We start from the raw sequence: 171,442 nt of genomic DNA, 5'->3' as shown, positions 1-171,442 counted from the left end.
GGGGGTGGGTCCGTGGGGGGGGGGGGTGAGTCGGGGGTGGGGGCCCGGCGCCCGGGCCGCTAGCGGGGGGTGGAACCCGTACCATGGCTCCATCTATCGCGGCGAGGCCGCCGCTCCCACAGGCCGCCGCTCCCACAGGTGACGCCACTTCCACAGGCCGCGCGGGACCCTCCGCGCGAATCGCTCAGCGCATGGCCTGCTCCAGCCACAGCGCGGGTTCTTCCATCGCCGCGACCTGTTCGCGCAATTCGAGGATGCGCGCCTCCCAGTAACGCGGCGTGTCGAACCACGGAAAGGCGGTCGGGAAGGCGGGGTCCTGCCAGCGGCGGGCGATCCAGCCACTGTGGTGGATCAACCGTAACGTACGCAGCGCCTCGATCAACTGCAGTTCGCGCGGGTCGAATTCGCAGAATTCCTCGTAACCGACAAGCACCTTGCCGAGCTGTTCGGCGCGATCCGCCCGCTCGCCGGACAGCAGCATCCACAGGTCCTGGACGGCGGGCGCCATTCGGCTGTCGTCGAAATCGACGAAATGCGGCCCCTGCCCCTCCACCCAGAGCATGTTGCCGATGTGGCAATCGCCGTGCGTGCGGATGCGGCGGATGGCGCCGACGCCGTCAAACGCGGCCCGTACGCCGTCGAGCGCCTGTGCGGTGATGCCGCGATAGACGCCTTCCAGTTCCGGCGGCACGAACTGGTGGTCGAGCACGAAGGCCGCCGGCTCCTCGCCGAAGCTGGCGATGTCGAGCGACGGCCGATGTACGTACGGCTGCACCGCGCCGAGTGCATGGATGCGGCCCATGAAGCGGCCGATCCATTCCAGCGTGTCGGCGCGGTCGAATTCGGGCGCCCGCCCGCCGCGGCGCGGAAACACGGCAAAGCGATAGCCGGCGTGCGTCATCAGCGTGCTGCCGCACGGCAATTCGAGCGGGGCGACGACCGGAATCTCGCGCGCCGCCAGCTCGAGGCAGAAGGCGTGCTCTTCCAGGATGGCGGCGTCGGTCCAGCGCGCCGGGCGGTAGAACTTGACGATCATCGGCGCACCGTCATCGACGCCGACCTGATAGACACGGTTCTCGAAGCTGTTCAGGGCCAGCAGGCGGCCGTCGACCGCATAACCTGCGGCTTCCAGTGCGTCGAGCACGGCTTCGGGGGTGAGCCCCGAGTAGGGCTGAGACTCGGGCTGAACCTCGGGCCGAAGCTCGGGCGGCACATCGGTGTCTGAATCGTTCATCGTGTCTCGTTGAATGAGGGGCCCAACCTTGAATTCGGGGTCGGCAACCCCTACCCTAGCGCGTTTCCCGCCGCAACTGCGCTCGCCGTGACGTATCAGGTCAAGGAAATCTTCTACACGCTGCAGGGCGAAGGGCTGAATGCCGGCCGGGCCGCGGTGTTCTGCCGCTTCGCCGGCTGCAATCTCTGGAGCGGCCGCGAGGCGGACCGCGCCAGCGCGCAGTGCCGCTTCTGCGATACCGATTTCGTCGGTACCGACGGCACGCTGGGCGGCCGACACGCACAGGCCGACACGCTGGCCGACACGATCGCCGGCTGCTGGGCCGGCGCGGGGGGCCGGCGTCTGGTCGTGCTGACCGGCGGCGAGCCGCTGCTGCAGCTCGACTGCGCACTGATCGACGCGCTGCACGCGCGCGATTTCGAGATCGCCGTGGAAACCAATGGCACGTTGGCGGCACCCGACGGCATCGACTGGATCTGTGTCAGCCCGAAAGCCGGCAACGACGTGGTGCTGCGCCATGGCCACGAACTGAAGGTGGTCGTACCGCAGCCCGGACTGGATCTCGAAGCGATGGAAAGCTGGGATTTCCGGCACTTCCTGGTGCAGCCGATGGACAATGCGGCGGCAGCCGACAACCGCCGCTGGGCGATCGACTGGTGCATGCGCCATCCGCGCTGGCGGCTGAGCCACCAGACACACAAGGCGCTGGGTATCCGCTGATCGTCGCAGCGTCGCGGACGCCCGGGTGCACGACGTTCCAATGCACCGCGTTTTCATTCAATCCAGCATCCTTTCACCCGTCAAAGATGGTCGTCGAACTCAGCCAGCGCTTCTACTTCGAAGCCGCACACACCCTGCGCCGCAAGGTCGATACCGACAGCAGCCTGCGCATCCACGGCCACACCTATCATGCCGAAGTGACGCTGCGCGGCGAGCCCGACCCGGTCAGCGGCATGCTGGTCGATCTGGCGCTGCTGCGTGCGGCACTGGCCGGCGTGCGCGACGCGCTCGACCACCGCTTTCTGGATGAAGTCGCCGGCCTCGGCCCGGCCACGCTGGAAAACCTGTGCCAGTTCATCTGGCGCGCGCTGGCGCCGCAGCTGCCGCAACTGGCGCGCGTCACCGTGGAACGTCAGGCCTCGGGCGACAAGTGCGCGCTGTGCGCGGCTTGAACCAACCGAGGCCAATCCGTGATGTTGCGCGGTCCGTGCTGTGTGCCGTCAGCCTGCTGGCCGGCACCGCTGCGCACGCGCTGGCGCCCGACTTCGACGCTGTGCGCGACGCCTGGCGTCCGTCGGAAGCGCGTCTGCTCGACCGCCACGGCGAGCCGCTGGCCGAAGTGCGGGTCGATTTCGACGAACGACGACTCGACTGGGTCAGCGCTCGAGCGCTGTCGCAGCCGCTGGTGCGCGCGCTGCTGGTGGCCGAGGACAAGCGCTTTCTGCAGCATGACGGCGTGGACTGGCAGGCGCTGGCCGGGGCCACCTGGGACAATCTGTGGCGCGCACTGGAAGGCCGCCGGCCGCGCGGTGCGTCCACCCTGACCATGCAGCTGGCCGGCCTGATCGACCCGGCGCTGCGCCTGCAGGGCACGCGGCGCAGCGTCGGCCAGAAGTGGGATCAGGCGGCCGCGGCGCGCCAGATCGAGCGGCGCTGGAACAAGGCGCAGATACTCGAGGCGTATTTCAATCTGGCCCCGTTCCGCAGCGAACTGCGCGGCATCGGCGCCGCGTCGCGCGGCCTGTTCGGCAAGGATCCGGACGCGGTCGATGCGGTGGAGGCAGTGCTGCTGGCCGCGCTGCTGCGCGGCCCGAATGCATCAGCCGAAAAGGTCGCGATGCGTGCCTGCGCGGTGGCGAAGCGACTCGATCCGGTGCCGGATTGCCGCGACATCCGGACGCGCGCCGACGCCGTTCTGTCGCAGCGCTACCGCATCGAGCCGCGCTGGCAGGACGCCACCGCGCTGGCGCGCCGGCTGCTGCGCGAACCCGGCGAACAACGCCCGACCACGCTGGACGCCCGCCTGCAGCGACGCGCGCTGCAGGCGCTGGGCGGTACGCGCGACGACACCTCCGTGGTGGTGCTCGACAACCTGACCGGTGAAGTGCGTGTCTGGGGCGGCGGACCGGACACTGCCGACTCCGTGCTGCAGCGCCAGCCGACCGGCAGTGCATTGCAGCCCTTTCTGTATGGCATGGCGATCGAGCAACGCTGGCTGACGGCGGCTTCCGTGCTCGACGACAGCCCGGCTTTCGTCACGCTGCCCCTGCCGCCCGGCATGCCCGATGGCGAGCCGCGCGGCGCCGTCAGCGTGCGCAGCGCACTGGGCCTCGGCGCCGACTTTCCTGCGCTGCGCGTGCGCGCGCTGATCGGTGACGACGCGCTGGACGCCACCCTGCAGGCGCACGGCCTGGCGGCCGTGTCGAAGGGCGGTACGCGCGCCAGTCTGATCGAGCTGGCGAACGCCTACCGCACCTTTGCCAGCGCCGGCCTGTGGAGCGCCTGGCGGCTCGAACCGGTCACTGCGGCCGACGCGCTTCCCGCGTCTCCGGCGCAACGACTGTGGTCGCCGGCCGCGGCCTGGATCGTCGGCGACCTGCTGACGTTGCGTCCGACCGAAGGCGAGGCGGCGCCACGGCCCTGGGCGGCATTGATGAATGGCCGTTCCGCTGACCGTTCGGTCTGGTGGTCGGTCGGATTCACGCGCCACTACACAGTGGCGCTGCGCGCACCACGCCCGGTCGCCGGCACCTGGCTGGCGCTGATCGACGCGCTGGACGGACCTTCATTCGAGCCACCGCCCGAACGCCCGGCCGCGCCACCGGGCGTGGAGCGGGTCCGCGTGCAGTTCGAGCCGGCGATCGAAGCGTCCCGCGACGAGTACTTCCTGCCCGGCACCCAGCAGGCTTTCGTCGATGCCGCCGTGCGCGATGTGGCTGGCCGACCGCGCATCGTGCTGCCGAAGAGTGGCGTGAAGCTGGTCAGCGCGGGCCTGCCTGCCGGCCGCCAGACCCTGCTGTTCGAGGCCCGTCCGCCGCTACCGGGGCTGGTCTGGATGATCAATGGCGAACACCTGCCGGCGGTCGAAGGCCGGGCGCTGTGGAGCCCGCGCCCGGGGCGCCATCGGCTGGCGCTGCTCGACGCGGCCGGCCTGCAGGTCGAATCGATGGAATTCGAGGTGCGGCTGGACGAGTCCGCCGCCTCCCCGGCGCACCCCTGATCAGAGCGTATGGCTGCGGTCGCCGCGGGCAAAGCCGGTCAGCGGTGCGGCAATGCCGCGCGTCATGCAGATCACCTTGAACAGTTCGCCCATTTCGGCCGGCGAGGTGAGCTGGTTCACTTCTGCGTTGCGCTTCGCGCGTGCCAGCGGTTCCGGTTCATCCGACAGCAGCGCAGGCAGGCCACAGTTGAGCAGGAAGCTCGCTTGCGAGGTGTAGCCGGCGAGCGACAGACCGGCGTCGAATGCGCTCTGCGCCACCGCGGTGAAGTCGACATGGGCCGTGATGTCGCACAGACCCGGCATCCACATCGGCTCGGTGTGCGCATGGTGGCGGTAGTGGCACATCAGCGTGCCGGTGCTGCGGTCGGGGTGGTAGTACTCGGCCTGCGGGAAGCCGTAGTCGATCAGCAGCAGCGCACCGCGATCGATGCGCCGCGCCCACTCGGCCACCCAGGCACGTCCGGCCAGGCCCAGTTCGGTCTCGTAGCCCGACGGCAGACCGAGCGCGCGGGCCGCGTCGGCCAGCGCCGGCGGCGCGGCGCGCCAGCCCGGCACGATCTGCCCGTCACTGTCGAGCACGAGGCCGGCTTCTTCGATGCCCCAGGCCGTGGTGCGGATGCGCTCGACCGGCAGGGCATCAAGCAGTTCATTGCCGAACACCACGCCGCTGAAATGCGTCGGCAGCGTATCCAGCCAGTCCACGCGTCCGGCCAGCGCCGGTACTTCGCGCGCGATCAGCGCACGCTGGCGCGCGCGCAGATCGGCCGACAGTTCGAGGATGCGGTAACTTTCGGGGGGGCAGCCGATGCGATCGAGTTCGCGCAGCAGATCGGCGGCGAGCCGGCCGCTGCCCGCGCCAGCCTCCAGCAGGTGAGGCGTCGACTCCTGCATCAATTCGGCCAGCTGGGTCGCCAGACAGCGTCCGAACAGCGGCGAAAGTTCGGGCGCGGTGACGAAATCGCCGCCGCTGCCGAACTTTTGTAGCGCACCGCTGTAATAGCCGAGGCCGGGCGCATAAAGCGCGAGCGCCATGTAGCGGCTGAACGGCATCCAGCCGCTGTCGGCGATTTCGGCCCGGAGCAGCGCCTGCAGGCGGGCGCTGTGGTCGAGGGCATCGGCGTCGGGAGGGGGCAGATGCACAGGCAGGGACATATGGACAAAGATTCGGGCGGGCTGCGCATGATGCGGCAACTGACGGGCGCGGCACAATCGGGCAGGACGACATGAACCACGAACGGGTAGTCTTGATCACGGGCGCGGCGCGGCGGGTCGGCGCGCAGACCGCGCGTACCTTGCACGGTGCCGGCTGGCGGGTGGTGATCCACCATCACCGCTCCACCGGCGAGGCGCATGCGCTGGTCGAATCGCTGAATGCGCTGCGCCCCGGCAGCGCCGCCGGGCTGGCAGCCGATCTGCTCGATACCGACGGCCTGCCGCCGCTGGTGACGGCGGCCACCGCGCTGTGGGGCCGGCTCGATGCGCTGGTGAACAATGCGTCGAGCTTCTTTCCGACGCCGATCGGCAGCGTGACCGCGCAGGACTGGGACAGCCTGGTCGGCAGCAACTTCAAGGCGCCGCTGTTCCTGGCCCAGGCCGCCGCACCGGAACTGCGGGCGCGCGGCGGCTGCATCGTCAACATCGCGGACATCCACGCCGAACGTCCGCTCGCCGGATACGCCCTGTACAGCGCGTCGAAAGGCGCGCTGGCCACGCTGACCCGGGCGCTGGCGATCGAACTGGCGCCGCAGGTCAGGGTGAATGGCGTGGCGCCGGGACCGATACAGTGGCCGGACGACCCGCTGTTCGACGCGGCCGAGCGTTCGCGCATCGTCGAACACACCCTGCTCAAACGCGAAGGCTGCCCACAGGACATCGCGCGTACGGTACGCTTCCTGATCGAAGACGCGCCCTACATCACCGGTCAGATCATCGCCGTGGACGGCGGGCGCAGCGCGCATCTGTGACGCATGCGGCAGCCGTTTGGATGATTGCGGCGCAAAAGCCGGACAGATCAGGCGCGCATTTGTAAAATGTCTTTACAGTCGATCGCCACTCCGGCCACCCATGAGCTCCCAACAAAAATCTCTTTGCGTGCTGTTCGCCGACGTGTCGGGCAGCACCCGGCTGTACGAAAAGCTCGGGGATGCAGAAGCCCTGCGTGCGGTCGAACGTTGCCTGAACCGTATCCGGCGGGTGATCGACGGCCATGGCGGAAAGGTCATCAAGACCATCGGCGACGAGGTCATGACGACGTTTCCGAGCGCCGACGAGGGCATTCAGGCGGCCTGCGAGATGCAGCACCGCATCACGGACCTGCCGCCGGTATCGGGCGTCAAGCTGGCCATCCGCGTGGGCTTCCATTACGGGCCGGCGATCGAGGAAAACGACGACGTGTTCGGTGACACGGTCAATACCGCGGCCCGCATGGCCGGTCTTGCACAGGCCGGTCAGGTGATCACGACCGCAGAAACCCTGTCGTCGCTGACCCTGTCGCTCGCCCCGGCCGTGCGCGAAATCGATGCGCTGACCGTCAAGGGCAAAGCCGAAGACGTTCGCGTGTGCGAAGTGCTGTGGCAGGAAGGCGCCGACCTCACGATGAAGGCGTCGAGCACCGCACCGCTGTACGTGATGGCGCGCCTGTTCGTGAAGTACCGCGAAATGGAATGCACGCTGGACCCGACGCACGGACCGCTCACGCTCGGCCGGGACATGGGGAACGAAGTCGTCATCAAGGATCAGCGGGCCTCGCGCAACCACGCCCGCATCGAGCGCAGGCGCGACAAGTTCGTGCTGATCGACCAGAGCACCAACGGCACCTTCCTGCGCATCGAGGGCGAAAACGAAGTCATCCTGAAGCGCGAGGAAATGATCCTGCGCGGTCACGGCACCATCGGCTTCGGCCACAGCGCGATGGAACAGGGCATCGATCTGATGCAGTTCGAGGTGCTGGGCTGACCGGCATGCCGCCGGACGGCGTCAGATACTGATCCGCTTCAGCAGCTCCGGATCGCGCACCACGGCCTCGCGCCTTGCCGGTGCAGCGTCCATCAGCGCAGCCGGTGGCAGCGTTTCCAGCCGGGCGAGCACCGACGGCTCCCGGCACGCCGCCTCGAATTCCAGCGCCACCGCCTCCGGGCTGCTCGACACGATGCGCAGACAGTTGCGGCCGAGCTTGCGCGACAAGGGCAGCAGGATGCCGGCCTGCACATTCTGACTGGTCTCGGCCAGCCCGCCCGACATGTCAGCATTCAGCGCGGCACCCGCCGCGTCCATGCGCAGCACTTCGGTGCCGAGCACCGCCCGCATCGACGCGATTTCGCGCAGCAGCGCCTGTGCGGTGTCCTGACCCGGCAGTCCGGCGATGTCCAGCCTGACCTTGCGACCGGCGAAGTGGAAGTGGCTCAGGAAGAAATCGCGGCTGAACTGCTCGCCGACCCGCTGTCCGATGTCAGCCAGCGCCTTTTCTTCCGACGCCCAGCTCGCACCTTCCGGGATCTCGGTATTCAGATAGACCTCTTCACCGGTCTTGCGGTCGGTGCAGCGGACGGTCCAGGAGGTGAGCACCACCTTGTCTATGGTCAGTCCGGACGCCGCCAGCCTGGCGCTCAGTCGCTTGAAACGCACCTCTCCGTCGATGCTGAAGTCGGCCACCTGCGGGCTGCCCACATCGTCGTTCCAGGTGCGGAAGCCAAAACCCTGCACATGCTGCTTCAACATGTTCTCGGCCAGCGGCGAACGCTGCGCGGGGGCGGACGGGTCACCGTCGGCCCAGCGCGATGACACGGCGACCGAAACCTTCGGATCACCGTTGTTGCGGATGAAATCGACCCGCTCGTCTTCCGACATCTGGTTCAACGACTTCTGCACCTGACGTACGCGCACTGCGGCACGCACGGCACCTGCCATCAGACCGTCCTTGCCCAGCTCGGGCGGCGCCTCTTCGAGCACCGCCTGGATGAAATCACCGCTGCGACCCAGCAGCTTGTCCTGCAGCAGTGCGTAATGGCTGTTGACCGACTTCGGATCGACGAACAGGGCGACCGCCTTTTCGAGTATCTGGCGCCGCGCGTCGTCGCGCAGTGCGCCCGCCAGCGCAGCCTGATCGTTGGCGAAGCGCGGGTCACTCGGGTCGGCCAGCCCGATTGCGCTGATCACCGTGACGCCGGGGTCGAGCGCACGTTCCGGTGCCGCGGGCGGCGTCGGCACCGGCGCAGCCGGCGCCGGCGCGGGCGTGGCGACTTCGATGGCGGCGGTCGGTGCCGGTGCGTCGGCTGCCGGTTGCAGTGCGAACCAGACCCCTGCGCTCACGGCGACCAGCGCTGCGGCAGCGATCGCGAAGGGCAGCGGTCCGCGGCGCGCGGGCGTGTTGACCGGGTGGGCGCGGGGCGGCGACTCGACGGCCGGCGCCCGATCGACCGGCGTTGGCGTTGGCGTTGGCGTTGGCGTTGGCGTTGGCGTTGGCGTTGGCGTTGGCGTAGCAAGCGTCGCATCCGCCTGCGTCACGAGCGTGGCGTCATTGTCATCCGACAGGTTTACGACGGTGGCGTCATCGTCGGCGGACGCGACCAGCGCTCCATCGAGTGCCGCGCGGAATGACGCGGCATCCTGAAAGCGGTCGTCCGGACGTTTGGCGAGCGCCTTGCGCACCACGGCGTCGAGTCGGGCATTGACGTGAACGTTGAGCACCGAAGGCCAGGTCGGATCTTCCTTCAGCACCTTGTGCATGATGGTGGTCAGCGCGCCGGTGAAGGGCTTCTCGCCGGTCAGCAGCTGATACAGCACGACACCTGCGGAAAACAGGTCACTGCGGCCATCGACCGTCTGCCCCATGAATTGCTCGGGTGACATGTAGGACGGCGTGCCGATGACCGTGCCGGTCTGGGTCAGATTCGACGATTCGATCCGCGCGACACCGAAGTCCGCCACCTTCACCGTGTTGTCGGCCAGCAGGATGATGTTCGCCGGCTTGATGTCGCGGTGGGTGACGCCGTGGCGGTGCGCATGCCCCAGTGCATCGAGCAACTGCCCCATGAGCCGTCCGACCATGGGCAGGGGTATGCGCTCGTCGGCTTCGAACAGATCCTTCAGTTCGCGGCCCTGCACGAATTCCATCGCGATGAAGGCCGTGCCGTCGTCGGCTTCGCCATACTCGTAGATGGCGACGACATTCGGATGATTGAGCCGTCCGGCCGCCTGCGCCTCGCGCTTGAAACGCGCGATCACCTCGTCGGCTTCGATGCGTTCCAGCTGCTCGCGCTTGAGCGTCTTGATGGCGACCCTGCGGTCGATGACCGGGTCGCGCCCTTCATAGACGATGCCCATGGCACCCTGACCGAGCTCGCGCAGGATGTCGTACTTGCCCAATCTGGCTGGAAGGCTCACGGCGTGTGCTCCGGCAGCATGATGCTTGCGTCTGCTTCGCGTGTCTTACTTGTACTTCGCGTCGATTTCCCAGACCGACTTCTGTACCAGGCGCTGCACCATGCCGTCCAGCGTGATGCCGCCTTCCTGGCTGCTCGACACGCCGAGGATGGAGGTGCCCTTGGCACCGACTTCCATCTTCTCTTCCGTATAGCCCTGCGCCAGCTGTTCGGTGGTGTTTGCGTCGATGATCTTGTAGCGCATGCCGATGATCCACACGCCCGAAGCAGCACCTGTTTCGACCGATCCGACCGCTTCGCCTGCGGCGTAGCTGCCGCGGCTGCCACCGAGGATGCCGATGATGTTGCCGATCGCCCGGCCACTGATGCCTTCCTTCGCGGCGGCGACCTGCTCTGCCTTCAGGATGTCGAACTTCACGACGTACTTGGTCGTCTTGAACTTGCCCTTCTGCAGCATCTTGCGCGCCGAATCGGGATCGCCCATCGAGTAGGCCAGCTGGAACTCGCCCAGCAGCGGACCGAGATCGGACCGCTCCAGCACCTTGAAATTGGCCTGCGACAGTTCGAGTTCGCCGAAGTCGGCGATGTTGTTGGAGGCGAACTTCTGCGTGAAGGTGGCGTTGTTGCTCTTGATCTCGCCCGGCACGACGATGACGGCCGGCCCCTTCTTGTTCTTGTTGCTGTATTCGACAGCCTTGTACATCGCCTTGTCGGCGCTTTCGTTGGCCTTGTCGGACGTGCTAGTACCGGCCGTCGGCGAAGCGCTCTCGAAGGTCGGTTGTGCAAAAGCCGGTGCCCCGATACAGGCGAGTGCGACTGCGACTGCCACCCTGTGGCGCAACATCCCGTGGTTGATAGTCATGACATCCCTTTCATTTGGTCATCCCGATCGATTGCACGCCGGTTCTGCGCCGGCTGGAGATGCTCGGGCCTGAAGGCCCTTGCCCCGGTGCGGACTGCCTACTTTCGCTTCTTGCCGCCGCTCGATGCCGCGTTCGCGCAATAGCCACCCAACAGCGTATTCACCACGCCGTCGGCCTTTTCTTCCACCAGCGTACCTGCCATGGCCAGCGTGTCGCTGCCCGCATACGACTCGGCCGATGCCTGGGCATCGGACAGCAGCGTGCCGTCGGGCTTCATCAGCGCGAAGGCGATCGTCACGTAGACCTCGGGAATGCGGACCACCGGATTCAGCATCGAGCGCGAGGCGATCGTGCCGCGCAGGATCAGCTGGGCGCCCATCTTTTTCGAGGCGGCCAGCGCGGCGTCGGGATCGTTGCGGAAGTAGGCATCCACCTCCGCCTGGGCGATATGGGCTGTGATTTCCTGCTGGGAATAAGTGCGGATGCCCTGCTTGAGCAGGCGCTTGTTGATCGAATTGAAGTGCGGGCTGTAGCGGGCCTGGCTGGCGGTGATGCCCTCGCCGGTGCGCTCGCCCATGACGATCATGATCTTCCTGCGCTTCAGTTCGTCAAGGCAGGCCGCCGGGAGCGACAGCGCGGTATGCGAGGCGGCGTTGCGTTCTTCCTCGGCGCGGGCGTCCTTCTCGGCTTCTTCGGAAAAACTGAATGCCGCTGCCATCGACGCGGCGGCAAGGAGCGTCACGCCACATAGCAGCCGGATGCCCCCATTGCGATAGCGCAGCACGACATCCCCCGACAGTCGAACACCGCCGGACTATAGCAAAAGGACATCGCGGCGCCGCCCCTCCTTGCCGCACGATTCACGGCGGGTTGTTGCATAAGCCACAACCGCCGGTGCCGTGGTTGCGACACCGGCAACACGGATGTCAGGCCTTGACGCATTCCGCAATGAAGGACTTTCGTTCTTCGCCCTTGAGCGCCTTGTCCGTGGCTTCGGTGCGGCACTGCTTCTTGCGCTCCTTGAGCGCGCTGGCCTCGTCTGCCGTCAGCGTCGGTTTCGCGGCAGAGCCCGACGACAGGCAGCCGCTCATGAAGCTGCGGCGTTCGTCACCCTTGAGTGCCTTCTCTTTCGCTTCGGCATTGCAGGCCTTCATCTTCTCCTGCTGCGGCCCCGCGATGGCGGCCGTCGACGAGACAAGCAGCAGGACGGCTGACAGGATGGTCAGCGCCGGGGGCAAGCGGTATGCGGACATGATGTACCTCCTCACGACAACAATGAATGAATATGCGGATCGACTGGAAAATGCCAGTCGATCCGCATGATATTCGCATGTCATCAAACAGGGAAGGTCTGTTTCAGCCCTCGTCGCCACCGAGCGCGCGGCGCTGACGTTCGACGAATTCGAGCGTCGAGTCGATGCCGCGGAAGCGCAGGATCGTGACGCGCACGGCCGCCTCGACCAGCACGGCCAGATTGCGTCCGGCCGCCACCGGTATGACGACCTTGCGTATCTTCACGCCGAGGATGTCCATCACCTCGTTGTCGAGCGGCATGCGCGTGGCTTCAGGCAGACCGGTCACCTGCTTCTGCAGGTGCACGACCAGCTGCAGCTTCATCTTCCGCCGACAGGCGGTTTCGCCGAACACGGTGCGGATGTTCAGCACGCCCAACCCGCGGACCTCGAGAAAGTCCTTCAGCAGTTCGGGGCAGCGCCCTTCGAGCACGGTCGGTGCGATGCGCGAGATTTCCACGCAGTCGTCGGCAACCAGTCCGTGACCGCGCGAAATCAGTTCGAGCGCAAGCTCGCTCTTGCCGACACCCGAATCACCGGTGATCAGCACACCCATGCCCAGCACATCCATCGATACGCCGTGCAATGTGGTCTGGTCGGCCAGTTCGCGCGCGAGATAGGCGCGCACCTGGTCGATGACCGAGGCGGCGCTGCGTTGCGTGGTGATCAGGGGAATGCCGTGTTCCGCACAGCCGGCGCGGATGGTTGCCGGCGGCTGCGCGCCGTCGGCGACGATGAAGGCCGGCGGATGGGCTTCGAGCAGCGCGCCGACGATGTCCTCGACCTTGCGCGGGCTGACACTTTCGACCCACAGGATTTCCGGCACACCGATGACCTGGATGCGCCGCGTATGAATGGTATTCAGATGGCCCACCAGATCGGCGGGCGACAGACCGATCTGGTCTGCAACGATCAACGTGTTGCCGTCACCGCACTGCCATTGCAGGCGGAGACGGTCGCGGTTGTCCTCAAACAGCCGCGCGACGCTGAGCTTCCGCATGCACCGGTTGCCAGGTGGTGAAAAGGGTGTGGATGGCGGCAGCGTCGACAGCCTGGATCAGCTGCTCGCGGAATGTCTTGTCTGCAAACATCTGTGCCAGCTCGGACAGTATCTGCAGATGCAGTTCGGTCGCCTGTTCGGGCACCAGCAGCACAAAGAGCAGATTGACCGGTCGACCGTCCGGCGCATCGAAGGCGACCGGCGTATCGAGGCGCACAAATCCGCCAATGGCTTCCTTCAGACCCTTGATCCGGCCATGGGGGATTGCAACACCCTGACCGAGACCGGTGGAGCCGAGCTTTTCCCGTGCGAACAGGCTGTCGAACACCTGGCTGCGGGCAATACCCTGATGGTTCTCGAACAGCAGGCCGGCCTGTTCGAACACACGTTTCTTGCTGCTCGCCTCAAGGCCGATGCAGACATTCGAAACGGGCAACAGTTTGGCGATGAGCGTCATGTCAGGGGCTACTCCGAACACGCGGCAGGCGCGATCACCGGATGATCGGGAATCGCGCCGTAAGTTGATTGCACTGCAACAAGACGTAGGATTATACGCTCGTGACAGTTGGCAATCGTGTCATTCTGCCGCTTGGTGCTTGACCGACTCGCGGGTGTGTTCGTTCGATTTTTCCTTGTGTTTGAGCACCTGACGATCAAGTTTGTCCATCAGGTTGTCGAGCGTGGCGTACATGTCTTCACTTTCGGCTTCCACAAAGATGTCGCGGCCACGCACGTGCAGCGTGACTTCCGCCTTCTGTCGCAGCTTTTCGACCGTCAGGATCACGGAAACGCTTGTTACGTGGTCGAAATGGCGGATCACGCGTTCGAGCTTGGACTCGATGTAGTCGCGGATCGGCTGCGTCACTTCAAGATGATGGCCGGTGATGGTGAGGTTCATGCTGCCTCCTGTCGTTGCGGGACGGAATATGCGTGGCGGTCCGGATCGTTCGTCGTGGAACGCGCTAGATCGCCTTGCGCACGCTGACCGGCGGGATGTTGAGCGATTCGCGGTATTTGGCGATGGTGCGCCGCGCAACCACGATGCCCTGCTGACCCAGTATTTCCGCGATGCGTGAGTCCGACAACGGACGTTTGGCATCCTCGGCACCCACCAACTGGCGGATGAGTGCGCGGATTGCGGTGGCTGAGCAGGCCCCGCCGCTTTCGGTGGCCACATGGCTGCCGAAAAAGTATTTCAGTTCGAACAGGCCGCGCGTCGTTGCCATGTACTTCTGCGACGTCACGCGTGAAATGGTCGATTCATGCAGTTCGAGCGTCTCTGCGATCTCGCGCAGCGTGAGCGGCCGCATCGCGACTTCGCCGAATTCGAAGAACTGGCGCTGGCGTTCGACGATCGCCTGCGATACACGCAGGATGGTGTCGAAGCGCTGCTGCACATTCTTGATCAGCCACTTGGCCTCCTGCAGCTGGCCGGACAGGCCGCTGCCGCGCTGACCCTGCAGGATTTCCGCATACAGCCTGTTGATGCGCAAGCGCGGCATGGCATCCGGATTGAGCAGCGCCGTCCATTGGCCGCGTACCTTGCGCACCACCACGTCGGGCACGATGTAACGTGCATCGATCGGCGCGAACTGCGCGCCCGGACGGGGGTTGAGCGAACGGATGAGGCTCTGCGCGGCACGCAGCAGTTCTTCATCGCAGCCCACCGCGCGGCGGATCTTGGCGAAGTCGCGCGCGGCCAGCAGATCGATGTGCTGGTCGATGATGACGCGTGCGAGCGTCGACACTTCGTCGGTCGGCAGGAAATTGAGCTGCATCAGCAGGCATTCGCGCGGGTCGCGCGCCCCCACGCCGGGCGGGTCGAAGTTCTGCAGCTGGCGCAGCGCGATCGACAGGTCGTCGAGGTCGATATCGGCCTCTTCGGGCAGCAGCTCGACCAGTTCATCCAGCCCCTGGTTCAGGTAGCCGTCATCGTCGAGCGCCTCGATCAGCAGGCGGATCAGATAGCGGTCGCGCTCGCTCATCTGCGACAGGGCGAGCTGGCCGCACAGGTGGTCCCTCAGAGATGTGCCTGCCGCCTGCACATCCTGGTAGTCGCCGTCGTCATCGTCGCCGCCGCTGCGCGTACCGTAATTGCCCCCCTCGCCCGACCATTCGTCCATGTCGGCGCTGCCCGTGCCTTCCGGAGCGCGCTCGTCCGCGCTGGCCTGGGTGCTTTCCTGCGGCGCGTCGCGCACCTCGGTGACGCTCTCGGGCGGCGGCTGGAAGCTGGCGGTGGCATCGGGCTCGTCGCGCTCGAGCATCGGATTCTCATCGAGGAAACGTTCGATTTCCTGATTGAATTCGATGGTCGACAGCTGCAATAGCCGGATCGACTGTTGCAGTTGCGGTGTCAGCGCCAGATGCTGGGAAAGTTTGAGTTGCAGCGACTGCTTCATGGTGTGCAAATTTCGGCGGGCTACAGGCGGAAATGCTCGCCCAGATAGACCTTCCTGACACTTTCGTTATACACGATTTCGTCCGGCCGGCCGCTCGCCAGCACCTCGCCTTCGTTGATGATGTAAGCCCGGTCACAGATGCCCAGCGTTTCCCGCACATTGTGATCGGTGATCAGCACGCCGATGCCGCGCTCCTTCAGGAAGCGGATGGTTTTCTGGATGTCGATCACCGCGATCGGGTCAACACCGGCAAATGGCTCGTCGAGCAGGATGAAGCGCGGCGACGTGGCGAGCGCACGGGCGATCTCGACCCGGCGACGCTCGCCGCCGGACAGCGCCACGGCTGCGCTCTTGCGCAAGTGGGCGATGCCAAGCTCGTCCAGCAGCTCCTCGAGCCGCTTCGCGCGCACTCCTGCATCCTTCTCGTTCAGCTCCAGGATGGCGAGGATGTTTTCCTCGACGTCCAGCTTGCGGAACACCGAATTCTCCTGCGGCAGGTACGACAGGCCCTGATGCGCGCGCCGGTGTATCGGCAGGTGCGTCAGCCGCTCGCCATCGAGGTGGATCTCGCCGCCATCGGCGCTCACCAGACCGACGATCATGTAGAAACAGGTCGTCTTGCCGGCACCGTTCGGTCCCAGCAGGCCAATCACTTCGCCGCTGCCAACCTCGAAGGACACATCCTTCACGACCGGGCGCGATTTGTATTTCTTGCGCAGCCGCTCCACCTTGAGCCGGCTGGCACTCCGGTTTTCAGTCATCTTGGTCGGGTTGTTCGCGCAGTACCTTGCGTATGCTATCGGCGGAAAAACCGCGTGATTGAAGAAATCTGGCCTGCCGCGCCCAGGCCTTCGCATCCTGCGGTGCGGCATCGAACCGGCGCGCCCAGACGGCACGCGCGCGGACCGTTTCATCCTGTTCCAGTGCGCCCAGCGCGGCTCCGGCATCCTCTTCCGGCACGCCACGCAGTTTCAGTTCGTGCTGCAGGCGACGCGCGCCGAAGCGGGTTGAACGTGACGACACGAATTGTTCCGCAAAACGCGCATCCGAAACGAGGCCACATTCCTCGAAACGGGTCAGCAGCGCCGCGATGTCGTCCTCGTTGCCGTCCCCGGACAGTTTCCGCACCAGTTCGGCGCGACTGTGATCACGCCGCGCGAGCAGGCGCAGGGCCTTCTCGCGCAGGCTTGCACTCACGCAGCCTCTTCCCGTCCGGCGACCACGACACCCATTTCCGGCATACCGCAGGCCACGCGCACCTTGTTTTCGATCTCGCGTGCCATGACCGGGTTGGCGCGCAGGAACTCGCGCACGTTGTCCTTGCCCTGGCCGATGCGTTCGGTGCCGTAGGAGTACCAGGCACCCGACTTCTCGACGAACTTGTGCAGCACACCCAGTTCGATGATTTCGCCTTCGCGCGAAATGCCCTCGCCGTACAGGATGTCAAATTCGGTCTGCTTGAACGGCGGTGCGACCTTGTTCTTCACCACCTTGACGCGGGTTTCCGAGCCGATCACTTCTTCGCCCTTCTTGATCGCGCCGATACGGCGGATATCGAGGCGGACCGAGGCGTAGAACTTCAGCGCATTGCCGCCCGTTGTGGTTTCCGGATTGCCGAACATGACACCGATCTTCATCCGGATCTGGTTGATGAAGATGACCATCGTGTTGGTGCGCTTGATGCTCGCCGTCAGCTTGCGCAGCGCCTGACTCATCAGGCGGGCCTGCAGGCCGGGCAGCGAATCGCCCATTTCGCCCTCGATTTCGGCCTTCGGCGTCAGCGCGGCGACCGAGTCGATGACGATCACGTCCACACCGCCGGAACGCACCAGCATGTCGACGATTTCCAGTGCCTGCTCGCCGGTGTCCGGCTGGGAAATCAGCAGGTCGCTGACGTTGACGCCGAGCTTGCCGGCGTACTGCACGTCGAGCGCATGTTCCGCATCGATGAAGGCCGCCGTGCCGCCGACCTTCTGCATTTCGGCGATCACCTGCAGCGTCAGCGTGGTCTTGCCGGATGATTCCGGACCGTAGATTTCGACCACCCGCCCGCGCGGCAGACCGCCGATTCCGAGCGCGATGTCCAGTCCGAGCGAACCGGTCGAAACGGCCTGGATGTCGTTCTCGAGCTGGCCGTCGCTCATGCGCATGATCGAGCCCTTGCCGAACTGCTTCTCTATCTGGGCCAGCGCTGCCGCGAGCGCCTTGGCCTTGCTGTCGTCCATGCGGGAATCCTTTCGTTTGCTTTCGGTCGATTATGGCACAGTTCTTGCCACGTTCTTTCAGGTCTGCACTGCCTGCAAAGCCAGCAGCACAGTCAGTGTATGACGTACGGATAGTCGGCGCACGGTTTCGCGATCGCCGTCGAAATGACGCGTTTCGCTGCGCTCGGCACCGCCCTTCACGGCCCAGCCGAAGCACACCGTGCCGACCGGTTTGCCCGATGTCGCCCCACCCGGACCGGCAATGCCGGTCACCGACAGCGCGATCGTTGCCGCCGAGCGGGCCAGCGCGCCGCGCACCATGGCCAGCGCGACCGGTTCGCTAACGGCGCCGTGCGCGGCCAGCAGGTCGACCGGCACATCGAGCAGGCGCTGCTTCGCGCCGTTCGAATAGGTCACGAAACCGCAGTCGAACCAGCCCGAACTGCCGGCGGTGGCGGTCAGCACTTCGGCCACCCAGCCACCGGTGCACGACTCCGCGCTGACGATGACGTGTCCGGACGCGACACATGCAGTGCCCACCGCGACCGACAGCGCATCGAGCTCGTCGTCCATCATGCAAAACGCTCCAGCAGCAGCTTGCCCAGCGCCAGCGCCACCATGGCGAACAGGGCCGCAATCAGGTCGTCCAGCATGACACCGAAGCCATTCTTCATGTGGATATCGACCCAGCGCGCCGGCGGCGGCTTGAATATGTCGAACAGGCGGAACGCGAAGAAGGCCGCAAGCTGCCAAAAGAAGTCGGGCGGCGTCACCCACAGCACCAGCCAGAAGGCGACGATCTCATCCCACACGATGGCGCCGTGGTCGGGCACGCCGAGGTCGCGGCCGGTGCGCTGACAGGCCAGCGAACCGATGATGAAGGCGATCAGCAGGAAAACGCCGAAGGCGGCGTCGGAAAACGACGGCTTGATCAGCAGATACAGCGGCCAGGCCGCCAGCGTGCCCCAGGTGCCGGACGCAAACGGCACCAGACCACTGCCGAAGCCGCAGGCCAGCATGTGGGCCGGATGGGCCAGAAAACCGAAGCCGGGCGGAACGGAAGTCTTGATCATCGCTTCAGGAAAAGTGGTCGTAGCCGCGGTGCGCGATCGGCAGTTCGCACCCCTGCGCGTCGATCAGGCTGACATCGCCGGCGCGGCCGGCGCACATGGCACCGATACGGTTCAGCGGCAGCGACAGGGATTCGGACAGCTGGCGCAACGCATCGTGCGCGCGGCGCGGCGCGCAGAACAGCACTTCGTAGTCGTCGCCGCCGGCCAGCAAGGCGCGGCGAACGGTCGCCTCATCATCGCAGGCGGCCCGCAGCGCGGGCCAGGGCAAGGCGGCGTCCTCGACCACGGCATGCAGGTCGCTGGCCGCAGCCACGTGACCCAGATCGGCCAGCAGTCCATCGGACACGTCGATGGCCGCACTCGCAACGCCCGGCAGGGCGCAGCCCAGGGCCACCCGGGGCAGCGGCTTTTCCAGCGCAGCAATGTAATCGTCGCGACACGCGTCCTTCAAACGCAGGCGGCCGAGTACGTCGGCCAGCCCCAGCGCAGCCCGACCCGGCTGGCCGGACACCCAGATGTCGTCGCCGTCCTGCGCTCCGCTGCGGCGCAGCGCCTTGCCGGCCGCCACTTCGCCGAATGCCGTCACGCACAGCGTGAGCGGGCCGCGCGTCGTGTCACCACCGATCAGGTCGACACCATATATATAGGCACACTCGAAGAATCCGTCGGACAAGGCGGCCAGCCATGCGTCGTCGACCTGCGGCAGCGACAGGGCGAGTGTGACCCAGCGCGGGGTGGCCCCCATGGCGGCGAGATCGGACAGGTTGACCGCCAGCGTCTTCCAGCCGAGTCGGCGCGGATCGGTATCCGGAAGGAAGTGGGTGCCGCTGACCAGCATGTCGCTGGTGACGGCCAGTTCGCAGCCGGGCGACGGCGCGACCAGCGCACAGTCATCGCCCGGACCGAGCGCATCGCCACGCATCGGCCGGATGAAGTGGCGGCGGATCAGTTCGAATTCCGGGCTCACCGGACTCACTGGAACAGCGACTACCGACGCGGACGGTTGCGTGCCGCCTCGACTTCCACCGCGCGCAGTTGCGGCGCCAGCTTGTCGAGTACGCCATTGATGAACTTGTGGCCATCCGAGCCACCGAAATCCTTCGCCAGTTCGATCGCTTCGTTGATCACGACGCGGTAAGGCGTGTCGATCTGGTGCGCCAGCTCGAAGGTCGCCACCAGCAGGATGGCGTGCTCGACCGGCGACAGTTCGCCGACCGGCCGGTCGAGGTGACTGCCGAACTGGACGCGCAGTGCGTCGGCCTTGTCGTGCGCGCCATTGAGCAGCGCGCGGAATAATTTGCGGTCGACCTTCGTGAAGCCGTCGTCTTCGCTCAGGTGCGCGTCGATCGCCGGCAGGTCGTTGCCGGACAGCAACCACTGGTAAATGCCCTGTACCGCGAATTCACGGGCCAGACGGCGACCCGATTTGCGCGGTGCGTCGGCGGTCTTGATGTCGCCGGTGTCGGAGGTGTTGTCCATGGATCAGTCTGTCAGTGTGGCGATGAGGCGGGCCATTTCGACCGCGGCGCGGGCGCAGTCGGCGCCCTTTTCGTGCATGCGGGCAAGCGCCTGGTCATCGTCTTCGGTGGTCAGCACGCCGTTGGCAATCGGCACACCGGTCTTGAGCTGCACGTCGGACACGCCGCGCGCCATTTCGTTGGACACGATTTCGAAGTGGTAGGTCTCGCCGCGGATGACTGCGCCGAGCGCGACCAGCGCGTCGTACTTGCCGGACAGCGCAAGCCTTTGAAGTACCAGCGGAAGTTCCAGCGCGCCCGGCACGCTCACGATCAGCGTGTCGGCCGGCGCCACGCCCAGCGTGCGCAGTTCGGCGCAGCAGGCCGACAGCAGACCGCCGCCGATGTCCGGGTTGAAGCGGGCCATCGCAATGGCGACGCGCAGGCCCTTGCCGTCGAGGTTTTCGGCGATTTCGGGGATGTCATTGAAGCGCGGCATGGAAGTTCTCGCTTGTTCGGTCAGTCAGTCAGGTAGCCGGCCAGCTCGAGGTCGAAGCCGGCCATGCTCGGAATCTTGCGCGGATTGGCCAGCAGCCGCATCTTGCGCACGTTCAGCGAGCGCAGGATCTGCGCACCGACACCGAAGGTCCGGGCGTCCCAGCGCGCGGCCGGCGCAGCGCCCGGATCATCGAGCAATCGGCGCAGATCGGCGTCGGTTTCGGTCCGGCGCAACATGACGATCACACCGCAACCCGCATCGTTGATGATCTGCATCGAGCGGTCGATGCTGAAACTGTGGCGCGGGCTGTCGCCGTCGAGGAAATCGAGCACCGAAATCGGCTCATGCACGCGCACCAGCGTTTCCGCGTCGGGATCGATGTCGCCCTTGACCATGGCGAGATGGATTTCGCCGGTCGTCATGTCCTCGAAGCCGTGCAGCATGAAGCGTCCATAGGCGCCACTGACCTCGCGCCGCGACACTTCGCGCACCAGCGCCTCGGTGGCGGCGCGCCACGCGATCAGATCGCGGATGGCGCCGATCTTCAGGCCATGCTCCCTGGCGAATTCGATCAGGTCGGGCAGACGCGCCATCGTGCCGTCGTCCTTCAGGATTTCGCAGATCACGGCTGCCGGCTCCAGTCCGGCAAGATGGGCCAGATCGCAGCCGGCCTCGGTGTGGCCGGCGCGGATCAGCACGCCGCCCTTCTGCGCGGTCAGCGGGAAGATGTGGCCCGGCATCACGATGTCGTCGGGCTTGGCGTTGCGTGCCACGGCGACCTGGATGGTGCGCGCGCGGTCATGCGCCGAAATGCCGGTGGTCACGCCGGTCGCCGCCTCGATCGACGCGGTGAAGGCGGTGCCGTGCGGGGTGCGGTTGTGGCGCACCATCTGTTCCAGCCCGAGCTGGCGGCAGCGCTCTTCGGTCAGCGTCAGGCAGACCAGGCCGCGACAGTGCTTGACCATGAAATTGATCGCTTCCGGAGTGACGAATTCGGCCGCCAGCACCACGTCGCCCTCGTTTTCGCGATCTTCCTCATCGACCAGGATGACCATGCGGCCGGCCTTGATGTCGGCGATGATGTCCTGCACCGGTGCCAGTGCGCTCATGCGTGGTCCCCCGCAACCATCATGCGCTCCGCGTAGCGGGCGATCAGGTCGATTTCCAGATTGACGCGGCTGCCGGCGGCAAGCGCGCGCAAGGTCGTCACGGCGACGGTGTGCGGAATCAGGTTGATCGAAAACTCGCAGCCCTCGTCGACATCCGTGACGCGATTGACCGTCAGGCTGACGCCCTGCACCGTGATCGAGCCCTTGCGCGCGATGTAGCGCGCCAGCGGCCGCTGCGCGACGATGACCAGTTCGTGCGATTCGCCGATCCGGGTGAAGCGGCTCACCACCCCCACGCCATCGACGTGACCGCTGACCAGGTGGCCGCCCAGACGGTCCGACAGGCGCAGCGCCTTTTCCAGATTGACCTCGCCCGGCGCATCCAGTCCGACCGTGCAGGCCAGCGTTTCCTTCGACACGTCGAACAGCGCGTGCCGGCCGTCGATGCCGACCACGGTCAGGCAGACGCCGTTGTTGGCGATGGAATCGCCGACGATGACGTCGTCGAGCCCGAGGCCGTCGGTGTCCACGGTCAGACGGACGCCCTGCTCAAGCGGGGCGATATGGGTGATGCGGCCGATGGCGGCCACGATGCCGGAAAACATGGGGAGAGGACGTGAGCTGCGAAAGAAGACGGATTTTACGCGATCAGCGCGGGCCGCTGGCGGCGATCGCGCGGCCCAGCGTCGACGAGAAGGGACCGGCCGGCACGAAACCGACCACCCGCGTCCCGGCGATCTCCTGTCCCGACCGGTCGAAGAACAGGATGCCGGGCGGCCCGAACAGTCCGAATCGCTTCAGCAGCGCCTGGTGTTCGGCGGAATTGGCGGTCACATCCGCCTTCAGCAGCGTCATGCCGGCCATCTGCGCCGCAACCTGCGGATCGCTGAAGGTGAAACGCTCCATCTCCTTGCAGCTGACGCACCAGTCGGCGTAGAAATCGAGCATGACCGGCGCCGTGGCCGCAGCCAGACGGGCATCCAGTTCGGCCGCGCTGCCGACCGGCTGGAAGGCGGGTGCCGCGGACGCCGCGGTCGCACCACCACGCAGCACGGCCAGCGGCTGCAGCACGTCGCGCGAACCGGCCGCCGCGCCGATCAGCAGGCTGGCACCGGCCAGCAGCGCGATCACACCGACGCCCTTCCACAGCTTGTGCCAGCCGCTGGCATGGGCCGGCAGCGGGTCGAGTGCGTGCAGATAGATGCTGGAGGCGATCAGCAGCGCCGCCCATGCCAGCATGGTCACCAGGCCAGGCAGTACCGGCGAGGCGATCCAGATGGCGGTGGCCAGCAGCAGCACGCCGAAGAAGCGCTTCACGCCTTCCATCCACGGCCCGGTGTGCGGCAGCAGCGACCGCGACGCCACACCGACCGCGATCAGCGGTACGCCCATGCCGAGCGCCATGGCGAACAGCGCCAGCCCCCCGAGCACGGCGTCGCCGCTCTGCGCGATGTACAGCAGCGCGCCGGCCAGCGGTGCCGCCACGCAGGGGCCGACGATCAGTGCAGACGCCGCGCCCATCAGTAGCAGTCCGCCGATCGAGCCGCGCTGGTGGTTGGCTGTGTCGGAAAGGCGCGACTGCAGCGCCGTCGGCAACTGCAGCTCGTAGAAGCCGAACATCGACAGCGACAGCGCGACGAATACCAGCGCAAAGCCGCCCAGCACCCAAGCGTTCTGCAGCGCAGCCGACAGCAGGGTGCCGGACAGGCCCGCCGCCACACCGGCCAGCGCATAGGTCGCGGCCATGCCCAGCACGTAGGCCGCCGACAGCGCAAAGGCGCGGCTGCGCGAAATGTGCGCGCCGTGGCCGACGATGATGCCGGACAGGATGGGCACCATGGGCAGCACGCAGGGCGTGAAGCTCAGCAGCAGCCCGAAACTGAGGAAGCTCACCGCAATCAGCCACAGATTGCCGCTGCGCATCAGGCCGGCGACCATCGACGACTCGTCGCCCGCCGGTGCGACGGACGGAAGGGGCGGTGGCGCCAGCGCAGGCGCGGCCGGTTCAGCCGCCGGCTCGCTGCGCCCGCCCAGCCCGCGCAGGCGGTCGAGCACCGACGCACCAGCCGCCTCGTCGAACCCGGCCGCATTCACCCGCACCCCCGGGTTGGCCGGATTCAGCACCAGTGTCTGTTCGGACGGCGGATAGCAGATGCCGGCGTCGGCGCAGCCCTGCGAACGCACGGTCAGCCTGATCGGCGTGTCCGCCGTGGAGCCGAGCGGCAGCCGGATCGGCAGTACGCCGCGGTGCACCTCGACGTCGCCGAAGATTTCGTCCTTCTTCATCTTGCCGGGCGGGATGTCGGCCGGTCCGAGCGCCGCCTGCTCAGCCGCAAAGCCCAGCTTGTCGCGATACAGGTAGTAGCCGTCGGCGATGTCGAAGCGCACTTCGACCGTCGTTGCATCGACCACCGTGGCCGACAGCCGGAACGCCTGCTCGAGCGGCAGCAGCGCGGGTTCGGCCCGCACGAAAGCACTGATGGACAAGGTCAGCGCGAGGCAAAGCATGCGAAACAAACGGGGCAGCATCGGGATCATCGGTGGCGCCTCAAGGGCGGACGGAACATCGGTGGGGAAAACATGCATCAGGCACTCGGCGCAGCGGGTCGCGTGCACTCATCGACCCAGCTCAGGTATTCATCCAGCCCGCGCTCGACCGGCACGGCAACGATTTCGGGCAGTTCGTAAGGATGGGCGGCGCGCAATGCAGCCGCCAGCGCATCGTAGGCGGCTGCGCTCGTCTTGATCGTCAGCGGCACTTCCTGCGCATCCTCGACCCCGCCCTGCCACCGGTAGATGGACCGGACCGGCGCACCGATGCTGACACAGGCGGCCAGCCCGCGCTCCACCAGATCGCGCGCGATGCGCGTGGCCGTGGCTTCGTCGGGCAGCGTGGTCAGCACCAGCAGCATGCGTGCGTCGCTCATTGTCCGGCTGGCGCGGTGGCGCGCCACCAGCGTTCGATCAGCAGGCGCAGCACATGCAGCCGGCCGTGGAAGAAGTGGTCCGCTTCGCCCAGCACGCTGACCGGCAGGTTCTGCGGCGCGGCCCAGGCCAGCACGTGCGCCAGCGGCACGACCTGATCGCGCTCGCCATGGATCACCAGCGCGTCGTCGCGCACCGGACCCGGTGCGTAATGGCGGATGCCCTCGACCGTTCCGGCGGCCAGCCCGACCAGCACCATGCCGGCCACCGGCTCGCCGCGGGCGGCCAGCGCGTCGGCCACCCGGGTCGTCACATAGGCGCCGAAGGAAAAGCCGGCGACGATGACTGGCAGCGTGCCGAAGCGCGCCCGTGCATGGTCGATCACCGCCAGCTGGTCATCGGTTTCGCCGCGCCCCTCGTCATGCGTGCCCGCGGTCCTGCCGACGCCGCGGAACTGCGCGCGCAGCGCGACGCACCCCAGTTCGCGCAGGGCGCGCGCCACCGTCAGCACCACCTTGTTGTCCATCGTGCCGCCGTACAGCGGATGCGGATGACCGACCAGCGCAATCGCACGCGGCGCGCCGTCCGGCAGTTCGGTCAGCGTTTCGATGGCGCCGACCGGGCCGGCAATCACGCTGCGTTCGGACTGTATGCGTGCGTTCATCAGACTTTCAGCCGCTCGACCACGCGGTCATTGACCAGATGTTCTTCGATGATCTCGTCGATGTCTTCCTGATCGACATAGGTGTACCAGACCGCTTCCGGGTAGATGACCATGACCGGTCCTTCGCTGCAGCGGTCGAGGCAGCCCGCCATGTTGACGCGTGCCTTGCCTTCGCCCGACAGGCCGAGCGCCTTGACGCGCTTCTTGGCGTAGTCGCGCAGCCCGGCCGCGCCCAGGCTGTTGCAGCACTGCTCACCTTCGGACCGCTGGTTGCAGCAGAAAAACACATGGTGCTTGAAGTGGCTCATCGGCCGGCCTCCGGATAGGTAAGGAGTCGTATGTGAACGGTCGTCAGACCATGATTATCGGTGATCGTGGGCGGCGTGTCGGCTGCGCCCTTCGCGTGCCTGCAGCGCCATCAGGTACGGCAGGGCGAAATACGGCCACAGCGCCGACGCCAGCCGCGTCAGGCCGCTGAAGTTGAAGAAGTGGCCAGCCCGCCAGGCATCCGACACCGCCGACGGGTAAGGGTTGTCCGGCGCGAGATTCACCAGCGCGACACCGGCCAGCAGTGCCAGCGCGGCCAGCGCGAAACGCAGCGCGGCCGGGAGCCAGAGCACGAGGCCCAGAGCCAGTGCCCCGGCCACGAGACCGACCAGCGCGCCGGGCGTGGCCCACAGCCAGGCGCCGCCGGGTACCAGCACCGCACCCGACCCCGCCTTGACGGCCAGCGCGATGACGAAGCCGCTGGCCAGCAGCCACAGGCTGCGCGCGCGCATGCTGTGCCAGCCGATCACGCCGACGCCCACCATGGCGCAGACGCAGGCGCCGATCTCGACCGCGCGGTAGCGGCGTTCGGTGAAATCGACCGGCGGCGGCAGACCGAGCAGGTCACGCAGGTCACCCAGTCCGAACAGCGGCGTGTCCGGATCGATCTGCGCCACCCACCACAGACACAGCAGCACCAGCGCGATGTCGCCGGTGTGGCCGCGCACGATGCGCCGGGTGCGCCAGCGGGCCAGCGCGCCGCCCTCGTTGAGCACACCGCCCCAGCGCCAGCCGATCAGTGCGCCGATCGCGGCCCCGAGCAGGTTCGACAGCACGTCCAGATTCGACGGCACGCGGCTCGGCAGGTAGTGCTGCAGCATTTCCAGGCTGATCGACAGCCCGGTCGCCAGCACGATCGCCAGCAGCAGCGCCGGCGTGCGCCGCAACCCGGGCGCCGCAGCCGGCACCAGCAGGAAGCCGAGCGGCAGGTATCCCAGCGCATTGGCAACCACGTCGAAGCGCGTCCAGTAGCGCGGCCACGGCGCTGTCAGGAAATCGAGCAGCTGGTCGCCGGCATCGCGGAACTCGCCGAGCGGGTGCAGGCTGGCGTAGGCGATCAGCAGCGCCCACGCGATGGCAAGGTGGCGCGCCAGCTGGGTGGTGTGCGGGCCGGATCGGGTCATGCCAGCAGCGCGGCCAAGGCGACGTAGCGCGCGCCCTTGCCCAGCCCCATCATCAGCGCGCTGCGCCAGGGCGGCAGTCGCAGCCAGCCGGCTGCGACGCACAGCGCATCGCCGACGAACGGCGTCCACGACAGCAGCAGCACCGGCGTGCCGTGCCGGCGCACGAATTCGAGCCGTTCCGGCAGCGCCCGCCCCGGAATCAGCCGTCCCATCCAGTAACTCGCCATGCCGCCGGCCGTATTGCCCAGCGTAGCGAGCAGCACGGCGGCAACACGCTGTTCCGGATGTGCCGTGACGACCGCCATGAACATCGGCTCGGAGCCGACCGGCAATATCGTTGCCGCGAGGAAGCTGGCGATGAACAGGCCGCCCAGGCTGGCTTCGGCGCCGGGCATCCAGTCCATCATGGCGATGCGGCGCGCACGCACGGCATTTGCCGGCAGAGCGCGCGCGCTGCTAGGCTTGCGCCCCTGTGCGCCGGCCATTCCCGCGACGGCGCGCGCAAGGCTGTATCCCCATCATGCACATCGACTACCTCGAAAAGATCCTGAACGCGCAAGTGTACGACGTGGCGATCGAAACGCCGCTCGACCTCGCCCCGAACCTGTCGCGGCGCATCGGCAACACCGTGCTGTTCAAGCGCGAAGACATGCAGCCGGTGTTCTCGTTCAAGCTGCGCGGCGCCTACAACAAGCTGGCCAACATGTCGCCCGAAGCGCGCGCGCGCGGCGTCATCTGCGCCTCGGCCGGCAATCACGCGCAGGGCGTGGCGCTGTCGGCGGCGAAGCTGGGCTGCCGTGCGGTCATCGTCATGCCGACGACGACACCGCGCATCAAGGTCGATGCGGTCGCGGCACGCGGCGGCGAGGTGGTGCTGGCGGGCGAATCCTACGACGAAGCCTACGCCCATGCGCGCACGCTCGAAGCGGAACAGGGCCTGACCTTCGTGCACCCCTTCGACGATCCGGACGTGATCGCCGGTCAGGGCACGATAGGCGTCGAAATCCTGCGTCAGCATCCGAAACCGATCGACGCGGTGTTCTGCTGCGTGGGCGGCGGCGGACTGGTGGCCGGCGTCGCGGCCTACATCAAGCGCCTGCGGCCGAACACCCGCATCATCGGCGTCGAGGCGTCGGACGCCGACGCGATGGCGCAGTCGCTGGCGGCCGGCCGGCGCATCCAGCTCGACAGCGTCGGGCTGTTCGCCGACGGTGCGGCGGTCAAGCTGGTCGGTGAGGAAACCTTCCGGCTGGCGCAACAGTACGTCGATGAAATGGTGCTGGTCGATACCGACGCCATCTGCGCGGCGATCAAGGACGTGTTCGAGGACACGCGCTCGATTCTCGAACCGGCCGGTGCGCTCGCGGTGGCCGGCGCCAAGGCCTGGGCGGCGAAGAACAACGTGAAGGGCGCGACGCTGGTGGCGATCGCCTCCGGCGCCAACATGAACTTCGACCGTCTGCGCTTCGTCGCCGAGCGCGCCGAAATCGGCGAGTCGCGCGAAGCGGTGCTGGCGGTCACGCTGCCGGAGCGGCCCGGTGCGTACCGCGAACTGGTGGCGCTGTTCGGGCGGCGCAACATCACCGAACTGAACTACCGCTACAAGGACGCAAAGGAGGCGCACGCCTTCGTCGGCGTGCAGGTATCGGGGCGCGACGAGGCGGCCGAGCTGGTGCGCCATCTGGTGGCGAACGGCTATCCCGCGCTCGATCTGACCGACGACGAACTGGCCAAGCTGCACGTCCGCTACATGGTCGGCGGGCGCAGTCCGGAAGCCGGCCAGGAACAGGTGTACCGCTTCGAATTTCCGGAACGTCCGGGCGCGCTGATGAAATTCCTCGAAGCGATGAGCCGCGACTGGAACATCAGCCTGTTCCATTACCGCAATCACGGCGCCGACTATGGCCGCGTGCTGGTCGGCATGCAGGTACCGGCGAGCGATCGGGCCGCATTGCAGACCTTCCTCGACGCGCTCGGCTACGCCTACCGCGACGAAACCGACAACCCGGCCTACAGGCTGTTCCTCGGATGAACTTGTCGCTGATCGCAGGGCTGGCGGCGCTGGCGTTCGGTGCAATGACGAGTGCCGCCGCCCTGGCCGGCCCGCTCGCCTACATCACGAACCAGGGCTCGCACGACGTCAGCGTGGTCGACCTCGACACCTCGCGCGTGATCGCCGCGCTGCCCGCCGGCAAGTCACCGGCCGGCGTGTGGGTGAGCGAGGCGGCGGGCAAGGCCTTCATCAGCAGCCCGGACAGTGCGAGCATCACCGTCATCGATCTGGCAACGCGTCAGGTCACCGGCAGCATCCCGGCCGGCAAAAGCCCGGTCGGCATCACGGTGACGCCGGACGGCCGACGACTGCTGGTGGCGGACTGGTTTTCGCACCGCGTGCTGGTGTTCGACGCCGCCACACACGCCGCGCTGGGCGAAATCGCGGTCGGCAATGCGCCGGCCGGACTGGTCGCCTCGCCTGACAGCCGTACGGTCTGGGTGGCCAACCGGGACGACAACGCGGTCGGCGTGCTCGACCTCGCGCAGATGAAGCAGGTGGCGACGCTGCCGGTCGGCAACCATCCATTCGCGCTGGAACTGTCGGCGGACGGGCGCACGCTGTACGCGCTGAATGTGTGGAGCAATGACGTATCGGTGGTGGACATCGCGCAGCAGCGCACCGTGGCGACGCTGCCGGTCGGCAAGGGGCCGTACGGCATCGCGTTTTCGGACGACGGCGCGCGCGCCTATGTGACCAATCAGCAGGGCGACAGCGTATCGGTCATCGACACCGCACAACGTCAGGTCATCGCGACCTGGCCTTCGGTCGTTTATCCCGAGGGCGTCGCGGTGACCGGCAATACACTGCTGGTCGTCAGCTGGATGGACGATCTGGTCGGCGTGTTCGACGCGCAGACCGGTGCGGCGCGCGGCACCATCGAGCTGGGCCGCAACCCGCGCGGCTTCGGCCGTTTCATTCACCGCTCGCCGCCCGCGCCTTGATCGCTGCGCCGCCTGCGGCTATCGTCGCGCCCTTTGCAACAACCGTTTTTGACAACCGAGGAGACACCATGCGCGCAGTTTCGGCGTTCATCATTATGTTGGCTGCATCCCTTGCCGCCACCTTTGCACACGCCCACGGACCGACGCGCCAGAAGGCGTTCGAGTCGATCACGATCAAGGCCAGCCCGGAAGCCGTATGGGACAAGGTCGGCGACTTCACGAAGTTGCATGGCTGGCATCCGGCGGTCGAAAGCAGCACCGCCACCAATCGCAGCGAAGTCGGTTCGGTCCGCACATTGAATCTCAAGGGCGGCGGTCAGGTCATCGAAACGCTGGAGTCCATCGATCCGGCTGCAAAGAAGTTTTCCTACCGCGCCAAGGATGGCGGCGCGCTGCCGGTCACCAACTACAGTTCCAACATGACGGTGAAGGCCGGTGAAGGCGGTACCACCGTGGTGGAATGGCGCGGCGCCTTCTACCGCAAGTACATGAACAACGACCCACCGAAGGGCGAGGACGACGAAGCGGCGCTGAACGCCATCACCGGCGTGTACAAAGGCGGCCTGGAAAACCTGAAGGCGGTGCTGGAAAAGTAAGTGATCCGGGTGACAGGAAAGCCGGCGCCTGCGCCGGCTTTTTTTCGTCCGTCGCTCATCGGTAAGGCCCGAAAACCCCGGCTTCGGTGACGATCCAGTCCATCGGGATGTCGTGCGGCTGCGGGTCGAGATCGTCGAGACGTCCATCCTCGATGGCAATGCCGACGGCGCGCGGCGCGGGCGTCAGTGCGGCCAGCGTGCGGTCGAAATGGCCTGCGCCATAACCGAGCCGGAATCCGCGTGCGTCGAAACCGTTGCACGGGATCAGCAACAGTTCGGGCACCACCGGCTCGCCCTGCGCCGGGTACGGAATGCCATAACGGTCACTGGCCATGGGGCTTTCGGGTGTCCAGCGACGGAAGGTCATCGGCTGACCCTTCTCACCCACCACGGGCAGCGCCGCCCAGCGCCCTGCATCGCCGGCCAGCCAGTCGCGCACGACGGCCAGCGCATCGAATTCGCCGCGATACGGCCAGGTGAAACCGATCGAGGCGGGCGCAAGCTGCGCCAGTAAAACCTCAAGATGGCGCGCAATGGCGGCATGCCACGGGGCCAGCGCAGTGGCCGGCATGGCTTCACGCCGGCTGACCAGCGACAGGCGAATTGCGCGCCGTCGGGCGCGATCATCGGGAACATTCACGTGCGGGCGGTATCATGAGTATCAGCAAGCGAAAACGATAGCAGATGCCCATGCACTTTCACCCCGGCGCGCACATCCGGCGCGCTTTTCGCCCCCTCATGTTGGCGCTCGTGTTGTTCGCGCCTGCAGCGCAGGCCAATGGTGACGCCGCCTTCATCGCTGCGCGCGATGCATTTTCCGCCGGCAACCGGCAGGCGTTCGAACGCCACGCCGCCGGAATGCAGTCGCACGTTCTGGCGTCGTATATCGACTATTACCGGCTGCGCCTCGATCTCGACCGCGCCTCGCCCGACCGCGTCGCCGCCTTCCTCGAACAGCACGCCGGTACGCTCGTCGCACAGCGCCTGCGTTCGGACTGGCTGCGCCAGCTGGCGAAAGCCGAACAGTGGAGCGACTATCGTGCCGAGTACGCGCTGCTGCCGCAAAGCTCGCCGACACCCGAAGCCGATCTGCGCTGTCACGCGCTGCGCGCCCGGCTCGACGCCGCCGAACAGGCCGCGCTCGCCGACGCCAAGCTGCTGTGGGCGACGATGGACGAGCCGCCCTCGGCCTGCCTGCCCGTCTTTGCCGCGCTGTTCGACGCAGGCCGCCTGACGGAAGATGAGGTGTGGCTGCGCGCGCGCCGTCACATGGAAGTGCGCCGCCCCGGTCAGGCGCGCAGCACGCTTGCCTTGCTGCCGGCCGCCGCTCAGCCGCCGGCCAGCGCGCTGGACGACATCGTCAGCAACCCGACGCGCTGGCTCGATCGCCAGCCCGCCAATTTCTCGATCACCCGGCGCGGCCGCGAACTGGCGCTGATGGCCATCGCACGCCGTGCGCGCAGCGACGTGCGCGGCGCGGAACGGAGTCTGGAAGTCATTGCCGCCCGTTTCAGCGCCGAGGAGCGCGGATACGCCTTCGAACAGCTCGGCTGGCAGGGCGCGCAGCAGCACGATACGCGCGCGGTGCAGTGGTGCCGGTCGGCCGATGATGCGCTGCAGGGCGAAGAAGCCCTGGCCTGGTGCGCGCGCGCCGCACTGCGCGCGACGAACTGGAAGCTGCTGCGCGACATCATCGGCCGCATGCCGCAGTCGCTGGCCGAAAAGCCCGAGTGGATCTACTGGGACGGCCGGGCGCGCAGTGCGACCGGACACGTCGATCAGGCACACGCCGCGTGGCGGCGCATTGCCGGCGAGCCGCACTTCTATGGCCTGCTGGCGGCCGAGGAGCTGGACCAGCCTCACCGCCTGCCGCCGCAGGCCACCGCCCCGTCTGTCGATGAGATCCGTCGTGCCGAGGCAACGCCGGCGATCGCGCGCGCGCTCAAGCTGTTCGAGCTCGACCTGCGCACCGAGGCGGTACGCGAATGGAACTGGGCCATCCGCGATGCCGATGACCGCGCCCTGCTCACCGCGGCGCACGTCGCGCTGCGCCACAAGTTGTGGGACCGCGCCATCAACAGCGCCGACCGCACGACGCTGGAGCACGACTACTCGTTGCGCTATCTGTCACCGATGCGCAGCGATGTCGAACCGCATGTACGCGCCCGCTCGCTCGATCTGAGCTGGGTGTACGGGCTGATGCGGCAGGAAAGCCGCTTCATCACGCGCGCGAAATCTTCGGCGGGCGCGCAGGGCCTGATGCAGGTGATGCCGGCAACCGGGCAGTGGGTGGCGAAGAAGATCGGGCTGAACGGCTACAAGCCTTCCCAGATCGCCGACCCGGACACGAACCTGCTGCTCGGCACCAGCTACATGCGCCTGGTGCTGGACAGCCTGGACGATCACCCGGTGCTCGCCAGCGCCGGCTACAACGCCGGGCCCGGACGAGCCAAGAAGTGGCGTGCCGCCAGGCCGCTCGAAGGCGCGATCTACGCGGAAACCATCCCTTTCAACGAAACGCGCGACTACGTGAAGAAAGTGATGGCCAACGCAGTGCTGTACAGCCTGGTGTTCGGGCTGCCGGACAGCCCCGGACTGAAGCAACGCCTCGGCACCATACAACCCGGTCCGGGGGCGCTGCCGGATGATCCGATCTAGGCGTCCGCCGGCATCGGATCGCACCCCGGGATCGGCGGGCCGACGCCTTGATCCCGGTCACGCATCCCCCGGCGGCGACGCTGGTAGCATGATCGCCGTTGTTCAACCAGAGTGATTTCGATGTCCCTTTCCACAGTTCTCCTGATCGGCGGCAGCGGCTTCATCGGCAGCCACGTCGCCCGCCTGCTTGCAGAGCGCACGATCCGCGTCGTCGTGCCGACGCGCCGGCGCGACCGCGCGAAGCATCTCATCCTGTTGCCGACGGTCGATGTGGTCGAAGCCGACGTGAACGATGCCGCCACGCTGAGCCGGCTGATGCAGGACGTCGATGCCGTGGTGAATCTGGTCGGCATCCTGCATTCGCGCAGCGGCAGCCCGTGGGGTGCAGATTTCGACCGCGCGCACGTCGCATTGCCGCGCGCCGTCGCCGTCGCCGCGAAGGCCGCGGGCGTGCCGCGCATGGTGCAGGTCAGCGCACTGGGCGCGGCCGCGGACGCGCCGTCGGAGTACCAGCGTTCGAAGGCCGCCGGTGAAGACGCCGTACGTGCCAGCGGACTCGAATGGACGATATTCAGGCCGTCGCTGGTGTTCGGCGACGGCGAATGCTTCCTGCGCCTGTTCGCCGGGCTGCTGAAGCTGTTTCCGGTGATGCCGCTGGCCGGCGCCGACACGCGCTATCAGCCGGTGGATGTACGCGATGTGGCGCGCTGCATCGTGCATGCGCTCGACAGCGACGACAGCATCGGTCAGGTGTATCCGCTGTGCGGGCCAAAGGTCTACACGATGCGCGAACTGGTGCAGCTGACCGGACGCACCATCGGCCGCGATCCGTGCGTCATCGGCCTGCCGGGGCCGCTGGCATCGCTGCAGGCGCTGGCGCTCGAACTGGCACCGGGCCCGACCTTGATGTCGCGCGACAACCTGCGTTCGATGAGCGTTGACAACGTGTGCGACGCCGGCTGCACGTTGCCGTTCGGCTTCACACCCGCCGCACTGGAAAGCGAGATTAGCCGCTGCCTCGCCGACTTCACGCCGACTGACCGCTTTGAGCGCGCGCGTTCGAAGGCAGGCAGATAAGGTGCGCATCTACCGCGTCGGCGGCTCGGTTCGCGACGAGCTGATGCAGCTGCCGGCCGGTGACCGCGACTGGGTGGTGGTGGGCGCCACACCGGACGGCATGCGGGCCGCCGGCTACACGCCGGTCGGCCGCGACTTTCCAGTCTTCCTGCATCCCGATACGCACGAGGAATACGCGCTGGCGCGCACCGAGCGCAAGACCGCGCCCGGCTACCGCGGTTTCGTGTTCCACGCCGATGCATCGGTCACGCTGGAAGAGGATCTGCAGCGGCGCGACCTGACGATCAATGCGATCGCGCGGGCCGATGACGGCACGCTGATCGATCCGTGCAACGGTCGGGCCGACATCGAGGCGCGCGTGCTGCGTCATGTGGGCCCCGCCTTTGCCGAAGACCCGGTGCGCATCCTGCGGCTGGCCCGTTTCTCCGCCCGCTTCGTCGATTTCACCGTCGCGCCGGAAACGCTGGCGCTGATGCGCGGCATGGTGGAGGCGGGCGAAGCCGGCGCCCTGGTTGCCGAGCGCGTGTGGCAGGAGCTGTCGCGCGGCCTGATGGAAGCGCGACCTTCACGCATGCTCGAGGTGCTGCGCGAGTGCGGCGCACTGGCCGTCGTGCTGCCCGAGGTCGATGCGCTGTTCGGCGTGCCGCAGCCGGAAAGGCATCATCCGGAAATCGATACCGGCATCCATCTGCTGCAGTGTCTGGACTGGGCCGCCGGCCACCAGGCGTCACTGGCAACGCGCTGGGCGCTGGTGGCGCACGATCTGGGCAAGGGCACGACGCCGCGCGAAGAATGGCCACGCCACATCGCCCATGAGGCGCGCAGCGTGAAGCTGGCGCACGCGCTGGCCGAGCGCCTGCGCGTGCCGACCGACATCGCCGACATCGGCCGGCTGGTCGCGCAGGAGCACACCAACATCCACCGTGCCGCCCAACTGCGCGCGGACACGATGGTGAAACTGCTGGAGCGGCTGGACGTGATGCGCAAGCCGGAACGGCTGGCCGACATGCTGCTCGCCTGCGAAGCCGACCAGCGCAGCCGGCCCGGCTTCGACGCCGCCGGTTATCCGCAGGCCGTCATCGTGCGCCGGGCTGCAACGGCGTTCCGGGCCGTCGACGCGGGCGCGATCGCACGCGCGATGGCCGACAAGGGCAGGACGGGATCGCCGGACAGCGGAGCCGCCATCGCGCGCGAAGTGCAGGCGGCGCGGATCGCCGCCGTGGCGGCGCTGCGCGCCGCGGACTGAGCACTCAGCCGGCGGGTTTCGCGTCGTCCCACAGCGACGCGATTGCGGGTGTCGGCGCGCCCAGCCCAAAGTGGCGGTAGATCGCCGCGGTGACGATGCGCCCGCGCGGCGTGCGCTGCAGATATCCCTGCTGGATCAGATACGGCTCGATCACGTCTTCTATCGTGTCGCGCGACTCGCCGACCGCGGCAGCGAGGTTGTCCACGCCGACCGGGCCGCCATCGAACTTGTCGATCACCGCGCCGAGCAGCTTGCGGTCCATCATGTCCAGACCGAGGCTGTCGACGTCGAGCATGGTCAACGCGGCATCGGCCACTTCGCGCGAAATGGCGCCATCGGCCTTCACCTGCGCGTAGTCGCGGCAACGGCGCAGCAGGCGGTTGGCGATGCGCGGCGTGCCGCGCGAGCGACGGGCGATCTCGACGCTGCCGGCGTCATCCATCGGACAGTCGAGCAGGCGCGCCGAGCGGCGCACGATCAGCGCCAATTCGTCGGCGGTGTAGAACTCGAGCCGGGCGACGATGCCGAAACGGTCGCGCAGCGGATTGGTCAGCATGCCGGCGCGCGTCGTGGCGCCGACCAGCGTGAAGGGCGGCAGGTCGAGCTTGATCGAGCGCGCCGCCGGGCCTTCGCCGATCATGATGTCGATCTGGAAATCCTCCAGCGCCGGATACAGGATTTCCTCCACCACCGGGCTCAGGCGGTGGATTTCATCGATGAACAGCACGTCGTTCGGTTCGAGGTTGCTGAGGATGGCCGCGAGGTCGCCCGCGCGTTCCAGCACCGGGCCCGAGGTCTGGCGCAGGCTCACGCCCATTTCGGCGGCGACGATGTGCGCCAGCGTGGTCTTGCCCAGACCGGGCGGGCCGAACAGCAGCACGTGATCGAGCGGCTCGCGCCGCGCGCGCGCCGCGGCGACGAAAATGTCGAGCTGTTCCCGGATCTTGACCTGACCGATGTATTCGTCGAGCCGCTTCGGGCGCAACGCCCGCTCCAGCGCATCTTCCTTGACGTCGGCCGGCGCGGCCGACACCAGACGTTCGGCGGCTGCCTGCAGCGGATCGGTATGGATCATGGCATCACACCTCGGCCGGATCGAACCAGCGCCACTCGCCGGGCGCCAGATCGGCCGGCAGTTCGAGCCGGCCGACGGCCACGCGATGCAGTGCCTCGACCCGGTTGCCGGCAGCGGCCACCATGCGCTTGACCTGGTGGTACTTGCCCTCGCCGATGGTGATGGCGATCCGGTGCGCGTCGAGCTGTTCGACCGCATGTGCGGCGACCGACACGTCGGGTGCATCGTTCAATGCCACGCCACTGCCCAGCGCCTTGAGCATCGCGTCATCCACCGGGTGCTTCACGGTGGCGACATAGCGCTTGAGCACACCGTGCTTGGGCGACGTGAGCGTGTGGATGAGCTGGCCGTCATCGGTCAGCAGCAGCAGGCCGGTGGTGTCTTCGTCGAGCCGGCCGACGCACTGGATCGCGCGCACCACCAGCGGCGACGGCAGCAGCGAAAACACCGCCGGATGGTGCTTGGGCTTCTGCGAGCATTCGTGGCCGGCCGGCTTGTGCAGCATCACATATGACGGCGCGTGATAGCGCCAGGCTTCGCCGTCGACGGTGTAGTCGAGGTCGGTCGTATCGATGTCGGCAAACGGGTCGTCGATCACGTCACCGCGTACGGTGACGCGTTCGAGGCGCACCAGGGCGCGACATTCGCGGCGGGTGCCGAAACCCTGGCTCTGCAGGATGCGTTCGAGCTGCATGTCAGCGTTGTCCAACGTGTGGGTTGTATTGGCGTTCTTCGCCGAAGGTCGACATCGGGCCGTGGCCCGGAATGAAGCGGATGTCGTCACCCAGCGGAAACAGTTTTTCGCGGATCGAGCGGATCAGGTCGGCGTGGTTGCCGCGCGGAAAGTCGGTGCGGCCGATCGATCCGGCGAACAGCACGTCGCCGACCTGGGCCAGCCGGCCGACGCGGTCGACGAACACCACATGACCCGGCGTGTGGCCCGGGCAATGCACGACGTCGAGCGTCACGTTGCCGACCGTGACGGTGTCGCCGTCGGCCAGCCAGCGCGTCGGCACGAAGGGCCGGCACGGCGGAAAGCCGAACATCTGCGACTGCACCGGAAAGCCGTCGATCCAGAACTTGTCGTCCGGGTGCGGGCCTTCGATCGGCAGGTCGAACTGTTCGGCCAGATCCTGCGTGGCGCCCGCGTGATCGAGATGACCATGCGTGATCAGAATCTTCTCCAGCGTGACGCCCTGCCGTTTGACTTCGGCCAGCACCCGTTCGAGATTGCCGCCCGGATCGACCACGGCGCCCTTCATGGTTTCGTCGCACCACAGCAGCGTGCAGTTCTGTTCGAACGGGGTGACCGGAATGATGGCGTGACGGAGCATGCGACAGGCGCGAAAAGGCAGGAACAGCACATTGTACGTGGTGGGTGCGCGAGGCATCCGCCACATGCGGGGCAAGATGCAACTGGCGCGTATTGCAGGCAGCAGTTAGGGTCGATGAACTTGACTGCAACGGGGCAGCACATCGTGATCGACCTTCATTTCTGGCCCACGCCGAACGGCTACAAGGTGTTGATGTTCCTCGAAGAATCCGGCATCGAGCACCGCATCGTGCCGGTGAACATCGGCTCAGGAGAGCAGTTCCGGCCGGAGTTTCTGGCCATTTCGCCGAACAACCGCATGCCGGCCATCGTCGACCATGCGCCGGCGGACGGCGGCGCACCGCTGTCGGTGTTCGAGTCGGGCGCGATCCTGCTCTATCTGGCCGAAAAGACCGGCCAGTTCATCCCAGCCGGGCTGCGCCAGCGAGTCCAGACGCTGGAGTGGCTGTTCTGGCAGGTCGGCGGGCTCGGCCCGATGGCCGGCCAGAACCACCATTTCGTGCAGTACGCGCCAGAGCCGATCGCCTATGCGATCCGCCGCTACGTCGACGAAACCTCGCGCCTCTACGGCGTGCTGAACAAGCATCTGGCCGATCGCGACTTCATCGCCGGCGGGCAGTACGGCATTGCAGACATGGCAAGCTACCCATGGACCGTCCCGCACAAGCGCCAGCAGATGAATCTCGATGACTTTCCGCATCTGAAGCGCTGGCACGAAACCATCCGCGACCGTTCGGCCACCGTGCGGGCATATCTGCGCGGCGTGCAGGTCAGCGACAAACCGGTGGTCGACGAAGTCTCCAGCAAGCTGCTGTTCGGGCAGAACGCCGACACCGTGGGCAAGACTCAGGGCGTCTGACACGGCAACGCCTCCCGGCGTTGTTCGACGCGCTGCACGATGAAGCGCGGATCGGCCTGTGCTAGGCTTTCCAGCACTGCGTCGGGCCTGTTGACATTGAATCGCAGATCGCCGCGGAGCCCGGCACATCCGGGCTCTCGCACCTCCGGTTCGTCATTCGATGTCAACAGACCCTGGTCGCATCTGTCCAGTCCTTCGGGAGAAAGCAATGAGTGCCGAAAAGCTGATTCACGACGCCGCCGACGAGTGCGAATGGGATCCGGATACCGTCGTCAGCATCCTCGCCGAGTTCATCGACGAATTCACCGACCCCGATGATTTCAAGGCTTTCCTTGAAGCCCGCGTGGCGGAAGAGGCGGTCGATGACTACGACGAGGACGAAGAAGAGGAAAGCGCTGGCGCCGACGACTACTGAGCATCGGCAGGTGAGTGCGCGTGCGGCGGGGTGAATCGGGCTGCGAAATTCAGGCCGCGAAGTCGCCGTCGAGATAGAACCAGCGATCGTTCTCGCGTACAAAGCGGCTGGTTTCATGCAGCCGGTGCGCGCGTCCACCGAGCTTGCTGCGGGCGACGAATTCAACCGTGCCGTGATCGGCGTCCTGCATCATGCAGCGACGCACATCCAGCCCCAGCCACTTCAACCCGGCATCATCAAGTGTCAGGGTGGCCGGACGTGTCGTCGGGTGCCAGGTGGCGAGCAGGTAATCGGTCAGACCGAGCACGTAGGCGCTGTAGCGCGAGCGCATCAGTGCTTCGGGGGTACGAGCCGGTTCGCCGGCATGGTGACGTGTGCAGCAGTCGGCCTCGGGGCGACCGCTGCCGCACACGCACCGACTCATTGCGCGCGTGTCACCCGGGTGTTGCCGCTGGCGCCGACCAGGCGGACGCGCTCGCCGATCGCGAACTTGTCGTCGCCTTCCTGCACCACCGCAATCACGTTGCCGGTGTCGAGCCGTATCGTGATTTCTTGCCCTTTGCGGCGGGTCGCACCTTCCTCGATGAATGCGCCGGTCACACCGCCGACCACAGCGCCGGCGATGGCGCCGGCAGTGGATCCCTGACCGCCCGCCAGGCCGCCCACCGCTGCGCCCGCAGCGGTGCCGATGTTCGACTTCGTGCCCTCGATCGTGATGGCACGGACGCCTTCCACTGTTCCCTGGCGGACCGACATTTCGCGCCGCGCCTGTTCGCGTGAATAGGTGTCTCCCGACAGGCTGGACTGGCAACCTGCGAGAACGATGCCGGCCAGCAACAGGGCAGGCAATGCGATGCGATTCATGATGCTTCTCCGTATGCGGCCGCGACATCGCGGCCATGCTGACTTTTTACCGCGTGCCGCACGGCGCGTCAGCCAACCAATGGTGAGCGCATGTTTCGGCCTTCGAGGATCGTCCGGACACTCAGAATGCGAGCGCCGTGCCGAAGGCGGCGCGATGACGCGCGGCGATGTCGTCGCGCGTCGGAAGGTGGTTCTGCCCGCCCCGGCTGGCGATCTTGATCGATCCCATGACCGACGCCAGACGCGCCGAGGCGATGATGTCGGCGCCGCGCGACAGGCCGTACAGCAGGCCGCCGCGGTAGGCATCGCCGCAACCGGTCGGGTCGGCCAGCGTATCGGCCGGCACGCAGGCCACTTCGGTCACCGAGCCGCCCGCATAGACGCGCGAACCTTCGGCGCCGCGCGTCACGATCAGCGCCTCGACCCGCTCCGCGATCTGCGCTTCGGTCAGACCGGTGCGCTCGCACAACAGGCGGGCTTCATAGTCGTTGACCGTGCACCAGCGTGCAAGATCCAGGAAGTTCAGCAGATCGTCGCCGCCGAACATCGGCAGCCCTTGACCCGGATCGAACACGAACGGGATGCCGGCATCGGCAAACTGGCGCGCGTGCGAAATCATGCCGTCGCGGCCATCGGGCGCGATGATGCCCAGCTTGACGCCCGCAGCATCGGACACGCTGTTCTCGTGCGACACATTCATTGCACCCGGGTGGAAGGCGGTGATCTGGTTGTCGTCGAGATCGGTCGTGATGAAGGCCTGCGCGGTGAAGGCGGTGTCGATCCGTCGCACATGGGTGGCCGGAATGGCGAGTGATGCGAGGCGGTCCATGTAGGGGCCGGCGTCGTGGCCGACCGTGGCCATGATCAGCGGCTCGCCGCCGAGCAGCTTCAGGTTGTAGGCGATGTTGCCGGCACAGCCACCGAATTCGCGCCGCATGTCGGGCACCAGGAAGGCCACGTTCAGGATGTGGATCTGGTCAGGCAGGATGTGCTGCTTGAAACGATCGGGAAATACCATGATCGTGTCGTAGGCGATGGAGCCGCAGATGAGGACGGACATGAAGGCAGACCGGTGGCGAAAAGCGCCAGTATACGGGCTTCCGCCGCCGTTTCAGCCTCGCGAACGCGCGCTGCGCACTGCCTCGGCATGAAGCACCGTGGCACGCAGCCGGGCGGCGAAGGCGTCCACCACGCTGTCCCAGCCCAGTTGTTCGACGCTGGCGCGCGCATGCACCGCCATGCCGGCGCGCAACGTGTCATCCAGCCCGGCGCGCACCGCCTGCGCAATGAAAGTGTTTTCGTCGCCCGGCGTGGCCAGCAGCCCGTTGCGCTCCGGCACCACCAGTTCGGCCGCAGCCGCCTGCGCGTAGCTCACCACCGGCAGCCCGCTGGCCAGCGCCTCGGTCAGCACATTGCCGAAGGTTTCGGTCAGGCTGCCGAACAGGAACAGGTCGGCGCTGGCGTAATGGGTGGCCAGGTCGTCGCCGGTGCGCATGCCGGCAAACAGGTGATGCGGGTACTGTCGCGCCAGCGACTCGCGTGCCGGGCCATCACCCACCCACAGCATGCGCGCGTCCGGGCGCTGCGCGCGCAGCGCCTCGAAGGCGCGCGCCACGAGGTCGAGGTTCTTTTCCGGCGCCAGCCGGCTGACGAATGCCACCACCGGGTCGCGCTCGCCGACGCCCCAGGCGGTGCGCAATGCCGCGCTGCGCCGCTGCGGCGAAAACAGCCGCGTGTCGACGCCGCGCGCCACCACCTCGACGTTGCGGTAGCCGCAGTCGATCAGCTGCGTCTGCATGGCACGGGTCGGCACGAAGGTTTCGTGGCCCATGTTGTGGAAGCGGCGCAGGTAGGCGGAAATCGGGCGCTTGAGCCAGCGGATGCCGTAATGCGCGCTGTAGGCGTCGAAATTGGTGCGGAAGTCGCTGGTCACCGGCAACTTCAACTTGCGCGCGCCGGCCATGGCGGACCAGCCGAGCGGGCCTTCGGTGACCAGGTGCACCAGATCCGGACGCTCGACCGCCCACAGCCGGGCCAGCTTCTGCTTGGCAGGCAGGCCGACGCGCAGCGTTCCGTAGCGCGGAATGGGCATGCCGCGCGCCAGCACTTCGTGCAGCGCGCCCGACTGCATCGCGGTATCGTCCGCGTGCTGGCGCGGCCGGATCAGCTGGATGCGGTGGCCGCGCGCCAGCAGTCCGTCGAGCATGCGCTTGAGGCTCATCGCAACCCCGTTGATTTCCGGCGGATAGGTTTCGGTCACCACGGCGATGCGCAGCGGTTCGTCTGCCGCGTGCAGTCGTTCCACGGTGAAGGCGAGTTCGTCGTCGGCGTCGTCCGGTCGCATCCGCGCAGTGTCGCGACCGGCCAATGCAGCACCATGACGGCACGGTGACGCAACCATGACAGCGACCTGATGTCCATTAGCGCAACCAACTCCGGCATTCGAACAAAAAGGAAGACGAAAACTTCGATGTGGGCGACACTCCACTGCGCTGCAAGGGGCGCGCTGCCGTCCTTTCTGTTCTGGCTTGCCCTGTGCGGCCCGGCGTCTGCCGCCGGTCTGGTGGCCGGATTGGTCACCGAAGCGCCGGCTGCTGTACCGGTGGGCGAGGATGTGCGTCTGGCGCAGCAGCTTGCCCGCCATGCCGGTCAGCCTGTGGTGATCAATTTCTGGGCGTCGTGGTGCGAACCCTGTCGCGATGAAATGCCTGCGCTGGCGCGCCTGCCGGAGAGGCTGGCGGGCACCGGACTGGTCGTGCTGACCGTGGCGGTGGCCGACCGCGATGCCGACGCCGCGCTGTTCATGCAGCGCGCCCGCCTTGCGCTGCCGGTGCTGCACGACCGCGACCAGCGGCTGAGCCGGCTGTGGGGGGCGCGTCTGCTGCCCTGTACGGTGATCCTGGACCGGCAGCATCGCATCGTGGCGCGTGCGCAGGGCGTGATCGAATGGGAGGACGACGCGGTGCTGGATCGGCTGCGGCGTCTGCTGAAATAGCTGTTGAATCAATCGGAGCCTCACCATGGATCGTCGTCGTTTCATCCAGTCTTCCGCACTGGCCGGCCTGTCCGGCGTGCTGCCGCGGACCGGCGCAGCTGCGCAGCCCGCCTTCAATCCGTCGCCGGACGCCGGCTGGCGCACCTTCGAGGTGACCACCGTCGTCACGCCGGTCACGCGCGGCGAGGTGGCCACGGCATGGATTCCGTTGCCGTCGATCGACAACGCGGACTGGATCAAACCGCTGGCCAGCGACTGGCAGGGCAACGCCGCGCGCGCCGGCATCGCAGAAGACACCGTGTATGGCGCGAAGATGCTGGTGGCGCAGTGGCGCGCCGGTCAGGAGGCGCCGGTGATCGAGCTGGTGAACCGCTTCGCGACACGCGACCGCGCGGTCGATTTCAGCCGTCCGGGCGCCGTCGCGCCGCTCGATGCGCAAGCGCACAAGCTCTACACGCAGGCCACCGAACTGCTGCCGACCGACGGCATCGTGCGCGACACTGCGCTGAAGATCACCCAGGGTGCAAGCACCGATCTGGAACGCGCGCGGGCGATCTACGAGTGGATCTGCGACAACACCGAACGCAACCCGAAAACCCGCGGCTGCGGTCTGGGCGACATCCGCAGCATGCTGGAGAGCGGCAACCTGAGCGGCAAGTGTGCCGACCTGAATGCGCTGTTCGTCGGTCTGGCACGTGCTGCCGGGCTGCCGGCGCGTGACGTCTACGGCGTGCGCGTGGCGGATTCGAAGTTCGGCTACAAGAGCCTGGGCAAGGCGGGCGACATCACGAAGGCGCAGCACTGTCGCGCCGAAGTATGGCTGGCCGGTTTCGGCTGGGTGCCGGTCGATCCGGCCGACGTGCGCAAGGTGGTGCTGGAAGAGCGCCCGGGCCTGACGCTGAAGGACGACGTCGTGGTGGCTGCGCGCAAGGCGCTGTTCGGTTCGTGGGAAATGAACTGGCTGGCCTACAACGTGGCGCACGACCTGAAGCTGCCGGAAGCGACCGGGCCGGCCATCCCCTTCCTGATGTATCCGCAGCTGGAAACATCCGCCGGGCGCGCCGACAGCCTCGATGCGGCCAGCTTCGTCTATGCCATCACGTCGAAGGAAGTGACCGCCTGAGCCCGACTGCGTCCGCCGGCGCGGCCGTCCGGGCGCGCCGGTCCGTCATCGTGAACGACTCCCGCCGCCTGCGCGCCGACGCGCACTTCCGCCTGACCGACGTCCCGCGCGCCATCCGGTTCTTTCTGGACACGGATCGGCGACGCTATCTGCTGTTCATCTGCGTGCTCGGCGTCGTGCAGTTCTACCCGATGCTGCCGCCCTTCCTGATCGGTCAGGTCGCCGACTTCCTGATCGGCTGGCAGCGCGGCGATTCACTGACGCCGATGTACACGCTGATCGCCACGCTGGGCGTGGCGCATGCGGTGGTTGCGCTGGTGCGGCTGTCCACCAAGCGGGTGATCGGCCGCATGTCGATCGATGCGCGCATGCGCGCCAAGGTATGGGGCTTCGAGCGCCTGCTCGGCTTTTCGCTTGGCTGGCACCAGAAGGAAAGCACCGGCAACAAGGCTCAGCGCGTGCTGACCGGCGCCGACGCGGTGCGCGACTGGACCAGCGACCTGGTCAATGCGCTGCTCACGGCTTCCGGTGCCTTCTTCGGCGCGCTGATCGCCTGCATGCTGCTGCATCCGGCAACGGTGTTCTTCTTCCTGTACTACTGCGGCGTACTCGGCTTCATCGAGTGGTACTTCTACCGGCGCATCGCAAAGCTGTCGGACCAGATCAATGCGTCGATGGAAAACGCCAGCGGCAGCTTCGTCGAAAGCGCCGCCAACATCCTGTCGGTGAAGGCGATGAATGCCGGCGCCGACATGACGGCGCGGGTCGCCGCACGCGAACAGGCGGCGCGCGACTTCGCCTACCGCCGGCTGCGCCTGACCAACACCAAGTGGATGCTGTTCCAGCTGCATACCGCGCTGGCCTGGTCGCTCTACATATTGGGTGTGGCCTGGGGCGTGATGGAAGGCGGACTGTCGGTCGGGCTGGTACTCACCTACACCGCCTACTTCAACACGCTGCGCGAAGCGTCGATGGACATGACCGACCGCGTGCAGACCATGATCGAACGCACCTCCAACCTCGGCCGCATGATGCCGCTGTTCGCGCCGCAGACCGCGCAGCACGGCACGCTGGACTGGCCGGCCGACTGGCAGGTGCTGCGCGCAGAAGCCCTCACCTTTGCGCACGACGGCCGGCGCGTGCTCGGCCCGCTCGATTTCACGATTCGGCGTGGCGAGCACATCGGCATCGCCGGGCGTTCGGGTTCCGGCAAGAGCACGCTGGTCAAGCTGCTACTCGCGCTCTACCCGCCGGAATCGGGACGGCTGGCGGTCGACGAGGTGCCGCTGTCCGACATCCGGCACGAGGCGCTGCTGCACCAGATCGCCGTGGTGCCGCAGGAAACCGAACTGTTCAGCCTGTCGCTGCGCGACAACCTGACGCTGGGCCGCGACGTGAGCGAACTCGACCTGCTGGATGCCTGCCGCATCGCGCAGCTCGACGACGTGATCGCGCTGCTGCCCGACGGCCTCGACAGTCCGGTCGGCGAGAAAGGACACAGCTTGTCCGGTGGCCAGCGCCAGCGCGTCGGCCTCGCACGCGCCGTGCTGCGCGACGCGCCCGTGCTGCTGCTGGACGAAGCCACGTCGGCGCTCGACGCCGACACCGAAGCGCGCGTGATCGACGCGCTGATGAGCGATCACGCGCCCGGCCGCACGGTCATCCTGATCGCGCACCGACCGCGCGCCTTCGAGCGCATGGGCCGCGTGCTGACGATGGATGCCGGGCAATTGGTTGGCCCCTCCGCGGCCGTGCCGGCCTGATAGGGGTTGCGCCGCTTCGGCCGGGATGCGGCGGCGGCTTGCGAAGGTCGGAGTTGGGCATCGCTGCGCTCACCCCAACCGACGTGCGGGCGGTGCTCGACGCGTACCTCCACCGGGGTATTGCGGCGAGTCGGCGGGGCAGCGGATGCTGCAGGCTTTTGCGGTCACTGTAGGTTGGGGTGAGCGCAGCGATGCCCAACACGCAGCCCCGTCCAGGAGACCCCATGAACAGCGGCGCGACCCGACCGCCCAGCATGTTCCAGCAGATCGGTGGCGAAGCGCCGCTGCGCCGGCTGGTCAATGCCTTCTACGACATCGTCGAAACCCACCCGGACGGGGCGCCGGTACACGCGCTGCACCAGCACGGTTTCGGCGTGGCCCACCTGCGCGAGGCGCAGTTCGAGTTCCTGTGCGGCTTTCTCGGGGGCCCCCGCTACTACGCCGAGCGCATGGGCCATTCCAACCTGCGTCAGATGCATGCGCATGTCGCCATCGGTCAGGAGGAAGTCGTGTCCTGGCTGCGCTGCATGGTGCATGCCATCGAGGCGACCGACATTCCGATGGATGTCGCGCCGAATCTGATGCAGCACCTGACCCGCGCGGCCGGGGCGCTCAAGAACAGACCCTGAGGACACAGCGTCCCCGGATCCCGGGCGTCAACGAAAAAGGGGCAGCCGAAGCTGCCCCAAGGCGAAAGTACGTCGAGCGCACGGTCGTCCGACCCGTGCGTCGCCGACTCAGGCCCTGCGGCGGCGCATGAACGCCATGCCGGCCAAGCCGAGGCCCAGCAAACCCAGTGCGCCCGGTTCGGGGATCGGCTGGCCGATCGCTTCCCGGAAAGTCGTCGCCAGCACGACGCGGTCGATCAGGATGTTGTCGCCTTGATCGAGGTTCGCGGTACGGATGCCGACGCGCGTGATCTGGTTGATGCCCGAATTGCCGACGAAGCTGGCGTCCGGCGTGCCGAGGTCGCCTGCAGTCGGGTTCAGCCAGGCGTCGAAGTTGGTGTAGTTGCCGGCAGCGTTGCGGTACAGGTGGCCGACGATCTGATAGGTCTGACCGAGAATCACGTTGCTGGACGACAGGAAACTGCCATTGCTGCCCGTGGTACGCACGAACAGGTCGTTGCGCGACGCGTCGTTGGTCACCTCGTTGCCCTTCAGGCCGAGCGTCGGGCGATTCGAACCTTCGTTGGCGGCGCCGTTCTGCAGCCACAGGCCCAGAAAGTCGTTGTTGCCGATGTTCGAACCGGTCGCCACCTGAATGAAGAAGCTGACGAACACGCTGTCGCCGGTAAAGGTCGATGACAGGGCGCGGTGCGCCGCGTTGCCCGCGTTCGAGGTGAAGGAGGCCGCGCGGTTGCCGTCCAGATCAACCGCCGGATCGCTGACCGAAGCAGCGCCCGTGGCGCTCCAGCCGCCGCCCCACCCGGTACCGCCGTTGGCGCCGTTGAGCGCGCCGGTCGCGTAGGAAAAATCATCCGAAGCGATGATGGCGGCGGAAACGTGGCTGGCCGATGCGGCAAGCGCCAGTGTCAGTGCAATTTTCGAGAATTTCATCATGGTGTCCTGATCGTGGCGGGCGAAAAGCCAGAGCGTGCCCGCGTCATCGTTGTGTGGTGACTCGACGTCCATCGCTTCGAGCCTGACAGGACGCATTTAGCAATCGCCATGCCACACCATTGGATCGTGTTTGTTTTCATGCACTTGCAATTGCAAACAACTGCGCACACTAACTATCAACCGGTGCTGTAAAGCCTCCCGACAGAGTCTGCAGGCCGGTACACTGCGCATCTTGCCAATCCTTCTCGCCGCGTTCCGGCCCGGCGCTGTCACCCGCGCGGGCACCCCACGATGATTCCGACCGACCCCGCCGGCACCCGTCTGCAGCCTTCCTCACGACGCATCGGCCCGCCCGCCTGCGTCAGCATCGTCATCCCGGCCTACAACGAAGCGGGCGCGCTGGCCGCCACACTCGACATGATTGCCCGCCACCTGTCGGCGCTGACACCCGCCTTCGAACTGGTGGTGGTCGATGACGGCAGCCGCGACGCGACGGCACGGATCGCCTGCGACTGCGCGGCTCGCCTGCCGGTCACGCTGGTGCGCTTTTCGCGCAATTTCGGCAAGGAGGCGGCGATTTCCGCCGGGCTGCAGTACGCGCGCGGCGACGTGGTGGTCTGCATGGATGCCGACGGCCAGCATTCGGCCGAACTGCTGGGTGACATGCTGGCGCGCTGGCGCGACGGCTACGACATGGTCTATGCGGTGCGCGCCGACCGCGGCGAACAGGGCCTGTTCAACCGGCTCGGCTCCCGGGTTTTCTATGGCCTGATGAATATGGGCGGCCGGCTCGATATCCCGCCCAATGCCGGCGACTTCCGGCTGATGGACCGCTGCGTCGTCAATGCCCTGCTCGCGCTGCCGGAACGCCAGCGCTTCATGAAGGGCATGTACGCCTGGGTCGGCTTCCGTTCGATCGGCATTCCCTACACGCCACTGCCGCGCGCGGCCGGCGTCACCACCTTCAACCGGCTCAACCTGATGCGGCTGGCGTGGACCGGGCTGACCAGCTTTTCGGTACTGCCGTTGCGCATGGCCAGTCTGACCGGGCTGCTGCTGTCGTCGATCGCCTTCGCCTACGGTCTGTTCATCACGGTAGAAAAAATCCTGCTGGGCGTCGACGTACCCGGCTGGCCGACCGTGGTGGTCAGCATCATGTTCTTCTCCGGCGTGCAGCTGCTGTTCATCGGCATCCTCGGCGAATACCTGGCGCGGGTGTACGAAGAGGTGAAGGGCCGGCCGCCGTATGTCGTGGCGGAACTGGTGCGGTGCGAGCCGGTGGCGCACGCGGACCGGCTCGAAGACTGAACATGCGCGCCTCCGTGCTGCTGTTCCTCATCGTCGGCGGCTGCGCCGCGGGCGTGCACTATCTGGTCACGCTGGCGGTGGATGCCGCGACCGCCATGGATCCGGCGTGGTCCAACCTGATCGGCTTCCTGTGCGCCTTTCCGGTCAGCTACCTCGGCCACCGGCGCTTTTCGTTCGCCGGCACGCAGGCCAGTCACCGGCAGGCGCTGCCGCGGCTGCTGGCGGTGTCATGCACCGCCTTCCTCGGCAACCAGTTGATGCTGGCCGCGCTGCTGCGCTACACGCCGCTGCCGCTGTGGATCGCACTGGCCATCGTGCTGGTGTGTGTCGCCGTCAGCACCTGGGTGCTCGGCCGCTACTGGGCGTTCGCACACCGGCCGGCATGAAGACGGTCTATCTGACCGCCGACGACTACGGCTACCACCCGGCCGTCGATGCGGCGGTGCTCGAGCTCATCGACGCCCGCCGTCTCAGCGGCGCAGCCTGCATGACGCGTGCGCCGGGCTGGCCGGCTGCGGCCACTCGCATCGCCGCCCGCCACAGCGCCGCCGGGTTTGGCCTGCACCTCGATTTCACCGAATTCGCGCCGGCACGCCGCCGCCTGTGGCCGCTGATTGTGCTGAGCCAGAGCCGCCGCCTCGATCAGAGGCCGCTGCGCGACGAGATCGCCACCCAGTGCGCACGGTTCGAAGACGCCACGGGCCACGCACCGGACTATGTCGATGGTCACCAGCATGTGCACCAGCTGCCGCAGATCCGCGACGCGCTGATCGACGTGCTGCTGACGCGCTATGGCAGGCGGCTGCCCTGGCTGCGCATCAGCGGCGCGCACCCGGGCGACGGCTTCAAGCCGCGCTTCATTGCCGCGCTCGGTGCGCCAGCGCTGGTGCGCCGCGCGCGCGCCGAAGGTTTCCGCGTGATGCCGCGCCTGCTGGGCGCCTACGGTTTCGACTGCGACGCCGCTGGCTACCGCAAACGGCTGGCGCACTGGTTCGCCACGGCCGATGACGGCGACGCGGTGATGTGCCATCCGGCAACGCAGGCGGTACCGGGCGATCCGATCGGCCACGCACGCGCAATCGAACACCGCGTGCTGGCCGGGAGTGACTTCCAGGCGCTGCTCGCGACAGCCGGTATTCAGATCGGGCCGCTGCGACCGTGAACAGCTGGCATCCGGCCACTCACCCTTGACGCCCCGCTTTCCAACCCGTTCATCGACTGCCCTGTCAGCGCGCGCGCAGGCAGCGCGTTATGCCTCTGCACCCGTCTCCCGGCCCGCTCCATGCACCCTGTGACACCGACCGCTACAACGTTTCACCCTGCAACACGAAGCCTCCCGCGCCTGACTGCACACGCCACCGGACTCGCGCTGTTCGCGCTCATCGCGTTGCATATCGCACTGACCTTCGGCCAGCACGGCATCAGCAACGACGAGTGGGTGCAGCACACCTACGGCCGGCTGCTGCTCGACTACTACGCGTCCGGGCTGACCGACATGTCGGCCTTCCACTACAAGGACCTGTATCTGTATGGCGGCCTGTTCGACCTGATCGCTGCGGCGCTCGAACGCGTGCTGCCGATGAATGTGTGGGACATGCGCCACCTGCTGTCGGCTGCATTCGGTTTTGCCGGCATGATCGCCGTGTATCGGCTGGCGCGTCACCTGCTGAACGACACCGCCGCCTGCATCGCGGTGGCACTGCTGATGCTCACGGGTGCGTGGAGCGGCGCGCTGTTCACCCACACGAAGGACATCCCGTTTGCCGCCTGCATGGCCTGGGTGACCTGGTACACGACCCTCATCGTGGCGCGCCTGCCGGCACCGCCACTCGGTCTGGTGCTGAAGCTGGGCGTCGCGATCGGCTGCGCCTTCGGGCTGCGTGTCGGTGCAGTGTTCGGCGTCATGGTGCTCGGGCTCGGCATGCTCGCCTCAATGGCGCTGGTCGACGGCGACTGGCGCGCCCGACTCGCGCATCTGGGCCGCTCGCTGCGTGCGCTGCTGCCCGCCCTGCCGGTCGCACTGGCGCTGATCGCACTGTTCTGGCCGTGGGCGGCACAGGCGCCGGGCAATCTGATCAAGGCGCTGACCACCTTTTCGCACGTCACCTTCGCGATCCAGACCGTGCTCGACGGCCAGGTCATGGCGATCACCGAGGTGCCGCGCAGCTACCTGCCGATCTATCTTGCGGTGCGTCTGCCGGAACTGGCGCTGGCCGGGCTCGTCGCCGCCCTGAGCGTGGTGCTCACGGCGGCATTCGCCCCGGCGCTGGCCGCCCGGCACCGCCCGTGGCGACAGCACCTGCCCTGGCTGACGGTCATTCTGGCGGCGCTGTTGCCGCTGGCGCTGGCCATCGCGACCCGGCCGGCGCTGTACAACGGCATCCGCCACTTCACCTTCCTGCTGCCGCCGCTGGCGGTCATCGCCGCCGCCGGGTTGTACGCCCTGTGGCGGCACGCATGCGCCTCGCGCAGTCTGGCGGCGGCCTTCATCGCGCTGTGCCTGATCGGCACGCTCGATCCGCTGGTCGCGCTGGCGCGGCTGCACCCGTATCACTATGTCAACTACAACCGGCTGGCCGGCGGCTTCGAGGCGGCAGTGGCCGGGCGCTGGGAAGCCGATTACTGGTCGGACGGCGTGCGCGAAGCCACCGGCCTGCTGCGCGACCATCTGAAGGGCACGACCCGGCCGGCCGAGCCCTGGCGGGTCGCGGTGTGCGCCGATCCGGTCGAAGCCGACGCCTGGCTCGGGCCGGAATTCATCATCACCCGCGACTGGGTAAGCGCCGACTTCTTCATTTCGACCACGCACATGGACTGCGACAGCGTGCTGGCCGGCCGCGTCATCGGCCAGGTGGCACGCGAAGGCCTGCCGCTGACCGTGCTGAAGGACCGGCGCATGCTGACGGCGGAACAGCGCCGGCTGCTGCGCTAGGGTCTGTTGCCATTGAATCGCCCATGAGCCGCACCGATCCGCCGGTTGCCCGACATTTCCGCCAGATCCTGATGTGGCCGCTGCGGCTGATGCCGCTGCGCAGCGGCGATCAGGTGCAGCGCCACCCGCAGGCCCTGGCCGCCATCACCGACGGCAATCCCTGGCGCGAACAGCGCGACGAATTCACCGGTTCGCCGGCCGACTTCCACGAGCGGCACTACCGCGAGTTCGTCACCTTCCTGCCGCATGTGCAGCGCTTCCTGTACGGACAGGGGCGGTCGAGCGCGACTCAGCCCGGCTACGGCGAATCGCCGATCCGCGTGTTCCGGCGCAACGATGTCGCCGCGGTGCGCCTCGGTTGCGAAGATGGCAGCACGCTCGATCTCGCGGTTCAGCACATCGATCTGTACTTCTTTTACGACGTGGATGTGGTCATCCTCGCGATGGAGGTGCATGCCGACGACCTGCCGCTGGCGCGCGTGCAGGAGCTGCTGTTCCGCTTCGGACGCGCCTTCCCGGCGAAGTGGAGCCATGGCGACACGGACGGCCGCGCGGCGCAATGCATGCGTACCGTACAGTGGGTCGGCCACGACGGCGCGGTGCTGGCCGAATCCGACTACGGCGACCGCGAACGCTATCTGCGCCACGCGTGGGAACACCGCGCTTCGTGCATCGGCCGCCACTGGGCGTACCTGCTGCAGCCCATGGTGTTGCACCACTCGGAAGCGGTCGGCGACATCCGCTACCGGCAGCTGGAATACCACCGGCTGCCGAAGATGACCTTCCTGTCCTTCGACGATCCATTCGCGCTGAGCCGCGAGGATTTCGTGCGTCTGGGCCAGGCCACGCAGCCGGACGACGGTCATCCGCTGCCCTATTCGGAACAGGTGTTGGACGAGTTCGAGCGCACCGCCTGCTATGACCGCTTCTGGGTGCCGGCACGGCGCAGCGACAACGCCAGCACGCGCGTCATCTGCACCGGCCCCTCGATGGTGATGGTGGGCAAGCACGGCCTGGCCGGCTATTCCGACCCGCAGAACGGCCTGCTGGCGGAGTTCCGCCACCAGTACTTCCTGATCGGCCTGATCGCGCACTTCCACCGCGCGTCGCTGCTGATGCTGATGGACCGGCTGGTGGTCGCGGTCAGCCTGCTCGACGCCGACGACGTCGATTCGCGCCGCCGCTTCAAGCGCGGCATCCGCCAGACGATGGAAATCTTCCTGCGCTTCAACCACCGCTACTGGTTCGGCGAGGTATCGAAGCAGTCGATGGCCAAGGACCTGTTCGACCTGTGGACCCGCAACCTCGGCAACGAGGCGCTGTACAACGAGCTGCGCGCCGAGGTGCTGGACATGGACAACTACCTCGAAGCGGACGACAGCCGGCGCCAGAACGAAACCCTGCTGCGCCTCACCGTGGTGACCATCTTCGGTCTGGTCGGCACCATCGTCACCGGCTTCCTCGGCATGAACATCTTCGACGGCCCGCCGGCCACATTGGCCGGCAAGATCGGCGCCGTGCTGGTGGTGACCGTACCGACGTTGCTGCTCGCCTTCTACACGCTGAAGAAATCAAGCGCGCTGTCGGAATTCTTCGACGCGGTGTCGGACGACACGCTGACCCGGCGGCAGAAGTTCAAATCCTTCCTGCGCATCTGGCGCGGCCGACCGACCGGACGGCGGCGCAACGACCTGCGGGCGCGCAAGCCCTGAGGCGGCCGGCGGCGCGACGGGTCTGTCGGGCATCGCTGCGCGCCGGCGCATGCCTGCTGCACCCTTCCCGGCTGCTGCCCCGTGCGAAACCCCGCTCAGTCCGCCTCGCCACTCTCCGGTGCGGCCACCGGCAGCTCGGGCACCGGCGCGTCTGCCGCCGGCGTCTCGGGCGGCAGTTCCGCCTCGGCGATCTCTTCCGCCAGCTCTTCCTCGGACACCTGTGCCGCACCGGCCAGTGCCGCCAGATCGCCCACCCAGCGGGCGCGCGCGTCATTGTCGAGCAGATTGAGCTGATCGATCTCGACCTCGACGCGTGAGCGCGGGTCGCGCGCCGGCAGGCTGGGCGAACGCAGCACCAGCGGCACATGCTCCAGCCGCACCAGCGATTCGCGCAGCACGATGGCCGGCCACACGGTATGGCCTTCGCGCGCCTGCTGGCGCAGCCAGCGCAGGCACCAGTAACGCTCCATGCCGCGCTGGAAGTCGGCGTAGGCGGCGTAGGCCAGTTCGAAATCGCGCAGCGCCGACAACAGCCCTTCGGACTTCGGCGGAAACACCGGCTCCTCGCCGCGCAGCAGCGCAATCATCTGCCACTGATTCACCAGGTCGACATAGCGGCGCAGCGGCGAGGTGGACCACGCGTAACAGTCGACGCCCAGCCCCTCGTGCGGTGCGGCGACCGTGGTCATGCGCACCTTGCCTGCACCCTGGGCGCGATACAGCGCCGGAATGCCGGCATCGCGCAGATCGCTGCCCCAGGTGTTGTTGGCGACGATCATCAGTTCGGCGACCAGCTTGTCGAGCGGGCTGCCGCGCGCGCGGCGCTGGATGTCGACGCGGCCTTCGCCGTCTTCCGTCGTCTGCGCCCAGTCGACGTAGAAGTTGAAGTCCATCTGGCCTGCGTTGGCCGACGGCTTGCCGCGGCCGGCTTCCAGCACTTCGGCCAGACGCCACAGCAGCAGCAGTTCGTCACGCCACTCGAATTCGGGCAAGTCGCCGCCGGTGATCGTGTCTTCGTTGAACAGCGGCTCGATTTCGTGGTGGCGCAGATTGGCGGCCACGGCGACCTGTTCGATGCGGCTTTCCTTCGCCGTGACGCGCAGGTCGGTTTCTACGTCGAGGTAGAGCGACAGCGCCGGACAGCTGCGGCCGGCCTGCAGCGTGTAGGTATCGACCGCCTCGTCCGGCAGCATGGTGATCTTGCGCCCAGGGAAGTACACCGTGGACAGCCGGCTGCGCGCGATGTCGCCCAGCGGCGTACCCGGCTGGATGCCGAGCGACGGCGCCGCAATATGTATACCGATGCGCCAGCCGCCGCCGGCCTTCGGCTGCACCGAAAAGGCGTCGTCGATTTCGGTCGTGGTCGCGTCGTCGATCGAGAAGGCGCGCACGCCGGCCTCGGGTAGATCGCCGGCCGGCGGCACCTCGTGCGTCGGAAAGTCGGTGCCGCGCGGGAAGTATTCGAACAGGAAGCGCCCAAGGTGGTACTCGTGGCTGGACGCAAATGCGCCGGCCTTCGCCATCAGGCCGACCACCGACAGGCCGGCCGACGCGGCGGCGGCTTCCACCGCCTTGGTTTCGAGCCGGTTGCGGTCCGGCTTGTACAAGATCTGCGCGCTGCAGGCCGCGATGTCGGGCGGCGTGCGCCCGGCGAGCAACTCGGCGACCCAGCCATCGACCTGCTCCTGCTGCAGCCGCTTCTTTTCCAGCCCGGCCAGTGCGGCTTTCAGGATGTCGGGCGGCGCCTTGCGGAAGCGCCCCTTGCCCTTGCGGTGGAAGTAGACGGGCGCGGCGTGCAGGCACAGCAGGATGGCAGCGGCCTGCTCGGCGGTGGGTGCGGCACCGTGGTACTCGCGCGCCAGTTCCTCGAACGGGAATTCGTCGTCGCCGCACACGTCCCACAGAAAGGTGGCATCGAGATCGGCCGCCTGCGCTTCGGCGGCAGCCAGCAGCACGCCCGGCTCGGGGCTGGCGAAACGCAGCAGCACATTGGCCGCCTTCACCTTTGAACGCTTGCCGCTCGGCAGTTCGACCTGCAGCGAGGACACGCTGTCGGTCATCACGGAGCCGGCGCGGAAGTGGCCGTCCTCTTCGAAAAGAACATTCATGAAGCGGGTACGGAAGAACTCGGACCGCGATTATCGCGGATAAGCGCCGCCCGGGGTCCGCGCGTTGTCGCATTGCGGCAAAAACCCGGAGACGGCGGACGGTCGGCGGCTACAATCGCCTGCCAGCCGCTGCACCGATCACCCTGCCTGAACGACACCCCCTGTGGCCGAACACGACGAAATCCTGCCGCTTGATGCAATGCAACGTCGCCTGAAAGAGGTGAGGTCGCTGCTCGACCGTCAGAAGCGCGTCGAAAGCCTGCTGCACCGTCAGGAAATGCCGCGCCACGATCTGGTGGAAACGCTGGTCGTCAAGCAGCACCACAGCGAGCTGACGAAAAAGCTCGACACGATGCACCCGGCCGACATCGCCTACATCCTGGAGGCGCTGCCACCGGAAGACCGGCTGCTGGTGTGGGATCTGGTGCGCGCCGACCGCGACGGCGAAATCCTGCTCGAAGTGTCGGACGCGGTGCGCGAATCGCTGATCGACGCGATGGAGCCGAAGGAACTGGTGGCCGCGGTCGAACAACTGGACGCCGACGAACTGGCCGACCTGGCGCCCGATCTGCCGACCGAGGTCATGCAGGACGTGTTCAGCGCGCTCGACGTGGAAGAGCGCGAACAGCTGCGTTCCGCCATGTCCTACCCGGACGACTCGGTCGGCGCGCTGATGGATTTCGACATGGTCACCGTGCGCGAGGACGTGACGCTCGAAGTGGTGCTGCGCTATCTGCGCCGGTTCGACGAACTGCCCGATCACACCGACCAGATCTTCGTCGTCGACCGCGAAGAAAAGCTGCGCGGCGTGCTGTCGCTGAGCGCCCTGCTGATCAACGACGGCGAGGTCGAGGTGGCGGCCGTGATGCGCGAACACCCGCTGGTGCTGCACGCGTCGGACGACGCCGAATCTGCCGCCCAGGCGTTCGAGCGCTACGACCTCGTGTCGGCGCCGGTGATCGATCACCACGATCAGTTGATCGGCCGGCTGACGGTGAACGAGGTGATGGACTTCATCCGCGAACAGTCGGAAGAAGAGCTGCTGGCCCAGGCCGGCCTGCGCGAGGAAGAAGACATCTTTGCGCCCATCATGGATTCGGTGCGCAATCGCTGGGCCTGGCTGGCGATCAATCTGGGCACCGCCTTCTTCGCCTCGCGCGTCATCGGCGCCTTCGAAGGCTCGATCGAGAAACTGGTCGCGCTGGCCGCGTTGATGCCCATCGTGGCCGGCATCGGCGGCAATTCGGGCAACCAGACCATCACGATGATCGTGCGTGCAATCGCGCTCGGCCAGATCGCACCCGATGCGGCACGCCGGCTCTATCGCAAGGAGATGGGCGTGGCACTGATCAACGGCATCGTCTGGGGCGGCCTGCTCGGCTTGCTGGCCGCCTGGCTGTACGATTCGTGGGCGCTGGGCGCCGTGATGAGCGCAGCGATGACGCTGAACCTCCTGCTGGCCGCCTTCATCGGCGTGACGGTGCCGATGGTGATGGCGCGGCTCGGCCGCGACCCGGCTGTCGGTGGTTCGGTGCTGATCACCGCGGTCACAGACTCCGGCGGTTTCTTCATCTTTCTCGGGCTGGCCACCCTTGTTTTGCTCTGATCGGGAACGTCCATGCGCCTCCGGCTCTTCACTGCCAGCCTTGCCCTGATGATCGCAGGCACCTGCGCCGAAGCGGCCGACCGCGCACTTGTCATCACCTGTGCCGAAGCGGGCGCGCTCGAACTGAGCGTGCCGGACAGCTGGACCGTCGAGGAAAGTCGGCACGATGTGCGCATGCCGCCAACCCTGACCGTGTCGGCGCCCGACGGCAAGGCACAGTGGGTGGTGACTGCGGTGTGGAAGGCGGCCGATCGCAAGCCGCCGTCAACGCTGGATGAAATCCGCACCCGCGTAGCGCGCACCGCCCAGACGGTCGGTGCGGCCGATGCACCGCTGCAACCGGTGCCGGCAAGCGCACCCGCCGGCTACTTCTTCGACGCCGGTGGCGACATCACGCCGGAGCCGTTCTCCATGCTGCGTCAGGGCATGCTGAAGGTGGGCGAGCTGACAGTGAGCTTCACGGCCATGGGTGCAGCGGGCCGCAGCGCCGATCAGGACGCGCTGGTGGAGCGGCTCGCCCGGGCCAGCCATCGCCGCTGACGCCCGGCGCGGATCAGGCGTTCCACAGCTTCCACAGCATGCGCACGGCCAGCGCGACCAGCAGCAGCGAAAACAGCCGCTTGATCAGCGGCACCGGCAGCCGGTGTGCGGCGCGCGCGCCGAGCGGTGTTGTGAACAGGCTGCCCGCGACGATGGCGACCAGCGCCGGCAGGTGCACATAGCCCAGCACCTGCGGCGGCATGTCCGGCACGCCCCAGCCATTGAAGATGTAGCCGGCCGTGCCGCCCAGCGCGATCGGCAGGCCGAGCGCGGCCGAGGTGCCGATGGCCTGGCGGATGTCGCGGTTGCACCAGGTCAGGAAGGGCACCGTCAGCGCGCCGCCGCCGATGGCGACCAGCGCCGACACCACGCCGATGCCGCCACCGGCCGCGATCAAACCGCCTGCTCCGGGCAACTGACGGGCAGGCTTCGGCTTGAAACCGATCAGCATGGTCAGTGCGACGTAGCCGATGAACACCGCGAAGATCAGCGACAGCACCTGGGTCGACACTTCGCGCGCGATGAAGGTACCGAACAGGGTGCCGATCAGCACGCCGATGGTCATCGTGCGCACGGTCGGCCAGTCGACCGCGCCATGCGCATGGTGCGTGCGCAGGCTGATCGCGGCCGACACGACGATGGCGGCCATCGAGGTGCCGAGCGCCAGATGCAGGATGTGGTCGGGCGTGACGTGCAGCCGTTCGAACAGGCTGACCAGCATCGGCACCAGCAGAGCGCCGCCGCCGATGCCCAGCAATCCGGCCAGGAAGCCTGTGACGGTGCCCAGCAACAGGCCGGCGAGCACGAATTCGGTATCGGGGAAGAACATCATGGTGCGCTGCAAAAATCGCTATCTGAACACAGGCCGCAGTGCGACCGCAAAGTCCGCGTTGCGCAGAAACACACAGAGCACCCGCAGGTGCCCTGTGACGGCAGCGCGCCGGGTCAACCGGCGATGGCCAGCTTGCCGCGCTTGTCCGACAGCGTGCGCGCCAGCAGCGACACCAGCGCATAGACCGCATCGATGTTCGGCGTCGGAATGCCGGTGATGCGGCCCAGTTCGCGCACCGAACCGACCAGCGCCTCGAATTCGAGCGGGCGGCCGGCTTCGACGTCCTGCAGCATCGAAGTCTTGTGCGCGCCGACCGCTTCGGCGCCGGCGATGCGCTTGTCGAGCGCGATCTTGAATTCCACGCCGAGCTTTTCGCCGACCGACTGCGCCTCGCGCATCATGTTGGCCGCCAGTTCGCGGGTCAGCGGAAAGCGGCAGATGTCTTCCAGCGTGGCGTGCGTCAGCGCCGAAATCGGGTTGAAGCTCAGATTGCCCCACAGCTTCACCCACATTTCGGAGCGGATGTCCTTCGACACCGGCGATTTGAAGCCGGCGGCGATCATGGCCTGCGACAGCGCCTCGATGCGCGGCGAGCGCGAACCATCCAGCTCGCCCAGCGTGAAGCGGTTGCCTTCGATCAGCTTGATGACGCCCGGCTCGACCAGTTCGGACGCCGGATACACCACGCTGCCGATGACCCGCTCGACTTCGATGTTCGCGGCGACGATGCCGTCCGGGTCCACCGAAGTGACCGGCGTGCCTTCGTGATCGCCGGCCAGCTTGTGGAAGTACCACCACGGAATGCCGTTCTGCATCGTCACGACCATCGTGTCCGGGCCGAACAGCGCGCGCATGTCGGCCGCGACATCCTTCACCTGATGCGCCTTGAGCGTCAGCAGGATCACGTCCTGCACGCCGGCGTCGGTCATCTTCTGCACGCCGCGGATGTCCGGCGCGTGCTCGACCGTGCCGTCTTCCAGCATCAGCGACATGCCCTTCGCCTGGATGGCGGCGAGGTTGGGGCCGCGCGCGATGCAGGTGACTTCATTGCCGGCACGCGACAGCTTCACGGCCAGATAACCCCCGATGGCGCCTGCGCCAACGACTGCAATCTTCATCTTTTCATCTCCCTTGAGGGCGCGGCGGCACGCCGGATACCGGTCGCGCCGCCGCCAGCCGCGCCCGGCCGTCGTGCGGCGGGCGCGGCGGTTTCAGGTCACGCGCGGCGGCGCAGATAGTGCTTCAGCGCCGGCACGATGGGCCACAGCAGCATCACGAAAGACAGCGCCATCAGGCCGCCGACCAGCGGATTCGCCCAGAAGATCGACAGACTGCCCTGCGACAGCAGCATCGACTGGCGGAAGCTCGATTCGGCCATGTCGCCCAGCACCAGGGCGAGCACCAGCGGCGCCAGCGGATAGCGCAGCTTCTTGAACAGGTAACCGAATACACCGAACACCAGCATCATCACCACGTCGAAGATCGAGCTGTGCACCGTGTAGGCGCCGATCGCGCAGATGACGATGATGATCGGGCCGATGACCGAGAACGGAATGCGCAGGATGGCCGCCCACCACGGCACCGTGGTCAGCACGACGATCAGGCCGACGATGTTGCCCAGATACATCGATGCGATCAGGCCCCACACGAAGTCGGGCTTTTCGGTGAACAGCAGCGGACCGGGCTGCAGGCCCCAGATCAGCAGGCCGCCCAGCAGCACGGCGGCGGTCGGCGAACCCGGAATGCCCAGCGTGAGCATCGGCAGCAGGGCCGAGGTACCGGCCGCGTGCGCCGCGGTTTCCGGTGCCACGACCCCTTCGATGTTGCCCTTGCCGAACGAGTCCTTGTCCTTCGCACCGCGACGGGCCAGGCCGTAGGCCATGAACGAGGCCGGTGTCGCACCGCCCGGCGTGACACCCATCCAGCAGCCGACCAGCACCGAACGGATGGACGTGCGCCAGTAGCGCAGCAGCTCCTTCCAGGTCTTGAGCACCACGTCGAGCTGGATCTTCGCGCTCTTGCCCTTGAAGGCCAGACCTTCTTCCATGGTGAGCAGGATTTCACCGATGCCGAACAGGCCGATGACCGCGATCAGGAAGTCGAAGCCCTTCAGCAGTTCGGTCACGCCATAGGTCATGCGCAGCGTACCGGTCACCGTATCCATGCCGACCGCGGCCAGTGCAAAACCAAGCGCCATGACGGCCAGCGTCTTGGCCGGTGGTTCCTTGCTCATGCCGACGAAGGAACAGAAGGTGAGCATCTGCACCGCGAACATTTCCGCCGCACCGAACTTCAGCGCGAATCGCGCCACGAGGGGCGCGAGGAAGGTGATCAGCAGCACCGCAAAGAAAGCGCCGACGAAGGAGGACGTGAATGCCGCCGTCAGTGCGGCGCCGGCACGGCCCTGCTGCGCCATCGGATAGCCGTCGAAAGTGGTTGCGACCGACCACGGCTCACCCGGAATGTTGAACAGGATCGAAGTGATCGCCCCGCCGAACAGTGCGCCCCAGTAGATGCAGGACAGCATGATGATGGCCGAGGTCTGGTCCATCGAAAAAGTCAGCGGCAGCAGGATGGCGATGCCGTTGGCACCGCCCAGGCCCGGCAGCACGCCGATCAGGATGCCCAGCGTGATGCCGAGCACCATGAAGCCCAGGTTGGGCAGCGTCATGGCGACGCTGAACCCGTGCATGAGGTTGTTGAGTTCTTCCATCTCGGTCTCGGAGGATCAGTTCTTGTGGTGTCACAGACCGAGCATCAGCTCGATCGGACCTTTGGGAAGCGGCACGAGAAACCAGCGCTCGAACAGCAGGAAAGCGCCCAGCGGCACGCCGAGCGCGGTGATCGCGGTCGGCAGCCAGCCGAACTTGCCATGCACCTTCATGAAGAAGGCAATCAGCACGAACGACGACAGGTAGATGCCCAGGAACACGACCGCCACCACGTAGACGGTCAGCGGAACCAGCATCTGCATCACCGAGCGCAGTTCGGTCCAGGTGGCGAACTGCGGCTGCGCGCGCTTGAACTTCATCAGCGCGGTGACCAGGATCCAGCCGCTCGACGCGAGCAGGATGCAGCCGATGTAGAACGGAAAGTAGCCGGCACGCGGGCCTTCGCCCTCTTCCCAGCCGATGCCGACGCGGATGCTGTCGATGACCGCGATGATTCCCATGACGAACAGGAACAGCGCGACCAGTAGTTCCGGCCAGCGGTTGGACAAGCCGGCTTCAGCGGCTTCCTCGGATCGCTCCATCACGAATCTCCAGAATGAAAACAGGGCGCATGCATCTTTGCGGCGGGCGATTAAATGAACACGGGCGGGATGACCCGCCCGTGTTCCTGACATGCTTGAGGCGGATTACTTGGCGAGGAAGCCGGCGTCCTTCATAAGGCCGTAGTGCATCGCTTCGGTCTTGCCCACCCAGTCGGCGAATTCCTTGCCGCTCATGAAGGTCTGCTTGAACGCACCCTTCTTCATGAAGTCGGCCCATTCCGGTGTCTCTCGCACCTTCTTGAACAGATTGACGTAGAAATCAACCTGCTCCTGGGTGACCCCCGGAGCGAGGAAGATGCCGCGCAGCATCAGGTATTCGATCGGCACACCGGCGCTCTTGCAGGTCGGAATGTCAGCCCAGGACTGCGTGTCGGTCACCTTTTCGGTGTACGTCAGCTTTTCGGTGTCCATGATGCACAGCGGGCGCAGCTTGCCGCCACGCCAGTGGGCTTCGGCTTCGATCGGGTTGTTGACGGTCGAATTGACATGGCCGCCAACCAGTTGCACCGCCACATCGCCGCCGCCCTTGAACGGCACGTAGATCATCTTCTTGCCGGTGGCCTTGTCGATCATCGCGGTGATGATCTGGTCTTCCTGCTTCGAACCGGTACCGGCCATCTTGAACGTGCTGGCCGGCTTGGCCTTGATGTCGTCGATGTATTCCTTGGCGGTCTTGTACGGCGCATCGGCATTCACCCACAGCACGAACTGGTCGAGTGCGAGCATCGCGCCCGGCGTCAGGTCACGCCAATTGAACGGAACACCGGTCGCCAGCGGCGTGGTGAACAGGTTCGACAGCGTGATGATGATCTTGTGCGGATTGCCCTTGGCACCCTTCACCTCCAGGAAGCCTTCGGCACCCGCGCCACCCGACTTGTTGACGACGACCAGCGGCTGCTCCATCAGCTTGTTCTTGGCCACGATGCCCTGGATGAAACGGGCCATCTGGTCGGCGCCGCCACCCGTGCCGGCCGGCACGACGAACTCGACCGGCTTGGTCGGTTCCCAAGCGTGTGCCGCACCGGTCAGACCGATCGCTGCAACCGCAGACACCAGGGCTCTTGCGGCCCAGTTCTTGAACTCGATCATTGCACTCTCCTCAGTGGATATTGTTGATGACAGTACTGCGGGGAAGGTCGTGGATCAGACACCCAGACCCAGTTTCTGTGCCAGCCCGATGCGTTGCAGCTTGCCGGTTGCACCCTTGGGAATTTCGTCCATGAACAGGATCTTGCGCGGCACCTTGAAGTCGGCGAGCTTCGTCGCGGCGAAAGCCTGGATGTCCTTGTCGGTCGCGCTCTGACCTTCACGCAGCACGACGACGGCGCCGACTTCCTCGCCCAGCTTCGGATGCGGGATGCCGAAGGTCACGACCTGCGCCACTGCGGGGTGGTCCATGAGCACTTCGTCGACTTCGCGCGGCGAAATCTTCTCGCCACCGCGGTTGATGATTTCCTTCAGACGGCCGGTCAGCGACAGATAGCCTTCGGCGTCCTTGCTGCCCTGGTCACCGGTCCGGAACCAGCCGTGGGTGAAACCTTCCTTGTTCGCCTTCTCGTTGTTCTCGTAGCCGGGCGTCACGTTGGCGCCGCGGATGACGATTTCGCCGATCTCGCCCGCAGGCAGGATGTTGCCGTCGTCGTCCATGATTTCCACTTCGGGACCGGCCGCCAGACCGACCGCGCCCGGCTTGCGCGCGCGCGGCGGCAGCGGATTGGACGCCATCTGATGCGACGCCTCGGTCATGCCGTAGGCCTCGATCAGCGGTGCGCCGAACACCTCCTCCAGCTCGCGGATGACCTGCGGCGGAATCGACGACGACGACGAACGCAGGAAGCGCAGCGGGTTGCGGGCAATCGTTTCCTTGTTGCGCGATGCGCGCGACAGGATGGCCTGGTGCATCGTCGGCACCGCGGTGTACCAGGTCGGATGCGCTTCATCCATCCAGGAGAAGAACTTCAGCGCGTCGAAGCCCGGCGTGCAGAACACCGACGCACCGGCGGACAGCGGCGCCATGATGCCGGCGATCAGACCATGGATGTGGAACAGCGGCATGATGTTCAGGCCGCGATCCTTTTCGGTGAAGGCGAGCGTCGCGCAGATGTTCTGCGCCGATGCCGACACGTTGCGCTGGGTCAGCGGGACGATTTTCGGACGTGAGGTCGTGCCCGAGGTGTGCAGCACGAGTGCCACATCGTCCGGCTGGGCGTTGCCCGGGTGCGCCGGTGCGGGCACGTCGGCCGCTTCGCGCGGTTCCAGCGCGAAATCTCCGGCGGCGTCCTGCGCCACCAGATCAATGACGCGCACACCCAGCTTCTTCGCCACCTCGATGGCCGGTGACACGCTGCCGCGATCGACCACCAGCGCTTTGGCGTTCAGATCGGACAGGTAAAACTCGAATTCTTCCGCGCGATAGCCGGCGTTGAGCGGGGCGGCCGTGGCACCGGCGGCGATGCTGATGAATGCGCTGGCCATGTCCGGGCCGTTCGGCAGCACGATGGCGACGCGATCGTTGCGGCCGATGCCGAGCGCGTTCAGGCGCGCGATGGTGCGTGCCATCAGGGCACGCAGCTGACCGAAGCTCAGGTCCGAACGTGCCGGCGCGGACAGCGCGACGGATGCATCGGCACCGGTGGAAAACAGCTCGATCAGCGTGGAAGTGGCCGACATACAGACTCCGTAAGACAGTGTGAAATTCAGGAAGCCGCACAGGGCGCGCTTCGGGGTTCCGCAGACGCAAGCCGACACGTCACCGCGGGCAAGCACTGTTCCGCAAAAGCAAAACAACGGGGCTCGTGAGTTTCGTTCATAACGAACGATCGTTCAAGCGATGCCCGGTTCAATCGGTCAGCTTATGCACAACTTTGCTGCAAAGGCACTGAGTTGGAGCAGTCTGTGGCAGATAAGCCACAAGACCTGGGCTGCGATGTGTCTCATCCACAGCCAGAGGCGGTCACCTCGGTGACCGTACCGCGCGCCCGGGGTGGTGGGCTGTCGGTAAGGGGGACCCCCGCGCATGTCGCTAGGCCGGCATCCTGAACCGAGGGTTCAGAGCGGCTGCGTTCCTGCCGCATCAGGCCAGCCCGTGAAGGGCCGGCACAACAGCGGCGTCCTAGGTTCGCGACCTCATGCCAATCAACATTGGTTCAAGGAATCTATGACCTTGGCGAACACCGCAGGGGATTGATGCTCAGGGCGTTCAGCCCTGACGCGACCGACATCTAGAAAAGCTTTTCCTGACTGGAAAGCACCTCTTCGATGCGCGATTGCATGGAATTTATTCTACGCCGCAGCGGCACCAAATCAACACCGCCGGTCGCCTGCATCTGAAAAATTTCGTGTGCCAGATTGAGCGCGCACATCACCGCAAGCCGTTCGCCGGACGCGCGCGTCGTTTCCGCAAGATCGCGCATGCGGCGTTCGACCAGTTCGACCGATGCGTTCAGCGCGTCGCGATCACCTTCCCGGCATTGCACCCGGTACTCGCGTCCGAGTATCGTGATTTCAGTGGTTTCCGCCTGCGCGGGTTCGCGACTCATTCCTGTGGCAACCTTTCAAGCAGACTGCTCACCTTCTCGCGCGCCGCTTCGATCTTGTCGCCGAGCACCCTGTTTTCGCCTTCCAGCGCCGCCACACGGTTGCGCAGGACGATGTTTTCATCGTGCAGCGCCCCGAATCGACCCAGCAGGATGTCGAGGCGGTCGCCCAGTTGATTGATATCGTGGTCCATCGGCGAACTATAGGGGGGCGCCCATCGGGCGGTCAAGACAAGCGCCGACCGGGCGGCAGCGCAAAAGAAAAAGCCACTCGCAGGAGTGGCTTTTTCCGGTGAGCGGCGGGGTCAAACCCGCCGGATCGTGCGATCAACGCGACAGTTCTGCCGTATCGATGCGCTTGTCGGTGGATGTTTCGGCGACACGGCCGCCATCCACCTTGCGGGTGAATACCCAGCGCGACGGCGTACGCACGAAGGCGTAGCCGGTCTTGGCATCGATGAACACCTTGTAATCTTCGGGGTGTCCGACCGCCTTCGACGACTCGGCGGTGTCGGCAGATGCCGCAAAAGCCGAAAGTGAAAGGCTCGCAGCAAGCAAGATACGGAGTGCAGTGGTTTTCATGATGAAGCTCCCAGCAAGTTAAAAAGCAGTTGTTGAATTGAATGTAGTGCACTGCAACAACTCTTTCAACCCCGCGCCAGTATTGGATCGTGAAGAAAATCGTGTTTTATTTTTGCGGCGCAGCACAGTGGATCGCAAGCTCAGCACAGTGTGTCAGCGCTGCGACTCGGGCCCGCGCGCCGGCCTGTTCAGGTGTTGTCACAGGCGGCACACCATGAGCGGAATGTTCCGTTTGAGTGATCCGCTCCAGCTCTATCTGGTGCGTCATCCAAAGCCTGCCGTGGCGCCAGGGCTCTGTTATGGCGTGACGGACCTGGACGTCGCCGAAGATCCGGTGACCTGCGCCGACCGACTGCGCCTGCTCCTGCCGGCCGACGTGCGCACCGTCAGCAGTCCGCTGCAACGCGCGCGCCTGCTGGCCCACGCCCTCGATCCGGCGGTCGAAACAGACGAGCGGCTGCGCGAACTCGACTTCGGTGACTGGGAAATGAAGCCGTTCAGCGACATTCCGCCGCACGGCTTCGACACCTGGGGCAATGCCCTGATCGACTTCCGGGCGCCGTCCGGCGAGCTGTACGCCGACATGGCCGCGCGTGTGTGGGCCGCCTTCGAGGCGCACCGGCACGGCACCGACGCACTGGTGCTGGTCGGTCATAACGGGCCGATGCGCGCGCTGACCGGCACCCTGCTCGGTCTGCCGCCCGAGCGCTGGCTGAACCTCGAATTCGACTTCGGCCACCTGACGCACCTGGCAATCGGTCCGCTCGGCGCCAAACTGCGCGCATTCAACCGCTGAGCGGGCTGCACCTATAATCCGCGCTTCTCCGTACCTGACCCGCCATGACTTCAGTCCAGGTTTCCAGCCGCGCGATCTATGTGCGCCTGCTCGGTTATGTGCGTCCCTACTGGGTGGCTTTCGCCGTTGCACTGCTCTGCATGGCGCTCACGGCGGCCGCCGAACCGGTCTTTCCGGCCATCATGAAATCGCTGCTCGACGGCGGTTTCGGCGGCAGTGACCCGGATGCCGTGTGGTTCTATCCGGTGCTCATCGTCGCGCTGTTCGCGGCGCGCGGCATTTTCGGCTTCATCGCCGACTACGCCTTCGCCTGGGCCGCCAACAACGTCGTACTTGACCTGCGCCGCGCGATGTTCGGCCGCCTGCTGGCCCTGCCGACCGAATTCTTCGACAACCACAACTCCGGCGCGCTGATTTCCAAGGTCGCCTACGACGTGCAGGGTGTGACGCAGGCGGCGACCAATGTCATCACCGTGTTCGTGCGCGACACGCTGACGGTGGCCGGCCTGCTGGCCTGGCTGCTGTGGCTGGACTGGAAACTCACGCTTATCGTGCTCGGCATGCTGCCGCTGATCGCCATCGTGGTGCGCCTCAGTTCGCGCCGCATCCGCGAATCGGCGCGCGGCGCGCAGACCGCCATGGGCAGCATCGCGCACACGCTGGAAGAAACCATCGAGGCGCACAAGGTGGTCAAGATCTTCGGCGGCCAGGACTATGAAATGGGCCGTTTCGATGCGGCCTGCCGCAAGCAGCGGCGGCAGAACATGCGCAACATCGTCGCCGCATCGCTGGTGTCGCCGATGACCCAGGTGCTGACCGCGATGGCGCTGGGCATCGTCATCGCGGTGGCGCTGCACGACTCGGCGAGCAATCGCACGACGGTCGGCAGCTTCATGGGCTTCGTCACCGCCATGCTGATGCTGCTGGCGCCGCTGAAGCGGCTGACCGACGTCAATGCACCGTTGCAGCGCGGCCTGGCGGCGGCCGAAAGCGTGTTCCAGCTGATCGACGAACAGGCCGAGCGCGACACCGGGACGGTCGAAATCGAGCGTGCGCGGGGACGCATCGACTTCGACCAGCTCGGCTTCGGCTATCCGGGACGCGACGAACGCGTGCTGCAGCACATCGATCTGGCCATTGCACCGGGCGAGACGGTGGCGCTGGTCGGCGCATCCGGCTCCGGCAAGACCACGCTGGCCCATCTGCTGGCGCGCTTCTATACGCCGGGCAGCGGGCGCATCCTGCTCGATGGTCACGACATCCAGAACATCCGGCTGGCCAGCCTGCGGGCCAACATGGCGCTGGTGAGCCAGGACGTGGTGCTGTTCAACGACACCGTGGCGGCCAACATCGCCTATGGCGCGCTGCGCGACACCGATCGCGGCGACATCGAGGCCGCCGCGCGCGCGGCCTACGCGCTCGATTTCATCCAGGCCATGCCGGAAGGTTTCGACACGCTGATCGGCGAAAACGGCGTCAAGCTGTCCGGCGGCCAGCGCCAGCGGCTGGCGATCGCGCGCGCGTTGCTGAAGGACGCGCCGGTGCTCATTCTCGACGAGGCGACGTCGGCGCTCGATACCGAATCGGAGCGGCAGGTGCAGGCGGCGCTCGAAGTGCTGATGAAGAACCGCACCACGCTGGTCATCGCACACCGGCTGTCCACGATCGAACGGGCCGACCGCATCGTCGTGATGGACCGCGGGCGCATCGCCGAGATCGGTCGCCACGCAGAGCTGCTGGCAGCCGGCGGCATGTACGCCAACCTCTACCACTCCCAGCTCGGCGGCGACTGAGCCGAACCCGTCATTTCCCGCCACACGGCCGCATCGGCTTATAGTGGTCGGGCCGAGCCGCGCGCCCACTGCGCCGGCGGCACTCGAAAGGTCACACCATGAGCAAGGAACGAAACAGCGTGAAGGCGACGAAGAAGCAGCCGGCGTCGACACCGAAGGAAAAGAAGGCCGCCAAGCAGGCGAAGAAAAATGCGTCCGAACTGATGCAGCCGCTGATCAAGCCGCACTGAGCACGACGTTCATTCGACCCGGATCGCGCGGATGCCGAGCGAGAAGGTGCCCGCCTGACGGTCGGCGATCATCAGGCCGATCTGGCGTGCGCGTGACGGGTCGAGCGGCGGCGCACCCATCACGTTGCGACCGCGGAAGGTGGCGCGAAACGCCGCCACCGGCAGGTGCACGGTGGCCCACTGACCGGCCGGGGGTTCAAAGCTGATCTGGTGGCTCAGGCCGTCGAAATCGTCGTCGCAGCGCAGGCTGAGCTTGTAGCGCTTGCCGTCGCCGAGCACCACGAGCGCGTAGTGGGTCGCACCCGCTTCGGCGATGTTTCCGGGCTGGGCGCGCACCGAGGCGAAGCCGCCGTTGCGTTCCAGCGACACGATGCCTTCGAATACCGCGTGCCCGGCCGGGTCGGGCCGCAGCCTGCTGCGCGACATGCCGCCCATCACGCCATCATCGATCGGCGACCAGTCATCGACTGCGCCGGCGTTGCCGAAATCAAATAGTTTGCGCGCCATAGGCGCATTGTAAGGTGCTTGGCGCCGCGGGCAATCGCCGCGCGCCGAAGCATCGCCCAACCCGTCTGCCCGACCGCCTCATCTGCCTGCGGCCTGTTCAGTCATCCAGCTTCACCGCCCGCACCGCCGCGACACCCAGTGCACCGCGCGCACCCAGTATCGCCGCGAGCGTCGAGGCCGCCAGCATGGCGAACACGATGACGGCCAGCCAGCCCCAGGGCACCACCCAGTCCATGCTCCAGTGGAAGGACTGGCGATTCACCACTTCGATCAGCAGCGCGCTCATCGCGAACCCGGCGACCAGGCCGAGCAGCAGCCCGGGCAGCGCGGACAGCAGACCTTCGGCTGCCAGCTGTGCAGCGATCTGCCGGCGCGTGCAGCCGAGATGGCGCAACAACCCGAATTCGCGCGCGCGCGCGCTGGCCGACGCGGCAAACGCCGCCGCGATGCCGGCCAGGCCGATCAGCGCCGACGCCGCCTCCAGCGCATAGGTGGCGGCGAAGGTGCGGTCGAACACGCCGAGCGACAGGCGGCGCACCTCGTCGCTCGACGTCAGTTCCAGCGCCTCGCCCTTGCCGCTGGCATCGCGCAGCGCTTGCGCGACAGTCCCTTCATCGGACCCTGCGTCGAGCCACAGTCCGAAGTCGTCGGACACCGTGTCGCCGGTCAGCGCGCGGTAGCGCGCCAGATCGATCACCACCGCTCCGTGCTGGCGCGCGTAGTCGCGCCACAGGCCGGCGACCTGCACACGCAGCCGCTGTCCGGCGAGCGGCAGTTCGACTTCGCGGCCGGCCGTCCAGCCATACAGATCCGCCATCGCCTCGGACGCCCACACCTGAGGCAGCGTGCCCGGCGCCACCGATGCGCCGACGCGCGGCAGCACGCGACCGGCGTCATCCGGCAGCGGCCGGGCGATCAGCGCCACCGCCGGCAGGTCGGCGCTCAGCAGCAGGCTTTGATGCCGGATCGCTTCCAGCCGCTCGACACCGGGCACTGCGGCCAGCCGCGCTTCGATGTCGTCCGGCCACGGCCGATCGCGATCGCCGCGCAGGTACAGCTCGGCCGGCAGCACATCGGTCAGCCAGCGGTCGACCGAGCTGCGGAAGGACGACACCATCACGGCCATCGCGACGATCAGTGCCGTGGCGGCGAGCACGCCGGCCGCGCTGCGCGACGCGAACCCGGGCTCGGCCATCAGCCGCGCCCGCGCCAGATCCAGCGGCACCGCCGAGAACGTCGGTACGCGCCGCGCCAGCGCCCGGGCCAGTGGCGGCACGGCGAGCACGGCGGCCACCAGTACGCAGGCGATCGCCGCATAGCCACCGAGCGGCAGACCGGCCAGCGGCGGCAGCGAAGCGGCGACCAGCGCCAGCAACAGCGCACTCAGTGCCGCCACGGTACGGCGGTCGTTGCCCAGCGTGCGCAGCGTCGGACCGAAGTGTCCGGCCCGCAGCGCCTGTGCCGGCGCAATCAGCAGCGCATCGCGCGCCGGCCAGCCCGCGCCGGCGGCCGCGCTGGCCACGCCGAGCAGGCCGAAACCCACGCTGGCAGCGAGGTCGAACGACAGCGCCGGCGCCACGCCTGACACCAGACCGGCGCCCAGGTCCGCACCGATCAGCGTCAGCGCGAGCGCCGCCAGTGCGTGTCCGAGCGCGATGCCCAGCAGCGCGCCGCACGCGCCCAGCAGCGCCCCCTCGCCGATCAGCATCCGGAACAGCTGCGTGCGCGTCAGTCCGGCCGCCCGCAGAAAGGCGATCTCGGCCGTGCGCCGCGCAATCGCCGCGGCCTGGGTCGCCGCCACCAGAAAGCTGCCGACCGCCAGCGCGATCAGCGCCAGCAGGCCGAGATTGACGCGGTAGGCGCGCGACAGCCGGTCCGCCCGTTCCAGCGCCTGCGCCGGGGTTTGCCAGTGCACGCCCGGTGGCAGCACGGCCGCAATGCGCGCGCTCGCGTCGGCGCGATTCACGCCTTCGCGCAGGCGCAGCGCGACGCGGCCGATCTGGCCGACGGTGGCCAGCCGCCACTGCGCTTCGCCGATATCCATCACCGCCAGCACCGCGCCACTGCCGGCCGACGGCAGCCAGCCGGCGACGGTGAAGGATGTGCCGTCGCGCCCGAGTGTCAGCGACTGCCCGGGCTGCACGCCGAGCGCCTGACCGGCCGCGTGGCTCAGAAAGATCTGACCGGGCTCCAGCAAGCGCCCGATGTCGCGGGCCGACGGCAGCAAGGTCGGCTGCACCGTCGCCGCGCGAAAGGCGTCGAGGCCGATGACGCGCAGCTTCAGCGTGCGCGCGCCGACCGCGACCTCGAGCTCACGCTCGACCAACGGGCTGGCGTGCGCGACGTCGGGCAGGCGGGCGAGCAGGGGATAGATGGATTCATCCATGCCGCGCGCCGCCACCACTTCCAGATCGGCCGAGCCCGACACCGCACGCAGGCCGGATTCGAACTCGTCGAGTGCTGCCCGGTGAATGGCGGATACCGCGACGCCAAGCGCCACCCCGAGCGCGATGGCCAGCAGCGCAAGCCGGCTCGCGCCGCGCCAGGCCGAGCGGCACAGCAGCTCAAGCATCGGCGTGCGCGTCGGCCGGATGCAGGCGGCCGTCGCGGCCCAGCCTGAGCACGCGGTCAGCGGTGGACGCGACGGCGGCCGAATGGGTGACCAGCAGGCCGCAGGCAGCGCCCGACTTCACGGCATCGCGCAGCAACGCGGCGATCCGCTCGGCGTTGTCGGCGTCCAGATTGCCGGTCGGCTCGTCGGCCAGCAGCAGGCGCGGGCGGTGCACCAGCGCGCGGGCGATCGCCACGCGCTGAAGTTCGCCACCGGACAGTTGTGTCGGGCTGTCGTCGGCACGGTTCGCCAGCCCGACCGCGGCCAGTTGCACACACGCCCGCTCGCGACGCTCGCGTGGCGACACACCAGCCAGTGCCAGCGGCAGCGCCACGTTGTCGCGCAGGCTCAGCCAGGGCAGCACATGGAAGGCCTGGAACACGAAGCCGACCCGGGTGCGCCGCCATACGGTGGCGGCGTCATCGTCCAGCGCCGACACCTCGACGCCGTCGAAACGCACCGACCCTGCATCGGGGCGATCGAGCGCCGCCACGACGTTGAGCAACGTGGATTTGCCGGAGCCGGATTCGCCGATCACCGCCACGTATTCACCGGCGGCGATGTCGAGGTCGAGCGCCTGCAGCAGCACGCGCGGCGGCGTGCCGGGCAGGGTCTTGTCGAGGGCGGTCAGGGAAAGCACGGCGGATGGACTGCGCGCCGCGCCGTACGTTCAGGCGCGTGTGGCGAGAAACTGGCGGAATTCGGCGGCATCCATCGGCCGCGCGTACAGGAAGCCTTGCGCGATCTGCACGCCCTGCTCGCGCAGATAGGTCGCCTGCTGTTCCGTCTCGACACCTTCAGCCACCATCTGCAGCTTGCGCGTGCGGGCGATTTCGGCGATGTGCGGCACCAGCGGCGCATGCGGCGAATCGGCGCCGATGGTGCCGACGAAGGCGCGGTCGATCTTCAGCGCGTCGACCGGCAGGTCATGCAGGTAGGACAGGCTGGAATAGCCGGTCCCGAAGTCGTCGAGCAGCACCTTGTGGCCGGCTTCGCGCAGCTGCGCCAGCACGAGGCCGGCCGAACCGGCCTGGATCAGGTTGCGTTCGGTCAGCTCGAGTTCGATCTGGCTGCGCCGGATGCCGTTGCCGTCGAGCACGTCGGACAGCAGCTCGCTCAGGCCACCGCTTTCCAGATCGTGCGACGCCACATTCAGCGACACCGTCAGCTCGGGCCGGCGCTGCAGCAGATCGCCGATCTCGGCAATCGCGGTGCGCAGCACGCGCGCAGTGATCTCGTGCTCGAAGCCGGAGTGCTCGGCCAGATGCACCAGATCGTCGGTACTCATGACCGGCTCGTTCTGGTCGGGCCAGCGCACCAGCAGTTCGGCGCCGACGCAGCGGCCGTCCGACAGGCGTATCTGCGGATGGTAGGCCACCCGCAACTCGCCGCGCCGGATGGCCGCCAGCAGCGCCGTCGCGGGCGAGAAGAACTGACGGGTGAACCGGCGCACCGCCCACACCATCAGCGTACTGACCAGTACGCCGAACAGCGTGGTCATCACCAGCGGCTCGGTCCATGCCGCGAGCAGCTGGGCGCGCGACTGCGCCGCCACCGCCACGATGGGCAGCTGACCCGACTGGGCGACGGCGTAAAGACGGTCGCCCTGGATGTGTTCGCGACCGGTCATCGCGGTATCGATCATGCTCGACAGCAGCGGCTCGTCGACCACGGCAAGCGGCAGCCAGTCGGTGATGCTCAGCACGACCAGCCGGGTGTCGGCGATGCTGCGCACCTGGAAATGGCTGGCATGGATCAACGCCAGATGCGAACCGCGACCGATGGCGACCGACGGTCGTGCGTCGTCGAGCGGATGTGTCAGCCGGAACCATATCTGGCGTCCCTTGCCATCGGTCCAGTCGGCGGCAGGCAGGGAACGGATGCCGTTCTCCTCGCCCGACCCCATGCTGCTGCACTGTATCCGGCCGTCACGGGTGTAGGCGATCTCGCGCACGAAGGGCGTGCAGTAGGCGATCTGTCGCATGCGCTCGATGTGGGCCGGCGAGCACGGCGTGTCGGGAACCGTGTCGAGGCCGTGCAGCTCGGACTGCGCCTCGTCGAATACCTGATCGGCGCGCAGCAGGGCCTGCTGCGCCAGCGCATCGAGGTGCAGCGTTTCAACCCTGAGCGTATAGCTCCAGGAAAAATAGAGCGCTGCAGCAAGCGGCAGCAGCCCGGCAAACAGGGCAGCGACCGTCAGCAGCGTGATGAATGCGCGGCGTCGCATCAGGGCGTTCTTCGATCAACAGTCGCTCGGGCGACTTTATTGTGTGTGTGCACGATGCCGAAGTGTAAGCGCATCGTGTCGTTTCACTTACGTGGGCTGCGTGAAATTCACGATGCGTCGTGACGGGCGAACGCACGTCCAGTGCGGCAACCCCGCCGCCGTGTGTTACATCAACCGCAACATCAACTCGACGCGCGCCTGAACCGGCGTGAGCGCGCCGGCGCCCGGCAACGCAGCACCGGGGGCGTCGATGACACGGCCGCGCGCGGTCCGGCTGGTGCGCAGCACGGCGACGCCGCCGGCCTGCGCACGCAGCAACGCCGCCTCGAGCGGCGCGCCGAGGGTGCCGTTGCCGGTACCCGCCGCGACAATGCCGCGCGCGCCGAGCGCGCACAGCGCATCGACCAGCGCGCCGTCGGCGCCGGCGTGGTTCAGCACGATGTCGACGCGCGGCCAGTCGTCGTGCAGCACATGTGCCAGACCCAGCGCTTCGCCGTGTGGCCAGTCGCGCAGGCGGCGCAGCGCGCCTTCTTCGATGTAGGCAAGTGGCCCGGCATCACCGGAATCGAAAGCGTCGACACGATACGGATGCGCCTTGCGCACCTCGCAGCCGGCGTGAACGGTGCCCGCCATGCAGACCAGCACGCCTCCGGCCTCCTGCGAGGAGGCCAGGCGCACGGCGTCGAGCAGGTTCTGCGGTCCGTCGGCGGCCAGCGCGCCGGCTGGGCGCATCGCGGCGGTCAGCACGACCGGTCGGGTCGGCGCCAGCACGCGGTGGAGGAAGTAGGCGGTTTCTTCCAGCGTATCGGTGCCGTGGGTGATGACGATGCCTGCCACGCCGTCGCGTGCGAGGTGATGCGCAACCCGCTGCGCCAGCGCGCGCCAGATGGCGAAAGTCATGTCCTTGCTGTCGGTCTGGGCGACCTGCTCGGCATCGATCGCAAACGCCGACAGCGGCGGCACGGCCGCAATCAGATCCGCGACGGCGATCGTGCCGGCGACGTAGCCGGTGTTGTCTGCAGCACTGCGCGCCTGACCGGCGATCGTGCCGCCGGTGCCGAGGATGACGATGGGTTTCATCGGTTCGCTGCCTGTCGGATGTTGTCGGCGCATTCTGGTGGAGCGGCGCGCCACGGCGCAAGGGCGATGCACGCGCCGCCCCGGCACGGGCCCTTATAATCGCGCATGACCGAATCCACCGCTTCCGAATCCACCGCCCCCGACGTCGCACCGCCGGCGCTGACTGAAACTGCGTTCGACACCTTGCCGCTGGCGCCCGAGACGCTCGCCAACCTGACCACGCTCGGCTACCTCGCGATGACGCCGGTGCAGGCGGCGACGCTGCCGCTGGCGCTGGCCGGGCGCGACCTGATCGCGCAGGCGAAGACCGGCAGCGGCAAGACGGCGGCGTTTGCATTGCCCTTGCTGGCCAAACTCAATCCGCGCTGGTTTTCCCCACAGGCGCTGGTGCTGTGCCCGACGCGCGAACTGGCCGATCAGGTGGCGAAGGAAATCCGCCGGCTGGCGCGCGCCACCGACAACATCAAGGTGGTGACGCTGTGCGGCGGAGCGAAGATGGGGCCGCAGATCGGCAGTCTGGAGCACGGTGCGCATGTGGCCGTCGGCACGCCGGGCCGCATCATGGATCACCTGGAACGCGGCACGCTGGATATGCGGGGCCTGAACATGCTGGTGCTCGACGAAGCCGACCGCATGCTCGACATGGGCTTCTTCGATGACATCGTGTGGATCGCGCAGCAGTGCCCGGCCGCGCGCCAGACCCTGCTGTTTTCAGCCACTTTCCCGCCCGGCATCGAAAAGCTGGCATCGCAGTTCCTGCGCGAACCGGAACGGGTGCAGGTCGCGACGCAGCATGCGGCCGGCAAGATCCGCCAGCGCTTCTATGAAATCGACAACACCGAACGGCTCGACGCGGTGGCGCAGCTGCTGCGCCACTTCCGGCCGGTCAGCACGCTGGCGTTCTGCAACACCAAGGCACGCTGCCGCGAACTGGCGGACCGCCTGAGCGCGCAGGGTTTCGAAGCGCTGGCACTGTATGGCGACATGGAACAGCGCGAACGCGACCAGGTGCTGGTGCGTTTCGCACACCGCAGCGCGTCGGTGCTGGTGGCCACCGATGTGGCCGCGCGCGGTCTGGACATCGACAAGCTCGAAGCGGTGATCAACGTCGACGTGACACCGGATCCGGAGGTGCACGTGCATCGCATCGGACGTACCGGGCGCGGCGACGCCGAGGGCTGGGCGCTCAGCCTGGTCAGCCGCAACGAGATGGGCCGGGCGCTGCGCATCGAAAAGGCGCAGGGTGTGGCGCTCGAATGGCAGCCGCTGGCGGAACTGGAGCCGGCCGGCCATGCGCCGCTGGTGCCGCCGATGGCCACCCTGCAGATACTGGGCGGGCGCAAGGAAAAGATGCGGCCGGGCGACGTGCTGGGCGCGCTGACCGGCGAAGCTGGCTTCACCCGCGAGCAGGTGGGCCGGATCGACGTGACCGACTACCTGACCTATGTCGCGGTGGAACGCAACATTGCCGACGAGGTGGTGCGCCGGCTCGACGGCGGGCGGGTGAAGGGGCGCGACGTGAAGGTGAAGCGGCTCGGCAGCGACTGATCAGGGCGACGGCGGCCCGCCACGCGCGCCGGGCGACGCCTCCAGCCGGTCCAGCGCGTCGACGGCGAGGCGGCGGCCGTACTCGATCAACGGCAACGCCAGATGGAATTCATGAAACCGGCAGGTGTTCTTCGGCACGCTGATGACCACATCGGGCCAGAACACCGCGAGATTGCGACGCGTCAGGGCGGCCTGCATGGTTTCCAGCGAACGCATCAGCACATCCGACATCGCCAGCCCTGATTCGGCGACCTTCACCGCGCCATTGCCGGTGCCGCCGGGCAGGTAGCTGCGCAGACGCGCCAGCAGGCCGGGGTCGCTGGCTGCACGCTGCAGCGGAGGAGGCTCGACGGATTCACCATTCAGATCGACGATGACCGTCAGATCGGTCAATGTGCGCAGGGTCGGCGCCACCGGAACCGGGTTCAGCAGCCCGCCATCGACCAGCAGGCGACCGCGGTAGGCATGGGGCGTGAACACCGATGGCACGGCCATCGACGCACGGATCGCTTCGAACAGCGAGCCGTCCGACAGCCACACCTCGCGCCCGCGTTCGATGTCGACGGCGACGGCCGTGTAGTCGAGCGGCAGATCTTCGATATTGCATTCACCCACCAGCTCGCGCAGGCGCTGGATGAGCACCTCGCCGCGGATCAGGCCGCCACCGGACAGCGTGAGGTCGAGCAGGCGGAGCATGTCCGACTGACCCAGCGCGGTCACCCACTTTTCGTAGGCATCGAGTCCGCCCAGCGCGTGAATGCCCCCGACCAGCGCACCCATCGACGAGCCCGAAATGGCACGGATGTCGTAGCCGCGCGATTCCAGTTCGCGGATGACACCGATGTGTGCCAGCCCGCGCGCGCCGCCGGAGCCGAGCACCAGCGATACGGTCGGTCGGCTGCCCATCGGATTCAGGCGGACCCGCCGCACAGGTCGAGCTGGGTCAGGTGCAGCCGCAGATCGAATTCATACTGGTGATACTGCGGTTCCATATGTGTACACAGCTGGTAGAACGCCTTGTCATGCTCGCGCGACTTCAGATGGGCCAGTTCGTGCACGACGATCATCTTCAGGAACTCCGGCGGCGCATCGCGGAACAGTGTGGCAACCCGCAGTTCGTGCTTGGCCTTCAGCTTGCCGCCCTGCACGCGTGACACCGTGGTGTGCGTGCCGAGTGCCCGGGCCGTCAGACCGAGGCTGCTGTCGTACATCACCTTGTTGATCGGCGCGCCATTGCGGAGATGGCGCTGTTTCAGCGCCATCACGTAATCGTACAGCGCGCTGTCGCTGCGCACCGCATGGGTGTCCGGGTAGCGCGCCTTCAGTGTTTCGGCGAGGCGACCCTGCTCGATCAATGCGCGCACCTGATCCTGGATGTGCGGCGGGTAACCGGCCAGGTACGTAAGGGTATTCATTCAGGTCAGGCCGGGACGGCGCGCACGCCGTCCGCCGTCTCACTCAGTCGCGGAAGGCCTCGACCGGAATCTCGATGTAGACGATGTCGCTGATGCCCGGCAGGTACTTGGTCATGCCGAAGTCGGAGCGCTTGATCGTGGTGGAAATGTCGGCGCCGCACAGTGCCTTCTTGTTGATCGGATGCGTGCCGCAGGCGAAGCCTTTCACATCGAGCTTGACCGGCTTGATCACCCCGAGCAGCGTCAGATCGCCTTCGGCACCGACCAGCTTGTCGCCGTCGAACATGAGCTTCGTGGATTTGAAGGTCATGGCAGGAAACTGCTCGGAATTGAAGAAGTCTTCGCCGCGCATGTGCTTGTCCCATGCTTCGAGCCCCATGTCGATCGAGGCGGTGTCGATCTTGACCTCGATGCTGCCGCTGTTCTGCGACGGCACCAGCATGATCTTGCCGCTGGCGCTGTTGAAGCGGCCGCGCTGGGTCGAAAAGCCGAGGTGGTTGATTTCGAAGGTCGGGAAGGTGTGGCGGGAATCGATGGTGTAGCTGTCGGCGGCAATCGCACCGCTGGTCAGCGAGGCGCCCATCAACAGGCCAAACAGAGCGGAAGTGAGTTTCATGTGGGTTCCAGAATTGTGTTGAATGGAAAGCAGCGGCTTACTTGCCTGCGATGGCCAGCTTGAAACGGATCTGCACTTCGTCGGCCACGACCGAGGTGTCGCCCCAGGCGCCGGTGCCGACGCCGAATTCGAGGCGCTTGAGCGGGAAGCTGCCCTCCAGCAGCGCGCCGGTGCCGTCAGGCTTCAGCGTGAAGGGTGCGGCAACCTCGCGTGTCTTGCCCTTGATGCTCATCTGCCCGCGCACCTCGTAGCGGTTGTTGCCGAGCGGCTTGACCGAACTCGACACGAAGCGGGCCGTCGGGTGCTGCTTGACGTCGAACCAGTTCTTGCCCTTGACCTCGTCGTTCGCTTCCGGCCCGCCCGCATCGATCGACGCCAGTTCGATGTCGAGCGTGGCGCTGCCGGCTTCCGGCTTCGCGAGATCGAAGTCGAGCGTGGCCGAAAAGCGGGTGAACCGGCCGTCGACCGATACGCCCATCTGCTGCGACACGAAGGCGAGCGAACTCTTTTCCGGCACAACACGCGAATAGCTGCCTGCCGCCTGCACGGCGGACGACATCAGCGCAAGGCCGGCGCCCAGCGTCAACACGCGTCGCGCGAGCGGCGAAATTCCCTGCTTCATCGACTGCTCCAGACTGTGAAAGACACCGGTGTGATGTCGGCGGCGCCAAAAAATTCCACCGCGAGGCTTGACCGCCTCACGGCCGGGTGATCAGCCGGCGCGCGCGGCAAGCTGCTTTTCCAGCTCGGACACCCGCGCTTCGAGCCCCTCGAGCTGCGCCCGGGTGCGGGCCAGAACATCCTTCTGCACATCGAATTCCTCGCGCGTGACCAGATCGAGGCGCGAAAACATGGCGCTTGCCATCGCCTTGGCGTTTTTCTCCAGATCCCTGGCCGGGCTGGCGGCGAGCAGTTCGGAAAAGCGCGACGACAGTTCTTCGAGCATCTTCGGATTCAGCATAGGTTTCTCTCCAGGCGATGGTCGGTACAACGCAGTACGACGGGTCTGCGCCGACCGGGAAGCTCCGCATTGTGCCGTCACACCGCGGAACGCGCGATCCCGGCGTGACGGAATTCACGACAAATGGGTGCGGATGCCGCGCGGCGGGCACCGATAGTGCGCAAAGTACCTCCACCGGACCGTTCACGCACCGTATTGGTGCAAAGACATATCGAAGTGCGTGCATTTGGGGCGGGCGACCCCGCCGGACCGTCTCCGATATTCGTTTTACTGCATCAAATCATTGAAAAACAAGGCGTAAGACCGTCTGGCACGGTCTGTGCAAGACAAGCCGGGCAGTTTCCCTAAATCAAGGAGTGAACCCAATGCAAAAGACTTTGATCGCCGCTGCCCTCGCCAGCGCACTGGCCGTGCCGGCCTTCACCGCTCAAGCCCAAGAACCGGCCAGCCCGCACACCTTCACCGGCAACGTTGGTCTGTTCAGTCAGTATGTGTTCCGCGGCATCAGCCAGACCAACGAAGACCCGGCACTGCAGGGCGGTTTCGACTACTCGCATGCGAGCGGCTTCTACCTCGGCACCTGGGCATCGAATATTTCGTGGCTCAAGGACGCCCCGGCAGGCGTTGATCCGGCCTACTCCAGCTCCAGCGTGGAAATCGACGTTTATGGCGGCTACCGCGGCGCCTTCGGCGAAACCGGCATCGGCTACGACGTCGGTCTGCTGCAGTACATCTACCCGGGTGACCGCAACCCCGGCATCACCAAGGCCGACACGCTCGAAGCCTACGCCGCTGTCAGCTGGAGCTTCCTGAGCGCCAAGTATTCGTACAGCCTGGGCGACACCTTCGGTGTGAACAACTCGTCGGGCACCTGGTACCTCGACCTCTCTGCCAACTACCCGATCACCGAAGCCCTGACACTGAACCTGCACTACGGCATCCAGGACTTCAGCGGTTCCAACGCTGGCGTGAAGAACGACGACATCGCATCGTACGAAGACTGGAAGATCGGCCTGTCGTACGCCCTTCCGCAAGGTTTCACGGTCGGCGCCTTCTACACCGATACCAGCATGAACAGCACGGAACAGGCCTTCTACACCAATCTTAAGGGCAAGTACCTGGGTGACGACCAATACGTAGTGTTCCTGTCCAAGACGTTCTGATTCAAAAACGCTTTACGGTATCTGCCAGGGGAATGTCATGAAACTAGTCACAGCCATCATCAAGCCTTTCAAGCTTGACGAAGTACGCGAGGCACTTTCGGCCATCGGCGTGCAGGGCATCACTGTTACCGAGGTGAAAGGTTTCGGTCGCCAGAAAGGTCACACCGAGCTGTACCGGGGTGCCGAGTACGTCGTCGATTTCCTGCCCAAGGTGAAGATCGAGGCTGCAGTCAGCGACGAGCTGGTCGACAGCGTGGTCGAGGCCATAGAAAAGTCTGCCAGCACCGGCAAGATCGGTGACGGCAAGATTTTCGTTTTCGATCTGGAACAGGTCGTCCGCATCCGCACCGGTGAAACCGGTGTTGATGCGCTTTAAGGGAGAACACAAGATGAAACGTTTCCTGGGCATCCTGTGCGCAACCTTGGCTATCGGCCTGGCTGCGCCTGTCATGGCAGAAGATCCCCCGGCAGCTCCGGCTGTCGTAACCGAAGAAGCAGCGGCTGCACCGGCGGATGCGGCAGTTGAAGCACCGATGGCGGCAGAAGCTGCACCGGCCGAGGCAGCCGCAGAAGCTGCACCGGCGGAAGAAGTGAAGGCGGCGGTGCACAAGGGCGACATCGCCTGGATGCTGGTCGCCACCATCATCGTGCTGTTCATGGCCCTGCCCGGCCTGGCACTGTTCTACGGCGGCATGGTGCGCGCCAAGAACATGCTGTCGGTGCTGATGCAGGTCATGGTGGTGTTTTCGCTGATCGGCATCCTGTGGATCGTCTATGGCTACAGCCTCGCCTTCACCGAAGCAACGCCGTTCATCGGTTCGCTGGACAAGCTGTTCCTCAGCGGTGTGACGGTTGATTCCCTGTCCGACACGTTCAGCGCGGACGTGAAGATTCCGGAATATCTGTTCGTCGTGTTCCAGCTGACGTTTGCCGGCATCACCGCCGCGCTGATCGTCGGATCGTTCGCCGAGCGGGTGAAGTTCTCCGCGGTGCTGCTGTTCAGCGTGCTGTGGTTCACCTTCTCCTACATCCCGATCGCACACATGGTGTGGGGCGCCGGCGGTTACCTGCTGGGTCATGGCGCGCTGGACTTCGCGGGCGGCACGGTGGTGCACATCAACGCCGGTGTGGCCGGTCTGGTGGGTGCCTACATGGTCGGCAAGCGCATCGGCTACGGCAAGGAATCGATGGCGCCGCATTCGCTGGTGCTGACGATGGTCGGTGCGTCGATGCTGTGGGTGGGCTGGTTCGGTTTCAACGCCGGATCCAACCTCGAAGCGAACGCCGGTACGGTACTCGCCGCACTCAACACCATGGTTGCCGCTGCTGCAGGCATCGTGGCGTGGGTGGCTGCGGAAGCCGTATTCAAGGGCAAGCCGTCGATGCTCGGTGCGGCGTCCGGTTCCATCGCCGGTCTGGTGGCGATCACGCCGGCCTGCGGTACGGTCGGCCCGATCGGCGCGCTGGTCATCGGTCTGCTGGCAGGCGTGATCTGCCTGTGGGGCGTCAATGGCCTCAAGCACATGCTTGGCGCAGATGATTCGCTCGACGTGTTCGGCGTACATGGTGTCGGCGGCATCGTCGGTGCTGTTCTGACTGGCGTGTTCACCGCACCGTCGCTCGGCGGAACCGGTGCAGATGACTTCTCGATCGGTTCGCAGGTCACCGTCCAGGTGATGAGCGTCGTGATCACGATCATCTGGTCGGCCGTCGTGTCCTTCATCGCCTTCAAGCTGGTGGATATCTTCATCGGCCTGCGTGTGCCGGAAGACGAAGAGCGCGAAGGTCTGGACGTGACTGCGCATGGCGAAACCGCCTACCGCATTTGAACCGCGGCACCTACTCTCTCCTCTGCAAAGTTCGGGCACCTTCGGGTGCCCGTTTTTTTTCGGGTGCGACCCCTGTCACGGACGAGTCGTGCGATGGCGCGGGCAGTGTTCGAAATCGCACGGAATACCGGACAATCATGGCGATATTCTGGGCTTCGTCCACGGGCCAACCGCGTGACTCTCAGCACCTGATGCGTTTGAGGAAGAATCACCATGCCGACTCCAGTCAATCGATTCCTGCGCGCCGGACGCCGATCTGCGACCCGACAGGCCACACCGCTGTGCGCCGTGGCGGCCGTGGCATCCATGGCCGCCGGCCTGCCGACCGGCATCACGCTGGCGCTCGGCGGGCTGGCGATCGTCGGCTATGTGCTTCGACCGGCACCGACCGTACAGATCTGAACGCCCCGCGACGCCGACCGCCCCACCGCGGACCGGCCGGCGACAGGTCCTGTCCATCGACTGCCGACCCTGGTGCGTTGATCGTCCTTTGCACGTCGAAGATTCGTCAGCCGGGTTAGCATCGCGGCCGATGGACCGCGTGGCGCAGCCCGGCGCCGACGTTCAGTCAAGGATGAGGACGCTCGTGAACACTTTTGCCGCACACCTGCTGGCGGGATTGATTGCCCTGACGGCAAGCGGTCTGGCTGCGGCCGGCTCCACTGCCACCAATGACACCCCTGTTGCAGAGGCGGATGCCTTCCCGGCCGAGGAACGCGACCGGCTTCGCCAGCGCGCCAGCGATCTGAAGAATCAGGCACGCGAACTGCGGCGCAAGGCGGATGCCGATCGGGCGGCCGCGGACGCGCTCTGCTGGCAGCGCACGCTGGTGTCGTCCTGCATCGAAGAAGCCGACGAAACGCTGCGTCTGCGCGTCACCGAAGTGCGCAAGCTCGAGCTGGAGGCGCGCGACATCGAACGTGACGTGCGCACCCGGTCCGCGCAGGCGCGACGCGCGGAAAAGCAGCGGGCAGCCGATGAACGCCGGCTGAAGTCGATCGAAATGAGCGTGAAGACGCGTGAAACCGAGCAGGCGCTGTCACGGCAGCGCGAGCAGGAAGCCCGGGAGCGCGCACAGAAGGATGCCGACGCGCAAGCACGCGCACGGCTCAAAGCACAGGACACCGCCCGGAAGGATGCCGAACAGGCCGCCGGACGGCAACGCGAGGACGCGCGCGCAGCCCAGCGTGCGGCAGACCAGCAGCGCCACGCCGACAAGATCGACGAACGGGTGCGCCGGAAGGAAGCGCAGCGCCTGCAGCGCGAAGCCGAAGCGGCCGCCAAGGCCGCGACGCAGCCTCAGCCCGCGCAGTAGCGATCAGCGCGGCGGCGGGGTGTGACCGGTGGCGGCGTGATGCGTGCCGGCGGCGGCATGGTGATGCAGGGCTGCGTGGTCCGGCTCGTGCGGCAGACGATGGCCCACCCATTGCGGCAGCAGTGAGCCGACGATCATTCCGGTTGCGCTGACCGCCAGACCGATCAGCTGGGCCGGCACCGCACTGGCCTCGCCGACCAGCACCTCGATCAGCAACCATGACCCGAGGCCACCGATGATCGCGGCCAGCGCACCCTGGGTGGTGGCGCGCTTCCAGAACGCACCGAAGAACAGCGGCACGAAGGCGCCGGCCAGCGTCACCTTGTAGGCGTTCTCGACCATTTCGAAAATGCCCGCTTCGGAATTCAGCGCCACCACCAGCACGATGCTGGCAAAGCCGACGATGGCACCGCGCATGACGAACAGCAGCTGGCGATCGCCCATCCGCGGATAGAAACCCTTGACGATGTTTTCGGCGAAGGTGACCGACGGCGCCAGCAGCGTGGCTGACGAACAGCTCATGATGGCCGACAGCACCGCCCCGAAAAACAGGATCTGCGCGATCAGCGGCGTGTGCTGCATGACCAGCGTCGGCAGCACGCGCTGCGAATCCTCCTCGATCAGCGCGTTGAAGGTGCCGGGGTCGATCAGCGTCGCCGAATAGGCGATGAACATCGGCACGAAGCAGAAGCAGAAGTAGATCGATGCACCGAGCACCGAACCACCGATCGCGACCTTCGCGCTCTTCGCCGATGTGATGCGCTGGAACACGTCCTGCTGCGGGACGGAGCCCAGCATCATGGTCAGCCACGCGCCGATGAAGGTGATCCACAGCCACGGATCGGCGGGCGGAAAGAAGTCGAGCTTGCCGGCCGCCGACGCGTGGTCGATGACCGGCGCCACCCCCCCGGTCAGGCCGCTGATGACGTAGGCGATGTAGAGCAGGCCGCCCATCGACACCGCCATCTGCACGAAATCCAGAATGGCCACCGAGAACATGCCGCCGAAGGTGGTGTAGGTCAGCACGATCAGGGCACCGAGCACCATGCCGGTTTCCTGACTGACCGCGCCATCGGTCACCATGAAGAAGATGAGGCCCATGGCCTTGATCTGCGCCGCCACCCAGCCCAGATAGGACACGACGATGCACAGCGACGTGATGACTTCGACGGTACGGTTGTAGCGCAGGCGATAGTAGTCGCCGACGGTCATGATGTTCAGCTTGTACAGCTTGGTCGAATAGAAGATGCCGGCGATGATCAGGCACATCGATGCGCCGAACGGATCGGCGACCACGCCGCCGAGACCTTCGGTGACGAACTGCGCCGACACTCCGAACACCGCCTCGGCACCGAACCAGGTGGCGAATACCGTGGCCGTCACCACCGGCAGCGGCAGGCTGCGGCCGGCAACGGCGAAATCCCTGGCGTTATGGACCCGTGTCGCGGCGTACAGACCGATGCCGACCGACACCATCAGATAGAGCACTACGAACCAGATCAGCATGCACGCCCCGGAGCAACATTTCGCGGCGCGGCACGACACCGCGCAGGCTCAATGATAACGGCGCACAAGCCTTGCGGGCACTGGATTTGCGGGGTTTTCGATCAGGCGTCGAGGCGCCGCGGCGGCAGCATGGGCAACCCGGCGAGGGCGGTCATTTCGAGCACGACAAGACCATCGACGCGCAGGCCCGACAGATGCATGCGCAGATGAGTCACCAGCGCACAGCGAACGGTTTCGTCGACACCGAACAGGCGATCGGGCACCGACAGCGTGACGCGCGGCTGGGCCGCCTCGATATGCCAGCCCAGTGCGCCGGCCAGCACGCCGGAGCAGGCGTCGATGACGATGTTGCCGACCTCTGCGAGTGCGTCCTGTTCGAGTTCACCCGGTTCGGCAATATCACCCGGAAGACCGAGCATGCGCCTCACCAGCGCCAGACCGCCGATCTGCGGCAGCACCAGCATGGCTTCGGCGCCGCAACCGTCGGTGGTGCGCATGCGCTGGGCCACGCCGCACAGGCAGCTGTCGAGGCTGGCCAGGCAGAGATCGAGGCGGGCGCGGTCGGCGATTTCGACATGCGAAACCGACATGCCCACCTGCTCGGACACGATCTGCGTGAAGGTGGACGCGGCACCTCGCACCGATCGGCTCATCGAGCCTGCCAGTTCGCCGAATGCCTTCATGTGTGGAGGAATCATGTTTCCGCCCCTGCGCTGCCCCGTGCAAGCCCCGCCGCCGCTACCGTGGTCGTTTTCATCGTTGGCATCTCCCGGTATGAACAGGGGCTAACGACTTTCGTGGCGACATCTTTAGGGAAGACGTCCCGAGTGAAGCTCAGGCGAAGGCGTGCCACACCTCGAAGCCGATCAGCAGTGCGACCAGCAGGCACAGGAACTGTATCCAGCGCAGCTGCCGGCGGCTGCGCTGTTCGAGATCGACCGCCTCCTGGCGCACGTCCTGCGCGGCAGACTGGCTCAGTATCTTGTGCGCCAGCCGCGGCAGCTCCGGCATCATCATCGCCCACGCCGGCGCCTCGTCGAGCAGCTTGCGGCGCAGCGCGCGCCAGCCGACCTGTTCGCTCATCCAGCGTTCCAGAAAGGGCTTGGCGGTTTTCCACAGGTCCAGCTCCGGGTCGAGCTGGCGCCCCAGACCTTCGATGTTGAGCAGGGTTTTCTGCAGCAATACCAGCTGCGGCTGGATCTCGACATTGAACCGGCGCGACACCTGGAACAGCCGCAGCAGCGTGCGGCCGAACTCGATTTCCTTCAGCGGCTTGTCGAAGATCGGCTCGCACACGGCACGGATCGACGCCTCGAACTCATCCACCCGGGTGCCGCGCGGCACCCAGCCGGCATCGACGTGCGCCTGTGCCACCCGCTTGTAGTCGCGCTGGAAGAAGGCGAGGAAGTTCTGCGCCAGGTAATTCTTGTCCACATCGGTCAGCGTACCCATGATGCCGAAGTCGAGCGCGATGTACTGGCCGTCGGGCGCGACGAAAATGTTGCCCGGGTGCATGTCGGCATGGAAGAAACCGTCGCGGAACACTTGGGTGAAGAAGATTTCGACGCCAGCGCGCGACAGCGCCGCCATGTCGACGCCCTGGGCACGCAGCGCGTCGGTGTGAGAAATCGGCAGCCCGTACATGCGCTCCATCACCATCGCGGTGGGGCCGCAGAAATCCCAATACACCTCGGGGACGGCGAGCAGTGGCGAATCGCGGAAGTTGCGGCGCAACTGCGAACAGTTCGACGCCTCGCGCATCAGGTCGAGTTCGTCGCCCAGATGCTTGGAAAACTCCGCCACCACCTCGCGCGCCTTCAGCCGGCGTCCTTCCGACCACACCCGTTCCAGCAGGCCGGCGGCGGTTTCCATCAGCAGGATGTCGTTGGCGATGATGTGTTCGATGCCGGGGCGCAGCACCTTGACCGCGACATCCTCGCCATTCGGCAGCACCGCGAAATGCACCTGCGCCACCGATGCCGACGCCACCGGCCGGGTTTCGAAACTGCGGAACACCTGGTCCAGCGGCTTGCCGTAGAAGGCCTCGAGCCGGGCGATCGCCTGTTCGGACGGGAATGGCGGCACGCGGTCCTGCAGCTTGGCCAGTTCGTCGGCGATGTCCGGTGGCAGCAGGTCGCGCCGCGTCGACAGCATCTGGCCGAACTTGACGAAAATCGGACCGAGCGCCTCCAGCGCTTCGCGCAGCCTGACGGCGCGCGGATCGGTGAAGCGCCGACCCAGCCGGGTGACGCGCAGCAGACCGGCAAAGCGCAGCTTGCTGCCGGCGTCGAGCAGCATCTGGTCCAGCCCGAACCGCAGGCTCACCGTGAGGATCTTGAGCAGTCGCAGCCAGCGCATGCGGCTCAGCCCTCGGCCGCACGTTGCGGCGCAGGAACAGACGGTCTGGGGGGTTGAAACCTCATGTTGCGGGGACTCGACAGCGGCGTGCGGAGCGCGCACTGTACAAGAAGCACCGCCACGCCGGAAGCGGCTTTCCGGGCTGAATGCGGGCTCGCGCTATACTTCGCGGTCTTCAAATGCACTTGCGCATCGCGCTTCCGTTTCACTCATGACCCCCGAACTGCGCCGAGAACTGACCCGTCTGCTGCATGCCGCACTGGCCAGCGTGGCGCCCGACATCGCGCCACCCGACATCCTTCTTGATCGCCCGAAGCAGGCGTCGCACGGCGACCTCGCGTGCAACGTCGCGCTCCAGCTGGCCAAGGCGCTGAAACAGAACCCGCGCATCATCGCCGAACGCATCGTGCGCGAACTGCCGCCATCGGGCATCGTCGAGCGCGCCGAAGTGGCAGGTGCCGGTTTCATCAATTTCTTCTTCAGCGCATCGGTCAAGCAGGCCATCGTCGGCCGCATCCTGAGCGAAGGCGAACGCTACGGCCGTTCGGACACCGGCGCCGGCAAAAAGGTGCAGGTCGAGTTCGTATCGGCCAATCCGACCGGGCCGCTGCATGTCGGCCACGGTCGCGGTGCCGCCTACGGCTCTGCGCTGTGCAACCTGCTCGACGCTGCCGGCTACGCGGTGACGCGCGAGTTCTACGTCAATGACGCCGGTCGCCAGATGGACATCCTCGCCGTGTCGGTGTGGCTGCGCTACATGGAAACGCAGGGTGCGGCGGTGAAATTCCCGGCCGACGGCTACCGCGGCGACTATGTGCGCGACATCGGCGCGGAATTGTTCATCCAGCAGGGCACCCGACTGAACCGGCATACGGCCGAACTGCCCGACGCCTCGGTCGCGGGCGATACCGCCGACGCCATGCTCGACGCACTGATCGCCCACGCCAAGACCACGCTCGGCGAGGACTGGTGGACGGTGCATCGCTACGCGCTCGATGCCATGCTGGCCGACCAGCGCAATGATCTGGGCGAGTTCCGCGTGCATTACGACGTGTGGTATTCGGAACAGTCGCTGCACAGCAACGGCGCCGTGGACCGCGCGGTAAAGCGCCTGCAGGACGCCGGCTACCTGTACGAACAGGACGGTGCGCTGTGGTTTCGCTCGACCCGCTTCGGCGACGAGAAGGACCGCGTCGTGCGGCGCGACAATGGCGCCTACACCTATTTCGCGTCCGACATCGCCTATCACGCGGAAAAGTTCGCGCGCGGCTTCGACCTGGTGATCGACGTCTGGGGCGCCGACCACCACGGCTACATCCCGCGCGTGAAGGGTGCGCTGGCCGCGCTCGGCGAAAACCCTGACAAGCTGGAAATCGCGCTGGTGCAGTTCGCCGTGTTGTATCGCGGCGGCGAGAAGGCGGCCATGGGCAAGCGCTCGGGCGACTTCGTCACGCTGCGCGACCTGCGTGCCGAAGTCGGCAACGATGCGGCGCGTTTCTTCTACGTGCTGCGCAAGAGCGACCAGCACCTCGATTTTGACCTCGATCTCGCCAAATCCGAGTCGAACGACAATCCGGTCTATTACATCCAGTATGCGCACGCCCGCATCTGCTCGGTGCTGCGCGAGGCGGTTGCCAATCACGCGCTCGACCTGTCGCTGCTGCCCGGCATCCCGTTCGATGCGCTCACCGGCGAGCGCGAACTGCTGCTGGCCCAGCGTCTGGCCGAGTTTCCGGACGTGATCACACAGGCGGTGGCCGACCGTGCGCCGCACTCCGTCGCCTTCTACCTGCGCGACGTGGCATCCGATTTCCACGCCTTCTACAACGCCTCGCGCATGCTGGTCGACGATCTGGCGGTGCGCGAAGCCCGCCTGGCGCTGGCCGCCGCCACGCGGCAGGTCATCGCCAACGGGCTGTCGCTGCTCGGCGTGTCCGCACCGGAATCGATGTAATGGCCAAGGCTGCGCAAAAGAAGGCGCCCGCGCGCAAGCATCGCGGCGGCACGGTGGTCGGCATCTTCATCGGTCTGGTACTGGGCGTCGTGCTGTGCGCCGGGGTGATGTGGTACATCAACGGCTCGGCGCTGCCGCTGCAGTTGCGCGAAGCCGCGCCGACGGCCGGGGCATCCGGGGGCGAACCGGTGGCACTGCCCGGCAAACCGGGTGACAAGCCCCCGGCGAAGCCGCGCTTCGACTTCTATGAAATCCTGCCCGGCAGTCAGAGCGCACAGCCTGCTCCGGCCCGGACGCCGCCTGCGGCAGCACCGACTCCGCCCGAAGACAGCCTGGCGCCCGCGGTCGCGCCGGCACCGGTCGCAGCCCCGGAATCGCTGGTTCTGCAGGCCGGCGCCTTCTCGTCGGAAGAAGAAGCCGACAACCTGCGCGCCCGTCTTGCGTTGATGGGTTTGGAGTCGAACGTTCAGACCCATGCCGTCGCCGGCAAGGGCACGCTGTACCGCGTACGGCTCGGCCCGTTCGCCAGTCCGGACGACATGAGCCGGGTCCGTGCCGAGCTGGCCCAGAACGGGATCGACACTTCGCTTGTCCGATGACCGGACTTGCCATGCATACACAGGAGACAGCATGAAATTCGGATTCAAGCAGATTGCCGCGCTGGCTTTCGCCGGCTTCATGGCCGGTGGCGCCGCCGCCGCCCCGCTGAACGAGAAGGACTTTCGCGAAATCAAGCCGGCCCAGTCGGTCGAACCGGGGCCCAAGGTCGAGGTGATCGAGTTCTTCTGGTATGGCTGCCCGCACTGTTTCGAGCTCGAGCCGTCATTGAAGAAGTGGCTCGACCGCAAGCCGGACGACGTGACCTTCAAGCGGGTACCGGCCATCTTCCGCCAGTCGTGGGTGGCCGGCGCACAGACCTTCTACACGCTGGAAACGCTCGGCGAGCTCGACCGCATGCACAGCAAGGTGTTCGACGCCATCCACATGGAGCGCCAGGCGTTCAACGACATGGCGACCATCAGCAGCTGGATGGGCAAGAACGGCATCGATGCGAAGAAGTTCGAAGACACGGCCAAGTCGTTCGCCGTCTCGGGCAAGGTGCAGCGCGCGCAGCAGATGAGTGCCGCCTATCAGCTGACCGGCGTGCCTGCGCTGGTGGTCGATGGCAAGTACATCGCGCTCGGCAACAGTTATGAAGGCATGCTCGTCATCGTCGACCAGCTGATCGAGCGCGCCCGCGGCGAGCGCGCAGCGGCCGCCAAGAAGTAAACCGCATGGACGCAGCGCGTCCGGCGGCAACGGGTGCCCGCGCGGCACCCGTTGTCTTTCTGACCGGCGCATCGAGCGGCATCGGCGAAGCGCTGGCCCGCCATTACGCCGCGGAGGGCGCCACGCTCGGTCTGGTGGCGCGGCGGGCGGCGCACCTTGATGCGCTGGCTGCCAGCCTGCCCGGACAGCATTTCACCTTTGCCGCCGACGTGCGCGACGCCGCCGCGCTGCAGGCGGCGGCAGAATCCTTCATGCAGCAGGCCGGCGTGCCGGACATCGTCATCGGCAACGCCGGCGTATCGGTCGGCACATTGACCGGCGAGCAGGAGGACCTGCCGGCATTCGAAACCGTGTTCGACATCAACGTTCTCGGGCTGGTGCGCACTTTCGCACCCTTCGTGAAACCGATGCAGGCGCGGCGCAGCGGCGCGCTGGTCGGCATCGCCTCGGTGGCCGGCATCCGCGGACTGCCCGGCGCCGGCGCCTACTGCGCGTCCAAATCTGCGGCGATCACCTATCTGGAAAGTCTGCGCGTGGAACTGCGCGGCAGCGGCGTGAAGGTACAGACGATCTGCCCTGGCTACATCGACACGCCGATGACCGCCATCAACCCCTACCCGATGCCCTTCCTGCTCAGCGCCGACGAAGCCGCCCCGCGCTTCGCCCGCGTCATCGCACGCGGCACGTCCTACGCAGTCGTGCCCTGGCAGATGGGGGTGGTGGCCAGGCTGCTGCGCCTGCTGCCGGACGCCGTGTTCGACTTCGCGTTCGCAAAGGCCGGCCGCAAACCGCGCGGCACGTTGTAGGGCAGATGCACGATACAAGTTTCAAGATGCAAGGAAGAGCGGCGCTCACTTGCATCTTGAATCTTTGCTCTGCCGTCAGGCCTTCGCGAACGCGGCCTTCGCCCGCGCCAGCGTCTGCGCCACGTCATCCTCGCTGTGCGCGCCCGACACGAAACCGGCTTCGAACGCCGACGGCGCCAGATAGACGCCGGCATCGAGCATGGCGTGGAAGAAGCGGTTGAAGCGCTCGCGGTCGGACTGCATCACTTCGGCGTAGCTGGCTGGCGCCGCATCGCGGAAATACAGGCCGAACATGCCGCCGACCGACTGTGCCGAAAACGGCACGCCCGCTTCGCTTGCAGCGGCGACCATGCCGTCGGTGAACTGCTTCGTGCGGGCCGCGAGCCGGTCATGGAAGCCGGGTACGTCGATCAGCTCCAGCGTCTTCAGGCCCGCCGCCACGGCGACCGGATTGCCGGACAGCGTGCCGGCCTGATACACGGCACCGATCGGCGCGATGGCGGCCATGATGTCGCGCCGGCCGCCGAAGGCGCCGACCGGCATGCCGCCGCCGATCACCTTGCCCAGCGTGGTGAGGTCGGGCGTGATGCCGAACAGGCCTTGGGCGCCGACCGGACCGACGCGGAAACCGGTCATCACCTCGTCGAAGATCAGCACCGCACCATATTGTGTACACAACGTGCGCATCGCATCGAGGAAGGCGCGCGTCGGCACGATGAGGTTCATGTTGCCGACCACCGGCTCGACGATGACGCAGGCGATGCGCTCGCCGTGGTTGCGGAAGCAGTCTTCCAGCTGCTGCGGGTCGTTGTAGTCGAGCACCAGCGTGTGCTTGGCGAAGTCGGCCGGCACACCGCCCGAACTCGGGTTGCCGAAGGTGAGCGCACCGGAGCCGGCCTTGACCAGCAGGCTGTCGGCGTGGCCGTGGTAGCAGCCTTCGAACTTCACGATGGTGTCGCGGCCGGTGAAGCCGCGGGCGAGGCGGATGGCGCTCATCGTCGCCTCGGTGCCGGAACTGACCAGGCGCACCTGTTCGATCGACGGCACGCGGGCGCACAGCAGTTCGGCCATCAGGATTTCGCCTTCGGTCGGCGCACCGAAGGACAGGCCGCCCACCGCAGCCTCCTGCACGGCCCGGATCACGTCCGGGTGTGCATGGCCCAGGATGGCCGGGCCCCAGGACCCCACATAGTCGATGTATTCGACGCCATCGGCGTCCCACAGCCGGCTTCCGACGCCGCGCGTGAAGAAGCGCGGCGTACCGCCGACCGAGCGGAAGGCCCGGACCGGTGAATTGACGCCGCCCGGAATGCTGCGCTGGGCGCGTTCGAAAAGCTGCTCGTTGCGGGTGGTCATGGCGATTCCTTCAGAAAAGCTGCGCATAGGCACGTGCCCGCGCTGAAATATCGGTTGCGTCGAACAGGTCGGACACCACGGCGAGCAGATCGGCTCCGGCTTCGATCAACGCCGGTGCCCGCGCCAGCGTGATGCCGCCGATGGCGCAGCGGGCAGTGCCCAGATCGGCCACCTCGGCGAAGCGCGCAGGGTCGGCGACCGGCGCGGCGGGTTTGGTCGCCGACGCGAACATCGCGCCGAAGGCCACGTAATCGGCGCCGGCACGCCGGGCCTCGCGCGCCAGCCCGGCATCGTTGTAGCAGGACACGCCGATCACCGCCGCCGGACCCAGCCGCCGGCGGGCCGCCGCCGGATCGCCGTCGTCACGGCCGACGTGCACGCCGTCGGCGCCGACTTCGTGCGCCAGTTCGACATCATCGTTGACGATGAAGCGCGTCCCGCAGACGGTGGTGATGGCGCGCAGCGCACGCGCGTCAGCCAGGCGGCACGCGATGTCGCACGACTTGTTGCGGTACTGCAGCAGCACGGCGCCGCCGGCACACGCGGCCTCGGCAGCGCGGTAGAGCGCAGGGCCGGTGAGGGTTTCGGGTGTCACGGCGTAGAGGCCGCGCATGGGGCGTCGGTCGGCAGCCATCGTCTAGTCGTCGCTGCCGTCGTCTGCGTCCATATTGCTGTTGCGCGTCCAGAAAAAGCGGTCGGGCAGATACTGGCCCATGCCAGGCCGGAATCCGTTGACCAGCGTACGCCACGTATATTCCTGCGCCGCCTGCACGGCTGCGCCGACGTCCAGACCCTGCGCCAGCCAGGCCGCCAGCGCGGACGCCAGCGTACAGCCGGAACCGTGATAACTGCCCGGCAGACGGTCCCATTCGTCGCGCCGGATCACACCGCCATGGCCGTACAGCACGTTGCTGACGCGCAGCGTCGATTCGTGGGTGCCGGTCAGCAGCACATGCCCGCAGCCGGCCGCGATCAGCAACCGGGCGCACTCGTCGAGCGCGGGCGGGTCCTGTCGGCTGTCCGGGTCGTCGTCTCCGTCCTCGTCGTCTTCATCGTCGCCGAACTGCGCCAGCCGGCGCGCTTCGAGGCTGTTCGGCGTCAGCACCGTGGTCAGCGGCAGCAGCAGCTCCTGCAGCGCGATCACCATTTCCTCGTCGGCCAGTTCATCGCCGCGGCCGGATGACAGCACCGGGTCGAACACCACCGGCAGATGCGGGTAATCGGAAATGATTTCCGCGATGGCGGCGATGTTCTCCACGCTGCCCATGACGCCGATCTTGAAGGCCGCCACCGGAACATCCGACAGCAGCACGCGCGCCTGGTCGACCACCAGGTCGTCGTCCATCGGCACGATTTCCTCGACGCCGGTGGTGTCCTGCACGGTGACGGCCGTCACCACGCCGAGCGGATGGCAGCCGAGCGCCGACAGCGTCATCAGATCGGCCTGCATGCCGGCGCCACCGGTGGGGTCGGTGGCGGAAAAACACATGACAAGAGGCGGATGCGCCCGCACATCACGATTGACCATAAAGCGCGCGCCCGGATTGTCGTTACAGAAGGTTAATTACGGTAATATCGATTCGATTCTAACAAACCATACTGCCATGAGTTCCACAGTCACGGCCGAATTCCAGAGTTACATGTGTCTCATTTGCGGCTTCATCTACGACGAAGCCGCCGGTCTGCCGGAAGAGGGCATCGCGCCCGGCACGCGCTGGGCGGACGTACCGCCCAACTGGACCTGTCCGGAGTGCAGCGCACGCAAGGACGACTTTGAAATGGTCCAGATCTGACCAGCCGACGGCCGTTTCCGCAGCGTGCGACCCGCGTCGCTGTCTGACGGCGAACGGCACAACATCGCGGCATCGATCGTCGCGCACAAGAACGGGAGAGCATCTTGGCTGAATCGGGTGGCAGTGCCGGCGTCAAGGTGATGGTGATTGACGACAGCAACACCATCCGACGCAGTGCCGAAATCTTTCTTGTCCAGGCGGGATATCAAGTCGTTCTCGCGGAAGACGGCTTCGACGCGCTGTCGAAGATCAGCGACCATCATCCGCAGGTGATCTTCTGCGACATCATGATGCCGCGTCTCGACGGTTATCAGACCTGCGCACTTATCAAGAAAAACCCCAGGTTTGCCGCTACTCCTGTCGTGATGCTTTCTTCGCGCGACGGTCTGTTCGACCGCGCGCGCGGCCGGATGGTCGGCTCGGACGAATACCTCACCAAACCCTTCACCAAGGACAGCCTGCTGCAGGCAGTGTCGCGTCACGCGCGCAACGGCGCTGACTGACCCGCCGGCGCTCACCGAACGCGGAGCCACAATGGCCATCAAGCGCATCATGGTGGTGGACGACTCGCCCACCGAACGCCATGTACTGAACGACTTCCTGACCCGCAAGGGCTTCGAGGTCATCATCGCCGAAAACGGCGAGCAGGCCATCGAGAAAGCCAAGGCCGAGAAGCCCGACCTCATCCTGATGGATGTCGTGATGCCCGGCGTCAACGGCTATCAGGCGACGCGCACCATCACGCGCGAGGACAGCACGCGCGACATCCCGGTCATCATGTGCACCAGCAAGGATCTGCCGACAGACCGCATCTGGGGCATGCGGCAGGGTGCGCTCGATTACATGGTCAAGCCGGTCAATCTCGAAGAACTGCTGGGCCGCATCCAGCAGCTGGGCGCGGCGGGCAACGATGGCTAGGACATCGCTGCGCGAATTCGAGGAAGAGCTGGCCCGCAAGCTGTCCGACACTTCCGGACAGACCAGCGCGCGCGCGCTGCTCGGCGTGCAGGCGGGCGACGAATGGTGGCTGGTCGATCTGGCCGAATCCGGCGAGATCCTGCCGGTGCCCGCGCTGACGCCGGTGCCGCTCACCCGCAGCTGGCTGCGCGGTATCGCCAATGTGCGCGGCCTGCTCTACGCGGTGAATGACTTCGCCGCATTCCAGGGCGGCGCATCGACCGGCGTAGCCGGCGAAACGCGGCTGCTGCTGCCACACGCCAAATTCGGGACCAACAGCGCGCTGCTGGTGTCCCGCGTGCTCGGCCTGCGCGCACTCGAAGATTTCGAAAGCGCTGATATCGGTCAGGCCGATGCCCGGCCCTGGGTGTCGGCCCGGCTGGTCGACACCCAGGGCCGCGTATGGCTGCGGCTGGATCCGCGGCGCCTGTACGCAGACTCCGGCTTTGCCGACGTGGCGGCCTGAACCGAATGCCGGCCCTGCTCGCGAGTCATCCCGCCGCCGGCTGTCGCCGCTCATCCGGCGAAGTGCCTGGCACCCCCCGCGGTTGCGCACGCCGGGCCTTGCCTCGGCTCCGTTTTCCGGCCCCGTTCCGGTTTTCCGCCTGGTTCTGGTTGTCGTCCTGGTTCTCGTTCTTTTTCCCAACGCAATGTAGTCCCCGAGGAAAGTCCCGATGGCGTTGAACATTCCTGGACTGAAATCCGCTGCGCCGTCCGACAGCGGAAGTGCGCCCTTGAATCTGGCGGATGCCGCGGGGTTCCTGCGTGGCCGGTTGCCGCTGATCGGCCACCTGCCGCTCGGTCAGCAGGTGAGGTCGCTTGCCGTGATCTTCCTGCTGTTCATCGCGCTGGCGGCCCTGCTGGTGTGGCAGGACTGGCGCGGCACACGGCAGAACGCCGCACACATCCATGCGGCCGGTCAGTTGCGCACGCTGCTGCAGGGCATCACGAAATCCGCGCCGCAGGCCATGGCGGGACAGGCCGGCGCCCTGAGTGAGTTGTCGGCCGGTCGCACCACCGTGACGGCCCTGCTCGACACCTTGAATCGCGGCGGCGAAGTGGATGGTGTGTCGCTGCCAGCCGCCAGCGGCGCCGCGAAGGATGCGCTGCAGCAACTGGACGCCGCATGGAGCGGCCAGGACCGCAACGCCGCCCTGCTGCTCGGTCAGCAGAAAACCCTGCTTGCGCTGGGCGAAGCGGGCCGCGCACTCGATGCCTCGGCAACGCCGATGATGGCCGCGCTCGGCCGCATCGCCGCCCAGCGCGGTGCACGCGATGGCGGGCTCAGCCTGTCGTTTGCCGCCAGTGTCGGTCAGGCAAGGGCCGCGATCCATGCACTCACCGCCGCCGTGCCGGCGCCGGCCGACACCCTGGACACGCTTCTGCGCGCCCTGCCGGCGCTGCTCGACAGTGCAGCCCAGCTCGAACAGGGCGCCGAGGGCGAGCCGCGCGAAGCCTTTGCACAGGCGCGCAGCGGACTGATGCAGCGTCTCGCCGAGCTGGCGACGGCGCTGGACAAGCCGGCCGACCTGGTCGCCGCGAGGACCGCGGGTCTGGCGCTGATGGCCGGCGCGCCCGCGCTCACGGCGCCGGCCGATGCGCTGGCTGCCATCTACTCGACGCAGCGCGATGCCCGTGCGTTGCGGATCCTTGGCGCGGTGCTGTGCGTGCTGCTTGCGCTGGCCAGCGTGTTCCTGATGGTGCGTGCCTACAACGAGGACCAGCACCGGCAACGCATTCTTGTCGAAGGGTCGCGCGAAGAGGCGAAGCGCGAGAAGGACACGACGCAGCAGGCCATCCTGCGCCTGATGAATGAAATGGGCGATCTGGCCGACGGCGACCTGACGGTGCGTGCGACGGTGTCGGAGGACATCACCGGCGCCATCGCCGACTCGGTCAACTACACCATCGAGGAGCTGTCGGTGCTGGTGAAGCGGATCAACGACGCCGCCGGCCGTGTGGCCGAAGCGTCGGAGTCCGCACAGCGCATTTCGACCCAGTTGCTCACGGCCGCCGAGCGGCAGTCGCGCGAGGTGACCGAGTCCGGCCAGTCGGTGCTCGCCATGGCGAAGTCGATGAATGCGGTGTCGGAAGAGGCAACCCGCTCGGCACAGGTGGCGCGCCAGTCGCTGGCTGCGGCACAGAACGGATCGAACGCGGTATCGAATTCGATCCGCGGGATGAACGACATCCGCGACCAGATCCAGGAAACGTCGAAGCGCATCAAGCGCCTCGGCGAGTCGTCGCAGGAGATCAGCGAAATCGTCGAACTGATTTCCGACATCACCGAACAGACCAACGTGCTGGCGCTGAACGCGGCCATCCAGGCCGCAGGCGCCGGCGAGGCCGGACGCGGTTTCACCGTGGTGGCCGAAGAGGTGCAGCGCCTGGCCGAACGGTCGGGCGAGGCGACCAAGCAGATCGCGGCGATTGTCCGCACCATTCAGACCGACACCCAGGACGCCGTCGCCGCGATGGAAAACTCGACCCGCGGGGTGGTCGAGGGTGCCCGCCTGTCCGATGCGGCCGGTCAGGCGCTGGACGAAATTTCTACCGTATCGACCGAACTGACCGAACTGATCGAAGCGATTTCGTCGTCGGCGCAGGTGCAGGCAGAACAGGCGACCCGGGTGGCGCACGGCATGCAGGGCATCCTGCGCATCACCGAACAGACCACGGTCGGCACCAAGCAGACCGCACTTTCCATCGGACAGCTGGCCGATCTGGCGGCTGAACTCAAAGGCTCGGTCGCGGGCTTCAAGGTATGAACACGACGCCCTCCACCCATCAGGATCTGGGCCCGCTGATCTGGGTCCGCGGCGAAATCGATCTGGCGCTCATCCGCGCGTCCGAAGCACTCGGCAACGAAGATCATCAGGCAGGCGCCGAGCCGCTCAAGTTCGCGCAGACCCATCTGCACCAGGCGCGTGGCGCGCTGGCCATCGTCGGTCTCGATGGCCTGACCCATTTCTGCGACGCACTCGAACAGGTGTTCGCCGACTGGCATGCCGGCCGTCTGGCCAGCAGCCGGGGGGCTGCATCGCTGGCCCAGCGCGCCATTGCGTCGGTGCGCGGTCACCTCGACGAACTGGTTGCCGGCGGCGTCGACCAGCCGATGCGGCTGATGCCGCTGTATCGCGACCTGATGGCGTTGCGCGGCGAAACGGTGGTGGTGCCGTCCGAACTGTTCTTCCCCGACCTCACCTTGCGGCCGCCGACGCCGGCCCAGCCGGCACCGCAACTGTCTCCACTCGACCGCGCGCGTGCGCTGCGTGCGGCGCGCAGCCAGTTCGAACGTGGTCTGCTGCGCTTTCTGCGCGACGATCGCGAAGGTCTGCCGCAGATGCGTCAGGCCATCGGTGCGATCGAACAGATGCAGTCGGCACCCGCGACCCGCGCCTTCTGGTGGGTCTGCGGTGCGCTGACCGACGGTCTGGCCCAGGGCGCCATCCGGGGCGATTTCTTCATCAAGCGGCTGTGCGCGCGCATGGACGTGCAGATGCGCCGCCTGCTCGAAGGCTCGCGCGGCGTGGCCGAACGGCTGATGCGCGATTCGCTGTACTTCATTGCCACCGCCGATCAGGTGACGCCGCACATCCGTCAGGTACGCGACACCTACCAGCTCGACGCCCTGCTGGCGCCAAGCGACATCGCCGGCCACGATGACTTCGGATCGCTGCGCCCGGCGCTGGCCGCCCTGCGCGAATCACTCGGGCAGGGCAAGGACGCATGGACCCGTTTTTCGTCGGGTGCGGCGGTCGGCCTGCCGCAGTTCCATGAACAATGCGAAGCCATGGTCGCCGCGGCAGCCCGGGTCGGCCAGCCGGATCTGGCGCGCCTGGCCGCCGCGCTGCTCGACCTTGGGCAGTGGCTGCGCCGCGATCCGCTGCAGCACACCGAAAACCTGGCGATGGAAGTCGCCACCGCGCTGCTGGTGATGGACGCACTGGTCGAACAGTTCAGCCGCGCGCAGAGCGAGGACCTGCCGAGCCAGGTCGACACGCTGATTGACCGTCTCGCGCGGGCGCGCCGCGGCGAGACCCTGCCGGCGATGCAGATCCCGCTGTTCGACGAAATGTCGCGCCGCGCCCAGGAACGTCTGTTCATGGGTCAGGTGGCGCGCGAAATCATGGCCAGCCTGGCCGACGTCGAACAGCAACTCGATGGCTATTTCCGTGACCCGTCTCGCGCAGCCGAACTGACGTCGCTGGCCGGCCCGCTGAAGCAGATCGACGGCGCCCTGAACATGCTGGGTCAGGACGCCGCCGTGTCGCTGGTGCGTCGCGCCGCGGCACAGATCGCCGACATGGCGAAGCCTGAGCACGAAATCGTCGACGGCGAGTTCGAAGCGCTGGCGCACCAGCTGTCCGGTCTCGGCTTCTTCGTCGACAAGCTGCAGTACGGTCCGGCCGACCTCGACCTCATCCTGAATCCGCGCAGTGCGGCACAGGATGCCGCCGACTCGGGCAACGGCGCCAGCGTCGAATCCGAACTGGCCCAGCGGCGCGAACAGGCGGCGCAACTGCTCGACCGGCTGTCGCACGGCGGCGCCGACGCGCGTACGCGCGATGAATTGCGCCAGGCGCTGGAAACCATCCGGCAGGACGCCAAGCTGCTCGCCGACGAAAAGCTCGAGCAGCGGGCCACCGAAGCACTGGCCGCGCTCAAGGCGGGCGAAGCGGTACCCGATGCCGCCATTGCCGACGCGGTGCAGGGCATCGGCCAGACGCCGCTCGAGTCGCTCGCGCCGTCGGCCGATACGGTGCGTCTGGCCGAAGCCAGCCAGGAGGATTTCGACGCCGAACTGCTCGAAATCTTCATCGAGGAAGCGCGCGAAGTGCTGGAGACAATGGCGTCGAGCACCGACGCCGCGCGGCTGCAGCCGCACAGCCAGGACCTGCTGACCACGCTGCGGCGCGGCTTCCACACGCTCAAGGGCAGCGGCCGCATGGTCGGCCTGCGCGATCTGGGCGAAGCGGCGTTTGCGGTCGAGCAGGTGATGAACCGCTGGCTGGGCAGCGAGCGCGACGGCACACCGGAACTGTTCGATCTGCTGGACGGCGCGCGCATGCTGTTCGCCGGCTGGGTCGACCGCCTGGCGCAGGGCGATACCCGTTCGCCGGAGCACGACTGGCTGCAGCCGGCCTGCGACGCGATACAGACGCACGACGCCGAGCCCGCTGCCGCGCCGGCCCCCGCAACACCGGCTGCAGACACGGTATCCGACGTTGTCGTCGCAGGCGGCGATCTCGACCTGGACATCGATCTCAATTTCGATCTGGAGGCGGACATGCCGGCCGCCGAACCGGTGACCGCCGGCGCCTTTGAGCCCGACACCGGCCTCGATTCGGTGACCAACATCGTCGCGCTGGACGCTCCGCTTGACGCCACGGGCGGCGATGTCGACCTCGAACTCGATTTCGACCTTGAGGCACCGGGCGTCGAACTGACGCTGCCGGAAAGCACGATAGACATCACGTCCGACATCGACGCCGAAGAGCGCGCACTCGATGCCGGCGCCGACCGCACGCTGTTCGACCTTTTTCTCGCCGAGGCGCGTGGCCACGTCGCCACGCTGCGGCGCGAACTGACGCGACTGCACATCAATCCGTCGCTGCGCCCGAGCCAGGACAGCCTGCTCGCCGCGCATACGCTGGGCGGCATTTCGCTCACCGTGAATCAGGACGACATCAGCGCGCTGGCGCGCGCGCTCGAACATGCGCTGCTGCGTTGCGAAGCGCGCGGCGAGGCACCGCAAGCCGACCAGTCTGCGCTGCTCAACAGCGCCGCCAGCACGCTGGAAGCGCAGATCGCCGCCATCGGCGGCGGTGCGATCGCGACCCCTGCGCCGGAACTGATCGCCCGGCTGGATGCGCTGTTCGGCGTCGCCCCCGTGGTCCCGGAGACCATCGAGGTGCAGGTGCTCGAACTGCCGGACATGGACATCACCCCGGTTGGCAATGTCACCGAAGTGCTGGCGGAAGCGCCCGAACCGCTGCAACCCGACGCGATCGACATCGCACACGACGTGACGGCCCCGGTCGAACCCGAACCGGACGTCATCGCAGACGAACTGCCGCCGGTGACTGCATTCGAAAAGGTCACGCTGCCGGATGAATACGTTCTTGCCGGAGCAGCCGGCAATGATGCGCAGCCGTTCGAAATGGCACGCCTGCCGATCGCCCGCGCCGCTGCGCCAGTCGAGAGTGGGCAGGCCTCCGTGGTACCGGATGAGATCGATCATCAGCTGCTGCCGATCTTCATCGAGGAGGCCCATGACCTGCTGCGGGAAATCGGCAGCGAACTGCGCAGCTGGCGCGACGACACCGGTGCGCTGAGTGCATCGGACGCATTGCGCCGGCAGCTGCATACGCTCAAGGGCAGTGCCCGGATGGCCGGCGTGATGCGCTTCGGCGATCTGGTGCACAGCATGGAAACGCTGATCGAACAGCCTTCTGCGCCGGACGATCGTGCGCTGCTGCTCGACGAGCTCGACCTCGGCTATGACCGCTGCGAAGAACTGGTGGCGAAGCTGGAACGCGGAGAAGCGCTGACTCCGGAGACCGTGGCGACCGAGGACGCGGCGGCCCCGACGCCTGCAGCCGAGGGCGATGCCGGCGCGGCGCGCGAGCGTCCGTCGGTGCGCGTGCGCTCCGACATGGTCGACCGCTTCGTGAACGAAGCGGGTGAAATGAGCATCGCGCGCACCCGGATCGAGGGCGAGCTGCGCTCGCTGCGTGGTTCGCTGAATGACCTGACCGAGAACGTACAGCGTCTGCGCAGCCAGCTGCGCGAGATCGAAATACAGGCCGAAAGCCAGATGCAGTCGCGCATGGCGGCGGCCGAAGCACAGCACGAACAGTTCGACCCGCTCGAAATGGATCGCTTCACGCGCTTCCAGGAACTGTCGCGCATGATGGCCGAAAGCCTGTCCGACGTGACCACGGTGCAGTACAACCTGGTGCGCAACCTCGATGCGGCCGACACCGCCATCCAGTCGCAGGCGCGGCTGAACCGCGACCTGTCGCAGGCACTGATGTCGGTGCGCATGGTGCCGTTCTCGACACTGGAAGACCGGCTGTACCGGGTGGCTCGCCAGTCGGCCAAGGAAACCGGCAAGAAGGTCAATCTTGAACTGACCAACACACGCATCGAACTCGACCGCGAAGTGCTGGAAAAGATGACCGGTCCCATCGAGCACCTGTTGCGCAACGCGGTAGCCCACGGCATCGAGCCACGCGCGACACGTGAAGCGGCAGGCAAGTCGGAAACCGGCGAAATCGTCATTTCGCTGACCCAGCAGACCAACGAGGTCGTCATCGAACTGGTCGACGACGGCGGCGGTCTGGCGTTCGAACGCATCCGCGCGCGCGCCATCGAACGCGGCCTGCTCGGGGCGGACGAGGAGGCGGACGAACGCCGGCTGATCGGTCTCATCTTCGAACCGGGCTTCTCGACCGCCGAACAGCTGTCGGAACTGGCGGGCCGGGGTGTCGGCATGGACGTGGTGAAGAGCGCCACGACCGCCCTCGGCGGCCGTATCGAAACCACGTCGGACGCCGGTCGCGGCACGCGTTTCAGGCTGTCGCTGCCGATGACGCTGGCGGTGACCCAATCACTGCTGGTGAGCAGCGGCGGCAAGACCTACGCCATTCCGTCGTCGATGGTGAAGCACGCACGCGAGCTGAGCGACGACGAAGCGGTTGCGCTCCGTCTGGCCGGTGGCCAGGACTGGATGGACCACCACTACACCTATCATTACCTGCCCCGCCTGCTCGGCAATGCCGATGCCCAGCCGGGCACCGGCACCTGGCTGCTGCTGCTCGGCGCCGGCAACGAACTGATGGCGCTGGAGGCAGACGGGCTGCGCGGCAACCAGGAAGTGGTGGTGAAGCCGGTCGGACCGCAACTGTCGCGGCTGGCCGGCATCGCCGGCGCCACCGTGCTGGCGGACGGCGAAGTCACGCTCATCATCAACCCGGTGTCGCTGGCGTCGCGCATCGGTCGCATGGCCGACCGACCCGACATCGTGCGCGCCGTGCCGGAAGTGCCGGAAGCCCTGCCGCCGCTGATCATGGTGGTCGACGACTCGCTGACCGTGCGCAAGGTGAGCAGCCGGCTGCTGGAGCGCGAGGGCTACCGCGTCATCACGGCGAAGGATGGTGTCGATGCGCTGGAAAAGATGGCCGACAAGCTGCCGGCGGTCATGCTGGTCGATATCGAAATGCCGCGCATGGACGGCTTCGAGCTGACGTTGAAGGTGCGCGCTGACGAACGCACGCGCGACATTCCCATCGTGATGATCACCTCGCGCATCGCCGAGAAGCATCAGGCCTATGCACGCGAGATCGGCGTGAACGAATATCTCGGCAAGCCCTACGACGAAACCCACCTGCTGCGGCGGGTGGCGGACTTCACCGGCGGCAGCGGCCGCAGATGAAACCCGGGGACGCCCTGCGCCCCCGGGTTTCACGCCCGCATCAACCCTTCACCGTGTCCAGACGCAGCTTGGCGTAACGGCCCGGCGCATCTTCGATCACCTTCAGCTTGCCCTTGGCCGGGTCGCGCGCGGGCACCATGTCGGCGTCGAGCGCGGTCACCCACTGCTGCCAGTCGGTCCACCATGAACCGGTGTGTTGCGTGCAGCCCTCCAGCCACGCGTCGGCGTCGGCTGCCAGCTTGGGCGAGGCATTGGTCCAGTACCCGTACTTGTTGGCGGCCGGCGGATTGACGATGCCGGCGATGTGACCGGAGCCGCCAAGCACGAAGCGGGTCGGGCCGGACAGCAGGGTGGCGCCGGTGTAGGTGCTCTTCCACGGCGCGATGTGGTCTTCGATCGCGGAGATGAAATACACCGGCTGCTTGATCTTGCGGATGTCGATCGCTTCACCGAGCACGGTGATGCCACCCGGCTCGCGCAGCTTGTTGTGGATGTACATCTGGCGCAGGTAGTAACTGTGCATGCAGGCCGGCATGCGGGTCGAATCCGAATTCCAGTACAGCAGGTCGAACGGGAAGGGCTCGCGGCCCATCAGGTAGTTGTTCACGACGAATGACCAGATCAGGTCGTTCGAACGCAGCATGTTGAAGGTGCCGGCCATTTCCGACCCTTCGAGATAGCCGCGCGAGAACATCTTCTTTTCCAGCCCTTCGACCGCCTTCTCATCGATGAACACGCCCAGCTCGCCCGGTTCGGAGAAGTCGATCAGCGTGGTGAAGAAGGTCGCGCTGGCGATCCGCTTGTCCTTCTTCGCCGACAGATAGGCCAGCGTGGTGGCCAGCAGCGTGCCGCCGAGGCAGTAGCCGGCAGCATTCACTTCGGTTTCGCCGGTCTGCTTCGTGATCAGGTCGAGTGCAGCCAGCGGGCCCTGTTCCACATAGTCCTCGAAGGTCAGCTGCGACAGCTTTTCGTCCGGATTGACCCAGGAGATCACGAAAACGGTGTGGCCCTGGTCGGTCGCCCACTTGATGTAGCTGTTCGAGTCGCGCAGATCGAGGATGTAGTACTTGTTGATCCAGGGCGGCACGATGAGCAGCGGGCGCTTGAACTGCTGTTCGGTCGTCGGATTGAACTGCAGCAGCTGCATCAATGCGTTCTCGCCCACCACCTTGCCCTGCGTGGTGGCCACGTTGCGGCCCAGTTCGAACGCCGTGGTGTCGGTCATGCGCACACGCAGCTGGCCGTCACCGTCCTCGATGTCGCGCAACAGGTTGTTGAAGCCCTTCAGCAGGTTCTGGCCGTGGCTGCGCACGGTTTCGCGCAGCACTTCGGGGTTGGTCAGCGCGAAATTGCTCGGACTGAATGCGTTGATGGTCTGGCGGGTGAAGAAATTGACCTTCTGCAGCGTGTGTTCGTCCATGCCTTCGACGTTGCTCACCACGTCATGGATGTGGCGCGCCGAAATCAGGTAGCTCTGCTTGAAGAAATCGAACAGGAAGTGGCTCTGCCACTCCTCGCCGCGAAAGCGGTTGTCGCCCTTGACCGGCGTGACCACCGGGGCGGCATCGACACCCATGAATTTCAGCATCGATTGCTGCCAGAGCGTGTAGTAGTCCCACACCAGCCCCATCTGCGCCTGCGCCAGCTTGTACGGGTTGGACAGCAGATGCGACGTCATGTCCATGAAGGCCTGGGCGATGCCCAGTTCGTCGGCTGGCGGCGTGATCCCGCGCTTGAGCTGTCGTTGCACGTGGTCACCGAGCAGCTTGGACGCACGTTCGGCAACCTGGGCATAGGTCTTGGCGACTTCTGCCGGATCAGGCAGGGACGACGCCTCGGGCTGTGTGGTGTCTTTGGTGGCTGGTTTATTCATGGCTCTGGCTCCCCCGGAAACTGGTTATGGCTGGGTGTAACGAAGCACGCCGTCCTGCTTCGGCAGGCGGCGCAGGCGACCCGTCTGCCACAGGTGGTTGAGGTGGGCAATCACCTCTCCCATGGCAAAGCGGGTCTGGAAACTGTCGAGTTCGCGCTTGAACAGCGATGGCAGCAGCGCCGCCGCGGTTTGCGGCTCGGCACACAGGCTCACGATCAATGCGAGGCGTTCTGCATGGTGCGCCTGAAGCGCATCCACGCGTGCGGCGATGCCGACATACGGATCGCCGTGCGCCGGCAGCACCACGGTGTGGTCGGGCAGCGCGCGAAAAAGTTCGATCGAATCGAGGTACTGACCGACCGCGTCCACCTCCGGCTCGTAGGCCAGCGTGGGCGTATTGGGCGAAATGCGCGGCAACAGCATGTCACCGGCGATCAGTACCGGATCGTTGGCGCGGTGGAAGGACAGATGCTCCGGCGAGTGACCGTAGCCCGCGATGGCGGTCCAGTCGTCACCGCCGATGCGCAGGGTTTCGCCGGGCAGGATGCGCCGCATCGCCACCGGCAGCTCGCCGACGACCTGCCGGTAACGCCCGCTTTCACGGCGCATGGCATCGGTGTGTCCGGCACCCAGACCGTGCAGGACGAAAAAATCCGCCATCAGACCCCGGTCCGACGCCGGTACGGTGCCGAACCAGGCCTGCGCCGTCATGTATTCGCCGAGCGACATCCAGATGCGTGCACCCGTCTGCTTCGCGAGCCACTCGCCCAGACCGAAATGGTCGGGGTGGCAGTGCGTGATCAGGATGCGCCGCACCGGGCGACCGGCGAGGTCGCCGTTCAGGGCGGCCGTCCAGTTGGCGCGCGTCGCGTCGTCGGGAAAACCTGCGTCCACCAGGGTCCAGCATGGTCCGTTGTCGACGCCGTCCCCCGCCTCGTCCTCGATCGCCCACAGATTCACATGGCCGGGTGCGAAAGCGACCGGCATGCGCAACCAGTGGACGCCGCGCGACACCTGCACCATGCAGCCGGGCGGAGGAGCGATCGCGGGATGAGGTTCGAGAGCAGACACGATGGGCAGCGCAGTCCAAGGCGTTGAATTCCTTGAATGGTAACCCGAAACGATCGTGCATTGTGCAGTGCAATATCGAACTGCTCCCGGAACGCGACGGTAGGCTTGCCAGGGTCTGTTGTCATTAAACTGCGGGCCAAGGCGCGGAACACCGGCGGCTGGTCGGCATCAGAGATCTGCGGGTCGTCCGATGACCCGAGTATCCGGAGGAAACAATGCGGAAAACGATGTGTGCGCTGCTGCTCGCGCTGTGCGGCCCGATGGCGTGGGCCGAGGACGAAGACCCGACGAAGTTCGTCACCTTCAGCCAGGATTTCGCCGGCCACTGCGTGTCGCGCAACTCGGTGCAGCTGCTGGTGGCGAACAGCCATCCGACGCGCACCGTCATGGTGTGGCTCGACCGCTTTCACATGAATGTGGGCACCGGCGACCGCTCGAAGACGGAAATGAAGCCGGGCGCCGAGCCGGTCCCGCTGGGCTGCTCGCGCACGCTCGACGGGCCGCAGGAGTGGCGTATCGCCCGGGCGAAGTTTCTCGACTGAGGTCCGATCCGGCGCCGGAAAACTTTGCGCGCCGCAAGGCTCGCCCCGCGCAGGGCGGCCGAGGCCGGGGCATACTCGCCGGTGCAGGCTTTCTCCAACCCGAATTTCGTACTGTCCGATGCGCGTCTGTGTGTTCTGCGGCTCCCGCGAGGGTGACCGCCTCCTCTATCGCGACGCCGCCGCCGAACTGGGCACGCTCATCGCGCGCGCCGGCCACGGCGTGGTCTATGGTGGTGGCAATATCGGTCTGATGGGCATCCTCGCGGACGCGGCACTGGCGGCCGGCGGAGAGGTGATCGGCGTCATTCCGCGTCACCTGCTCGATCGCGAAGTCGCCCATGGCGATCTGAGCATGCTGCACGTGGTGGGCAGCATGCACGAGCGCAAGGCACTGATGGCGGAACTGGCGGACGTCTTCGTCGCGGCACCCGGCGGCTTTGGCACGCTGGACGAACTGTGCGAAATTCTCACCTGGGCGCAGCTCGGATTGCATCGCAAACCGTGCGGCCTGCTGAATACCGCGGGCTACTTCGACCCGCTGCTCGCGATGTTCGATCACGCGGTGTGCGAAGGTTTTCTGAGCGCCGCGCACCGGCAGCTCATGCCGTCCGAACACCACGCGCAGCGCCTGCTCGACCGTCTGCTGTCCGCCGTCGTTTCCGGGGAGAATTCGCTGCATGAAGCCTGATCTGACGCGCCTGCTGTTCGCCTGTGCCTGCGCAAGCCTGCCCGCCGCCAGTAGCGCCGAGAGCGCACAGGTGCGACCGGTCGACCTGGTGCATGCGGTACCGCTGCTGACCGAAAGCGGTCGCGCCGGCTACAGCCGTTTCCTGCGCATCGGTATCCGTCCGCGCGCTTTTGCGCTGAACATGAACGGCGACTGGGCCTGGAATGCCGGAGAAGGCGCAGTGACCGACGCACTGGCGCGCTGCGAGGCGCACGGCCTGCCCTGCCAGCTGTACGCCGTGGACGAGGAGGTCGTGATGCCCGGCTTCGAACTGGGCGCGCCGCTGCGCGCGCTCGGCGGCCCGCTGGTACAGGGAGACCCGCAGTGACGCGCAACGCCGACGCGCTGGCGCTGACCGAGGTTGATGCCGGCATCGGCATCGTGACGCTGAATCGCCCGCACGCGCACAATCTGCTCGACGCCTCGCTCGCGCAGTCGCTGATCGGCGCCATCGACGATCTGGTTGCACAGCCGGCCGTACGCACCATCGTGCTGTCGGCACTGGGCGACAGCTTCAGCATCGGTTCCGATCCGCTCGAACTCGACCGCAGCGGCCTGATCGCCGTCGAACCGGCGCTGGCGGCGCGACTGCTGCGCAGCGTCGCCGAATGCCCGCGACCCGTGGTGGCGCGCGTACAGGGCCCGGCCTATGGGCTGGGCGCCGGCCTGATCGCCGCGTGCGACGTCGCCATCGCCAGTTTTGACGCCGAGTTTTCGTTCGACAGCGTCCATCTCGGTCGCGTACCGGCCGTCATCGCGCCGTACGTGATCGCCGCCATCGGACCGCAGCGCGCGCGCCGTTACTTCCTGACCGGCGAGCGCTTTTCGGCATCTGAGGCCTACCGCATCGGCCTGCTGTCGGAGCTGTCCGCGTCGGCTGAACAGCTTGACGATGCGATCGGCGAAGTGGTCGATGCGCTGCTGCTCGGCGGACCGCGTGCGCAGCAGCAGGTCAAGTCCCTGGTGCGTGCGCTCGGCCGGCCGCGGGTGGACGAAAAGACGCTCGATCAGGCGGTGGACATCGAGCACCGGCTCGATGCCGGTGCAGAGGCGCAGGAAGGTCTGGACGCGCTGTTCGGGCGGCGTCATCCCGGCTGGGTGCCGGCTGGCAGTTCGTGATGGCGGCGCTGCCCGCTGCCGTGCGCATCGTCGAGGTCGGTCCGCGCGACGGCCTGCAGAACGAAGCGGTCGCGCTGGATGTCGAGCGTCGGCTCGCACTGATCGGTCGACTGTCGGACGCCGGTCTGCGCGACATTGAAGCCGGTGCCTTCGTATCACCGCGCCGCGTGCCCAATATGGCCGGTAGCGGCGAACTGATGCAGCAGCTCCATCGTCGGCCGGGTGTCAGCTACCCCTGCCTGGTACCCAACGAAACCGGCCTCGATGCCGCGCTGGAGGCTGGCTGCACCGACATCGCGATCTTTGCCGCCGTGTCGGAAACCTTCTCGCAACGCAATACCGGCTGCAGCATCACCGAATCGATGGACCGCCTGGCGCGCGTGGCGGTACGTGCGCACGATGCAGGTCTGCGGGTGCGCGGCTACCTGTCGTGCGTCCTGGGTTGCCCCTACGAAGGCGCCATCCACGATGAAACCGTTGCCACGCTGTCGGCCGAACTGATTGCCATGGGCTGTCACGAAGTGAGCCTCGGTGACACGACCGGCGTCGGCAGTCCGTTCCGGGTGCGCGCGCTGATCGACCGCGTGGCGCGACGCGTGCCGCCGCCGCGGCTCGCCGGTCACTTCCACGACACCTGGGGCATGGCGGGGGCGAATGTCTACGCAGCCGCCCTGGCGGGCGTGACCGTGTTCGACGCCTCGGTCGGCGGATTGGGCGGCTGCCCGTTCGCGCCGGGCGCGACCGGAAACGTTGCGACCGAAGACCTTGTCTACCTGTTCGATGATGCCGGCGTGCACACCGGCATCGATCTGCAGAAACTGGTGGATGTGGCGTACTGGATCAGCGCGCAACTCGACCGTCCGGTCGCGTCGCGCGTGGCCCGTGCTTTCAACTCAAGACGACCCAAATGATTGCTTCACCCTGTACCGGCGTTTGCCAGCTTGATCCCGCCACGGCGCTCTGCCTGGGCTGCCTGCGCTCGCGCGATGAAATCGCCTGCTGGGGCTCGACAACGGACAGCCATCGCCTGCAGATCCTGGCCAACATCGGTCGGCGCGAAGCGGCCGGGCACCTGCGGATCATGCCGACGGATGGCTCGTGAGCGATTCAACCCGACTTCAGTTTGCGCGGGCTGACAGCCGGCGCTGCCGGTGCCGGCTCGGCGGGTGCGGGATACTCGCGGGCCAGCGGATCACTCTGCACCGGTTCGGTGCGCGGCCCCGAACGATCAGCATCCCGCTCGGAACGCCGCCTGTTGGCCTGACTGCGCTGAAGTCTGAGATATCGCATGCCGGGCTCCTTCGATGTGGACGTGCAGCGGGCGGAAATCCGGACACGGTGTGGCGACATGTCAGACCTTGCAGAAAATCGCCTGTGACGCCCCCGTCTGGATCATCATGGACGGCCTGTGGCGGACGGTCGAACAAGGGGTCCGGCGCAGGCCCGAGCTTCAAGCGTAGATTGCGGCCGGTCAGAGTCAAGCATGTTGCATGCATGAACATCCATTTGCAGGGTGAATCAAGGTGAATGAATTGCGGCGCGGCGCCATGCGCCTCGTACTGATCAGCGGCATGTCCGGTTCCGGCAAGAGCGTGGCGCTCAATGTGCTGGAAGATGGCGGTTTCTTTTGCGTCGACAACCTGCCGGCGCCGCTGCTGCCTCAACTGGTCGGACATTTGCGCGAGGCCGGCTACAGCCGGGTCGCCATCGCGGTGGACGTGCGTTCCGGCAAGAGCATGGAAGCGTTGCCGCCAATGATGGGGGTGCTGCGCAACGGCACCCAGTTGCAGACGCTGTTTCTCGACGCGCGCGACGCCACACTGATCGCGCGCTTTTCCGAAACACGCCGCCGCCATCCGCTGGGCGACGACCAGACCTCGCTCGGCGAGGCGATCCGGCGCGAACGCGAGTTGCTGGCGCCGATCGTCGAACTGGGTCATCGCATCGACACCAGTGACCTGCAGGCGTCGGTATTGCGCAAGTGGGTGCGCGACGTGGTCGAAGTCGACGAAGCGACCGGGCTGACGCTGATGTTCGAGTCGTTCGGCTTCAAGCACGGCATCCCCCTCGACGCCGATCTGGTGTTCGACGTGCGCTGCCTGCCCAATCCGTATTACGACGTCGTGCTGCGACCGCAGAGCGGACAGGACAAGCCGGTGATCGATTTCCTGGAAGGTCACGCAGAGGTGATCCGCATGCGCGACGACATCGCACGCTTCGTGCGCGACTGGCTGCCCTGCTATGTGAAGGACAGCCGGAGCTATCTCACCGTGGCCATCGGCTGCACCGGTGGTCAGCATCGCTCCGTGTATATGGCGCAGTGGCTGGCCGAACACTTCCGCAGCGCGGCGCGCGTACTGGTGCGCCACCGCTCGCTGGCTTCGGCGCATAAATGAAGGCAGTGCGGCCAGGCGACTGGCTGGTCATCGCCGCCGGCCTGCTCGCCACCGCGGCGACAGCGGCCGCGCAATGGGGCCGCAGCGCACCGGCCCTGGCACAGGTCAGGCTGGACGGGCGCATCGTGGCCGAATTGCCGCTGACCGGCACGCATCGCGTCGCCCTGGAGGGCGCCCTCGCCGCGCGCGGCCAGACGGTGATCGAAGTCGAACCGGGCAGGGCGCGCATCGCCGCCGATCCGGGCCCGCGCCAGTACTGCGTGCACCAGGGCTGGCTGACCCGCAACGGCAGCGTCGCGGTGTGCGCGCCCAGCCACATATCGCTGCAATTGGTCGGCCCGGACGGTGCACATGACACGGTGGCATTCTGATGTTGCCAGCCGCCACGACGCTGCAGGTCGAGCCGAGTGCGCGCGACCGCCGGCTGGCGCGTTACGCGGCGGCTGCAATCGCCGCGTCACTGGTCGAGGCGGCGATTCCGAGTCCGCTGCCGGGCGTCAAGCCCGGTTTGGCGAATATCGTCATCCTGATTGTGCTGGCGCGCCACGGCTGGCGCGACGCGGCCTGGGTGAGCGTGCTGCGGGTGGTCGCCGGCAGCCTGCTCGCCGGCCAGTTTCTCGCACCCGGCTTCTTTCTGGCCGGTGCCGGCGCACTGGCCAGTCTGGCGGTGCTCGGAGCGCTGCAGACCGTGTCCTGGCGCTGGCTCGGTCCGGTCGGCCGCTCAGTCGCGGCCGCGTTTGCCCACATCGGCGCGCAACTGGTGCTGGCGCGCCTGTGGCTGGTGCCGCATGACGGCCTGTTCAATCTGGCACCGGTGTTCTTCGGCGCCGCACTGCTGTTCGGCATCCTCAACGGCATCGTCGCCGCGCGACTGATGCAGGAGAAAACCTGATGCGCACGTCCCCCGCTGCACCGCCGACCGTCCTCGTCGCGCTGACCGGCGCCTCCGGCATGCCGTACGGCCTGCGCCTGATCGAATGCCTGCTCGGCGCCGGCTGCAAGGTGTGGCTGGTCTATTCGCAAGTGGCGCAGATCGTGGCCCGGCAGGAGATGGATCTGCTGCTGCCAGCCAATCCTGCGCAGGCCGCACGCGAACTGTCCGGACGTTTCAATGCCCCGCCCGGCCAGCTCGAAGTGTTCGGCCGCGAGGACTGGAACTGCCCGCCCGCCTCCGGTTCGAACCCGCCCGACGCCATGGTGGTGTGCCCGTGCTCGATGGGCACGCTGGCGGCGATCGCCCACGGCCTGGCGTCGAGCCTGATCGAGCGCGCCGCCGACGTGGTGATGAAGGAACGCCGGCAGCTCATCCTGGTGCCGCGTGAAACACCCTTCTCCACGCTGCACCTGGAGAACATGCTGAGCCTGTCGCGCAACGGCGCGGTGATCCTGCCGCCGTCGCCCGGCTTCTATCATCAGCCCCGGGGCATCGACGACCTGGTCGATTTCGTCGTGGCGCGCGTGCTCGATCAGCTGCGCGTGCCACACGATCTGGTGCCGCGTTGGGGCGATGCGCCAACGGAGTGAAGCGCCCGGGTTCGGTTCTCATCTGATTCGTGCGTCACGTTGCCCTCGGGCCGGTCGCGCAAGCCGTGCGCCACATGGCTGCACACGTGAGGGACGAATCAAATGAGAACAGACCCCAAAGCGCTGTCACACGCCTGACATGGAAATGAAACAAGCTGCAGGGCTCGTTCGGTCGCCCCCAGTCGGCGACCGGGCACCACGGGAGCGAGCATATGAAAATGGACAGCCAGACGCTGGATGGCGACATCACCCTGATCCGGCTGGACGGCCGGCTCGACATCGAAGGCGCGCAGACGCTGGATCAGCCCTTCACCTATCTGACCAGCACGCACCAGGCGAAGATCGCCGTCGACCTGTCGGACGTCAGTTTCGTCGCCTCGATCGGCATCCGGACGCTGCTCGCGGGCGCCCGGGGCCAGGCCGCGCGCGGTGGCAAGCTGGTGCTGTTCGGTGCCCAACCGATGGTGCTGCGCGTGTTGCAGACCGCCGGTGTCGATCAGTTGCTCACCTTGTGCACCGATCTCGACACGGCGCGCGCGGCGCTCGACGCCTGAGTCCGCTCGACATGCCTGCAGGGGGCGCCGATGCATAGCGCCCATGCGCGCCGCAGCCTGCGGCTGATCAACGACAGCGGCGCGATTTCCGCCGCCAGCGCCTGGCTGCGCACGCTGGGTGACAGTTTCGAGCTGGGCAGCGAGCTCACGTTCCGGCTCGATCTGTGCGTGTCGGAGCTGGTGGCCAACATCGTCAGCTACGCCTTCGAAGACGAGGCGCCGCACACGCTGGCGCTGGATCTCATCCTCGAACCGCAGTCGGTCAAGCTGGTCATTGCCGACGATGGCTGCGAATTCGACCCGCTCGCGCTGCCCGATCCGGTCGCTCCGGCCACGCTGGAAGAGGCGAGCGTGGGCGGCCTCGGCGTGCATCTGGTGCGCCAGTTTGCCGATCAGGTCAGCTACGAGCGCGTCGGCGCGCGCAACCAGCTGACGCTCGCATGGACCCGACCCGGCCGCGCCGGACCGGCTCAGGGCCGGGCACCGATCCGCCGCGGCATCGAACGCCGGCGCCGCCCCGCCCCAGCCTTCCCGCTGACCGCCGGCGATGGCGCGCGCATTGCCGCGGATCGGCGCAGCGGTGGCGAGCGGCGGGCACTCGGTTTCATTTCCCGCATCGAACTGTTCCGCGAAGTGCCGTACGCCCTGATCGAAGGTCTGCTCGCGCACTGCCCTCAGCGCGATTACCCCGACGAGTACGTCGTGCTGGCGCCCGGCGTATCGAACGAGCACGTGGCGCTGGTGCTGACCGGTCGGCTGCGCGTGCATCTCGATACGCCACAGGGCGGCGATTACAGCGTGATCGCGGCCGGCGAGTGCGCTGGCGAGCTGTCCATCATCGACGGCGAACCCGCCTCGGCCTGGGTGGTGGCCGAACCCGGTACCCGCCTGCTGCTGATCGATGCCCACCAGTTCTTTTCCGAACTGCTGCCACTGCCGCGCGTCGCGCGCAATCTGCTCGGCATGATGGCGGCGCGCATGCGCAAGACCAATCAGCAGGTCATCGACCGCGTACGAAACTCCATGCTGCTCGACCGGCTGCAGTCGGAAATGCGCACCGCGCAGGAAATCCAGACCGGCATGCTGCCAATGCGCTCGCCGCTGTTCCCCGAGCACTTCGAAATCGAATGCGAAGCGAGCATCCAGCAGGCGCGCGAAGTCGGCGGCGATTTTTTCGATGCCTTCTTCATCGACGAGAAGCGCCTGTTCGTCGCCATCGGCGACGTGTGCGGCAAGGGCATGCCGGCCGCGCTGCTGATGATGCGTACGCTGACCACGCTGCGCTCGGAAGCCGGCCGCAAGCAGGGCCAGAAGGGCCATCTCGAACGCGTGATGGAACGCATCAACCGCAAGCTGGCGCTGAACAACGACCGTCTGCTGTTCGCCAGCCTGTTCATCGGCCTGCTGGACACCGGCAACGGCAGCTTCCGCTTCGCCAATGCCGGTCACATGCGGCCGGTCATCGCGCGACAGGGCGAACCGGCTTCGCTGCTCAAGGTACCGCGCAACCCGATCGCCGGCATCGATCCGGCGATCGATTATGCGCTTGGCGAAACCCGGCTGGCGCGCGGCGACCTGCTGCTGCTGTACACCGATGGCGTGACGGAGGCGGAGAACGAAGCCGCCGAACAGTTCGGCGAAGCGCGCCTGCTCGCCGCCGTCACCGGCGCAGCGCGCGGCAGCGCGCTGCAGACCATAGGCGCGGTGCGCGACGCCACGCGCGCATTCTGCGGCGCACACGCCCAGGCCGACGACATCACGCTGCTGGCGCTGCGCTTTCTCGGACAGCCCTGAAGGTTGCCGCTGTAACCGTCGTGTCGCCGCTGCGTCACATCGCCTGAACACTGCGCACCTATCGTGAAGGCGACCCTTCACGGAGACCGCCTGCATGCTTCAGGTCAATACCGCACGCGAGCGGCGTGCCCAGCGCAATCTCAGCGTCACGCTGGCGAACTGCGAATCCGAAATCCTGGCGGCGCAGAAACTGCGCTGGCGCATCTTTGCCGAGGAACTCGGCGCGCGGCTCGAGACGCCGACGCACGGCGTGGACAGCGACCGCTTCGATCCGCACTGCGACCACCTCATCGTGCGCGATGACGACAACGGCCGCATCGTCGGCTGTTACCGCATCCTGGCGCCCGACGCGGCACGTCGCACCGGCGGCTACTACTCGGAAACCGAATTCGACCTCGGGCGGCTCGATCACCTGCGCTCGCAGATCGTCGAGATCGGCCGCTCCTGCATCGACCCGGACTACCGCAACAACGCCGCGGTGATCGCGCTGCTGTGGTCAGGCCTTGCGCGCTACCTGCTCGACGGCGGCTACCAGTACCTGATCGGCTGCGCCAGCATCAGCATGGCCGACGGCGGTCACAACGCCGCGGCGATCTTCAACAGCCTGAGCGAGCGCATGGCCCCTCCCGAGTACCGCGTGTTCCCCAAGGTACGCCTGCCGCTGGAGCGGCTGACACCGCATCCGGCCTGCGTCGTGCCGCCGCTGGTCAAGGGCTACCTGCGCGCCGGTGCCGACGTGTGCGGCGAACCGGCCTGGGACCCGGACTTCAATACGGCCGATCTGCCGCTGCTGCTCACCCTGTCACGGCTGGACGCGCGCTATGCCAGGCACTTCGTGCAGCGCGCTGCCTGAGCCGGGCACCCTGGTCGAACCATCGGGCAAACCATCAGGCAGAATGCGAGGACACGCGCCATGTCACTGATCGATATCTCAGCCGACTTTTTCGACGCATCCGCCTTGACCTTCGAAAGCCCGCCCGCCCGTCAGCCCGTCAGTAACGCCTCCGACCGCGGCCTGCGCGCCGGGCTGCGCATGAGCTGGCGGATTTCGCGCCTGGCCGTGCATCTGGCCGACGGCTGTGCACGCGTGGCGCTGATCTATCCGCTGGTGTCGGCGCGCACGCAACGCAAGATCAAGGCGCAGTGGTCACGCCGCCTGCTGCGCGTGCTCGGCGTCGAACTGCAGGCCGGCGGACCGTTGCCGCGTCCGGGCCAGCTGCTGGTGAGCAATCACATTTCGTGGGTCGACGTGTTCGTCATCAATGCGATTTCGCCGCTCGGCTTCGTCTGCAAGGACGAAATCCGCAGCTGGCCGGTACTGGGCTGGCTGGTCGCGCGCAATGAAACGGTGTTCATCCGGCGCACCAGCCGCAACTCCGCAGCCGAGGTACGCAACACGCTGGTCAGCGCATTGAGCTGCGGCCGCAGCGTCATGGTGTTTCCGGAAGGCACGACGACCGACGGACGCAGCGTGCTGCCGTTTCGCGCCGCGATGTTCCAGGCGGCGATCGACGCCGGCCGCGCGGTCAAGCCGGTCCGCCTGCGCTATCTCGACGCACACGGCGAGCTGTCCGAAGCCGCCCTTTACATTGGCGACACCACCTTCTGGCAGTCGGTGTGCCGGCTCGCGCGCGCACCGCGCACCGTGGCACAGGTCGAATTGCTGCCGTCGCTGCCCACGCACGGCCATACACGCCAGCATCTGGCCCGCACCACGCACGCCACCGTGTCCGGCCTCGAAGCCCCGGCAGCCGCCCACGATCCGGCCGAACCCGCAGACTGACGCCCTGCCGGGCGCCGCAGGGCGGCGCCCGGTCTATACTCGGCACGCCTGCCAGAACGGATGACCGACCGGTCATCGGGCAGCGCCGGAGCCAGCCGTTGAAGATCTTCCTGTCCTACGCGTCGGAAATCCGTGCGCGTGCCGAAGGCGTGAATGCCGCGCTGCAGGCCGCCGGACACGATGTATTCTTCGACCGTGAAGACCTGCCGGCCGGCCTGAACTACGACGACCGCATCCGCAGCGCCATCGAAAGCAGCGACCTGTTCGTGTTCCTGCTGTCGCCCGCAGCGGTTGCCGAAGGCCACTACACCCGCACCGAACTGAAAATCGCCCGCCGCCGCTGGCCGGACCCGGCCGGCCACGTGCTGCCGGTGATGGTGGACGCGACGCCGTTCAGCGCCCTGCCGCCCTATCTCGGCTCGGTCACCGTACTGGTGCCGGAAGGCAATCTGGCGGCCGAGGTCGTGCTGGCGGTGGCCGACATCGAGCGGCTGCCGTCCCCTGCACCGGCCGACCCCGCGGACGCGGTCCCGCCCCCGCCCGACATGCCCGACGCCGCACCCACCTATGCCTCGCTGAAGGTACGCTTTTCCTATGCCGAGGCCGGCCGCTACACGGTGGACATCAACAGCCCGACGACGGCCGACGGATTCAGCGGCGACTGTGCAATCGATGCACCGGCGATCGAGGACGCGATGCGCGGCGCACCGGTTGGCGACACCCTGCGGCGCCCCCCCGGCGCACTTGCCCACAATGGCCTGCCCACGGCCGCCCAGGCGCGCGACGCCGGCACCCTGCTGTACAAGGCCCTGTTCGGACCGACCCTGCGACCGGGCATCGAACACCGCCTGCGCGGCATCGATCCGCAGCAGGGCAAGGGCCTGCGCTTCGTCATCGACACCACCGACACGCCGGAACTGGGTCGCCTGCCCTGGGAGTTCCTGTACAGCCCGGAGAAGGACGACTTCCTTTTCTCCGACCGGATGAAGCCGGTGGTGCGCTGGCTCGATGTCGACGAACCCACGCCGACGCTGAGCATTGCGCCGCCGCTGCGCGTGCTGATCGCATTCGCCGCTCCGGGCGGTCTGGCGCCGTTGAGCATCGGCGACGAACTGGCGCGGCTCGACCAGGCGCTGGCGCCGCTGACCAAGCGCGGCCTGATCGGCATCACGCGGCTGGAGAACGCGACCCTGGAGCGGCTGGACGAAGCGCTGCTGACGGTGCGCCCGCACGTGCTGCATTTCATCGGTCATGGCGACTTCAACGGCGGCGACGGTCTGCTGCTGCTGGAAAGCGACACACCGGACCGCGCCCCCGATCCGCTGACCGGGCGCCGGCTGGGCGTGCTGTTGCGCAATCATCTGGCCAATCTGCGGCTGGTGTTCCTGAACAGCTGCATGGGTGGCGCGGTATCGCCGGTCGACCCGTTCGGCGGCATCGCGCAGACGCTGATCCGGCGCGGCGTGCCGGCGGTGATCGCGATGCAGTTCGCGATTCCGGACAAGGCTGCGGTCGAGCTGTCGCGCCACTTCTATCGCTACCTCGCCGCCGGACAGCCGGTGGATGCCGCGCTCACGTCGGCACGCGCCTTCCTGTTCGCCCGCGGTCACGAGGTGGAGTGGGGCGCACCGGCACTGCACATGCGCTCGCCGGACGGGCGGCTGTTCGCGATTGCCACCCCCGCGGTTGTTCCAGCTGCCCCCGCCGTTGCGCCGCCGGCCATCCCGATGGCCCTGCCCGCCGCCGAACCGGAGGCGGCCGTCCGTGAGCCCGCCGCGCCAGCCCCCGCTGCGCCGACCGTCGCGCCCGGACGTGCGCCACCCGCGCCACCCGCGCCGGCCCCCGAGCCGGAGTCTGCACCCGCAGCGGCGACGGCACCGATCGCCGCACGTTCGTCCCGGACCCTGCTGTACGGTGCGCTCGTCATGCTGGCGCTGCTGGCCATCGGCGTCGTACTGCTGACCTTCAGCGCGTCCGAAGACGCGCCCTCTCCCGGCGAGCTCGCCGGCACGGCACCGGCGGCCCAACAGGCGTCCGAACCCGAAACAACAGAGAAGCGCGCCCGCCGCGCAGTGGCCCAGGCGATCGCGCAGTTGCAAACCGGCAACGATGTCGCCGCGGCCGTCACACTGCAGGAACTGCTGCGGCGCGATCCGGGGGCGCTCGACCCGGCGTGGCTCGGTGCCGACGCACAGCGCCTGAGTGCGCTGCTGTGGGACGCCTCGCAGCGTGCCGCCGACCCGGCGCTGGCCATGCTGTTTGCGCACCTGTCCGGCTCGGTGGGCAATGTGGCCGCCAGTGCGGGTGAGCCGCCCGATGCCGCCGTCGAATCCAAGATCGAACCGGCCGCGGGCGCCTTCCAGGGCGAAGCGCTGTACACCGTGCGCCGCGGCGACACGCTGGAGGGCATCGCAAAGCGGCTGCTCGGTGATGCGCGCGAATGGGCGTTCATCCGCGAGCGGCACAACATCGCCAGCAGGTTCGTGCCCGGGCTGCGCATGATCGGCGACCCCGATCTTTTGCTGGCCGGCGAATACCTGGCCGTGCCGGTGACCGAAGACGACGCCGGCTTGCCCGGGTGGCCGTACCACGTGCAGCCCGGCGATACGCTGTGGGGCATCGCAACCCGCATGTACGGCCAGGGTCGGCTCTGGCCGCGCATTGCGGACGCAAACACCGACGCGGTGCCCGACCCCTCACGCCTTCAGCCCGGTCTTCTGCTGTTCGTCCCCGCCCCTGCGCGCTGAGCCCGTCACCCCGTTGACCCCGATCAAAGGCCGTATGCAGCGGGCGCGTACTGTGGAACTGACGCGCAACACCCATGCTGCGCGCGGCTTTCAGGGGGAAGATTGATGATTCAGTACGTAACGGGCGACATTCTGCTGAGCCAGGCTCAGGTCATTGCACACGGCATTGCGCCGCAGGAACACTTCGACCACGGTCTCGCGCTGGCGCTGCGCGAGCGCTGGCCGTCGATGGCGCGCGACTACCGGCATGCGCAGCGCGGCCAGCATCTGGATGCCGGCACGGTATGGTCCTGGGCCGGCGTGGACAGCGACGGCAGCACACGCACCATCCTCAATCTGCTGACCCAGAAAATGGTGGGTGAAGGTCCGGCCGCACGACCCGGCAAGGCCACGCTGGAATCGGTCAGCCACGCACTGAAGGCGCTGGCGCGCTACGCCGGCTCCACCGGCGTCACCAGCATCGCGTTGCCGCGACTGGCCACGGGTGTCGGCGGCATGGACTGGGCCGACGTGAAGCCGCTGGTCGAGCAGCACCTCGGCGCACTGGGTGTTCCCGTCATCGTCTATGAAACCTATCACCCGGGCGTGGTGGCGAACGAACGGCTGAAATAGCCATTGCCCGGGTCTGCAGACCCTAAAGCTGGTCGAGGTTGTCCAGCGTCCCGGCCGCACGGATGCGGAGCGCAGCGCGCTCCGCATCGCCGATGCGCTGCAGGTTCTTCACCATCAGCGCGGTGCGCGGATTGCCGGCGAAGGCCGCCTCGTGACGATCGAGGAAATGCCAGTACAGCGTGGTGACCGGACAGGCGCGCTCGCCGATGCGTTCGGTCGGCTTGTAGCGGCAGCCGTCGCAGTAATTGCTCATGCGCTGGATGTAGGCGCCGCTCGCCACATAGGGCTTGCTGGTGAAGCGGCCTCCATTCGCGTACAGCGTCATGCCGGCGACGTTGGGCAGTTCGACCCATTCGACCGCATCGACATACACCGCCAGATACCAGTCCTCGACCTGCTGCGGTTCGATCTCCGCCAGCAGCGCAAACTGGCCGGTCACCATGAGCCGCTGGATGTGGTGCGCGTAGCCGTATTGCAGCGTCTGGCCAATGGCTGCGCGCATGCACTGCATGTGCGTGTCGCCGGTCCAGTACCAGCCTGGCAATGCGCGCGCGTGACCGAAATGGTTGGCGTCGCGCAGGCCGGGCATGTCGAGCCAGTACATGCCGCGGATGAATTCGCGCCAGCCCAGCACCTGACGCACGAAGCCTTCGACCGACTGCAGCGGCAGGCGCCGCTGATGCAGGGCGTCGACCGCCGCGGCGATCACTTCGCGCGGACTGATCAGCTTCAGGTTCATCGCCGCGCTGATGCGGGCATGCCACAGCCAGGGCTGGCCGGTCCACATGGCGTCCTGATGGTGGCCGAACAGTTCGAGCCGATGCTCGACGAAATCGGCGAGCGCGGCGAGTGCGTCGGTGCGGGTGACCGGCCAGTCGAAGTGTGCAGTCGAGCCCGGGTGGTCGGCAAAGCGTGCTTCGACCAGATGGATCACGTCGCGCGTGACGTCGTCGGGCGGAAAGGCGAGCGGTGCCGGCACGAGGCCCGGGCCGCGCCTGCCGAAGCCGGCACGGTTGTCGGCGTCGAAATTCCAGCGCCCGCCTGCCGGCTCGCCGCCGTCCATCAGCACGGCGTGCCGCTCGCGCATGTGACGGTAGAAGAACTCCATGCGCGGCTGCTTGTACTTGCGCGCCCAGTCGGCGAAACCCTGGCGCGACATCATGAAGTGCAGGTCGTCGCGCAGGTCGAGCGTGATTCCGTTGCTGGAACACAGCGCGCGGATCGCCTGCTCCAGCCGCCATTCACCGGGCTCGACCAGCACCAGCCTGCACGGAAGGTGCCGCGCGAGGCGCGCCGCGAGGACATCGACCAGCGCCGCCTCGGCATCGTCACCCAGCGCGCGGTAATCCACTGTCCAGCCGCGCGCGCGCAGCGTCTTCGCAAAATGCCGCATAGCCGACAGGAACAGCGCGCTGCGCGCCTTGTGGCTCCAGACGTGAGTCGATTCGCCGGCTGCCTCAATCATCAGCACGACATCGCGCGCAGCATCGAAACCTTCGAAAGCGGCGGACGCCTCGTCGAGCTGATCACCCAGAACCAGTATCAGATGGCGCAGTTCAGCCATGCGGCACCCCCTTGCGACGGCAGGCGTCGGAGCAGTACTTCACCTGTTCCCAGTTCTTCGCCCACGACTTGCGCCAGGTCATTTCGCGGCCACAGGCGGCGCACAGCCGGCTGGGCAGCGACTGCTTGTTGCCTTTGAAGTGCAGGGTCATGGCGTGCCGGGAAGGTCAGAACGAGAGGAAGACCGGTTAGGCCCCGGCGGGTTTCACGACGCAGTGGATTTTTTGCCGCGTGCGGTCACCCACCCGGACGAATTGCGGAAATCCGATACAAATCACTGCTCAAGCTCCAGCCTGAAAAGGCGTTAAAAAATGCACGATACCCGCTGAGTGACGATGAAGAAGGCCCCCCTACCCGCCAACGAAGTAAAACGTCTGCACGCGCTGCACCGCCTCGACCTTCTGGATACGGATCCGGAACCGGCGTTCGACGACCTGACGATGCTCGCGGCGCAGATCTGCGGGACGCCGATCGCACTGGTGTCGCTGGTGGATGCCGAACGGCAGTGGTTCAAGTCGCGTTGCGGACTGCAGGTGTGCGAAACATCGCGCGAGGTGTCGATGTGCGCGCATGCCTTCACCGAACCGGACGGTGTTCTCGTCGTCCCGGATGCAGCGCTCGACGAACGCTTCGCCGACAGCCCGCTGGTGGTCGGGGAACCGCACATCCGCTTCTATGGCGGTGTGGTGCTGTGGTCGCCGGACCAGCTGCCGCTGGGCGCGCTGTGTGTGATCGACCATCGGCCGCGTACGCTGGACGCGTCGCAGCAACGCGCACTGAAGGCACTCGCGCGACAGGCCGAGGCGCAGATGCATCTGCGGCTGCGCGTGCGCGAACTGCGCGAAACATCGCTCGCGCTGCAGCGCCAGAAATCGCGCCTGATGCAGCAGCACCACGCACTGGAAGAGCGCTGCGAACAACTTGCGGTGGAGGCCCGCGTCGATGCGCTGACCGGGGTCGGCACGCGACGCGACGCGGACCATCGACTCGGCGACGAATTCCGCGTCGCTCTCACGCTGAACCTGCCGCTGTCGGTCGCACTGATCGATATCGACCGCTTCAAGCAGGTGAACGACACCTACGGCCACGCACGGGGCGACGAAATGCTGCGTCAGGTCGCACGAAAGCTGGCGTCGGAATTGCGCAGCGACGACTATCTCGCGCGTTTCGGCGGAGAGGAATTCGTCGTCATGCTGCCCAACACACCGGCCGAACTGGCGCGGAAGATTTCCGAGCGCCTGCGCCTTGCAGTCGAGACAGGACCGTGGCAAGCGCCGGACGAACTGACGGTGAGCATCGGCTTCGCATGCGCCGACGCGCACGCGGATTCGATAGAAGCTCTGGTCGCCGCAGCCGACGCCGCGCTCTACCAGGCCAAAGGCAATGGCCGCAACCGGGTGGTGGCGGCGAATGACATGCCAGCCGGCCAGAGCGCACTTCGGGTCGTACGCTGAGCGCTCAACGCAGCCGTGCCTGCATGTCGGATGTGGCGGTCACGCTGCCATCCTGATCGACGCGCAGTGCATGACGGACGCCCATGCGTGCGGCCAAAGCCTGCCAGTGATCGCGCCCGGCGATGAACAGCGGCTTGCTGTCGGCGTCCGAGCGCGCACCCGCGCCGGGTACAGCAGGAATCAGCACGGTCAGCGACTGCGTGTGGCGCACCGGCTGGCCATCGCGCGGATCGATCAGGTGGCACAGCCGCTCGCCGTCCAGCTCGAAATAGCGCTGGTAGTCACCCGAGGTGCCGATGGCTTCGCCGTCGCGCAGCTCGACGCTGGTCAGCGCCTCGGACTTGCGCGGGTGCTGGATGCCGACGCGCCAGGGCTGATCCCCCTTGCGGCCCAGCGCCATCACATTGCCGCCGATATTGATCAACGCATTGCGCACGCCGCGCGCGCGCAGCAGCGTGGCCGCGCGGTCGAGCGCGTAACCCTTGGCATAGCCGCCCAGGTCGAACTGCACGGCGGCATTGCGGCTGCTCAGACGATGGCCGCCGGCCGGCCCGGCGTCGATGTCGACATCGTCCATGCGCGGTCGCGCCGCGATCAGCGCCGCCAGCGTGGCCGCATCAGGCCGCTGCGGCAGGAATTCGTCGGCATGGAACCCCCAGGCGGCGATGAGCGCGCCGGCGGCCGGATTGAACAGGTCTTCGCCGCGCAGCGCCGTGGCCTTTGCGTCAGCGAGCAGCTGCGCCATTTCGTCATCGATGTCGGCGGTCGCGCCGGCCGTGATCGCCGCATTGATGCGCGTCAGTTCCGACGGCTGCCAGGCGTGAAGCAGACGATGCAGGCGGTCGAACTCGCGCAGTACCTCGCCCAGCGCGTCACGCGCCTGCGCACGGTCGACGCCGTAGACGACGACTTCGACCCGGGTACCGAACACGAAGGATTCCTGCCGCTCGACCGGCTCGCGCGCGCAGCCCGCAAGCAGCCCGCACAGCCACAGCAGCGCGAAGAAAGCGCTAGCGCGTTGCCGCACGTTCGAGCGCGTCGATGAACATCGCAGCGACATCGAAGCCGGTCTGTTCGGTGATCTCCACGAAACAGGTCGGACTGGTGACATTGATTTCGGTCAGCCGGTCGCCGATCACGTCCAGCCCGACCAGCAGCAGGCCGCGCGCGGCGAGCACCGGGCCGAGCGCGCGGGCGATCCGCCAGTCGCTGTCGGACAGCGGCTGCGCCACGCCGCGCCCGCCGACCGCCAGATTGCCGCGCGTTTCGCCGGCCTTCGGGATGCGCGCGAGACAGAACGGCACCGGCTCGCCGTCGATCAGCAGGATGCGCTTGTCGCCCTGCGCGATGTCCGGGATGAAGCGCTGCGCCATCAGTGTGTCACGGCCGTCGCCGGTCAGCGTTTCGATGATGACGTTGCGGTTCGGGTCGTCGGCGCGCACGCGGAAGATGCGCGAGCCGCCCATGCCGTCGAGCGGTTTCAGGATGCTGTCACGATGCAGGTCGATGAAGGCATTGATCGCCGCCACGTCGCGCGTGACCAGGGTCGGCGTGATCAGCTCGGGAAATTCGCAGATCGACACCTTTTCCGAGTGGTCACGCACCGCGCGCGGATGGTTGAATACGCGCGCCCCGCCGGCCACGGCGCGCTCGAGCATCCAGGTGGCGGTGATGTACTCGAAGTCGAACGGCGGGTCCTGGCGCATCAGCACCGCGTCGAAGTCGCACAGCGCGCGCGTCTCGACACCGGCCGGGCTGTACCAGGGTTTGTCGCCCGGCACGAGTTCGATGCGCAGCGCACGGGCCGACAGTTCGTTGCCGGACAGGCTCAGCGCCTCGCGCTGCACGGTCCATATCCCGTGGCCGCGCCGCGCCGCCTCGCGCATCATGGCGATGCTGGAATCCTTGACCGGCTTGAGCGCGTCGAGCGGATCGACGATGAAGGCGAATTGCATGATCAGCCGCGCAGTGCAGCTTCGACGGCTTCATCCTGGCCGTCGAGCGGCACACCGCGGTCGAGCTCGATGCTGGCCGCCAGCAGCGCCAGGCGCGCCACCACCCCATACGCGTAGAACCGGTTCGGCGGCGCATCCGGCTCGCAGCCCGGATCGGGCATCGTGCAGCAGGATTCGAACGCCAGCGGCTTGAAGTGCATGCCGGGCGCGTTCAGGTTTTCGTCGCGACCGCGCTCGGCATGCACGCGGTAGAAACCCCCGACGACGTAGCGGTCGATCATGTACACCACCGGTTCGGCAACGCCGCCATCGACCGTCTCGAAGGTGGGCACGCCCTCCTGAATCAGCACGGAACTGACTTCCATGCCTTCCTTGATGACAGCCATCTTGTTGCGCTGCTTGCGGTTGAGGCCGACGATTTCGGACGGGTCGCGCACCGTCATGATGCCCATGCCGTAGGTGCCGGCATCGGCCTTCACGATGACGAAGGGGTCGTGATCGATGCTGTGCTGGGCGTACTTTTCGCGGATGCGCGCCAGCAGCGCGCCGACCCGTGTCGCCAGACACTCTTCGCCGCTGCGCTCATGGAAGTTGATGTCGTGGCAGACATCGAACATCGGATCGATGAGCCAGGGGTCGATGTCCATGACCGACGCAAAGCTGCGCGAAACCTCGCTGTAGGCCTCGAAGTGCTGCGACTTGCGACGGGTCGTCCAGCCGGCATGCAGCGGCGGAATGACGGTCTGTTCGCGCACGTTCTGCAGCACCTCGGGCACGCCGGCCGACAGGTCGTTGTTGAGCAGGATGGCGCACGGATCGAACCCTTCGACGCCGATGCGACGCCCGCCGGGCAGGCGGATCAGCGGTTCGAGCAGCAGGCTCTGGCCATCTCCCAGGTCCAGCGTGGTCGGCTCGGTGATGTCCGGCAGCACGCTGCCGATGCGTACGTGCAGCCCGGCCAGCTTGAGAATGTGCGAGAGCCGCGCCACATTGCGCAGATAGAACAGGTTGCGCGTATGGTTCTCGGGCACCAGCAACAGGTTGCGCGCTTCCGGACACAGTTTTTCTATGGCCGTCATCGTCGCCTGCACGCACAGCGGCAAAAAGGCGGCGTTGAGGTTGTTGAAGCCACCGGGAAACAGATTGGTATCGACCGGCGCCAGCTTGAAGCCGGCGTTGCGCAGATCGACCGAGGCATAGAAGGGTGGCGAGTGCTCCAGCCACTGCGACCGGAACCACTGTTCGATGTCGGTCTGGCGTTCCAGGAAACAGCGCTCCAGCGCGAGCAGCGGGCCGGTGAGCGCGGTGGTCAGATGAGGCACCATGGGCGTGGGCGGTCGCGATCCGCATTGAAATTCAGGCCGCGAATTGTACCCCCGCAGCCCCCCCTGTCACCTCCGGACCGCGCCGACGCGGACGGCCGCCCGGTACGCTCCGGTACAATCCCGCCTCTTGCGCATCCGCGCGTTCAACTTTCCGTGAGTGCCATGCTGTCCGCTTCCAACATCACCATGCAGTTCGGTGCCAAGCCGCTGTTCGACAACGTCAGCATCAAGTTCGGCGGCGGCTTCCGCTACGGGCTGATCGGCGCCAATGGCGCCGGCAAGTCGACCTTCATGAAGATCCTCGCCGGCGTGCTCGAACCGACCGCCGGCAACGTCGTGCTCGATCCGCACGAGCGCATGGCCTTCCTGCGTCAGGACCAGTTCGCCTTCGAAGACCTACGGGTGATCGACGTGGTCATGATGGGTCATGCCGAAATGTGGGCCTGCATGCAGGAAAAGGATGCCCTCTACGCGAACCCGGACGCGACCGAAGAGGACTACATGCGGGCCGCCGAACTCGAAGGCGAGTTCGCCGAATACGACGGCTACACCGCCGAGGCGCGCGCCGGCGAGTTGTTGCTCGGTGTCGGCATCCCGACCGAACAGCACACCGGACCGATGCGCGAAGTCGCACCCGGCTGGAAGCTGCGCGTGCTGCTGTGCCAGGCGCTGTTCGCCAACCCGGATGTGCTGCTGCTCGACGAACCGACCAACAACCTCGACATCAACACCATCCGCTGGCTCGAGCATGTGCTGAACGAACGCAACAGCACGATGATCATCATCAGCCACGACCGTCACTTCCTGAACCAGGTGTGCACCCACATGGCGGATCTGGACTACGCGACCATCCGCGTCTATCCGGGCACCTGGGACGACTACATCGAGGCGTCCACGCAGGCGCGCGAGCGGGTCGCCGCAGCGAACGCCAAGGCGAAGGAACGCGTGGCCGACCTGCAGAGCTTCGTGCGCCGCTTCTCGGCCAATGCATCCAAGTCCAAGCAGGCCACGTCGCGCCTGAAGATGATCGACAAGATCAAGATCGAGGAATTCAAGCCGAGCTCGCGCCAGTATCCCTGGATACGTTTCGAGTACGACCCGAAGGAAAAGCTGCACCGTCAGGCGGTCGAACTGGAAAACGTCGTGTTCGGCTACGACGGCGGCCCGCAGATACTGAAAGGCTTCACTGCCACCTTCGACGGCGGTGACCGCGTCGCCATCATCGGCGAGAACGGCGTCGGCAAGACCAGCTTCCTCAAGCTGCTGGCTGGCGAGCTGGCGCCGCAGCACGGCGCGATCAAGTGGGCGGAGAAGGCCCGGCTTGGCTATTTCGCGCAGGACCACTCGGCCGACTTCGACAGCGACCTGAATCTGACCGACTGGATCAGCGGCTATGTGCGCGAGGGCGGGTACGAGGGCGACGACGCGATCACGCTGATCCGCGGGACGCTCGGCCGGCTGCTGTTCGGCGGCGAAGACGTGAAGAAAAAGGTGCGCGTGCTGTCCGGCGGCGAACAGGGGCGCATGATGTTCGGCCGGCTGATGCTGCAGCGGAAGAACGTGCTGCTGCTCGACGAGCCGACCAATCACATGGACATGGAATCGATCGAGTCGCTGAATGCCGGTCTGGACGCTTTCGAAGGCACGCTGTTCTTCGTGTCGCACGACCGCGCCTTCGTGTCGACGCTGGCCACGCGAGTTCTGGAAATGCGCGCCGATGGACAGATCACCGATTACCGCGGCGGCTATGAGGAATACCTCGCCAGCCAGGGCATCGAAGATTGAGCGCCGACGAATTCAAGCCCGATTGCCCGATCTGCGGCAATGCGCCCGGCCATCACTGGCTGTGGCGCGACGAGCGGCTACGCATCATCGATGCGTGCGATGCCGACCATCCCGCTTTCCTGCGCGTGATCTGGAATGCGCATGTGCGCGAAATGACCGATCTGACCGACCCCGACCGCCAGCACCTGATGGAGGTCGTGTGGCAGGTCGAGCGCGCCGTGCGCGAAATCGCCCAGCCGGACAAGATCAATCTGGGCAGCCTCGGCAACATGGTGCCGCACCTGCATTGGCACGTCATCGCCCGCTGGCCGGACGACGCGCATTTTCCCGGCTCGGTCTGGAGCGCCAGGCAGCGCGAAAGCGCCGCCCGCCCGCGGATACCCGCCGCGCTGTGGCGCGCCACGCTGCTGGCTCGACTGGGATTGCCGGCGGTCGCCGTGCCGCCCGAGCTGATCGCGGCCTACGAAGCCACGGCGTATGCGGCAGACCTGCCCGGCGGGCCCGCCACGCTGCGCATCGGCACGCCTGAACCGCTGCTTGAGCACTGGCTGGCCGAGCACGGACAGTCGCGCTGGGCCGTGATTTCCGCTGCCAATCCGTGGTCGTCGCGCTGCGACAAGGAGTCCAACCGCGTCGCGCATGGCGCGCTGCGCGCCCTGCTGGTGCAGCGTGGCCTGCCGGTGTGCGAAGCGATGAACTGGCCGGACGACGGCGTCGCCGGCTGGACCGAACCGGCGCTGCTGTGCGCCGGCCTCAGCCCGGAAGAAGCCATGCGGATAGGGGCGGCCTTCGGACAGAATGCCGTGCTGTGTGGCGGAGCGGGCGAATCGACACAGATCATGTGGTGCGTACGCCGCAACATCTAGGATCCGTTCGCATGTGATTCGTGCGTCACATGGCCGTTGGGCCGGGTGTGCAGCCAGCGCGTGATGTACGAATGAAACACGAACGACTCCGGACCCGGCGGAAGCCGGGGCAGGGTCAGCAGCTGATGCCGCCGTCGACCGTCAGCGTCTGACCGGTGATGAAGCCGGCTTCCTCGCTCAGCAGAAACATCACCAGCGGAGACACGTCGTGCACCGTGCCCAGCCTGCCGAGCGGAGTACGGTTGATGATCTGCGCGCGCTGGCGCTGTTCCAGCCCGGCCGACATGTCGGTCTCCAGATAGCCGGGTGCGACCGAATTGACCGTGATCTGTCGACGTCCGACCTCGCGTGCCAGCGCGCGTGTGAGTCCGTCAAGCCCCGCCTTGGATGCCGAATACGCCGCCAGGCCGGTATATCCGCGCGAGCCGATGATGGAACTGATGTTGATGATCCGTCCGCCACACCGTGCGCCCAGCATGTGGCGCAGCGCCAGCCGGCTCATGCGCAGCGAACCGAGCAGATTGACCTCGATGATGCGCGTGCTGTCGACGTTCGGCAGCGTGGCCAGGATGCCGTCCTGCGCCACTGCAGCGTTGTTGATCAGGGCATGCACCTTGCGCGGCCCCGCCCACTCGATGACCGCGGCGAAGAAGGCCGCCTCTTCGCCTTCGTCACCGATCGCCGCAGGTACCCAGAGCAGACTGGACGAGCCGTGCTGCTCGATCAGCGCCTGCAGTTCCGGTGTCGGGTGGCGACTGCATGTCGCGACAGCGTATCCCGCCTCGAACAGCCGATGAATGATGGCAAGCCCCAGACCGCGGCTGCCGCCGGTGATCACGACGCACTTCTGTTGCTGATTCATTGGACCCTCTGTTTCTTTCCGCTCGCCGACACGACGATCCGGTCTTTCACGGTCAGCACGCGCGGTACCTTGAAGGCCGGCAGGCGCGAACGCGCATGCCGCTGGACTTCAGCACGCGTCGCGTCGACGTTCAAGGACGAATCACTCAGAACGACCTCGGCCACGACGAGCTGACCGGTAATCGGATTGCTCTTGCCGAAGACGCGCGCTTCGGCAACGCCGGCGCACTCGAGCAGTACCGCCTCGACCTCTTCGGGGAACACCTTGGCGCCTCCCACATTGATGACGCTGTCGATGCGACCCATGAACAGCGCCCGGTCGGCGCGAACGTCGACCAGATCGCCGGTGCTGAGCCAGTCGCCTTCACCTATCGGCGACGGCGGTCCGCCGGACAGGTAGCCCTGCATCATCCGCGGACTGCGCACTTCAAGCAGGTCACCGTTCAGCCGCAGCTCGATGCCGTCAGTCACCTGGCCAAGCCAGCTCGCCGGGAACCCGGCCTGACCATCCCGGACCGCGAACAGCGCGCCCGCCTCGGTGGACGCGTAGATATGCGCAATGCCTGCCGTGGGATACACCGCAGAGATCCTGTCGAGCGTTGTCTGATCGACCGTCTCACCTCCGAGGGTGACCTGCTTCAGCGGCAATTCAGCCGCGCGCCCGCCCAATGCGAGCAGAAAGCCGCGCCAGAATGTCGGTGTGCCGCTGATGTGCGTGGGGCAGGCATCCAGCGCCACCCGCGCAAGGTCGGGCACCGTGGCATGGGTGCATGCGGCAAGTGTTCCCCCGGAAACGAGCGCGGTCAGCAGCACCTGCATGCCGGCGAAGCTGGCAGGGTGATAGGTCAGCAGCCAGACCACACTTGTGGCGTCGCTCTTCGGCGGCCGTATGCGCCCCAGCAGGCGGTCCAGGCTGTGGCGGGCCGCCTTGGGCTGTCCTGTCGTGCCGGAAGTGGTCAAGACCAGATGGAAACCGGTGTCCAGCTTGCGCGCGGATGGGAGAGGCCGGATGGCCAGCGCATCGTCGAGCCGCACAGCAACGTCCCAGTGTGCCCACAGCGACGAATCATCGGGAAGACTGTCGCGCAGAAGCAGCAATTCGCAACCGATCGACTGACAGGCAATCATGGTTGCCACGATGTCGCGTACGCGTGCGCTCGCGAGCGCAACCCGGCACCCTGCGAACGGCGCAAGGCCTTCGGTCAGGTGCCGCGAAAGTCGGGCGATCGCGTCCGCTTCATGCAGCTCTCCGTCCTGCCGGATTCGTAGCAGATCCGGCGACAAGGATATCTGCGCAGACACTGTCAGTCGATGTAGAGAGCCGCCAATTCGTCGACGGTGCGGAACTCGATGAAACCACTCTGGAAGGGATCCTTTCCGAATGTGGCTTCGAGTTGCACCACCAGCGTCGCGAGGTCGAGCGAATCGATCGATATCGGCCCGCCCAGCAATCGGGTGTCGCCGGCGATTTCGGGCAATGCCTCGCCCCTCTCGATGAGGATATTTCCCACGAGGTCGATAATCGTCGATCTAACCTGGTCGATATTCATGATGTGTTCTTGGTGAAGACAAGGCGGGGAAACGCGTCTCGAAAGCGTGCAGTAAGCATCAGCGCCCAGCAGATTACGAAGTTGGGCGGTGCGGGGAAATATATTATCGGCAGTTCAAGCGCGATGCCGCGCCGCCCGCCAATTTCCAGCACGATGATGCCAACTCTTTCCGGATTCGATGCCGCAAGCCTGTGCGAAACCTTGCGGGCACGACTCGAGCAGGACTTCCCGCAGATCATCGAGCCGTGCCCGCCGGATGACTACATCGCTGCGCTGGATTCCATCGAGGGCTATGGCGGCTATCGGGAATTCGGCAACGAAGCGACGCGGATCGCCGGCCGGGTCGAGCAGCTCGCGGGTCTGCCGGGCATCGAGCTCTATCACCGGTTCGTCCTTGCGCGACTGATGTCACGGTTCGAACGGGACTGCATCCGGCATGCATTGCCTGCTTCCGTGAAAGATCAGTACCTGATCGAATTCCAGCGCATCGCGAAATTCATGACGGTTGCCCGGCCAGGCACCTATCTGCCCCGGAACGATGGCTTCTGCAAGGACCTCGCGATCTGCCGCGGCAAACTGCTGCCCTGCGGCGCACAGCTGGTGGATGTGCGATCCGGTGTTCCGCGGCGCATTCTGGGCGGCGGAGGCCTGAGCCAGGCCATGGCCGCTTTGCATTTCTTCGGCATGCGCACCGGCGGCTTCAGACCCTTTTACGAAATGCACCTCGATCCACGCGCGATGTCCCAGTTCTCGCCCGCCGGCTGGGATGCGTGTTACCTCCGCATTGCCGAACTTCTGGAACTGAACCCTGGCATCCGCGGCGTGTTCGGCAGCAGCTGGTGGTTCGATCCCGAGGTCGAGCGGAACAGCCCCACGATCGCCTGGCTGCGACGGCGTCCACTGGATGCAGGGGCACGCGTCTTTCGCGCCGGATCGGGTGAATCAGCCGTCAACGATGCGCTGAAGTTCTCGCCGCAACGCAAGGCGCTTTACGACGCGGGGCGCTATGAACCCACGATCTGGTCAATGGTCTGGGCGCGCAGCGATCTCCTGGCCTGGGCGAAGTCGGTCCGCAACCCGATTCAGGGACGCTGACTTGAGCACGCGCCAGCGGGTACTGGAAGCGTGCCGCACACTCGGACTGTTCGCGCTTGCGCGCAGACTGACGTCCGGCGGACTGCGCATCTTCTGCTATCACGGCATTTCGCTCGAGGACGAGCACGCATTCCAACCCAAGCTCTTCATGCGGGCCGACACGTTTCGCAGCCGGATGGAGCTGCTGGCAAGCCAGGGTTATGTCGTGATGACGCTGGACGATGCACTTGCAGCACTCGATCAGAATCGCCTTCCGCCGTTTGCGACGGTCATCACCTTCGATGACGGGTGGCTGGGGACCGGAACGCATGCAGCCCCCATCCTCGCGCAACTCGGATTTTCTTCGACGTTGTACGTCACGACACACGAAGTGGTCGAGGACGTGCCGGTTCTGAGCGTCGCACTGGCGTACCTGCTGTGGCGCGGCCGCACCGGCCAGATCGATCTCGGCACATGGTTTCCGGACGAGCCGACACATTCCCTGTCATCGGCGCTGCAACGCGAACAACTTGCCGAACGCCTGAAATTGCGATTGAGGAATGAAGGCCGAAGCGCCGTGTTGGCGGCGCTGGAACAGATCGCCGACCAGGTGGGGGTCGACTGGCCGCTGTTTGAACGTTCATCGATGATGCGCCTGATGACCTCCAGCCAGCTTGCATCGCTTGCAGAGCAAGGGATGTCACTTGAACTTCACACCCACAACCATCGCATGCCGTCAGACGAGCGCGCGGCCGTGGAAGACGAGATAAGGAAGAACCGCGATGTGCTCCTGCCCATCGCGAAGCGGGAACTGCGCCACTTCTGCTATCCGAGCGGCGATTACGATCCGCGACATTTCGAATGGTTGCGCGCACTGGGCGTTCGCAGCGCAACCACCTGCAAAGCAGGATTCACCTACCGGAACACCGAACGCATGGCGCTTCCGCGTTTCCTCGACGGTCAAAACATCTCGACCGTCGAGTTCGAAGCCGAACTGTCGGGCTTTCTCGAAATCATGCGCAGGCTGCGCGGGCTGATCGCGTCCCGGGCGGCCCCGGCCCACTGACCGGGGCTGTCGACAGTCAATAACCTTTGGGGCTGTAACTGGGTCCGCTGTCGGGTGTCTCCGCAGGTCGGGTGCGGGCGACGTGCCAGGTGCCGCCCAGACCATCGCCGCTGGCCTGTCCGGGTTTCACATCGCCTGCGAAGTAGTACAGCGGCTTGCCGCGATGCGCCCATTGCAGGCTGCCATCGTCGCGGCGCAGCAGCGGGAAGGCGGGTTTCGCCGATGCATCGCGCGGCGCGGAAAAAGGGGGCCACTGCACGGCGCACTCATCCTTGCAGGCGCTTGCACCCGCGCTGTCGCGATCGAACGTGTACAGCACCCGGCCGGCCGGGTCGGTCAGCCGTCCGTCTGCACCCTCGACCGGCTGCGCCAGCGCAGTCGGGCTGCACGCCACTATGACGATGCACAGCATGCCTCTCGATAACATGTCGATCTCCCGGTCAGTGACTGGACGCAGGCAGCGCGTACCCACGCGGGTTGCGATGCCGCGATCGGTCAAAAAAAGCGCGCGTTCAACGCGGGTGCGCGCACGCAAACAGCGGCACGCACATAGAATCAGGTATCGGTATCCGCTGCAAGATCGCAATGCACCCGTTCGCCCTGCCTGCCACCGCACTGACGCACCCGCCCGAGCTCGCCACGGCCCGGGCGGCGCGCGACTGGCTGCTGCAGCTCGACAGTACTCAGCCGCTGAATGCGCAGGCCAGCCTGCTCGGCCAGATCAACCTGCTGAACCGCTATCGCATGACCGCGGGCGAGCGATTGCGTGTGATCGAAGAGTTGCGCGATGCCGTGCTGCATGCGCAAGCCGGCGCGTCGAGCCGCTTTGCAGGGCGGCCACTGCCGCTGTCGGCCGGCGAGCGCGCCGCCTTCGATGCCAATCAGGCGATGTGGGATGCGCTGGCGACGTCCTACCTGCATTGCCTGGCCGCTGCGCTCGATGGCGACGGTGGCGTCGCCGGGCAGGTCGGGCTGGTGGCACACCGCGCGCTGAGCGCGCTGTCGCAGATGCAGCTCGACGCGCTGCGCGCCGCCCATCTGCCGCCGTCCGGCTACTGGCGGCGCACGCATGCCTGCTACGAGGCGGCGGAAAAGCTCGGGGCGGCCGAGCGCAAGATCCAGGACGACACGCTGAACGAGGAACGCCCCACCAGCGTGCGCGCCGCCTATGTGCTGTGCGTACTGATGCACACCGCAAGCCCGTTCGGCCTGACGCACCGCCAGTTGCGCATGCTGCACCGCTGGCTCGGCAAATGGTCGGGCAAGGTGGCACTGCTCGACAGTGCGATCCACCAGTGTGCGCTGCCGCCGCTGATGCTCGACCTGTCGAGCGATGAGGCGATCGCGCGTGCTGCACAGCGTGAGAGCTCGCTGCGCTGGCTGGTGCTGGACGAGTTTTCGCACGGCATCCGCAAGCGCCTGGGGCTGCTTGCGCAGGGTGAAACGCCGGTCGCGCTGCGTCTGGGTGACGAACTGAGCCCGGCCCAGGCAGACCGGCTGCTGCGCCACCTGCACACGCACTGCTGCCGCGGCGGCCTGACGCGCGCCGAACCGAGGCGGCCGCTGCAGCAGAATGCATCGGTTGTTGTCGGCATGCTGGCGGTGCAGCAGTTTCTTGGCGGCGGCACCCCTGCGCTCGACGCAGTGCACTCGCCCAGCCCGCCGGTCACCACCGCCACCGGGTATCTGGTCGAGGACTGGCGCATCCTCGATGACAGCGCCACCGGTCTGCGGCTGGGTCGTCGCATCGGCGGCGACGGCATGCGCGTCAGCAACGGCATGCTGCTGGCGGTACGGCCGGACAACGCCCCGCAATTCATGCTGGCCCACATCTGCTGGGTCATGGCAAATGGCATCGAACTGCAGATCGGCATCAGCCTGCTTGCCGGCACCCCCCAGCCGGTCGGACTCGCCCGCACGCCCGACGGCCAGGGCGATCATCAGGGACACGGACTGCTGATGCCGGCCGTCGAGCGCATCGGCCAGCCGGAATGCGTCGCGCTGCCGTCAGGCTGGTATCGCAAGTCACGCGACATCCTGCTGTCAGGTGATGCGGGGCGGCGGCGCGTACGGCTGGTTGAATCGCTGGAACGCGGCGCCGATTTCGACCTCGCCCGCATCGAGCCCGCAGCATGACCGACGTTCCGCCGCTGCCCGGTACGCTGAACTACCGCGACGCTCGCCAGTGCAAGGCATTGATCGCGGAATTGCCGCTGACCAATGTGCCGCGCGTGCGCGATACCCTGACCCGGCTGCTCTACGGCCTTCGGCAGACGCCGCCGCGCAGTCCGGATTACCTCGACGTGCTCGAAGCCATGCGCGCACCGCTGCATTTCCTGCAGGAAAGCCTGGCGGTGCGCTACAGCAGCCGGCCGGTGATTCCGGGCGGCGCCGAAGACCCGGTGCTGCGCCAGGTCGTTGCCCTGTGGCTGGGCATGGCGCAGGCGTATGCCCAGGCGGCCGAGCAGACCGGCGTGCATCCACTGTCCGATACGCAACTTGCGCTGGTCTGCCAGCGCTGCGTGCTGTATGCCGGCCGGGCGGTGATCGAATACTTCCGGGCCAGGCGGACCATCCCGCGCGGCATGTGGCTCGAGCTGCACGGCTACTTCAGCACAGCCGACGAATGGGGATTCGCGACGCAGCCGGTGGCCGACAGCCTGAAGGAAGGCGGCTATCCCCAGAGCGCGGCCGAGTCCTACTGCTGCGTGCTGCTGATCGACCTGTCCAACCCGTATGGCCGCAGCCCGCGCGAGTTCGAATGGGTCTGCCGCTGGTCCGACCAGTACGCGAGCCTGACCGAAATCATGCCGGTGTTCGGCGGCACCGACGCCAAGACCTATGCCATCGACCTGAACCGCGACAACGGCGCCAAGCCGCTGGAGGTTTTCCCGCGTGCGCCATCGCTGCGCCGGCTCGGTTCGGCCCGGCTGGCCAGCGAGATCGAGCGCGTCGTGGCGGGGCTCAAGCAAGGTCTGTCACCGGAACATCTCGGTCTGGGCGCCGATTGCCACCCTGTTTCGGCAGGCCGCCTGCTGCTGCTGCTTTACAAGCCGTGGTGCCACGCCGCCAACCCGCGCCGCTTCCAGCGGCGGGTCGGTGCCGGCGACATCGATATCGCCCTCGGCTTCGAAGCCATGCACTTCCTGATCAGCGGCAGTGAATTCGTTCAGCCGCCGCCGGCCCGCATCTACAGCCACAGCGACTTCATCGACATCGCCACCTTCGGCGAACGCGCCCACGATGGCGCCGGTCTGGCAGTACGGCAGGCCAGCGCGCGCGCGCACTATCCGACCCAGCGCTGGGCCATGCTCGACCACAGCGTGATGGGCTATCGCCTGCGCGCACCACCTGACACCGGCCCGGTCGAGCACGCGCAGATCGTGGCCGTGTTCGGCCCGGACGCCGAGCACTGGCGACTGGCCCGCGTGTCCTGGTTGATGGTCGAAGGCGACGCGCGCCTGCTGGTCGGGCTGCATGTGCTGCCCGGCACGCCACGTGCCATTGCGATACGGCCGAAAGCCGAAGAGGGCGCGCCGGCCGAGCGCTTCGTCCGCGCCTTTCTGCTGCCGTCCGTACAGGTGATGGGCGAGGAGGCGACACTGGTCCTGCCGCGCGGCTGGTTCCAGCAGGACCGCACGCTGGAAATCTATTTGAACGACAACTTGCTCGGCGTGACCCTTACGCGGCTGAATACCTTCGGCATCAACTACGAACGGGTGGCCTTCAGCGAACGGACGAAGTAGCCGGCGGTACGATTCGCGGGAGCGGCGTCGTGTGGGAGCGGCGGCCTCGCCGCGAGAGGCACTCCGCACAACGACGGTCGCTTCTCGATCGCGGCGAGGCCGCCGCTCCCACCGGGGCCGCCCCCATGGCCGACTGATCATGCGGAATCCGCGGGGGCGGGCCCTGCGGAAACCTAGGCGGCCACCGCCTGCGCCGGCCTCAATGTGCGCCGGGCCGGAAAGCGAACGGTGAAGCAGCTGCCCTTGCCCGGTTCGCTGACGACATTCAGCGTCGCCTGATGGCGTTCGAGCACATGCTTGACGATGGCAAGGCCCAGGCCGGTGCCGCCGGTTTCGCGCGACCGGCCGCGATCGACGCGGTAAAAGCGTTCGGTCAGGCGCGGAATGTGCTGCGCATCGATGCCGATACCGTTGTCTTCGACCGAAAATACGCCGCAGCCGTCGACCACCGTCCAGCCCAGTCGCACCCGACCGCCGTCCGGCGTGTAGCGCACCGCGTTGCTGGCCAGATTGCCGAGCGCGCTGCGCAGGTCGCGCGCGCAGCCGGTGAGCGCGCCGGGCGGGCTGTCCAGTTCGAGCAGCACCTCGTGCCGCCCGCCCGACAGCGCACGTGTTTCGATCATCACGATATCGAGCAGATTGCGCATGTCGACCGCCTCTTCCGGCATCGGCGCATCGGTTTCCAGCGCCGACAGCGTCAGCAGGTCGTCGACCAGGCGCTGCATGCGCACCGACTGCTGCTGCGCCATTGCGATGAAGGACAGCGCCTGCTCGTGTGGCAGTTCGGGCAGCGCGTCCTCCAGCGTTTCGAGGAAGCCGTGAATCACCGTCAACGGCGTCTTCATTTCGTGGGACACATTGGCAACGAAATCGCGCCGCATCGTTTCGAGCTTTTCGAGTTGCGTGATGTCGCGCGACAGCAGCAGCTTCTGCTCGTCGCCAAACGCGACCACCCGGATCTGCAGTGTTCGGCCCGGCTGCCGCGGCGAAGGCATCGACAGCGGCTCGGCGTATTCACCCGATTGCAGGTAGCTGGCGAACTCCGGCTGACGCAGCAGGTTCAGCAACGGACTGCCGATATCGCGTTGCCCGTCGAGTCCCAGATGCTGCTCGGCCATCGGATTCAGCCACTCGATCACCTCGTCGCGCGACATGATCAACGTGCCGTCCGGCATTGCACGGCTGGCTTCGCGCATGCGCTCGAGCCGGCTGCGCAGGTCTTCGCGCAATTGTCGAGCGTTGCGTTCGCGCCTGGCCAGCTTGGCGAACAGGAATTCCCACTGACCGGCGCCATCGGGCAGCGCGGTATCTACAGTCGAATTGAGCCAGTGATCGAAGCGGCCGATTTCGTACTGGTCGCGCAGGCTTCCCGCCAGCAGCAGCGCCACAGCCAGCACCAAGCCGAACACCACCGACCCGGCGATCAGCCCGGCCAGAACGCAGGCGCCGACCAGCACGACGCGCAGCAGGACGCGAAACCAGAATTCACGCATGGCGGGATGATCCGTTCATTCGCGGATTATCGCGCGCTATTCCTTCTGGCAGGACAGTCTGTAGCCGCTGCCGCGCACGGTCTGGATCAGGGCGTCGTGGCCGCTCGCTTCGAGCACGCTGCGCAGGCGGCGGATATGCACATCCACGGTGCGCTCCTCGACGAACACGTGATCGCCCCACACGCTGTCGAGCAGCTGGGCACGCGAATGCACACGCTCCGCGTGCGTCATGAAGAAGTGAAGCAGGCGGAATTCGGTCGGGCCGAGCATGACGGCCGCGCCGCGCGCCGTGACACGATGGGTCGCCGGGTCGAGGCGCAGCCCTTCGATCTCGACCGGATCTTCGGTGGCCTGCGGCTTCTGGCGGCGCAGCACCGCCTTGATGCGGGCAGCCAGTTCGCGTGGCGAGAAAGGCTTGGTGACGTAGTCATCGGCACCTGTTTCAAGCCCGGTCACCTTGGACTGTTCATCTCCGCGCGCGGTCAGCATGATGATGGGCACGCCGCGCGTACGTTCATCGCTGCGCAACCTGCGTGCAAGATCAATGCCGCTTTGCCCGGGCAACATCCAGTCGAGCAGCACCAGATCGGGCAGTTCGGCCTGCATCAGCCGCAGCGCGGTTTCGGCGTCGAGCGCGCGCAGCGGATCGTGGCCGGTGCGCGTGAGGGTCACGCTGATCAGTTCCTGAATGGACGGTTCGTCCTCGACAACGAGTATGCGGGCCATGACGATGAAGGTCGTTCCGGTGATGGATCGCTGCGCAGTCTATTTCAGTACGATGACGATTTAGTGACAGCAGCGGCCGGCTGCACGCGCGTCTGCAGGGCTGTGCGGGCGGGCGCGCGGTATCATCGTGATCCTTCGCATCGAATGCAGAACATCATGGCCGGTCTGGACAAGGACACCCCGATTCCCACGGAAATAAAAGTGCAGCAGAAATCGAAGCTGATGGACGTCAGTTTCGACAACGGCCGGCACTTCAGCTTCAGTTTCGAATTCCTGCGCGTGTGCTCGCCATCGGCCGAGGTGCGCGGCCACGGGCCGGGGCAGGAAACGCTGCAGGTCGGCAAGCGCGACATCGACATCACGCGCGTAGAACCGGTCGGCTCGTATGCGGTGAAGCCGGTGTTTTCCGACGGCCACGACAGTGGTATCTACTCCTGGGACTATCTGTATCTGCTGGGCGAAAACCAGGAAGCACTGTGGTCCGACTATCTGGCCCGCCTCGATGCGGCCGGCGCCAGCCGCGATCCCGCACTGACGCCGCCGCCCGCAGCCAAGGGCGGCTGCGGCACCGGCGGTTGCGGCCACTCTCACTGAGCGAAGCATGAGCGAAGCATGAGCGAAGCATGAGCGAACCGTCCACCGATTTCGGATTCGAGCGCGTCGCCGAAGCGGCGAAGGCAAAGCGCGTGTCCAGCGTATTTTCGTCGGTCGCGCGACGTTACGACATCATGAACGACCTGATGTCCGGCGGCCTGCACCGCAGCTGGAAGGCCTTCGCCATCCAGATGGCCGGCGTGCGCCCGGGCCAGCGCGTGCTCGACGTCGCAGCCGGCACCGGCGACCTGACCATTGCGCATGCCCGGCGTGCCGGCGAAACCGGCGAGGTATGGCACACCGACATCAATCCGGACATGCTGCGCGAAGGCCGCGACCGGCTCACGAATGCCGGCCTGCTGCTGCCCAGCCTGCTGTGTGACGCCGAGAAGCTGCCGTTCCCGGACAACCACTTCGATTGCGTCACGGTCGCCTTCGGTCTGCGCAACATGACGCACAAGGATCGCGCGTTGGCCGAGTTCCGGCGCGTGCTCAAGCCGGGCGGCCGCGCGCTGGTACTGGAGTTTTCGCGCGTCGCCAAGCCGCTGGAAAAGGTGTACGACCTGTATTCGTTCAAGGTGCTGCCCTGGCTGGGCCGACAGGTGGCGAAGGACGAAGCCAGTTATCGCTATCTGGCCGAGTCGATCCGCATGCACCCCGACCAGGACACGCTGGCGGGAATGATGCGCGACGCGGGTCTGGGCCGGGTCGAGTACTTCAACCTGAATGCCGGGGTGGTCGCACTGCACCGCGGCTTCAAGCTCTGAACGCCTGCCGCCGTCCGTCGTGAAAGAACAGAACCTTCCGCGTATCCCGTGGTCTGTTAGTGTGCTAATTTTTGGGCGGTGATCCGGAAGCCGGAAAGGCACCGTTTTCACGCCTTACCCGAGGAGACAACAGAATGAAGAAGTTCCTGCTGATGCTTTTTGCCACCGTCGTCGGTTTCGGCGGCATGACCTACGAAGCCGAAGCCAAGCGGCTCGGCGGCAGCAAGTCGTTCGGATCGCAGCGCGATTCGTCGGTGATGAAGCGCGACGCCACCCCGGCGCCGGCACAGAACACGTCGTCCGCGACGCAGCAGTCAGGTGCCGCCGCCGGCGCCGCAGCACAGCCTGCCAAGCGTTCGTGGATGGGTCCGCTGGCCGGTCTGGCCGCCGGTATCGGTCTGGCCGCACTGGCGTCGCACCTCGGGTTCGGTGAAGAACTCGCGTCCTTCATGATGATCGCGCTGCTGGTCGTCGGCGCGCTGGTGTTGTGGCGCATGTTCGCCCGTCGCAAGTCGCCGGCTCCGCAGCCGGGCATGCAGTACGCGGGTGCCGCCGCCGGACGTCCGACCTACGCACCGCCGCAGACTCAGCCCTTTGACGCGCCGGCTGCCGGTGGGTCCGCTGCAACGACCGCGCCGGCGCACATCCCGGCCGATTTCGATGTGGCCGGTTTCCTGCGCCAGGCCAAGTTGAACTTCGTGCGCCTCCAGGCCGCAAACGACGCCGGCGATGTCGAAGACATCCGCAGCTTCACGACGCCGGAAGTGTTCGCCGAAATCCGCATGCAGATCCAGGAGCGCGGCAGCGAGCCGCAATCCACCGATGTGGTGCAGGTCGAAGCCGTGCTGCTCGATGTCAGCACCGAAGACACGCAGTACGTCGCCAGCGTGCGCTTCTACGGCCTGATTCGCGAACAGGCGGATGCGTCGCCGGAATCGTTCGACGAAGTGTGGCACCTGTCCAAGCCGGTATCGGGCGACCGCGGCTGGCTCATCGCCGGCATCCAGCAGATGGAATGAGCGGGAATGAGCGCGCTGCTCGGTGCGACCGCTCTGAAGGTGCTCAATCACCTGCTGGCCCAGACGCCGGGCGCGCAGGAAAGATTGTCTGCACATGCCGGCCGTCACGCGCGGCTGGCGGTCGGAGACGTCGCTGTGGCGTTTGCCATCGCTCCGGATGGCACGCTGGCCGTGTCGGCGGAAAGCACCCCGTCCGTCACGCTGCGTCTGCCCGCGGATGCGCTGCTGCGACTGCCGCACCAGGGTGAAGGCGTACTGCGCGAGGCGCGCATCGAAGGTGACGCTGCACTGGCGGAAACGCTCGGACAGGTGCTGCGTTCGCTGCGCTGGGATGCCGCCGAAGACCTCAGCCGCGTGGTCGGCGATGTGGCAGCCGAGCGCATGGTCGGCGGCGCCCGCTCGATGTGGTCCGCCGGCGGCGATCTGGCGAACCGGTTCGCCGGCGCAGGTTCCGAATACGTCGCCGACGAAGCGCAGATGCTGATCCGCCCCGCGGCGTCCGCGGCGTTCGCGTCGGATGTGGACACCCTGCGGGACGATTATTCCCGTCTGCAGAAGCGCATCGAGCTGCTCGAACGCAGGGTTCAGGCGAAGGACTGAGCGCACCACCACGAGGAAAATGCCGCCCGTTGTGCGGGTGACATGCGCACGCCGCACCGGGTGCGGCGCCACATCACGTCTTCGGCGTCGGTCGCCCACTCGTGTGCGGCACACCAGCGCGCCTCTGCCTCGAACAGGCCCCCGCCGAAATCGCGACCCCGGTCGCCCGTGCCGCAGGTGTACTTCCCGATCAGCTGGGCAGCCAGTGTCCCGTGACGACGCCACAGCGCGTCAATCCAGTCCGTCGGGAGGATGCCGCCGGCCTCCCGGTGCAGGGTGGCGAGCGCGGACGCGGCGGCAGTGCCGGACCCGGGGAGGGCCCGCGCAGCGGTCGATGAGCGGGTCCCAACGCCGAGCGGGCCGTTCAGCAGATCGACTGCAGTTTCCGCGAGCCGCCGATAAGTCGTGAGCTTTCCGCCCTGCACGGTGAGCCAGGCGCGCCGGCCATCCGGCGCGTCCAGCGACAGTCGATACTCCCGACTCGCCGTGCGGGCATCCCGTTCATCCCCACCGATCAGCGGTCTCATGCCGCTGAACGCCCACTGGATGTCATCGGTGTGCAGACGCCGCCCGAAGGCGCGACGGATTGCCGTCAGCAAGTAGTCGAGTTCAGCGGCGGTTGCACCCAGTGCGGACGGAGAATCGAGCTCCGTTTCGGTCGTACCGACCAGGTGCGAATGCGCGTCCCATGGAATGACGAACACCACGCGCCGATCGGGCTGCTGCAGCAGCCATGCATCGTCACCCGCGTGCAGCCGTGGCAGCAGAATGTGCGTGCCCTGCACCAGCCTCACCGGGGGTGCAGTCGCACCGCGCAGTTCTTCCACTGCTGCCACCCATGGTCCGGCGACATTGACCACGCAGCGGGCGTGAATCTCGCGCCTCCCGGCGCGTCCGGACAGCGTGCATCGCCAGCCCCCCGCCGGGTCGGCGCTCACCGCGACCAGCGCATGCCGGGGCAACACCTCCGCGCCATGTGTTCGGGCATCCATCAGATTGGTCAGCGTCAGGCGGGCATCGTCGACCCAGAGGTCGAAGTAGGCGTGGGCGCCGGACACCGCTCGATCGAGTTGGCGAAGCAGCGGAAAATCCGGCGGCAGCCGTTGCGAAGCCGGCAGACTGTGACGACCGGCGAGCATGTCGTAAAGCCTCAGGCCGATCGCGAGCATCCAGGCCGGACGTTCGCCGGTGTGCGGCACGATGAAGCGTTGCGGACGAACCAGGTGAGCGGCGATGCGTCCGAGAACTTCGCGCTCGCGCAGGGATTCGCGCACCAACCCGAACGCTGCCTGCTCCAGATAGCGGATGCCGCCGTGGATCAGCTTCGTGGACGCCGACGAAGTGGCCCCCGCAATATCGCCACGGTCGCAGACGACGACCGACAGACCCCGCAACGCGGCGTCACGTGCAATACCTGCACCGTTGATGCCGGCGCCGACGATCAGCAGATCATGCAAAGGCGAAGCCATGGTCGGCATTCTGCGCCGGAACAAATGGCGGCCTCAAACGAAAAAGGCAGACTGAAGTCTGCCTTTCCCGTGTGTTGCACTGCCAGAGCGCTCAGTGGCGCTTGCGCAGCTTCTGGATGGCTGCCAACTGGGCCACGGCGGAAGCGAGTTCCGCCTGCGCTGCCGCGTAATCCATCGAGGCGTTGCGGTTCGACAGCGCCTCTTCGGCCTGGCGCTTGGCGTCGAGCGCCTTGGCTTCGTCGAGATCGGAACCACGGATCGCGGTGTCCGCCAGCACGGTCACCAGACCCGGCTGCACTTCGAGCAGGCCGCCGGCCACGAACACGAATTCTTCGGCGTCCTGGTTCGGCAACTTGATGCGCACTTCGCCCGGGCGGATGCGCGTGATCAGCGGCGTGTGGCCGGGCAGGATGCCCAGTTCGCCGCTTTCGCCCGGCAGCACGACGAATTCCGCCAACCCGGAGAAAATCTTCTCTTCCGCGCTGACCACGTCGACATGTACGGTCTTGGACATAAGTACTCCGTGAATGCTGCCCGTGTGCGGCAGCGGGCAGGCCCGTCACCGCACACGCCGGTGCATTACTGCAGGGTTTTCGCCTTTTCGAACGCTTCCTCGATGCCGCCGACCATGTAGAAGGCCTGTTCCGGCAGGTGGTCGCACTCGCCATTGACGATCATGTTGAAGCCCTTGATCGTGTCGGCCAGCGGCACGATCTTGCCCGGCGAACCGGTGAAGACTTCGGCCACGTTGAACGGCTGCGACAGGAAACGCTGGATCTTGCGCGCACGCGACACGGCCAGCTTGTCTTCCGGCGACAGTTCGTCCATGCCCAGAATGGCGATGATGTCGCGCAGTTCCTTGTAGCGCTGCAGCGTCATCTGCACCTTGCGTGCGCAGTTGTAATGCTCTTCACCCACCACCAGCGGATCGAGCTGGCGCGAAGTCGAGTCGAGCGGATCGACCGCCGGGTAGATGCCCAGCGAAGCGATGTCACGCGACAGCACGACGGTGGCGTCCAGATGCTGGAAGGTCGTGGCGGGCGACGGGTCGGTCAAGTCATCCGCAGGCACATACACGGCCTGGATCGACGTGATCGAACCCACCTTGGTCGAGGTGATGCGTTCCTGCAGACGGCCCATTTCGTCGGCCAGGGTCGGCTGGTAGCCCACCGCGGACGGCATGCGACCGAGCAGCGCGGACACTTCGGTACCGGCCAGCGTGTAGCGGTAGATGTTGTCCACGAAGAACAGGATGTCGCGGCCTTCGTCGCGGAACTTCTCGGCCATGGTCAGGCCGGTCAGCGCCACGCGCAGACGGTTGCCCGGCGGCTCGTTCATCTGGCCGAACACCATCGCGACCTTGTCCAGAACCTTCGACTCTTCCATCTCGTGGTAGAAGTCGTTGCCTTCGCGAGTCCGTTCGCCCACACCGGCGAACACCGAAAAGCCGCCGTACGACTTCGCGATGTTGTTGATCAGTTCCATCATGTTCACGGTCTTGCCGACACCGGCGCCACCGAACAGACCCACCTTGCCGCCCTTGGCGAACGGGCAGATCAGGTCGATCACCTTGATGCCCGTGGGCAGCAGGTCGACCGACGGGCTCAGCTCGTCGAACTTCGGGGCCTTCTGGTGGATCGAGCGGCGCTCGTCCGTCGGGATCGGGCCGGCTTCGTCGATCGGGCGACCCAGCACGTCCATGATGCGGCCCAGCGTCGCGCTGCCCACCGGCACGCTGATCGGCGCGCCCGTATTCGCCACCTTCATGCCGCGGCGCAGACCGTCGCTGGAACCCAGCGCAATCGTACGAACCACGCCGTCGCCCAGCTGTTGCTGGACTTCGAACGTCAAACCCGCTTCGGCGGTGTGCGTGCCATCTGCTTCGTCGAGTGTCAGAGCTTCAAACACTTTCGGTATCGAATCGCGCGGGAACTGGATGTCCACGACTGCGCCAATACACTGAACGATGTTTCCGGTATTCATCGTCTATCCCCAATACAAAAAATCATTGTGCGCGATCAGACTGCAGCGGCGCCGCCGACGATTTCGGACAGCTCCTTCGTGATCGCCGCCTGGCGGGTCTTGTTATAGACCAGCTGCAATTCGCCGATGACATTGCCCGCATTGTCGGAGGCCGCCTTCATGGCCACCATGCGCGCGCTCTGTTCGGACGCCATGTTCTCGGCCACTGACTGATACACCAGCGCCTCGACGTAACGGACAAGCAATTCGTCGATCACCACCTGCGGGTCGGGCTCGTACAGGTAATCCCACGTGCCCTGCGGCGTACCGAGGCGATCACCGGTCAGCGGCAGCAGCTGTTCCATCACCGGCTCCTGCTTCATCGTATTGATGAAGCGGGTGAAGGACATGTACACCGCGTCGAGCTCGCCGGCCTGGAAGGCATCGATCATCACCTTGACGGTGCCGATCAGCTTTTCCAGGTGCGGTGTGTCGCCCAGTTGCGTTGCCTGCGACACCACCTTGGCGCCCATGCGCTGCATGAAGCCCAGACCCTTGTTGCCGATGGCGGCAACGCGGATTTCGGTGGCGCCCTTCGCTTCCCATTCCTTCATCGAATTCAGGGCAAGGCGCAGCACATTGGTGTTCATGCCGCCGCACAGACCCTTGTCGGTCGTGACGACGATGATGCCGACGCGCTTGACTTCGCCGACGGTCGCCAGGAACGGATGCTTGTACTCGCTGGCGGTGGCGGCGGACAGATTGGCGGCAAGGCGACGGATCGTGTCGGCGTAGGGACGGGCAGCCCGCATCCTGTCCTGCGCCTTGCGCATCTTCGATGCAGCCACCATCTCCATCGCCTTGGTGATCTTCTTCGTGTTTTGCACGCTCTTGATCTTGGTACGGATTTCTTTTCCGCTGGCCATGGTTATCTCCGGTCCGCGCGCTTACGCCCAGCTCTTCTTGAATTCGGCCACCGCGGCAGCGAGCGCCTTTTCCGATTCGCCATCGAGATCCTTGGTGGTCTCGATCTTGTTCATCAGATCAGGGGTCTTCTGCTGCAGGTATTGGTGCAGGGCCGATTCAAAAGCGAGCACGCGCGGCACTTCGACGTCGTCGAAGTAGCCGTTGTTGGCGGCGTACAGCGACACACCCATCTGCGCGACGGACAGCGGCGAGTACTGCGGCTGCTTCATCAGTTCCATCACGCGGCGGCCACGCTCGAGCTGCTTGCGGGTCGCTTCGTCGAGGTCGGACGCAAACTGCGCGAAAGCGGCCAGTTCGCGGTACTGGGCCAGTGCCAGACGCACACCGCCACCCAGCTTCTTGATGATCTTGGTCTGGGCTGCACCACCGACGCGGGACACCGATACGCCCGCGTTGATGGCGGGGCGGATACCGGCGTTGAACAGGTCGGTTTCCAGGAAGATCTGGCCGTCGGTAATCGAAATCACGTTCGTCGGAACGAAGGCGGACACGTCGCCGGCCTGCGTTTCGATGATGGGCAGCGCGGTCAGCGAGCCGGTCTTGCCCTTCACTTCGCCGTTGGTGAACTTTTCGACGAAATCCGGATTCACGCGGGCGGCGCGCTCGAGCAGACGGCTGTGCAGGTAGAACACGTCGCCCGGGTAGGCTTCGCGACCCGGCGGACGGCGCAGCAGCAGCGAAATCTGACGGTAGGCGACGGCTTGCTTCGACAAGTCGTCATAGACGATCAACGCATCTTCGCCGCGATCGCGGAAGTATTCGCCCATCGTGCAGCCGGCATACGGTGCGAGAAACTGCATCGCTGCGGAATCGGATGCCGTGGCGGCGACGACGATGGTGTAGGCCATCGCGCCGTACTCTTCCAGCTTGCGCACCACGTTGGCGATGGTCGAGGCCTTCTGGCCGACCGCCACGTAGATGCAGGTCATGTTCTGACCCTTCTGGTTGATGATGGCGTCGATGGCAACCGCGGTCTTGCCGGTCTGGCGGTCGCCGATGATCAGCTCGCGCTGGCCGCGGCCGACCGGTACCATCGAGTCGATCGACTTCAGGCCGGTCTGCACCGGCTGCGAAACCGATTGACGTTCGATCACGCCCGGGGCGACCTTTTCGACCTTGTCGGTCATCTTGGCATCGATCGTGCCCTTGCCATCGATCGGCTGGCCGAGCGAATTGACCACGCGGCCGATGAGTTCCGGGCCGACCGGCACTTCCAGGATGCGGCCCGTGCACTTGACGGTCTGACCTTCGGAAATGTGTTCGTAGTCACCGAGCACCACCGCGCCGACGGAGTCGCGCTCGAGGTTCAGTGCGAGACCGAACGTGTTGCCTTCGAATTCCAGCATTTCACCCTGCTGCACGTCATCCAGACCATGCACGCGCACGATGCCGTCGGTCACCGAAACCACGGTGCCTTCGGTACGCGCCTGCGCGGTCAGGTGCAGGTTCTGGATCCGGCTCTTGATCAGGTCGCTGATTTCAGACGGATTGAGGTTCATCAAAAAACTCCTAGTTCTGTAGCGCAGTGGCCATGGCGGCGAGCTTGCCGCGGACCGAGGCGTCGATCACTTCATCACCGACCGCAACCTTCACACCGCCGATCAATTCCGGATCGATGCTCACCCGTGCCTCGAGGCGACGGCCGAAACGCGGTTCCAGATCGGCCAGCAGACGCGCCACGGTGGCGTCGTCCATCGGAAAGGCCGAACTGACGTAGGCCACGGCGTTGAGCTCGTGATCGTTCTTCAGGCTGACAAACTGCTCGCACACTTCGGGCAGCAGCGACAGCCTGTTGTTCTGGGCCAGTACGCGCACGAAGCTGCGGTGCTCGTCGGTCAGTTCGCCCGGTACCGCAGCGAGGAACAGGAAGCCGCGATCCACGGATGTGCGGGTGGGATCGGACAACAGCTGACGAACGGCCGGGTCGGACGCTGCGGCCGCCATGCAGCCCAGCGCATCGGCCCAGGCAGACAGCGCACCGGCCTCCCGGGCGAGCTGGAAAGCCGCTTCGGCGTACGGTCGCGCGATGGTGACGTTCTCTGCCATGGTGTCAGCTCAATTCCTGTTTCAGGTTGGAGAGCAGATCGGCGTGGGTTTGAGCGTTGATTTCGCGGCGCAGGATGCGTTCGGCGCCGGCGACTGCAAGCGCTGCCACCTGATCGCGCAATGCGTCCTTGGCCTTCTGGGCAGCGGCACCGGCTTCGGTGGTCGCGGCTTCGCGGGCGGCGGCGATGATGCGATTGGCTTCCGCACGGGCATCCTCGACCAGCTTGCCGGCCTGCTTTTCAGCGCCTGCGCGGAGCTCGGCGGCAGATTCGCGCGCGGAGCGCAGCTCTTCCATCGAGCGCTTCTCGGCATTGGCCAGATCGGCCTTTGCCTTGTCCGCAGCAGCCAGTCCGTCAGCGACCTTCTTCGCACGCTCGTCGAGTGCCTTGACGATGGGCGGCCATACGAAATTCTTCGTAAACCACACGAACGACAGGAACACCACGAGCTGGATGATGAGCGTTGCGTTCAGATTCACGGCAACTTTCCCTTCAATGAGTCGGTGTTGGGGCGGTTGCCTGTCTTACTTCAGGAAGGTCGACGTGGCGAACCAGAGTGCAATACCGAGACCGATAATGAACGCAGCGTCGATCAGGCCGGCCAGCAGGAACATCTTGACCTGCAGCGCGTTCATCAGCTCGGGCTGGCGTGCCGATGCTTCGAGGTACTTGCCGCCCATCAGTGCGATACCGATACAAGCACCCAGAGCGCCGAGGCCGATGATCAGACCGCAGGCGATAGCAACGAATCCCAGTTCCATAACAACTCCTTAATGATAAGAATAGAAAAACAACAACAACCTGATGAACTGCAAATCAGTGACCGTCATGCGCCTGGCCGATGTACACCAGCGTCAGCATCATGAAAATGAATGCCTGCAGCGTGATCACCAGGATGTGAAAGATCGCCCAGGACAGACCGGCAACGAGGTGGCCGGCGGCGAGCAGGATGCTCGGTGCGTTCATGCCGGTCCACGCGCCACCCATCAGCGCGATCAGCATGAAAATGAGTTCGCCGGCAAACATGTTGCCGAACAGCCGCATGCCGTGCGACACGGTCTTTGCGAGGAATTCGATGACGTTCATCGCGAAGTTGAACGGCGCCAGCAGGATGTGGTTGCCGAACGGCGCCGAAATCAGCTCATGGAACCAGCCACCGGCACCCTTGATCTTCACGTTGTAGTACAGGCACAGCAGCAGCACGGCAATCGACATGCCCATCGTTGCATTGATGTCGGCGGTCGGCACGACACGCATGTAGGCGTGATGCGGATCGTGACCCGCGGCGGCATAGACACCTTCCCAGATGCGCGGCAGCAGATCGACCGGCAGCAGGTCCATCGCGTTCATGAAGAAGATCCAGACAAACACGGTCAGCGCGAGCGGGGCCACGAAGCGGCGCGATTCTTCGCTGTGGATCATGCCCTTCGCCTGATCGGCGACCATTTCAACGAGGATTTCGACGGCGGCCTGGAACCGGCCCGGAACGCCCGACGTGGCCTTGGCGGCGGCGCGGTGCAACAGGAACACCGTAAGCAGGCCGAGCACGATTGAATAGAACAGCGTGTCGACGTTGTACAACCCGAAATCAATCAGGTTGGCCTGCATCTCGCCGGAATTGTTCAGGAACGTGAGGTGGTGGGCGATGTATTCGCCCGCGGTGGGAGCGGCGTGCGTCAGTTCGGTTCCGGATGCCATGTCAGTGTTTGAGCAAGAAAGCAAAAAAACCAGCCTGCAGCGCGACGGCCAGACCTCCGACAAACCAGCCCCACATGAGGTCCGGCACGAGGTAAAGGCTCAACGCCAGCAGTCCAATCGTCGAGAGGATCTTGATCGCCTCGCCGAAGAAGAATTCGAGCGGATATGCGTTGCCGGACGCCGAGGCAACTCTCGTCAGACGGTTCAACCTGAGGGCGAACAGCAATGACGGGAGCGCGTAGCTCAAACCGCCCAGCAGCACCGACAACCCTGCAAGCGTCCCACCGAACAACAGCGCACAACCGGTAGTGACCAAAATCAGCGAAAGCTGCAGCATGACCGCCTTCAGCATGCCCGCTCTTTCCGTTGCACAGCGACTTTCCGGCCCACTGCGCGAACCTGTCCGATCAACTACGCCAGCGTCGCTTGCGCGACATCCCCATCTGCATTGCAGCGGCGCACATGGAACTTATGCGCCACACACAAAGTCCGCGATGATACATGAGCTTACAAGACCGGTCAATTGAAGCGGCGCGCAGATTCAAGGTGGCCGCGCGCCCTGTACGTTGCGCCGCAACATGGTCCGGGCTTGACGCAGTGCGCCAATTAGTCGATATTTTTCGACATGAAAAACGCGTACCGATCGGACATCCCGCCGGAGTGGCTGCACCTGTCGCAAGTCTTTGCGGCGCTGGGCGATGAAGAACGCCAGCGCATCCTGCTGCTGTTCGAGCCGGGTGCCCAGCTGAACGCCAGCGACATCGCCCGGGCGTCGACGTTGAGCCGGACGACCGTATCGCATCACCTGAAGCTGCTGTGCGACGCCGGCATACTCGAGCGGTCGCGACACGGTCGCGAAATTCATTTCCGGCTCTGTGCCGCAACATTGATCGGCCACCTGACGAGCGTGATCGACTATCTGGAAGATCACCGATGACCGCCGCCGCCACGCTTTGCCGTTCGCCCTCGACGGGCGCGCCGTTTCCAGCCTTCGCCGGACTCGATGTTGCGGCGCTCGCCGATCGCGTCGGCAGCACACCATTCTTCGCCTACGACGCCGCGGCGATCGACTGGCGCATCGACACGTTGCGCGCACAGCTGCCGGCGGACACGCTGCTCTGTTATGCCGTGAAAGCCAATCCGCTGCCGGCGTTGCTGCGCCGGCTGGCGCCACGGCTGGATGGCGCCGACGTCAGCTCCGGCGAGGAGATACGGCGCGCGCTGGCGGCCGGGTTCGACGGTGCGCAACTGGGTTTCACCGGTCCGGGCAAAAGCGATGCGGACCTGACGCTTGCGGTGCGCCAGGGCGTGCGCCTGTGCGCGGAATCGATCGGGGAGATCGGTCGCATCGCGCGCATCGCGGCACGCGAAGGCCTGCCGGCGCGGGTGGCACTGCGCGTCAATCCGGATGTCGCCGTGTCCGGCACGCAGGTGCGCATGAATGAGGCGGGTGTGTTCGGCATCGACAGCAACCTGCTTCCGGCGTCACTGCGCGCTGTGCGCGACCACCGACTCGTATTCGCAGGCTTCCACTATTACTGCGCGTCGCGCATGCTCGACGCCGATGCAGTGATCGCGCTGCATGCGTTCTGCACGGCCGACGCGCTGCGTGCCGCCGATGACGCCGGGCTGACGCTCGACTGGCTCAATCTGGGGGGTGGCTTCGGCATCCCGGCCAGTGCGGACGAGGCACCGCTCGACATGGCTGCGGTCACCGCGCACCTGCACCACATCGACGCACGGCTGAAGGCAGCGCAGCCGGCTGCGCGCCTTGCGCTCGAACCGGGTCGGTACCTGGTCGGAGAGGCCGGCATCTACGTCTGTCGCATCCTCGACCGGAAGACGGTGCGCGGACGCACCTGGCTGGTGGCTGACGGCGGCGCCCATCACCACCTGCACGCCACCCTGCAGCCCGATCGTACGCACGCCGCCAATCTTCCGATGACGCTGCTGCAGGCCGTACCGGACGCCGGGGCCGAATGCGTCAGCATCGCCGGGCCGCTGTGCGCGCCCTTCGATGTGCTGGCACGCGACATCACGCTGCCGGTCGCGCAGCCGGGCGACCTGCTCGTGGTGTTCCAGTCTGGCGCCTACGGCGCGAGCGCCAGCCCGGTGAATTTCCTGGGTCATCCGCCGGCTGCGGAGATCGTGCTGTGACGTCCGCCGCGCGCCATCTGCTTACACTGGGCCTGATGATGACTTTCGCGCACCCTGCTCTGCCCGCGTCCGACGCAGTGTCCGGCGGACGACTCGGTCTGCATGACGCGACCGGTTTTCGCGCCGTCAGAGGCGTCTGTACAGGATGCGCAGCAGCGTCGCAGGCACTGTGGTACTTCCAGGATGACTGGATCGCCGTGCCGCTGGCACCGGCGAGCAGTTTCGATCCTGCGCTGGCTGCGCAGGACGATGTACGCACGTGGGCACAGGCGCAGGATACGGGCGCCGAAGCGACGCATCCGCCGCTGATCTGGATCGGCTCGCCCCATGTCCTGACCGGCGCCCGCCTGACTGCCGACGGCACCCGGCTCGACGTCGGTGACGACGAAAGCCTTGCATTTTTGCTGGTGCCGCAGCTGGCGTCGAACGTGTCCTGGTTCAACGCCGACAGCGTGGCGTGGCTGCAGGGCCAGTCGCTGACGCTGCGCGGGGAGGCGAGCGCCGGCGGCTTCACCGCGCGCACCCTCTGGCCGCACGGTTTCGACATCGACCTCACCGCACTGCGCGCCGACCCGCTGCGCGAGGGCGAAACGCTGGCCACGCTGGTGCGCGCCAACGAGGGCGGTGCGCGCCAGCCGACCTCCGTACGCCTGCTGTGGGAACGCACGCCGGGCGCGGCGCGCGCGGCCGGCGGCAGGCCGGTGCTTGCCCTGGTGCTCAATGGCGCCCAGGGCGACGATGACGAAGCGCACGGCGGTCATTTCGCCCTGGCCACCGGCGTGCTCGGCGAACACGGCCAGTGGAACGACTGGCTGGTGAACAATTTCTACAACCTCGATGCCTGGAGCGAAAAGGGCATCGTGGCCGCCACGCTGCCGATGGACGCCTACCTGACCGATCTCAACGCAGGTCAATCGTGGTACCGACCTTCCGCGGTGCTGGTCGCCGTGCTGCGCGAGCCGCGCGCCGCCGCCCGCGTGCAGCAGGGCCTGGACCGCGTGTTCAGCCACTTCTACCGGCACGACTTCAGCTACCGCCACGCCACCGCCAACTGCGCCGGCATCAGTCTCGACACGCTGCGTTCGCTCGGCTGGGCGGTGCCGCAGCTGGGCCCGACATCGAAACCGAAGGCCTGGCTCGGCCTGCCCTGGATGACGCTCAAGGAGCTGAGCCTGACCAGCGGCCTGCAGGCCTTCGACTACATGAGCGCGGAACGCAGCGGCCTGTTTCCGTTCGTCGCCTTCAACGTCGCCGGCAGCGACCTGCTCGGCCGGCTGACTGCCGGCAAGGCGGCCGAGCAGGGGCTTGAGCGCCTGCTGGCCGACGACGTCGAAGCGCTGCTGTACATCCACGTTCCGCAGATTCCGTCGTCGCGTGCCTTCGGCAGCGCGCCGGTCACGTCCTATGACGAGTACGCCGCGCGGGTGCCGGCCGAACGCTCGCAATGGGTCGTCCGGCCGGCGCCGCCGCGGCCCTTCCCCGATGACCTGCGTGATGCCGCGGCTCCGAAGGAGGCGCCGCCGGCGTCGCGCCGTGCGCTCATCGTCTGGCTGGTGGCACTGGGCGCGGTCGCGCTGTGGCTGCTGAGCCGGCTGTTCCGCCGCTGACCGGGGCCCCGCATGAGTTCTCAATTCCACCTGTTGAAGGAAAGCCGCTTCCGGCCCTTCTTCCTGACCCAGCTGCTGGGCGCGCTGAACGACAACGTCTTCAAGACCGCATTGATCACGCTGCTCACCTTCCGGGCCGGCAGCATCACCGACCTGTCGCCCGGGCTGCTCGCCACCGTGCTACCGGGCGTGTTCATCCTGCCCTTCTTCCTGTTCTCGGCCACTTGCGGCCAGCTCGCCGACAAGTACGACCGCGCCATGCTGGCCCGCCTGAGCAAGCTTCTGGAAATCGTCGTCATGGCACTCGGCGCCTGGGGCTTCATCGCCGGCAACCTGCCGGCGCTGGTGCTGGCACTGTTCCTGATGGGCACGCAGTCGACGCTGTTCGGACCGGTCAAGTACGCCTACCTGCCCCAGCATCTTCATGACGGCGAACTGGTCGGCGGCAACGGGCTGGTCGAATCGGGCACTTTCGTCGCCATTCTCGGCGGACAGATCCTCGGCGCCTGGCTGGTCGGCAACACCTCGGCCGGCGCCATCGCGCTGGTCGTGCTCGCGCTCGCCGTGACCGGCTGGTGGACCAGTCGCGGCATCCCGCCGTCGCCGGCGCCGGAACCGGCGATGCGACTGGACTGGAACCCGCTCAGCGCCACGCGCGACACGCTGCGCTTTGCCACCGGCAACCGCACGGTGTGGCTGTCGCTGCTCGGCGTGTCGTGGTTCTGGTTCTACGGCGCGACGCTGCTGGCGCAGTTTCCGGTCTATGCCGCCGACGTGCTGGGCGGCGGCGAAGGCGTGTTCATCGTGCTGCTTGCGGTGTTCTCGATCGGCGTGGGCGCCGGTTCGCTGGCGTGCGAAAGACTGTCCGGCGGCAAGGTGGAAATCGGTCTGGTGCCGTTCGGCGCCATCGGCCTGACGCTGTTCGGCATCGATCTGTTCTTCGCCACGCCGGCAGTGCCGGCCGCGTACGACGGCAGCGCGGCGGGCTTCCTGCAGCAGACCGCGCACTGGCGCCTGCTGATCGACATCGCGCTGATCGGCACCGCCGGCGGCATCTATATCGTGCCGCTGTACGCGCTGATCCAGAGCCGCTGCGAGAAACATCATGTCGCACGCGTCATCGCCGCCAACAACATCCTCAATGCGGGTTTCATGGTGGTGTCGGCGCTGGTCAGCCTGCTGCTGTTCCGCGCCGGCCTTGATATTCCGCAGCTCTTTCTGGTGACCGCACTGTTCAATGCCGTGGTCGCAATCTACATCTACACGCTGGTGCCGGAGTTCCTGATGCGCTTCATCGTGTGGATATTGATTCACACGGTATACCGGCTCGACACGCGTGATCTGGAACGCATCCCGGACGAAGGCCCGGCCGTCGTCGTGTGCAACCACGTGAGCTTCGTCGACGCACTGGTCATCACGGCCGCGTGCCGGCGACCGATCCGCTTCGTCATGGACCACCGCATCTTCCGCACGCCCATCCTGAGCTTCGTGTTCCGCACCAATCGCTGCATTCCGATCGCCCCGGCAAGGGAAGATCCGGTGCTGCTCGAACGCGCGTACGACGACATCGCCGCGGCGCTCGAAGCCGGTGACCTGGTGGGCCTGTTCCCGGAGGGACGGATCACCGATACCGGCGAGCTGTACCCGTTCAAGCCGGGCATCACGCGCATCGTGGGGCGCACGCCGGTGCCGGTCATTCCACTCGCGCTGCGAGGCCTGTGGGGCAGTTTCTTCTCGCGCAAGGACGGGCCGGCAATGCGCAGGGTGCCGCGGCGCGGTCCGTTCAGCCGCATCGAACTGGTGGCCGGTGACCCCGTTGCGCCGGATGCCGCGACACCGGCGGCGCTGCAGGCCAGCGTCGCTGCGCTGCGCGGCGAACGGCGATGAGGTGCCGGCGATGAGGCGCCTGTCATGCTGACCGCCATGCTCTGTCTGCTCGGCCTCGTCGCGGGGGCTGCGCACGGCGAGATCGAAAGCTTCTTTGGCGGCGCCGTCGGCCTGGCCGCCGGCCTGTGGATCAGCGCCCGAAGTGCGCGGCGGGAACGCGACCTGACACAGAAACTGCGCGAGCTCGATGACAAGTCACGCTGGCTGTACGACGCGCTGACCGCCCTGCAACGCGAGCGCAGCGCTGCGCCGCCAGTCGCGCCGGCATCACCGGACATCGCGGCCACAGGTGCGGCACCGGTGGTCGATCCGGTGGTCGATCAGAACCCTGCGCCGGTGATTCCACCGACGCCGCAGGCCGTCAGCGCGCAGGCGGCCCCGCTCGATGCGCTGCACGCGCCCGACGTACGGGTCGCTGCGGCCACGGCGGCACCCTCCGGTGCTGCGCCATTGACGGCCCTGTGGGCGCGCCTGATGGGTGGCAATCCGCTGGCGCGCATCGGCGTCGTCGTGCTGTTCTTCGGTGTCGCGTCGGCGCTGCGGCTGGCCGCGCAGGCCGGCCTGCTGCCGCCCCAACTTCGCCTGGCCGGCGCGCTGGCGGTCGGACTGGTCATGATCCTCGCCGGCTGGCGCATGACCGGCGACGGGCCGCGCCGCATGTTCGCGCTGGCGGTGCAGGGCGGCGGCTTTGCGCTGCTCTATCTGTCGGTCTATTTCGCGCTGGCGAGCTACGGCTTCATCGGGCCGGCGCCGGCCTTCGGACTGTTCGCCGCGCTGGGTGCCGCCTGCGCGCTGATGGCCGCGCGCCAGTCGGCGCAAAGTCTGGCGCTGCTCGGCCTGTCCGGCGCCTTCGTGGCACCACTGCTCGCCACCACCGGGCAGGGCGACCACATCGTGCTGCTGTCCTACATCCTGCTGCTCGACATCTTCATCATCGCGCTGTCCTGGCGCCACGCCTGGCGCGCACTGATACTCGCCGGCTTTCTGTTCACCTTCGTGGTCGGCACCGGCTGGGGACTGCGCAGCTACACACCGGACGACTATCTCGCGTTACAGGGCTTCCTGATCGCGTTCTTCCTGCTGTTCAGCGCCACCCGGGTCGCGCTGACGGTCGCACGTGCGCCGGGTGAAGCGGTCAAGGAATCGGGCTGGAACGGCGGCAGCCTGCTGTTCGGCCCGCCGCTGGCGGCCGGCTTGCTGCAGAGCGCGCTGATGCAGCCGTTCGAGTACGGCGATGCGCTGAGTGCGGTCTCCGCCGGCCTGTACTACCTCGGGCTGGCCTGGCTGCTGCGGGCGCGCGCGCCGGATGCTTCACTGGACTTCCGTGCGCACGCCGGCATCGGCGCGGCGCTGCTGACGCTGGCCGTGCCGCTGGCGCTCGACCTGCAGATGACCGCTGCGGTCTATGCCGTCGAGGGAGCGGCTGCACTGTGGTACGGCTGCGTGCGCGGATCCAGGCTCACGCTATGGGCCGGCGCGGCACTGCAGGGGCTGGCCGGCCTGTGGCTGGTCGCTGCGCTGCCTGAGCTGACGCTGGCCTGGCCGCTGGTCAATGGCCGCATGCTGGGCTGCCTGCTGATGGCCGGTGCAGCACTCGCATCGGTGCGCGTGCTGCGCGTCACGGCGGCAACCGGTGACGGACTGCCGCAGGCACTGACCGTCTGGCTGGCCGGCTGGCCGGCTGGTGGCTGTTCGGCGGCCTGGCCGACATCGATGATTTCGCGCCGTCGGCGCTGCAGCCGGCACTGGCGCTGCTGTTTGCGATGGCCAGCGCCGCCTTGGCCGAACAGCAGGGACGGCGCCGCAACTTCGTCACCGCACGCGCACTCGCCGCACTGTCGCTGCCGGTGCTGTGGGCGGGCAGCCTGGTCGGCTGGGACATGCAGCACCACCTGCTGTTCGGCGCGATGGCGCTCGCGCTGCCACTCGCCTGGGCCACCCATCTGTGGATCCTGCGCCGGCAGGACGAAGACAATACCGGCCTGTTCAGCGGTTCCCGCCATGTCGCGACGGCCTGGACGCTGCTGCTGTCGGTCGGCGTCGAAGCCGGCGGCTGGCTGGAGATGTGGCTGCCCGCGCAGGACCTGTGGCGCTGGCTCGCCTGGATCATGGTCTGGCTGGTGGCCGGTATCGTGCTGCAGCGCGCCCTGGCCGACGATCGCGACGAATGGCCCTGGAGCGCGCAGCGCGACCGCTACGAAGGCTACGTGCTGCGACCGGTCGCCGCGCTGCTCCTGCTGTCGGTCGCGGCACTGCAACTGGCGCACGATGGCGGTTCGGCATTGCGCTACCTGCCGCTCGCCTCGGTCCTCGATGTGGTCAGCCTCGCCGCGCTGCTGTGGCTGGCACGCGGTCGGTCACAGCGCCCGCTTCTGCTGCCGCTCCAGCGGCCACTGACCGGCGCCGTCGGTCTGCTGTGGGTGTCGGCGCTGGCGGCGCGCAGCGTGCATCATCTGGCCGGGGTGGCCTGGTCGGCCGAAGCCATGTTCCAATCCACGCTGCTGCAGGCCGCGCTGTCGCTGACGTGGACGCTGACCGCACTCGGACTGATGATCCACGCCACCCGCAGCGGTGCGCGTACCCTGTGGTTCGCCGGTTTCGCGCTGCTCGCCGCGGTGGGTGTCAAATTGCTGATGGTCGATCTGGCCAGCGCAGGCACCGTCGAATGGACCGCTTCCCTGCTCGGGATCGGCGCACTCATCCTGATTGCCAGTTACGTCGCGCCGGTGCCGCCTGCCACCGATCCCGAAGGAGCCACACCTTGAATACACGATTGACCGCCGCACTCACCCTTGTCCTGTGCGCTTTCGGCAGCGCACACGCCGCCGACATCAAGCCTGGCCTGTGGGAATTCAAGTCGAAGCTGGCGATGCCGGGCATGCCCGACATGTCGGCGCAGATGGAAATGATGCAGCAGCAGATGAAGAACCTGCCGCCGGAGGCGCGCGCCATGATGGAGAAGCAGATGGCTGCCCAGGGCGTTGCGATGGGCAGCAGCGGCGCGCTGCAGGTGTGCATCACGCCGGAAGATGCCAAAGGCGCGAACGTCTATACCGGCAAGACCGACGGCGACTGCCGCTACACGAACGTCACCAACAGCGCGACCCGGGTCAAGGGCACCATCACCTGCACGAAACCGAAGGCCAGTGGCGATTTCGAAGCCCTCATCGACAGCCCGACCCATTTCACGTCGAAGGTGAACATGCAGTCGGCCGAAGGCGCGATGACTGCCGACACCGACGCGCGCTGGCTGGCCGCCGACTGCGGCAAGATCAAGCCGACGGCGCGTTGAACCCCGGCTGGCGCCGGATCGGCGGCCTCGGCCAGACGCGCCTTGTCTGCGGGCGCCATCGGGGAACCGGCGTGCGCTGATGGCCTCGAAGCTGACGCAGACCCTTGAATTCACGTATCGTCCGCGCTTCGACTTCCGGTGCCGGCGCTGACCGCACCGACTTGTGCACCTTCCCCCTCCGCATGCTGCCGGCGCGCGGCCAGACCTGAAGATGGCTTTACACCGCCGACGACATCCTTCCACGCTCGGCTTCGACGCGTTCGACATGGCCTGGGAGACGACCCCGCCGGGCGTCGTCTACCTGACCCTGCGCGTGCGCCGCAGCGTGCTGTTCGCGCTGGCGGTGGCGGTGTGCCTGCATCTGGCGCTGCTCGGCTGGATCCTGCACAAGGACAGCATGCCCGAGCTGCCGCTGACCGGTACGCCGAGCGAAACCATCAGCGCCCGCCTGGTCCAGCCGGAAGCCCCGCGTCCGCGCGCCGAACCGCAACCGCCCGCGGTGCAACCGGCGCCCGTTCCGCCGCCGCCGACCCGTCAGGTCGAGCGACCCAAGCGCGACCGCAAGCCCGCGCCGGTCAAACCGCAACCTGAAGTGCTGCGTGCGCCGGTGCCCGACCCGGCCCCGGCCCCGCCGCCGCCGGCGCCGACCCGGCCGAAACTCGACGACGAACCGACCGACATGGCGTCATACGTCAATCGGCAGCGCGAACGACGGCAGGCGGCCGAAGCTTCGGAAGGGCGAGAAACCGCTGCCGGCATTGCACGCGAGCGGGTGCCCAGCGCGGACGAGATCGCCATGGCGAACATCAAGCGCAACCTGCAGTCGGGCACCAGCGGCGTATTCCAGATCACCCGCAAGGGCGTGCGCACGGCGTCCTTCGTGTTCCGCGGCTGGACCACGGACGCGGTCAACGCACGCCGTGAATACATCGAGGTCGATGCCGGTGTCGGCGGCGACATCGAGCGTGCGCTGGTCAAGCGCATGATCGAACTGATCCGCCGCTACTACCAGGGCAACTTCAACTGGGAATCGCGCGTGCTCGGCCGTACCGTCGTACTGTCGGCGGCACCCGAAAACAATGCCCAGCTGGAGGATTTCCTGATCCGCGAGTTCTTCCGCAGCGGCTACAGCTATCCGCCCTGACGCGCCGCGGGCGGGTTCGCGCCCCGGATCAGGCCGGCGTGATTGGTTCGCTGTCGCACGGAACAGGACCGACGGGACGCCTATGTTCGGTCATCCGGCTGCGCCAGCTCGGCCAGCCGGCCCACCCCACTTGAGGCACATCCCATGAAAACATCGAACATGCTTGTTGCAGGCTTCACCGCGCTTGCACTATCGGGCTACGCACTTGCCCAGTCCACCCCGACCGACCCGGCAAGGGCGTCGGGCTCCAGCGGCGCGGTCAGCAGCCCGCTGATCGCTGATCCGGCGACGACGCAAACACCCGCGCCGCCTGCACACCCTGCGGTCGACAGCACGCAGAAGACGCTCACGACCTCTCCGGACGCGGTCCGGGGCAGCACGGCGCAACCGCGTTCCGCTGCACAGGAGCGGATGAACAACACCAGCGCCGACGAACGGCTGCGCATGAATTCATCGAACGCCGCTTCGACCGACTCGGCGGCTGAAGCGCGCAGGCTGTCGGATGAAGGTGCGACCGGAGCAGGCGACAGCACAACCCGCACGCGTGCCGCGCGTGCCGACCGCAACTGAAAGCGCCTGATACGCGGTGCGCGCACGCCGCCCCAGGGCCGGCATGGCGACGATTTCAGTGCCGCGTCCGGGGACGTGCCGCCCGCTTCGTCACACTGGCCATGCTTGCGGGACTGCCCGGACTGGCGGGCGCAGCCGGACCGGGCGCCGATCCGGCGCTCGCGGCGGCATCGCCCGAAGTGCGCCACATCATCCTCCGGATCAAGGAATCGCAGGACAACGCCGGCGCGCCGTTCCATGTCATCGACAAGAAGCAGGCACGCCTGTTCGCCTTCGACGCGGACGGCCGCCTGCTCGGCACGACTGCGGTGTTGTTGGGCGCAGCCGTCGGCGACCACTCGGTCCCGGGCATCGGCAACCGGCCGATGGGCCAGATCAGACCGGAGGAACGCACCACGCCCGCCGGTCGCTTCGTTTCGGAACAAGGTACGAATCTGAAGGGCGAGGACGTGACCTGGGTTGATTACGACAACGCGGTGTCGCTGCACCGCGTCCGCACGGGCAAGCCCGCCGAACGGCGGCTGGAGCGCCTCGCGACGGCAACACCGGACGACAACCGGATTTCGTATGGCTGCATCAATGTGCCGGTGGCCTTCTACGAACGCCACATCCGGCCCGGTCCGCAATCGAAGCGGCCCGCCGTGATCTACGTGCTGCCCGAAACCGGCTCTGCAACAAACGCGTTCGCGCCCGGCCACTGACACGCAACCACGACGCACAGGAGATTTGTGCGCTGGCAGACGGACAGTCCGCTGACAACGCGCTACGGTCGGTATCGGCGTGCCGGCGATATGCCTGCACGCCCTGTCAATCCGACTTCACCTGTACCCGGACTTCCTACATGAACAGCATTGTCTATATCGTCGGCGCCGTCGTCATCGTTCTCGCCGTCCTGTCTTTCTTCGGCTTCCGCTGACCCGCCCGGACGCCTGAAGCATTCAGGCGTCCGGCGTGTGTACCTGCGCAAGAAAGAAGCGCAGCATTTCGCGCGTGGCATCCGGGCCGCCGGCATCCGTATAGGAGCCGGCGGCCTGTCCGCCTGACCACGCGTGGCCTGCGCCGTGCACCACCCAGTGCTCGGCGAGCGCCGCACCGTCGTGATCGTCATGCACGATGCGCGTGTAGTGCCGCCCCTTTTCCGACACGCCCTGCTGCGTGTGCGTGCGGCGCTTCTCCGGCTGACCTGCAACGCGGCCGAGCGCGGCGGCAATCACCTGTTCGCCATTGCGCGGGTGCACCGTGTGGTCCCGATCGCCGTGAAACACGATGGTCGGGACCCCGCGCACTGCCGGCTGAGCCGCGCCGCGCCGCTTTTTCATCGCGCCCGCAAGCGGTGCGGTGTCCGGCGTACCGCCCGACATCACCGCGAACGCCTCGGCAACGCTGCCCGCCGCGCCGCATGGCAAGCCGGAATGCACGCCCGCTGCCGCGAAGATGTCCGGATAGGCGTTGGCAACGATGTCGGCCATCGCCCCCCCTGCCGACAACCCGGCAACGAACACGCGCCGGGCGTCGATGCCATGTGCCTGTATCACCGACAGCGTCAGCGCGGCCAGGGCCGCGGGCTCACCGCCGCCGCGCTTCTGATGGGCGTGTTCGAACCAGTTCCAGCAGCCCTGCGGATTGGCCGCCTGCGACTGTGCCGGGTAGAGCACGACAAAGCCCAGCTCGTCGGCCAGTGCGTTCATTCCGGTACCTGCGGCAAAATCATCGGGGTTCTGCGTGCAGCCGTGCAGCATCACCACCAGAGGCAGCGCTTCGCCGGTGCGTCCAGCCGGCTGGTACAGCTTGTACTGGCGCGCCACCCCGCCGTGCATGAAACGCTCGTCGGTGAAACGACCGACCTGTGCCGCCGGCGCAGTCGGGCGCTCCGCCGGCCGATCGGTATCGAGCAGGCTGGACGGCATCTGCTTCACCTCGAAAGCTTCGCCCTCGAAGGTATGGGAAGGCATGCCGGCCTCCGCCGCCACCCCCTGGAGCGCGCGCTGGATGACTTCGGTGGCTTCGTTCAGCCGACCGGCCTGCGTCAGCCGGGTGGCATCGCGCATGAAAAGCTGGAACTGGGTGTTCATGGGAACCTCATTCATGGAAGCGGGTGTCGTCGGGGCTCAGGGCGCGCGATCGGCCAGTGCGGCTTTCACCGCGGGGCTCGCGTGCAGCGCACCCAGCACATCGATCGAGGCGATGGCAGCGCGTGCCAGTTCGGGTGTGACGTCGTCGGCCAGCGTGACCAGGCCCAGCACGCGTATCTGAAGCGTTTCGCCGCCGTCGCACACGGCCTGCAGGTCGGCTGCACTGAAATGCTGCAGGCCCAGCACGAACATGCGGCGCGTCACGACATGCTTCACCGCGTCGGCGTGGCTGGCGAGGTGATTGCGGATGGCCGTACGGATGAAGTCGCTGCGGTTGCCGTAGAACCCCTCGGCGACCAGCAGATCGATCTGGCCAAGATCGACAAAACCGAGATTGATGGTGATCTTCTCGGAGTCGGCTGGCTTCATCTTGACGGCGGAGAGCGTACGGGCTGTATTCATGCAAACCATCCTAACACCATCCGTATGGATGGCCTAGGGATGTTTTTCACTTTTGCGGCGCGCGCTTCGCGGCCCCTCGCCGGACCAGCGCCGCACAGCCGGCGGCGAGGCGGTCCGCTTCGTCACTGTTGCCGGCATCGACCAGCGGCAGCAGGGCCGCCAGCGGATTGAGCAGCGCCAGCAGCGCGGCGCCCGCCACCTTCATGCCGATCGGTGCCTTCTCCAGCGACACTTGAGGATTGGCCAGACTGCCCTGCACCCGCAGCGGCGAGCGCAGGGTCAGCGGACTGAAATCCTTCGGCAAGGCAATAGCGGTCAGGTCCAGCGTCTCGGCCGCAAGCGATATGGAGCCGCTGACCGACACGGTCGAATCCTCCGTGTCGAGCACCATGACCTGAGGGCGCAGCACGCCTGCCTCGGCCTGAATGTCGGCCACCGCGCAGTCCAGCGGCAGCGTGCTGTCGCCGCTGATCAGCAGGCCAAGCGCTTCGGCCAGATCCAGCCCGGCCGCTTCCACCACCAGATGCGACATGCGGCCGTCGCGCAATTGCGCCCGCACCCGGCCTTTCAGGCTGGCGAGGATGTCCGCCGTCGACCGCCCCTGACCGGTCACCGTGGCGCGCCCGCCGAGACGGCCGGCAACATACGGCGGTGCGTCGGTGCGCGCCTGGCGCAGCCACTTTTCGAGCCGGACATCGCCCCAGCGCAGATCCGCCGACCACAGCGCGAGGTCGCCCCGGCCATCGAGTCCGATGTCGCCCTTGAGCCAGCCCTCGGCGGTGCGTGCCTCGAGTTCGCTGATCGACAGCACGCCGGCCGCCAGCTTGAGCTGCGCGCGCAGCGGCTGCAGGGCGCCCAGCAGGGGTGTGCCCAGATCGACTTCGGCAATGTCGATGGCGATGTCGGCGTCCATGGCGCGCAGCGCGGCCAGATCGAAGGCGCCACCTGGCAGCACCTTGCCTTCGCGAAGGGCGGGCCTGGCACCGCCGAGCGCCGGACCCAGATCGGCCAGCAGCAGGCGCGCACCGCCCAGCCGGCCGCTCAGCAACGGCCGGTCGGCGCCCGCGCGATAAAGGAAGTCGCCTTTCAGCCGGCTTGACCCCACCGTGGCGTCATCGATGCCCACCCGCCACTCGCCGCCGGACTTGGTCAGTGTGCCGGTGGCACGAAACGGCGGCGTACCCGGCAGCGTGACGCCGATCGGGTCGCCGATTGCCGCCAGCGACGGCCCGGCAAGCCTGAATCGGCCGGCCAGCCCGGCGAAATCCTGTACGCCGCGGGCACTGCCGGTGAAGTTCAGTGTGGCGCGACCGATCGAACCGCTGACCGTCAAGGCGACTGCCGTGGTCTGCGCTTCGGACGCGCTCTCCGGTCGGGTACCGCTGGCGCGCAGCGTGACCTGTACCGGCTGGTCGCGGTAGGCGCCGGTCAGATCGACCTTCAGGACGCTGTCCGCCTGCTCGCCGCCGACTGAAACGCGCGCTTCGAGCGTGACGTCGTGCCGCAGGTCGCTGTAGCGCAGCAGACCGTCATTGATCCGGAACTCGCCAAACCGCGGCCATTCGGTGGTTTCATCCGGTGAGCTGGCGGCGGCGAACTGCCACGATGCGCGCCCGTCAGCCAGCCGCTCGAGGTGGGCGTCGAGCGCGCCCGCGTGAAGGCTTTCGATGCGCAGCGGCTGCCCGCGCCAGGCACGCCACAGATCGATGTAACGCAGCCGCAGAGCGACGTCACGGCCGTCCAGCAGATGCGGAGCGGTGCTCCAGGACGTGCTCGCGATGTCGAGCCGGGCGCTGTGCAGGCGCACGCCGCCGATGAAACGCACGGCGAAAGTCCCTGGCGCATCGTCGATGAAACGCACGCGCCGCTCCAGCTGTCCGGACAGCAGGTTCTGCAGTGGCGACGCAAGGAAGGGCCAGCCGCGCCACTCGCCGATTGCGATGCCGGTCATCAGCAGGAGCAGCAGGGTGATGGCGACGACGCGCGGTCGGCGCCAGGGACTGCTTGATGAATCAGACATGAAGGGTACGGGTGAGGAAGCCCACGATGCGGCCGGCGTAGGAGCCTACCGCATTGCTGAGGTCATGACCGGCGTCCACCGGCAGCAGTTCGGCCCGGCCACCGCTGGCGGCCTGAAGCCTCAGCGCATCGGCATAGGGCACGACCTCGTCGTCCACGCCATGCACCAGCAGTACCGGACAGGTCAGGGCCGGCAAGGTCGTGACCGGTGCGATGTCGTCGAGACGGGCGCCGATGACGTGCTGCACATAGCGCGTGAGCGCCCAGCCGAGCGGCATCCACGGTACGCGCCGGCCGGTCAGCATGCGGCGCATCAGCGCAGTCGGGTGGGCGAATGCGGACAGGCTGACGACGGCCGCCACATCGCTCCGCCGCGCGGCGCACAGCAGCGCGGCGGCGGCACCGACCGAATGGCCGAGCACCGCCAGCCGCGTCGCATCGACCTCGGGTCGCTGATGCAGCCAGTCGAGGCCGCTGGCAATGTCTTCCGCAAAGCGCGGCATTGACATGAAATCCTCTTCGTCGCTGGCGCCGTGGCAGCGTGCGTCGATCAGCAGCACGGCCATGCCGGCCGCGTGCAGCGGCAGCATGGCCGGCAGCATCATGGCGGCATTGACGCCCCAGCCGTGGATCACCAGCACCGCAGCCGATGGCAGGGCGGCGCGGGTGGCCGTCGGCACCCACCAGGCGAACAGCGTTTTCCCGCCAGTGGCCGGGATGCGCAACGGACAGGCCGTCAGGCCAAAGTCTCCTGGCGTCTGGTGATGCGGACGTCGCGGTGCGGCAAACCCGCGCAGCAGCCGCGACCGCGCGGCGCTGCTCAACGCCCACCGTGCGGCGACGAAGGCGGCGGCACCGCGCTTCACGACCGATTGGGTCGATGAATGCCTGACCGTTGAATGATGGGCCGCGCTGGCGGCGTGCCTGATCTGCGTATCGCCCGGCCGCATCAATCCGGCTTGACGCTGAGTTCGTCGCGCACCGCCAGCACGCCGTCGACCGCGCTGGCGAGCTTGATCGCGCGATCAGCCTGATGCCGGTGATCGACGACGCCGACCAGGCTGGTACGGCCGGTCAGCGTGATGACGTCGATGTCGAAGCGGCTGACACCGGCATCCTGCAGCAGCGCAATCCTGACCTGCCTCGTCACTTCCGCATCCTTGCGCAGGGTGGACCGGACGCTGGTCACCAACGGGTCCTCGATGACTTCTGCAGACGCCCGCGGCGGCGCGGCCGGCAGGGCCGCGTCGCCTCGCCCGCCGCAACCGGCGACCGACACGACACCCAGACCGGCAAGCACCACGGCTCCGGACCGCCAGCGGGAAGATGCTTGCATTTCAGCCATACCGCGCAGGTCAGCCAATTGTGACGCTCGGACTGTGTGCCGATCGCGCCGGATGCTCTGTGCGCTGGCGAACCCATTCCAGCACGAGCGTACGTGCCGCCCGCATTGCGGGGCGTCGGCGGAACAGCCTTCGATGGGCACATAATCTGCAGGAAACCGGACAGGAGCCCGCGATGCCGAACAGAACCACTCCGGAAGGGACGGAACCGGACAGTCCCGAAGAGACAACCGTGCCTTTCAACGGCCTGATCCGCTACGAGCGGCAGATGCCGATCCACCAGATCTCCTACTACCTGTGCGGCGACATCGGAGAGCCGCAGCACTACACCGAACTGTTCTACACACTGCGCACAGCAAGCGAGACCGACCTGATCTATCTGCACCTGAACTCGCCCGGTGGGGAATTCGATACCGGGCTGCAGATCATCAACAACATCCTCGCGTCCGAAGCACACGTGATCACCGTGCTCGAAGCACGTGCCTACTCGATGGCGGCGCTCATCTTCCTGAGTGGCGACGAACTGGTCATCCATGACAACTGCCAGCTCATGTTCCACATCTATTCCGGCAGCTTCGCGGGACGTGGCAACGAACAGCAGGCTGAAGTGATCGCCGTCGGAAAGTGGTTCGAAAAGGCGATGGCCCGCATCTGCACACCTTTCCTGTCCGACGGAGAGATCAGGAAGATCCTGAAGGGCAGCGATCTGTGGATGGATTCGGACGAAATCCAGCGTCGCCTGATGCGTCTGCAGCGCGCGCGGTCAAAATCCGGTGCGGCGCGGAAGAAATCCGGAATCACGCCGGGCGGCGCAGCCTGAGAAGCCCGGGCTCCCGGGCGACGACATGGGCCCGACCACCCGGCATCGACCCGATCACCTCAAACACGGCCGAGGCCCGCGCGCCACGGGAGAAAGGTCAGCGCCCTGCCGGATCCGGGCCGAACACGTGTTCCGGGACCGGCTGCAGCATCGCGCCGTCGTCGCCCAGCCAGATCTGGCCTTCGTTCACGATGCACTGCAGGTTCAGCGCGCGCTGCGCCAGCCCGGCCAGCGCCAGCGTATCGGCCGTCGCCAGGCGGAGCACGGTGAGATTGTTCAGCCGCGCCAGCGTGGACTTCGACTGTTCCCACCATTGCACCGCGGTGCGGCCGTAGGTCACGACGACCACCTTCCCGGCGCGCGAGGCGGCGCGACGCACCAGCTTTTCGTCCGGCAGGCCGACATCGAGCCACAGCCGGATGGCGCCGGTCAGGTCGGCTTCGTACAGATCCGCTTCGTCCTCGGCGCTCAGTCCGCGTCCGAAGCGAAGGTCTTCGGACGCGTACAGCGCAAAGGCCAGCACGCGCACCATCAGGCGCTCATCGTTCTCCGACGGATGGCGCGCAACGGTCAGCGCATGCTCGGCGTAATAGCCGCGGTCCATGTCCGACACGTTCAGATTGATCTTGTAGATGGTGGATTTCAGAGCCATGGCCGACAATGCTGTCCCGTGAGTGTTCCGGCGCGTCGAAGGTGCGCCGGAGCCGTGAAACAAGACCCGACAGGATACCGACTTGAAGAAGACCGATCTGTACAAGAATGACCGCCTGAAAGTGGTGGCGCAGATGAAGCACGCCGCCGGACAGCGCACCACACTGGGCGAGGCGCCCGCACCGGACCGCAAGGAGCAGCGCAAGCTGGATCAGGCACGCGGCCTGGTGCCCTTTGCGGTGAAGCTCGATTCGACCCTGGCGGCGCGGTTGCGCGATCTGGCAACCGAGCGGCAGATGTCGCTGAACGACCTGACCGATGAACTGCTGCGCAAGGCGCTGGATTAGGTTCCGGTGAGCGGCGGGATATCGATCTGGGTCGACGCCGACGCCTGCCCGGCGCCGGTGAAGGACATCCTGTTCCGCGCCGCCACGCGCACCGGCCTGCGGCTGACGCTGGTGGCCAACCGGCTGCTGCGCGTGCCGGCGTCGCCGCTGATCCGCGCCGTGCAGGTGGCGCATGGATTCGACGCCGCGGACCGCCACATCGAAGCGGCGGTGGTCACCGGTGACCTGGTGATCACGTCCGACATTCCGCTGGCGGCGGCCGTGCTGGCGCGCGGTGCGCATGCACTGGAGCCGCGTGGCGAGTGGTTTTCACCCGGCACCATCCACGAGCGGCTGCAGATGCGCGCACTGATGAATGACCTGCGCGACAGCGGCGTCATGAGCGGCGGGCCGTCGGCATTCTCGGTCAGCGACGGCCGCGCCTTCGCCGCGGCGCTGGATCGCTTTCTGGCGCAGGCGCGCTGACCGGCGGCCGGACCGCGCCTCGGGTCAGCCGAGCCGGTACAGCGCGAAGCTGCCGAGGAAGTTGTGTTCTTCGGTCACCGGCTTGCCCGCGTCGTCGAGCACCAGCCGCTCACGCACCGCAATGCCCAGCTTGTCGCACAGCGCCTCGAAGTCAGCGACGGTGAAAAAGCGGACGTTCGGCGTGTCGTACCACTGGAAGGGCAGCCGGTCGGACACCGGCATGTGGCCGTCCATGATGGCCACGCGGTGCTTCCAGTAGGCGAAGTTCGGAAAGCTCACCACTGCTTCGCGGCCGACGCGCAGCATTTCACGCAGCAGCTTTTCGGTACGGTGCAGCGTCTGCAGCGCATTCGAAATGATGACCAGATCGAAACTCTGGTCCTCGAAGTCGTACAGCCCTTCCTCCAGATCGATCTGCAGTACGTTGATGCCATTCTTCATGCCGGCGATCACGCGATCGACGTCGATCTCGACACCGTAGCCGCTCGCGCCGCGCTTGTCCTTCAGATAGCGCAGCAATTCGCCGTCGCCGCAGCCCAGGTCGAGCACGCGCGCGCCTTCGGCGACCCAGGAGGCGATGACGTCGTGGTCGATGCGGATGTCCAGTGTGCTCATGTCGTCCTCACACCGTGATGTTGTCGAAGTAGGCGCGCAGCACCGCGTGATAATGCGGGTCGTCGAGCAGGAAGGAATCGTGGCCGGCGCTCGATTCGATTTCGGCATAGCTCACGTTGCGCCGGTTGCGCATCAGCGCGTCGACGATTTCACGCGAACGCGCCGGCGCGAACCGCCAGTCGGTCGAAAACGACACCAGCAGGAAATCCGCCCGGGCCGGCGCGAAGGCCGCGGCCAGATCGCCACCGGCATCGCCCGCCGGATCGAAGTAATCGAGCGCGCGCGTGGCCAGCAGATAGGTGTTGGCATCGAAGCTGGCGGCGAACTTGTCGCCCTGATAGCGCAGGTAG

Annotated in this window: 174 protein-coding genes, 1 other RNA gene and 1 pseudogene (1 of these 176 only partly in view); 83 read left to right on the top strand and 93 right to left on the bottom strand. The window is 66.7% G+C overall.

The window, feature by feature from the left end:
- Positions 1-184 precede the first annotated feature (184 nt).
- Positions 185-1,234, bottom strand: a complete 1,050-nt coding sequence (locus ACTIFF_RS06365; protein ID WP_439536065.1) for a serine/threonine protein kinase — start codon at positions 1,232-1,234, stop codon at positions 185-187.
- A gap of 87 nt (positions 1,235-1,321) precedes the next feature.
- Here ACTIFF_RS06365 and queE point away from each other — a divergent pair, with 87 nt between their 5' ends.
- The 3 genes from queE (at position 1,322) to ACTIFF_RS06350 (ending at position 4,454) form a co-directional block, all read left to right on the top strand.
- Complete coding sequence (queE, locus tag ACTIFF_RS06360) at positions 1,322-1,954, top strand: 7-carboxy-7-deazaguanine synthase (RefSeq protein ID WP_439536064.1); 633 nt, start codon at positions 1,322-1,324, stop codon at positions 1,952-1,954.
- Positions 1,955-2,040: 86 nt separating this feature from the next.
- Positions 2,041-2,406 (top strand): 6-carboxytetrahydropterin synthase, encoded by a 366-nt coding sequence (locus ACTIFF_RS06355; protein ID WP_439536063.1) that lies wholly within the window; start codon positions 2,041-2,043, stop codon positions 2,404-2,406.
- 35 nt (positions 2,407-2,441) lie between these two features.
- Positions 2,442-4,454 carry a transglycosylase domain-containing protein gene (locus tag ACTIFF_RS06350; protein ID WP_439536062.1) on the top strand — a complete coding sequence of 671 codons (2,013 nt, stop codon included), beginning with the start codon at positions 2,442-2,444 and terminating at the stop codon, positions 4,452-4,454.
- Here the strand turns inward: ACTIFF_RS06350 and ACTIFF_RS06345 are convergent, their stop codons facing one another.
- Entirely contained in the window at positions 4,455-5,594 is a 1,140-nt protein-coding gene (locus tag ACTIFF_RS06345) for a class I SAM-dependent methyltransferase (protein ID WP_439536096.1), read from the bottom strand.
- An 83-nt stretch (positions 5,595-5,677) separates the two neighbouring features.
- On the opposite strand from ACTIFF_RS06345, the gene ACTIFF_RS06340 reads away from it, so the two are divergent.
- Positions 5,678-6,418: a pteridine reductase gene (locus ACTIFF_RS06340; protein ID WP_439536061.1), complete on the top strand. Its 741-nt coding sequence runs from the start codon at positions 5,678-5,680 to the stop codon at positions 6,416-6,418.
- A 100-nt stretch (positions 6,419-6,518) separates the two neighbouring features.
- Entirely contained in the window at positions 6,519-7,409 is an 891-nt protein-coding gene (locus tag ACTIFF_RS06335) for an adenylate/guanylate cyclase domain-containing protein (protein WP_305615648.1), read from the top strand.
- A 21-nt stretch (positions 7,410-7,430) separates the two neighbouring features.
- Here ACTIFF_RS06335 and ACTIFF_RS06330 read toward each other — a convergent pair whose 3' ends face one another.
- The 24 genes from ACTIFF_RS06330 to ACTIFF_RS06215 all read right to left on the bottom strand — a co-directional run bounded on the left by ACTIFF_RS06330 (position 7,431) and on the right by ACTIFF_RS06215 (position 27,175).
- Entirely contained in the window at positions 7,431-9,836 is a 2,406-nt protein-coding gene (locus ACTIFF_RS06330) for a serine/threonine-protein kinase (protein ID WP_439536060.1), read from the bottom strand.
- Positions 9,837-9,881: 45 nt separating this feature from the next.
- Positions 9,882-10,697, bottom strand: coding sequence for a hypothetical protein (locus tag ACTIFF_RS06325; RefSeq protein ID WP_439536059.1), 816 nt, complete (start codon positions 10,695-10,697; stop codon positions 9,882-9,884).
- A 98-nt stretch (positions 10,698-10,795) separates the two neighbouring features.
- Positions 10,796-11,440: a hypothetical protein gene (locus ACTIFF_RS06320; RefSeq protein ID WP_439536058.1), complete on the bottom strand. Its 645-nt coding sequence runs from the start codon at positions 11,438-11,440 to the stop codon at positions 10,796-10,798.
- A gap of 184 nt (positions 11,441-11,624) precedes the next feature.
- Entirely contained in the window at positions 11,625-11,951 is a 327-nt protein-coding gene (locus tag ACTIFF_RS06315; RefSeq protein ID WP_439536057.1) for a PsiF family protein, read from the bottom strand.
- 103 nt (positions 11,952-12,054) lie between these two features.
- Entirely contained in the window at positions 12,055-12,990 is a 936-nt protein-coding gene (gene hprK, locus ACTIFF_RS06310; protein WP_306477275.1) for an HPr(Ser) kinase/phosphatase, read from the bottom strand.
- The gene (gene ptsN, locus ACTIFF_RS06305; protein ID WP_439536056.1) at positions 12,959-13,447 is read right to left on the bottom strand and encodes a PTS IIA-like nitrogen regulatory protein PtsN; all 489 of its coding nucleotides are present in this window, start codon (positions 13,445-13,447) and stop codon (positions 12,959-12,961) included. The genes hprK and ptsN overlap by 32 nt, the downstream gene beginning before the upstream one ends.
- Before the next feature lie 120 nt (positions 13,448-13,567).
- Positions 13,568-13,888 carry a ribosome hibernation-promoting factor, HPF/YfiA family gene (gene hpf, locus ACTIFF_RS06300; RefSeq protein ID WP_069038663.1) on the bottom strand — a complete coding sequence of 107 codons (321 nt, stop codon included), beginning with the start codon at positions 13,886-13,888 and terminating at the stop codon, positions 13,568-13,570.
- A gap of 64 nt (positions 13,889-13,952) precedes the next feature.
- Positions 13,953-15,389: an RNA polymerase factor sigma-54 gene (locus ACTIFF_RS06295; RefSeq protein WP_439536055.1), complete on the bottom strand. Its 1,437-nt coding sequence runs from the start codon at positions 15,387-15,389 to the stop codon at positions 13,953-13,955.
- A gap of 20 nt (positions 15,390-15,409) precedes the next feature.
- A complete protein-coding gene (gene lptB, locus ACTIFF_RS06290) occupies positions 15,410-16,150 on the bottom strand; it encodes an LPS export ABC transporter ATP-binding protein (protein ID WP_439536054.1) in 741 nt (246 codons plus the stop codon).
- Entirely contained in the window at positions 16,143-16,586 is a 444-nt protein-coding gene (recX, locus tag ACTIFF_RS06285) for a recombination regulator RecX (protein WP_439536053.1), read from the bottom strand. Before recX ends, lptB begins: the two co-directional genes overlap by 8 nt.
- The gene (gene recA / locus ACTIFF_RS06280; RefSeq protein ID WP_439536052.1) at positions 16,583-17,614 is read right to left on the bottom strand and encodes a recombinase RecA; all 1,032 of its coding nucleotides are present in this window, start codon (positions 17,612-17,614) and stop codon (positions 16,583-16,585) included. The genes recX and recA overlap by 4 nt, the downstream gene beginning before the upstream one ends.
- Positions 17,615-17,671: 57 nt before the next feature.
- Complete coding sequence (locus ACTIFF_RS06275) at positions 17,672-18,166, bottom strand: CinA family protein (protein WP_439536095.1); 495 nt, start codon at positions 18,164-18,166, stop codon at positions 17,672-17,674.
- Positions 18,166-18,612, bottom strand: coding sequence for a phosphatidylglycerophosphatase A family protein (locus ACTIFF_RS06270; RefSeq protein ID WP_439536094.1), 447 nt, complete (start codon positions 18,610-18,612; stop codon positions 18,166-18,168). The genes ACTIFF_RS06275 and ACTIFF_RS06270 overlap by 1 nt, the downstream gene beginning before the upstream one ends.
- Positions 18,613-18,670: 58 nt before the next feature.
- Positions 18,671-19,633 carry a thiamine-phosphate kinase gene (gene thiL / locus ACTIFF_RS06265; RefSeq protein WP_439536051.1) on the bottom strand — a complete coding sequence of 321 codons (963 nt, stop codon included), beginning with the start codon at positions 19,631-19,633 and terminating at the stop codon, positions 18,671-18,673.
- Positions 19,634-19,653: 20 nt separating this feature from the next.
- Entirely contained in the window at positions 19,654-20,145 is a 492-nt protein-coding gene (gene nusB / locus ACTIFF_RS06260; protein ID WP_439536050.1) for a transcription antitermination factor NusB, read from the bottom strand.
- 3 nt (positions 20,146-20,148) lie between these two features.
- Complete coding sequence (ribH, locus tag ACTIFF_RS06255) at positions 20,149-20,622, bottom strand: 6,7-dimethyl-8-ribityllumazine synthase (protein WP_306477283.1); 474 nt, start codon at positions 20,620-20,622, stop codon at positions 20,149-20,151.
- A 20-nt stretch (positions 20,623-20,642) separates the two neighbouring features.
- The gene (gene ribBA / locus ACTIFF_RS06250; RefSeq protein WP_439536049.1) at positions 20,643-21,731 is read right to left on the bottom strand and encodes a bifunctional 3,4-dihydroxy-2-butanone-4-phosphate synthase/GTP cyclohydrolase II; all 1,089 of its coding nucleotides are present in this window, start codon (positions 21,729-21,731) and stop codon (positions 20,643-20,645) included.
- A complete protein-coding gene (locus ACTIFF_RS06245) occupies positions 21,728-22,336 on the bottom strand; it encodes a riboflavin synthase (protein ID WP_439536048.1) in 609 nt (202 codons plus the stop codon). Before ACTIFF_RS06245 ends, ribBA begins: the two co-directional genes overlap by 4 nt.
- Before the next feature lie 43 nt (positions 22,337-22,379).
- Positions 22,380-24,260, bottom strand: coding sequence for a protein-disulfide reductase DsbD (gene dsbD, locus ACTIFF_RS06240; RefSeq protein WP_439536047.1), 1,881 nt, complete (start codon positions 24,258-24,260; stop codon positions 22,380-22,382).
- A gap of 56 nt (positions 24,261-24,316) precedes the next feature.
- Positions 24,317-24,658 carry a divalent-cation tolerance protein CutA gene (gene cutA / locus ACTIFF_RS06235; RefSeq protein ID WP_439536046.1) on the bottom strand — a complete coding sequence of 114 codons (342 nt, stop codon included), beginning with the start codon at positions 24,656-24,658 and terminating at the stop codon, positions 24,317-24,319.
- A complete protein-coding gene (locus ACTIFF_RS06230; RefSeq protein WP_439536045.1) occupies positions 24,655-25,320 on the bottom strand; it encodes an alpha/beta hydrolase in 666 nt (221 codons plus the stop codon). The genes cutA and ACTIFF_RS06230 overlap by 4 nt, the downstream gene beginning before the upstream one ends.
- Complete coding sequence (locus ACTIFF_RS06225) at positions 25,320-25,628, bottom strand: (2Fe-2S) ferredoxin domain-containing protein (protein ID WP_257078960.1); 309 nt, start codon at positions 25,626-25,628, stop codon at positions 25,320-25,322. The genes ACTIFF_RS06230 and ACTIFF_RS06225 overlap by 1 nt, the downstream gene beginning before the upstream one ends.
- A 54-nt stretch (positions 25,629-25,682) precedes the next feature.
- Positions 25,683-26,771: a VanZ family protein gene (locus ACTIFF_RS06220; RefSeq protein ID WP_439536044.1), complete on the bottom strand. Its 1,089-nt coding sequence runs from the start codon at positions 26,769-26,771 to the stop codon at positions 25,683-25,685.
- The gene (locus ACTIFF_RS06215) at positions 26,768-27,175 is read right to left on the bottom strand and encodes a YqaA family protein (RefSeq protein WP_257094510.1); all 408 of its coding nucleotides are present in this window, start codon (positions 27,173-27,175) and stop codon (positions 26,768-26,770) included. The genes ACTIFF_RS06220 and ACTIFF_RS06215 overlap by 4 nt, the downstream gene beginning before the upstream one ends.
- A 116-nt stretch (positions 27,176-27,291) precedes the next feature.
- Between ACTIFF_RS06215 and ilvA the strand changes: the two genes are divergently transcribed.
- From ilvA to ACTIFF_RS06200, 3 genes are all read left to right on the top strand, one after another.
- Complete coding sequence (ilvA, locus tag ACTIFF_RS06210; RefSeq protein WP_439536043.1) at positions 27,292-28,803, top strand: threonine ammonia-lyase, biosynthetic; 1,512 nt, start codon at positions 27,292-27,294, stop codon at positions 28,801-28,803.
- A complete protein-coding gene (locus ACTIFF_RS06205) occupies positions 28,800-29,768 on the top strand; it encodes a beta-propeller fold lactonase family protein (RefSeq protein ID WP_439536042.1) in 969 nt (322 codons plus the stop codon). The genes ilvA and ACTIFF_RS06205 overlap by 4 nt, the downstream gene beginning before the upstream one ends.
- 68 nt (positions 29,769-29,836) lie before the next feature.
- Positions 29,837-30,364: an SRPBCC family protein gene (locus tag ACTIFF_RS06200; protein ID WP_439536041.1), complete on the top strand. Its 528-nt coding sequence runs from the start codon at positions 29,837-29,839 to the stop codon at positions 30,362-30,364.
- Positions 30,365-30,419: 55 nt separating this feature from the next.
- On the opposite strand, the gene ACTIFF_RS06195 is transcribed toward ACTIFF_RS06200, so the two are convergent.
- Positions 30,420-31,004: a 5-formyltetrahydrofolate cyclo-ligase gene (locus ACTIFF_RS06195; protein ID WP_439536040.1), complete on the bottom strand. Its 585-nt coding sequence runs from the start codon at positions 31,002-31,004 to the stop codon at positions 30,420-30,422.
- Positions 31,005-31,102: 98 nt separating this feature from the next.
- On the opposite strand from ACTIFF_RS06195, the gene ACTIFF_RS06190 reads away from it, so the two are divergent.
- The 3 genes from ACTIFF_RS06190 to ACTIFF_RS06180 all read left to right on the top strand — a co-directional run bounded on the left by ACTIFF_RS06190 (position 31,103) and on the right by ACTIFF_RS06180 (position 35,345).
- Complete coding sequence (locus tag ACTIFF_RS06190; RefSeq protein WP_439536039.1) at positions 31,103-33,022, top strand: transglycosylase SLT domain-containing protein; 1,920 nt, start codon at positions 31,103-31,105, stop codon at positions 33,020-33,022.
- A gap of 120 nt (positions 33,023-33,142) precedes the next feature.
- Positions 33,143-34,099 (top strand): complex I NDUFA9 subunit family protein, encoded by a 957-nt coding sequence (locus ACTIFF_RS06185; protein WP_439536038.1) that lies wholly within the window; start codon positions 33,143-33,145, stop codon positions 34,097-34,099.
- A 1-nt stretch (position 34,100) separates the two neighbouring features.
- Complete coding sequence (locus ACTIFF_RS06180) at positions 34,101-35,345, top strand: multifunctional CCA addition/repair protein (RefSeq protein WP_439536037.1); 1,245 nt, start codon at positions 34,101-34,103, stop codon at positions 35,343-35,345.
- Between the two features lie 4 nt (positions 35,346-35,349).
- On the opposite strand, the gene ruvB is transcribed toward ACTIFF_RS06180, so the two are convergent.
- Genes ruvB through ACTIFF_RS06165 form a run of 3 tightly spaced genes read right to left on the bottom strand, consistent with a single transcriptional unit; the run spans position 35,350 to position 37,754 of the window.
- A complete protein-coding gene (gene ruvB, locus ACTIFF_RS06175) occupies positions 35,350-36,420 on the bottom strand; it encodes a Holliday junction branch migration DNA helicase RuvB (RefSeq protein WP_439536036.1) in 1,071 nt (356 codons plus the stop codon).
- A 4-nt stretch (positions 36,421-36,424) separates the two neighbouring features.
- A complete protein-coding gene (locus ACTIFF_RS06170; protein WP_439536093.1) occupies positions 36,425-37,114 on the bottom strand; it encodes a pseudouridine synthase in 690 nt (229 codons plus the stop codon).
- 1 nt (position 37,115) lies between these two features.
- The gene (locus tag ACTIFF_RS06165; protein ID WP_439536092.1) at positions 37,116-37,754 is read right to left on the bottom strand and encodes an MBL fold metallo-hydrolase; all 639 of its coding nucleotides are present in this window, start codon (positions 37,752-37,754) and stop codon (positions 37,116-37,118) included.
- A 114-nt stretch (positions 37,755-37,868) separates the two neighbouring features.
- Here ACTIFF_RS06165 and ACTIFF_RS06160 point away from each other — a divergent pair, with 114 nt between their 5' ends.
- Both ACTIFF_RS06160 and ACTIFF_RS06155 read left to right on the top strand, forming a co-directional pair.
- Positions 37,869-38,612, top strand: a complete 744-nt coding sequence (locus tag ACTIFF_RS06160) for a glutathione binding-like protein (RefSeq protein WP_439536035.1) — start codon at positions 37,869-37,871, stop codon at positions 38,610-38,612.
- 208 nt (positions 38,613-38,820) lie between these two features.
- Positions 38,821-39,027: a hypothetical protein gene (locus tag ACTIFF_RS06155; protein WP_069038688.1), complete on the top strand. Its 207-nt coding sequence runs from the start codon at positions 38,821-38,823 to the stop codon at positions 39,025-39,027.
- A gap of 49 nt (positions 39,028-39,076) precedes the next feature.
- On the opposite strand, the gene ACTIFF_RS06150 is transcribed toward ACTIFF_RS06155, so the two are convergent.
- From ACTIFF_RS06150 to ACTIFF_RS06135, 4 genes are all read right to left on the bottom strand, one after another.
- Complete coding sequence (locus ACTIFF_RS06150; RefSeq protein ID WP_439536034.1) at positions 39,077-39,451, bottom strand: YchJ family protein; 375 nt, start codon at positions 39,449-39,451, stop codon at positions 39,077-39,079.
- Positions 39,448-39,891, bottom strand: a complete 444-nt coding sequence (locus tag ACTIFF_RS06145) for a hypothetical protein (RefSeq protein WP_439536033.1) — start codon at positions 39,889-39,891, stop codon at positions 39,448-39,450. Before ACTIFF_RS06145 ends, ACTIFF_RS06150 begins: the two co-directional genes overlap by 4 nt.
- 121 nt (positions 39,892-40,012) lie before the next feature.
- Positions 40,013-40,951 carry a carbohydrate kinase family protein gene (locus ACTIFF_RS06140; RefSeq protein ID WP_439536032.1) on the bottom strand — a complete coding sequence of 313 codons (939 nt, stop codon included), beginning with the start codon at positions 40,949-40,951 and terminating at the stop codon, positions 40,013-40,015.
- Positions 40,952-41,002: 51 nt separating this feature from the next.
- Complete coding sequence (locus tag ACTIFF_RS06135) at positions 41,003-42,235, bottom strand: glycosyltransferase family 4 protein (RefSeq protein WP_439536031.1); 1,233 nt, start codon at positions 42,233-42,235, stop codon at positions 41,003-41,005.
- A 126-nt stretch (positions 42,236-42,361) separates the two neighbouring features.
- Here ACTIFF_RS06135 and ACTIFF_RS06130 point away from each other — a divergent pair, with 126 nt between their 5' ends.
- The 4 genes from ACTIFF_RS06130 to ACTIFF_RS06115 all read left to right on the top strand — a co-directional run bounded on the left by ACTIFF_RS06130 (position 42,362) and on the right by ACTIFF_RS06115 (position 46,401).
- The gene (locus ACTIFF_RS06130) at positions 42,362-42,886 is read left to right on the top strand and encodes a redoxin domain-containing protein (RefSeq protein WP_439536030.1); all 525 of its coding nucleotides are present in this window, start codon (positions 42,362-42,364) and stop codon (positions 42,884-42,886) included.
- Between the two features lie 25 nt (positions 42,887-42,911).
- Positions 42,912-44,009, top strand: coding sequence for a transglutaminase-like domain-containing protein (locus ACTIFF_RS06125; protein ID WP_439536029.1), 1,098 nt, complete (start codon positions 42,912-42,914; stop codon positions 44,007-44,009).
- 50 nt (positions 44,010-44,059) lie between these two features.
- Positions 44,060-45,772: an ABC transporter ATP-binding protein gene (locus tag ACTIFF_RS06120; protein WP_439536028.1), complete on the top strand. Its 1,713-nt coding sequence runs from the start codon at positions 44,060-44,062 to the stop codon at positions 45,770-45,772.
- A 224-nt stretch (positions 45,773-45,996) separates the two neighbouring features.
- Entirely contained in the window at positions 45,997-46,401 is a 405-nt protein-coding gene (locus ACTIFF_RS06115; RefSeq protein ID WP_439536027.1) for a group II truncated hemoglobin, read from the top strand.
- Positions 46,402-46,509: 108 nt separating this feature from the next.
- On the opposite strand, the gene ACTIFF_RS06110 is transcribed toward ACTIFF_RS06115, so the two are convergent.
- Positions 46,510-47,430, bottom strand: coding sequence for a PEP-CTERM sorting domain-containing protein (locus ACTIFF_RS06110; protein ID WP_439536026.1), 921 nt, complete (start codon positions 47,428-47,430; stop codon positions 46,510-46,512).
- Between the two features lie 195 nt (positions 47,431-47,625).
- On the opposite strand from ACTIFF_RS06110, the gene ACTIFF_RS06105 reads away from it, so the two are divergent.
- From ACTIFF_RS06105 to ACTIFF_RS06085, 5 genes are all read left to right on the top strand, one after another.
- Positions 47,626-48,642, top strand: a complete 1,017-nt coding sequence (locus tag ACTIFF_RS06105; protein ID WP_439536025.1) for a glycosyltransferase family 2 protein — start codon at positions 47,626-47,628, stop codon at positions 48,640-48,642.
- Positions 48,643-48,644: 2 nt separating this feature from the next.
- Complete coding sequence (locus tag ACTIFF_RS06100; RefSeq protein ID WP_439536024.1) at positions 48,645-49,028, top strand: GtrA family protein; 384 nt, start codon at positions 48,645-48,647, stop codon at positions 49,026-49,028.
- Positions 49,025-49,804, top strand: coding sequence for a ChbG/HpnK family deacetylase (locus ACTIFF_RS06095; protein ID WP_439536023.1), 780 nt, complete (start codon positions 49,025-49,027; stop codon positions 49,802-49,804). Before ACTIFF_RS06100 ends, ACTIFF_RS06095 begins: the two co-directional genes overlap by 4 nt.
- A 225-nt stretch (positions 49,805-50,029) precedes the next feature.
- The gene (locus tag ACTIFF_RS06090; RefSeq protein WP_439536022.1) at positions 50,030-51,574 is read left to right on the top strand and encodes a glycosyltransferase family 39 protein; all 1,545 of its coding nucleotides are present in this window, start codon (positions 50,030-50,032) and stop codon (positions 51,572-51,574) included.
- 23 nt (positions 51,575-51,597) lie between these two features.
- On the top strand, positions 51,598-53,286 hold the full coding sequence (locus ACTIFF_RS06085; RefSeq protein WP_439536021.1) for a CorA family divalent cation transporter: 1,689 nt from the start codon (positions 51,598-51,600) through the stop codon (positions 53,284-53,286).
- Between the two features lie 95 nt (positions 53,287-53,381).
- Here ACTIFF_RS06085 and ACTIFF_RS06080 read toward each other — a convergent pair whose 3' ends face one another.
- Positions 53,382-55,394 (bottom strand): ribonuclease catalytic domain-containing protein, encoded by a 2,013-nt coding sequence (locus ACTIFF_RS06080; RefSeq protein ID WP_439536020.1) that lies wholly within the window; start codon positions 55,392-55,394, stop codon positions 53,382-53,384.
- A gap of 163 nt (positions 55,395-55,557) precedes the next feature.
- On the opposite strand from ACTIFF_RS06080, the gene mgtE reads away from it, so the two are divergent.
- Both mgtE and ACTIFF_RS06070 read left to right on the top strand, forming a co-directional pair.
- Positions 55,558-57,000: a magnesium transporter gene (gene mgtE / locus ACTIFF_RS06075; protein WP_439536019.1), complete on the top strand. Its 1,443-nt coding sequence runs from the start codon at positions 55,558-55,560 to the stop codon at positions 56,998-57,000.
- 12 nt (positions 57,001-57,012) lie between these two features.
- Positions 57,013-57,540, top strand: a complete 528-nt coding sequence (locus ACTIFF_RS06070; protein WP_439536018.1) for a hypothetical protein — start codon at positions 57,013-57,015, stop codon at positions 57,538-57,540.
- Positions 57,541-57,553: 13 nt separating this feature from the next.
- Here ACTIFF_RS06070 and ACTIFF_RS06065 read toward each other — a convergent pair whose 3' ends face one another.
- The 10 genes from ACTIFF_RS06065 to ACTIFF_RS06020 form a co-directional block, all read right to left on the bottom strand.
- Positions 57,554-58,369, bottom strand: coding sequence for a sulfite exporter TauE/SafE family protein (locus ACTIFF_RS06065; protein ID WP_439536091.1), 816 nt, complete (start codon positions 58,367-58,369; stop codon positions 57,554-57,556).
- A 116-nt stretch (positions 58,370-58,485) separates the two neighbouring features.
- The gene (locus ACTIFF_RS06060) at positions 58,486-59,490 is read right to left on the bottom strand and encodes a 2-dehydropantoate 2-reductase (RefSeq protein ID WP_439536017.1); all 1,005 of its coding nucleotides are present in this window, start codon (positions 59,488-59,490) and stop codon (positions 58,486-58,488) included.
- 98 nt (positions 59,491-59,588) lie between these two features.
- The gene (locus ACTIFF_RS06055) at positions 59,589-61,085 is read right to left on the bottom strand and encodes a tripartite tricarboxylate transporter permease (RefSeq protein ID WP_439536016.1); all 1,497 of its coding nucleotides are present in this window, start codon (positions 61,083-61,085) and stop codon (positions 59,589-59,591) included.
- A 30-nt stretch (positions 61,086-61,115) separates the two neighbouring features.
- Positions 61,116-61,625, bottom strand: a complete 510-nt coding sequence (locus tag ACTIFF_RS06050; RefSeq protein ID WP_439536015.1) for a tripartite tricarboxylate transporter TctB family protein — start codon at positions 61,623-61,625, stop codon at positions 61,116-61,118.
- A gap of 105 nt (positions 61,626-61,730) precedes the next feature.
- Positions 61,731-62,735 carry a Bug family tripartite tricarboxylate transporter substrate binding protein gene (locus tag ACTIFF_RS06045; RefSeq protein ID WP_069038706.1) on the bottom strand — a complete coding sequence of 335 codons (1,005 nt, stop codon included), beginning with the start codon at positions 62,733-62,735 and terminating at the stop codon, positions 61,731-61,733.
- A gap of 54 nt (positions 62,736-62,789) precedes the next feature.
- Entirely contained in the window at positions 62,790-64,316 is a 1,527-nt protein-coding gene (locus ACTIFF_RS06040) for an acyl--CoA ligase (protein ID WP_439536014.1), read from the bottom strand.
- A 333-nt stretch (positions 64,317-64,649) separates the two neighbouring features.
- A non-coding RNA gene (gene ssrS / locus ACTIFF_RS06035) (6S RNA) lies at positions 64,650-64,831 on the bottom strand.
- Positions 64,832-64,867: 36 nt separating this feature from the next.
- Positions 64,868-65,185: a cell division protein ZapA gene (locus ACTIFF_RS06030; RefSeq protein ID WP_069038708.1), complete on the bottom strand. Its 318-nt coding sequence runs from the start codon at positions 65,183-65,185 to the stop codon at positions 64,868-64,870.
- Positions 65,182-65,376: a hypothetical protein gene (locus ACTIFF_RS06025; protein ID WP_306477320.1), complete on the bottom strand. Its 195-nt coding sequence runs from the start codon at positions 65,374-65,376 to the stop codon at positions 65,182-65,184. The genes ACTIFF_RS06030 and ACTIFF_RS06025 overlap by 4 nt, the downstream gene beginning before the upstream one ends.
- Before the next feature lie 133 nt (positions 65,377-65,509).
- Positions 65,510-65,764: a hypothetical protein gene (locus tag ACTIFF_RS06020; RefSeq protein WP_439536013.1), complete on the bottom strand. Its 255-nt coding sequence runs from the start codon at positions 65,762-65,764 to the stop codon at positions 65,510-65,512.
- A 214-nt stretch (positions 65,765-65,978) separates the two neighbouring features.
- Here ACTIFF_RS06020 and ACTIFF_RS06015 point away from each other — a divergent pair, with 214 nt between their 5' ends.
- From ACTIFF_RS06015 to ACTIFF_RS06005, 3 genes are all read left to right on the top strand, one after another.
- On the top strand, positions 65,979-66,560 hold the full coding sequence (locus ACTIFF_RS06015) for a histidine phosphatase family protein (RefSeq protein WP_439536012.1): 582 nt from the start codon (positions 65,979-65,981) through the stop codon (positions 66,558-66,560).
- Between the two features lie 44 nt (positions 66,561-66,604).
- A complete protein-coding gene (msbA, locus tag ACTIFF_RS06010; protein WP_439536011.1) occupies positions 66,605-68,353 on the top strand; it encodes a lipid A export permease/ATP-binding protein MsbA in 1,749 nt (582 codons plus the stop codon).
- 98 nt (positions 68,354-68,451) lie between these two features.
- On the top strand, positions 68,452-68,583 hold the full coding sequence (locus ACTIFF_RS06005; protein WP_257078996.1) for a hypothetical protein: 132 nt from the start codon (positions 68,452-68,454) through the stop codon (positions 68,581-68,583).
- A 9-nt stretch (positions 68,584-68,592) separates the two neighbouring features.
- On the opposite strand, the gene ACTIFF_RS06000 is transcribed toward ACTIFF_RS06005, so the two are convergent.
- The 5 genes from ACTIFF_RS06000 to ACTIFF_RS05980 form a co-directional block, all read right to left on the bottom strand.
- A complete protein-coding gene (locus tag ACTIFF_RS06000) occupies positions 68,593-69,090 on the bottom strand; it encodes a CIA30 family protein (RefSeq protein WP_257078997.1) in 498 nt (165 codons plus the stop codon).
- A gap of 97 nt (positions 69,091-69,187) precedes the next feature.
- Positions 69,188-71,662 carry an FtsX-like permease family protein gene (locus tag ACTIFF_RS05995; protein WP_439536010.1) on the bottom strand — a complete coding sequence of 825 codons (2,475 nt, stop codon included), beginning with the start codon at positions 71,660-71,662 and terminating at the stop codon, positions 69,188-69,190.
- Positions 71,655-72,341: an ABC transporter ATP-binding protein gene (locus ACTIFF_RS05990; RefSeq protein ID WP_439536009.1), complete on the bottom strand. Its 687-nt coding sequence runs from the start codon at positions 72,339-72,341 to the stop codon at positions 71,655-71,657. The genes ACTIFF_RS05995 and ACTIFF_RS05990 overlap by 8 nt, the downstream gene beginning before the upstream one ends.
- Positions 72,342-72,371: 30 nt before the next feature.
- The gene (locus ACTIFF_RS05985; protein ID WP_439536008.1) at positions 72,372-73,928 is read right to left on the bottom strand and encodes an EAL domain-containing protein; all 1,557 of its coding nucleotides are present in this window, start codon (positions 73,926-73,928) and stop codon (positions 72,372-72,374) included.
- A 165-nt stretch (positions 73,929-74,093) separates the two neighbouring features.
- A complete protein-coding gene (locus tag ACTIFF_RS05980; protein WP_439536007.1) occupies positions 74,094-75,008 on the bottom strand; it encodes an asparaginase in 915 nt (304 codons plus the stop codon).
- Between the two features lie 105 nt (positions 75,009-75,113).
- Between ACTIFF_RS05980 and dbpA the strand changes: the two genes are divergently transcribed.
- Positions 75,114-76,556 carry an ATP-dependent RNA helicase DbpA gene (dbpA, locus tag ACTIFF_RS05975; RefSeq protein ID WP_439536006.1) on the top strand — a complete coding sequence of 481 codons (1,443 nt, stop codon included), beginning with the start codon at positions 75,114-75,116 and terminating at the stop codon, positions 76,554-76,556.
- Here the strand turns inward: dbpA and ACTIFF_RS05970 are convergent, their stop codons facing one another.
- The 5 genes from ACTIFF_RS05970 to ACTIFF_RS05950 all read right to left on the bottom strand — a co-directional run bounded on the left by ACTIFF_RS05970 (position 76,557) and on the right by ACTIFF_RS05950 (position 79,548).
- Positions 76,557-77,462, bottom strand: coding sequence for a patatin-like phospholipase family protein (locus ACTIFF_RS05970; protein ID WP_439536005.1), 906 nt, complete (start codon positions 77,460-77,462; stop codon positions 76,557-76,559). It abuts the gene before it with no gap.
- 5 nt (positions 77,463-77,467) lie between these two features.
- The gene (locus tag ACTIFF_RS05965) at positions 77,468-77,971 is read right to left on the bottom strand and encodes a YgjP-like metallopeptidase domain-containing protein (RefSeq protein ID WP_439536004.1); all 504 of its coding nucleotides are present in this window, start codon (positions 77,969-77,971) and stop codon (positions 77,468-77,470) included.
- A gap of 43 nt (positions 77,972-78,014) precedes the next feature.
- Positions 78,015-78,587: a YceI family protein gene (locus ACTIFF_RS05960; protein ID WP_439536003.1), complete on the bottom strand. Its 573-nt coding sequence runs from the start codon at positions 78,585-78,587 to the stop codon at positions 78,015-78,017.
- Between the two features lie 37 nt (positions 78,588-78,624).
- A complete protein-coding gene (locus tag ACTIFF_RS05955; RefSeq protein WP_439536002.1) occupies positions 78,625-79,209 on the bottom strand; it encodes a YceI family protein in 585 nt (194 codons plus the stop codon).
- A 90-nt stretch (positions 79,210-79,299) separates the two neighbouring features.
- Positions 79,300-79,548, bottom strand: coding sequence for an accessory factor UbiK family protein (locus ACTIFF_RS05950; RefSeq protein WP_257079007.1), 249 nt, complete (start codon positions 79,546-79,548; stop codon positions 79,300-79,302).
- Positions 79,549-79,913: 365 nt separating this feature from the next.
- Between ACTIFF_RS05950 and ACTIFF_RS05945 the strand changes: the two genes are divergently transcribed.
- The 5 genes from ACTIFF_RS05945 (at position 79,914) to ACTIFF_RS05925 (ending at position 83,855) form a co-directional block, all read left to right on the top strand.
- Positions 79,914-80,711 carry a TorF family putative porin gene (locus tag ACTIFF_RS05945; protein ID WP_439536001.1) on the top strand — a complete coding sequence of 266 codons (798 nt, stop codon included), beginning with the start codon at positions 79,914-79,916 and terminating at the stop codon, positions 80,709-80,711.
- 37 nt (positions 80,712-80,748) lie between these two features.
- Positions 80,749-81,087 carry a P-II family nitrogen regulator gene (gene glnK, locus ACTIFF_RS05940; RefSeq protein WP_069038722.1) on the top strand — a complete coding sequence of 113 codons (339 nt, stop codon included), beginning with the start codon at positions 80,749-80,751 and terminating at the stop codon, positions 81,085-81,087.
- A 13-nt stretch (positions 81,088-81,100) separates the two neighbouring features.
- A complete protein-coding gene (locus tag ACTIFF_RS05935) occupies positions 81,101-82,540 on the top strand; it encodes an ammonium transporter (RefSeq protein WP_439536000.1) in 1,440 nt (479 codons plus the stop codon).
- Between the two features lie 213 nt (positions 82,541-82,753).
- Positions 82,754-82,942 (top strand): hypothetical protein, encoded by a 189-nt coding sequence (locus ACTIFF_RS05930; RefSeq protein ID WP_439535999.1) that lies wholly within the window; start codon positions 82,754-82,756, stop codon positions 82,940-82,942.
- Between the two features lie 184 nt (positions 82,943-83,126).
- The gene (locus ACTIFF_RS05925) at positions 83,127-83,855 is read left to right on the top strand and encodes a hypothetical protein (protein WP_439535998.1); all 729 of its coding nucleotides are present in this window, start codon (positions 83,127-83,129) and stop codon (positions 83,853-83,855) included.
- 3 nt (positions 83,856-83,858) lie between these two features.
- Here the strand turns inward: ACTIFF_RS05925 and ACTIFF_RS05920 are convergent, their stop codons facing one another.
- From ACTIFF_RS05920 to ubiB, 3 genes are all read right to left on the bottom strand, one after another.
- A complete protein-coding gene (locus tag ACTIFF_RS05920) occupies positions 83,859-85,361 on the bottom strand; it encodes a sodium:solute symporter family protein (protein ID WP_439535997.1) in 1,503 nt (500 codons plus the stop codon).
- Positions 85,362-85,462: 101 nt separating this feature from the next.
- Entirely contained in the window at positions 85,463-86,059 is a 597-nt protein-coding gene (locus ACTIFF_RS05915; protein WP_439535996.1) for a chemotaxis protein CheC, read from the bottom strand.
- Between the two features lie 136 nt (positions 86,060-86,195).
- Positions 86,196-87,719, bottom strand: a complete 1,524-nt coding sequence (ubiB, locus tag ACTIFF_RS05910) for a ubiquinone biosynthesis regulatory protein kinase UbiB (protein WP_439535995.1) — start codon at positions 87,717-87,719, stop codon at positions 86,196-86,198.
- A gap of 211 nt (positions 87,720-87,930) precedes the next feature.
- Here ubiB and argS point away from each other — a divergent pair, with 211 nt between their 5' ends.
- From argS to ACTIFF_RS05890, 4 genes are read left to right on the top strand one after another with little or no spacing between them, the layout of a single operon-like run.
- Positions 87,931-89,673 carry an arginine--tRNA ligase gene (gene argS, locus ACTIFF_RS05905; protein WP_439535994.1) on the top strand — a complete coding sequence of 581 codons (1,743 nt, stop codon included), beginning with the start codon at positions 87,931-87,933 and terminating at the stop codon, positions 89,671-89,673.
- A complete protein-coding gene (locus ACTIFF_RS05900; RefSeq protein ID WP_439535993.1) occupies positions 89,673-90,272 on the top strand; it encodes an SPOR domain-containing protein in 600 nt (199 codons plus the stop codon). The genes argS and ACTIFF_RS05900 overlap by 1 nt, the downstream gene beginning before the upstream one ends.
- Before the next feature lie 31 nt (positions 90,273-90,303).
- Positions 90,304-90,942, top strand: coding sequence for a thiol:disulfide interchange protein DsbA/DsbL (locus ACTIFF_RS05895; RefSeq protein WP_439535992.1), 639 nt, complete (start codon positions 90,304-90,306; stop codon positions 90,940-90,942).
- A gap of 5 nt (positions 90,943-90,947) precedes the next feature.
- Positions 90,948-91,748: an SDR family oxidoreductase gene (locus ACTIFF_RS05890; RefSeq protein ID WP_439535991.1), complete on the top strand. Its 801-nt coding sequence runs from the start codon at positions 90,948-90,950 to the stop codon at positions 91,746-91,748.
- 75 nt (positions 91,749-91,823) lie between these two features.
- Here ACTIFF_RS05890 and hemL read toward each other — a convergent pair whose 3' ends face one another.
- From hemL to thiD, 3 genes are read right to left on the bottom strand one after another with little or no spacing between them, the layout of a single operon-like run.
- Positions 91,824-93,104: a glutamate-1-semialdehyde 2,1-aminomutase gene (hemL, locus tag ACTIFF_RS05885; protein ID WP_439535990.1), complete on the bottom strand. Its 1,281-nt coding sequence runs from the start codon at positions 93,102-93,104 to the stop codon at positions 91,824-91,826.
- A gap of 10 nt (positions 93,105-93,114) precedes the next feature.
- The gene (thiE, locus tag ACTIFF_RS05880) at positions 93,115-93,717 is read right to left on the bottom strand and encodes a thiamine phosphate synthase (protein ID WP_439535989.1); all 603 of its coding nucleotides are present in this window, start codon (positions 93,715-93,717) and stop codon (positions 93,115-93,117) included.
- A 24-nt stretch (positions 93,718-93,741) separates the two neighbouring features.
- The gene (thiD, locus tag ACTIFF_RS05875; RefSeq protein ID WP_439535988.1) at positions 93,742-94,593 is read right to left on the bottom strand and encodes a bifunctional hydroxymethylpyrimidine kinase/phosphomethylpyrimidine kinase; all 852 of its coding nucleotides are present in this window, start codon (positions 94,591-94,593) and stop codon (positions 93,742-93,744) included.
- Between the two features lie 115 nt (positions 94,594-94,708).
- Here thiD and ACTIFF_RS05870 point away from each other — a divergent pair, with 115 nt between their 5' ends.
- The 6 genes from ACTIFF_RS05870 to ACTIFF_RS05845 all read left to right on the top strand — a co-directional run bounded on the left by ACTIFF_RS05870 (position 94,709) and on the right by ACTIFF_RS05845 (position 104,294).
- Positions 94,709-94,897: a rubredoxin gene (locus tag ACTIFF_RS05870; RefSeq protein WP_069038733.1), complete on the top strand. Its 189-nt coding sequence runs from the start codon at positions 94,709-94,711 to the stop codon at positions 94,895-94,897.
- A gap of 140 nt (positions 94,898-95,037) precedes the next feature.
- On the top strand, positions 95,038-95,400 hold the full coding sequence (locus tag ACTIFF_RS05865) for a response regulator (RefSeq protein WP_019916126.1): 363 nt from the start codon (positions 95,038-95,040) through the stop codon (positions 95,398-95,400).
- A gap of 31 nt (positions 95,401-95,431) precedes the next feature.
- Positions 95,432-95,815, top strand: a complete 384-nt coding sequence (locus tag ACTIFF_RS05860) for a response regulator (protein WP_069038734.1) — start codon at positions 95,432-95,434, stop codon at positions 95,813-95,815.
- Positions 95,808-96,320, top strand: a complete 513-nt coding sequence (locus ACTIFF_RS05855; RefSeq protein ID WP_439535987.1) for a chemotaxis protein CheW — start codon at positions 95,808-95,810, stop codon at positions 96,318-96,320. The genes ACTIFF_RS05860 and ACTIFF_RS05855 overlap by 8 nt, the downstream gene beginning before the upstream one ends.
- Before the next feature lie 208 nt (positions 96,321-96,528).
- Complete coding sequence (locus ACTIFF_RS05850) at positions 96,529-98,622, top strand: methyl-accepting chemotaxis protein (RefSeq protein WP_439535986.1); 2,094 nt, start codon at positions 96,529-96,531, stop codon at positions 98,620-98,622.
- The gene (locus ACTIFF_RS05845) at positions 98,619-104,294 is read left to right on the top strand and encodes an Hpt domain-containing protein (RefSeq protein ID WP_439535985.1); all 5,676 of its coding nucleotides are present in this window, start codon (positions 98,619-98,621) and stop codon (positions 104,292-104,294) included. Before ACTIFF_RS05850 ends, ACTIFF_RS05845 begins: the two co-directional genes overlap by 4 nt.
- 40 nt (positions 104,295-104,334) lie before the next feature.
- Here ACTIFF_RS05845 and ACTIFF_RS05840 read toward each other — a convergent pair whose 3' ends face one another.
- Both ACTIFF_RS05840 and ACTIFF_RS05835 read right to left on the bottom strand, forming a co-directional pair.
- Positions 104,335-106,167 (bottom strand): PHA/PHB synthase family protein, encoded by a 1,833-nt coding sequence (locus tag ACTIFF_RS05840; RefSeq protein WP_439535984.1) that lies wholly within the window; start codon positions 106,165-106,167, stop codon positions 104,335-104,337.
- A gap of 24 nt (positions 106,168-106,191) precedes the next feature.
- Positions 106,192-107,238, bottom strand: coding sequence for an MBL fold metallo-hydrolase (locus ACTIFF_RS05835; RefSeq protein ID WP_439535983.1), 1,047 nt, complete (start codon positions 107,236-107,238; stop codon positions 106,192-106,194).
- A gap of 215 nt (positions 107,239-107,453) precedes the next feature.
- On the opposite strand from ACTIFF_RS05835, the gene ACTIFF_RS05830 reads away from it, so the two are divergent.
- From ACTIFF_RS05830 to ACTIFF_RS05755, 16 genes are all read left to right on the top strand, one after another.
- Entirely contained in the window at positions 107,454-107,780 is a 327-nt protein-coding gene (locus ACTIFF_RS05830; RefSeq protein ID WP_439535982.1) for a hypothetical protein, read from the top strand.
- A gap of 118 nt (positions 107,781-107,898) precedes the next feature.
- Positions 107,899-108,468 (top strand): TIGR00730 family Rossman fold protein, encoded by a 570-nt coding sequence (locus ACTIFF_RS05825; RefSeq protein ID WP_439535981.1) that lies wholly within the window; start codon positions 107,899-107,901, stop codon positions 108,466-108,468.
- On the top strand, positions 108,458-108,835 hold the full coding sequence (locus ACTIFF_RS05820; protein ID WP_439535980.1) for a hypothetical protein: 378 nt from the start codon (positions 108,458-108,460) through the stop codon (positions 108,833-108,835). The genes ACTIFF_RS05825 and ACTIFF_RS05820 overlap by 11 nt, the downstream gene beginning before the upstream one ends.
- A complete protein-coding gene (locus ACTIFF_RS05815; protein WP_439535979.1) occupies positions 108,832-109,626 on the top strand; it encodes an enoyl-CoA hydratase-related protein in 795 nt (264 codons plus the stop codon). The genes ACTIFF_RS05820 and ACTIFF_RS05815 overlap by 4 nt, the downstream gene beginning before the upstream one ends.
- Positions 109,626-110,537, top strand: a complete 912-nt coding sequence (locus ACTIFF_RS05810) for a hydroxymethylglutaryl-CoA lyase (RefSeq protein ID WP_439535978.1) — start codon at positions 109,626-109,628, stop codon at positions 110,535-110,537. The genes ACTIFF_RS05815 and ACTIFF_RS05810 overlap by 1 nt, the downstream gene beginning before the upstream one ends.
- Positions 110,534-110,728: a DUF1289 domain-containing protein gene (locus ACTIFF_RS05805; protein ID WP_439535977.1), complete on the top strand. Its 195-nt coding sequence runs from the start codon at positions 110,534-110,536 to the stop codon at positions 110,726-110,728. The genes ACTIFF_RS05810 and ACTIFF_RS05805 overlap by 4 nt, the downstream gene beginning before the upstream one ends.
- A 445-nt stretch (positions 110,729-111,173) precedes the next feature.
- Complete coding sequence (rapZ, locus tag ACTIFF_RS05800) at positions 111,174-112,022, top strand: RNase adapter RapZ (protein ID WP_439535976.1); 849 nt, start codon at positions 111,174-111,176, stop codon at positions 112,020-112,022.
- A complete protein-coding gene (locus ACTIFF_RS05795) occupies positions 112,019-112,393 on the top strand; it encodes a NusG domain II-containing protein (protein ID WP_439535975.1) in 375 nt (124 codons plus the stop codon). The genes rapZ and ACTIFF_RS05795 overlap by 4 nt, the downstream gene beginning before the upstream one ends.
- Positions 112,393-112,914, top strand: coding sequence for a Gx transporter family protein (locus tag ACTIFF_RS05790; RefSeq protein WP_439535974.1), 522 nt, complete (start codon positions 112,393-112,395; stop codon positions 112,912-112,914). Before ACTIFF_RS05795 ends, ACTIFF_RS05790 begins: the two co-directional genes overlap by 1 nt.
- Positions 112,914-113,546: a flavin prenyltransferase UbiX gene (locus ACTIFF_RS05785; protein ID WP_439535973.1), complete on the top strand. Its 633-nt coding sequence runs from the start codon at positions 112,914-112,916 to the stop codon at positions 113,544-113,546. Before ACTIFF_RS05790 ends, ACTIFF_RS05785 begins: the two co-directional genes overlap by 1 nt.
- Positions 113,547-113,758: 212 nt before the next feature.
- Positions 113,759-114,100 carry an STAS domain-containing protein gene (locus ACTIFF_RS05780; protein ID WP_439535972.1) on the top strand — a complete coding sequence of 114 codons (342 nt, stop codon included), beginning with the start codon at positions 113,759-113,761 and terminating at the stop codon, positions 114,098-114,100.
- Positions 114,101-114,130: 30 nt separating this feature from the next.
- Positions 114,131-115,894: a SpoIIE family protein phosphatase gene (locus ACTIFF_RS05775; protein WP_439535971.1), complete on the top strand. Its 1,764-nt coding sequence runs from the start codon at positions 114,131-114,133 to the stop codon at positions 115,892-115,894.
- A gap of 94 nt (positions 115,895-115,988) precedes the next feature.
- Complete coding sequence (locus tag ACTIFF_RS05770; RefSeq protein WP_439535970.1) at positions 115,989-116,747, top strand: GNAT family N-acetyltransferase; 759 nt, start codon at positions 115,989-115,991, stop codon at positions 116,745-116,747.
- Positions 116,748-116,807: 60 nt separating this feature from the next.
- On the top strand, positions 116,808-117,677 hold the full coding sequence (locus ACTIFF_RS05765; protein WP_439535969.1) for a lysophospholipid acyltransferase family protein: 870 nt from the start codon (positions 116,808-116,810) through the stop codon (positions 117,675-117,677).
- 98 nt (positions 117,678-117,775) lie between these two features.
- Positions 117,776-120,424, top strand: a complete 2,649-nt coding sequence (locus ACTIFF_RS05760; RefSeq protein ID WP_439535968.1) for a CHAT domain-containing protein — start codon at positions 117,776-117,778, stop codon at positions 120,422-120,424.
- A gap of 105 nt (positions 120,425-120,529) precedes the next feature.
- A complete protein-coding gene (locus ACTIFF_RS05755) occupies positions 120,530-121,036 on the top strand; it encodes a macro domain-containing protein (protein ID WP_439535967.1) in 507 nt (168 codons plus the stop codon).
- Positions 121,037-121,058: 22 nt separating this feature from the next.
- Here the strand turns inward: ACTIFF_RS05755 and ACTIFF_RS05750 are convergent, their stop codons facing one another.
- Both ACTIFF_RS05750 and ACTIFF_RS05745 read right to left on the bottom strand, forming a co-directional pair.
- Positions 121,059-122,600 carry a cryptochrome/photolyase family protein gene (locus ACTIFF_RS05750; RefSeq protein WP_439535966.1) on the bottom strand — a complete coding sequence of 514 codons (1,542 nt, stop codon included), beginning with the start codon at positions 122,598-122,600 and terminating at the stop codon, positions 121,059-121,061.
- Complete coding sequence (locus ACTIFF_RS05745; protein WP_439535965.1) at positions 122,593-122,751, bottom strand: DUF2256 domain-containing protein; 159 nt, start codon at positions 122,749-122,751, stop codon at positions 122,593-122,595. The genes ACTIFF_RS05750 and ACTIFF_RS05745 overlap by 8 nt, the downstream gene beginning before the upstream one ends.
- A 183-nt stretch (positions 122,752-122,934) precedes the next feature.
- Here ACTIFF_RS05745 and ACTIFF_RS05740 point away from each other — a divergent pair, with 183 nt between their 5' ends.
- On the top strand, positions 122,935-124,053 hold the full coding sequence (locus ACTIFF_RS05740; protein ID WP_439535964.1) for a GGDEF domain-containing protein: 1,119 nt from the start codon (positions 122,935-122,937) through the stop codon (positions 124,051-124,053).
- Between the two features lie 4 nt (positions 124,054-124,057).
- On the opposite strand, the gene ACTIFF_RS05735 is transcribed toward ACTIFF_RS05740, so the two are convergent.
- Genes ACTIFF_RS05735 through gshA form a run of 3 tightly spaced genes read right to left on the bottom strand, consistent with a single transcriptional unit; the run spans position 124,058 to position 127,333 of the window.
- Entirely contained in the window at positions 124,058-125,080 is a 1,023-nt protein-coding gene (locus tag ACTIFF_RS05735; RefSeq protein WP_439535963.1) for an FAD:protein FMN transferase, read from the bottom strand.
- Positions 125,064-126,008 carry a glutathione synthase gene (gene gshB, locus ACTIFF_RS05730; RefSeq protein ID WP_439535962.1) on the bottom strand — a complete coding sequence of 315 codons (945 nt, stop codon included), beginning with the start codon at positions 126,006-126,008 and terminating at the stop codon, positions 125,064-125,066. The genes ACTIFF_RS05735 and gshB overlap by 17 nt, the downstream gene beginning before the upstream one ends.
- A gap of 2 nt (positions 126,009-126,010) precedes the next feature.
- The gene (gshA, locus tag ACTIFF_RS05725) at positions 126,011-127,333 is read right to left on the bottom strand and encodes a glutamate--cysteine ligase (RefSeq protein ID WP_439535961.1); all 1,323 of its coding nucleotides are present in this window, start codon (positions 127,331-127,333) and stop codon (positions 126,011-126,013) included.
- Between the two features lie 162 nt (positions 127,334-127,495).
- Here gshA and ACTIFF_RS05720 point away from each other — a divergent pair, with 162 nt between their 5' ends.
- Entirely contained in the window at positions 127,496-129,118 is a 1,623-nt protein-coding gene (locus tag ACTIFF_RS05720) for an ABC-F family ATPase (RefSeq protein ID WP_439535960.1), read from the top strand.
- Positions 129,115-129,984 (top strand): DUF3293 domain-containing protein, encoded by an 870-nt coding sequence (locus ACTIFF_RS05715; protein WP_439535959.1) that lies wholly within the window; start codon positions 129,115-129,117, stop codon positions 129,982-129,984. Before ACTIFF_RS05720 ends, ACTIFF_RS05715 begins: the two co-directional genes overlap by 4 nt.
- Positions 129,985-130,099: 115 nt before the next feature.
- Here the strand turns inward: ACTIFF_RS05715 and ACTIFF_RS05710 are convergent, their stop codons facing one another.
- The 3 genes from ACTIFF_RS05710 to ACTIFF_RS05700 all read right to left on the bottom strand — a co-directional run bounded on the left by ACTIFF_RS05710 (position 130,100) and on the right by ACTIFF_RS05700 (position 132,395).
- Entirely contained in the window at positions 130,100-130,846 is a 747-nt protein-coding gene (locus tag ACTIFF_RS05710; protein WP_439535958.1) for an SDR family NAD(P)-dependent oxidoreductase, read from the bottom strand.
- Positions 130,843-131,943, bottom strand: a complete 1,101-nt coding sequence (locus tag ACTIFF_RS05705; protein ID WP_439535957.1) for a class I adenylate-forming enzyme family protein — start codon at positions 131,941-131,943, stop codon at positions 130,843-130,845. The genes ACTIFF_RS05710 and ACTIFF_RS05705 overlap by 4 nt, the downstream gene beginning before the upstream one ends.
- A 206-nt stretch (positions 131,944-132,149) precedes the next feature.
- Positions 132,150-132,395 (bottom strand): phosphopantetheine-binding protein, encoded by a 246-nt coding sequence (locus ACTIFF_RS05700; RefSeq protein ID WP_439535956.1) that lies wholly within the window; start codon positions 132,393-132,395, stop codon positions 132,150-132,152.
- 123 nt (positions 132,396-132,518) lie between these two features.
- On the opposite strand from ACTIFF_RS05700, the gene ACTIFF_RS05695 reads away from it, so the two are divergent.
- Positions 132,519-133,490, top strand: coding sequence for a hypothetical protein (locus ACTIFF_RS05695; protein ID WP_439535955.1), 972 nt, complete (start codon positions 132,519-132,521; stop codon positions 133,488-133,490).
- 1 nt (position 133,491) lies between these two features.
- Complete coding sequence (locus tag ACTIFF_RS05690; RefSeq protein ID WP_439535954.1) at positions 133,492-134,535, top strand: polysaccharide deacetylase family protein; 1,044 nt, start codon at positions 133,492-133,494, stop codon at positions 134,533-134,535.
- A 16-nt stretch (positions 134,536-134,551) separates the two neighbouring features.
- On the opposite strand, the gene ACTIFF_RS05685 is transcribed toward ACTIFF_RS05690, so the two are convergent.
- Entirely contained in the window at positions 134,552-134,962 is a 411-nt protein-coding gene (locus ACTIFF_RS05685) for a COG4315 family predicted lipoprotein (RefSeq protein ID WP_439535953.1), read from the bottom strand.
- A 158-nt stretch (positions 134,963-135,120) separates the two neighbouring features.
- On the opposite strand from ACTIFF_RS05685, the gene ACTIFF_RS05680 reads away from it, so the two are divergent.
- On the top strand, positions 135,121-136,671 hold the full coding sequence (locus ACTIFF_RS05680) for a hypothetical protein (protein ID WP_439535952.1): 1,551 nt from the start codon (positions 135,121-135,123) through the stop codon (positions 136,669-136,671).
- Positions 136,668-138,281: a hypothetical protein gene (locus ACTIFF_RS05675; RefSeq protein ID WP_439535951.1), complete on the top strand. Its 1,614-nt coding sequence runs from the start codon at positions 136,668-136,670 to the stop codon at positions 138,279-138,281. The genes ACTIFF_RS05680 and ACTIFF_RS05675 overlap by 4 nt, the downstream gene beginning before the upstream one ends.
- A 173-nt stretch (positions 138,282-138,454) precedes the next feature.
- On the opposite strand, the gene phoR is transcribed toward ACTIFF_RS05675, so the two are convergent.
- Positions 138,455-139,774, bottom strand: a complete 1,320-nt coding sequence (gene phoR, locus ACTIFF_RS05670) for a phosphate regulon sensor histidine kinase PhoR (RefSeq protein WP_439535950.1) — start codon at positions 139,772-139,774, stop codon at positions 138,455-138,457.
- 36 nt (positions 139,775-139,810) lie between these two features.
- The gene (gene phoB, locus ACTIFF_RS05665; RefSeq protein WP_069038764.1) at positions 139,811-140,500 is read right to left on the bottom strand and encodes a phosphate regulon transcriptional regulator PhoB; all 690 of its coding nucleotides are present in this window, start codon (positions 140,498-140,500) and stop codon (positions 139,811-139,813) included.
- Positions 140,501-140,656: 156 nt separating this feature from the next.
- On the opposite strand from phoB, the gene ACTIFF_RS05660 reads away from it, so the two are divergent.
- The 4 genes from ACTIFF_RS05660 (at position 140,657) to ACTIFF_RS05645 (ending at position 143,480) form a co-directional block, all read left to right on the top strand.
- Positions 140,657-141,094 (top strand): DUF971 domain-containing protein, encoded by a 438-nt coding sequence (locus ACTIFF_RS05660; RefSeq protein WP_306478548.1) that lies wholly within the window; start codon positions 140,657-140,659, stop codon positions 141,092-141,094.
- A 29-nt stretch (positions 141,095-141,123) separates the two neighbouring features.
- Positions 141,124-141,861, top strand: coding sequence for a bifunctional demethylmenaquinone methyltransferase/2-methoxy-6-polyprenyl-1,4-benzoquinol methylase UbiE (gene ubiE / locus ACTIFF_RS05655; RefSeq protein ID WP_306478549.1), 738 nt, complete (start codon positions 141,124-141,126; stop codon positions 141,859-141,861).
- Between the two features lie 134 nt (positions 141,862-141,995).
- A complete protein-coding gene (locus ACTIFF_RS05650) occupies positions 141,996-142,880 on the top strand; it encodes a Tim44 domain-containing protein (protein WP_439535949.1) in 885 nt (294 codons plus the stop codon).
- Positions 142,881-142,886: 6 nt separating this feature from the next.
- A complete protein-coding gene (locus ACTIFF_RS05645) occupies positions 142,887-143,480 on the top strand; it encodes a ubiquinone biosynthesis accessory factor UbiJ (protein ID WP_439535948.1) in 594 nt (197 codons plus the stop codon).
- On the opposite strand, the gene glpD is transcribed toward ACTIFF_RS05645, so the two are convergent.
- The 10 genes from glpD to ACTIFF_RS05595 all read right to left on the bottom strand — a co-directional run bounded on the left by glpD (position 143,465) and on the right by ACTIFF_RS05595 (position 151,993).
- On the bottom strand, positions 143,465-144,949 hold the full coding sequence (gene glpD / locus ACTIFF_RS05640) for a glycerol-3-phosphate dehydrogenase (protein WP_439535947.1): 1,485 nt from the start codon (positions 144,947-144,949) through the stop codon (positions 143,465-143,467). The two genes, ACTIFF_RS05645 and glpD, sit on opposite strands and share 16 nt — an antisense overlap.
- Positions 144,950-145,040: 91 nt before the next feature.
- On the bottom strand, positions 145,041-145,463 hold the full coding sequence (locus ACTIFF_RS05635; RefSeq protein ID WP_306478553.1) for a F0F1 ATP synthase subunit epsilon: 423 nt from the start codon (positions 145,461-145,463) through the stop codon (positions 145,041-145,043).
- 65 nt (positions 145,464-145,528) lie between these two features.
- Entirely contained in the window at positions 145,529-146,932 is a 1,404-nt protein-coding gene (gene atpD / locus ACTIFF_RS05630) for a F0F1 ATP synthase subunit beta (protein WP_069038768.1), read from the bottom strand.
- A gap of 35 nt (positions 146,933-146,967) precedes the next feature.
- Complete coding sequence (gene atpG / locus ACTIFF_RS05625) at positions 146,968-147,837, bottom strand: F0F1 ATP synthase subunit gamma (RefSeq protein ID WP_439535946.1); 870 nt, start codon at positions 147,835-147,837, stop codon at positions 146,968-146,970.
- 21 nt (positions 147,838-147,858) lie between these two features.
- On the bottom strand, positions 147,859-149,397 hold the full coding sequence (gene atpA / locus ACTIFF_RS05620) for a F0F1 ATP synthase subunit alpha (protein WP_439535945.1): 1,539 nt from the start codon (positions 149,395-149,397) through the stop codon (positions 147,859-147,861).
- 10 nt (positions 149,398-149,407) lie between these two features.
- Positions 149,408-149,944 carry a F0F1 ATP synthase subunit delta gene (locus ACTIFF_RS05615; RefSeq protein WP_069038771.1) on the bottom strand — a complete coding sequence of 179 codons (537 nt, stop codon included), beginning with the start codon at positions 149,942-149,944 and terminating at the stop codon, positions 149,408-149,410.
- A gap of 4 nt (positions 149,945-149,948) precedes the next feature.
- Positions 149,949-150,422 carry a F0F1 ATP synthase subunit B gene (locus ACTIFF_RS05610; protein ID WP_069038772.1) on the bottom strand — a complete coding sequence of 158 codons (474 nt, stop codon included), beginning with the start codon at positions 150,420-150,422 and terminating at the stop codon, positions 149,949-149,951.
- A 45-nt stretch (positions 150,423-150,467) separates the two neighbouring features.
- A complete protein-coding gene (gene atpE / locus ACTIFF_RS05605) occupies positions 150,468-150,704 on the bottom strand; it encodes a F0F1 ATP synthase subunit C (RefSeq protein ID WP_069038773.1) in 237 nt (78 codons plus the stop codon).
- 55 nt (positions 150,705-150,759) lie between these two features.
- Positions 150,760-151,641, bottom strand: a complete 882-nt coding sequence (gene atpB, locus ACTIFF_RS05600; RefSeq protein WP_439535944.1) for a F0F1 ATP synthase subunit A — start codon at positions 151,639-151,641, stop codon at positions 150,760-150,762.
- Position 151,642: 1 nt separating this feature from the next.
- Positions 151,643-151,993 (bottom strand): ATP synthase subunit I, encoded by a 351-nt coding sequence (locus ACTIFF_RS05595; protein ID WP_306478557.1) that lies wholly within the window; start codon positions 151,991-151,993, stop codon positions 151,643-151,645.
- A 273-nt stretch (positions 151,994-152,266) separates the two neighbouring features.
- Here ACTIFF_RS05595 and ACTIFF_RS05590 point away from each other — a divergent pair, with 273 nt between their 5' ends.
- The 10 genes and pseudogenes from ACTIFF_RS05590 to ACTIFF_RS05545 all read left to right on the top strand — a co-directional run bounded on the left by ACTIFF_RS05590 (position 152,267) and on the right by ACTIFF_RS05545 (position 162,999).
- The gene (locus ACTIFF_RS05590; RefSeq protein WP_439535943.1) at positions 152,267-152,578 is read left to right on the top strand and encodes an ArsR/SmtB family transcription factor; all 312 of its coding nucleotides are present in this window, start codon (positions 152,267-152,269) and stop codon (positions 152,576-152,578) included.
- Positions 152,575-153,798 (top strand): alanine racemase, encoded by a 1,224-nt coding sequence (locus ACTIFF_RS05585; protein ID WP_439535942.1) that lies wholly within the window; start codon positions 152,575-152,577, stop codon positions 153,796-153,798. The genes ACTIFF_RS05590 and ACTIFF_RS05585 overlap by 4 nt, the downstream gene beginning before the upstream one ends.
- A gap of 38 nt (positions 153,799-153,836) precedes the next feature.
- Positions 153,837-155,405, top strand: a complete 1,569-nt coding sequence (locus tag ACTIFF_RS05580) for a hypothetical protein (protein WP_439535941.1) — start codon at positions 153,837-153,839, stop codon at positions 155,403-155,405.
- A gap of 12 nt (positions 155,406-155,417) precedes the next feature.
- Positions 155,418-157,292 (top strand): MFS transporter, encoded by a 1,875-nt coding sequence (locus ACTIFF_RS05575; RefSeq protein ID WP_439535940.1) that lies wholly within the window; start codon positions 155,418-155,420, stop codon positions 157,290-157,292.
- Between the two features lie 24 nt (positions 157,293-157,316).
- Positions 157,317-158,909: pseudogene (locus ACTIFF_RS05570) on the top strand (DUF2339 domain-containing protein); the annotation flags it as partial.
- Between the two features lie 146 nt (positions 158,910-159,055).
- Positions 159,056-160,057 (top strand): DUF2339 domain-containing protein, encoded by a 1,002-nt coding sequence (locus tag ACTIFF_RS05565; protein WP_439535939.1) that lies wholly within the window; start codon positions 159,056-159,058, stop codon positions 160,055-160,057.
- Positions 160,054-160,584 (top strand): DUF3617 domain-containing protein, encoded by a 531-nt coding sequence (locus tag ACTIFF_RS05560; RefSeq protein ID WP_439535938.1) that lies wholly within the window; start codon positions 160,054-160,056, stop codon positions 160,582-160,584. The genes ACTIFF_RS05565 and ACTIFF_RS05560 overlap by 4 nt, the downstream gene beginning before the upstream one ends.
- 211 nt (positions 160,585-160,795) lie before the next feature.
- Positions 160,796-161,728 (top strand): cell envelope integrity protein TolA, encoded by a 933-nt coding sequence (locus ACTIFF_RS05555; RefSeq protein WP_439535937.1) that lies wholly within the window; start codon positions 160,796-160,798, stop codon positions 161,726-161,728.
- A gap of 144 nt (positions 161,729-161,872) precedes the next feature.
- Positions 161,873-162,298: a hypothetical protein gene (locus ACTIFF_RS05550; protein WP_439535936.1), complete on the top strand. Its 426-nt coding sequence runs from the start codon at positions 161,873-161,875 to the stop codon at positions 162,296-162,298.
- A gap of 101 nt (positions 162,299-162,399) precedes the next feature.
- A complete protein-coding gene (locus ACTIFF_RS05545) occupies positions 162,400-162,999 on the top strand; it encodes a hypothetical protein (RefSeq protein WP_439535935.1) in 600 nt (199 codons plus the stop codon).
- 237 nt (positions 163,000-163,236) lie between these two features.
- Here ACTIFF_RS05545 and ACTIFF_RS05540 read toward each other — a convergent pair whose 3' ends face one another.
- The 5 genes from ACTIFF_RS05540 to ACTIFF_RS05520 all read right to left on the bottom strand — a co-directional run bounded on the left by ACTIFF_RS05540 (position 163,237) and on the right by ACTIFF_RS05520 (position 168,187).
- Positions 163,237-164,370: an extracellular catalytic domain type 1 short-chain-length polyhydroxyalkanoate depolymerase gene (locus tag ACTIFF_RS05540; protein ID WP_439535934.1), complete on the bottom strand. Its 1,134-nt coding sequence runs from the start codon at positions 164,368-164,370 to the stop codon at positions 163,237-163,239.
- Positions 164,371-164,406: 36 nt separating this feature from the next.
- Complete coding sequence (locus ACTIFF_RS05535; RefSeq protein ID WP_439535933.1) at positions 164,407-164,832, bottom strand: hypothetical protein; 426 nt, start codon at positions 164,830-164,832, stop codon at positions 164,407-164,409.
- Between the two features lie 46 nt (positions 164,833-164,878).
- Entirely contained in the window at positions 164,879-166,852 is a 1,974-nt protein-coding gene (locus tag ACTIFF_RS05530; RefSeq protein ID WP_439535932.1) for an AsmA family protein, read from the bottom strand.
- The gene (locus ACTIFF_RS05525; RefSeq protein WP_439535931.1) at positions 166,845-167,717 is read right to left on the bottom strand and encodes an alpha/beta hydrolase; all 873 of its coding nucleotides are present in this window, start codon (positions 167,715-167,717) and stop codon (positions 166,845-166,847) included. The genes ACTIFF_RS05530 and ACTIFF_RS05525 overlap by 8 nt, the downstream gene beginning before the upstream one ends.
- 83 nt (positions 167,718-167,800) lie before the next feature.
- Positions 167,801-168,187: a BON domain-containing protein gene (locus ACTIFF_RS05520; protein WP_439535930.1), complete on the bottom strand. Its 387-nt coding sequence runs from the start codon at positions 168,185-168,187 to the stop codon at positions 167,801-167,803.
- Positions 168,188-168,369: 182 nt separating this feature from the next.
- Between ACTIFF_RS05520 and ACTIFF_RS05515 the strand changes: the two genes are divergently transcribed.
- Positions 168,370-169,014: a Clp protease ClpP gene (locus ACTIFF_RS05515; protein ID WP_439535929.1), complete on the top strand. Its 645-nt coding sequence runs from the start codon at positions 168,370-168,372 to the stop codon at positions 169,012-169,014.
- 97 nt (positions 169,015-169,111) lie between these two features.
- On the opposite strand, the gene ACTIFF_RS05510 is transcribed toward ACTIFF_RS05515, so the two are convergent.
- Complete coding sequence (locus ACTIFF_RS05510; protein ID WP_306478573.1) at positions 169,112-169,666, bottom strand: YaeQ family protein; 555 nt, start codon at positions 169,664-169,666, stop codon at positions 169,112-169,114.
- Positions 169,667-169,748: 82 nt separating this feature from the next.
- Between ACTIFF_RS05510 and ACTIFF_RS05505 the strand changes: the two genes are divergently transcribed.
- Positions 169,749-170,012: a hypothetical protein gene (locus ACTIFF_RS05505; protein ID WP_439535928.1), complete on the top strand. Its 264-nt coding sequence runs from the start codon at positions 169,749-169,751 to the stop codon at positions 170,010-170,012.
- 6 nt (positions 170,013-170,018) lie between these two features.
- Positions 170,019-170,477: a YaiI/YqxD family protein gene (locus ACTIFF_RS05500; protein WP_439535927.1), complete on the top strand. Its 459-nt coding sequence runs from the start codon at positions 170,019-170,021 to the stop codon at positions 170,475-170,477.
- 24 nt (positions 170,478-170,501) lie between these two features.
- On the opposite strand, the gene metW is transcribed toward ACTIFF_RS05500, so the two are convergent.
- Entirely contained in the window at positions 170,502-171,092 is a 591-nt protein-coding gene (metW, locus tag ACTIFF_RS05495) for a methionine biosynthesis protein MetW (RefSeq protein WP_439535926.1), read from the bottom strand.
- Positions 171,093-171,099: 7 nt separating this feature from the next.
- On the bottom strand, positions 171,100-171,442 hold the 3' end of the coding sequence (gene metX / locus ACTIFF_RS05490; RefSeq protein ID WP_439535925.1) for a homoserine O-succinyltransferase MetX. 800 nt of this gene lie beyond the right edge of the window; 343 of the gene's 1,143 nt are visible here — the last part of the coding sequence; the start codon falls outside the window, past its right edge; the stop codon is at positions 171,100-171,102.

Source organism: Methyloversatilis sp. (genome assembly GCF_051861465.1).
Lineage (GTDB): Bacteria > Pseudomonadota > Gammaproteobacteria > Burkholderiales > Rhodocyclaceae > Methyloversatilis.
The sequence above is the reverse complement of the archived record's forward strand: the minus strand, read 5'-3'. Positions and strand labels throughout refer to the sequence as shown.

What these genes read in the sequence shown, in the direction of transcription:
- ACTIFF_RS05535 (WP_439535933.1), bottom strand. Translation starts at nt 164,832, where the DNA reads ATGAATACAGCCCGTACGCTCTCCGCCGTCAAGATGAAGCCAGCCGAC.
- ACTIFF_RS05995 (WP_439536010.1), bottom strand. Translation starts at nt 71,662, where the DNA reads ATGCTTGAGCTGCTGTGCCGCTCGGCCTGGCGCGGCGCGAGCCGGCTT.
- ACTIFF_RS05840 (WP_439535984.1), bottom strand. Translation starts at nt 106,167, where the DNA reads ATGAATAAACCAGCCACCAAAGACACCACACAGCCCGAGGCGTCGTCC.
- ACTIFF_RS05825 (WP_439535981.1), top strand. Translation starts at nt 107,899, where the DNA reads ATGCGCGTCTGTGTGTTCTGCGGCTCCCGCGAGGGTGACCGCCTCCTC.
- ACTIFF_RS05510 (WP_306478573.1), bottom strand. Translation starts at nt 169,666, where the DNA reads ATGGCTCTGAAATCCACCATCTACAAGATCAATCTGAACGTGTCGGAC.
- ACTIFF_RS05965 (WP_439536004.1), bottom strand. Translation starts at nt 77,971, where the DNA reads ATGAATACCCTTACGTACCTGGCCGGTTACCCGCCGCACATCCAGGAT.
- ruvB (WP_439536036.1), bottom strand. Translation starts at nt 36,420, where the DNA reads ATGATCCATACCGATCCGCTGCAGGCAGCCGCCGAACGTCTGGTGTCG.
- atpA (WP_439535945.1), bottom strand. Translation starts at nt 149,397, where the DNA reads ATGAACCTCAATCCGTCTGAAATCAGCGACCTGATCAAGAGCCGGATC.
- glpD (WP_439535947.1), bottom strand. Translation starts at nt 144,949, where the DNA reads ATGGCTTCGCCTTTGCATGATCTGCTGATCGTCGGCGCCGGCATCAAC.
- ACTIFF_RS06115 (WP_439536027.1), top strand. Translation starts at nt 45,997, where the DNA reads ATGAACAGCGGCGCGACCCGACCGCCCAGCATGTTCCAGCAGATCGGT.
- ACTIFF_RS05750 (WP_439535966.1), bottom strand. Translation starts at nt 122,600, where the DNA reads ATGGCTGAACTGCGCCATCTGATACTGGTTCTGGGTGATCAGCTCGAC.
- ACTIFF_RS05860 (WP_069038734.1), top strand. Translation starts at nt 95,432, where the DNA reads ATGGCCATCAAGCGCATCATGGTGGTGGACGACTCGCCCACCGAACGC.
- ACTIFF_RS05595 (WP_306478557.1), bottom strand. Translation starts at nt 151,993, where the DNA reads ATGCTGAAGGCGGTCATGCTGCAGCTTTCGCTGATTTTGGTCACTACC.
- ACTIFF_RS05795 (WP_439535975.1), top strand. Translation starts at nt 112,019, where the DNA reads ATGAAGGCAGTGCGGCCAGGCGACTGGCTGGTCATCGCCGCCGGCCTG.
- ACTIFF_RS06050 (WP_439536015.1), bottom strand. Translation starts at nt 61,625, where the DNA reads ATGGAGCGATCCGAGGAAGCCGCTGAAGCCGGCTTGTCCAACCGCTGG.
- ACTIFF_RS05890 (WP_439535991.1), top strand. Translation starts at nt 90,948, where the DNA reads ATGGACGCAGCGCGTCCGGCGGCAACGGGTGCCCGCGCGGCACCCGTT.
- ACTIFF_RS05960 (WP_439536003.1), bottom strand. Translation starts at nt 78,587, where the DNA reads ATGAAACTCACTTCCGCTCTGTTTGGCCTGTTGATGGGCGCCTCGCTG.
- ACTIFF_RS05545 (WP_439535935.1), top strand. Translation starts at nt 162,400, where the DNA reads ATGCTTGCGGGACTGCCCGGACTGGCGGGCGCAGCCGGACCGGGCGCC.
- rapZ (WP_439535976.1), top strand. Translation starts at nt 111,174, where the DNA reads ATGCGCCTCGTACTGATCAGCGGCATGTCCGGTTCCGGCAAGAGCGTG.
- ACTIFF_RS06000 (WP_257078997.1), bottom strand. Translation starts at nt 69,090, where the DNA reads ATGGCGCGCAAACTATTTGATTTCGGCAACGCCGGCGCAGTCGATGAC.
- ACTIFF_RS05585 (WP_439535942.1), top strand. Translation starts at nt 152,575, where the DNA reads ATGACCGCCGCCGCCACGCTTTGCCGTTCGCCCTCGACGGGCGCGCCG.
- atpB (WP_439535944.1), bottom strand. Translation starts at nt 151,641, where the DNA reads ATGGCATCCGGAACCGAACTGACGCACGCCGCTCCCACCGCGGGCGAA.
- ACTIFF_RS05775 (WP_439535971.1), top strand. Translation starts at nt 114,131, where the DNA reads ATGCATAGCGCCCATGCGCGCCGCAGCCTGCGGCTGATCAACGACAGC.
- ribH (WP_306477283.1), bottom strand. Translation starts at nt 20,622, where the DNA reads ATGCCGCGCTTCAATGACATCCCCGAAATCGCCGAAAACCTCGACGGC.
- ACTIFF_RS05920 (WP_439535997.1), bottom strand. Translation starts at nt 85,361, where the DNA reads ATGCTGATCTGGTTCGTAGTGCTCTATCTGATGGTGTCGGTCGGCATC.
- ACTIFF_RS05700 (WP_439535956.1), bottom strand. Translation starts at nt 132,395, where the DNA reads ATGAATATCGACCAGGTTAGATCGACGATTATCGACCTCGTGGGAAAT.
- dsbD (WP_439536047.1), bottom strand. Translation starts at nt 24,260, where the DNA reads ATGCTGCCCCGTTTGTTTCGCATGCTTTGCCTCGCGCTGACCTTGTCC.
- recA (WP_439536052.1), bottom strand. Translation starts at nt 17,614, where the DNA reads ATGGACGACAGCAAGGCCAAGGCGCTCGCGGCAGCGCTGGCCCAGATA.
- ACTIFF_RS06105 (WP_439536025.1), top strand. Translation starts at nt 47,626, where the DNA reads ATGATTCCGACCGACCCCGCCGGCACCCGTCTGCAGCCTTCCTCACGA.
- lptB (WP_439536054.1), bottom strand. Translation starts at nt 16,150, where the DNA reads ATGACTGAAAACCGGAGTGCCAGCCGGCTCAAGGTGGAGCGGCTGCGC.
- ACTIFF_RS05985 (WP_439536008.1), bottom strand. Translation starts at nt 73,928, where the DNA reads ATGCGACGCCGCGCATTCATCACGCTGCTGACGGTCGCTGCCCTGTTT.
- ACTIFF_RS05590 (WP_439535943.1), top strand. Translation starts at nt 152,267, where the DNA reads ATGAAAAACGCGTACCGATCGGACATCCCGCCGGAGTGGCTGCACCTG.
- ACTIFF_RS05695 (WP_439535955.1), top strand. Translation starts at nt 132,519, where the DNA reads ATGCCGCGCCGCCCGCCAATTTCCAGCACGATGATGCCAACTCTTTCC.
- ACTIFF_RS06190 (WP_439536039.1), top strand. Translation starts at nt 31,103, where the DNA reads ATGTTGGCGCTCGTGTTGTTCGCGCCTGCAGCGCAGGCCAATGGTGAC.
- ACTIFF_RS06045 (WP_069038706.1), bottom strand. Translation starts at nt 62,735, where the DNA reads ATGATCGAGTTCAAGAACTGGGCCGCAAGAGCCCTGGTGTCTGCGGTT.
- ACTIFF_RS05790 (WP_439535974.1), top strand. Translation starts at nt 112,393, where the DNA reads ATGTTGCCAGCCGCCACGACGCTGCAGGTCGAGCCGAGTGCGCGCGAC.
- hpf (WP_069038663.1), bottom strand. Translation starts at nt 13,888, where the DNA reads ATGAACCTCACCATCACCGGCCATCATCTTGAAGTGACGCAGCCGATC.
- ACTIFF_RS06165 (WP_439536092.1), bottom strand. Translation starts at nt 37,754, where the DNA reads ATGCTCCGTCACGCCATCATTCCGGTCACCCCGTTCGAACAGAACTGC.
- ilvA (WP_439536043.1), top strand. Translation starts at nt 27,292, where the DNA reads ATGCACATCGACTACCTCGAAAAGATCCTGAACGCGCAAGTGTACGAC.
- ACTIFF_RS06065 (WP_439536091.1), bottom strand. Translation starts at nt 58,369, where the DNA reads ATGTTCTTCCCCGATACCGAATTCGTGCTCGCCGGCCTGTTGCTGGGC.
- ACTIFF_RS05675 (WP_439535951.1), top strand. Translation starts at nt 136,668, where the DNA reads ATGACCGACGTTCCGCCGCTGCCCGGTACGCTGAACTACCGCGACGCT.
- ACTIFF_RS06030 (WP_069038708.1), bottom strand. Translation starts at nt 65,185, where the DNA reads ATGAGTCGCGAACCCGCGCAGGCGGAAACCACTGAAATCACGATACTC.
- ACTIFF_RS06220 (WP_439536044.1), bottom strand. Translation starts at nt 26,771, where the DNA reads ATGACCCGATCCGGCCCGCACACCACCCAGCTGGCGCGCCACCTTGCC.
- glnK (WP_069038722.1), top strand. Translation starts at nt 80,749, where the DNA reads ATGAAACTAGTCACAGCCATCATCAAGCCTTTCAAGCTTGACGAAGTA.
- ACTIFF_RS05780 (WP_439535972.1), top strand. Translation starts at nt 113,759, where the DNA reads ATGAAAATGGACAGCCAGACGCTGGATGGCGACATCACCCTGATCCGG.
- ACTIFF_RS05565 (WP_439535939.1), top strand. Translation starts at nt 159,056, where the DNA reads ATGGCCAGCGCCGCCTTGGCCGAACAGCAGGGACGGCGCCGCAACTTC.
- ACTIFF_RS06020 (WP_439536013.1), bottom strand. Translation starts at nt 65,764, where the DNA reads ATGAAAACCACTGCACTCCGTATCTTGCTTGCTGCGAGCCTTTCACTT.
- ptsN (WP_439536056.1), bottom strand. Translation starts at nt 13,447, where the DNA reads ATGACGCTCATCGCCAAACTGTTGCCCGTTTCGAATGTCTGCATCGGC.
- ACTIFF_RS05785 (WP_439535973.1), top strand. Translation starts at nt 112,914, where the DNA reads ATGCGCACGTCCCCCGCTGCACCGCCGACCGTCCTCGTCGCGCTGACC.
- ACTIFF_RS05850 (WP_439535986.1), top strand. Translation starts at nt 96,529, where the DNA reads ATGGCGTTGAACATTCCTGGACTGAAATCCGCTGCGCCGTCCGACAGC.
- ACTIFF_RS05555 (WP_439535937.1), top strand. Translation starts at nt 160,796, where the DNA reads ATGGCTTTACACCGCCGACGACATCCTTCCACGCTCGGCTTCGACGCG.
- ubiE (WP_306478549.1), top strand. Translation starts at nt 141,124, where the DNA reads ATGAGCGAACCGTCCACCGATTTCGGATTCGAGCGCGTCGCCGAAGCG.
- ACTIFF_RS06155 (WP_069038688.1), top strand. Translation starts at nt 38,821, where the DNA reads ATGAGTGCCGAAAAGCTGATTCACGACGCCGCCGACGAGTGCGAATGG.
- ACTIFF_RS05755 (WP_439535967.1), top strand. Translation starts at nt 120,530, where the DNA reads ATGATTCAGTACGTAACGGGCGACATTCTGCTGAGCCAGGCTCAGGTC.
- ACTIFF_RS05575 (WP_439535940.1), top strand. Translation starts at nt 155,418, where the DNA reads ATGAGTTCTCAATTCCACCTGTTGAAGGAAAGCCGCTTCCGGCCCTTC.
- thiD (WP_439535988.1), bottom strand. Translation starts at nt 94,593, where the DNA reads ATGTGTTTTTCCGCCACCGACCCCACCGGTGGCGCCGGCATGCAGGCC.
- ACTIFF_RS06015 (WP_439536012.1), top strand. Translation starts at nt 65,979, where the DNA reads ATGAGCGGAATGTTCCGTTTGAGTGATCCGCTCCAGCTCTATCTGGTG.
- ACTIFF_RS05955 (WP_439536002.1), bottom strand. Translation starts at nt 79,209, where the DNA reads ATGAAGCAGGGAATTTCGCCGCTCGCGCGACGCGTGTTGACGCTGGGC.
- hemL (WP_439535990.1), bottom strand. Translation starts at nt 93,104, where the DNA reads ATGACCACCCGCAACGAGCAGCTTTTCGAACGCGCCCAGCGCAGCATT.
- ACTIFF_RS06145 (WP_439536033.1), bottom strand. Translation starts at nt 39,891, where the DNA reads ATGAATCGCATCGCATTGCCTGCCCTGTTGCTGGCCGGCATCGTTCTC.
- ACTIFF_RS06335 (WP_305615648.1), top strand. Translation starts at nt 6,519, where the DNA reads ATGAGCTCCCAACAAAAATCTCTTTGCGTGCTGTTCGCCGACGTGTCG.
- ACTIFF_RS05740 (WP_439535964.1), top strand. Translation starts at nt 122,935, where the DNA reads ATGAAGAAGGCCCCCCTACCCGCCAACGAAGTAAAACGTCTGCACGCG.
- phoR (WP_439535950.1), bottom strand. Translation starts at nt 139,774, where the DNA reads ATGCGTGAATTCTGGTTTCGCGTCCTGCTGCGCGTCGTGCTGGTCGGC.
- ACTIFF_RS05530 (WP_439535932.1), bottom strand. Translation starts at nt 166,852, where the DNA reads ATGTCTGATTCATCAAGCAGTCCCTGGCGCCGACCGCGCGTCGTCGCC.
- ACTIFF_RS05845 (WP_439535985.1), top strand. Translation starts at nt 98,619, where the DNA reads ATGAACACGACGCCCTCCACCCATCAGGATCTGGGCCCGCTGATCTGG.
- ACTIFF_RS06095 (WP_439536023.1), top strand. Translation starts at nt 49,025, where the DNA reads ATGAAGACGGTCTATCTGACCGCCGACGACTACGGCTACCACCCGGCC.
- hprK (WP_306477275.1), bottom strand. Translation starts at nt 12,990, where the DNA reads ATGCGGAAGCTCAGCGTCGCGCGGCTGTTTGAGGACAACCGCGACCGT.
- ACTIFF_RS06185 (WP_439536038.1), top strand. Translation starts at nt 33,143, where the DNA reads ATGTCCCTTTCCACAGTTCTCCTGATCGGCGGCAGCGGCTTCATCGGC.
- ACTIFF_RS06160 (WP_439536035.1), top strand. Translation starts at nt 37,869, where the DNA reads ATGAACTTGACTGCAACGGGGCAGCACATCGTGATCGACCTTCATTTC.
- cutA (WP_439536046.1), bottom strand. Translation starts at nt 24,658, where the DNA reads ATGAGCGACGCACGCATGCTGCTGGTGCTGACCACGCTGCCCGACGAA.
- atpE (WP_069038773.1), bottom strand. Translation starts at nt 150,704, where the DNA reads ATGGAACTGGGATTCGTTGCTATCGCCTGCGGTCTGATCATCGGCCTC.
- argS (WP_439535994.1), top strand. Translation starts at nt 87,931, where the DNA reads ATGACCCCCGAACTGCGCCGAGAACTGACCCGTCTGCTGCATGCCGCA.
- ACTIFF_RS06070 (WP_439536018.1), top strand. Translation starts at nt 57,013, where the DNA reads ATGCGCCTCCGGCTCTTCACTGCCAGCCTTGCCCTGATGATCGCAGGC.
- ACTIFF_RS05660 (WP_306478548.1), top strand. Translation starts at nt 140,657, where the DNA reads ATGGCCGGTCTGGACAAGGACACCCCGATTCCCACGGAAATAAAAGTG.
- ACTIFF_RS06270 (WP_439536094.1), bottom strand. Translation starts at nt 18,612, where the DNA reads ATGCTGGCCTGCGGCTTCGGCAGTGGTCTGGTGCCGTTTGCGTCCGGC.
- ACTIFF_RS06340 (WP_439536061.1), top strand. Translation starts at nt 5,678, where the DNA reads ATGAACCACGAACGGGTAGTCTTGATCACGGGCGCGGCGCGGCGGGTC.
- ACTIFF_RS06205 (WP_439536042.1), top strand. Translation starts at nt 28,800, where the DNA reads ATGAACTTGTCGCTGATCGCAGGGCTGGCGGCGCTGGCGTTCGGTGCA.
- ACTIFF_RS05810 (WP_439535978.1), top strand. Translation starts at nt 109,626, where the DNA reads ATGGCGGCGCTGCCCGCTGCCGTGCGCATCGTCGAGGTCGGTCCGCGC.
- ACTIFF_RS06005 (WP_257078996.1), top strand. Translation starts at nt 68,452, where the DNA reads ATGAGCAAGGAACGAAACAGCGTGAAGGCGACGAAGAAGCAGCCGGCG.
- ACTIFF_RS06080 (WP_439536020.1), bottom strand. Translation starts at nt 55,394, where the DNA reads ATGAATGTTCTTTTCGAAGAGGACGGCCACTTCCGCGCCGGCTCCGTG.
- ACTIFF_RS05515 (WP_439535929.1), top strand. Translation starts at nt 168,370, where the DNA reads ATGCCGAACAGAACCACTCCGGAAGGGACGGAACCGGACAGTCCCGAA.
- ACTIFF_RS05520 (WP_439535930.1), bottom strand. Translation starts at nt 168,187, where the DNA reads ATGCAAGCATCTTCCCGCTGGCGGTCCGGAGCCGTGGTGCTTGCCGGT.
- gshB (WP_439535962.1), bottom strand. Translation starts at nt 126,008, where the DNA reads ATGCAATTCGCCTTCATCGTCGATCCGCTCGACGCGCTCAAGCCGGTC.
- ACTIFF_RS06355 (WP_439536063.1), top strand. Translation starts at nt 2,041, where the DNA reads ATGGTCGTCGAACTCAGCCAGCGCTTCTACTTCGAAGCCGCACACACC.
- ACTIFF_RS05855 (WP_439535987.1), top strand. Translation starts at nt 95,808, where the DNA reads ATGGCTAGGACATCGCTGCGCGAATTCGAGGAAGAGCTGGCCCGCAAG.
- ACTIFF_RS05720 (WP_439535960.1), top strand. Translation starts at nt 127,496, where the DNA reads ATGCTGTCCGCTTCCAACATCACCATGCAGTTCGGTGCCAAGCCGCTG.
- ACTIFF_RS05950 (WP_257079007.1), bottom strand. Translation starts at nt 79,548, where the DNA reads ATGCTGAATCCGAAGATGCTCGAAGAACTGTCGTCGCGCTTTTCCGAA.
- ACTIFF_RS05980 (WP_439536007.1), bottom strand. Translation starts at nt 75,008, where the DNA reads ATGAAACCCATCGTCATCCTCGGCACCGGCGGCACGATCGCCGGTCAG.
- ACTIFF_RS05765 (WP_439535969.1), top strand. Translation starts at nt 116,808, where the DNA reads ATGTCACTGATCGATATCTCAGCCGACTTTTTCGACGCATCCGCCTTG.
- ACTIFF_RS05930 (WP_439535999.1), top strand. Translation starts at nt 82,754, where the DNA reads ATGCCGACTCCAGTCAATCGATTCCTGCGCGCCGGACGCCGATCTGCG.
- ACTIFF_RS06100 (WP_439536024.1), top strand. Translation starts at nt 48,645, where the DNA reads ATGCGCGCCTCCGTGCTGCTGTTCCTCATCGTCGGCGGCTGCGCCGCG.
- ACTIFF_RS05685 (WP_439535953.1), bottom strand. Translation starts at nt 134,962, where the DNA reads ATGTTATCGAGAGGCATGCTGTGCATCGTCATAGTGGCGTGCAGCCCG.
- ACTIFF_RS05915 (WP_439535996.1), bottom strand. Translation starts at nt 86,059, where the DNA reads ATGATTCCTCCACACATGAAGGCATTCGGCGAACTGGCAGGCTCGATG.
- ACTIFF_RS06140 (WP_439536032.1), bottom strand. Translation starts at nt 40,951, where the DNA reads ATGTCCGTCCTCATCTGCGGCTCCATCGCCTACGACACGATCATGGTA.
- ACTIFF_RS05680 (WP_439535952.1), top strand. Translation starts at nt 135,121, where the DNA reads ATGCACCCGTTCGCCCTGCCTGCCACCGCACTGACGCACCCGCCCGAG.
- ACTIFF_RS05635 (WP_306478553.1), bottom strand. Translation starts at nt 145,463, where the DNA reads ATGTCCAAGACCGTACATGTCGACGTGGTCAGCGCGGAAGAGAAGATT.
- ACTIFF_RS05615 (WP_069038771.1), bottom strand. Translation starts at nt 149,944, where the DNA reads ATGGCAGAGAACGTCACCATCGCGCGACCGTACGCCGAAGCGGCTTTC.
- ACTIFF_RS06365 (WP_439536065.1), bottom strand. Translation starts at nt 1,234, where the DNA reads ATGAACGATTCAGACACCGATGTGCCGCCCGAGCTTCGGCCCGAGGTT.
- ACTIFF_RS06125 (WP_439536029.1), top strand. Translation starts at nt 42,912, where the DNA reads ATGGATCGTCGTCGTTTCATCCAGTCTTCCGCACTGGCCGGCCTGTCC.
- ACTIFF_RS05935 (WP_439536000.1), top strand. Translation starts at nt 81,101, where the DNA reads ATGAAACGTTTCCTGGGCATCCTGTGCGCAACCTTGGCTATCGGCCTG.
- ACTIFF_RS06130 (WP_439536030.1), top strand. Translation starts at nt 42,362, where the DNA reads ATGTGGGCGACACTCCACTGCGCTGCAAGGGGCGCGCTGCCGTCCTTT.
- ACTIFF_RS05550 (WP_439535936.1), top strand. Translation starts at nt 161,873, where the DNA reads ATGAAAACATCGAACATGCTTGTTGCAGGCTTCACCGCGCTTGCACTA.
- ACTIFF_RS05830 (WP_439535982.1), top strand. Translation starts at nt 107,454, where the DNA reads ATGCGGAAAACGATGTGTGCGCTGCTGCTCGCGCTGTGCGGCCCGATG.
- ACTIFF_RS06315 (WP_439536057.1), bottom strand. Translation starts at nt 11,951, where the DNA reads ATGTCCGCATACCGCTTGCCCCCGGCGCTGACCATCCTGTCAGCCGTC.
- ACTIFF_RS06150 (WP_439536034.1), bottom strand. Translation starts at nt 39,451, where the DNA reads ATGAGTCGGTGCGTGTGCGGCAGCGGTCGCCCCGAGGCCGACTGCTGC.
- thiE (WP_439535989.1), bottom strand. Translation starts at nt 93,717, where the DNA reads ATGCGCGGCCTCTACGCCGTGACACCCGAAACCCTCACCGGCCCTGCG.
- ACTIFF_RS06040 (WP_439536014.1), bottom strand. Translation starts at nt 64,316, where the DNA reads ATGTCGGCCACTTCCACGCTGATCGAGCTGTTTTCCACCGGTGCCGAT.
- ACTIFF_RS05540 (WP_439535934.1), bottom strand. Translation starts at nt 164,370, where the DNA reads ATGAACACCCAGTTCCAGCTTTTCATGCGCGATGCCACCCGGCTGACG.
- ACTIFF_RS06215 (WP_257094510.1), bottom strand. Translation starts at nt 27,175, where the DNA reads ATGGACTGGATGCCCGGCGCCGAAGCCAGCCTGGGCGGCCTGTTCATC.
- ACTIFF_RS05870 (WP_069038733.1), top strand. Translation starts at nt 94,709, where the DNA reads ATGAGTTCCACAGTCACGGCCGAATTCCAGAGTTACATGTGTCTCATT.
- ACTIFF_RS06295 (WP_439536055.1), bottom strand. Translation starts at nt 15,389, where the DNA reads ATGAAGCAGTCGCTGCAACTCAAACTTTCCCAGCATCTGGCGCTGACA.
- ACTIFF_RS05580 (WP_439535941.1), top strand. Translation starts at nt 153,837, where the DNA reads ATGACTTTCGCGCACCCTGCTCTGCCCGCGTCCGACGCAGTGTCCGGC.
- ACTIFF_RS06245 (WP_439536048.1), bottom strand. Translation starts at nt 22,336, where the DNA reads ATGTTTTCCGGCATCGTGGCCGCCATCGGCCGCATCACCCATATCGCC.
- ACTIFF_RS06110 (WP_439536026.1), bottom strand. Translation starts at nt 47,430, where the DNA reads ATGCGTCCTGTCAGGCTCGAAGCGATGGACGTCGAGTCACCACACAAC.
- msbA (WP_439536011.1), top strand. Translation starts at nt 66,605, where the DNA reads ATGACTTCAGTCCAGGTTTCCAGCCGCGCGATCTATGTGCGCCTGCTC.
- ubiB (WP_439535995.1), bottom strand. Translation starts at nt 87,719, where the DNA reads ATGCGCTGGCTGCGACTGCTCAAGATCCTCACGGTGAGCCTGCGGTTC.
- ACTIFF_RS05900 (WP_439535993.1), top strand. Translation starts at nt 89,673, where the DNA reads ATGGCCAAGGCTGCGCAAAAGAAGGCGCCCGCGCGCAAGCATCGCGGC.
- ACTIFF_RS06085 (WP_439536021.1), top strand. Translation starts at nt 51,598, where the DNA reads ATGAGCCGCACCGATCCGCCGGTTGCCCGACATTTCCGCCAGATCCTG.
- nusB (WP_439536050.1), bottom strand. Translation starts at nt 20,145, where the DNA reads ATGGACAACACCTCCGACACCGGCGACATCAAGACCGCCGACGCACCG.
- ACTIFF_RS06275 (WP_439536095.1), bottom strand. Translation starts at nt 18,166, where the DNA reads ATGGACGACGAGCTCGATGCGCTGTCGGTCGCGGTGGGCACTGCATGT.
- ACTIFF_RS05970 (WP_439536005.1), bottom strand. Translation starts at nt 77,462, where the DNA reads ATGGGCAGCCGACCGACCGTATCGCTGGTGCTCGGCTCCGGCGGCGCG.
- ACTIFF_RS06225 (WP_257078960.1), bottom strand. Translation starts at nt 25,628, where the DNA reads ATGAGCCACTTCAAGCACCATGTGTTTTTCTGCTGCAACCAGCGGTCC.
- ACTIFF_RS05650 (WP_439535949.1), top strand. Translation starts at nt 141,996, where the DNA reads ATGAAGAAGTTCCTGCTGATGCTTTTTGCCACCGTCGTCGGTTTCGGC.
- atpD (WP_069038768.1), bottom strand. Translation starts at nt 146,932, where the DNA reads ATGAATACCGGAAACATCGTTCAGTGTATTGGCGCAGTCGTGGACATC.
- ACTIFF_RS06135 (WP_439536031.1), bottom strand. Translation starts at nt 42,235, where the DNA reads ATGCGACCGGACGACGCCGACGACGAACTCGCCTTCACCGTGGAACGA.
- ACTIFF_RS05945 (WP_439536001.1), top strand. Translation starts at nt 79,914, where the DNA reads ATGCAAAAGACTTTGATCGCCGCTGCCCTCGCCAGCGCACTGGCCGTG.
- atpG (WP_439535946.1), bottom strand. Translation starts at nt 147,837, where the DNA reads ATGGCCAGCGGAAAAGAAATCCGTACCAAGATCAAGAGCGTGCAAAAC.
- ACTIFF_RS06060 (WP_439536017.1), bottom strand. Translation starts at nt 59,490, where the DNA reads ATGAAGATTGCAGTCGTTGGCGCAGGCGCCATCGGGGGTTATCTGGCC.
- metW (WP_439535926.1), bottom strand. Translation starts at nt 171,092, where the DNA reads ATGAGCACACTGGACATCCGCATCGACCACGACGTCATCGCCTCCTGG.
- ACTIFF_RS06230 (WP_439536045.1), bottom strand. Translation starts at nt 25,320, where the DNA reads ATGAACGCACGCATACAGTCCGAACGCAGCGTGATTGCCGGCCCGGTC.
- ACTIFF_RS06025 (WP_306477320.1), bottom strand. Translation starts at nt 65,376, where the DNA reads ATGGACCACGATATCAATCAACTGGGCGACCGCCTCGACATCCTGCTG.
- ACTIFF_RS05745 (WP_439535965.1), bottom strand. Translation starts at nt 122,751, where the DNA reads ATGACCCTGCACTTCAAAGGCAACAAGCAGTCGCTGCCCAGCCGGCTG.
- ACTIFF_RS06200 (WP_439536041.1), top strand. Translation starts at nt 29,837, where the DNA reads ATGCGCGCAGTTTCGGCGTTCATCATTATGTTGGCTGCATCCCTTGCC.
- ACTIFF_RS05865 (WP_019916126.1), top strand. Translation starts at nt 95,038, where the DNA reads ATGGTGATTGACGACAGCAACACCATCCGACGCAGTGCCGAAATCTTT.
- gshA (WP_439535961.1), bottom strand. Translation starts at nt 127,333, where the DNA reads ATGGTGCCTCATCTGACCACCGCGCTCACCGGCCCGCTGCTCGCGCTG.
- phoB (WP_069038764.1), bottom strand. Translation starts at nt 140,500, where the DNA reads ATGGCCCGCATACTCGTTGTCGAGGACGAACCGTCCATTCAGGAACTG.
- ACTIFF_RS06055 (WP_439536016.1), bottom strand. Translation starts at nt 61,085, where the DNA reads ATGGAAGAACTCAACAACCTCATGCACGGGTTCAGCGTCGCCATGACG.
- ACTIFF_RS05710 (WP_439535958.1), bottom strand. Translation starts at nt 130,846, where the DNA reads ATGAATCAGCAACAGAAGTGCGTCGTGATCACCGGCGGCAGCCGCGGT.
- ACTIFF_RS05805 (WP_439535977.1), top strand. Translation starts at nt 110,534, where the DNA reads ATGATTGCTTCACCCTGTACCGGCGTTTGCCAGCTTGATCCCGCCACG.
- ACTIFF_RS06325 (WP_439536059.1), bottom strand. Translation starts at nt 10,697, where the DNA reads ATGACTATCAACCACGGGATGTTGCGCCACAGGGTGGCAGTCGCAGTC.
- ACTIFF_RS05820 (WP_439535980.1), top strand. Translation starts at nt 108,458, where the DNA reads ATGAAGCCTGATCTGACGCGCCTGCTGTTCGCCTGTGCCTGCGCAAGC.
- ribBA (WP_439536049.1), bottom strand. Translation starts at nt 21,731, where the DNA reads ATGAGCGCACTGGCACCGGTGCAGGACATCATCGCCGACATCAAGGCC.
- ACTIFF_RS05895 (WP_439535992.1), top strand. Translation starts at nt 90,304, where the DNA reads ATGAAATTCGGATTCAAGCAGATTGCCGCGCTGGCTTTCGCCGGCTTC.
- ACTIFF_RS05645 (WP_439535948.1), top strand. Translation starts at nt 142,887, where the DNA reads ATGAGCGCGCTGCTCGGTGCGACCGCTCTGAAGGTGCTCAATCACCTG.
- ACTIFF_RS06170 (WP_439536093.1), bottom strand. Translation starts at nt 37,114, where the DNA reads ATGCAGCTCGAACGCATCCTGCAGAGCCAGGGTTTCGGCACCCGCCGC.
- ACTIFF_RS05770 (WP_439535970.1), top strand. Translation starts at nt 115,989, where the DNA reads ATGCTTCAGGTCAATACCGCACGCGAGCGGCGTGCCCAGCGCAATCTC.
- dbpA (WP_439536006.1), top strand. Translation starts at nt 75,114, where the DNA reads ATGACCGAATCCACCGCTTCCGAATCCACCGCCCCCGACGTCGCACCG.